The following is a 224,673-nucleotide window of genomic DNA, read 5'->3' as shown; positions in this document are numbered from 1 at the left end:
CGTACTCGGCGGTACCGATGGCGGTGGCGGTGTCGATGATGTCCTGCTTGTGCGCGGCGATCAGCGGGCGCAGTACCAGGGTGTCGGTGACCGCATCGATCACCGAGAGGTTCGGCAGGGTCTGGCTGGACACCTGGCTGATCGCCTCGCCGGTGACCAGCGCATCGATATTCAGCTCGGCGGCGATACGGCTGGCGGCGCGCAGCATCATGCGCTTGAGCACCACGCCCATCTGGCTGTTGTCGACCTTGCCGAGAATCTCGCCGACCACTTCCTCGAACGGCACGCTAATAAACAGTACGCGGTGCGAGCTGCCGAACTTCTGCCACAGATGGTGGGCCACTTCCATCACGCCCAGCTCGTGGGCACGGCCACCGAGGTTGAAGAAGCAGAAGTGGGTGAGCAGGCCGCGACGCATCATCTGGTAGGCAGCGACTGTGGAGTCGAAGCCGCCGCTCATCAGCACCAGGGTCTGTTCGATGGAGCCCAGCGGGTAACCGCCCAGGCCTTCGTGCTGGGCGTGGATGATCAGCAGGCGGTCGTAGCGCACCTCGAAGCGCACTTCCGCCTCGGGCTGCTTGAGATCGATACCGGCGGCCCCGCACTCGCGACGCAGGCGGCTGCCAACATGGCTGGCCAGCTCCATCGAGGAGAAGTCATGGGTGTTGCCGGCGCGCTTGCAGCGCACGGCGAAGATCTTGCCGGGCAACTGAGCACCGAAGTGCGCGCGGCACTTCTCGAAGGTGTCGTCGAAATCGACATAGGGGTATTCGTGCACTTCGAGGAAGTGGGCGATGCCCGGCGTGCAGCACAGGCGCGCGAACATCTCGGCCTGCGCCTTCGGCTCGCTGACCTGGCTGATCAGGTCGAGGTTGTCCCATTCGCCCTGCACTTCCAGCTCGGGGTCCAGGTCACGCAGCACCGTACGAATATTCTTCGCCAGCTGGCGGATGAACTGCTTGCGCACCGGCCGGCTCTTGATGGTGATTTCTGCGAAGGGTTTGACGATGAGCTTCATGGAAAACGGGTGCCGGACGAGAGACCGAAAAACAGGGGCGCGGATTATAGCGGAAATTGCTCAAGCTTTGATCAAAAACAATATTCGCCCAGATACAGCACCAAAAAAGTGCGAACAGCATTTTATTTGCACCAACTCGGCGCATAAAACTGCTAAAAGAATCGACCCAGGCCGCGCAGCCCCTGACTTTCAGGCTTCCAACCCATTCCGGGGCACTGGCATGCAATTTGCTCCCTTGTGAGGCAGCCCAGCCTGGTCGACTATCGCGCCCGGCTTTGCACCTAATTTCGGAGGCTGGCTCAGCCGGCCCCATCCACCTGGAGGACAGCATGTCGAAGTCGATTCAACTGATTAAAGAACACGACGTGAAGTGGGTTGACCTGCGCTTCACCGACACCAAAGGCAAGCAACACCACGTGACCATGCCGGCCCGTGACGCTCTGGACGAAGACTTCTTCGAAGTCGGCAAGATGTTCGACGGCTCGTCCATCCATGGCTGGAAAGGCATCGAAGCCTCCGACATGATCCTGCTGCCGGTCGACGACACCGCCGTCCTGGACCCGTTCACCGAAGAGCCGACCCTGATCCTGGTCTGCGACATCATCGAGCCGAGCACCATGCAAGGCTACGACCGCGACCCGCGCTCCATCGCCAAGCGCGCCGAGGAATACCTGAAGACCACCGGTATCGGTGACACCGTATTCGTCGGCCCGGAGCCGGAGTTCTTCATCTTCGACGAAGTGAAGTTCAAGTCCGACATCTCCGGCTCCATGTTCAAGATCTACTCCGAGCAAGGCTCCTGGATGACCGACGCCGACGTCGAGTCCGGCAACAAGGGCCACCGCCCGGCCGTCAAAGGTGGTTACTTCCCGGTTCCGCCGTGCGACCACGACCACGAAATCCGTACTGCCATGTGTAATGCCATGGAAGAAATGGGCCTGGTCATCGAAGTTCACCACCACGAAGTGGCGACTGCCGGCCAGAACGAGATCGGTGTGAAGTTCAACACCCTGGTCAACAAGGCTGACGAAGTTCAGACCCTGAAGTACTGCGTGCACAACGTGGCCGATGCCTACGGCAAAACCGCCACCTTCATGCCGAAGCCGCTGTACGGCGACAACGGCTCGGGCATGCACGTGCACCTGTCGATCGCCAAAGACGGCAAGAACACCTTCGCTGGTGAAGGCTATGCCGGCCTGTCCGACACCGCCCTGTACTTCATCGGCGGCATCATCAAGCACGGCAAGGCCCTGAACGGCTTCACCAACCCGTCGACCAACTCCTACAAGCGTCTGGTCCCGGGCTTCGAAGCTCCGGTCATGCTGGCCTACTCGGCTCGCAACCGTTCCGCCTCGATCCGCATCCCGTACGTTTCCAGCCCGAAAGCCCGCCGCATCGAAGCGCGCTTCCCGGATCCGGCTGCCAACCCGTACCTGGCCTTCGCCGCTCTGCTGATGGCCGGCCTGGACGGTATCCAGAACAAGATCCACCCCGGCGATGCCGCCGACAAGAACCTGTATGACCTGCCGCCGGAAGAGGCCAAGGAAATCCCGCAGGTTTGCGGCAGCCTGAAAGAAGCCCTGGAAGAGCTGGACAAGGGCCGCGCCTTCCTGACCAAGGGCGGCGTGTTCTCCGACGACTTCATCGATGCCTACATCGAGCTGAAATCGGAAGAAGAAATCAAGGTGCGCACCTTCGTGCACCCGCTGGAATACGACCTGTACTACAGCGTCTGATCCAGCGCCGGCCGCTCACACGGCTCGCTTGAAAGAGGCCTCCTTCGGGAGGCCTTTTTTGTGCCCTGAGATTTCATGGCGGAGCCCACCAGAGCCCTGAGTTGAGGGCGCGACTAACAATTGCCCCTACTATTTCTTGCGCCACGCCACGCATGGCGTCGTGCAGACTTGCCAGAGGCGCCAAGCGGTGCAACCCTTGCCGCAGGATCATTCAGGAGCCTACCGATGCGCCTGCTCACCGCCTGCCTGCTCTGCACCCTGGCCCTGCCGGCCGCCGCGCAGATCTACAAGTACACCGACTCCAACGGCAATACCGTATTCACCAACCAGCCGCCGGAAGGCCAGGCAACGGAGTCCGTCGAGTTGCCGCCGGCCAATACGGTAGAAGCGCAGAAGCCGGTGGTGACGGAACAGCCCGAACAGCCCGCCAGCGATCAGCCGCCCTACAGCGAACTGAACCTGACCGATGTTCCCAACGATGAAGCGCTCCGCGCCAACAACGGTACCTTCAGCGTTGGCGTGAATATCAAACCACGCCTGGCGCCCGGCCACCGATTCCGCCTACTGCTAGACGGCCAGCCTTATGGCCAGCCGAGCAACGTGCCACGCCTGCAACTCACCAATGTCGACCGCGGCGAACACAGCCTCGCGGTAGAGATAGTCAGCGGCGAGCGGCAAATTCAGCAGAGCGCGGCAGTGACCTTCACTGTGCAGCGCATCAGCGTGAACAGCCCGGCGCGCGCGAAACCAACCCCTCCAAAACCCGCTCCCAGACCAGCCACCTGATCGAAGGCCTCCATGAATCGTCTGCTGTTATGCCTGGCGCTCGGCCTAGCCTGCTTCACTGTCCAGGCCGGGGTCTATACCTACATTGACGCGGACGGCAACAGGGTGTTCACTGACCAGCCGCAATCGGAGCAGGCCGAGCGAATCGAACTGGCGCCCTCCAATGCGATGTCCGCCACACAGACGCCGCCATCCGCGCCCCCGCCTGAAGCGCTACCCAAGGAGCCCAGCTATCAGGTACTGCGCATCCTGGTACCCGAGCCGGACGCGACCATTCGCGAGATGACCGGCAATCTGATCGTCAGCGCATCCGTCGAGCCCGGCCTGCATGCCGGCCACAACTTCCGTTTGATCATGGATGGAAAGCCTGCCAGCGAAGCGGGACGCAGCCCAGTGTTCCCCTTGGAGAACGTCGACCGTGGCACCCATCAGATTTCGGTGGAGATAATCGACGCCCATGGCCGCATCGTCGAACGCACCCCAAGCCAGCCTTTTCATATGAAGCGCATCTCCCTTGCCGAAAAGCGCAATGCCAACCCCTGCAAGAAAAAAGACTGGGGCGTACGCCCGGAATGTCCGATCGAAGACAAGCCGAAAGACCCACCGAAAGACATTCCCCTGATTCCCTTCATCTGATCGCGCCTGCCAATGCACCATATTGATGCATTAGCCTGCACTGATTTCTATACTCTCCCCGTTTTGGTTCATCGACGACCGCGCCGGCTGCGCCGAAACGCAGCCTGAAGGGCGGTTGCTGGCAGAGATACGCGTCTTTTCAGGGCCTTGGTTTGCTTTTTGCATTTTCCAGCCCATCGCCGGGACCCAGACCTGCCATGATCAACGACGCGCTGCACCGCCTACTGCTGGACAACCTGACCACCGCGACCATTCTGCTCAACGCCGAGCTGCGCCTGGAGTACATGAACCCGGCCGCCGAGATGTTGCTGGCGGTGAGCGGCCAGCGCAGCCATGGTCAGTTCATCAGCGAACTGTTCACCGAGTCACCGGAAGCGCTCAGCTCGCTGCGCCAGGCGGTCGAGCACGCTCACCCCTTTACCAAGCGCGAGGCGATGCTGACTTCGCTGGCCGGCCAGACCATCACCGTCGACTACGCGGTGACGCCGATCCTCAACCGCAGCCAGACCCTGCTGCTGCTGGAAGTGCACCCGCGCGACCGCCTGCTGCGCATCACCAAGGAAGAGGCGCAGCTGTCCAAGCAGGAAACCACCAAGCTGCTGGTTCGCGGCCTGGCCCACGAGATCAAGAATCCCCTCGGCGGCATCCGCGGCGCGGCTCAGCTACTGGCCCGCGAGTTGCCGGAAGAGAGCCTCAAGGATTACACCAACGTGATCATCGAGGAGGCCGACCGCCTGAGAAATCTCGTGGACCGTATGCTCGGCTCGAACAAGCTGCCGTCGCTGGCGATGACCAACATCCACGAGGTGCTCGAGCGCGTCGCCAGCCTGATCGAGGCCGAGGCCCAGGGCAGCATCACCCTGGTGCGCGACTACGACCCGAGCATCCCCGACCTGCTGATCGACCGCGAGCAGCTGATCCAGGCCATTCTCAACATCGTGCGCAACGCCCTGCAGGCGCTGTCCAGCCAGAGCGACCTGCGCCTGGGCCGCATCAGCCTGCGCACCCGCACCCTGCGCCAGTTCACCATCGGCCACACCCGCCATCGCCTGGTGGTGAAGATGGAGATCATCGACAACGGCCCGGGCATCCCGCCGGAGCTGCAGGAAACCATCTTCTACCCCATGGTCAGCGGCCGCCCCGACGGCACCGGCCTGGGCCTGGCCATCACCCAGAACATCATCAGTCAGCACCAGGGCCTGATCGAATGCGAGAGCCACCCGGGCCATACCGTGTTCTCGATCTTCCTGCCCCTGGACCAAGGAGCCACACCGTCATGAGCCGCAGTGAAACCGTCTGGATCGTCGACGACGACCGCTCCATCCGCTGGGTCCTGGAGAAGGCCCTGCAGCAGGAAGGCATGACCACCCAGAGTTTCGACAGCGCCGACGGCGTGCTGACCCGCCTGTCCCGCCAGCAACCTGACGTGATCATCTCCGACATCCGCATGCCTGGCGCCAGCGGCCTCGACCTGCTGGCACGCATCCGCGACATGCACCCGCGCCTGCCGGTGATCATCATGACCGCACATTCCGACCTGGACAGCGCGGTGGCCTCCTACCAGGGCGGCGCCTTCGAGTACCTGCCCAAACCGTTCGACGTCGATGAGGCCGTCTCTCTGGTCAAGCGCGCCAACCAGCACGCCCAGGAGCAGCAGGGCTTGGAGGCACCAGCCGCACTGGGCCGCACCCCGGAAATCATCGGCGAGGCGCCGGCGATGCAGGAGGTGTTCCGCGCCATCGGTCGCCTGTCGCACTCCAATATCACCGTGCTGATCAACGGCGAGTCCGGTACCGGCAAGGAGCTGGTCGCCCACGCCCTGCACCGCCACAGCCCGCGCGCGGCTGCGCCGTTCATCGCGCTGAACATGGCGGCGATTCCCAAGGACCTGATGGAGTCCGAACTGTTCGGCCACGAGAAAGGCGCCTTCACTGGCGCGGCCAACCAGCGCCGCGGGCGCTTCGAGCAAGCCGACGGCGGCACCCTGTTCCTCGACGAGATCGGCGACATGCCCGCCGACACCCAGACCCGCCTGCTGCGCGTGCTGGCCGATGGCGAGTTCTACCGGGTCGGCGGCCACACACCGGTCAAGGTCGATGTGCGCATCATCGCCGCCACTCACCAGAACCTCGAATCCCTGGTGCAGGCCGGCAAGTTCCGCGAGGACCTGTTCCACCGCCTCAACGTCATCCGCATCCATATCCCGCGCCTGGCCGACCGCCGCGAGGACATCCCCACCCTGGCCCGCCACTTCCTCGGCCGCGCCGCCCAGGAGCTGGCCGTCGAGCCCAAGCTGCTGAAGAGCGAGACCGAGGACTACCTCAAGCACCTGCCGTGGCCGGGTAACGTGCGCCAGCTGGAGAACACCTGCCGCTGGATCACCGTGATGGCCTCCGGCCGCGAAGTACATATCGACGACCTGCCGCCGGAGCTGCTGACCCAGCCCCAGGAAAGCGCGCCGGCCGCCAACTGGGAGCAGGCCCTGCGCCAGTGGGCCGACCAGGCCCTGGCCCGCGGCCAATCCAGCCTGCTGGACAGCGCCGTGCCGGCCTTCGAGCGGATCATGATCGAGACCGCGCTCAAGCACACCGCCGGTCGCCGCCGCGATGCCGCCGTACTGCTGGGATGGGGCCGCAACACCCTGACGCGCAAGATCAAGGAACTGGGCATGAAGGTCGACGGCGCCGACGATGACGACGGCGAAGACTGATCGCCGCCAGCGCTGAACCAGACGGGCCCCAAGGGGCCCGTTTTCGTTGCCGCACCCGCGGGCTATCCTCTGAACGAAAGGTCAATAAAATGGTGCCTCGTCAGCACCTGGTGCCGTCTCTCGGCACACCAACCCATTTCCTGGCGGGTAGCCGTTCGCCCATGCCCTCATCGTTCAAGCACACCCTGCGCCAGCTCTGGGCGCGCGAGAAATTCACCTACGGTGTGCGGGTATTCATCGCCCTGGCCGGCGCCATGGCCCTGTGCTGGTACCTGGAGCGGATCGCCCTGGTCATCCCGCTGTTCCTCGGCTGCATCGCCAGCGCCCTGGCCGAGAACGACGATCACTGGCGCGGGCGCGCCCAGGGGTTGCTGGTCACCCTGCTGTGCTTCGGCGCCACCGCCAGCGCGGTGCAGCTGCTGTTCCCCATGCCCTGGCTGTTCGGCGCGGGGCTGGCCCTGGCGGCCTTCGCCATGACCCTGCTCGGCGGCATCGGCGAACGCTACGCGGCGGTGGCCCAGGCCACCCTGATCCTGGCGATCTACACCGCCATCGGCCTGGAGCACCGTGGCGGCCAGGCCGGGATCTTCTGGCAGGAGCCGCTGCTGCTGATCGCCGGCGCCGCCTGGTACGGCCTGCTCGGCATCATCTGGAGCGCACTGTTCAGCCAGCAACCGGTGCAGCAGGCGCTGGCGCGGGTGTTCGAGGAGCTGGGCGCCTACCTGCGCCTGAAGGCCTCGCTGTTCGAGCCGATCCGGCAGCTGGATATCGAGGCGCGGCGCCTGGAACTGGCACGGCAGAATGGTCGGGTGGTGACGGCGCTGAACCTGGCCAAGGACATCATCCTCAACCGCATGAGCCGCAAGCGCAGCGGGCAGAAGACCAACCGCTACCTCAAGCTGTACTTCATCGCCCAGGACATCCACGAGCGCGCCAGCTCCTCGCACTACCCGTACAACGCCCTGGCCGAAGCCTTCTTCCACAGCGACGTGATGTTCCGTTGCGGCCGTCTGCTCAGCCAGCAGGGCAAGGCCTGCCAGGCATTGGGCCGGGCCATCCGCCTGCGCCAGCCGTTCGACTACAACGACAACAGCCAGGCCATGGCCGACCTCGATGCCTCCATGACCTTCCTGCGCGAGCAGCACAACCCGGCCTGGCGCCGCCTGCTGCGCTCGCTCGGTGCCCTGGCCGACAACCTCGCCAGCCTGGAACGCAAGCTGTCCAGCGCCAGCAACCCGGACGCCCTGGCCGACGAGCAGGACAGCAGCCTGCTCGATCGCTCGCCGCAGACCCTCAAGGAAGCCTTCGAGCGCCTGCGCCAGCACTTCACCCCCACCAGCCTGGTGTTCCGCCACGCCCTGCGCCTGTCCGCCGCCCTGCTCGCCGGCTACGGCCTGCTGCACTGGATTCACCCGCAACAGGGCTACTGGATCCTGCTCACCACCCTGTTCGTCTGCCGCCCCAGCTATGGCGCCACCCGCCTGCGCCTGGTGCAGCGGGTCAGCGGTACGCTGATCGGCCTGGTACTGGGTTGGGCGCTGATCCGCCTGTTCCCCGATCCACTGCTGCAATCGCTGATCGCCGTGGCCGCCGGGGTGATCTTCTTCACCAACCGGGTCGACCGCTACACCCTGGCCACCACCGCCATGACCCTGGTCGTGGTGCTGTGCTTCAACCAGATCAGCGACGCCTACACCCTGCTCTGGCCGCGCCTGGTGGATACCGTGCTGGGCACGGTGATCGCCGGCCTCGCGGTGTTCTTCATTCTGCCCGACTGGCAGGGCCGCAAGCTCAACCAAGTGCTGGCCAGCACCCTGAGCAGCAACAGCCGCTACCTGCTGCAGATCATGCAGCAGTACGAGTCCGGCGCCCGTGACGACCTGAGCTACCGACTGGCCCGGCGCAACGCGCACAACGCCGACGCGGCGCTGTCCACCACCCTGTCCAACATGCTGCTGGAGCCCGGCCATTTCCGGAAGGATGCCGAGACCGGCTTCCGCTTCCTGGTGCTGTCGCACACCCTGCTCAGCTACCTCTCGGCCCTCGGCGCACACCGCGCGACCCTGGCCGACGACGCCAGCGACGCCCTGCACGACCGCGCCGTGGCGCATATCAGCCAGAGCCTCGACGCCATCGCCACGGGCCTGCAGACCGGCACCCCGGTAGCCGTGTACGACGAGGCCGACCAGGCCCTGGCCGAGGAGCTGGAGCAGCTGCCCGAGGAGATGGACGAGGGCCACCGCCTGGTACAGGTACAGCTCGGTCTGATCTGCCGCCAGCTGGCGCCGCTGCGCACCCTGGTCGCGCATCTGCAGAAGGGCCCGGCCGAAATCGCCCAGGCCAAGGCCGCCTGAGGAGGCACTTCCCTCTGCGTCGCCGCGGAGCGGCCACCGACCATCGCACTGCCAGCCCCATTCCGGGGCTGCTCAGTGACGAGGTGATGCCATGAAACGCTGCCTCCAAATGCGGCTCCCAGTTGGCTAAGAGCGCTCCAGCCGAATCGGCCGAGTACTGCAGCAACTGCAAGGACCAGAGCAAGAACACCAACCGCAAGCGCGCTGAGGATCGCAACCAGAGCTTCGGCGGCGAGACCCACAGCAAGCAACCCAAGGGCAACAATCACAACAGCGGGCGCTGAGCCTGCCCCGCAGGCGCCTCGGCGCCTGCGGGCCGATGACCGTCCGCGGCTTCGCCGCGCCTTTCCGCTAGAATGCGCGGCTTCGCGACTCATCGAGGTTCAGCCGTGTCCTTCTTCCCGGTCATCATCATCGGCGCCGGTGCCGCCGGCCTGATGTGCGCGGCGCAAGCCGCCGCACGCGGACGCCAGGTCCTTTTGCTGGACCACGCCAACAAGCCGGGCAAAAAGATCCTCATGTCCGGCGGCGGCCGCTGCAACTTCACCAACATGTACTGCGAGCCGGCCAACTTCCTCTCGCAGAATCCGCACTTCTGCAAGTCGGCCCTGGCCCGCTACACCCAGTGGGACTTCGTCGAACTGGTGGTCAAGCACGACGTGCCCTACCACGAGAAAAAGCTCGGCCAGCTGTTCTGCGACCGCAAGGCCAGCGATATCCTCAGCATGCTGCTGGCCGAGTGCGACGAGCACGGCGTCGACCTGCGCCTGGACACCTCGGTCGAGACCATTGGCAAGACTGATACCGGCTACGCCCTGCACACCAGCGCCGGCAAGTTCACTTGCGAGTCACTAGTGATCGCCACCGGCGGCCTGTCCATCCCCACCCTCGGTGCCACCGGCTTCGGCTACCAGGTGGCCAAGCAGTTCGGCCATACATTGCTGCCAACCCGCGCCGGCTTGGTGCCCTTCACCATCACCGAGCCGCAGCTCAAGGCGCTGTGCACCGAGCTGTCCGGCACCTCGGTGGAGGACTGCGTGGTCAGCTGCAACGGGCAGAGCTTCAAGGAAAATATCCTGTTCACTCACAGGGGGCTGAGTGGCCCGGCGATCCTGCAGATTTCTTCCTACTGGCAGCCGGGCGATGCCATCGAGATCAATCTGCTGCCACATATCGACCTGCCCGAGTGGCTGGCGGCGCAGCAGCGCGAGCGACCGAACAGCGAGCTGAAGACCCTGCTCGCCGAGCTGTTCACCAAGAAGATGGCCGGCCTGCTGGCCGAGCAGTGGTTCGTCAGCAAGCCGCTCAAGCAATACACCCCGGCGGAGCTGGAGGCGGTGGCGGCCAAGCTCGCCGAATGGACCCTGGTGCCGGCCGGCACCGAGGGCTACCGCACCGCCGAGGTGACCCTGGGCGGCATCGACACCCGCGAGGTGTCGTCAAAGACCATGGAGTCGCAGAAGTCGCCGGGCCTTTACTTCATCGGCGAGGTGCTGGACGTCACCGGTCACCTGGGCGGCTTCAACTTTCAGTGGGCCTGGGCCTCGGCCCACGCTGCTGCGCAGTTCGTCTGAGGCTGGAGCCCTCATTACAGCCGCCCCAGGGGCGGTGACTTCCAGACCGCCACCGGCCATAGCGTAGGAGCGAGCTCTGCTCGCGAACGGGGCCACCGCAAAAAGCTTCGCGAGCAGAGCTCGCTCCTACAAGCAGGTAGCCCGGATGCAATCCGGGGACAGTGTTGCCGGCACTCCCGGATGGCATCCGGGCTACAGCGCGCTGACTCCCTCTCCCTCCGGGAGAGGGCTGGGGTGAGGGCATCGACTCAGCGCTGCAAGAAAACGCTAGCGAAGCGCTCACCAAGCCGACGTACACCCACTAAGCGGCAGACTTCAACCGCCTGGCTAAGCAGCTGCCGGCAGCAACTCGATAAAGCGCCGCATCAGCTCATGCATATCACCCGGCCAGCGCCCGGACACGTAATTGCCGTCGCGCACCACCCAGGCCGGGCGGCTGTCGTCCGGTGTGTCGCGGTGCAGGCCACTGGTCTTGCGCCAGAAGTCGGGCGCGTCCTTGGCCACATCGAGGAAGTCATCCGGGCTGGCCAGCACTCGCCCCACCTCGCCCTGCACGCTCATATGCCCGGCCGGCTCGCCCGGCGCCTCGGAGTAGGTGCGGTAGTAGTCGCGCTCCCACCAGCGGCCGTAGAAGCGGGTCAGGTCCCAGGCGGTCTTCTCCATTTTCCAGGTCAGCCCGGTGGTCCTGCGCCCGTGCAGCACCGAGCGGCCATCCACGCCCTTGCTGCGCGCCGCCAGCAACACGCCGTGGCACACCGCCGCCACCGGCTTGTCAGCGGCGAACCAGGCGCCGACGAAGGCCTGCAGCGTCTCGCTCTCCAGATATTCACGCATACCTCGAGACCAGTGCCCGCCAGGCAGCATCAGACCGGCGAAGTCCTCCACGCGCAGGCGCTCGTGGCGCAGCGGCTGCAGGTAATCGGGATCACCCAGCATCTCGGCACAGGCCGCGCGCGCCTCGCCATTGGCGCGCAGCAACAGGCCGAGCAGCTTGAGCCGACGCAGGCCGGGAATCAGGCCCCAGGCATCTAGGCCCTCGCCGCTGATCATCTGCGGATCCGGCTCGGCCGGGTGGCCGTCCGGAGTAGCAAAGCACACCCGGTAGCCAGCCTGACGCAGCTGGCGCCAGGCCAGGGCCGTTTCGCTGGGATCGTAATCACGGCGCGGCAGAGGAATCAGGACGCAAGGCGCGGGCATGGCGGGCTCTCGTGGATGGGCGATGGGCTGAGACCTTAGCAGGTCAAACGCCGTGGCGGCATGCAGCGGACGCCAGGCCTGCGGGCCAAGGCTGCCACGGCATGCGGCTCAGCGCAGGGTCTCGGCGATCGCATGAATATCCGCGCGATGATTGAGCACCAACTCCAGCTCGCCGTTGTCGCCGATGAAGTTCAACGGCGGCTGCAGCTTGTGGTAGGCGGCCAGTTCCACCAGCAGCGGCAGCTCGGCGTCGGGATTACGCTCCTTGATGGCATGGAACAGCGCCAGGTTGACCAGGTCGATCAGCTCCAGCTCGCGGCCCGTCGAGGCGCCCCAGTTGCCAGCCGCGCGGATCACCTCGATGTATTCGTCGTCTACCGCCCACTTCTTCAGCACGATCACCCCCAGCGACTTGCTGTATTCGCGGCACAGCTTGTAGTACAGCTCGCCGGAGGGGATCTCCGCCTCGTCCTTGAATGCCGAGAGCACCGCCAGGGTGCCCACCTCGCTGAGCAGGCTGGCCAGCAGGGCATGTTCCGGCGCCACGTGGCCGATCAGCCGGGCCAGCATGGCGCAGGTGCTGGCCTTGAGCGTCAGCCGCCCCCAGACCTCCATGAACAGGCGCTTGTGCGCCGGGCTGTGCAGGGTGAACAGGCTCTTGATGCTGTGGACCATGGTGATGCGGTCCACCTCGCTCATGCCGAGCAGGGCGATCACATCCTGCAGGGTGCGCGGCGCCATCGGGTGGCGGTACAGGGCGCCCGAGGCATGCTTCATCAGCAACGCCGCCAGCGCCGGGTCGCGACTGATCAGGCGGGCCAGCGCGCCGGTACTGATCTGCCCGTCGCTCAATGCCCGGCGAATATCCAGGGTCAATGCTGGCAGGCTGGGCAGTTGTTCCTGCCCCTGCATCAACTGCGACACCACCCGCCGGTAGATCGAATAGTCCGAAGCCTCGACACCCAAAGCACACCTCCACGCCCCCCTGAAGCAGTGTAGGTGCTGGAACCCCAGGCCATAGCAGCTGCCGCAGGGTTTAGCCGTCATCTGTACCGAGCCAGGCGCGGTTTTCCCGTGCCAGCATGGTGTTCCAGCCACACGGAGCACTGCCATGCTCGCCACCCTCAACGCCCTCGCCGCTTTCCCCGACCAGCTGGAGGCCCATTACTCGGCCATCCCCGCAGCCTATAGGCACTGGGCACCGGCGACCTGGGCCGGCATACCCAGCGAACCCTTCACCGCCATCGAGCAGCTATGCCATGTGCGTGACATCGAGGTGGACGGCTACCAGTTGCGCCTGCGCCGCACGCTGGAGGAAGACAATCCGCTGCTGATCTCTCTGGATGGCGAGGCCATGGCCCGCGAGCGCCGCTATGCCGAGGCGGATGCCGACTCGGTGCTGGCCGACTTCCGCCGCGCCCGCGATGAGACCCTGGCACTGATCGCATCGATCGGCGCCGAGCAGTTCCGCCGCCCGGCGCGCTTCGAGGGCTATGGCCAGCTAACCCTGCGCAGCCTGGTGCACTATCTGTGCAGCCATGACCAGCAGCATCTGGCTGGCCTGCAATGGTTGCTCGGCAAGATCGAGGCCGGCGCCCAGTCATGACAGAATCGCCTCTCGCCGATATGGAAGCACCAAGCCCATGACCCTCACCTGGCACACCAAGCACCATTCCGAGCTGAGCACGCACGAACTGTACGCCCTGCTCGAGCTGCGCTCCCGCGTGTTCGTGGTCGAGCAGAACTGCGCCTACCAGGACGTGGATGGCCAGGACCTGCTCGCCGACACCCACCATCTGCTGGCCTGGCAGGACGAGCGACTGGTGGCCTACCTGCGCCTGCTCGATCCCTCGACCCAGGATGGCGACGTGGTGATCGGCCGCGTGGTGATTGCCCCGCAGGCGCGCGGCAGTGGCCTCGGTCACCAGTTGATGGAGCGCGCCGTGGCGGCCTGTCTCGAACGCTGGCCGGGGCTGCCGATCTACCTTTCGGCCCAGGCCCATCTGCAGGGCTATTACGGTCGCTACGGCTTCGAGGCGGTGACCGCGGAATACCTGGAAGACGACATCCCGCATATCGGCATGCGCCGCCAGCCCCTTTAGATTCAATTCCGCCGCCCATAACCGGCGGCGCTTTCGATGGATGGGTACGCTGTTCGCCCTGATCGCCGGGATGATGTGGGGCCTGGCCTTCGGCCTGATCGCCCTGCCGCTGGCCTGGCTCGACCGCCATCGCCTGCGCCAGCAGTGCCGGACCAGCGCCGTCGAGACCGCCAAGGCGCAATGACATTGCGCCGCTGGGCAGCCCCACAATGGCTGCCTGCACCTGCACGCTGCCGGCGAGGCTGTTACCCTGCACCTCCCGCCATTATCGACGCCGCGCCATGGACAAGCTTCTCCTGCAGCAACAGGTCTGCCAGCGCCTCGAGGCCGATCTGGCGATGCTGCTCGCCGCCGCCGACCTCGCCCGCCAGGCTGCTACCCACGAGGAGAGCAAGGCGGAAAACAAGTACGACACCCGTGGCCTGGAGGCCTCGTACCTGGCCGCCGGACAATCGCGCCGCGCCGAGGACATCCGCCGCGCATTGGCCGCCTGGCGCGCCCTGCAGATGCGTGCCTACGACGATGACAGAGGCGTCCAGCTCGGCGCGCTGATCTGCCTGGTCGATGGCGCCGAGCGCCAGCAGTGGCTGTTGCTGGGCCCCGACGGTGCCGGGCTCAAACTAGAGCACCAGGGCCTGGAAATCATGCTGATCACCGCCCAGGCGCCACTCGGCCAGCAGCTGCTCGGCCGCGGCCCCGGCGACGAGGTGCAGGCCGGTGCGGCGACATGGCAAATCGTTAGCGTCGAGTGACTTCCCTCAGGGCACGTTGACCCCGAGCGGTTCTGCCAGCCGCGCCAACTGGCCGGACTCGACCAGCCGCGCGAAGGCGCGATCGAAGCGCAGACGCAGCTGGGTGTGGTCGTCGTCGCGTGGAAAGGCAAAGAAGCCGCGCTGCACATCGATCAGCGGCAGCAGCTCCCTCACATCCTCCTGCAACCCCAGCGCCAACAGGTGCGGCCGGGTGTTGCGCTGGTTGCTGGCGAGCAGGTCGATGCGACCGGCCGCGAGCATGCGCAGACCATTGCGCACCGATTCCACGGTGATCGGCCGCAGGCGCTCGCGCATCTCCTCGAACTGACTGCCGTAGACCCACCCGCGCACCACGGCCAGGCGCTTGTTCTGCAGGCTGGCGTAGTCACCGTCCCAGTCCGGCTCATGACCACGGCGGGCATAGAAGACGATGCGATCCTGGTAGAAGGGTTCGGCAGCGAATGCGAAGCGCGCCTCGCGCTCGGCGGTGCGATAGGGGCCGACCAGGATATCCGCCTGCCCCAGCTCGACCATGCGCTGGGCGCGGGCCCAGGGATACAGCTCGAAGCGCAGTTCGTCACCCAGCTCGGCGGCCAGCTGACGCAACACCGCCGGGGCCAGGCCGGTGAAGTCACCGGCGGCATTCTGCTCGTAGACTTGCGGAAAGCTGGTACCTACCACCAGCCACTCGCGCGCCTGCGCCAGCGAGCCGAGCAGGCTGACGCAGAGGCCGAGCAGACACGCGCACAACGCTGTCCGGGGCATGGGCGGCTACGGCACTCAGGCCGCCTCGGTGGAAGAGCCGCCCAGCAGGTAGGCGTCGAAGCCCAGCTGGTTGAGCAGGTGCACGGCCAGCTCGCTGCGGATGCCGCCCTCGGGCGTGACCACGTAGCAGGTCGCCCGGTCCAGGCTGTCGGCATGGGTGCGCAGGTTGGCCACCGGCAGGTTGAAACTCTCCGGCAGATGCGCCAGGCGGTACTCGGCGGCCAGGCGCACATCGAGCAGCAGGTACTTGCGACTGCCCTGGTGGGTCATGTGCTGCAGATCCTGGCTGCTGATCCGCGGGATCAGGCTCGGCCGTACCAGCTCGACGAACAGATCGCGGTGCAGACGGGCCAGCTCACCATCCTCCAGCATGATCACGCTGGCCGAGCGCACGGCGCCGCTGACCAGGGCTTCCTCGCCGAAGAAGTCGCCGCTCTCCAGCACCTGGGTCGGCTGCTCGCGATAGGCCTGCGGCAGGCTGATGCGAGCGCGCCCGTGTTTGATCACATAGAAGTGCTCGCCGGGCTCGCCATAGGTGACCACGCTGTCGCCGGCCCGCGCCTGCAGGTACTCGAAGCGCGCCAGCAGGGCGTGCAGGTGCGAGGGCGGCAGGCGGCCGAACAGCGGCGTGCTGAGCAGGCGTGCCAGCCAGTCGTCCTCGTGCTCCTCGACCATGCTGTCGCCGCCGAGGCTGTTGACCTGGTAGGCGGCGTCCTGACTCCAGCCGAGCAGCCGTTCCAGTAGCTGGTGCTCGACGGCGAACAGACGCACATCGGTGATCGCCTTGATGCCGTTCGGGTTGAGCTGGCCGGGGTTGAGCGGCAGGTGCGCCTGCGGCGAACCGCCCTCGATGGTCTGCCGACCGGGGCCGGCGTCCACCGCCACCTTGCCCTCCAGCAGGTAGTACTGGGCCAGGGAGCGCTCGCCTTTCTGCAACAGCTGGGTGCCGGCCGGGCGTTGCAGGTACTTGAGGCTGGCGTGCAGCTGCTGGCGGTAGGCCGGGGTGAGGAAGTCCATGGGGCTGAAGCTGCTCAGCTGTTCGGGCGTGAGCGGGGCGCTGCTCATGAGCGTTCTCCTGCAAGGAATGCCACCACTATGGCACCGGCCAGGACGGCTCTCCAGTCCATTGGTCATGCACGGAAAAAGCGCTTCCCAATCAGCCGGTTGTGCACAGAGGCCGGGGATGACTCTGTGGATAAACCGGTGATGAATGGATCCAGGCCAGAGCCTGCGGGAGCTGGCGGGGAGTGCCTATTTCTTGCCCAGGCGCCAGTGGAAGTACAGGCTGGCCAGCCAGGACAGCAGATTGCTGCCGACCATGAAGAGGATGATGCCGGCCCTCAAGTTGCTAGCCTCGCTTATTTTGTCGAAGCCAAATGCCAGCAGCATCAAGGCACCTAGCAGATGCAGGGGTAGCCACAGATAGATGAGTACACGCGCACGCTTAGCGATCAGCAGGTAGCTGATCAGCGGCGCCAAGATGATCGTCGTCACCACCAGGCTCATTGGCGCCAAGTTGAGTGCCTTGCTCACCCACGCGATCAGGGCGGTAAGCAGGGCCAGCGCGCCATAGACCAAGCTGCACCACTTGTACCAGCCATAGCCCCGCGGCTTGCCGCGAGCCGCAGGCGCATCCGACCGCAGCGCACTGCCCGGTGTGGCGTAGGGATTGATCTCGTCCATGAGAAGTTCCTTTGGTCATGAGTCCATATCGCGCCAGGTTAGATACAGGCGCAGGTCGAACTCCAGCTGGTGATAGTCCGGCAGCATGTACTGGCACAGCTTGTAGAAGGCCTTGTTGTGCTCGGCCTCCTTCAGGTGCGCCAGTTCGTGCACCACGATCATGTTGAGGAACTCCGGCGCGGCGTCCTTGAACAGCGCAGCCACGCGAATCTCCTTCTTCGCCTTGAGCTTACCGCCCTGCACCCGCGAGACCGCCGTGTGCAGGCCAAGGGCCCGATGGGTCAGGTCGAGGCGGTTGTCGTACAGCACCTTGTCGATGGCCGGCGCACTGCGCAGATACTCCTGCTTCAGCTCGGTGGTGTAGCCGTACAGCGCCTTGTCGCTCTGCACCTGGTGGCGATTGGGATAACGCTGTCTCAGGTAGTCGCCGAGGCGATTCTCACTGACCATCTGCATCACCTGCTGCTGCAGGTGTGGCGGGTAGCCCTGAAGGTATTTGAAAGGCGTGCTCATGGACGCAGTGTAACCTCGCTCGCCGCCATCAAGGCGGGCAGCCGCGCACCGATGACGCCAACTGCAACGAGCACGGCCGGTCCGCCAGGTAGCTGCGATAGACGCGCAGCAACTCGTCGGCACTGTAGCGGCACTGCGCGACCTGGCATTCGGCCGCGAACTCGAAGCGGTTGTCGACCGGCTCGGCCAGACGAATGGCAATGGCCGGCCATTCATTCGCCACCGCCTCGTCCGGGGTGAACAGCAACCGCCCCTGGCGCTGCAGCAGATGACCACCGGCCGCCGCGTAATCGAAGACGAACAGCAGCGTGCGCGAGACCTTGGTGGTGCACTCGGCGCGCTCGCCACAGAGCTGCGGATCGCTGGGCACCACGGCCAACGGAGCACTCGCCGGCGGCTCGGGCGGCAGCGTCGGGCTCGCGCAGCCTATCAGCAGCAGAAAGGCGCCCAGCGTCAGGATGCGTAAGGTCATTGACTTTCCCCGGATATGAAAAAGCCCCGCAGAGCGGGGCTTTCGGTGCAGCGGATGGCTTAGTTGACCTTGGCGGTCAGCTCGCCGCTGGCGTAGCGCTGGTACATGCCTTCCAGGGAGATCGGCTTGATCTTGGAGGCGTTGCCGGCGGTGCCGAAGGCTTCGTAGCGAGCGATGCAGATGTCACGCATGGCAACGATGGTCTTGGCGAAGAACTTGCGCGGGTCGAACTCGCTCGGGTGTTCGGCCATCATGCGGCGGATGGCACCGGTGGAAGCCAGACGCAGATCGGTGTCGATATTGACCTTGCGTACGCCGTGCTTGATGCCTTCGACGATTTCTTCGACCGGCACGCCGTAGGTTTCCTTGATGTCACCGCCGAACTCGTTGATCACCTTCAGCCACTCCTGCGGTACCGAGGAGGACCCGTGCATCACCAGGTGGGTGTTGGGGATGCGTTTGTGGATCTCCTTGATGCGCTCGATGGAGAGCACGTCGCCGGTCGGCGGCTTGGTGAACTTGTAGGCGCCGTGGCTGGTGCCGATGGCGATGGCCAGGGCATCGACCTGGGTGCGCTTGACGAAGTCGGCGGCTTCTTCCGGGTCGGTCAGCAGTTGGCTGTGGTCCAGCACGCCTTCGGCGCCGACGCCGTCTTCTTCACCGGCCATGCCGGTTTCCAGGCTGCCCAGGCAGCCCAGCTCACCTTCCACGGACACGCCGCAGGCGTGGGCGAAAGCCACGGTCTGCTGGGTCACGCGGACGTTGTAGTCGTAGTCGGCCGGGGTCTTGCCGTCTTCCTTCAGCGAGCCGTCCATCATCACCGAGCTGAAGCCCAGCTGGATCGAACGCTGGCACACATCGGGGCTGGTACCGTGGTCCTGGTGCATGCACACCGGGATGTGCGGGAATTCTTCGATGGCGGCCAGGATCAGGTGGCGCAGGAACGGTGCACCGGCGTATTTGCGGGCACCGGCCGAGGCCTGGACGATCACCGGAGAGTCGGTCTTGTCGGCCGCTTCCATGATCGCGCGCATCTGCTCGAGGTTGTTGACGTTGAAGGCCGGCACGCCGTAGCCGAATTCGGCGGCGTGGTCGAGCATCTGGCGCATGCTGATAAGTGCCATCTGTGAAGCTCCCAAATGAGGGTCGTTAAGTGTGCAAGCCTGCCGCAGGGGCGGGCCTTGTTCAAGTTTCCCGGAAATACGCCATCGCCTATTTCCGATATTGCGCAGACATTGAGCTGCGCTGTATTACAAAAACTGCTCGCCTAGCTACCCATCTATCCACTGGCAGGCGTTGCGCGATGCCTCGACTTGGTTGTCCCGTCGCGCCTGGGCAGTCTGGGCCTGAACGTGGCTGCTCTGGTAACCCTCGAAGGCCCTGGCCACCCAACACCAGCTGGTTTGCTGGTCTGGATCGGAAATGCAGCCACCGAGCGCCACCACCAGCATCAGCAACGCCGCCTTGCCCGTCGCACTCGTCATGGCGCCTTGCAGCCACGACCGATCAGGTCGTCGTCCGCCACCCGGTACACCAGGCCTTCCTCACCCTTGCTGTGGAAGGCCAGGATGCCGTCGCTATAAAGCACGCCGGAACCCGAGGGTTCGCGCTGCAGGCGGTGGACGATATCGCCGCCGCCCAAACGCAAATCGACCGCGTCATCGCCCACCGGCCGCCACAATACTTCGGCCTGGCTGTCGCAGACCCAGCGATTCCAGCTATCAGTGGGCGCTTGCTGGCCGGCACAGCCGGCCAGCAACACGACGGGCAACGCCAAGATCACAGCCTTCATCGCTCACTCCATGTCAGGGGCAGTCCTGCTGGGCACTGCCGTCCACGGTGGGGTCACCGGTGCTCTGCACCTCGACCCGCTGATCGTCCTGGGTGGACGGCAGTATGATTTCCGGCGGGCTGAGCACCTCACAGGTGCTCGGGGCCTTGCCGCTGCAGCCGGCGAGGCCGGCCACACAGAGTAACAGGATGCTGAAGGTGCGCATGACCGTGTTCCTTTCTCCGAGGTACCTGTGCAAGGGACCGCGGAGCGAGGCGTTTGGTTTAGGCGCCCGCGCTTACTTGGCGCGCTGCTCCAGCACTTCCACGGCCGGCAGCACCTTGCCCTCGACGAACTCGAGGAAGGCGCCACCGCCGGTGGAGATATAGCTGATCTGCTCGTTCACGCCGTACTTGTCGATGGCAGCCAGGGTGTCGCCGCCGCCGGCGATGGAGAACGCCGGGCTCTCGGCGATGGCCTGGGCCAGCACCTTGGTGCCGTTGCCGAACTGGTCGAACTCGAACACGCCGACCGGGCCGTTCCACAGGATGGTCTTGGACGACTTCAGCAGCTCGGCGAACTGCGCGGCAGTCTGCGGGCCGATGTCGAGGATCATGTCGTCGTCGGCCACGTCGGCGATCAGCTTGACGGTGGCTTCGGCGGTTTCCGCGAACTCCTTGGCCACCACCACGTCGACCGGCAGCGGCACGCTGACCTTGGCCGCGATAGCCTTGGCGGTGTCGACCAGATCGGCCTCGTACAGCGACTTGCCGACCTTATGGCCCGCCGCGGCGAGGAAGGTGTTGGCGATGCCGCCGCCGACGATCAGCTGGTCGCAGATCTGCGCCAGGCTGTTCAGCACGTCGAGCTTGGTGGAGACCTTGGAGCCGGCGACGATGGCAGCCAGAGGGCGTTCGGGGCTCTTCAGGGCCTTGCCCAGGGCATCCAGCTCGGCAGCCAGCAGCGGGCCGGCGGCGGCGACCTTGGCGAACTTGGCCACACCGTGGGTCGAGCCCTCGGCGCGGTGGGCGGTACCGAAGGCGTCCATCACGAACACGTCGCACAGGGCGGCGTATTGCTGGGCCAGCTCGTCGGCATTCTTCTTCTCACCCTTGTTGAAGCGCACGTTCTCGAACAGCACGATGTCGCCGGCTTTGACTTCGACGCCGCCCAGGTAGTCCTTGACCAGCGGCACTTCGCGGCCCAGGGCCTTGGACAGGTAGGCGGCGACCGGCGCCAGGCTGTTCTCCTCGGAGAACTCGCCCTCGGTCGGGCGGCCCAGGTGCGAGCAGACCATCACCGCCGCGCCCTTCTCCAGGGCCAGCTTGATGGTCGGCAGGGAGGCGAGGATGCGCGCGTCGCTCTTCACCACGCCGTCCTTCACCGGCACGTTGAGGTCTTCGCGGATCAGCACGCGCTTACCGGCGAGGTCGAGGTCGGTCATCTTCAGAACGGTCATGGTCAGTCCTTCACAAGGGGCTGGTTAGTTGGAAGTCGTGGAGACGGCGAGGAAGTGTTCCGCGACGTCGAGCATACGGTTGGCGAAGCCCCATTCGTTGTCGAACCAGGCCAACAGGTTGACCAGGCGGGGGCCGGACACCCGGGTCTGGCTGCCGTCGACGATGGCCGAATGGGCGTCGTGGTTGAAATCGCAACTGGCGTGGGGCAGCTCGGTGTAGGCCAGCAGGCCCTTGAGCGGCCCACTTTCGGCGGCCTGGCGCAGCACGCGGTTGATCTCTTCGGCGGAGGTGTCGCGGGCGGTCTGCAGGGTGATGTCCAGGCACGAGACGTTGACCGTCGGCACGCGGATGGCCTTGGCCTGGATGCGCCCGGCCAGCTCCGGCAGCAGACGCTCGATACCCCGTGCCAGCCCCGTGGAGACGGGGATCACCGACTGGAAGGCCGAGCGCGTGCGGCGCAGGTCTTCGTGGTGATAGGCGTCGATCACGGGCTGGTCGTTCATCGCGGAGTGAATGGTGGTGATGGAGGCATACTCCAGACCCACCGCCTCGTTGAGAAGTTTCAGCAGCGGCACACCGCAGTTGGTGGTGCAGGAGGCATTTGAGACCAGGGTCTCGCGACCGCTGAGCTGCTGCTGGTTGACCCCGTAGACGATGGTCGCGTCGATATCCGCCTCGCTGGCCATCGGCTGGGAGAACAGCACGCGCGGGGCACCAGCCGCCAGGAAGCGCTCGGCATCGGCGCGGCTGTGATAGACGCCGGAGCATTCCAGCACCAGGTCGATATCCAGCGCGGCCCAATCGATGGCCTCCGGCTCGCTCTGGCGCAGCACCTTCACGCAGTCGCCATTGATATGCAGGCAGTCGCCGTCGACCCGCACCTCGCCAGGGAAGCGGCCGTGGGTGGAGTCGAAGCGGGTCAGGTATTCGATGCTGGCCTGGTCGGCCAGGTCGTTCAGCGCGACGATCTCGAAACCGGCCGCGGCGCCGCGCTCGTGCAAGGCGCGCAGCACGCAACGACCGATACGGCCGTATCCGTTGAGGGCGACTTTATAGGGGCGTCTGGCCATAGCGGTTCTCGGCGTGGCCCCCTCAGACGAGGGGGCCAGGCGCATCAGGCGTCGAGCAGCTCTTCGGCGGTTTCCAGGATGTTGGCGACGGTGAAGCCGAACTCCTCGAACAGCGCCGGTGCCGGGGCGGACTCACCGAAGGTGGTCATGCCGATGATGCGCCCTTCCAGGCCGACGTACTTGTACCAGTAGTCCGCGTGCGAGGCCTCGATGGCGATGCGCGCACCGACCTGCAGCGGCAGCACGGCCTGCTTGTAGCCGGCATCCTGCTGGTCGAACACGGAGGTCGACGGCATGGACACCACGCGCACCTTGCGGCCCTGCTCGCTCAGTTTGTCGTAGGCCTGTACGGCCAGGCCGACTTCCGAACCGGTGGCGATCAGGATCAGTTCCGGCTCGCCGGCACAATCCTTCAGCACATAGGCGCCACGGGCGATGTCGGCGACCTGCTGGCCGTCGCGCGCCTGGTGCGGCAGGTTCTGGCGGCTGAAGATCAGCGCGCTCGGGCCATCGGCGCGCTCGATGGCGTACTTCCAGGCCACCGCGGATTCCACGGCGTCGGCCGGGCGCCAGGTGTCCAGGTTCGGCGTGCCACGCAGGCTGGCCAGCTGCTCGATCGGCTGGTGGGTCGGGCCGTCTTCGCCCAGGCCGATGGAGTCGTGGGTGAACACATAGAGCACGCGCTGCTTCATCAGCGCGGACATGCGCACGGCGTTGCGTGCGTATTCCATGAAGATCAGGAAGGTCGCGCCGTACGGGATGAAGCCGCCGTGCAGGGCGATACCATTCATGATGGCGCTCATGCCGAACTCGCGCACGCCGTAGAACAGGTAGTTGCCAGCAGCGTCAGTGGATTCCACACCCTTGCAGCCCTTCCACAGGGTCAGGTTGGAGCCGGCCAGGTCGGCGGAACCGCCGAGGAACTCCGGCAGCAGCGGACCGAAGGCGTTCAGCGCGTTCTGGCTGGCCTTGCGGCTGGCGATGGTCTCGCCCTTGGCGGCGACTTCCTGCACATAGGCGGCGGACTTCTCGGCGAAGTCGGCCGGCAGCTCGCCGGCCAGGCGGCGCTTGAGCTCGGCGGCCAGTTCCGGGTGAGCGGCGGCGTAGGCGGCAAACTTGTCGTTCCAGGCAGCCTCGCGGGCGGCACCGGCTTCCTTGGCGTCCCACTCGGCGTAGATTTCCGAGGGGATCTCGAACGGGCCGTGGCTCCAGTTCAGCGCGGCGCGGGTGGCGGCGATCTCGTCGTTGCCCAGCGGGGCGCCATGGCACTCTTCCTTGCCGCCCTTGTTCGGCGAACCGAAGCCGATCACGGTCTTGCAGCAGATCAGGGTTGGGCGGTCGCTGGTCTTGCGCGCGGTCTCGATGGCGATCTTGATCTCGTCGGCGTCGTGGCCATCGACATTGCGGATCACCTGCCAGCCGTAGGACTCGAAGCGCGCCGGGGTGTCGTCGGTGAACCAGCCGTGGACTTCGCCGTCGATGGAGATGCCGTTGTCGTCGTAGAAGGCGACCAGCTTGCCCAGGCCCAGGGTGCCGGCCAGCGAGCAGACTTCATGGCTGATGCCTTCCATCATGCAGCCGTCGCCGAGGAAGGCGTAGGTGTAGTGGTTGACCACGTCATGGCCCGGGCGGTTGAACTGCGCGCCCAGCACTTTCTCGGCGATGGCGAAGCCGACGGCGTTGGCGATGCCCTGGCCCAGCGGGCCGGTGGTGGTCTCGACGCCCGGGGTGTAGCCGTATTCCGGGTGGCCCGGGGTGCGACTGTGCAGCTGACGGAACTGCTTGAGGTCGTCGATGGCCAGGTCGTAGCCGGTCAGGTGCAGCAGCGAGTAGATCAGCATCGAGCCGTGGCCGTTGGACAGCACGAAGCGGTCGCGGTCGGCCCAGTTCGGGTTGCTCGGGTTGTGCTGCAGGAAGTCGCGCCACAGCACTTCGGCGATGTCCGCCATGCCCATGGGGGCACCGGGGTGGCCGCTGTTGGCTTTCTGCACAGCATCCATGCTGAGGGCACGAATGGCATTGGCACGCTCACGACGGCTGGGCATCGCTGAATCTCCTGCGGGGGCTACTTCTAGAAGAAGGGGGCGGTAAAAAGGCGCGTATTTTCGCCCAGCCGGGTGCTCAGGGGCAATGACAGATGGTCGAACGCCCGCGCAGATCGGCGAAAAGCGTGCCGCAACGCCGCCTCAGCCCGCCGTGAACACCCCATGGGCCGGCGCATTCGGCCCGCTCAGGCAGGGCGCCTCGAACAGCTCGCCGTGCCATACGCCGCGCAAGGTGCGCTGCAGCACCAGCAGCCAGACCGCCGCCAGTTGCACCGCCAGGATCAGGCCGACCAGGGCGAAGAAGCGCAGCTCGGTCAGCCGTTCCAGCTCGAAGGTGGCCAGGGTGAACACCCCCAGCGGGAAGGTGAAGCCCCACCAGCCCAGGTTGAACGGCATGTTGTCGCGGATGTAGTGGCGGGTGAAGAAGATCGCCGTGACCAGCCACCACAGCCCCGCGCCCCACAATGCCAGGCCTCCGACCAGGCTCAGGCCGCTGGCCACCTCGGCGGCGCCGGCCATGGCGGTGCCGGCGAAGGCGGCCGGGGCATCCTGGCCCATGGTCAGCAGGCCCAGGCAACCGGTGGCCAGCGGGCCGAGCGGCAACCAGCTGGTGGCGGCGAAGTCGGTATCCGGCAGCTTGTGCAGGGCCAGGCGCAGCAGCACCAGGGTGATCAGCGAGAAGGCCAGGGACAGCGACATGCCCCACAGCACGAAGCCCACCGTCAGCATCAGCCGCGCCGAGACCGGGTCCAGGTACGGTGCCAGGCCGCCGGCGGCACCGGCCGCCACCTCGGGCGCGACGATGGGCAGCAGCCACACGGCGGTCATCTTCTCCAGCGCATGGCTCTGCCGGGTGAACATCAGGTAGGGCACCAGCAGCGCGCTACCCAGCGCCATGGCCGCATCCAGCCACCACAACACATGGGCCACCTGGTACACGCTGTCCCCCCAGCGCGCGGGGCCGAACTGCACCAGCCCGCCGATCAGCATGGCCAGGCCCATGGGAATGGCGCCGAGGAACATCGACTGCACCGGGTGCAGCAGCATCGGCCAGACCGTATCGCGGTGCAGCAGCACGCGACTCAGGAACAGCAGGCTGAACAGGGCGAAGAGCCCCACACCGAACAGCCATAGCGCCTCGGCCAGGATCATCTGCCCCGGCAGGGACCAGGGCAGGTGCGCAATCACCAGGGCCAGCACGCCGGTCCCCATGGTCATCGCGAACCAGTTGGGGGTGAAGTGGCGAACGAAGGCCCAGGGCTCGGGCAGGCGGGTGAAGGGGCGCGGCATGGGAATTCCGAAGGGCAGACAGCGAGACGCCAAGGCTAGAGAGAGGCTTGCCATATTAAAAATACATATTCAGCATGATCTGCATGCCTTCTATTTATGTGTAAGCGCGATGAACCTGCATCACCTCAAGGTCTTCCTCGCCGTTGCCGAGGCCGGCAGCATCAGCGCCGGGGCGGCGCGCCTGCATATCAGCCAGCCGGCGGTGACCCGCGAGATTCGCGAGCTGGAGGCCAGCCTCGGCCTGGCTCTGTTCGATCGCCATCCGCGCGGCGTGACCCCCACCGAGGGCGGCCAGCGCCTGCTGCAGTTCGCCGAGCGCATCTTCGCCCTGGAGCAGGCCGCCGAACGCGACCTGCGCGACTACGCCAACCTCAGCCACGGCGAGCTGTACCTGGGCGCCAGCGCCACCCTCGGCGCCTACCTGCTGCCACCGCTGCTCAACCGCTTCCGCCGCGTGCATCCACAGGTATTCGTCGACCTACGGGTGAGCAACACCCACGAAGTCACCCAGCAACTGGACGACGGCAGCATCGCCCTGGGCTTCGTCGAAGGCCCCTTCGCCCAGGAGGACTATGCCTGCCACCGCCTGGCCCGCGACCAGCTGCTGCCGGTGGTGGGCCCCGCCCACCCGCTGGCCGGGCGTCGCGGCCTGCACGGGCGCGACCTGCAGGAACACGACCTGTACCTGCGCGAGCCCGGCTCCGGCGCCCGCGCCAGCATCGAGCAGGCCTATGCGCAGCACGGTCTGCACGCCGAGGCGCGCATGGCCATCGGCGGCACCGAGGCGCTCAAGCGCCTGATTGCCGGCGGCCATGGCATCGCCTGGCTGTCGCAGCTGGTGGTCGAGGACGAACTGGCCGATGGCCGCCTGGTGCGCCTGGACGTGCGCGACCTGCAGATCGAGCGCGAGCTGCACATGCTGTGGCGCAAGGACAGCCAGCTGAGCCCGGCCCCGGCCGCCTTCCTGGAGCTGCTGACAGGCAATATCAAAACTTTTTGATATTGCTGTTGCTGGATGAAAAGTGAGCGACTAGACTGCCGCCTCTATGAACATGCGCGTGCCCCAGCTCCGTTTCGAGCCAGCCGATGAGCTCGCCGCCCTGTGCAAGGCCGGCGGCGATCCGCTGCGCCTGAATGTGCTGCGCGCGCTGGCCAACGACTCGTTCGGCGTGCTGGAGCTGGCGCAGATCTTCGCCATCGGCCAGTCGGGCATGAGCCACCACCTCAAGGTGCTGGCCCAGGCCGGCCTGGTGGCCACCCGCCGCGAAGGCAATGCGGTGTTCTACCGTCGCGCCCTGCCCCAGGGTGAGCTGCTCGGCGGCGCCCTGCATGCCGCGCTGCTGCAGGAAGTCGAGGAGCTGCAGCTGCCGGCTGACGTGCAGCAGCGCATCGCCGCCGTGCACGCCCAGCGTGCCGCCGCCAGTCGCGATTTCTTCGCCAAGGCGGCGGACAAGTTCCAGGCCCAGCAGGACCTGATCGCCGGCCTGCCGCAGTACCGCGACAGCGTGCTGGCCCTGCTCGATGCGCTGGGTTTTGCGACTGGCAGCACAGCACTGGAAGTCGGCCCCGGCGACGGCGGCTTCCTGCCCGAGCTGGCGCGGCGCTTCGCCCGCGTGGTGGCGCTGGACAACAGCGAGGCGATGCTGGAGCTGGCACGCCAGCGCTGCGACAAGGAACAACTGGGCAACGTCGAGCTACAACTCGCCGATGCCCTCAACGACGAGATCGGCGCCGCCGACTGCGTGGTGGTGAACATGGTGCTGCACCATTTCGCCGCCCCGGCCGAGGCGCTGAAACAGCTGGCGCGCCTGGTGAAGAATGGCGGCAGCCTGCTGGTGACCGAGTTGTGCAGCCATGACCAGAGTTGGGCCAGGACGGCCTGCGGCGATCTCTGGCTCGGCTTCGAACAGGAAGATCTGGCCCGCTGGGCCGATGCCGCGGGGCTCACGCCCGGCGAGAGCCTCTATGTGGGCCTCAAGAACGGCTTTCAGATTCAGGTACGGCACTTCGCCAAGCCGGATGCGAAGCAAACTCAGGTATGAATAGGATTTTGAAATGAGCGAATACTCCCTGTTTACCTCCGAATCCGTGTCCGAAGGCCACCCGGACAAGATCGCCGACCAGATTTCCGATGCCGTCCTCGACGCCATCATCACCCAGGACAAGCACGCCCGCGTGGCCGTGGAAACCCTGGTCAAGACCGGCGTCGCCATCGTCGCCGGCGAAGTCACCACCAGCGCCTGGGTCGACCTGGAGCAGATCGTCCGCGACGTGATCTGCGACATCGGCTACACCAGCTCCGACGTCGGCTTCGACGGCGCCACCTGCGGCGTGATGAACATCATTGGCAAGCAGTCCCCGGACATCAACCAGGGTGTCGACCGCGCCAAGCCGGAAGACCAGGGTGCCGGCGACCAAGGCCTGATGTTCGGCTACGCCAGCAACGAAACCGACGTGCTGATGCCGGCGCCGATCCGCTTCTCCCACGCCCTGGTCGAGCGCCAGGCCGAGGCGCGCAAGTCCGGTCTGCTGACCTGGCTGCGTCCGGACGCCAAGTCCCAGGTCACCTGCCAGTACGAGAACGGCAAAGTGGTCGGCATCGACGCCGTGGTGCTGTCCACCCAGCACAACCCGGAAGTATCGCTGGCCGACCTGCGTGAAGGCGTGATGGAGCTGATCATCAAGCACGCCCTGCCAGCCGAACTGCTGCACAAGGACACCCAGTTCCACATCAACCCGACCGGCAACTTCGTCATCGGTGGCCCGGTGGGCGACTGCGGCCTGACCGGCCGCAAGATCATCGTCGACTCCTACGGCGGCATGGCCCGTCACGGCGGCGGCGCCTTCTCCGGCAAGGACCCATCCAAGGTCGACCGTTCGGCTGCCTACGCTGGCCGCTACGTCGCCAAGAACATCGTCGCCGCAGGCCTGGCCGACCGCTGCGAGATCCAGGTCTCCTACGCCATCGGCGTGGCCCTGCCGACCTCCATCTCGATCAACACCTTCGGCACCCACAAGATCGCCGAAGACAAGATCATCAAGCTGGTGCGTGAAGTATTCGACCTGCGTCCGTACGCCATCACCAAGATGCTCGACCTGCTGCACCCGATGTACCAGGAGACCGCGGCCTACGGTCACTTCGGCCGCACCCCGCAGCAGAAGACCGTCGGCAACGACACCTTCAGCACCTTCACCTGGGAGAAGACCGACAAGGTCGCCGACCTGCGCGCCGCTGCCGGCCTGTAAGGTTTCCCCGGAATGCAAAAAGCCCCGCCCAGTGCGGGGCTTTTTTGTGGGCGCTCAGAAACCGAAGGGCCCAAGCCACTGTCGGCAACGCGCAGGGCACTTGCTCCAGGCAGCAGCTAGTCTGTTGCCGAGTCCCCGAGAGCAAGGATGCTCGTCATGCGCCACTGGATCGCACTACCGCTGCTATTACTCATTTGCACGGCACAAGCCGCGCCCTGCCCCGACTGGCCCGCCACCCAGGCCGCCGAGGAAATCACCGCCCTCGAGCGGCGCCTCGCCAAATGGGACCGGGCCTATCACGTCAACGGCCAGGCACACATCGACGACGAACTCTATGACCAGAGCCGCGCACGCCTCGACCAGTGGCAGGCCTGCTTTCCTCAACATGCGGCTGCGCCTGCCGAAGCGCTGCAAGGTGCCGGCGGCCCGGCTGCTCATCCCGTGGCCCAAACCGGCCTGGCCAAGCTGCGCGACGAAGCGGCCGTGCGTAGCTGGATGTCCGGCCGCAAAGACCTGTGGATTCAACCCAAAGTCGATGGTGTGGCCGTCACCCTGCTCTATCGCGATGGCCGACTGCAGCAGGTAATCAGCCGTGGCGACGGCCGCAGCGGCCAGGACTGGACCGCCCGCGCCCGTCTGATCGAGGCCATTCCCCGGCGGTTGCCACGACAAGGCGAACTTATCCTGCAGGGAGAGCTGTACTGGCGCTCGCCCGCCCATGTGCAGCAGCGCGATGGCGGCAACGGCCTGCGTGGCAAGGCGGCTGGCGCCATGGCGCGCGGCACGCTGGATGCGGAGCGGGCCGCACAGATCGGCCTGTTCGTCTGGGACTGGCCCAATGGCCCGGCGAGCATGGACGAACGCCTGCAGGAGCTGCGCGAGCTGGGCTTTGCCGACAGCGTCGAGCTGACCCAGCCCCTGCGCTCCGTGGCGGAGGCCGGTGAGTGGCGCGAACGCTGGTACCGCGCCGAACTGCCCTTTGCCAGCGATGGCGTGGTGCTGCGCCAGGGGCAGCGCCCGAGCGGCGAGCGCTGGATCGCCGAGCCACCGAGCTGGGCCGCCGCCTGGAAATACCCGCCACGCCAGGCGCTGGCGCAAGTGCGTGCGGTGCAGTTTCAGATCGGCCGCACCGGGCGCATCACCCCGCTGCTGCAGTTGCAACCGGTCGAGCTGGACGGGCGACGGGTGAGCCGCGTCGGCCTCGGCTCGCTGCAACGCTGGCAGGCACTGGATATCCGTCCCGGCGACCAGGTGGCGGTCGCCCTGGCCGGCCTGACCATTCCGCGACTGGACGGCGTGGTCTGGCGCAGCCAGCGGCGCGGCACGCTGGCCGTTCCCGATCCGGCCGCCCACCATCCCTTTAGCTGCTGGCGCCCCACACCTGGTTGCGAGAGCCAGTTCGCCGCGCGCCAGCGATGGCTGAGCGGCAAGCAGGGCCTGGCGCTGCCCGGCGTTGGCGCCGGCACCTGGGAGAAACTGCGTCTGCAGGGGCTGCTGGACTGGCTGGAACTGCAGGAGAGCGAACTGGCCAGGCGCCCGGGCTTCGGCCAGCGCAGCGCCGCCAACCTGCACGGCAGTTTCGCCAACGCCCGGCAACGCTCGTTCCAGCAGTGGCTGCGCGCCCTGGGCCTGCCGCCCAGCGGTTCGGCGCCGCTGCAGGGCGACTGGGCGACATTGGCCGCCCGCGATGCGGCGGACTGGGACGCCTACGGCGGCATCGGCCCGACCCGCGCCGCGCAGCTGGCGGCCTTCTTCCGTCACCCGGAAGTGCTGCGCCTGCGCGAACAACTGCAGAACGCCGGCGTGACGGGTTTCTAGTAGATGCGGAACTCTTCGTGGCAGGCCTTGCAGGCGGCCTCGACCTTGGCCACCGGCGCGCCCAGCGCCTCGGCGCGCAACGGCTTGATCTGAACCTGGCTGCGCAGCTCGGCGGTGGCCACCTCCAGCTCGCGCGCCAGTTGCTGGAAACGCTCCTGGCGCTGCCAGACTTCGTCACGCGCATGGCTGTCGTCACCGGACTCCTGCACCTGTGGGAAATGCTGCCAGGGCTGGCGCGACAGCTCGTCGAGCCGAACGGCGCCTTCGGCGAAACGCTGTTCGTTGAACGGCAGACGCCCACGCAGCATGCCACCCAGGTCCTCGCTGGTGCGCAGCATGTCCTTGAACAGCGCCTGGCGCTTGCCCAGCGGCGAATCGGGATCGACCCGGTCGCAGGCGGCGAGCAGGGTACAGGCCAGCACGGCCAGGAGGATTTTCGACTTCATCGTTACGACTGGATGGGAACGGAGGGCGACAGTATTGCCACTCTCCGCCCCGCGGCCAAGGGTTAGGATGCCGCAGCCTGCTCGGGGAAGCGGTCGCGGATGTAGCTGATCTGCGTCTTGCCATGCGGCGTCGCCAGTCCATCCGCATCCACGTTGACGAACACCAGCTTGTCGATGGTCAGGATGCTCTTGCGGGTGATCTTGTTGCGCACCTCGCAACGCAGGGTCAGCGACGTGCGGCCGAACTCCGTGGCGGTGATGCCCAGCTCGATGATGTCGCCCTGGCGCGCCGAGCTGACGAAGTTGATCTCGGAGATCAGCTTGGTCACCACCTTCTGGCTGTCGAGCTGGATGATGGCGTAGATCGCCGCTTCCTCGTCGATCCACTTCAGCAGGCTACCGCCGAACAAGGTGCCGTTGGGGTTGAGGTCTTCGGGTTTCACCCATTTGCGTGTGTGGAATTTCATCGCCACTTCTCCTGTCTAGTCGGTCAGTTTCGAGCGACAGGATGAACCGCAGCGGCGCCGCTGTCCCGGCAAGGTTTTCAATCGGCCCGATAGCCTCTCAGGTGCGGAAGCGCCCAAGCTGCTCGTTGAGCCGGCGCACCTCGGCCTGGATCTCCGCACTGGCCTCCACCACCCGCTCGGCATCGCCGTGGCTGCGCTCGGCCAGGCCGGAGATGTGCACGATGCGCTGGTCGATCTCCGCCGCCACCTGGCTCTGTTGCTCGGCGGCGGTGGCGATCTGCGCGTTCATCGCATTGATGCTGTCCACCGCGCCGACGATATGCCCGAGCACCGCCGTGGCCTCGCCGATGTGCTGCAGGTTCTGCCGCGCCATGCCCTCGCTCTGCTGCATCGCCACCACCGCCTGGCGCGCGCCGTCCTGCAGGCGCTGGATCATCGCCTGGATCTCGCCGGTGCTCTGCTGGGTGCGGCTGGCCAGGGTGCGCACCTCGTCGGCGACCACGGCAAAACCGCGCCCGGCCTCGCCGGCCCGCGCCGCCTCGATGGCTGCATTGAGCGCCAGCAGGTTGGTCTGCTGGGCGATGCCGGTGATCACCTCCAGCACCTGGCCGACGCCGGCGGTCTCCGCCTCCAGTTGTTCGACCTGGCGCCCGCTGTGCTGCAGCTGGCCGGTCAGCGCCTCGATCAGCTCCGCACTGCGCCGCACGGCCTGCTGGCCGGAGCGGGCATGGCCGTCGGCGCCGCGCGCCGAATCGGCGGCGCCCACCGCGTGGCGCGCGACCTCGGCCACGGTGGCGCTCATCTCGTTCATCGCCGTGGCCACCTGATCCAGATCCTCGTGCTGCTGGCGCACGTCCTCGCCCGCCGCACCGGCAGCGCTGGCCGCCTGGTCGACATGCCGGCGGGTACGCTCGCCGCTGTCCTTGACCTGCGCCAGCAGCGCGCGCACCTGCTCCTGCATGCGGTTGTAGCCGGCGAAGATGCGGCCGATCTCGTTGTCCGCCTGGCCGCCCTGCAGGGCGCCGGTGAAGTCGCCGGCGCCAACCCTGGTCAGCGCGCCCTCCACCGCGCGCAGGTCGCGCATCAGCGGGCTGAGGCCGAACTGCCGGCCGAGCACCACCAGGGCCAGGATGCCCAGCACGCAGGCGAAGGCCAGCCACATCTGCCGACGCTGCGAGTTCTCGGCATGCGCGGCCATCAGTCCCACCGCCTGGTTCATCTCCTTGAGCAGGGTCAGCGAGGCCGCCTCCAGCGCAGCCAGGTCGGCGTCACCGCCACCGGCGGCCTGTTCCAGGCGCGGACGGAAGGCGCTCCACAGCTGACCGACCCTGGCCATCTGCGCCTGGATCGCCGGCGCCTGGATCACGCTGATATTGCGCGCCGGGTTGCCGGCCAGCAGGTCGCGGTGGGCCTGGTCGAACTGGGCGATGGTCGCCTCCAGCGTCTTGCGTTCGCTGGCGCCCTGGCGCAGCAGCAACGCCTCCTTGGTCATCTTCTGGCTGAGCATGCGCTGGGCGCCGGCCACGTTGATGGTCTCCGGCGACACCGACATGCTCAGGTGCAGCGCCACCGAGGCGGTGACCGCGAGCACGAACATCAGCGCATAGGAGAACAGGAACTGCTGATTGAGGGTGCGCAGGCCAATCAGGCGCAGCAGATTGTCGAAGAAGCGGGTGGGCGACATGGCGATGACTCCGGGCAGAGCGGCAGCCAAACCGGCTACCAATACCCGGGCCAAGCAAAATCATGGCCAGCGCCCGAGCGCCTGTCCGGACGGTCAGGAGCGCCGTTTCGCACCAGCCCGGTGCAAACACGCGCCCAACTGCCCCATCGAATGACGACGGAAGACCTTGGGCAACGCTGTCAGGCTGGCTATAATCGCCGGGCTTCACGCGATCGGCTCAGTCCGCTCGTGCCCGCCACCTGTCCGAGGGGCGCTGCAGCAGACGAAAGGCCATGTGGCTTTCACCTGTCAGGCTCGGATGGGGCGTTAACCATACGCATCAACGGCGCCCATTCGCAGACAACGAATGGAGTGCTATTGCATGGCTTTCAACGATTTCAAAGTCGCCGACATTTCCCTGGCCGATTGGGGCCGCAAAGAGCTGATCATCGCCGAGTCGGAAATGCCGGCTCTGATGGGCCTGCGCCGCAAGTACGCCGGTGAGCAGCCGCTCAAGGGCGCCAAGATCATCGGCTGCATCCACATGACCATCCAGACCGGCGTGCTGATCGAGACCCTGATCGCCCTCGGTGCCGAAGTGCGCTGGTCGTCCTGCAACATCTTCTCGACCCAGGACCAGGCCGCTGCCGCCATCGCCGCTGCTGGTATCCCGGTATTCGCCTGGAAGGGCGAGACCGAGGAAGAGTACGAGTGGTGCATCGAGCAGACCATCCTCAAAGATGGCCAGCCGTGGGACGCCAACATGATCCTCGACGACGGCGGCGACCTGACTCAGATCATCCACGAGAAATACCCGGCGATGCTGGACAAGATCCACGGCATCACCGAAGAGACCACCACCGGTGTGCACCGCCTGCTCGACATGCTCAAGGCCGGCACCCTGAAAGTCCCGGCGATCAACGTCAACGACTCGGTGACCAAGAGCAAGAACGACAACAAGTACGGCTGCCGTCACAGCCTGAACGACGCCATCAAGCGCGGCGTCGACCACCTGCTGTCCGGCAAGCAGGCCCTGGTGATCGGCTATGGCGACGTGGGCAAGGGCTCCGCCCAGTCCCTGCGTCAGGAAGGCATGATCGTCAAGGTTTCCGAAGTCGACCCGATCTGCGCCATGCAGGCCTGCATGGACGGCTTCGAAGTCGCCTCTCCGTACCTAAATGGTCTGAACGACGGCACCGAGGCCAGCATCGACAAGGCCTTGCTGGGCAAGATCGACCTGATCGTCACCACCACCGGTAACGTCAACGTCTGCGACGCCAACATGCTCAAGGCCCTGAAGAAGCGCGCCGTGGTGTGCAACATCGGCCACTTCGACAACGAGATCGACACCGCCTTCATGCGCAAGAACTGGGCCTGGGAAGAGGTCAAGCCGCAGGTGCACAAGATCCACCGCACCGGCGCTGGCGCCTTCGACCCGCGCAACGAGGACTACCTGATCCTGCTGGCCGAAGGCCGCCTGGTGAACCTGGGCAACGCCACCGGCCACCCGAGCCGGATCATGGACGGCTCCTTCGCCAACCAGGTGCTGGCGCAGATCCACCTGTACGGCGCCAAGTTCGCCAACCTGTCGGCTGCCGACAAGGGCACCCGCCTGACCGTGGAAGTGCTACCGAAGAAGCTGGACGAAGAAGTGGCCCTGGAGATGGTGCGCGGCTTCGGCGGCGTGGTCACCCAGCTGACCCCGAAACAGGCCGAGTACATCGGCGTGACCGTGGAAGGCCCGTTCAAGCCGGACGCCTACCGCTACTGATGCACCGGGAAGGCGGGGCGGCAACGCCCCGCCTTCTTCGTGTCTGCAAGGACCAGATATATGTCGCAAGAACGTCGCTACAGTTTCGAGTTCTTCCCCACCAAGACCGACGCCGGTCACGAGAAGCTGATGGGCGTGGCCCGCCAGCTGGCCGGCTACAACCCGGACTTCTTCTCCTGCACCTACGGTGCCGGTGGCTCCACCCGCGATCGCACCCTGAACACCGTGATGCAGCTGGATGGCGATGTCGGCGTGCCGACCGCGCCGCACCTGTCCTGCGTCGGTGACAGCAAAGACGAGCTGCGCAGCCTGCTCAGCCAGTACAAGAACTCCGGGATCAAACGCATCGTCGCCCTGCGCGGCGACCTGCCGTCCGGCATGGGCATGGCCAGCGGTGAGCTGCGCTACGCCAACGAACTGGTGGAGTTCATCCGCAGCGAAACCGGCGATCACTTCCATATCGAAGTGGCCGCCTACCCGGAAGTGCATCCGCAGGCGCGCAGCTACGAGGACGACCTGCAGAACTTCGTGCGCAAGTGCCAGGCCGGTGCCAATAGCGCCATCACCCAGTACTTCTTCAGCGCCGACTGCTACTTCTACTTCGTCGAACGCGTACGCAAGCTGGGCGTTGACCTGCCAATCGTGCCGGGCATCATGCCGATCACCAACTACAGCAAGCTGGCGCGCTTCTCCGACGCCTGCGGCGCCGAGATTCCGCGCTGGATCCGCAAGCAGCTGGAAGCCTACGGCGACGACCTGGAGAGCATCCAGGCCTTCGGCGAGCAGGTGGTCAGCGAGATGTGCGAGCGCCTGCTGCAAGGCGGCGCCCCGGGCCTGCACTTCTATACTCTCAACCAGGCCGATGCCAGCCTGGCCATCTGGAACAACCTCAAGCTGCCCCGCTGAGGCGAGCGCGCCGCCCCGGCAACTTCGCGACGGCGGCGCGATCTCATGCCAGACACACCCTGCGCGCCGCCGTTCCGGCGCAGGCGCGCGTCCGACACGGAAGCCTTGATGACTCTGGTACGCAACAAGATCAACGCCTCGGTTAGCCCCAAGGGCAGCCTCGAAACCCTCTCCCAGCGCGAAGTGCAGCAACTGCGCGAAACCGGCTCCGGCACCATCTACGCCCTGTTCCGCCAATGCGCCCTGGCGATCCTCAACACCGGCTCGCACAGCGACAACGCCAAGACCATCCTCGAGGCCTACCCGGATTTCGAGGTGATCATCCACCAGCAGGATCGCGGCATCCGCCTGGAGCTGCGCAACGCCCCGGCCGACGCCTTCGTCGACGGCGAGATGATCGCCAGCACGCGCGAGATGCTGTTCAGCGCCCTGCGCGACATCGTCTACACCCAGAGCGAGCTGGAAAACCAGCGCATCGACTTCGACAGCTCCCAGGGCATCACCGACTATGTCTTCCACCTGCTGCGCAACGCCCGCACCCTGCGCGCCGGCGTCGAGCCGCGGATGGCGGTGTGCTGGGGCGGTCACTCGATCAGCACCGAGGAATACAAGTACACCAAGAAGGTCGGCCACGAACTCGGCCTGCGCCGCCTGGACGTCTGCACCGGCTGCGGCCCGGGCGTGATGAAGGGGCCGATGAAGGGTGCCACCATCGCCCACGCCAAGCAGCGCATCGTCGGCGCGCGCTACCTGGGCCTGACCGAGCCCGGCATCATCGCCGCCGAGGCGCCCAACCCCATCGTCAACGAGCTGGTGATCCTGCCGGACATCGAGAAGCGCCTGGAGGCCTTCGTCCGCGTCGGCCACGGCATCATCATCTTCCCCGGCGGAGTCGGCACGGCCGAGGAGTTCCTCTACCTGCTCGGCATCCTCACCCACCCGGACAACGCCGAGCTGCCCTTCCCGGTGATCCTCACCGGACCGCGCAGCGCCGAACCCTACCTGCAGCAGCTGCATGACTTCATCGGCGCGACCCTGGGCAGGACCGCCCAGCAGCGCTACCAGATGGTCGTCAACGATCCGGCCGAAGTAGCGCGGCGCATGGCCGCAGGCATCAAGGAAGTCGAGCAGTTCCGCCGCGAGCGCAACGATGCCTTCCACTTCAACTGGCTGCTGAAGATCGACGAGGGCTTCCAGCGTCCGTTCGAGCCGACCCACGCCAGCATGGCCGCGCTCAACCTGACCCGCGAGCAGCCGCTGCACGAACTGGCCGCCAACCTACGCCGCGCCTTTTCCGGCATTGTCGCCGGCAACGTCAAGGCCCACGGCATCCGCATGATCGAGGCCCACGGCCCGTACGAGATCAAGGGCGACCCGACCATCATGCGTCCGCTGGACCGGTTGCTGCAGGCCTTCGTCGAACAGCATCGCATGAAGCTGCCGGGCGGCAGCGCCTATGTGCCCTGCTACCGAGTGGTCAGTTAGTCCCGCATTCGACCAATTGATCACTGTTGCGGCAGAGGCAATCTCGCTACTCTGGCGCAATGCCATTATTCCAGCGCCATATTTACGCCACCTCACTGCTGCTCTGCCTCGCCGTCACGGCGCGGGCGGAGCCGCTGCGCATCGTCACCGAGGCCTGGGCTCCCTACGTCTACGAGGAGAACGGCCAGCCGGCCGGGCTCGACTACGAGACCAGCGCCGAAGTGCTGCGCCGCCTGGGCGTGGAAGTCGAGTGGCAATTCCTGCCGTGGAAGCGCTGCCTGCTGGCCTTCGAGCAGGGGCATGCCGACGGCGTCCTCGATATCTTCCACATCGCCGAACGCGAGCCGCAGATGCTGTTCATCGAGGAGCCGCTGTCGGAGGTGGAGTTCGTGCTGTTCTATGCCCGCCAACGCCCCTACCCCTACCGCAAGCTGGACGACCTGCGCGACCTGCTGATCGGCACTTCGCCCGGCTACTGGTACAACGACCAGGCCTTCCGCGAGTCGCGCCTGTTCAGCCGTGAGGAAGCGCCGACCCACGAGGCCAACCTGGGCAAGCTGGTGCGCCAGCGGGTGGACCTGGTGGTCAACGACCGCCGCGCCGGCATGTACCTGGCCGCGCGCCTGGGGCTCGGCGCGCAGCTCGGCTACAACCGCAAGGCCGTCGGCGAGGACCGCCTCTACCTGGCCCTGCGCCGCACGCCGGAACTGGCGGCATTGGCCGAGCACTTCGCCCGCGAGCTGCGCCGCTTCAAGCGCGAGCCGGCCTACGCCCGCCTGCAGGCGCGCTATGCCGAGCCGGCCGATGCGCCGATCGCCGCCAAGGATTGACCCAGGCCACGAAAATCAGGCGACGGGCAGCTAGCGGCGTAGCCATGTTGCTCTGTTATACTCCGGGCTCCCGCCAGGCTTGCGCCCGGATGCTCGGCAACCCATCGCCCAGCAGTACCGGACGGGATCGTTCAGCAAGAGCGATTCAAGCCAGGCAACTTCCCCAATGGGCCTTCGCCCCAATATGACAGGATGACTCATGTCCTTTGTTTCCCTCGGTCTCTCCGAGGCTTTAGCCAATGCGGTAGAAGCTGCCGGCTACACCCAACCCACTCCGGTGCAGCAGCGGGCCATTCCCGCCGTGTTGCAAGGCCGCGACCTGATGGTCGCCGCCCAGACGGGTACCGGTAAAACCGCGGGCTTCGCCCTGCCGATCCTCGAGCGCCTGTTTCCCAACGGCCATCCGGACCGCGAACATCGCCACGGCCCGAAACAACCCCGGGTCCTGGTACTGACCCCGACGCGCGAACTGGCCGCCCAGGTGCATGACAGCTTCAAGGTCTATGCCCGCGACCTGAAATTCGTCAGCGCCTGCATCTTCGGCGGCGTCGGCATGAACCCGCAGGTGCAGGCCCTGGCCAAGGGCGTCGACGTCCTGGTCGCCTGCCCCGGTCGTCTGCTCGACCTGGTCAACCAGAAGGCCATCGACCTCTCCCATGTGGAGATCCTGGTCCTCGACGAAGCCGACCGCATGCTCGACATGGGCTTCATCCACGACGTGAAGAAGGTGCTGGCCAAGCTGCCGGCCCAGCGCCAGAACCTGCTGTTCTCGGCGACCTTCTCCAAGGACATCACCGACCTGGCCGGCAAGCTGCTGCACAACCCCGAGCGCATCGAAGTGACGCCGCCGAACACCACGGTCGAGCGCATCGAGCAGCGCGTGTTCCGCCTGCCGGCCAGCCACAAGCGCGCCCTCCTCGCCCACCTGGTGACCATTGGCGCCTGGGAACAGGTGCTGGTCTTCACCCGCACCAAGCACGGCGCCAACCGCCTGGCCGAGTACCTGGACAAGCACGGCCTGCCGGCCGCCGCGATCCATGGCAACAAGAGCCAGAATGCGCGCACCAAGGCCCTGGCCGACTTCAAGGCCAACCAGGTGCGCATCCTGGTCGCCACCGACATCGCCGCCCGCGGCCTGGACATCGACCAGCTGCCCCACGTGGTCAACTTCGAGCTGCCCAACGTCGAGGAAGACTACGTCCACCGCATCGGCCGTACCGGCCGTGCCGGGCGCAGTGGCGAGGCCATCTCGCTGGTGGCGCCGGACGAGGAGAAACTGCTCAAGGCCATCGAGCGCCTGACCAAGCAGCGTATCCCCGATGGCGACATGCAGGGCTTCGACCCGGCCAGCGTCGAGGCGGAGAAGCCGGAAGTGCGCGGCCCGCGCCCCGAGCGCCAGCCACGCGCCGACAAGCCGCGCCATGAAGCCAAGCACGAGCCCAAAGCCGCTGGCGAAGCCGGCGAAGGCCAGGGCAAGAAGCGCAAGCGTCGCCGCGGCAAAGGCAAGGGCGACGGCGAGCAGCAGCAGGGTCAGCAGGCGCGCCAGCCGCGTCAGGCGCAGCCACAATCGCAGGCGCCGAAAGTACACCCCGATCGCGATCCGGAAGAGTTCCTCGACGACGATTTCGACAACTTCGGCAACCGCGCCGACTACGTGCCGACCCAGCCGAAGCCCCAGGGGCGCAATCCGCGTCGCGGCGGTGGCCAGGGTGGCGGTCAGCGCAGCCAGGGCGGCGGCCAACAGGGCCAGCGCCAGGGCGGTGGCGGTCAAGGTGGTCAACGCCAGGGCAAACCTGCTGGGCAGCGTCAGGGTGGCGGCCAGGGCCAGAACCGTGGCCAGCGCCAGGGCGGCCAGCGCGGCCAGGGCGGCGGTCGTCGCGACGAGCCGCGCTACGAGCGCCAGGAACCGGCGGTGCAGGACAGCCGCGCGGCCAAGCAGCCGCTGATCATCCGCAAGGGTGAGCGCCTGCCGACCATGGAGCAGCTGGAAAGCCTGCAGGACAGCCGTCCACGCGGCGAAAAGCCGGCGCTGCTGACGCGCAAGAGCGACGCGGCGGAGTAATCCTCGCGCAATGAAAAAGCCGGCCCAAGGGCCGGCTTTTTTGTGCCACTAGAACGTGGCCAGGGTGCGGATTACTGGCGCACGCCTTCCACCGAAATAATCAGCTCCACTTCCTGGGAAGCCGGGCCGAGGTCCTTCTGGATGTCGAAGTCCTTCAGCTTCAGCTTGGTGCTGCCCTCGAAGCCGGCGCGGTAGCCGCCCCACGGGTCGCTGCCTTCGCCGAGGAACTTGGCGGCGATCACCACCGGCTTGGTCACGCCGTTCAGGGTCAGGTTGCCGGTGATGTCGGCAGTGCCCTCGCCGGTGCTCTTGACCGAGGTGGACTCGAAGGTCGCGGTCGGGTTCTTGTCGACGTTGAGGAAGTCGCCGCTGCGCAGGTGCTTATCACGCTCGGCGTGGTTGGAGTCGACGCTGGCGGTGTTGATCTTGACGCTGACCTTGCTGGCTTCCGGCGCCTTGGCGTCGAAGCTGAAGCTGCCGTCGAAGTCGTTGAAGGTGCCGTACAGCCAGCTGTAGCCCAGGTGGCTGATCTTGAAGTTGATGAAGGCGTGCTGGCCTTCCTTGTCGATGGCGTAGTCGGCGGCCATGGCCTGGCCAGCGAACAGGGCAGCGCCCAGGGTCAGGGCGGCGAGGGATTGCTTGAGCATTAACAGTCTCCTTGTGGGTTACTTGCCGGTGCGACCGAACATGCGCACCAGGGTGGCGTCACGGTCAATGAAATGGTGTTTGAGGGCCGCCAGGGCATGCAGACCGGCGAAGATCACCAGGGCCCAGGCGAGGTATTCGTGGACCACGCCGGCGATGTCGGCCTGGTCGGGAATGCTGGTCAGGGTGGCCGGTACTTCGACCAGGCCGAACACCGGGATGCCACGCCCATCGGCGGTGGAAATCAGGTAGCCGCTGAGCATCAACACGAACAGCGCCAGGTAGAGGAAGGCGTGGCCGGCCTTGGAAGCCAGGCGAGTGACGGCGCCGTGGTTGACCGGGGCCGGTGGTGGCGGGCTGAGGAAGCGCCAAACAACCCGAGCGAGCATGACCACGAACAGGGTGATGCCGACGCTCTTGTGCAGATCGGGCGCTGTGCGGTACCAGCCGCTGTAGTAGTCCAGGCCGACCATCCACAGACCGACACCGAACAGACCGAACACCGTCAGGGCCACCAGCCAGTGCAGCGCGATGCTGACCAGGCCATAGGTGGAGTTGGAGTTGCGCCACTGCATGAGAATCTTTCCGTACCGGGGATGGAAGACAGCCTAGCGGCAAACGCATCGAATAAAAGCGGAAATTTTCGCTTCGAAATATCGAGTAAACAGATAGTTGCGCACCGCCGGGTTAGTCCGCGAGCACGCCATCAAGTTCGCCGCCGCGGCTCTGGACGGCACATTCCCGAGGACCAGCGGCGAGCGGCGTATCCGCGAGGGCCTTCTGGTAGTCTCACTCGCATTCGTTTCGGAGAAGCCCCATGAGCCAGAACAACCAGTGGATGCAGCGCGACCTCGCCGTGCTTTGGCACCCCTGCACCCAGATGAAGGACCACGAACGCCTGCCGCTGATCCCGATTAAGCGCGGCGACGGCGTGTGGCTGGAGGACTTCGACGGCAAGCGCTACCTGGATGCGGTCAGCTCCTGGTGGGTCAACGTGTTCGGCCACGGCAACCCGCGGATCAGCCAGCGCATCCGCGAGCAGCTGGACAGCCTGGAACACGTGATGCTGGCCGGCTTCACCCACGCCCCGGTGGTCGAGCTGTCCGAACGCCTGGTACAGATCACACCGCCCGGCCTGGATAAGGTGTTCTACGCCGACAACGGCTCCTCGGGCATCGAGGTGGCGCTGAAGATGAGCCACCACTACTGGATCAACACTGGTGCGCCTGCGAAGAAGCGCTTCGTCACCCTCACCAACAGCTACCACGGCGAGACCGTGGCGGCCATGTCGGTGGGCGACGTGGCGCTGTTCACCGACACCTACAAGGCCCTGCTGCTCGACACCATCAAGGTGCCGAGCCCGGACTGCTACCTGCGCCCCGAGGGCATGGGCTGGGAAGAGCACTCGCGCACTATGTTCGCCGCCATGGAGCAGACCCTGGCCGAGCATCACCATGAAGTCGCCGCGGTCATCGTCGAGCCGCTGATCCAGGGCGCCGGCGGCATGCGCATGTACCACCCCATCTACCTTAAGCTGCTGCGCGAGGCCTGCGACCGTTTCGGCGTGCACCTGATCCACGACGAGATCGCCGTCGGCTTCGGCCGTACCGGCAGCATGTTCGCCTGCGAGCAGGCCGGCATCACCCCGGACTTCCTGGTGCTGTCCAAGGCCCTCACCGGCGGCTACCTGCCAATGGCCGCCGTGCTCACCACCGACCAGGTGTACGAGGCGTTCTACGACGACTACGCCACCCTGCGCGCCTTCCTGCACTCGCACACCTACACCGGCAACCCGCTGGCCTGCGCCGCCGCCCTGGCGACCCTGGATATCTTCCGCGACGACAACGTGATCGAGCGCAACAAGGCGCTGGCTGCGCGCATGGCCAGCGCCACAGAGCACCTCAAGGATCACGCGCATGTGGCCGAGGTCCGTCAGACCGGCATGGCCCTCGCCATCGAGATGGTGCAGGACAAGGCGAGCAAGACCGCCTACCCCTGGCAGCAACGCCGCGGCCTGCAGGTCTACCAGCACGCCCTGGAACGCGGCGCCCTGCTGCGCCCGCTGGGCAGCGTGGTGTACTTCCTGCCGCCCTACGTGATCACCCCGGAGCAGATCGACTTCCTCGCCGAAGTGGCCAGCGAAGGCATCGATATCGCCACCCGCGAGTCGGTCAGCGTCAGCGTCGTCAGCGACCTCCACCCCAACCATCGCGACCCGGGCTGAACCTCGACAGCAGGGTGGAGGACGCGCAGCATCCACCGTGGCGCCGGATCGGTGGACGGATATCGCGCTGTCCACCCTACCCCCGTCCAGACCTCGCCGTTAAAATTCGCGCCTCGTCCCCAGGTTCCTGCCCCATGCGCCTATCCCGCTTCTTTATCGACGCTCCGCTCTCCCTCGGCCAGCACGAGCTGCCCGAGGCCCAGGCGCACTACATCGGCCGCGTGCTGCGGCATGCGGTGGGCGATGCCGTGCAGCTGTTCGACGGCAGCGGGCAGGAGTACCTTGGCGAGCTGATCGAGGTGGGCAAGAAGACGGTGCGGGTCGAGCTGCGCGAGCAGTTCGCCGGCCAGCCCGAGTCGCGCCTGCGCGTGCACCTGGGCCAGGGCCTGTCACGCGGCGAACGCATGGACTGGGCGATCCAGAAGGCCACCGAACTGGGCGCCAACGAGATCACCCCGATCGTCTCCGAGCGCTGCGAAGTGCGCCTGAAGGACGAGCGCGCCGACAAGCGCCTGGCCCACTGGCGCCAGGTGGCGATCAGCGCCTGCGAACAGTGCGGCCGCTCGGAGCTGCCGGTGATCCACTCGCCGATGCTGCTGGCCGACTGGCTCAAGCACAGCGACGCCGAGCTGAAACTGGTGCTGCATCCGGTGGCCGAGCCGCTGACCAGCCACGCCAGCCCCGCGACCCTGGCCTTCCTGATCGGCCCGGAAGGCGGCCTCAGCGATGCCGAGGTGGAACAGGCCAAGGGCGCCGGCTTCAACGCCGCCCGCCTGGGCCCGCGCGTGCTGCGTACCGAGACCGCACCAGTGGTAGCGCTGGCCGTGGCCCAGCAGCTGTGGGGCGATTTCTAGAGCGATTGTCGTCTGGGCGTAACAAGATGTGACTTCAAGGGATGGCGCGGCCGTCCGCCTCTGGCATGCTCTGCGCGCCAATGACGAAGCGACGGTCTACCACCGCGCTTCGCCCTTGCCGGGGCCGGCTCGTATCGCACCGGCCCCACTCCAACAATAATTCGCCCGGGCTCCGTACTCCCCACAAAGGGGTCGCTGCAAGCCCGAGGCACAAGGAGCACTATATGAACGAACTGGTTTCGACCCTCAACGGATATGTCTGGAGCCCGGCACTGATCTACCTGTGCCTCGGCGTGGGTCTGTACTTCTCGCTACGTGGCCGCTTCCTGCAGGTCCGCCACTTCAAGGAAATGATCCGCCTGATGTTCAACGGGCGCACCGACGAACACGGCATCACCTCGTTCCAGGCCCTGACCATGACCCTCGCCGGTCGCGTCGGTACCGGCAACATCGCCGGCGTCGCCACCGCCATCACCTTCGGCGGCCCGGGTGCGGTGTTCTGGATGTGGATGGTGGCCTTCCTCGGCGCCAGCTCGGCCTTCGTCGAGTCCACCCTCGGCCAGGTCTACAAGGAGAAACTGGACGGCCAATACCGCGGCGGCCCGGCCTTCTACATCGAGAAGGGTCTGGGCATCAAATGGTTCGCCTGGGTCTTCGCCATCGTCACCATCTTCGCCTGCGGCCTGCTGCTGCCGGGTGTACAGGCCAACTCCATCGCCTCCAGCGTGCAGACCGCCCTCGGCGTGCATCCGAACACCACCGCCGCCGTGCTGGCGATCATGCTCGGCCTGATCATCTTCGGCGGGGTCAAGCGCATCGCGCGCTTCGCCGAGTTCGTCGTGCCCTTCATGGCGCTGGGCTACATCCTGGTGGCGTGCGTCATCGTGATGCTGAACATCGAAAAGCTGCCGGAAGTGGTCACGCTGATCTTCAAGAGCGCTTTCGGCCTGGATGCCGGCTTCGGTGCCATCCTCGGCCTGGCCATCATGTGGGGCGTCAAGCGCGGCGTGTACTCCAACGAGGCCGGCCAGGGTACCGGTCCGCATGCCTCCTCCGCCGCCGCCGTCAGCCATCCGGTGAAGCAGGGCCTGGTGCAGGGCTTCTCGGTGTATGTCGACACCCTGTTCGTGTGCTCCGCCACCGCTTTCATGCTGCTGATCACCGGCCAGTACAACGTCCAGGCGCCCGATGGTAGCGCCCTGTTCACCGGCATCGCCGGTGTCGCCGCCGGCCCTGGCTATGTGCAGACGGCGATGGAGAACATCATGCCCGGCTTCGGCAACATCTTCGTCGCCGTGGCGCTGTTCTTCTTCGCCTTCACCACCATCGTGGCCTACTACTACATCGCCGAAACCAACATCGCCTACATCAACCGCAAGGTGCACCGCCCGGTGCTGACCCTGCTGCTGAAGGCCGGCATCATCGCCGCCACCGTCTACGGCACGGTGAAGACCGCCGACCTGGCCTGGGGCCTGGGTGACCTCGGCGTGGGCCTGATGGCCTGGCTCAACATCGCCGCCATCCTGCTGATGCACAAGACCGCATTCAAGTGCCTGAAGGACTACGAGGCGCAGCAGAAGGAAGGCAAGGAGCCGGTGTTCCACCCGGAGAAACTGGGCATCAAGAACGCCGACTACTGGGGCGCGCAGACCTCCGAGGACAACCTCGCCGCCGAGCACGCCGCCGAACCGCAGGGTCGCGCGGAAACCCAGCGCTGAGTCGCCGCCTGTGAGCGAAGCCCCGGCACCGCAAGGTCCGGGGCTTTTTGCTGGGCGCTCACAACCCGCGCAGGGTCAGCCCGGCCAAGATCAGTAACAGCAGGCCGCAGCCGGCGTAGCTGATGCGATGCCATAGCGCCGAGGTGTTGCGCCGCAGCCAGTCCACCAGCGCCGCGCAGATAAAGCACCAGAGCAGCGAGGCGAGCATGAAGCCGGCGAAGAACACCGCCATCTGCGCCCGGCTCGGCGTGCCCTCGACGATACCCGCCAGCGCACTGCCCAGGGCACCCCAGAACACGATGTTCTTCGGGTTGGACAGCGACAGCAGCGCACCGGCGCCGAAGGCATTACGCCCCTGCTGGGCCCCCTCCTCCTGCACCGGCGGCCGCCAGGCATCGCGCAGGCCCTGGATGCCGAGCCAGACCAGGTATGCCGCGCAGGCGATGGTCAGCGGCACGCGCACACTATCCTGGGCCAGCAGCAGGACCAGGCTGGTTAGGCCGATCAAGGCCCACACCGCATCGCCGATCAGCGACCCCAGCTGCACCAGCAGCGCCGGACGGAAGCCACCGGTCAGGCCGCGGCGCAGGGTCTCGCTGAACACGGCGCCGGGGGACGCGCAGAAGGCCAGGCCGAACAGCATGGCGGCAAGGAAGATGATCAGCATGGAAAGTGCTCCGAGGCGGTGACGGCGCGGATTATCGGCGAAGCGCGAGCCGCCGACTTGAACCGGATTGCTGCGCGCTCAGCCCCGGACCAGCGCCTGGTAGCGGCCGGGGCTGAGGCCGTAGGCGGCACGGAAATGCCGGTTGAGATGGCTCTGGTCGGCGAAGCCCAGGGCATGCGCCACCTCGCCAGCCGGCACGCCCAGGCGCAGCAGTCCCTGGGCGCGGCGGGTGCGCAACTGCATGGCCCACTGCCGCGGGCTGAGCCCGGTACGGCGCTTGAAGGCGCGCAGCAGGTGGAACCTGGACAGGCCCACGGCGGCCGCCATCTGCTCCAGGCTCGGCGTCTGCTCCAGGCTTGCCGCCAGCAGCTCCTGCAAGCGAGCGACCGCCGCGCTGCCGACATCCCGGGTCGCCGCCAGGCGCACGCCGGCGCCACTGGCGATACGTCCGAGCAGCAGGGTCACCCACTCCTCGCCATGCTCACGCAGCAGCGGATCGTCGCTCAGACAGGTTTCTATCGCGCGGGCCAGCTCGCCGGCCAGGGCAGGCGCCTGCTGCAGCGGGCGCTCGAACTGCAGCTCGCTACGGCCAAGACTCTCGGCCAGCCGGTCCGCCGGCAGGTAAAGGCTGACATAGCGCCAGGGCTGCCCTTCGCGGGCACCGCCGCCCTGGATCTCGCCGGGGTTGTAGGTGGTGATGGCGCCGACGCCGGCATCGAAGGTACGGCCGTCCAGCCAGATGCGCTCTTCGCCCACTAAGTTGGCGCCGATGACGAATTCGTCGTGGCTGTGCTTCTCGAACTGCTGGCCCGGCACGCAGCTGCTGGCGACCTCTAGGTCGCCGAGGCGCACCAGGCGGACCGAGTTCATTTCAGATGAGACCGGCGTCCGCCAGCTTCTGCTCCAAACCGATCAGGTCCGGGATCTTCACCACGGCTTCGCCGAGCTGCACCGCATCCAGCTCCAGCGGCGCCAGAGCGGCGCCGCTGGCACGCTGCAGGTTGCCGTCGACCTTCATCGAGCGCGGGATACCCTGCACCAGCAGGGCGATGAACTTGACCTTGTCGCGACCGCCCATGGCGTTGAGCACGGCCACGCGCACACCCGGGCCGATCTGGGGCTGGCCATCGGAGGCAGCCTCGAACGACAGCAGCGGCAGCTGCAGGTCGCGCCAGGCCACCTGGCCGAGGAACCAGGACGGCAGCCCCGGCGTGACATGCGGCGGACGGTAGGGAATCAGCTCGGCCACCGCCACGTTGGGCAGCAGCAGGGTGCGGTCGGCCAGCGGCACCAGCAGGCCGGTGAGGCTGCTGATTGTGTTCTGGCTGGCGATGGCTTGGCTCATGGCGGCTCCTTAAAAGACTGCTGGCGCCGTTACTGGCACTGTTCGGCCAGGTGATTGACCAGGGCGGAGGCCAGCTCGCGCGGGTCGCCGCTTAAGCTGCTGTAGCCACCTTCGCGCAGACTGTCGGGCATGCTCGGGCTGGCGCAGCTGTCAGCCTTCTGGGTCCAGATCACGCCACCCTGGCGACGCACGTAGGCCGCGGCGGCGCTGCCGTCGCTGCCCATGCCGCTGAAGGCGATCACGCCGCAATGGGCGCCGAACTGCTGGGCCAGGTTGAGCATCATCTGGTCGATGGACGGGCTGTAGGGCTCCGGCCAGCCGCGATCGGTCACCTGCATGGCGCCGTCTTCGGCAAAGCCCAGCTCGTTGCTGATCGGCGCCACCACCACTTCGCCGCAACGCACGGCATCGCCGTTGCGCGCCGGGTTGACGTGCCACTGGCTGTGGCGGCCGACGGCCTGGGGCAGCGCCGTCTCGAAAGCGGCATCGATATGTTGGGCATAGACGAAGCCAAGCGGCAGGCCACCGGGCAGCGCGTCGAGGAACTCCTTCACCGCCGCCGGACCGCCGAGGGACGCGGCCAGCAGCCAGACCTGCTTGGCCGGCTCACCGGCCACCAGCGGCGTATCGGCCAGCGAGGCAGGCAGCTCCAGGCGACTGGGGCGCTGCGCCTCGGCCAGCAGGGCTTCCAGGCTCGGGCCTACGGCCTGGGCCGGGTCGCCGACCAGGCGCTTGAGCTTGCCGAACAGGCGGCGCTCCCAGCGCGGGTAATTTTCCGAGTGGCGTTCCGGGGCGTGGCCCTCGCCGAACAGCACCGGGGCGCTGGCCTTCTCCAGGAGATTGTCGACCAGGGGCGAGTCTTCCGACTGGGCCAGGTCCACCAGCCACAGGTCGGTCTCGCAGTCGGCCAGGGCGGCCTCGTCGAGACGCGCCGGGTCGCTGTTGAGCACCACCTGGTAGCCGCTGCCGGACAGAGCCTGCTGCAGCACGTGGCGCTGCAGCGAGGTGTCGGCGATGACCGCGATACGAGCAGCAGTTCTGTCAGCCATTGGCCTTGTCCTTGACCAGTTTCAGGATGTTTTCCAGCAGATCCGACTCCTGGTACGGCTTGCCCAGGTATTCGTTGACGCCGATGGCCATGGCCCGATCGCGGTGCTTCTCGCCGGTCCGCGAGGTGATCATGATGATCGGCAGGTCCTTAAGGCGCTCGTCGTGGCGCACCAGGGTGGCCACCTCGAAACCGTCCATGCGCGGCATCTCGATGTCCAGCAGCATGATGTCCGGCTTGTGTTCCTGCAGCTGGGCGATGGCGTCGACCCCGTCCTTGGCGGTCAGCACGTTCATGCCGTTGCGCTCCAGCAGGCGGCTGGTGACCTTGCGCACGGTGACCGAGTCGTCCACCACCATGACCAGGGTCGGCCGGGTGGTATCGGTATCGCTCGCCGTGGTGTCCTGATTGACCAGGCGCGGCATCTGCACCTGGCCCAGCAGGTGCGCGTGGCGCACACGAATGGTCGCCAGCAGGTCGAGAATCACCACCACGCGACCGTCACCGAGGATGGTCGCACCGGAGATGCCGTGCACGCCGGCGAACTGCGGACCGAGGCTCTTCACCACGATCTCGCGGGAACCGGCCAGGGCGTCCACCTGCACCGCCACCGCGTGTTCGCTGGAACGCACCAGGATCACCGGCAGCGGCAGGCTCTGGCCTACCAGCTTGGGCTGCTGGCCGTTGTTCAGCAGGTCGCCCAGGTACTTCAGCTCGTAGGCCTGACCGGCGTACTCGAAGCGCGGCGCGTCCGGACCGTAGTAGGCCTCCAGCTCGTACGGAGAAACCCGCACGATACCTTCGATGGTGTTCAGCGGGATGGCGTAGAAGTCTTCGCCGGAGACCACCATCAGCGCGCGGTTGACCGAAACGGTGAACGGCAGGCGGATCAGGAAGCGGGTGCCCTCGCCGACCGTCGACTCGATGCTCATGGAGCCGCCGAGCTGTTTGACCTCGGAGTGCACCACGTCCATGCCGACGCCGCGCCCGGAGATCTGGGTGACCTTCTCGGCGGTGGAGAAGCCGGCCTCGAGGATGAACTGCAGCACCTCGTGATCGGTGAGGTCGCTGTCGGCGTCCATCAGGCCGCGCTCGATGGCCTTGCGCTTGACCGCGTCGAGGCGGATGCCGCCACCGTCGTCGGCCAGGGTCAGGAGGATGTCGCCACCCTCGCGACCAAGGGTCAGACGGATGTTGCCGACTTCCGACTTGCCGGCGGCGCGGCGCTTGTCGCCCGGCTCGATGCCGTGGTCGACGGCGTTACGCAGCATGTGTTCCAGCGGCGCGACGATGCGCTCCAGCACGGTACGGTCCATCTCGCCTTCGGCGTTGCCGACGTGGAACTCGACCTGCTTGCCTAACTCGCCGGCCACCTGGCGGACGATGCGGCGCAGACGCGGCACCAGGCGGTCGAACGGCACCATGCGGGTGCGCATCAGGCCTTCCTGAAGCTCGGTGTTGACCCGCGCCTGCTGCAGCAGCAGGGTCTCGGCATCGCGGTTACGCGTGGCCAGGGTTTCCTTGAGGTCGAGCAAGTCGGAGGCCGACTCGAACAGCGCACGCGACAGCTGCTGCAGCTGCGAGTGACGGTCCATTTCCAGCGGGTCGAAGTCTTCGTAGCCGGCACGCTCGGCCTCGGCCTGGTAGCGGCTGAGGATCTGCGCCTGAGTTTCGATATCGAGGCGGCGCAGCTGATCGCGTACCCGTTCGATGGTCGCTTCCATCTCGCCGAGGGTGAAACCGAAGTCGCTGACCTGCTGCTCGACGCGACCGCGGAAGATCGAGGTCTCACCGGCCAGGTTGACCAGGCCTTCGAGCAGATCGGCCGGCACCTTGACCAGCTCCTGCGGCGCACGCTGGGCGGCGGCGCGGGCGGCGGCCTCGGCGGCACGCTCGACGAAGGGTAATACCTTGACCTGTTGCGACTGCTGCGGCTGGGCGCTGGCGGCGACGATCGGTGTGCTCAGCGCCACGGGCGCCGGAGTCGACTCGACCGGTTGCGGCTCGGCCACCGGAGCGGCCTGGGCCTCGGCCACCTGGCTGTCGTCCAGGCGCTTGCGCAGCTGGTCGAGTTCCTTCTGCAGGCCTTCGTAACCGGCCTGCACGTCGAGGAACAGGCTGTCCGGCCAGGGCGCGCCCTGCTGCTGGGCCTCGGTCAGGTGCTGTTCGAAGTCGTGGCTGAGGTCGCCCAGGCGCTTCTGCCCGGCCAGGCGCGCACCGCCCTTGAGGGTGTGCAGGATGCGCAGCAGCTCGTCGATGGCGCTGCCATTGCTGCGATCGCCTTCCCAGCGCCCGATGGCGGCCTCCATGGCCTCCAGCAGTTCATCCGCCTCTTCGAGGAAGATGTCGAGAATGTCGTCCGCTTCGGCGCCAACCTCTTCTTCCACCACCGCCTGCAGGTGCACGCTGGTGGGCATGCTCAGCTGCGCGTCGGGATCGGCACGGAAGCGCTTGATGGTCTCGATCAGCGCCAGTCCATCGGGAATCGCACGGTTACCGCGTACCGCTTCGAGCATCTCGGAGAGACGGTCGTGGCAGGCCTGCAGCACGCCGAACAGATCGCCATTGGCCTTCAGGCGGCCGTCGCCGACGCCCTCATAGAGGAATTCCAGCTCATGGGCCAGATCGCCGATCTCGCGAATCTCGGCCATGCGTGCACCACCCTTGAGGGTGTGCAGATCGCGCTGCAGGGCTTCCACTTCGAGGGTGTTGTCGACATCGCCCATCCAGCGCTGCAGGGCGGCCCCGGCGCTGTCCATGATGTCGAAACCTTCTTCGAGGAAGATCTCCACCAGCTCCGGATCGCGGTCGACCGCGGGAGCCGGCGCAGCAGCAATCGGCGCGGCCTCGACTACAGGCTGCGGCTCGGGCTCGGGCTCGGGCTCGGGCTCGGGCTCGGGCTCGGCAATCTCGGCCTGCGGCAGGTCCGGCGCAAGCGGCTCCAGGTCCTCGGCGCCCAGGGCCGGCAGGGATTCGTCCAGGTGCCATTCGTCCGAACTCAGTGCCGGCAGTTCTTCCGGCAGCGGTTCGGCGGGCTGCTCAGCTGCGGGCTCGATATGCAGCTCCAGCAGCTCGTCCAGCTGCGGCGCGACGAAGTCCACGTCGGCCAGCTCACCCAGATCGATCTCCGGTGACTCGCTCGGCTCTTCCGCAGCAGCGGCTTCAGCCAGGGGCTGCAGATCGGCGGACGGCAGATCATCCAGCGCCTCGGCACCGAGGGCCGGCAGCGATTCGTCCAGATGCCACTCATCCGAGCTCAGCGCGGGCAGCTCTTCCGGCAACTCTTCGGCCGGCGCCGCGACAGACTCGATGTGCAGCTCCGGCAGCTCGTCCAGCTGCGGCGCAACGAAGTCCACTTCGGCCAGCTCGCCCAGGTCGATCTCGGCCGAGGGCGCAGCGTCCTCTTCCAGCTGGATCAAGGGCAGCTCGTCGACTACCGGCTCCGCCTCGCCGACAGCGGCTTGGCTTTCTTGATTGGCCGGCGGACTCGGCGCGGCTATCGGGCCGCCCTGGCGAAAGGAGCGTATCGCGTCGATGAGTGCCGAGGAGTCCAGCAACGGCTGGCCACGCTGCAGCTGCTCGAGTACCACCGCCAGGCGGTCGTGGCTCTGCTGCAACAGGCCGGCCAGGGCCGGGGAATAGCTGAAGCGGCGATCCACCAGGCCTTCGTAGAGGGATTCGAGCTCGTGGGCGAGGTCGCCGATGGCGCGAATCTCGGCCATGCGCGCACCGCCCTTGAGGGTGTGCAGGTCGCGCTGCAGGGACGACAGGGCCAGGTTGCTGTCGGGGTCGCTCAGCCAGCGGTCGAGGGCCTGGCCGGCGCTGTCGAGGATATCGACGGCCTCTTCCAGGAAGATCTCCACCATCTCGGCGTCGAGATTTTCCGGCATGCTCGCCAGCGGAGCCACCGGCTCGAACACTGGCTGCGGCTCAGGGGCGGCGAAGCTTTCCGGCTCGGCCAGTGGTTCGGGTTCAGGCTCGGATTGCGGCGCGGGCTCCGGCTCAACGGCGGGCAGCTCGTCCAGCTCGACCACTTCCAAGCCGGCCACAGCATCGGTATGCAGCAGCGCCAGGGTGGCCGGGTCGAGCGCCTGGCCCAGCAGATTGCGCAGGGCCGCCACGCGCTCGGGCTGCGGGCTGACCTGCAGGGCGGCGGCGACCTGGTCCATCATGCCGATCAACGCCTCATGGGCGGACTCGGCTTCGGCGAAGAAGTGCTCGCTGACTGCCAGGCGGCCATCCAGAACGGCCTGGTACAGGGCCAGCAGGGCCTGGCACAGCTCGTCGATCTGCGGCAGCTCGGCCATCTCGGCGCCACGGCCGAGGGTAGTCAGCTCTTCCAGCAGGGCGGAAAGCTCCTGCTGCTCGCTGGGATGTTCGCGCCACTTGCGCAGCAGGTCCTCGGCGTCGAGCAGGATGTCCATGCCCTCGGCGAGGAAGATCGAGATCAGCTGCGGGTCACGGTAATCCTGCTCTTCCAGGCGCGCGTTCTCGGCACTTTCCAGGCGGGCGTTGTGCAGCTTCTGCACCCGTTCGAGGAACTCGGCGGCACCCGGAATCGGCGCCAGCGGCTGGCTCTCCAGCTGCTCCAGGCCGGCACGGAAGAGGTGTTCGGCGTCGCGCAGCAGCTCGGCTTCGCCCAGGTCCATGTCGATCAGGTTGGTCTTGAATTCCTTGACCAGTTTTTCCAGCGGCGTGGCGATCTCGGCGATCGGCAGGATGCCGGCCATGTGTGCGCTGCCCTTGAGGGTGTGCAGCGCGCGCTGCAGGGCATCGGTCACCGGCTGCGGCAATTCCTGGGCGCAGTCGGCGAGGAAGCCGACCAGGGTGTCCAGGTGGGTCTCGGCCTCGTTGCGGAAAATCTCCAGCAGCAGCGGGTCGAGGGCCTCGTCGTAGCTGGCAGGCAGCGCGGGAGCGACCGGTTGCGGCAGCTCCTCCTGGACGAAATCGACCTCGATCTCTTCTACCTCGGCGGCCGGCTCAGCCTCCGGCTCGCTCTGCAATTCGGCGACATTCGCCGCACTGGCGAAGCTCGGCACCTGGCCACGGGCCAGGGCATGGGCGGTGGCGGCCAGACGGTCGACGTCGTCGCGCTGGCGCTGGGCCTTGGCGGCGAACTCGTCGACCAGCGCCGGCATCAGCTCGACCACGTCGACGATGACCTGCTGCACCGGCTGATCGGGCTGGATACTGCGATCCAGCACGCGGTTGAGCATGTTCTCGATGGACCAGCCCAGCTCGCCGATGATCAGGGCGCGGACCATGCGGCCGCTGCCCTTGAGGGTGTGGAAGGCGCGCCGCACTTCGGTCAGCGCTTCCTTGTTCTCGGTATCCGCACGCCATTGCGGGAGGTATTCGTTGATGGTTTCGAGAACCTCGCCGACTTCCTCGATGAAGACCTCCAGCAGCTCCTCGTCCACCGGCTCCTCGTCGGCAGGCGGCGGCAGCAGGCTCGGCGGCACGTCCTGGGCCGGCGGGTTGATCGCCTGCACCGGAGCGGCCATAACCTCGGCCATGGTCAGCGGCTTGTCGGCCGCCGGCTGAACCGGCTCGGGCTCGACCGGGGCGCTCGGCAACTCGACCTCCGGCAGCTCCAGGTCGGCGATTTCCAGCTCGTCCCAGTTGGTCGGGGCGCTGTCGAGGTTCAGCTCTTCGGCTTCCAGCGACAGTTCGCTCAGGTTCTCGCCCAGCGCGGGCAGTTCTTCGCTGCTCGGCAGCTCGTTCACTTCCACGGCGAAGGAGCTATCGAGGCTGAGTTCTTCCAGCTCGCCAGACAGGGGCTGCAGATCGTCCAGAGTGCCCAGCTCGAGCGGGGCATCCAGGCTCAGATCGATGCTGCCGGACGCTTCCGGCGTGGCCTCGCCCAGGCTCCAGTTGTCGTCGGACACCAGCAGCTCGCCGGCCTCCTCGGCCGGCAGCTCGGCGAACTCGAGGCTCAGTTCTTCGCTCGACTCTTCCAGCGACAGCGCGGGCAGCTCTTCGAGCTCCAGCGGCTGTTCCTCCAGCAGCGGCTCCTCGAAGGCAACCTCTTCGGCGGCCAGCACTTCGATGTCCTGCAGCGGGTCGGCCAGCGGCGCCGGTGCCTCCTCGCGCGGTTCGATGCGGTCAAGGATCGAGGGCTTTTCCTTGAGCGGGTAGCCCAGGCTCTCCAGGCTTTCCTCGGCGACGTCGAGAATCAGGTCGCCCTGGCTGGCGTGGTCTTCGGCCAGGCGTTCCAGGTAGTACTCGACGCTGGTAATGGCGTCGGCCAGGGTGTCCAGGTTCTGCCAGTTGGGCACGGCCTTGCGCACCAGCAACTGCTCCTGGATGTAGCGGGTGCAAGCCTGCAGCAGCGCAGCGGCGCGGGTCAGCGGAATCATGGCCAGGCCGCCACGGACCTGAGTCAGCAGCTCGGGCACGCGGGCCAGGTGCTCGTGGTTCCACTGCGAGGCGATGAACTCGATGATCGCGTCCTTGGCCTGTTCCAGGCCGGTACGCGCTTCCTTGATCACCAACTGGTGGATCTGCGCCACGTCGGTGGTCGGCAGGTGGCTCTGTTCGTTCTGCTGATCGTCGCTGGGGCCGACCATGCCGGCCAGGGTGGCCTCGACATAGAGCAGCGCGCCGGCCACATCCATCAGCACCGCATCGCTCGGCTCGCGCTGGCCGACGGAGAGGCTGTGTACCACGTCGAGCTGATCGACGATGACCTTGCGCGGCTGGCCGAAGCCGAGCACCGCCAGGGTATCGGCGATTTGTTTAAGCGGCGCCAGCAGGCCATCCAGCTCGGCCACCTGCTTGCGGTCGCTGCGCACGAACAGGTCGAGGCTGTCCTTGACCCGCACCAGCTCCTCGCACAGCGCGGCGACCACCGAACGCATGGCGTCGCGGTCCGGGCCGGCGAGGCGGGCGCGCTCCTCGTCGACCACGCCGCTGTCGGGCAGGGCGTCGTCGAGGCGGTACTGGTCCTTCAGCGCGCGCAGGCGCGGCGACTGGGCCGAGGCCTTGGCCACGTAGAACAGCAGGTTCTTGGTCAGCTCGTCCGGGGCGGTGTGGTTGATGCCGTCGGCCCCCTGATCGACCAGGCGCTTGAGCTCCTTATCGACCTGGCGCAGCAGGGTGCGCACCGAGGCGCTATTGGTCACGCTGCCGTTGGCCAGGCCTTCGACCATGCCCGAGGCGATCTGCCACAGCGGGCCGAGCGGGGCCTCCTTGCACAGGGTTTCCAGGCGCGCGAACACGCGGGCCATGTAGCCCAGGTTGGTGGCCAGGTCCTGGTTGCGGATCACGCCGACCAGGGCCATCTGCAGCATCTGCCGCAGCTTGCGCAGCAGCACGGGCAGCTCGGCGGTACGCAGTTTTTCCAGGGAGTCGAGCGATAGCGCCGGCAGACGGCCGGACAGGTCCGGGGAGAACAGGCTGGTTTCCGACAGCAGGTTCTCGCCACGGGCGGCACGCAGGTCGTTGAGCAGCGGCAGTACGACCATCGGCAGGTCGCGACGCGCGCTCTGGATGCGATCCAGGTAGGCCGGCAGCTGCAGGATGGCCTGCATCAGCACTTCCAGGGCTTCGTTCTGGTTACCAACGCGCCCATCCAGCAGGGCCTGGGTCAGCTGTTCCATTTCCTCGGCGAGCAGAGCCGCGCCGTAGAACTCGACCATCTGCAGGGTGCCGTGAACCTGGTGCACATAGGTCTGGCAGAAACGCATGCGCGTGGCGTCCTGCGGGTTCTCGACGAACGCCTCCAGGGCCTGACGCGCCTGCTTCAGGGTTTCCGCGATCTCGCCTTTGACCCACTCCAGGGCGACATAGTCGTGCCGATCACCCATACCGACTCCACTCATATTCTTGTCTTAGCCCTTGCGGGTGAACGCCAGAACGCGCTCGTCGGCCACCGGTACCAGGTCCGGATGCTGCCAACCGACCACTTCCCCCACTCCCACCACCAGCATGCCCCCCGGCGCCAGGCGTTCGGCCAAGCGGTTGAGGATTTCGCGGCGGCGCCAGCGGCGGAAATAGATCAGCAGGTTCTGACAAAAGATTACGTCCATGCCGGACTGCGGCGCCTTGGCCAGTTCCAGCACATTCAACCGGGCGACACAGATACGCGCCGCCAGGTCCGGCACCACTTTGTAGCGACCATCGTCCTGGGCGAGGAAGTAGCGCTCGCACAGGTCGCTGTCCATCTGTTCCAGCTTGCGCGCGCCGTATGTCGCGTCGCGCGCCTTGTTCAACACATTCAGGCTGATATCGGTGCCGGTCACGCCGAACTGCCGATCACTGCCCACATCGCGCAACACCTCGGCGGCCGCGATGGCCATCGAGTAGGGCTCCTCGCCACTGGAGCAGCCAACGCTCCACAGGGCCAGGGGTTGCTGCTGTTCATCCGTGGCCAGGCGGCCACGCAGGTAGCTTTCCAGAACGTCGAAGGACGGGCGGTGGCGGAAGAAGCGGGTCTCCTGCACGGTCAGACGGTCCAGCAGAGTCGACCATTCCACCGCGCCACGCGGGCCATCGGTGACCTGACGGAAGTAGCTGGCGTAGTCGCCGACGCCCAGTTCACGCATGCGCGCGGTCAGGTTGGTCTGCAGGAATGCCCGGCGTTGTTCGTTGATCACCACGCCGGTGCGCTCTTCGAGCAGCGCCTGCCAGTCGCGGAACTCCGCCTGTGACATGTCGGCCAGGGGTTTCAAGGCCCAGACGCCGCTTGGCTGCATGCCGTGCCCCTCGCTCATGGCCGAATGCCCCGGGCGGCAGCCCTCTCAGGCTGCCGCACCTCCCTTGATCAGGCCTGGCCGTCCGGCAGGGTGAAGCCGGATACCGAACGACGCATCTCACTGGCCATCTTGGCCAGGTTACCAATGCTCTTGGCGGTAGCGGTGGTACCTGCGGAGGTCTGCGAGGTGATCTCCTGAATCACGTTCATGGTGTTGGAGATGTGGCCAGCGGACGAAGCCTGCTGACGGGCGGCGTTGGAGATGTTCTGGATCAAGGCCGCGAGGGTCTTGGATACCTTCTCGATCTCTTCCAGGGCCACACCGGCGTCCTGCGCCAGGCGGGCACCGCGTACCACTTCGGACGTGGTCTGCTCCATGGAGATAACCGCTTCGTTGGTGTCGGTCTGAATCGTCTTAACCAGCGCCTCGATCTGCTTAGTTGCCGCGGAGGAACGTTCTGCGAGGCGTTGTACCTCGTCCGCTACCACGGCGAAGCCGCGGCCCGCGTCACCGGCCATGGACGCCTGGATCGCGGCGTTCAGTGCGAGGATGTTGGTCTGGTCGGCAATGTCGTTAATCAGGCTAACGATGTCACCGATCTCCTGGGACGATTCACCGAGGCGCTTGATCCGCTTCGAGGTGTCCTGGATCTGCTCACGGATGTTATCCATGCCGGTGATGGTGTTGTGCACCACCTCGTTACCCTTGTTGGCGATGGCTACGGAACGTTCCGCTACCGCGGAGGATTCCGCGGCGTTCGCCGATACCTGGTCAATCGACACGGCCATTTCGTTGATCGCCGCGGAGGCCCCGGCGATTTCCTGGGCCTGGTGCTCGGAAGCTTCGGCCAGGTGCATCGCGGTAGCCTGGGTTTCCTGGGCGGCGGCGGCCACCTGTACGGCGGTCGAGTTGATCGTCGCTACCAGGTCGCGCAGCTGGTCGATGGAGTAGTTGATGGAGTCCGCGATCGCACCGGTGAAGTCCTCGGTTACGGTCGCCGCCACGGTCAGGTCACCGTCCGCGAGGTCGGCGATTTCGTCGAGCAGTCGCAGAATCGCCGACTGGTTACGTTCGTTCTTCTCGGCGGTGGACGCCAGTCGACGGTTGGTTTCGCGCACCATCACCAGGCCGATCAGGATGATCGAGGCCAGGGCCAGGGCACCCAGCACGTAACCTGCGATGGTGTTGAAGTAACGACCGTCGGCCAGGTTCTCGAATTCGGTGGCCAGGCCGGAAGTCTTGTCCAGCAGGGTCTGCGAGCCGGTGAAGATGGTGTTGGCGGATTCACGGACCTGGAACAGTTCCGGGGAGGTCTCGAGGATCTCGTCCACCGAGCCGGATACGAACTGGAACAGCTCGGAAATCTCGGCCAGACGCTCCAGGGCGTCGGGATCGGTAACGGCGGAGATCTCCATGGCGGCGTTGCCTTCGATCATCGCCTTGAGCACGCGACCGAACAGGCTGGCGTCGCGGCCGAACATGTCGGCGGCCTGGACCGAGTCGTCGTCACCGGCCAGCACCTTGTTCACCGAGCCGAGGATACGTTCGGCGAGCAGCGACTGACGCTGGGCAACCGAGACCTGGGCAGCCGGAGCGCCGCTTTGCAGCAGAATGTCGACCACCTCTTCGTACTCGACCTGCAGCTGCGGGATGGTTTCGGCCAGGGTGGCGGCTACCTGGTGCAGCGACAGTACGGTCTGTTCGCTCTGCAGGATGGCGTCCGCGTTCTGCCGCAGCACGTCCCAGTCCTTCTGCACTTCGTCCATCTGCGCCTTGACCGACTCCGGCGCCGCCGGCAGGCCGCTGGCCTCGTTACCGGAGGTCAGGAAGCCCCAGCGCTCTTCGAAGTCACGACGCGCTTCCTTCAGCAGCGGGAAGGCTTCCGCCTTGCCGGTCGCCGCTTCCGTGGCGTTCTTCGCAATACGCTGGGACAGCACGCGCAGCTCGCCCGCGTGGCTGATGTATTCCTTGTCGTAGTTGGACTGGGTGTTGAGGTAGGCGAAGTTGGCGAACAGCAACACGATGGAAATGATCAGGACTACGAACAGTCCGGCGATCAGCGTGTTACTGCGCACACCTGCCAAGAGATTGCCTGCATTGAGTTTCTTCATTATTTGGCCCCCGCCTGGACCGACCGCACTTCAGTTCCCATGTAACGCCAAAGGGCCGGCAACTGCCGACCCAACCGAAAATCTTTATATCGCCACGTCGAGAAAGCCCTGGTGCTGCGCCAGCGCATGCGGGCTGAACACCAGCCAGGGTCGCTCGCGCTGGAAGACCCCGTGGATGAACGGCGAAATGGCCGCTTCCAGGGGGGGCAACTGCTCGGAGAAGGTATCCACCGGGAAGTGCTGCATGCCGAACACCTCGTCGACCGTCAGGCCGGCGAACACTTCGTTGTGGTCCACCACCAGCACCCGCCGCTGCTTGCGCAGGGGCGACAGCTCGCTGCCGAAGAAACCGCACAGGTCCATCACCGGCAACAGCCGGCCACGCACGTTGGCCACGCCCTTGACCCAGCCCTTCACGCCCGGCAGCAAGGTGTGCCGCGGCTCGTGCAGGACCTCACCGACCTCGCCCATGGGCGCGACGAAATAACGCTCGCCCATGCGGAAGCCGATGCCGCTCCAGGTCTGTACCGTCTGCTGTTGCGACGGCAGACCAGCCGCCAGCGCACGACAGCGCTGGTCGAGGTCAACGAGAAGCTGGAAGGGGGATTGCGCGTCCGACATGCCGGCCTTGGCCTTTTCTTCTTATGTGGCTACGGACTGGCGCGGCGTCAGCCGGCCAGTACCGCGTTGAGGGTCTTCATCAGCGTGTCTTCGTCGACCGGCTTGGTCAGGTAGTCACGCGCGCCCTGGCGCTTGCCCCAGACCTTATCGGTTTCCTGATCCTTGGTGGTGACGATGATCACCGGGATGTGGCTGGTTTCGGCGTCCTTGGTCAGCTGACGGGTCGCCTGGAAGCCATTGAGGCCGGGCATGACGATATCCATCAGCACGGCATCGGGCTTTTCCTGGCGCGCCAGGGCCACGCCGTCGGCACCATTCTCCGCCTTGAGTACCTGATGACCATGCTTCTCGAGCATGGCGGTCAGTTTGTACATCTCGGTCGGCGAGTCATCAACAATCAGAATACGAGCCATGAAGTTCCCCATACGGAATAGGCATCGCCGGCTTGTGGCCAGCTATCAGGAGGCTTGCTCCACCGGGACGAATTCGGGCACATGCGCCTTGATGGCGCCGAGCAGCTCTTCCTTGCTGAAGGGCTTGGTCAGGTACTGGTCGGAACCGACGATGCGCCCCTTGGCCTTATCGAACAGGCCGTCCTTGGAGGACAGCATGATCACCGGGGTGGATTTGAAAGCACTGTTGTTTTTGATCAGGGCGCAGGTCTGATAACCGTCGAGGCGCGGCATCATGATATCGACGAAGATGATGCTCGGATGCGTATCGGCGATCTTGGCCAACGCATCGAAACCGTCCACCGCAGTGATGACCTCACAACCCACCTTCTTCAGCAGAGTCTCGGCGGTGCGACGAATCGTTTTCGAATCGTCGATCACCATGACCTTCAAACCCTCGGAATGCTGTTCCATGTCTGCCCTACCATCGCCTCGGTGAGTCATTTGTTTTATCTATACAGCACAGTGTGGCTGAGGCCGTAACACTGACGGGCTGCGACCCGATCGTCCGGACTTTTTAGCACACTCTCCTGATGCAATCTATAAGCCCCTAATACTCGGGGTTTTTCTTGACCGGTAGCGTCCTGCGGCGCCACCCTTGCGCATCCCTTCTGCCACCCTGAAGCAGGTTTCACCCCATGAGCATTCGCCTGGGGATCGTCATGGATCCCATCGCCCAGATCAACTTCAAGAAGGATAGCTCGCTGGCCATGCTTCTGGCCGCGCAGGCTCGCGGCTGGTCCCTCTTCTATATGGAGCAGCGCGATCTCTACAGCAACGCTGGCCAGGCCCGTGCCCGCATGCAGCCGCTGCAGGTATTCAACGACCCGCAGCGCTGGTTCGAGCTGGACGCGGAGAAAGATGCTCCCCTGGCCGACCTTGACGTGATCCTGATGCGCAAGGATCCGCCCTTCGATAACGAGTTCGTCTACTCCACTTACTTACTGGAGCAGGCCGAGCGCGATGGCGTACTGGTGGTCAACCGCCCGCAGAGCCTGCGCGACTGCAACGAGAAACTGTTTGCCACCCAGTTCCCGCACTGCATGCCACCGACCCTGGTCAGCCGCAGGGCCGACATTCTGCGCGAGTTCGCCGAAACGCAGCGTGACATCATTCTCAAACCCCTGGATGGCATGGGCGGTTCTTCGATCTTCCGCCACCGCGTCGGCGACCCCAACCTCTCGGTGATCCTCGAGACCCTGACCGCCCACGGCACCCAGCAATGCATGGCGCAGGGCTACCTGCCGGGCATCAAGGATGGTGACAAGCGCATCCTGATGATCGATGGCGAGCCGATCCCCTATTGCCTGGCGCGCATTCCGGCCCAGGGCGAGACCCGCGGCAACCTGGCCGCCGGCGGCCGCGGCGAGGCGCGAGCGCTGACTGAGCGCGATCGCTGGATCGCCGCCGAGGTCGGCCCGGTACTGCGCGAGAAGGGCCTGCTGTTCGTCGGCCTGGACGTGATCGGCGAGCACCTGACCGAGATCAACGTGACCAGCCCGACCTGCATCCGCGAGATCGACAAGGCCTTCGACACCCGCATCGGCGAGCGCCTGATGGACGCCATCGAGGGCAAGCTTGCTGCGCGCAAAGCTTGATCCAGGTGGCAGCTTGGCGCTTGCGGCTTGCAGGCCGCAGGCCCTAGCCGGCAGACTGCGCGGCAATTCGTAACCCGCACCCGCCAGATGAACGCAGCCTTGAAACCGCCGCCCGAACTGACCAGCTCCGGCATCCGCCCCGCGGATCGTCTGGGCTTCACCCTGTTCGTCGCCACCCTGCTGCACCTGGCGCTGATCCTCGGCGTCAGCTTCACCCTGGCCAAGCCCGGCGAGCTGAGCAAGACACTGGAAATCACCCTGTCGACCTTCAACAGCGACAAGCAGCCGGAGAAGGCCGATTACCTGGCCCAGCACAACCAGCAGGGCAGCGGCACTCTGGAGCACAAGGCCGCGCCCAAGACCACCGAGCAGGCGCCGTTCCAGGACAGCAAGGTCAACAAGGTCACCCCGGCCGCCGCACCGCAGCCGACCCAGCGCAAGGAGGCGGTCGCCAGCAAGACCTCGCTGACCACCACCAAGCAGCAACAGCAGAAGGCGGCGACCAAGCGGAAGGAAGAAGAGCCGCAACCCGACGCGCAGCCGGCGCCAGTGTTCGACACCGCCCAGCTGTCCGCCGAGATCGCCAGCCTGGAAGCCGAACTGGCCCAGGAGCAGCAGCTCTATGCCAAGCGCCCGAAGATCCACCGCCTCAATGCCGCCTCGACCATGCGCGACAAGGGCGCCTGGTACAAGGACGAGTGGCGCAAGAAGGTCGAGCGAGTCGGCAACCTCAACTATCCAGAAGAAGCCCGGCGCCAGCGCGTCTACGGCAGCCTGCGCCTGCTGGTGTCGATCAATCGCGACGGCACCCTGTATGAAGTGCAGGTACTGGAGCCTTCCGGCCAACCGGTGCTGGACCAGGCCGCCCTGCGCATCGTGCGCCTGGCCGCCCCCTTCGCCCCGTTCACCGGCGACCTGGCCGACATCGACCGCCTGGAAATCATCCGCACCTGGCGCTTCGAGCGCGGCGACCGTCTGTCCAGCAACTGATCGGGGCTGCGGCATTTCCGCCCGGCGCTTGAAGCCGGCGCCGTCAGGGTCGAAACTAGCGACCATGAAGACCGCCCCCAGCTACCTCAAGCACCACTTCCTGATCGCCATGCCGCACATGGCCGATCCCAACTTCGCGCAGACCGTCACCTACCTGGTGGAACACAACGAACAGGGCGCCATGGGCCTGGTGATCAACCGCCCCAACGGACTCAACCTGGCAGATGTGCTGGAGCAGCTGCGCCCGGACGAGACGCCCTCCGTCCTGTGTCAGAGCCTGCCGATCTTCGCCGGCGGTCCGGTGCAGACCGATCGCGGCTTCGTCCTGCATCCGGCGGGGCAGAGTTTCCAGGCGACCCTGGAGCTGGGCGAGCTGGCCCTGTCCACCTCTCAGGACGCGCTGTTCGCCATCGCCGATGGCAGCGGCCCGGCCAGGCACCTGATCACCCTCGGCTACGCCGGCTGGGAAGCCGGCCAGCTGGAGACCGAGCTGACCGACAACGCCTGGCTGACCTGCCCGGCCGACGCCGCCATCCTCTTCGACACCCCCGCCGAGCAGCGTCTAGGCGCCGCCGCCGCACGCCTGGGCATCAACCTCAGCCTGCTCACCACCCAGGCCGGCCACGCATGAGCGCCGCGCCGCGCCTGCTGCTGGGCTTCGACTACGGCACCAAACAGATCGGCGTCGCCGTCGGCCAGGCCATCACTGGCCAGGCCCGCGAACTCTGCGTGCTCAAGGCACAGAACGGCGTGCCTGACTGGCAGAAGGTCGAGGCGCTGATCAAGGAGTGGCAGCCGGACGCTATCGTCGTCGGCCTGCCGCTGAACATGGACGGCACCAAGAGCGAGATGAGCGAGCGCGCCGAGAAGTTCGCCCGCCGCCTCAACGGCCGCTTCAATCTGCCGGTGCATACCCACGACGAACGCCTGACCACCTTCGAGGCCAAGGGCCAGCGCCTGTCCCAGGGCCAGCGCGGCGGCTACCGCGAGCGCCCGGTGGACGCCCTGGCCGCCGCCCTGCTGCTGGAAGGCTGGCTGGAACAGAATCTTTCGAACTGATTGCGAGGAACGCCATGACCCTGCCCGATCCCCAACAGCTGCTGCCGCGCATGGCCGGCGATCTGCAGGCGCTGCTCAAGCGCCGCGGCGTCGAGCAGGTGCACTTCATCGGCATCCGCACCGGTGGCGTGTGGGTCGCCGAGGCGCTGCTGCGCGAGCTGGGCCTAGAGCAGCCGCTCGGCACCCTCGACGTGTCTTTCTATCGCGACGACTTCACCCGCAGCGGCCTGCACCCGCAAGTGCGCCCTTCCGAGCTGCCGTTCGAGATCGAGGACCAGCACCTGGTCCTGGTCGACGACGTGCTGATGAGCGGCCGCACCATCCGCGCCGCCCTGAATGAACTGTTCGACTACGGCCGCCCGGCCAGCGTGACCCTGGTCAGCCTGCTCGACCTGGACGCCCGCGAGCTGCCGATCCACGCCGACGTGCTCGGCGCGACCCTCGCCCTGCCCCCTGCGCAACGGGTAAAATTGTCCGGCCCCGCGCCGCTCACCCTCGAGCTGCAAAGCCTTTCCGCCTAGGAATACCCCATGCCCACCGACGCCAAGCGTTCGCTGCAGCTCAACGACCAGGGCCAGCTGCGCCACTTCCTCTCGCTCGACGGCCTGCCCCGCGAGCTGCTGACGGAAATCCTCGACACCGCCGACTCCTTCCTCGAAGTCGGCGCCCGCGCGGTGAAGAAGGTCCCGCTGCTACGCGGCAAGACCGTGTGCAACGTGTTCTTCGAGAACTCCACGCGCACCCGCACTACCTTCGAGCTGGCCGCCCAGCGCCTGTCGGCCGACGTGATTAGCCTTAACGTGTCGACCAGCTCGACCAGCAAGGGCGAGACCCTGTTCGACACCCTGCGCAACCTGGAAGCCATGGCCGCCGACATCTTCGTGGTACGGCATGCCGACTCCGGCGCCGCGCACTTCATCGCCGAGCACGTGTGCCCGAACCTGGCGATCATCAACGGCGGCGACGGCCGCCACGCGCACCCGACCCAGGGCATGCTCGACATGCTCACCATCCGCCGCCACAAGGGCAGCTTCGAGAACCTCTCGGTGGCGATCGTCGGCGACATCCTGCATTCGCGGGTGGCGCGTTCGAACATGCTGGCCTTGAAAACCCTGGGCTGCCCGGACATCCGCGTGATTGCGCCGAAGACCCTGCTGCCGGTGGGCATCGAGCAGTACGGGGTGACCGTCTACAGCGACCTCGCCGAGGGTCTCAAGGATGTGGACGTGGTGATCATGCTGCGCCTGCAGCGCGAGCGCATGCAGGGCGGCCTGCTGCCCAGCGAGGGCGAGTTCTACCGCCTCTACGGCCTGACCGAGCAGCGCCTCAAGCTGGCCAAGCCGGACGCCCTGGTGATGCACCCGGGGCCGATCAACCGCGGCGTGGAAATCGAGTCGGCGGTGGCCGACGGCCCGCAATCGGTGATCCTCAACCAGGTCACCTATGGCATCGCCATCCGCATGGCCGTGCTGTCGATGGCCATGAGCGGCCAGAACGCCCAGCGTCAACTGAATGCCGAGGAGCACAACTGATGCGCACGCGAATCCTCGGAGCCCGGGTGATCGACCCGGCCAGTGGCCTGGACCAGGTCCGCGACCTCTATCTGGACGGCGGCAAGCTCGTCGCCTTCGACCAGGCGCCGGCCGGCTTCAGCGCCGACCAGGAGATCGACGCCCGCGGCCTGATCGCCAGTCCCGGCCTGGTCGACCTCTCCGCCGCCCTGCGTGAGCCGGGCTACAGCCGCAAGGGCAATATCGCCAGCGAGACCCTGGCCGCCGCCGCTGGCGGCGTCACCAGCCTGTGCTGCCCGCCGCTGACCAAACCGGTACTGGACACCCCGGCCGTGGCCGAATTGATCCTCGACCGCGCCCAGGAGGCCGGGCATACCAAGGTGTTCCCTATCGGCGCCCTGACCAAGGGCCTGGCCGGCGAGCAGCTGGCCGAGCTGGTCGCCCTGCGTGACGCCGGCTGCGTGGCCTTCGCCAACGGCCTGGCGCCGCTGGCCAACAACCGCACCCTGCGCCGCGCGCTGGAATACGCGGCCACCTTCGACCTGACGGTGATCTTCCATTCGCAGGACGCCGACCTGGCCGACGGCGGCCTGGCCCACGAAGGCGCCACTGCCAGTTTCCTCGGCCTGGCCGGCATTCCGGAAAGCGCCGAGACCGTGGCCCTGGCCCGCGACCTGCTGCTGGTCGAGCAGAGCGGCGTGCGCGCCCACTTCAGCCAGATCACCAGCGCCCGCGGCGCCGAGATGATCGCCACAGCCCAGGCCCGTGGCCTGCCGGTGACCGCCGATGTGGCCATGTACCAGCTGATCCTCACCGACGAGGCGCTGCTCGGCTTCTCCAGCCTGTACCACGTGCAGCCGCCACTGCGTACCGCCTTCGACCGTGACGGCCTGCGCGAGGCAGTGAAGAACGGCGTGATCGGCAGCATCGCCAGCCATCACCAGCCCCACGAGCCGGACGCCAAGCTGGCGCCCTTCGGCGCCACCGAGCCGGGCATCAGCAGCGTCGAACTGCTGCTGCCGCTGGCTCTGACTCTGGTGCAGGACGGCCTGCTCGATCTGCCGACCCTGCTCGCCCGCCTCACCAGCGGCCCGGCCAAGGCCCTGCGCCTGCCCGCCGGCCGCCTGGCCGTGGGCGCCCCGGCCGACCTACTGCTGTTCGATGCCGAAGGCCAGACCCTGGCCGGCGAAACCTGGCGCTCCAAGGGCGGCAACTGCCCGTTCATCGGCCACTGCCTGCCTGGCCAGGTGCGCTACACCCTGGTCGATGGCCGTCTCAGCTATCAGGGCTGAAACCACCGACCATGAAAAAGTCCGCCGATTGGCGGGCTTTTTTCTGCGCGGAACTCAGGTGCGCGAGGCGTTCTTGATCGAGACCTGGGTGTTGAGGGTCCAGAAGTCGTAGAGCACGCCGAGCAGGAACAGGCCGCCGGTGAACAGGTAGATGATCCCGGTGATCCACTTGCCCTGGTACATGCGGTGCACGCCGAACACACCGAGGAAGGTCAGCAGGATCCAGGCCACGTTGTAGTCGGTATCGCCGGCGGTGAAGCGCAGGTCCGCCTCGCGATCCATGCCCGGGATCAGGAACAGGTCGATGATCCAGCCGATGAAGAACAGGCCAAAGGTGAAGAACCAGATGGTCCCGGTCACCGGCTTGCCGTAGTAGAAGCGGTGCGCGCCGAGAAAGCCGAAGATCCACAGCAGATAGCCGATGACCTTGCTGTGGGTGTCCTGTCGTTGCATGTGAACTCCTTGCGTGATGAAAACCGCGCCGCCGACAACCGGCTGCCGCGAGCGCTTGCGCCGGCAAGCGATTGAACAAATACTGTATGCAAATACAGTATTTGGCTATCCATGGAACTCATCGACAAGCTAACCGTATTGGCCGACGCGGCCAAGTACGACGTGTCCTGCGCCAGCAGCGGCGCACCCAAACGTGACTCGCGCGGCAAATCCGGCCTGGGCGCCACCAACGGCATGGGCATCTGCCACAGCTTCACCCCGGACGGCCGCTGCGTGGCACTGCTGAAGATCCTGCTGACCAACTTCTGCCTGTATGACTGCCAGTACTGCGTCAACCGCCGCTCCAGCGACGTACCACGGGCGCGCTTCACCCCCGAGGAAGTGGTGCGCCTAACCCTGGACTTCTACCGGCGCAACTGCATCAGCGGCCTGTTCCTCAGCTCCGGCATCATCCGCTCGGCCGACTACACCATGGAGCAGCTGGTACGCGTCGCCCGGCTGCTGCGCGAAGAGCACGAGTTTCGCGGCTATATCCACCTGAAGACCATTCCCGACGCCTCCCCCGAGCTGATCGCCGAGGCCGGCCGCTATGCCGACCGCCTCAGCGTCAATATCGAGCTGCCCAGCGAGGCCAGCCTGATTCGCCTGGCGCCGGAGAAGAAGGTCGGCACCATCAAGCAGGCGATGGGCTCGATCCGCCTCGGCGTCGATGAGGCCCGCGAGGAAGTCCGTGGCCCGGCGTTCGCACCGGCGGGGCAGAGCACGCAGATGATCGTCGGTGCCGACGACACCGACGACCGCACCATTCTCGACACCGCGCAGACGCTGTACGGCGCCTACAAGCTCAAGCGCGTCTACTACTCGGCGTTCAGCCCGATCCCGCACAGCCCGAAGAGCGTGCCGTTCCAGGCCCCGCCGCTGTTGCGCGAACACCGCCTCTATCAGGCGGATTTCCTGTTGCGCGGCTACGGCTTCAACGTCCAGGAGCTGATCGCCACGCCGGGCAACCTGGCCCTGGACATCGACCCCAAGCTGGCCTGGGCCCTGGCCAACCGCGCGCAGTTCCCGCTCGACCTCAACCGCGCGGAGCCGGCGATGATCGCGCGCGTGCCCGGTATCGGCATGCTCAGCGCCAAGCGCCTGGTCGACCTGCGCCGCCAGCGGCGCATCCGCTACGCCGACGTGGTGCGCCTGCGCTGCGCCATGGACAAGGTCAAACCCTTCATCGTCACCCAGGACTACCGCCCGCAGCAGGCCACCCTGGAGTCCGCCGTACTGCGCCGCCAGCTCAGCGACACGCCGGCGCAGATGGCCCTGTGGTGATGCACGCCGCGCACTTCGATGGCAGCTTCGCCGGCTGGCGCAGCGAGGCCCGCCGTCTGCTGCAAGCGGGCATCCCACCGCACGCGGTGAACTGGCAGGCGGGCAAGAATGACCGCCACCTGTTTGCCAGCCTCGCGCCAGAGCCGTTGCAGGCTTCGGCGCCGCCCGCCCCGCTCATCCCACGTGAACTGCCCGAGCTGCTGGAAAACGCCGCACGCTTTCGCGCCGAGGATCGCTGGGCGCTGCTGTACCGGATTCTCTGGCGCGTCAGCCAGGGCGACCGCGCCGCCATGCTGGCCGGCGACCGCGACGGCAGCGTGCTGCAGCGCCGGATCAAGAGCGTGCATCGCGAAGCCCACCACATGCACGCCTTCCTGCGCTTTCGCCAGCGTCCGGCGGAATCCGGAGCGCCGGCCTTCGTCGCCTGGCACGAACCGGCCCATGACATCCTGGAAATCGCCGTCGAGCATTTCGCCGAACGCCTGGGCCGCGCCACCTGGCTGATTGCCACACCGGACGCCGCCGCGCTGTGGGATGGCACGCAGATGCGCATCCTGCGGCCCTGCCCCATTGAGCTGCGCGACCTGGCGCGCGGCGCGGAAGACCCCGGCGCCGATCTGTGGCTGGCTTACTACGGCGCCACCTTCAACCCGGCGCGGCTCAACCGCGACGTGCTGGAAAGCAACATGCCGGTACGCTTCTGGAAGGATCTGCCCGAGGGCCCGCTGATCCCGCAGCTGATGAGCCAGGCCCGCGCCGGCCAGCAGCGCCTGGCGCAGACCGCCAGCGTCGGCGAGCTTGCGGGCAAGGAGGTGCTGATCGCCAGCGACAGAGCCCAGCCGCAGCGCGCTCCCAGCACCACACTGGACGATTGCCGCGCCTGTGACATCTGGCGCGGCGCCACCTGCGCGGTGCCTGGCGAGGGCCCGCGCGATGCGCGGATCATGCTGGTCGGCGAGCAGCCGGGCGATCAGGAAGACCTGGCTGGGCGCCCCTTCATCGGCCCCGCCGGCCAGGTGTTGCAGCGCGCGCTGGCCCAGGCCGGACTACCCCGCGAAAGGGTCTACCTGACCAATGCGGTAAAACACTTCAAATGGCTTCCCCGCGGCGGACCGAACAGCCGCGCCGCCACGCGCCTGCATGCAACGCCGAAACCGGGAGAGATAAAGGCCTGTCGCCGCTGGCTCGGCGACGAGCTGGCAGAGGTGGTGCCGCAGGTGGTGGTGGCGCTCGGCAAGACGGCACTGGCAGCGCTGCTGCAGACCTACGAGCCGCAACGCCTGCGCCTGGCGGACTTCGCCGAGCCGTTCAGGCATGAGGAGCGCTGGCTGGTGGTGGCGCCGCATCCCGCAGCAGTGCTGCGGGCGGGCAATGGCGGCGACCAGCGTTTCGACGAGTTGGTCGCCGCCTTGACTCGGGCGCGCCAGCTGGCGCTGGCGGCCGGATGATCAGCGGAAGCGCCGACCGGGGTCTTCTTCGCTCGCCTGCAGGCTGAGGCCTTCGCTCATGCTGGTCAGGTGATCGCCGTCGGTCTCCGAGCCGAGCTTGATCAGCAGGCGCAGGTCGTTCGCCGAGTCGGCGTAGAGCAGGGCGTCCTCATAAGTGATCTCGCCCTGGGTGTAGAGGTTGTACAGCGCCTGGTCGAAGGTCTGCATGCCCAGCTCGGTGGAGCGCTTCATCAGCCCCTTGAGCTCGTGCACCTCGCCCTTGCGGATCAGGTCGGCGGCCAGGGGGGTGTTGATCAGTACCTCGATCACCGCGCGGCGGCCCTTGCCATCCGGGGTCGGCACCAGCTGCTGGGCGACGATGGCCTTGAGGTTGAGCGACAGGTCCATCCACACCTGGTTGTGTCGATCCGGCGGGAAGAAGTTGATGATCCGGTCCAGCGCCTGGTTGGCGTTGTTGGCGTGCAGCGTGGCCAGGGCCAGGTGGCCGGTCTCGGCGAAGGCCACGGCGTAGTCCATGGTCTCGCGGGTACGGATCTCGCCGATCAGGATCACGTCCGGCGCCTGGCGCAGGGTGTTCTTCAGCGCCACTTCGAAGGACTCGGTATCGATGCCCACTTCGCGCTGGGTGACGATGCAGCTCTGGTGCTGGTGGATGTACTCGATCGGGTCTTCGATGGAGATGATGTGGCCGCTGGTGTTCTTGTTGCGGTAGCCGATCATCGCGGCCAGTGAGGTGGACTTGCCGGTACCGGTCGCACCGACGAACAGCACCAGGCCGCGCTTGGTCAGGGCCAGCTTCTTCAGCACCTCGGGCAGCTTGAGGTCGTCGATGGTCGGGATGTTGGTCTCGATGCGACGCAGCACCATGCCCGCCAGGTTGCGCTGGTAGAAGGCGCTGACCCGGAAGCGGCCGACGCCACGGGCGCTGATGGCGAAGTTGCACTCGTGGTTCTCGGCGAACTCGCGGCGCTGCTGCTCGTTCATCACCGAGTGCACGGTCTCGCGGGTCTGCTCCGGCGACATGGGGTTCTTGGTCACCGGCATGATCTTGCCGTTGACCTTCATCGACGGTGGCACGCCGGCGGTGATGAACAGGTCGGAACCGCCCTTCTCCACCATCAAGCGCAACAGCTTTTCAAATTCCATCGTTCCCGCCCCGCATCTCTCGTATGCGGCGACCGCCTAGACGGCCGCCTCTTTGTTGTTAGAAGTTTTCCGGCGTCTTGGCCTTCTCGCGGGCCGCCTCGCGGCTGACCAGGCCCTTCGACACCAGACCCTTGAGGCAGTTGTCGAGGGTCTGCATGCCCAGTGCGCCACCGGTCTGGATCGACGAATACATCTGCGCCACCTTGTCCTCGCGGATCAGGTTACGGATCGCCGGGGTACCGATCATGATCTCGTGGGCCGCCACGCGACCGCCGCCGATCTTCTTCAGCAGGGTCTGCGAGATCACCGCCTGCAGCGATTCGGAGAGCATGGAGCGGACCATGGACTTCTCCTCGGCCGGGAACACGTCGACCACCCGGTCGATGGTCTTGGCGGCGGAGGTGGTGTGCAGGGTGCCGAACACCAAGTGGCCGGTTTCCGCGGCGGTCAGCGCCAGGCGGATGGTTTCCAGGTCACGCATCTCACCGACCAGGATGATGTCCGGGTCTTCCCGCAGGGCCGAACGCAGGGCTTCGGAGAAGCCGTGGGTGTCGCGGTGCACCTCGCGCTGGTTGACCAGGCACTTCTTCGACTCGTGAACGAATTCGATCGGGTCTTCGATGGTGAGGATGTGGTGGTACTTGTTGCAGTTCAGGTAGTCGAGCATGGCCGCCAGGGTGGTCGACTTGCCCGAACCAGTCGGGCCGGTGACCAGCACCAGGCCGCGCGGCACGTCGGTGATCTTCTTGAACACCTCGCCCATGCCCAGGTCCTCCATGCTCAGGACCTTGGAGGGAATGGTCCGGAACACGGCGCCGGCGCCACGGTTCTGGTTGAAGGCGTTGACCCGGAAGCGCGCCACGCCGGGGACTTCGAAAGAGAAGTCGGTCTCGAGGAATTCCTCGTAATCCTTGCGCTGCTTGTCGTTCATGATGTCGTAGATCAGCGCGTGGACCTGTTTGTGGTCCATCGCGGGCAGGTTGATCCGCCGTACATCGCCATCGACACGAATCATCGGCGGCAGACCCGCCGAGAGGTGCAGGTCCGACGCGCCTTGCTTGGCACTGAAGGCAAGCAGCTCGGTAATATCCATGGGACTCCCCAATCACATGCAAGCAGGTAGAATGCCGCAGACCCCTGACGGGCGGGCTATAGAGCGCGAGTAATGTCCACGATAGCAGAGAATATTGCAAAGGTTCGCGAGCGTATCCGTGAGGCGGCGCAAGCCTCGCAGCGCGATCCGCAGGCAATCGGCCTGCTTGCCGTGAGCAAGACCAAGCCGGCGCGGGCGGTGCGCGAGGCCCATGCCGGCGGGCAGGTCGACTTCGGCGAAAACTACCTGCAGGAAGCCCTGGCCAAGCAGACCGAACTGGCCGACCTGGACCTGATCTGGCACTTCATCGGGCCCATCCAGTCGAACAAGACCAAGCCAATCGCCGAGCACTTTCACTGGGTGCACTCGGTAGACCGCCTGAAGATCGCCCAGCGCCTGTCCGAACAACGTCCCGCGCACCTGCCACCGCTGAACATCTGCCTGCAGGTGAATGTCAGCGGCGAGGCCAGCAAGTCCGGCTGCGCGCCCGAAGAACTGTCCGAGCTGGCACAGGCGGTTACACAACTGCCGAGACTGCGCCTGCGCGGATTGATGACAATCCCCGAACCGAGCGACGATCCGCAGGCCCAGCGCGCGCCCCTGGCCCGCCTGCGCCAGCTGCGCGACGCGCTGAACCCGGACCTCGACACCCTGTCCATGGGCATGAGCCAGGACCTGGAGGCCGCCGTCGCCGAAGGCGCCACCTGGGTGCGCATCGGTACCGCGCTGTTCGGTGCCCGCGACTACGGCTCGCCCTCCCTATAAAGGAAGCATGTACATGACTCATCCGCGTATCGCCTTCATCGGCGCCGGCAACATGGCCGCCAGCCTGATCGGCGGCCTGCTGGCCCAGGGCATCCCGGCCGACCATATCCGCGCCAGCGACCCGGGCGCCGAGCAACGCGCCAAAGTCGCCGCCGAATACGGCATCCAGCTATTCGAGAGCAACGCGGAGGCCATCGCCGGCGCTGACCTGGTGGTCCTGGCGACCAAGCCGCAGGTGCTCAAGGGCGTATGCCAGGCCCTGGCGCCCAGCCTGCAGTCGGGCCAGTTGATCGTTTCCATAGCCGCCGGCATCACTTGCGCCAGCCTCAGTGCCTGGCTCGGCGACGTGGCCATCGTGCGCTGCATGCCCAACACCCCGGCACTGCTGCGCCAGGGCGTCAGCGGCCTGTATGCCAACGCCAAGGTTTCCGCCGCCCAGCGCCAGCAGGCCGAGCAGTTGCTGGCCGCCGTGGGCCTGGCCCTGTGGCTGGACGAAGAGCAACTGATCGACGCCGTCACCGCCGTCTCCGGCAGCGGCCCGGCGTACTTCTTCCTGCTGATCGAGGCGATGACCGCCGCCGGCGAGAAACTCGGCCTGCCGCGCGACACCGCCGCCCAACTGACCCTGCACACCGCCCTGGGCGCCGCGCGCATGGCCACCGAGAGCGATGTCGAGGCCGCCGAACTGCGCCGCCGCGTCACCTCGCCCAACGGCACCACCGAAGCGGCGATCAAGAGCTTCCAGGCCGGCGGCTTCGAAGCCCTTGTGCAACAGGCTCTGGACGCCGCCGCCAGGCGCTCCGCCGAACTCGCCGAACAACTGGGTCAATAAGGAACTTCCATGTCCGGATTCGCTGAAGCCCTCATCTACATCATCCAGACGCTGGGCAGCCTGTACCTGCTGATCGTGCTGCTGCGGTTCATCCTGCAGCTGGTACGCGCCGACTTCTACAACCCGCTCAGCCAGTTCACGGTGAAGGCCACCCAGCCGCTGCTCAAGCCGCTGCGGCGGATCATCCCCGGCTTCGGCGGCCTCGACCTGGCCTCGCTGATCCTGGCGATCCTGGTGCAGCTGGTGCTGATGGTGGTGGTCGTGCTGATCGCCGGCGCCAACCCGCTCGCGATCGGCCTGCAGCTGCTGGTGTGGGCGATCATCGCGGTGACCTCGCTGTTCCTGAAGATCTTCTTCTTCGCCATGATCATCAGCGTGATCCTCTCCTGGGTCGCCCCCGGCAGCTACAACCCGGGCGCGCAACTGGTCAACCAGATCTGCGAGCCGCTGCTGGCACCGTTCCGCAAACTGATCCCCAACCTCGGCGGCCTGGATATCTCGCCGATCTTCGCCTTCATGGCCCTGCACCTGATCGACCGTTTCGTGATCGGCAACCTGGCGATCATGACGGGGATGCCGGCCGTCCTCAGCCCCTTCATCTGAAGTGGGCTGGTTCCGCTGGGACGGCGACGACCTGCTGCTCGACTGCCATCTGCAGCCCAAGGCGAGCAAGGACGAATTCGCCGGGCTGCACGGCGAGCGCCTGAAGATCCGCCTCACCGCGCCGCCGGTGGATGGCAAGGCCAATGCCCAGCTGCTGGCCTTTCTGGCCGCCGCCTTCGGCGTCGCCAAGAGCCAGGTCAGCCTGGAAAGCGGCGAGCTGAACCGGCAGAAGCGCGTGCGCATCCGCGCCCCGCGCCAGTTGCCGGACCTGCCGGGCATGACCGCCCGGTCGCCCTGAGCGACCTTCGAGCCGAAGTTGTGAAACACAGCGATTGACGCGAACGCCTCTCATCGCATAATGCGGCCATCTCCGGCAAAGCCGCGGGCATTTCACGCCGTTGCGCGCCACCCCAACCGAACGTCACAGCAGCGCTACCCAGAGGAGTGCCCGGATGAGCATGGAACGTCTCAGCCAGCAGGTGGATGCCTACGTCGCCTGGAAGCGCGAGCTGATGCGCGAGATCACCCGCTATCGCAGCTGGCTGGCGCACAACCGCCTCGGCTCGGAGGCGATGGACACCCGCCTGGAGCGCGCCCTCAAGCTGCTGCGCACCGATCACATCACCCTGGCCTTCGTCGGCGAGTTCTCCCGCGGCAAGACCGAGCTGATCAACAGCCTGTTCTTTTCCGAGTACGGCCAGCGCATGCTGCCGTCCCAGGCCGGGCGCACCACCATGTGCCCCACCGAGCTGTTCTTCGACCCGCGCTCGGAACGCTCCTACATCCGCCTGCTGCCGATCGAGACGCGCATGGCCGACGCCAGCGTGGCGCAGTTCAAGCGCATCCCGCGGCACTGGGTGAACATCCCGCTGGACCCGAGCGATCCGGACAACATGGCCCTGGCCTTCGCCCAGGTGGCCAAGACCAAGCCAATGGCGGTGGAGCAGGCGATCCAGCTCGGCTTCCTGCCCGAGATGCTGGAGCCGGCCGGCAAGCCTGGCCAGGTGCTGGTGCCGGCCTGGCGCCACGCCCTGGTCAACTTCGACCACCCGCTGCTGCGCCAGGGCCTGCGCATCCTCGATACCCCCGGCCTGAATGCCCTCGGAAGCGAGCCGGAGCTGACCCTGTCGATGCTGCCCAGCGCCCAGGCCATCATCTTTCTGCTGGCCGCCGACACCGGCGTCACCGCCAGCGACATGTCGATCTGGAAGGAGCACATCCGCCAGCTCGACGAGGACACCCAGGCCAGCCTGTTCGCCGTGCTGAACAAGATCGACGTGCTGTGGGACGACCTGGCCGGCGAGGAGTACGTCAACAAGGCCATCGGCCTGGTGCAGAACACCACCGCCAAGCAGCTCGGCATTCCCGCCGCCAGCGTGCTGCCGCTGTCGGCCAAGCAGGCGCTAATCGCCAAGGTACGCAAGGACGAGGAGCTGCTCGCGCGCAGCCGGCTGGCCAATCTGGAGCAGTTGCTGTGCGAGCGCATCGTCGCGCAGAAGGAGCGTCTGCTCGAGGAGCGCGTGGTCAACCAGGTACTGGCCCTGCTCAACAACAGCCAGCACGTGCTCAGCCTGCGCCTGGACAAGGTGCGCGAGCAGCAGAACCTGCTCAACAGCCACCAGCACGACAACGGCCAGCTGCTGTTCGAGCTGACCGCCAAGACCAAGGAAGACCACAGCCTGCACCACAAGCGCCTGCTCGGCCTGAAGACCAACCAGCGCCTGCTCAAGCGCCAGGGCGACCTGCTGCGCAGCGCGGTGCGCCCGGAGCGACTGGAGGAACACCTGTCCCAGGCGCGTCACGGCCTGACCGGCAGCTGGACCACCCTGGGCATCAACCAGGCCATCGTGCAGTTCTTCCGCTCGGTGGAGCACGACCTCGGCAACCTGGCGCAGGAAGCGGAAATGGCCAACAAGATGGTCGCCGCCATCTACCGCCGGCACAACGAAGAGAACCCGCTGCACGGCGTCGACGCGCCGCAGTTCAACAGCCAGCGCTACCTGCGCGAGCTCAAGCAGCTGCGCGGCAAGGCCGACCAGTTCCGCCTGCACCTGAAGACCCTGCTCACCGAGCAGCGCAGCCTGACCAAGCGCTTCTTCGCCACCCTGGTGCAGGAAGTCATCGGCATGCACCAGCGCCTGCGCACGGATGCCGAGCAGTGGGCCAACGACGCGCTGATGCCGCTGATGCAGCACACCCTCGAACACAAGCAGATGCTCGAGACCCACATGCTGCGCCTCAAGGCCCTGGCCCAGGAAACCCAGCAGGCGCGCCAGCGCGGCCAGCAGCTGAGCGGCTACTGCACGCAGCTGGAGACGCAATTGGCCCAGGCCAACGAAATGCTCCGCGCCCTGCGCCGCCCGGCGCCGATCCAGCGCCAGGGCAAGGTCGTCACCCTGCCCACGGCGATCCGCCAGCAGAGCGCCGCCGACCCTGCTTGAACCTAGGCAAATCAGCGGCTTAGCCACGGCCCCCGCGCTTGCTGCCGGGGGCCGTGCTCTTTAGACTGCTGCACTTTCCTGGATCGAGAGCAGGGTCGATGCCGACTGTTTTCCCCGCCGACTCCGTTGGCCTGGTCACCCCGCAGGTCGCCCATTTCAGCGAGCCACTGGCGCTGGTGTGTGGCCGCAGCCTGGCCGACTACCAGCTGGTCTACGAGACCTACGGCACGCTTAACGCCTCGGCCAGCAACGCTGTGCTGATCTGCCACGCCCTCTCCGGCCACCACCACGCCGCCGGCTTCCACAGCGCCGACGAGCGCAAGCCCGGCTGGTGGGACAGCTGCATCGGCCCCGGCAAGCCGATCGACACCAACAAGTTCTTCGTCGTCAGCCTCAACAACCTCGGCGGCTGCAACGGCTCCACCGGTCCGTCCAATCTCAACCCGGCCAGCGGCAAGCCCTACGGCGCCGACTTCCCGGTAATGACGGTGGAAGACTGGGTGCACAGCCAGGCACGCCTGGCCGACCTGCTCGGCGTACGACAGTGGGCCGCGGTGATCGGCGGCAGCCTCGGCGGCATGCAGGCCCTGCAGTGGACCATCAGCTACCCCGAGCGCGTGCGTCACTGCCTGTGCATCGCCTCGGCGCCCAAGCTGTCGGCGCAGAACATCGCCTTCAACGAAGTGGCGCGCCAGGCCATCCTCACCGATCCCGAGTTCCACGGCGGGCACTTCCAGGACCAGGGCGTGATCCCCAAGCGCGGCCTGATGCTGGCGCGCATGGTCGGGCACATCACCTACCTGTCCGACGACGCCATGGGCGAGAAATTCGGCCGCGAGCTGAAGACCGACAAGCTCAACTACGACTTCCACAGCGTCGAATTCCAGGTCGAGAGCTACCTGCGCTACCAGGGCGAGGAGTTCTCCGGACGTTTCGACGCCAACACCTACCTGCTGATGACCAAGGCGCTCGACTACTTCGACCCGGCCGCAGCCCACAATGGCGACCTGGCCAAGACCCTGAGCGTGGCCCAGGCCGACTTCTGCCTGATGTCCTTCACCACCGACTGGCGCTTCTCGCCCGCGCGCTCGCGGGAAATCGTCGACGCCCTGTTGGCGGCGAAGAAGAACGTCTGTTACCTGGAGATCGACGCACCGCAGGGCCATGACGCCTTCCTCATGCCGATCCCGCGCTACCTGCAGGGCTTCAGCGCCTACATGAACCGGATCGAGGTCTGATATGCGAGCGGATCTGGAAATCATCCAGGAATGGATCGCCGCGGGCAGCCGCGTGCTCGACCTCGGCTGTGGCGACGGCGAGCTGCTGGCCCACCTGCGCGACCACAAGCAGGTCGGCGGCTACGGCCTGGAGATCGACCCGGAGAAGATCGCCAAGTGCATCACCCGTGGCGTCAACGTCATCGAGCAGAACCTCGACGAGGGCCTGGGCAACTTCGCCGACAACAGCTTCGACGTGGTGGTGATGACCCAGTCGCTGCAGGCCCTGAAGTACCCGGACAAGGTCCTCGCGGAAATGCTGCGCGTCGGCAAGACCTGCATCATCACCTTCCCCAACTTCGGCCACTGGCGCTGCCGCTGGTACCTGACCACCAAGGGCCGCATGCCGGTGTCCGAGTTCCTGCCCTACACCTGGTACAACACGCCGAACATCCACTTCTGCACCTTCGAAGACTTCGAGCGCCTGTGCCTGGCCCAGGGCGCGAAAGTCGAGGAGCGCCTGGCCGTGGACCACGAACACCGCCACAACCTGGGTAGCCGTCTTTGGCCTAACCTGTTGGGTGAGATCGGCATCTATCGCGTCAGCGGGTCCGGCCTGGCCGATCACCGCGTAGCCGTTTAACCCGCGACGCACCGGAGGACCTCTCATGCGCCGTTTCGCATCCCTGCTGCTCTGTCTTCTATTCGCCCTGCCCGCGTTCGCCGAACGCAAGCAGACCTTCGGCGAGCTGGACGTGCACTACAGCGTGTTCAACTCCAGCTTCCTGCAGCCAGATGTGGCCGCGGCCGCCGGCCTGACCCGCAGCAAGACCGTCGGCGTGCTCAACATTGCCGCGCTCAAGGCAGGCAAGGGCCAGCCGGCCAAGGTCAGCGGCGCCCTGAAGAACCTGCTCGGGCAGACCGTCGAGTTGCAGTTCAAGCAAGTGCTGGAAAGCGGCGCCGTGTACTACCTGGCCGAGTTCCCGCTGCGCGAGCGCGAGGTGCTGACCTTCAGCATCAACGTGCAGATCGGTGACGGCGCACCGCACACCCTTACCTTCAATCAGGAAGTGTTCCCGGACGAATGACCATGCCCTTCAAAGAACTGGTACTGGCCAGCCACAACGCCGGCAAGCTCAAGGAGCTCCAGGCCATGCTCGGCGAACACGTACGCGTGCGCTCGGTCGGCGAATTCTCCAGCATCGAGCCAGAAGAGACCGGCCTGTCCTTCGTCGAGAACGCCATCCTCAAGGCGCGCAACGCCGCCCGCGTGTCCAGCCTGCCGGCGCTGGCCGACGACTCCGGCCTGGCGGTGGACTTCCTCGGCGGTGCGCCGGGCATCTATTCGGCGCGCTATGCCGACGGCAAGGGCGATGCGGCCAACAACGCCAAGCTGCTGGAGGCCCTGAAGGACGTCCCGGACGCCGAGCGCGGCGCCCAGTTCGTCTGCGCCCTGGCCTTGGTGCGGCATGCCGACGACCCGCTGCCGATCCTCTGCGAGGGCCTGTGGCACGGCAGCATCCTGCGCGAGGCCCGCGGCGCCGAGGGCTTCGGCTACGACCCGCTGTTCTGGGTGCCGGAGCGCGAGTGCTCCAGCGCCGAACTGGCCAGCGACGAGAAGAACCGCATCAGCCATCGCGCCCGCGCCATGGCCCTGCTCAAGCAGCGCCTGGGGCTGGCGTGAGTCGACATCCCTCACCCCCGGCCCCTCTCCCAGAGGGAGAGGGGAGCACTGACTGCGCAACTTCGGGCGGCACTAGCCCCTCTCCCCTCGGGAGAGGGGTTGGGGTGAGGGGCTTCCAGCTGCCGCCACTCGCGCTGTACATCCATATCCCCTGGTGCGTGCGCAAGTGCCCGTACTGCGACTTCAACTCCCACGCCGCCGGGCCCAGCCTGCCGGAAGAGGAGTACGTCGACGCCCTGCTGGCCGACCTGGATGCCGATCGCGAGCACGCCCACGGCCGTGAGCTGACCTCGATTTTCTTCGGCGGTGGCACGCCCAGCCTGTTCTCGGCCAAGGCCCTCGGCCGATTGTTGGAAGGTGTGCAGCGGCGGGTCGGCTTCGCCAGCGATATCGAGATCACCCTGGAGGCCAACCCGGGCACCTTCGAGCAGGCCAAGTTCCGTGACTATCGCAGCCTGGGCATCAATCGCCTGTCGATCGGCGTGCAGAGCTTCCAGGAGGCCAAGCTCAAGGCGTTGGGCCGCATCCACGACGGCAGTGAGGCGATCCGCGCCGCCGACATGGCGCGCGCCGCCGGCTTCGACAACTTCAACCTGGACCTGATGCACGGCCTGCCCGAGCAGAGCATCGAGGACGCCCTGTTCGACCTGCGCACCGCCATCGCCCAGGGCCCGACGCACCTGTCCTGGTACCAGCTGACCATGGAGCCCAACACGGTGTTCTGGAGCCAGCCGCCAACGCTTCCCGAGGACGACCTGCTGTGGGACATCCAGGAAGCCGGCCAGGCCCTGCTGGCCGCCGAGGGCTACGCGCAGTACGAGGTCTCCGCCTATGCCCAGGCCGGCAAGGCGGCCCGGCACAACCTCAATTACTGGACCTTCGGCGACTTTCTCGGCATCGGCGCCGGCGCCCACGCCAAGCTGAGCGCGCCGAACGGGCGCATCCTGCGTACCTGGAAGACCCGCCTGCCCAAGGATTACCTGGATGCGAGCAAAAGCTTCCAGGCCGGCGAGCGCCTGCTTGATGCCGAGGAGCTGCCCTTCGAGTTCCTGATGAACGTGCTGCGCCTGACCGAGGGCGCACCCGCCGCGCTGTTCGAGCAGCGTACGGGGCTGCCGCTGGCCAGCCTGGATGCGGCACGCCGCGAGGCCGAGGCACGTCAACTTCTACAAAGCGACCCGGCACGCCTGGTCGCCACCCGCGAAGGTCAGCTGTTCCTCAACGATCTGCTGCAGCACTTCCTGCCCTGACCTGGCTTGTGGGAGCGAGCTCTGCTCGCGAAGCCTGTCGCCAGTCTGATTCGCGAGCAAGCTCGCTCCTACCGCAGCCCTGACGACAGACGGTAAACTGCCCGCGCCCAACAATCACAACAAGGACCACCGATGGACCTCGTGCTCGACCTGATCGCCACCCTCTCGCGCTGGTGCCGCGGCAACCTGTACGACATTTCTCTGGCAATCATGGCTACCCTGTTCGTGCTGTTCGGTCCCGGCATCAACGCCTGGGTGCAGCGCTCCATCGGCGGCTTCAACTTCTTCCTGCGCACCCTGATCTTCGTCTTGGTCTGCGCCGTCGGCTACGGCCTGGCCATCGTCTTCCTCACCCCGTGGCTGGCCCAGGGCCTGGGCTACTTCAACAACTTCACCCTGGCGCCGGTACTGCTACTAGTCTTCTTCCTGATCGGCGTACTGGCCGACCGCAGCTAGGGCGCCCACGGGGGCGCCCAGGAAGGAGCCCCATGAAGCCACTCAAGCACCTCTATGTGTATTTCCAGGACGGCCAGCGCCTGGCCCTGCGCTTCCCCAAGCAGAGCGAGGACCCGGCAGCCGTCGCCCGCGCCTTGCGCAAACAGCTGGAATCGCCTTTCCTGAGCATCGAGGTGGACGGCGACCTGCTGATGATCCCGCGCGAGAGCATCAAGTACTTGCAGGTCTGTCCGATGCCCGCCGCCCTGCCGGAGCTGACCATCCAGGGCGCAGAGGTGATCGACTGAGCCGCCCGGCTGTCCTCGCTGACCATCAGGAGGCCACCATGAAACGCTTTGCTCCCCTGCTGCTGATCCTCACCAGCCTGCTCAGCCCCGGCGCGCTTGCCGAGTCCGCCGGCCACGACAACCGCCAGCTAAGTGCCGGCCTGCCATGAAACGGAGCGGCTATTGCCAATCAATCTAATGCACCCCCTCCGCCAAGGATTACAGTAAATCCAGGCAATTACAGGGAGATTGACTCCATATGCAAATCAACGGCTACAGCGGCACGCTGCCGCCCTCGACCCAGGTCATCAACAAGTACGGCCCAGCCAATCCCGAACAGGTGAACAAGGTTGTGGACGCTACTTCTGACCGAGTCGCGGAGCGCCAGGAAAGCCGCGAACTGAGCCAGGCCGCCAAGCGTGATGCGGCTACGCAGATCTACAGCGCCAACACTCAGCAACGGCAGATCGAAACCTATCTGGCAGTGGCCAGCGAAGGCGAAGTCGAGAGCCAGCCGACACCGTTGGAGACCGCCACAGAGCTGCGCGAGGCGCAAGAGCGCAACGACCGGGCCCAGAACATCGCAGATATCGCCAGCCGCCCCGAGCGGCCTGAGAACGAGCCGGCCAGGCCGGAGCCCTACGCTGCAACCTATGCCTGAGCCGTCAGGCGGACAGGCATAAAAAAGCCGCCCTCGGGCGGCTTTTTCATGGGCCTGCAGCTTACAGCTGCGGGCCGGCGTTGCGGATGGCGTCGGAGACGTCGAACTTCTTGAAGTTGTCGACGAACTGCTGGGCCAGGCCACGAGCGGCTTCGTCGTAGGCGTTGCCGTCAGCCCAGGTGTTGCGCGGGTTGAGCAGGTTGGTCTCGACGCCCGGAACGGCCTTCGGCACGCTCAGGTTGATGATCGGCAGTTGCTCGGTCTCGGCACCGACCAGAGCGCCGCTCTGGATGGCGGCGATCACGCCACGGGTGGTCGGGATGTTGAAGCGCTTGCCGACGCCGTAGCCACCGCCGGTCCAGCCGGTGTTGACCAGGTAGACCTTGGAGCCGAAGCCACGGATGCGCTTGATCAGCAGCTCGGCGTACTCGCCGGCCGGGCGCGGGAAGAACGGCGCGCCGAAGCAGGTGGAGAAGGTCGACTTGATGCCGCCGCCGGAACCCATCTCGGTGGAACCGACCAGCGCGGTGTAGCCGGACAGGAAGTGGTAGGCAGCCTGCTCTTCGCTGAGGATCGACACCGGCGGCAGTACGCCGGTCAGGTCGCAGGTCAGGAAGATCACGGCGTTCGGCTCGCCACCGAGATTCTTCTCAGAGCGCTTCTCGACCAGCTCCAGCGGGTAGGCCGCGCGGCTGTTCTGGGTCAGGCTGTCGTCGGCGTAGTCCGGCACGCGGTTCTCGTCGAGGACCACGTTCTCCAGCACGGCGCCGAACTGGATGGCCTTCCAGATCACCGGCTCGTTCTTCTCGGACAGGTCGATGCACTTGGCGTAGCAGCCGCCCTCGATGTTGAACACCACGCCCACGCCCCAGCCGTGCTCGTCGTCACCGATCAGGTAGCGGGAGGGATCGGCGGACAGGGTGGTCTTGCCGGTGCCGGACAGACCGAAGAACAGGGTCACGTCGCCGTCTTCGCCGATGTTGGCGGCGCAGTGCATCGGCAGCACGTCGGCTTCCGGCAGCAGGAAGTTCTGCACGGAGAACATGGCTTTCTTCATTTCACCGGCGTAGCGCATGCCGGCGAGCAGGACTTTCTTGGCGGCGAAGTTGATGATCACGCAGCCGTCGGAGTTGGTGCCGTCGCGCTCCGGTACACACTCGAAGTTGGCGACGTTGAGGATCTGCCACTCGGCCTTGCCGGCCGGGTTGTAGGTTTCCGGGTTGATGAACAGGCAACGGCCGAACAGGTTCTGCCAGGCGGTCTGGGTGGTCATCTTCACCGGCAGGTAGTGGGCGTCGGCCGAACCTACGTGAACATGGGAAACGAAGTGGCCCTGGGCGGCGTTGAACGCCTCGACGCGATCCCACAGGGCGTCGAACTTGTCCGCCGGGAACGGACGGTTGATGTTGCCCCAGGCGATTTTCGCCTCGGTGCTCGGCTCCTGGACGATGAAGCGGTCGGCAGGCGAGCGGCCGGTGCGGTGACCGGTACGGACAACCAGAGAACCGTTGGCGGCCAGCTCACCCTCGCCACGACGGATGGCCTCTTCGACCAGTTGGGCAGCGCTGATGTCGGTGTAAACGGTGGTGTTGGCTTGCGTCATTTGGGTCCCCGTCGGCCGGCGGCCGAGTCTTCCGAACATTGTGTAGTGGGCCGGAAGCTTCACTACAGCGATAAAAAAGTCGCGGGAGTATGCCAGAAAAGCCAGGAGCTTGGCAGCCTCTTGTCCGCGAATGCCATCAATAGAATCTGGCTATCATTTTTAGTGCCGGGTCGTCGACGGCGCCTGGCTGTCGCCGGTGGCGAACAGCTGGGCCACGTCGCTGGCATCGAAGAAATAGCGCTCGTTGCAGAACTGGCAGTCGATTTCCACGCGCCCGCCGCTCTCTTCCAGCAGGGCCTCGGCATCGGGTTGACCGACGCTGATCAGGGCCCGCGCCGAACGCTCGCGCGAGCAGCTGCAGCGGAACTGCAGCGGGCTCGGCTCGAACAGGCGCACGGCCTCCTGGTGATAGAGACGGTGCAATACGGTCTGGTTGTCCAGGCCGAGCAGTTCCTCGGCGCTCAGGGTCTCGGCCAGGGCCAGCACATGATTCCAGCTTTCCTGGCTCTCCTCCGGCTCGGTCTGATGGTGCGGCGGCAGCTGCTGCAGCAGCAGGCCACGAGCGCGCTGGCCGTCGGCACGCAGCCAGAAGCGGGTCGGCAGCTGCTCGGAGGTGGCGAAATAGGCGGTCAGGCTGTCGGCCAGGGTCTCGCCCTCCAGCTCGACGATGCCCTGGTAGCGCTGGCCCTTGGCCGGGTCGATGGTCAGTGCCAGCACGCCGTCCGGCATCAGCTCGCGCAGACCGGCGCCGGCGTCCACCGCCTCGGCGTCGTAACGGGCGATGCCGCGCACTTCGCGCTCGCTGGAGCACTCGATCATCACCAACGGCACCGGACCGGAGGAGCGCGCCTGGAGGATCAGCAGGCCCTCGAACTTCAGGGTGCCGACCAGCAGGGCGGCGGCGGCGAGCATTTCGCCGAGCAACTGGGCCACCGGCTGCGGATAGGGATGCTTGGCCAGCACGTGCTGGTAGCTCTCGGCCAGGCTGACCATCTCGCCGCGAACGTCGTTGTCGTCGAAGATGAAACGCTGAGAATGATCGAAATCGTGCATCGGGGACCGCCTGGCGAAGAGGATGACGGGCCACCGACGCCTCTGACGAGTGCGCCGCGCTGGATGGCCCGGGGGAATAAGGCGGAATTCTAGGGACAAACGCCGGTGCATCCAAGCCGTGCGGCGATAGCCGGCGGCTCAGTCGCCGCGTAGGCCGAGCAACTGGCGGCGCTGTTTCTTGTTCGGCCGGCCGTCGGTCTGCACGCCAAGGGCGCCAGCCTTGCGCAGGGCCGCAGCCTCTTCGCGGCGGGCGATGCTCTCGGCCGTCTCCTCATACAACAGCTGCGCCTCCGGCGCGCCTCGCCGCACCATGGACAGCGCGCGCACCACCACGGTCCGCTCGTCGAAGCCGGCACGAATGACGTACTCATCGCCGAGCTTCGGCTCCTTGCCCGGCTTGCAGCGCTCGCCGCGGCAATGCACCTTGCCACCCTCGATGGCTTCCTTGGCCAGGGAGCGGGTCTTGTAGAAGCGCGCGGCCCACAGCCACTTGTCCAGGCGCACCTTGTCGTCTTTGTCGCTCATTTCTCACCCTGGAAAACTCGTCACGCGGCGTGAATCTTGCCTGATGCAGTTGTCACATGGCACATCTAGAATGCCTTCATCGCCGATGGAAGCCCGTATTGAAGACCTTCGACCAACTCTCCGTGATCGGTCTGCGCGAATGGATCAACCTGCCCGAGCTGGGCATGATCGGCCTGCGCGCGAAGATCGATACCGGTGCCAGCACCTCGACCCTGCATGCCAGCGACATAGTGCCCTTCGAGCGTGACGGCGTGCGCTGGGTGCGCTTCACCGCGCACTTCGGCACCCTGGTGCAGCGCCGCCACCCGTGCGAGGCCAAGGTGGTGACGGTGAAGACCATCAAGAGCTCCAACGGCCAGGCCCAGGCCCGCTATGTGATCAGCACCGCCCTGACCCTGGGCGACCGCAGCTGGCCGGTGGACTTCACCCTGGCCTGCCGCAAGACCATGCGCTATCGCGTACTGCTCGGCGCCCATGCCCTGGTCGACGGCCAGCTGGTGGTCAACCCGGCGCTGACCTACGTGCAAGACAAACCGCAGCTCCCCATTCTTTCCGGTGCCCAATGAAGATCGCCATCCTGTCGCGCAATCCGCGCCTGTACTCGACGCGTCGCCTGATCCAAGCTGGCGAGGAGCGCGGCCACGAAGTGGTGGTGATCGACACCCTGCGCGCCTACATGAACATCGCCAGCCACAAGCCGCAGATCCACTATCGCGGCCGCCCGCTGGAAGGCTTCGATGCGGTGATTCCGCGCATCGGCGCCTCGGTGACCTTCTATGGCTGCGCCGTGCTGCGCCAGTTCGAGATGCAGGGCGTATTCCCGCTCAACGAGTCGGTGGCGATCAGCCGCTCGCGGGACAAGCTGCGCTCGCTGCAGCTGCTGTCGCGCAAGGGCATCGGCCTGCCGGTGACCGGCTTCGCCCACTCGCCGGACGACATCCCCGACCTGATTCAGATGGTCAACGGCGCACCGCTGGTGATCAAGGTGCTGGAAGGTACCCAGGGCATCGGCGTGGTGCTCTGCGAAACCGAGAAGGCCGCCGAGTCGGTGATCGAGGCCTTCATGGGCCTGAAGCAGAACATCATGGTCCAGGAGTACATCAAGGAAGCCGGCGGCGCCGACATCCGCTGCTTCGTGGTCGGCGACAAGGTGATCGCGGCGATGAAGCGCCAGGCCAAGCCCGGTGAATTTCGCTCCAACCTGCACCGCGGCGGCGAGGCCAGCCTGATCAAGATCACCCCGGAAGAACGCATGACCGCCATCCGCGCGGCCAAGGTCATGGGCCTGTCGGTGGCCGGCGTCGACATCCTGCGCTCCAACCACGGCCCGCTGGTGATGGAGGTGAACTCCTCGCCGGGCCTGGAAGGCATCGAGACCACCACCGGCAAGGACGTGGCCGGCATCATCATCGAGTACCTGGAGAAGAACGCCATTCCCGGGCAGACCCGCACCCGCGGGCGCGGCTGAGCAGTTCCCCCGCTGGGCGTGCTATCTGCTGTGGATCAGCCCCGCCCCGCTGTGACGCGCCATCCAGTCGCTGAATTCCCGCTCACCCAGCGGCCTTCCCAGGTGGAAGCCCTGGCCCAGCGCGCAGTCATGTCGGCGTAGCCAGTCCAGTTGGGCCTCGTTCTCCACGCCCTCGGCCACGCACTCCAGGCCCAGGTTGCGGGCGATCATCAGGATGGTTTCCACCAGCATGCCGCCACTGGCGTCGCCTTCCAGGTCGTGGATAAAGCTGCGGTCGATCTTCAGCCGATCCAGTGGCAGGCGCTTGAGGTAGGTGAGCGAGGAGTAGCCGGTGCCGAAGTCGTCGATGGCGAAGCGCACGCCCCGCGCCTTGAGCGCCAGCATGGTGGCGATGCAGTGCTCGACATCCTCCAGCAGCACACCCTCGGTGATCTCCAGCTCCAGCGCGCCACTGGGCAGCGCGTGGCGGCGCAGGCAGTCACCGACGCGCTGGGCACAATCGGCCTGGCGCAGCTCGCGCGGGCTGAGGTTGACCGCCAGCACCAGCTGCGGCCAGTCGGCCTGCCAGCGCGCCAGGCTGGCGCAGGCGTGCTCCAGCACCCAGTGGCCGAGCTCGTGGATCAGCCCGGTTTCCTCGGCCAGCGGGATGAACTGCCCCGGCGGGATATCGCCGCGCTCCGGATGCTGCCAGCGCAATAGCACCTCGGCGCCGACGATGCGCCCGCTGGCCAGCTCCAGCTGTGGCTGGAACACCAGGTACAGCTGGTCGCGGGCCATGGCCAGGCGCAGCTCGCTCTGCAGCTGCAGGCGCTGATCGATCACCGCCTGCATCTCCGGGGCGAAGAAATGCAGAGCGTTGCGCCCGGAGTGCTTGGCCCGATACATGGCGGTGTCGGATTGCTTGAGGGCGTCGGCGGCGTCCTGGCCGGCCAGCGGGTGCAGGGTGATGCCGATGCTGCCGGTCACCACCAGATCGTGGCCCTGCACCTGGAAACTGCCGCGCAGGCTGGCCAGCAGCTTGTCGCCCACCTCGGCGGCCAGTTCGGCGGCCATGGCAGGGCTCTCGGCCAGGGTCTCCAGCAGCACCACGAACTCGTCGCCGCCGAGCCGCGCCAGGGTGTCCTCGGCGCGCAGGCTGTGACCGAGACGGGCGGTGACTTCGCGCAACAGCTCGTCGCCGACGTGATGGCCGAGGCTGTCGTTGACCGTCTTGAAGTGATCCAGGTCGATGAACAGCAGCGCGCCGAAACTGCCTTCGCGGCGCTCGCGAGCCATGGCGTGCTGCAGGCGGTCCTGCAACAGGCGGCGGTTGGGCAGGCCGGTCAGCTCGTCGCTGTAGGCCAGGCGCTCGATCTCGCGCTGGTAGCGCTGGCGCTCGGAAATATCGGTGACGCTGGCGCGGATCAGCAGCGGTTCGCCGGGCATGCGTACCAGGCGGATCTCGCAGGGCAGCAGGCGCCCGCCGAGGTCGCGGTGCAGCCATTCGAACACCGGGGTCTCGCCGGCGATGGCGGCCTCCATGTGCAGCCGACCGACCGGCTCCGACGGGCTGCCATCGGCCTGGTGCGGCGGGCTCAGCTCGGTGGGCTTGCGCCCGATCAGCTCGGCGCGGCTGCAGTGGAACAGGCGCAGGGCGTTGGCATTGGCGTCGATGATGCCGCCGTCCGGGCTGAACAGCAGGATCGCCTCCGGCGCGTGCTCGACCAGGGTGCGGTAGCGCGCCTCGGCCTCGTGGCGCGCGGTGATGTCTTCCACCAGCGCCAGGCAGGCCTCCAGCTGGCCTTCCGGGTCGCGCACCGCGCGCAGGCTGAGGCGGGCGTAGACGATGCTGCCGTCCTTGCGCAGGAAGCGCTTCTCCAACTCGTAGTCGTCGCGTTCGCTGCTGCAGATGGCGGCGAACAGCGCCTCCTCGCGCTCGATATCCTGCGGATGGGTGATCTCCAGCCAGTGGCTGGCGCGCAGCTCGTCGCGGTTGCGGCCGAGGATCTGGCACAGCTTGAAGTTCACCTCCAGCCACTGGCGCTGCGGGCTGACCATGGCCATGCCGATCAGCGGCGCCTCGAAGAACAGGCGTAGCCACTCGTCTCGCTCACGCAGGCGGCGCTCGGTGCGACGGCGCTCGCTGATGTCCTGGATCGCGCCGTACAGGCGCACCACCTGCTCGCCGTCGCGCTCGGCGAAACCCTTCAGGCGTACCCAGCGCGCAGTGCCGCGGGCGCCGAGCAGGCGCACTTCGATGTCGAACGGCTCGCCGGTCTGCAGCACCCGCTCCAGGGTCTCGTTCATCAGCTTCTGGCTGGGCGCGTCGTAGCGATCCAGCGAGCCCTGCATGTCCGGCGCGCCACCGGCCGGGTCCAGCTCGTTGAGGCGGAAGCAGCCCTCGGTCCAGTACATGCGCTGGGTCACCAGGTCCAGCACCCAGCCGCCGATATCCGCCACCTCCTCGGTCTGGGTCAGCAGGTGGGTCTGGCGCAGCAGCTCCTCGCGGCGCTGGGCCAGTTCGGCCGCGAGGCGCTCGCGCTCGCTGACGTCGTGGTTCAGCGCCACCAGATGGCTGACCTCGCCATGCTCGTCGAGCAGCGGCGCCACCGTTATCTCGTTCCAGAACTGCTGGCCGTTCTTGCGGTAGTTGCGCAGCACCTCCTGGTGCGCCACGCCGTTGCGCATGGCATGGCGTACGCGCAGCAGGCCGCTCTGCGACTCGTCCTGGTCGATCAGCAGGCGGCTGGAGGTGCCGATGATCTCCTCGCGGGAGTAGCCGCTGATGCGCTCCAGCGCCGGGTTGCAGTAGATGAAGGGCACGCCGGGCTGACGCAGGTCGGAGATCGACACCCCGAGCGGGCAGGACTGCAACGCCAGGTTGGCCAGGGTCAGCTCCTTCTGCATCGCCGCGCTGCGGCGCAGGGTATTGCGCAGGTCGCCGAGTGCGCGCCCCACCAGCAGCGCGGCGAGCATCAGCAGCAGCACGCTGAAGTGCATCTCCAGGCGCTGCGGCGCGCCCCACTCCAGCTCGCCGCCGAGATGCCCGGCCAGCGGCAGCAGGAGCACCGCCAGGGCCGTCAGCGCCGTGCCCCAGAGCGCCCCGGCGAACCCCCAGAGCAGGGCCAGCGCCAGCAGCATGACGCCGATCAGCGGCAGGATCAGCAGCAGCGGCAGGAAGCACAGCGACAACGGCAGCACGGCCAGCAGCACCGGCAACAGCCACCAGGGCAGCACGCGCACGCCGACGCCTTCCTCATCCAGAGCCGGCCCCGTCAGCAGCGCCCAACCACGCCGCTGCAGAGGTCGGGTCAGCAGGCACAGCAGCGGCAAGGCCACCGCCAGGGCGGTGAGACTGTCCAGCAGCCAGAATTCGAGGATCGCCTCGCGCCACTGGCCCTCCAGGCGGCCACTGAGCAACAGACCGCCCTGGATCAGCAAGGCACTGAGCAGCGCCGGGGCCAACAAGCCGAGTAGGACGAAACGCAGCAGGCTGGCGACATCCGGCAGCGCGGCATTGCCCCGCCGGCCGAAGGCCAGCCAGGCAAAGCCGACGGCGAGGGTTTCCGGCAGCGCATGCAATGGCGCCCACTGCCAGTCCAGCCCCCACAGCGGCGCGCTGAGCAGGGCGTTGAGATAGAGCGCCGGCAGGACACGCGGCCCCCACCAGAGCACGCCACACAGGCCGAGGGCGAATGGCAGGTAGCACAGCGCCGCGCCCGAGACGAACTGGGTCGACAACGACAGCCAGGTGGCCAGGTGCAGCAGCGGCAGCGGCAACCACCAGGTCCATCGCGGCAGAGGAGCGGAATCTACGGCCATGCTGACCTCATGCGGATCACCAGAGCAGCATAGATCAGGCCTGCTAGAGCAGTCGGCCGAGGCCTGTGACGGGGCTTTGCCGAGCGGCGCCGCGCGCCGTCAGTTGGCGTCGCGCGGTAACAGCAGCCCGAGTGGCAGGCAGATGCGCGCCTCCAGGCCACCGCCGGAGCGGTTGCGCAGCTCCACGCTGCCGCCGTGCAGGGCGGCGATGCGCTTGACGATGGCCAGGCCCAGGCCGGTGCCCTTGCCGCCACGGGCGCGGTCACCGCGAATGAAGGGGTTGAAGATCTCGCCCATCTCCGTCGGGGCGATGCCCGGCCCGCGGTCCAGCACGCTGAGCACCACGTAGGGCGCGCTCTCGTCGCCGGCCACGTTGGCCACCACTTCCACACCCTGGCCGCCGTAGCGCAGGGCGTTGTCCAGCAGGTTGACCAGCAGGCGCTTGATCGACACCCGGCGCAGCGGGAAGGCCGGCACCTGCTCCACGCACAGCCTCACCTGCGGCCCGTGCTGGTTGTAGGGCGCCACCGTCTCGCGCACCAGTTCGTCGAGCAGCACCGGCTCGGGCTTTTCGTCACGGCCGTCGCGGATGAAGGCGAGGAACTGGTCGAGGATGGTGTCCATGTGCTCGATGTCGCGAACCATGTCCTCGGTCATCTCGGCATCGCCGCCGAGCATCTCCAGCGACAGGCGCAGGCGCGTCAGCGGCGTGCGCAGGTCGTGCGACACGCCGGCCAGCATCAGCTCGCGCTCGCGGGCGCCCTGCTCGATGTTCTCGGCCATCTGGTTGAAGGCGCGGTACACCTCGGTCATCTCGCTCGGCGTATCGCTCACCGGCAGGCGCACGCTGCGGCCCTGGCCGAACTGGCGGGCGGCGAATACCAGGCGCTTGAGCGGCGCATTGAGCTGGCGCACGAAGATCCAGGCGGCGGCGGTGGACAGCAGGCCGATACCGAGGAACCAGCCGAGCACGCTCCAGATCTTCTGCCCACGCAACGGATGCGGATAGAGCGGCACCTTGAGCCAGTCCGGCCCCAGGCTCGGCGCCCGCACCCACAGCGCCGGCGGGCTCTGCACCCGTACCCGCACCTCGGTGTCCGGACCCAGTTCGGCCTGCATCTGGCGCAGGAAGATTTCCGAGTAGGGCCAGTGCTGCTCGGTGGCCGGCACCTTGTCCTGCGCCACGCGGCTCAGGGTCGCCGCCTCGGCGATATGCGCGCGATCTTCCGGTTCCGCCGCCCAGTAGGCGCGCAGGGTTAGCGCCGCGCCGTGGCTGTACTGGCGGTCGACCAGCATGTCCTCGTTCATCATCAGGTAGACCAGGGTCAGGGCCTTGGAAAACAGCACGACGATGAGCACCAGCCACAAGGTGCGGGCGAAGAAGCTCTGCGGGAACCAGACGGGGGTTTTCATCAATGAAGGGGCTTACTTGTTACCGTCCGGCACGAAGACATAACCCACGCCCCAGACGGTCTGGATATAGCGCGGCTTGGACGGATCCGGCTCGATCAGCCGGCGCAGACGGGAAATCTGCACGTCGATGGAGCGCTCCAGGGCGTCCCACTCGCGGCCACGGGCCAGGTTCATCAGCTTGTCCCGGGTCAGCGGCTCGCGGGCGTGCTGGACCAGGGCCTTGAGCACGGCGAACTCGCCGGTGGTGAGCATGTGCAGCTCCTCGCCCTTGCGCAGCTCACGGGTGGCCAGCGACAGCTCGTAGTCGCCGAAGGTGACGGTCTCGTCCTCGCTAGCCGGCGCACCAGGCACTACCGGCGCCTGGCGGCGCAGCACGGCCTTGATCCGCGCCAGCAGTTCGCGCGGGTTGAACGGCTTGGCCAGGTAATCGTCGGCGCCGCCTTCCAGGCCCTGGATGCGGCTGGCCTCGTCGCCCTTGGCGGTGAGCATGATGATCGGCATCTGGTTGTTCGCCTCGCGCAGGCGGCGGCAGGCGGACAGGCCGTCCTCGCCCGGCAGCATGAGGTCGAGCACCAGCAGCTGGAACAGCTCGCGGGCCAGCAGGCGGTCCATCTGCTCGACGTTCTCCACGGCGCGCACGCGGTAGCCCTGCTCGCTGAGGAAGCGCTCCAGCAGGCGGCGCAGGCCGGGGTCGTCATCGACGATGAGGATCTTTTCGCCTTCGACTGCGGGTGTGCTGCTCATGTTCTCTCCTGTCCGGGTGGCGCGGCATTATCGCCCAGCGCCGCGGCGTGGCGGCCCGTCCATTGTTAGCAGATTTTTCCCCGAACGGTTCCCAATGCTTTCCGACCCGGTGTTTATAATGCGGCGCTTTCGCGTCGGCACCGGCGTGGTTTTTTCTGTCAGGTAGGTTCATGGATAGCATCAACAAGCGTATCGCCGCCGAGCTCGGCGTCCTCCCGCAACAGGTCGCCGCCGCCGTGGCCCTGCTCGACGAAGGCTCCACCGTGCCCTTCATCGCCCGCTACCGCAAGGAAGTGACCGGCAGCCTGGACGACACCCAGCTGCGCCACCTGGAAGAGCGCCTGCGCTATTTGCGCGAGATGGACGAGCGCCGCGCGGCGATCCTCGCCAGCATCGAGGAACAGGGCAAGCTGACCCCCGAACTCAAGCGCGAGATCAACGAAGCCGATACCAAGACCCGTCTCGAAGACCTCTACCTGCCGTACAAGCAGAAGCGCCGCACCAAGGGCCAGATCGCCCTGGAAGCCGGCCTCGGCGAGCTGGCCGACGGCCTGTTCAACGACCCGAGCCTGAACCCGGAAACCGAGGCCGCGCGCTTCGTCGATGCCGAGAAGGGCTTCGCCGATGTGAAGGCCGTGCTGGAAGGCGCCAAGTACATCCTGATGGAGCGTTTTGCAGAAGATGCCAGCCTGCTCGACAAGCTGCGCTCCTTCCTGAAGAGCGAGGCCACCCTCAGCTCCCGCGTGGTCGCTGGCAAGGAGGCCGAAGGGGCCAAGTTCAGCGACTACTTCGAACACGACGAACCCCTCAAGGGCGTGCCGTCGCACCGTGCGCTGGCGATCTTCCGCGGTCGCAACGAGGGCATCCTCGGCGCCAGCCTCAAGGTCGGCGACGAGGCGCCGGGCACCCTGCACCCGTGCGAGCTGATGATCGCCGAGCGCTTCGGTATCGAGCAGCGCGGCCGCGCCGCCGACAAGTGGCTGGGCGAAGTGGTGCGCTGGACCTGGAAGGTCAAGCTCTACACCCACCTGGAAACCGACCTGCTCGGCGAGCTGCGCGAGAAGGCCGAGGACGAGGCGATCACCGTGTTCGCGCGCAACCTGCACGACCTGCTGCTGGCCGCCCCGGCCGGCCCGCGCGCCACTCTGGCGCTGGACCCGGGCCTGCGCACCGGCTGCAAGGTGGCCGTGGTCGACGCCACCGGCAAGGTGCTGGAAACCGCCACCGTCTACCCGCACGCCCCGCGCAATGACTGGGACGGCACCCTGGCCATCCTCGCCAAGCTGTGCGCCAAGCACGCGGTGGACCTGATCTCCATCGGCAACGGCACCGCCAGCCGCGAGACCGACAAGCTGGCCATCGACCTGATCAAGAAGCTGCCGGCACTCAAGCTGACCAAGGTGATGGTCTCCGAGGCCGGCGCCTCGGTGTACTCCGCCTCCGAGATGGCCGCCCGCGAATTCCCGGACATGGACGTGTCGCTGCGCGGCGCCGTCTCCATCGCCCGCCGCCTGCAGGACCCGCTGGCCGAGCTGGTGAAGATCGACCCGAAATCCATCGGCGTCGGTCAGTACCAGCACGACGTGTCGCAGCTCAAGCTGGCGCGCTCGCTGGACGCGGTAGTCGAGGACTGCGTGAACGCCGTCGGCGTGGATGTGAACACCGCCTCCGCCGCCCTGCTGGCGCGTATCTCCGGCCTCAACAGCACCCTGGCGCAGAACATCGTCGCCCACCGCGACCAGAACGGCGCGTTCAAGACACGCGCCGAACTGAAGAAGGTGCCGCGCCTGGGCGACAAGACCTTCGAGCAGGCCGCCGGCTTCCTCCGCGTGATGAACGGCGACAACCCGCTGGACGCCTCCGCCGTGCACCCGGAAACCTACCCGCTGGTGCAGCGCATCGCCGCCGACACCGGCCGCGACGTGCGCTCGCTGCTGGGCGACTCCAGCTTCCTGCGCAGCCTGGATCCCAAGCGCTTCACCGACGAGACCTTTGGCCTGCCGACCGTCACCGACATCCTCAAGGAACTGGACAAGCCCGGCCGCGACCCACGCCCGGAGTTCAAGACCGCCGAGTTCCAGGAAGGCGTCGAGAGCCTCAAGGACCTGCAGCCGGGCATGATCCTGGAAGGCGTGGTGACCAACGTCACCAACTTCGGCGCCTTCGTCGACATCGGCGTGCACCAGGACGGTCTGGTACACATCTCGGCGCTATCGGAGAAATTCGTCAAAGACCCCTATGAAGTGGTCAAGGCTGGCGACATCGTCAAGGTCAAGGTCATGGAAGTGGACATCCCGCGCAACCGCGTCGGCCTGACCATGCGCATGAGCGACACCCCCGGCGAGAAGGTCGACGGTCCGCGTGGCGGTAGCCGTGGCAACGGCGGGCAGAACCGCGGCGGCAACCAGCCGCGCAGCGAGCGCCATTCCAGCCAGGACAAGCCGGCCGCGGCCAACGCGGCCATGGCCTCGCTGTTCGCCAACGCCAAGCAGCTGAGGAAGTGAGCCATGAGTGACGCGCCCGTCGGCAAGGACAGCAACTTCAGCCGCCTGCTCGGTATCCGCATCCTGCGTGCCGAGAACGGCGAGTCCGAGCTGCGCATGGACATGCAGGAGCAGATGCTCAACCTGCACGGGCGCATGCACGGCGGCGCGCTCTACTCGCTGATCGACACCGCCCTCGGCCAGGCCAGCCACAGCCTGTTCGGCGGCGAGGCCGGCAGCATGACCCTGGAGTGCAAGGTCAACTACATCCGCGGCGTCGAGTCCGGCGAGGTGGTCTGCCACGCCCGCGTGCTCAACGGCGGGCGCAAGGTGCATGTGCTGGAGGCCAAGGTGGAACAGGGCGACAAGCTGATCGCCACGGCCCAGGCCACGTTTATCTGTAAGTAACCCGATACGGAGTGCCGGCCGGCATTCCCCCTCTCCCTCCGGGAGAGGGTTGGGGTGAGGGGGCCATAGACAACGCGGAGTTGCCTGGAAGCCCCTCACCCCCGGCCCCTCTCCCAGGGGGAGAGGGGAGCCCCATTGCGCAGAGCCGGGCTGTCGGCGCATCCTCCCCTTCCGGTCAGGCGACAGCGTCCGTCCGCGTACCCGACTTGCAGTGAGGCGGCTCCACCCCCATATAGGGGCGACCGTCGAGTGAAGGAACAAGAATCTTGAGCGATCTCCTCTCCCGCCGCCTGGCTCTGCTCGGCGATGCCGCCCACCTGTCCCTGCTCACCCAATGCCTGCACGGCATCGAGCGCGAGACCCTGCGCGTGACCGAACAGGGCGAACTGGCGCAGACCGGACACCCGACCGCCCTCGGCTCGGCGCTGACCCACGCACAGATCACCACCGACTATTCCGAGGCCCTACTGGAGTTCATCACCCCAGCCGAGCCGAACCCGGCCGATACCCTGGCCGAGCTCGAGCGCATCCATCGCTTCGCCGCCAGCCAGCTGGACGGCGAATACCTGTGGAGCCCGTCCATGCCCGGCCTGCTGCCGGACGAGGCGGACATTCCGATCGCCCGCTACGGCAGCTCCAATATCGGTCGCCTGAAGTACGTGTATCGCCAGGGCCTGGCCCTGCGCTACGGCAAGACCATGCAGTGCATCGCCGGCATTCACTACAACTTCAGCCTGGCCGAGGGCCTGTGGCCGCTGCTGCAGCAGCTGGATGGCGACAGCCAGAGCCCGCGCGACTACCAGTCTGCCAGCTACATCGCGCTGATCCGCAACTTCCGCCGCTACAGCTGGCTGCTGATGTACCTGCTCGGCGCCTCGCCAGCGCTGGACGCCAGCTTCCTGCGCGGCCGCCCACATCAGCTTCAACCACTCGACGACGACACCCTGCACCTGCCCTACGCCACCAGCCTGCGCATGAGTGACCTGGGTTACCAGAGCAGTGCCCAGTCCGGTCTGACGCCCTGCTACAACGACCTGGCCAGCTACACCGAGAGCCTGCGCGCGGCCGTGGCCACGCCCTATCCGGCCTATGCCGAGATCGGCACCAAGGACGCCAATGGCGAGTGGCTGCAGCTCAACACCAACATCATCCAGATCGAAAACGAGTACTACTCGAGCATCCGCCCCAAGCGCGTCACCTATTCCGGCGAGCGCCCGATCCAGGCCCTGATGAGCCGAGGCGTGCAGTACGTGGAAGTGCGCTGCCTGGACATCGACCCCTACCTGCCCATGGGCATCGACCTGGACCAGGCGCGCTTCCTCGACACCTTCATCCTGTTCTGCGCCCTGCAGGACAGCCCGCTGCTGGCCAGCGGCGTATGCCGTGCCAGCACCGAGAACTTCCTCAAGACGGTCAAGGAAGGCCGCCGCCCCGGCCTGCACCTGCAGCGCGACGGCGAACAGATCGAACTGCGCACCTGGGCCGGCGAACTGCTCGACGCCTTCGCCCCGATCGCCGCACTGCTCGACCGCGCCTACGGCGGCGATGCCTACCAGACCTCCCTGCACCTGCAGCGGCGCAAGGTCGAAGACCCGGCGCTGACCCCGTCGGCCCGCGTGCTGGCCGAGTTGAAGGACACCGGCGAGAGCTTCCGCGAGTTCGCCCTGCGCCAGAGCAAGGCCCACGCCGCCACCTTCCGCGCCCAGCCGCTGAGCGCGACGGAGCAGGCGCAGTTCGAGGCTGCCGCGCGCCAGTCCCTGGCCGAACAGGCCGAGCTGGAGCGTGCGCCGGCCGGTGACTTCGATACCTTCGTCGCGGCCTACCAGGCGAGCATTCTCGGCATCAGCGTGTGAGACGTGCGCCGACGCGGCGCACAGGTTTCGGCAGACGAGTCGGTCAACGAACCGTCGCTTTAGCGGCAATTCGTCACAATTCCGCCACTTCGACCGTTCGCCCCTGACCGACGGCACGCCGTTCGCGCCGGCAGGGGCTAGCCTGTGGGAAAACCGCATTGGCGAACAGCCATGACGCCCGACGCAGACAACCACGACTGGAGCCTGGAAAGCCTGAACAAGGCCTACCAGCAAGGCTACATGGCTGGACTCACCGGCCAGCCGCAGCACGCGCAACCCTACCCCGTGGAAGTGCTGGCCGCCGCCTGGGAGGCCGGCTGGGACGACGGCAACGAGCAGTTCAAGCTGCACCAGAGGCGCAGCGCCTGATCCATCCCGCCAAAGAAAAGGGCCGCAAGCGCGGCCCTTTTTCATTGCAGCGCCAGAGCGCTCACAACAACTTCTCGAAGATCTTCGAGTTGCGCTGGTAGTTGTACAGCGAGGCCCGTGCCGCCGGCAGCCGCTCGACGCCGCTGGGCTCGAAGCCGCGCTCCTGGAACCAGTGGGCGGTACGCGTGGTGAGCACGAACAGGGTCTTCAGGCCCAGCGCCTTGGCCCGCTCCTCGATGCGCTCCAGCAGCTCGTCGCCACGGCCACCGTGGCGGTATTCGGGGTTGACCGCCAGGCAGGCCAGCTCGCCGGCGTCCGAATCGGCGATGCGATAGAGCGCGGCACAGGCGATGATCAGGCCGTCGCGTTCGACGATGCTGAACTGCTCGATCTCGCGCTCCAGCACCTCGCGCGAGCGGCGCACCAGAATGCCCTGGTCTTCCAGCGGGGTGATCAGGTCGATCAGGCCGCCGACGTCCTCGATGGTGGCCTCGCGCAGCGACTCGAACTGCTCCTGGTCGACCAGGGTACCGCCACCATCGCGGGTGAACAGCTCGGTGAGCAGCGAGCCATCTTCCATGTAGCTGACGATATGGCTGCGCTTAACCCCGCCACGACAGGCCTGAGCGGCAGCATCCAGCAGTTCGGCCTGGTAGCAGCTGCCGAGCCGCGCCAGATGCGCCGGCACCTGCTGCGGACGCAGCTCGCGCACCAGCTTGCCGCTCTCGTCGAGCAGGCCGCGCTCGGCGCTGAACAGCAGCAGCTTGTCGGCCTGCAGGTCGATGGCGGCGCGGGTGGCGACGTCCTCGCAGGCCAGGTTGAAGATCTCCCCGGTGGGCGAGTAGCCGAGCGACGACAGCAGCACGATGCTGCGCTCGTCGAGCAGGCGGCCGATGCCCTTGCGGTCGACCCGGCGCACTTCGCCGGTGTGGTGGTAATCGATGCCATCGACCACGCCGATCGGCCGCGCGGTGACGAAGTTGCCGCCGCTAACCCGCAGGCGCGAGCCCTGCATCGGCGAGGCGGCCATATCCATCGACAGGCGCGCCTCGATGGCGATGCGCAGGCGGCCGACGGCGTCGATCACGCAGTCCAGGGTCGGGCCGTCGGTGATGCGCAGGTCGCGGTGGTAGCGCGGGGTCAGGCCACGCTCGGCCAGGCGCGCCTCGATCTGCGGGCGCGAGCCATGGACCAGCACCAGGCGCACGCCGAGGCTGTGCAACAGCACCAGGTCGTGGACGATATTGCCGAAATTCGGGTGCTCCACACCTTCGCCGGGCAGCATGACCACGAAAGTGCAGTCACGGTGGGCGTTGATATAGGGCGAAGCGTGGCGGAGCCAGTTGACGTAGTCGTGCATGCAGGAGCCTGTGAGCGGGGACGGACGAGCGATGGTTTGCCTCTCCGAAGCGGAGAAGGAAGGTCGGTCTAGCGTCGTCGCAACATCGGTGCTCCCCTTAGGCTGGGCGGGTCATAGGCAGTAGTGCTGGATCAGCTGGCGCAGCAGGCTCACCGTCGGCTCGATGCGCGCCAGTTCGAGGAATTCCCCCGGCTGGTGGGCGCAGGCGATGTCGCCGGGGCCGAGAACGATGGTCTCGCAGCCGAGCTGCTGAAGATACGGGGCTTCGGTACCGAATGCCACCGACTGCGCCGCATGTCCGGTGAGCTTTTCCGCCAGGCGCACCAGCTCGCTGTCGGCGCTCTGCTCGAAGGGCGGCACATTGGCGAACAGCGGCGCGTAGTCGATCTTCACCTGGTGCCGCTCGGCCAGCGGCCGCAGCTTGCCGCGAATGGCCGCGCGCAGCTGCTCCGGGTCCATGCCCGGCAGGGGGCGCAGGTCGAACTCCAGGGAGCACTGGCCGCAGATGCGGTTGGGATTGTCGCCACCGTGGATGCAGCCGAGGTTCAGCGTCGGCTGCGGCACGCCGAACTGCGGGTTGTTGAACTCGCGTTGCCATTGGCTACGCAGCTCGCGCAGGGCGCCGATGGCGTCGTGCATGGCCTCCAGGGCGCTGTGGCCGAGGCTGGGGTCGGAGCTGTGGCCGCTCTGGCCGAGGATGTCGATGCGCTCCATCATCACGCCCTTGTGCAGACGGATCGGCTTCAGCCCCGTCGGCTCGCCGATCACCGCGGCGCGCCCCAGGGGCCGGCCGGCCTCGACCAGGGCACGGGCGCCGGCCATCGAGCTTTCCTCGTCGCAGGTGGCCAGCACCAGCAGCGGCTGGCGCAACGGCTGGTCGAGCAGGCCGCGCACCGCCTCGATCACCAGCGGGAAGAAACCTTTCATGTCGCACACGCCGAGGCCGACCCAGCGATCGCCCTGGGCCGTCAGTTTGAGCGGGTCGCTCTGCCACAGGGCGGCGTCGAACGGCACCGTGTCGCTGTGGCCGGCCAGCACCAACCCGCCGGGGCCACTGCCGAGGGTGGCGAGCAGATTGACCTTGCCCGGCGCCACCTCCTGGATCTCGCAGGCGAAGCCGAGGTCGCTCAGCCAGCCGGCCAGCAGGTCGATCACCGCGCGGTTGGACTGGTCCCAGTGCGGCTGGGTACAGCTCACCGAGGGCGCGGCGATCAACGCGGCGAACTGATCCTGCAGAGAGGGAAGCGGCATGGGGATTCTCCGTGGCATGCAGCCCATCATAGAGAGGCCGGCGCCCTCTGCCTACGCCGCGGCGGGATGACCTTTCGTCCGGCTGACATGACTGGAAACGAGCGTTCGAGCAGAACTTGCTGTCATCTGGCATACTTCGCGCCCCTTTTTCCGGTCACGAAAACGTCATGTTCGAGATATTCAGCGGGCTCGATGCCTGGGTCGCCATCGGTCTGGTGCTGGCCCTGGCCTTTGTCCTGACCTTCGAATTCATCAACGGTTTCCACGACACCGCCAACGCGGTGGCCACGGTGATCTACACCAAGGCGATGCCGCCGCACCTGGCGGTAATCGCCTCCGGCATCTTCAACTTCCTCGGCGTGGTCCTCGGCGGTATCGGCGTGGCCTATGCCATCGTCCACCTGCTGCCGGTGGAGCTGCTGATCAACGTCAACACGGCCCACGGCCTGGTGATGGTGTTCTCCCTGCTGACCGCGGCCATCGCCTGGAACCTGGGCACCTGGTACTTCGGCATCCCGGCCTCCAGCTCGCACACCCTGATCGGCTCGATCCTCGGCGTCGGCCTGGCCAACGCCCTGCTCACCCACGTGTCGCTGGCCGATGGGGTGAACTGGCAGAAGGCGATCGACATCGGCCTGTCCCTGCTGCTCTCGCCGCTGGCCGGCTTCGCCGTTGCCGCGCTGATCCTGATCGCCCTGCGCCGTGCCTTCGCCGACTCGAAGATGCACGAGACCCCCGAGAGCCGCATGGAGGTCAAGGGCAAGAAGAAGCCGCCGTTCTGGAACCGCGTGGTGCTGATCGCTTCCGCCATGGGCGTGAGCTTCGTGCACGGCTCCAATGACGGGCAGAAGGGCATCGGCCTGATCATGCTGGTGCTGATCGGCATCGTGCCGGCCAAGTTCGTCCTCGACCTGAACAGCACCACCTACCAGATCGAGCGCACCCGCGACGCCGCCTCGCACCTGCAGCAGTTCTACACCCGCAACCACGACGCCCTGAGCGACTACCTGGCCCTGGGCAAGAACGGCACCACCGAGCTGCCGGCCAAGTTCCGCTGCGACGCCAAGCTGACCGAGGTGACCATCGCCACCCTGCTGCGAGATCTACAGGGCGTCACCGACTACAACCAGATGGACCAGGAAAAACGGACCCAGGTGCGCCGCTACCTGCTGTGCCTGGACGACACCGCGAAGAAGGTCGGCAAGCTGGACAGCCTGCCCAAGCGCGAGAAGGCGGACTTGGAGAAGCTGCGCAAGGACCTTACCGCCACCACCGAATACGCGCCCCTCTGGGTGATCTTCGCCGTGGCTCTGGCCCTGGGCATCGGCACCATGGTCGGCTGGAAGCGCGTGGTACTGACCGTCGGCGAGAAGATCGGCAAGCAGGGCATGACCTATGCCCAGGGCATGAGCGCGCAGATCACCGCGTCCATCGCCATCGGCCTGGCCAACGTCTACAGTCTTCCGGTGTCGACCACCCACGTACTGTCGTCCGGCGTCGCCGGCACCATGGTCGCCAACAAGAGCGGCCTGCAATTCGCTACAGTGCGCAATATCCTGATGGCCTGGGTGCTGACCCTGCCGGCCACCATCCTGCTGTCCGCAGGTCTGTTCTGGGTGGGCGTGAAGCTGTTCGTCTGAACATCGCCCGCCGCATGACAAGGCCGCCCATGGGCGGCCTTGTTGTTTTCCGAACCGCTCCGAGATCACCGACATGGCCAAAGAAACCGAGATCAAGCTGCGCGCCAGCCGCGAAACCCTCGCCGCACTGCGCGACCATCCGCTGCTGAAGAAGCGCAACAAGTCCGGCTGGCAGACCCACGAACTGTTCAACCAGTACTACGACACGCCCGCGCGTGATCTGGCCGACGCCCGCGTCGCACTGCGCCTGCGCCGTGACGGCGAGCAGTTCATCCAGACCCTGAAGAGCCGCGGCCAGAGCGTGGCCGGGCTGTCCGAGCGCAACGAGTGGGACTGGCAGCTGAAGAAGGCCAAGCTCGACCTCAAGCTGCTCGGCGACGACTGCTGGCCGGCCAGCCTGGCCGAGCTGGACAAGAAGACCCTGCAGCCGCTGTTCACCACCGATTTCGTCCGTGAGAAGGCCGAAATCGCCTGGGGCCGCGGCAAGGCCAAGACGGTGATCGAAGCAGCCCTGGACCTGGGCAAGGTGGTCGCCGGCGAAGGCGAGGAAGAAATCTGCGAGCTGGAACTGGAGCTGCGCGGAGGCGAGCCCGCCGCACTGCTGGAGCTGGCCTGCGAGCTGGCCGCCGATCTGCCGCTGATGCCCTGCGATATCAGCAAGGCCGAGCGCGGCTATCGCCTGTTCGACTCCGCCAGTTACAGCCTGAGCCTGCCGGCGCCAGAGCTGCACGCCGAGATGACGCTGGACGATGCCTTCGCCGCCCTCGCCTGGCACCTGCTCGGCAGCAGCCAGCGTCTGGCCGAACAGTACCGCTGGAACGGTCACTGGAAACTGCTGGAGCAGTGGCTGCAACAGCTGATCGACCTGCGCGCCCTGCTCAGCAGCCTCGGCCAGGCCGCACCGCGCGCCTCCAGTCGCGAACTGCGCGAAGGCCTCGACGCGCTGCTGGCCGACTGGCGCCCACGCCTGGCCGCCGGCCGCGACGACGAGGCATTGCGCCACAACGCGCCGGCCATGTTCGCCGGCGAACTGCAGGGCAATCGCTGGGGCCTGCTGTCTCTGCAGCTGTCGCGCTGGCTGCTGCAACGCGGCTGGACGCTCGGCCGCAACCCGCGCGGCGATCGCCAGGGCGCGGCGACGCTGGGCAACTGGCTGCCCACATTGCTCAGTGAGGAGGCCGAGGCCCTGCGCCTGAAGCACTACCAGCAGTTCCCCGAGGGGCTGGCCGAGCAGTTGCCGCGCCTCGAGCGCCTCCAGGCCTGGCTGCGCCTGGCTCGTCAGGTGCCGGAGCTGCCCGAGCTGGATCGCCTCTATGGCGAGCTGGGCAAGCTGCAGGCGCTGTTCGCCCCGGCCAACGACGCCGAGGCGCTGGCCGCACGCGTGGCACAGGCCCATACTGTGGCGACGCTCAAACCCTGGAAGCTGCTGCTGAAATAAGCTGCTCACCCGTCATCCAGAACAAAGGGAGCTCCATGTCCGCCCTCGCCTCGCCCGCCCAGGACCGCTGGCTCGATCTCAACGACATCCTCCGCGAACTGGTGGCCCAGGGCCGGGTCTCCCAGGAAAGCGCAGAACAATGCATGGTGCTGCGCCGTGCCTCGGCCAACGCGCAGATGCATCCCCTGGAGTTCCTCGCTGCCCAGCAGCTTGACGATCTGCAGCGACCGGGCAAGAAGCATGATCTGGAAGGCCTCACTGTATGGCTGGCCAACCACGCCGGCCAGCCATACCTGCGCATCGACCCGCTGAAGATCAATGTGGCCGCCGTGACCCCGCTGATGTCCTACGCCTTCGCCCAGCGCCACAAGATCCTCGCGGTGGCGGTGGACAGCGAGGCGGTAACCATCGCCAGCGCCCAGCCCTTCGTGCACGGCTGGGAAAACAACCTGATCCATGTGCTCAAGCGCCCGATCAAGCGGGTGGTGGTCAACCCGGTCGACCTGCAACGCTTCACCACCGAGTTCTACCGCCTGGCCCGCTCGGTCAGCGGCGCCAATGCCCAGGACATCAAGCTCAGCGGCGTCGGCAACTTCGAGCAACTGCTTAATCTGGGCGCCAGCGACCAGGAGCCCGACGCCAACGACGCGCATATCGTCAATATCGTCGACTGGCTGTTCCAGTACGCCTACCAGCAGCGCGCCAGCGACATCCATATCGAGCCGCGCCGCGAGACCGGCACCGTGCGCTTCCGCATCGACGGTGTGCTGCACAACGTCTACCAGTTCCCCATCCAGGTGACCATGGCGGTAGTCAGCCGCCTGAAGAACCTCGGGCGGATGAACATCGCCGAGAAGCGCAAGCCGCAGGACGGCCGGATCAAGACCAAGACCCCGGACGGCGGTGAGGTGGAACTGCGCCTGTCGACCCTGCCCACCGCCTTCGGCGAGAAGATGGTAATGCGCATCTTCGACCCCGAGGTGCTACTCAAGAGCCCGGATCAGCTCGGTTTCTCGCCGGACGACCTGCGCCGCTGGGAGAGCATGACCTGCCAGCCCAACGGCATCATCCTGGTGACCGGTCCCACCGGTTCGGGCAAGACCACCACCCTGTACACCACGCTCAAGCAGCTGGCGACCAGCGAGGTGAACGTCTGCACCATCGAGGACCCGATCGAGATGATCGAAGGCGCCTTCAATCAGATGCAGGTGCAGCACAACATCGACCTGAACTTCGCCGCCGGCGTGCGCGCGCTGATGCGGCAGGACCCGGACATCATCATGGTCGGCGAGATCCGTGACCTGGAGACCGCCGAGATGGCCATCCAGGCGGCGCTCACCGGCCACCTGGTGCTGTCCACCCTGCACACCAACGACGCACCCAGCGCGATCAGCCGCCTGCTGGAGCTGGGCGTACCGCATTACCTGCTCAAGGCCACCATCCTCGGCGTCATGGCCCAGCGCCTGGTGCGCACCCTGTGCCCGCACTGCAAGGCCCCGGTGGAGCTGGACGAGGAAAGCTGGCAGGAGCTGACCCGGCCCTGGAGCGCACCGCTGCCGACCGGCGCCCACCGCGCCGTTGGTTGCCTGGAGTGCCGCGAGACCGGCTACCGCGGGCGCGCCGGGGTCTACGAGATCATGCTGCTCAACGACGGCATCAAGCCGCTGATCAGCGCCGACACCGACCTCATCGCCCTGCGCCGGGCGGCGTTCAAGGATGGCATGCGCAGCCTGCGCCTGTCCGGCGCGCAGAAGGTCGCCGCCGGGCAAACCACCATCGAAGAAGTGCTGCGGGTCACCCCGCAGAGCGAGCAGAAGTAAGTTCCGGGTAGCGATACCCGCACAACCCAACCGCGAAAAAGGAGTTTTTATGGAAGTCGGTGGTGTGATCTTTCTCTTCGTCGCCCTGGCCGTGGCCGTGGTGTTCATGGGGTTCAAGGTGGTACCGCAGGGCTACGAGTGGACGGTGGAACGCTTCGGCCGCTACACCAACACCCTCACCCCTGGACTGAACATCATCGTGCCGGTGATGGACCGCATCGGCCGCAAGCTCAACGTCATGGAGAGCGTGCTGGACATCCCGCCACAGGAGGTGATCAGCGCCGACAACGCCATCGTGCAGATCGACGCAGTGTGCTTCTTCCAGGTGATCAACGCAGCCCAGGCGGCCTACGAGGTGAACAACCTCGAACACGCCATCCGCAATCTGGTGATGACCAATATCCGTACCGTGCTCGGCTCTATGGAACTGGACGCCATGCTCAGCCAGCGTGACGCGATCAACGAGCGTCTGCTCAAGACCGTGGACGAAGCCACCGCGCCCTGGGGCATCAAGATTACCCGCATCGAGATCAAGGACATCAGCCCGCCGGCCGACCTGGTCGAGGCCATGGCCAGCCAGATGAAGGCCGAGCGCCTCAAGCGCGCGCAGATCCTCGAGGCCGAAGGCTCGCGCTCCGCTGCCATCCTCACCGCCGAAGGTCACAAGCAGGCGGAGATTCTCAAGGCCGAGGGCGAGCGGCAGGCCGCCTTCCTCGAAGCCGAGGCCCGCGAGCGTGCCGCCCAGGCCGAAGCCGAGGCGACCCGCATGGTGTCCGACGCCATCGCCAGCGGCAACGTGCAGGCGGTCAACTACTTCGTCGCGCAGAAATACATCGAGGCCCTGGGCCAGCTGGCCTCGGCCAACAACAGCAAGGTGATCCTGATGCCGCTGGAGGCCAGCCAGGTGATCGGCGCCGTCGGCGGCATCGGCGAAATCGTCCGCGCCACCTTCGACAAGGACGGCAAGCCAGCATGATCGCCTACCTGCAGCACCTGTCGTTCTGGGACTGGCTGGCCTTCGGCACCGTGCTGCTGATCCTCGAGGTGTTCGGCGCCGGTGGCTACCTGCTGTGGATAGGCGTCGCCGCCGCCGCGGTCGGCGTGCTCACCTACCTGTTCCCGGAGCTGCCCTGGGCCTGGCAGTTCCTCATCTTCGCCCTGCTCTCGGTGCTCACCGCGGTGTTCTGGTGGCAGCGCCAGCGTAGCGCCGCCAAGCCTTCCGACGCGCCGGGACTGAATCGCCGCGGCAGCGAGTTGGTCGGCCGCCACTTCGTCCTGCATGAGGCTATCGTCGGTGGGCGCGGCAAGATCAAAGCCGGCGACAGCCTGTGGCTGGTCACCGGCCAGGACCTGCCAGCCGGCAGCGAAGTACGGGTAACCGGCCAGGACGGTGTGCTGCTCAAGGTCGAGGCGCTTTAGCCTGAGCAGCCGGTCGCTTGGGGGAACTCGGCCGACCGGCGCGGCATCCTAACTCCAGGACCACTCCCCTGGAGCCACCGTCATGTCGCATATCCGCCTGTACCTCACCATTGCCCTGTTAGCCGCCCCCGTCGCCCCGGCCATGGCGGACGCCGACTTCTGGCGCGACGTGCTCTCCTCCGGCGCCACCACCGCCTCCACCTACGTGACCTTCAAGGACGCCAAGCAGCTGGTCGCCGCCCGAGATGACGCCAGCGCCTTCGTCGCCAGCGGCGGGCAGATCCGCGGCGCCCACTTGGAGGCGGCACTGCAGCGCCTGCGCAGCGAGCACCCGCAGCTGCAGGCCAGTGACGCGGAACTGGCCCAGGCCCTGCTGATGCGGCCGACGGCGCAGCAGCCCGCACAGTAGAGGCGCAACGGCTAGACTCCAGCCCTATACCAGGGCTGGAGAACAGGGATGTCGAAATCGTTAATGCTGTTGCTGCTGGTCAGCCTGCTCAGCGGCTGCCAGCTTTTGGCGCTGGACAGGCAGATGCAGCTGGCCCAGCACACCCAGGTGCTGATCCCCGGCACGCTGGATGACGGCGCCAGCCAGGAGGCGCTGGTCGCCCTGTTCGCCAACGAACGGCTGCTGGCCTATCGCAGCGTGCAGCCCGGCGGCCTGTTCTATTTCAGCATGGCGGCCGGCGACTACCAGCTGTTGGCCTTCGAGGACCGCAACGGCAACCTGCGCCTGGACGTGGACGAGCCGCGCCACTGGCTGGCGCAGCCGCGCACCGCGCCCTTTCAGGTCCAGCCGAGCGCCGAACAACGCGCCGCGCTGGGCCAGCTCAACCTGCTGCGTCCCGGCCCCGCAGACGACACTCCGCTGCCTGAGCTGGACCTGAGCCTGGAGCGACTCGCCCGCGACCTGCCGCGGGTGCGCCACAACTACCTGCGGCTGGTGGATTTCGACGATCCACGCTTTTCCGCCCAGCGCACCGCACAGGGCGCCTGGCAGCCCCTGAATTTCCTCAGCGAAGTCGGTTACGGCCTTTACCTGCTGCAGCCGTGGGACCCGGCCAGGGAGCCGGTCTTCCTGGTCCACGGCATCAACAGCTCGCCCGATGTGTGGCGCGAGCTGGCCGCCAGCATCGACCAGGAGCGCTACCAGCTGGTGCTGTTCCACTACCCCAGCGGCCTGCCGCTGAACAACAGCGCCTACATGCTCAGCGAGGCGATCCGCGATGTGCGCCTGCGCCTGCATCCGCCGCGCTTCCACCTGTTCGCCCACAGCATGGGCGGGCTGGTGGCGCGCCGCACCGTGCAGCTGCTGGAGCCGGGTGGCGGCGATCAGGAGCTGTGCCTGTTCCTGACCCTGGCCACGCCCTGGGGCGGGCATCCTTCGGCCGCCTCCGGGGTGAAGAACGCCCCGGTCAACGTCCCGGTCTGGCGCGACATGGCGCCCGGTAGTCCGTACCTGCGCAGTCTGTTCGCCATGCCATTGCCGGAACATCTGCGCCAGTGGCAACTGGTGGCCTATACCGGCAACAGCCGGATGATCGCCGAACCCAACGACGGCACCGTGCCGCTGACCAGCCAGCTGCTGCCGGCCGCCCAGGATCAGGCCGAGCGCCTTTATCTGATCGAGGCGAATCACACCGGCATCCTGCACAACGCACGCAGTGTGGAATTGTTGCAACGGGCGCTGGACTCGCTGCCGGAGGATGGCTGCGCGGCCGAGCGATAGAGCCCAGAAGAGATAATCCGATACTTGGCAAACGCCCCGGCAGTCGTAGCCCGGATGTAATCCGGGAGGCAGGCAACTCCGCTCCCGGATTGCATCGGACTACATGTGCGCGCCCGGCAGCTGATCGGTCGGCGCTAGAAACGAAGAGGCCGCCCATTGGGCGGCCTCTTTTTATGCGCGATGACTTACTCGCGGTAATCGTCCATCGGTACGCAGGCGCAGAACAGGTTGCGATCGCCGTAGACGTTGTCCACTCGGTTCACCGCCGGCCAGTACTTGTGCGCGCGGGTGTGGGCGGACGGGGTCACCGCTTCCTCGATGCTGTACGGCCGCTCCCACACGCCGATCACGTCGGCCAGGGTGTGCGGGGCACGCTTGAGCGGGTTGTCCTCGGCCGGCCACTCGCCGGCGGCAACCTTGGCGATCTCAGCGCGGATGCTCAGCATGGCTTCGATGAAGCGATCCAGCTCTTCCTTCGACTCGCTCTCGGTCGGCTCAATCATTAGCGTGCCCGGCACCGGGAAGCTCATGGTCGGGGCGTGGAAGCCGTAGTCCATCAGGCGCTTGGCCACGTCTTCCTCGCTGATGCCGGTCTCGGCCTTGAGCGGACGCAGATCCAGGATGCACTCGTGGGCGACGCGGTCGTTGCGGCCGCTGTACAGCACCGGGAAGGCGCCGGCCAGCTGGCTGGCCAGGTAGTTGGCGTTGAGGATCGCCACCTCGGTGGCGGTGGCCAGCTGCGGGCCCATCATGGCGATGTACATCCAGCTGATCGGCAGGATGCTCGCGCTGCCCCAGGGTGCGGCGCTGACCGCCGTGTTCTGCGGGTTCGGGCCTTGCAGTTCGACCACCGGGTGGTTGGCGACGAAGGGCGCGAGGTGCGCGCGCACACCGATCGGGCCCATGCCCGGGCCGCCACCGCCGTGAGGGATGCAGAAGGTCTTGTGCAGGTTCATATGCGACACATCCGCGCCAATATCCGCCGGACGCGCCAGACCAACCTGGGCGTTGAGGTTGGCACCGTCCATATACACCTGGCCACCGAAGCCGTGGACCACCTCGCAGATCTCGCGGATGCCTTCCTCGTACACGCCGTGGGTCGACGGGTAGGTGATCATCAGGCAGGACAGCTTGTCGCCAGCCTCGGCGGCCTTGGCCTTGAGGTCGTCCATGTCGACGTTGCCGGCGGCGTCGCACTCCACCACCACCACGCGCATGTTGAGCATCTGCGCCGAGGCCGGGTTGGTGCCGTGGGCCGAGGCCGGGATCAGGCAGATATCACGGTGCCCGTCGTTGCGACTCTCGTGGTACTTGCGGATGGCCAGCAGGCCGGCGTACTCGCCCTGGGCGCCGGAGTTGGGCTGCATGCAGATGGCGTCGAAACCGGTGATGGCGCGCAGCCAGGCTTCCAGCTCGTCAATCATCAGCTTGTAGCCGGCAGCCTGCTCGCGCGGGGCGAAGGGGTGCAGGGCGCCGAACTCCGGCCAGGTCACCGGGATCATCTCGCTGGTGGCGTTCAGTTTCATGGTGCAGGAACCGAGCGGGATCATGGCCTGGTTCAGGGCCAGGTCCTTGTTCTCCAGGCGCTTGAGGTAGCGCAGCATGTCGGTTTCGCTGTGGTGGCTGTTGAACACCGGGTGAGTCAGGTAGGCCGAGGTGCGGCGCAGGTCGGCCGGAATGCCTTCCGGCACGCTGCCGGCGTCCAGCTCGGCCACGCTCAGGCCGTGGTCGGCGCCGAGGAAGATCGACAGCAGCTGCTCGACGGTCTGCGCGCTGCTGGTCTCGTCCAGGCTGACGCCCAGCTTGCCGCGACCGAGGATGCGCAGGTTGATGCGCGCGGCCTTGGCCGACTCGAGGATGGCGGTCTGCATGCCGCCGACATCCAGGGTCAGGGTGTCGAAGAAGAACTGGTTGTCGCGCTTCAGGCCTTTCTGCTCCAGGCCGGCGGCCAGCACGCAGGTCAGGCGGTGTACGCGCTGGGCGATGCGCTTGAGGCCTTCCGGGCCGTGGTACACGGCGTAGCAGCTGGCCATGTTGGCCAGCAGCACCTGCGAGGTGCAGATGTTCGAATTCGCTTTTTCCCGGCGGATATGTTGCTCGCGGGTTTGCAGGGCCATGCGCAGTGCGGTGTTGCCACGGGCATCCTTGGACACGCCGATGATGCGGCCGGGCATGGCGCGCTTGAAGGCGTCACGGGTGGCGAAGAAGGCCGCGTGCGGGCCGCCGTAGCCCATAGGTACGCCGAAGCGCTGGGCGGAGCCGAGCACCACGTCGGCGCCGAGCTCGCCGGGCGGGGTCAGCAGCAGCAGGCTGAGCAGGTCGGTGGCGACGCAGGCCAGGGCATTCTTGGCATGCAGCTGCTCGATCAGCGGCTTGATGTCGCGGATCTCGCCGTGGGTATCCGGGTACTGCAGCAGGGCGCCGAACACGTCGAGGCCGGCCAGCTGGTCCAGCGCGCCGACCTGGACTTCGATGCCGAAGCCTTCGGCACGGGTCTGCACCACGGAGATGGTCTGCGGGTGGCAGTTCTCGTCGACGAAGAAGATGTTGCTCTTCGACTTGGCCACGCGCTTGGCCAGGCCCATGGCCTCGCCGGCGGCGGTGGCTTCGTCGAGCAGCGAGGCGCTGGCCAGGTCCAGACCGGTCAGGTCGATGGTCAGTTGCTGGAAGTTCAGCAGCGACTCCAGGCGACCCTGGGCAATTTCCGGCTGGTAGGGGGTGTAGGCGGTGTACCAGCCCGGGTTCTCCAGCAGGTTACGCAGGATCACGGTTGGGGTGATGGTGCCGTGGTAGCCCATGCCGATCAGGTTGGTCCACAGCTGGTTCTGCTCGGCATAGCCGCGCAGCTTGGCCAGGGCGCCCTGCTCGTCCAGCGCCGCCGGCAGATCCAGCGGGCGGTTGAGGCGGATGGCCGGCGGCACGGTCTGCACGATCAGCTCTTCGCGGCTGGCGACGCCAAGGGCGTCGAGCATGGCCTGTTCTTCACGGGCGTCCGGGCCGAGGTGGCGGCGGAGGAAGGCATCGGGCTGTTGCAGTTGATCGAGACGGGGCGTGGACATAGCAGGGCTCTCGGAAAATGACAGAGCCTCGACGGATCGAGGCTCGACAGCGGAAATCGTGATTCTTGATGGCGGGCCGCGTGCTAGACGCGTCCACTCATCTTAGAACCTGTTTACGATCTTGCGAGCTAGAGAAAAACAAGGCGAAAGTGGCTGAGGAAGCGGAGTTTACACAAGGTAAATGAGCATTCCGAAGCCGCTTTCAACGCAGTTTTTCCGACGCGCAGCAGATCGTAAATAGGTTCTCAGGCATCGGCGGAGCAGACGGCCTCGTAGCCGGCAGCGTCGAGCAGCTCTTCCAGCTCGGCCGGGTTGCTCGGCTGCAGCTTGAAGAACCAGGCGGCGTAGGGGTCGCCATTGACCTGCTCGGGAGCGTCGGCCAGGGCTTCGTTGACGGCGAGGACTTCACCGGCGAGCGGGGCGTAGATGTCCGAGGCGGCCTTCACCGACTCGACCACACCGGCTTCCTGGCCGTTGGCCAGCTGCTTGCCGACTTCCGGCAGCTCGACGTAGACCACGTCGCCCAGGGCTTCCTGCGCATGGTCGGTGATGCCCACGGTGACCGAGCCATCGGCCTCCAGGCGGATCCACTCGTGGCTGGCAACGTAACGCAGATCGGCGGGGATATTGCTCATGTCGGTACCCTCGAAATCAGTGGGGCGGAAGACCCGCCCGGAAAATTTAGCAGTCTTAAAAAAGCAAGCTTGAGCGAGCTAGAGCCAGGCTAGGCGAAAGCGGGCGAAGAAGCGCAGTTTACTCGTGTAAATGAGCATTCTGAGCCCGCTTTCAACAACGCCTGGCCAACGCGCAGCCAAGCGATTTTCAAATCACAGCCTTGCCGTTGCGGACGAAGTTAGCCTGCACGACGCGTACCGGGTACCACTTGCCGCGAATCTCCACCTCGGCGCGGTCGCCGGTGGCAGCCGGCACGCGGGCCAGGGCGATGGACTTGTTGAGGGTCGGCGAGAAGCTGCCGCTGGTGATCTCACCCTCGCCAACGCCTTCCACCCGTACCACCTGGTGGGCACGCAGCACGCCGCGCTCTTCCAGCACCAGGCCGACCAGCTTCTGCTGATCGCCGGCGGCACGCTGGGTCTCCAGGGCGCTGCGGCCGACGAACTGGCGCTCGGCCGGTTCCCAGGCGATGGTCCAGCCCATATTGGCGGCCAGCGGTGAAGTCTCTTCGTCCATGTCCTGGCCGTACAGGTTCATGCCGGCTTCCAGGCGCAGGGTGTCGCGGGCGCCCAGGCCGATCGGGGCGATGCCGGCGCCGACCAGTTCGTTGAGGAAATCGGCGGCCTGCTCGGCCGGCAGCATGATCTCCAGGCCGTCCTCACCGGTGTATCCGGTGCGGGCGATAAACCAGTCGCCTTCCGGCAGGCCCTGGAACACCTTGAGTTCGCTGATCAGCGCGGCGCGGGCCGGGGACACCAGCTCGGCAGTCTTGGCGCGGGCGTTGGGGCCCTGGATAGCGAGCATGGCCAGTTCGGCGCGCTCGTTCAGGGTGACCTCGAAACCAGCGGTCTGCGCCTGCATCCAGGCCAGGTCCTTGTCGCGAGTGGCGGCGTTGACCACCACGCGATAGCCCCAGTCGGTGAGGTAGACGATCAGGTCGTCGATCACCCCGCCACTCGGGTTGAGCATGCCACTGTAGAGCGCCTTGCCAGGCGTCTTCAGGCGTTCCACATCGTTGGCCAGCAGGTGCTGCAGCCAGGCCTTGGCCTGGGCGCCGGTGACGTCGACCACGGTCATGTGGGAGACGTCGAACACGCCGCAGTCGCGGCGTACCTGATGGTGCTCCTCGACCTGGGAACCGTAGTGCAGCGGCATGTCCCAGCCGCCGAAATCGACCATCTTGGCGCCGAGCGCCAGATGTTGTTCATACAGGGGTGTACGCTGTCCCATGGAAAACTCCTCAAACGGGCCCTGCCCTGGTGGGCACGGGCTCATGGACGGCTGCGTCAGCAGGCGCGCATTGTAGCCCCACGCAAAGAAACTGGACACTCCGTGTGGTCAATGCCCCGGCTGGCGCGCGGAACGGCGAATCAGACCGATCACCGGCAGCAGACCGACCACCACCAGGGTCAGCGCCGGCAGCGCGGCGCGGGCCCACTCGCCCTCGCTGGTCATCTCGAAGATGCGCACCGACAGGGTGTCCCAGCCGAAGGGGCGCATCAGCAGGGTGGCCGGCATTTCCTTGAGCACGTCGACGAACACCAGCAGCGCGGCGGACAGCGCGCCCGGCACCAGCAGCGGCAGGTAGACGCGCAGAAACAGCGCCGGCCCGCCGACGCCCAGGCTGCGCGCGGCCTGCGGCAGCGACGGACGGATGCGCGCCAGGCCGTTCTCCAGCGGCCCATAGGCCACCGCCATGAAGCGCACCAGATAGGCCAGCAGCAGCGCCGCCAGGCTGCCCAGCAGCAGCGGCTTGCCGGCGCCACCGAGCCAGCTGGACAGAGGGATCACCAGCTCGCGGTCGAGGAAGCTGAAGGCCAGCATGATCGACACCGCCAGCACCGAGCCGGGCAGCGCGTAACCGAGATTGGCCAGGCTCACCGCGCTGCGGATCGGCCGGGTCGGTGCCTGGCGCCGGGCGAAGGCCAGCAGCAGCGCCACGGACACGGTGATCAGCGCCGCCAGGGCGCCGAGGGACAGGGTGTGCAGGATCAGGCCGGCGTAGCGCTCGTCCAGGTCGAAACGGCCGCGCTGCCAGAACCAGGCCAGCAGCTGCAGCAGCGGCACGACGAAGGCGCAGACGAATACCAGGCCACACCAGCCGCTGGCGGCAAGCGCCTTCCAGCCGTGCAGGCGATACAGCGCCTTGCCACGCGGCCGTTCGCTGGCCGGGCGGCTGGCGCCGCGGGCGCGACGCTCGCCGTAGAGCACCAGCATCACCGCCAGCAGAAGCAGGCTGGCCAGCTGGGTGGCGCCGGACAGGCTGTAGAAGCCGTACCAGGTCTTGTAGATGGCGGTGGTGAAGGTATCGAAATTGAACACCGCCACCGCGCCGAAGTCAGCCAGGGTCTCCATGATCGCCAGCGCCAGCCCGGCGCCGATGGCCGGCCAGGCCATCGGCAGGGCCACGCGCCAGAATGCCTGCCAGGGCGACTGGCCGAGCACCCGCGCCGCCTCCAGTAGCCCACGGCCCTGGGCCAGGAAGGCGCTGCGCGCGAGCAGGTAGACGTAGGGGTAAAACACCAGCACCAGCACGGTGATCACCCCACCGGTGGAACGCACGCGGGGCAAACGGATACCCGTGCCGAACCACTCGCGCAGCAGGCTCTGCACCGGCCCGGAGAAGTCGAACAGGCCGATAAAGACGAAGGCCAGCACATAGGCGGGAATGGCGAAGGGCAGCATCAGCGCCCAGTCCAGCCAGCGCCGTCCGGGGAACTCGCAGAGGCTGGTGAGCCAGGCCAGGCTGACGCCGAGCAGGGTCACGCCGATACCGACGCCGAACACCAGCACCAGGGTATTGCCCAGCAGGCGCGGCATCTGGGTATCCCACAGATGGCTCCAGATCTCGCCATCGATCTCGTGCCAGGACAGCACCAGCACCGACAGCGGCAGCAGCACCAGGGCAGCGATGGCAAAGGCAATGGGATACCAGCGGCGCTGGACGGGATGACTCACGCGAACTCCTGGCGGGCGAAAACGATACGCCCCGGGCGGGCCGGGGCGTCGAGTATAACGATTGACGTGGAACGGGGCTTGGTAGGGTGGAAAACCGCGCAGCGTTTTCCACCCTACCACCACAGCGACTGAGGCCGGTGGATGGAAAAAGCGCCATCCACCCTACACCGCTTTAATTCCAGCCGACCCGATCCATCATCCTGATCGCCTCGGCCTGGCGCTTGCCGGCCACTTCCACCGGGATGCTGTCGGCCTTGAACTCGCCCCAGGCCGCCACTTCCGCCGACGGCTTGACCGCCGGGTTGGCCGGGAACTCTTGGTTGATCTCGGCGAACAGGCCCTGGGCCTCCGGCGTGGTCATCCACTCGACCAGCTTCTTCGCCGCTTCCGGGTTCGGCGCATGCTTGGTCAGGCCGACGCCGGACAGGTTGACGTGCACGCCACGGTCACTCTGGTTCGGCCAGAACAGCTTGGCGCGCAGCTGCGGGTTCTGCTTGTGCAGGCGGCCGTAGTAGTAGGTGTTGACGATGCCGACATCGCACTGGCCGGCATCCACGGCGAGGATCACCGCGTTGTCGTCGGCGAACACGTCGGTGGCCAGGTTGTTCACCCAACCCTGGAGGATCTGCTCGGTCTTCTCGGCGCCATGGGTCTCGATCAGGGTGCCGGTGAGCGACTGGTTGTACACCTTCTTGCTGGTGCGCAGGCACAGGCGGCCTTCCCACTCGGGGCCAGCCAGCGCTTCGTAGGTGGTCAGCTCGCCTGGCTGCACGCGCTCGGTGGAGTAGACGATGGTCCGCGCGCGCAGCGACAGGCCGGTCCAGGCATGGTTGCTGGAGCGGTACTGAGCGGGGATGTTGGCGTCGATCACCGGTGAGGTGAAGGGCTGGAGGATACCCATCTGCTCGGCCTGCCAGAGGTTGCCGGCATCCACGGTGATCAGCAGGTCAGCCACGCCGTTCTCACCCTCGGCCTTGATGCGCTGCATCAGCGGCGCTTCCTTGTCGGTGATGAACTTGATGTTCACCCCGGTCTTGGCGGTGTAGGCGTCGAAAACCGGCTTGATCAGCTCGTCGATGCGCGAGGAGTAGACCACTACCTCTTCGGCGGCCGTGGCGGAGCCGGCGGCGGCACTCAGGGCCAGGACGGCGAGCAGGCGTTTGGACAGCGACATGGCGAAGGCTCTCGTGACAGCGGAAAGATCACAAATGATAGTGACTCGCAGCTGAGAGCTGTAGCGTTTTTATGTCGCAGTGTTTCGCCAGCCGCAGCCACGGCCGGCGCCGGAGTATCAGGCGCTGGCCAGTTCGGGCAGATCGCCGACCAGGCCGAGGGCGCGGCGGACGAACAGGGCCTTGGCATCCGGCAACTCGTCGACCCAGTTGAGGCCGCTGTTGCGCAGCAGGCGGATCGGCAGCGGGTCGGCCTGGAACAGGCGCTCGAAGCCCTCCATGGCCGCCATCATCGCCAGGTTGTGCGGCATGCGCCGGCGCTCGTAGCGACTGAGTACGCGCACATCGTTGGGCTGCTCGCCGCGCTGCAACGCGTGCTGCAGCACCTCGGCCAGCACCGCGGCGTCGAGGAAGCCGAGGTTGACGCCCTGGCCGGCCAGCGGGTGGATGCTGTGGGCGGCGTCGCCGATCAGCGCCAGGCCGCTCTCCACATAGCGCTTGGCGTGACGCTGGCGCAGCGGGATGCACACCCGCGGATCGACCGCGGTCACCGGCCCCAGGCGCCATTCGAATGCCTTGCCCAGCTCGTGGCGGAAGACCTCGTCGTCCAGCGCCATCAGGCGCTCGGCCTCGGCCGGCACGGTGGACCAGACGATCGAGCACCAGTGCTCGTCGCCCTGGCGATTGAGCGGCAGGAAGGCCAGCGGACCGTCGTCGGTAAAGCGCTGCCAGGCGGTTAGGCGGTGCGGACGCTCGCAACGCACGCTGGTGACGATGGCGTGGTGCAGGTAATTCCATTCGCGGGTGGCACAGCCGGCCAGACGGCGTACTGCCGAGTTGGCGCCGTCGGCGGCCACCAGCAGCGGCGCGCGCAGCTCGCGGCCATCGGCCAGGGTCAGCAGCCAGCCGTCGCCGGAGCGGAGCAGCTGCTCCAGGCGGGCGTTGCCGAGCAGGCCGATCTGGCTGTCGTGCAGGCGTTCGAGCAGGGCGTCCTGGACCACACGATTCTCGACGATATGGCCGAGCACTTCGGCATGCACACTGGCGGCCGAGAAGTGCACGCTGCCGGTGCCGGAACCGTCCCACACCTGCATGTCGCGGTAGGGCGAGGCGCGCCGGGCGGCGATGCCCTGCCACACGCCGAGGCGTTGGAGAATGCGCTGGCTGGCGGCGGACAGGGCACTGACCCGCGGCTCGAAGGCGCCACTGGCATCGAAGGGCTTGACGCTGAGCGGGCCGCCATCGACCACCAGGATCTCCAGGCCGCTGTGCTCCAGGGCCAGGGCCAGTGCGCTGCCGACCATGCCGGCGCCAACGATGATCAGGTCCGCTTGCATCTCGCTTCCTTAGGCCACGGCCGGCCGCGCGCGCGGCTTGAGACGGATATACAGGGTCTTGTGTGCGGTGGCGACCAGGGTACCGTCGCCATCGCGGATATCCACCTGCAGCTGCGGCAGGTACTTGTCGCCGCCGGCGGTCTTGTCGCGAATCTCCGCCAGCAGGGCGTCGTCGATGCGGAAGTCGGCATACACCGGGCCCTTGCCGGGGCTGACGAAGTCGATGCTGGCAGCCTTGTCCCAGACGATATAGTCGTCGCCCAGCAGCGGCATCAGCAATAGCATGTAGAAGGGGTCGACCATGCTGTACAGCGAGCCGCCGAACTGGGTGCCGACGAAATTGCGGTTGTACCAGCGCAGGGCCATCTTCACCCGCGCGTGGCGGCAATCCGGGCTGATCTGCTGCACGCGGATGCCGGCGCCGATATAGGGCGGATAGCAGTTCAGGCCGATGCGCAGCAGGCGGGCGCGGCGCGCCAGTTTCGAATCACTCATCCAACAGACTCATAAACTACGGGTGCCGAGGCCCATGGCCTGGCGAGCGAACCAGCGCTTGGCTGGTGGCAACAGATCGAGGCCGAGCAGGCCAAGGGTGCGCCCGGCCACCAGCAGTGACTCGTCGCGGCCGAACAGGCGGGTGACGCGGTCGGAGAAGCCCACGGTCAGCGCCTGGTCCTGACTCTGCCGGGCCAGATAGTGCTGCAGGGTGGCGAAGTCGCCGACGCCGGCAGCACTTTCCAGCAGAGTCTCGGCCAGGGCCTGGGCATCGCGCAGGGACAGGTTGAAGCCCTGCCCCGCCACCGGGTGCAGGCTATGGGCGGCGTTGCCGAGGATCACCAGATGCGGGCGCACCTGCTCGGTGGCCTCCACCAGCGCCAACGGATAGACATGCCGCGCGCCGACCTGGCGCAACGCACCCAGGCGATAGCCGAAGGCCTGCTGCAGCTCGGCGAGGAACTCGCGGTCGGGCAGTTGCTGCAGGCGCTCGGCGTCCACGGGTGGACGGGTCCAGACCAGCGCGCAGCGCTTGTCCGGCAGCGGCAGCAGGGCCAGCGGGCCGTGCTCGGTGAAGCGCTCGAAGGCCTGGCCGGCATGTGGCTCGGCCGGGCTGACGTTGGCGATCAGCGCGCACTGGTCGTAGGGCGTGTGACGCACGGCGATGCCGAGCTGCTCGCGCAGGCCGGAGCGACCGCCGTCGGCCAGCACGGCCAGGTCACAATCGAGGCTGGAGTCGTCGCTGAGCAACAGCCGGTAGCCATCGTCCAGCGCCTCCATGCGGGTGACCTCCGCCGGGCAGCGCCACTCGACCACTTCTGGGTCCAGCGCGCGCCACAGGCAATGGCCCATCCAGGCGTTTTCCAGCACATAGCCCAGCGCCGGCACGCCTTCATCGGCGGCGGACAGGCGGGTGGCGCCGAAGCGACCCTGGTCGGAGACCTGGATCTGGGTGATGGCCTCGGCCCGCTCGGCAAGCAGAGGCCACAGGCCGAGGCGCTCGAAGATCTGCCGGCTGCCGTAGGACAGCGCGCTGGAGCGCGCGTCGTAACTCGGCTGCCAGGCATTGCCCGGGGCGAAGGGCTCGACCAGCACGATGCGCCAGCCGCGCGCCCGCGCCCCAGCCTGCAGGGCCAGGGCCAGGCTGGCGCCCACCAGGCCGCCACCGACGATGGCCAGCTGCACGCGACTCATGCATGACTCCTCGGCAGGGCCAGGCTCGCACCGAGCCACTCAGCCAAAGCCTCGCCACCGACGATGGCCAACCACATAGGACTCAACTCAGGCTGCCTGCTCACGGGCGGCGGCCATCAGCGCCTCGATCTCGGCAACGGTCTTGGGCACGCCGTTGGTGATGACCTCGCAGCCGGTCTTGGTCACCAGCACGTCATCCTCGATGCGCACGCCAATGCCACGCCACTTCTTCGCCACCTTGTCGTTGTCGGTGGCGATATAGATGCCCGGCTCCACGGTCATGCTCATGCCCGGCTCGAGCACGCGCCACTCGCCGCCGACCTTGTAGTCGCCGACATCGTGCACGTCCATGCCCAGCCAATGGCCGGCGCGGTGCATGTAGAAGGGCTTGTAAGCCTCGGCGGCGATCAACTCGTCGACCTTGCCTTCGAGCAGGCCCAGCTCCACCAGGCCGGCGGTGATCACCTGCACGGTGGCCTCGTGGGCCTCGTTCCAGTGCTTGCCGGGGGCGATGTGCTTGAACGCCTCTTCGTTGGCCTTGAGCACCAGCTCGTAGATGGCCTTCTGCTCGGGCGAGAACTTGCCGTTGACCGGGAAGGTGCGGGTGATGTCGCTGGCGTAGCAATCGATCTCGCAGCCGGCGTCGATCAGCACCAGGTCGCCGTCCTTCAACGGCGCATCGTTCTCGCGGTAGTGCAGGATGCAAGCGTTCTTGCCGGCGGCGACGATGGAGCCGTAGGCCGGCATCTTCGCTCCGCCCTTGCGGAACTCGTAATCCAGCTCGGCTTCCAGGTGGTATTCATAGAGCCCGGGGCGACTGGTCTGCATGGCACGCACATGGGCGCGCGCGCTGATCTCGGCGGCTTCCTTCATCACCTTGGCCTCGGCCGCGCTCTTGTACAGGCGCATGTCGTGCAGCAGGTGGTCGAGGGCGACGAACTCGTTCGGCGGCGTGGCGCCCTGGCGCGCCTTGGAGCGGATCACGTTGATCCAGTCCATCAGGCGGTGATCGAACTCCTGATTGGTGCCGATAGCGTAATAGACACGCTCGCGGCCTTCGATCAGGCCGGGCAGAATGTCGTCGATATCGCCGATGGGGAAAGCATCGTCGGCGCCAAACTGCGCCACGGCGCCATCCTGGCCAGCGCGCAGGCCATCCCACAGCTCGCGCTCGGGGTCACGCTCGCGGCAGAACAGCACGTATTCACCGTGCTCGCGGCCGGGGATCAGGGCCAGCACCGCCTCCGGCTCGGGGAAGCCGGTGAGGTACTGGAAGTCGCTGTCCTGACGGTAGACGTGCTCGACGTCGCGGTTGCGGATATACACCGGCGCCGCCGGCAGGATGGCGATGCTGTTGGGCTCCATCTGCTCCATCAGCGCCTTGCGCCGACGGGCGTATTCCGCGCGGGGGATGCTGACCATGACTGAACCTCAGTGCAGAGAAGGTTTGGGGGCGGGCGCCGCGGCCTTGCCGCACTCGGCGAACAACAGCAGCGGGGCCACGCGCAGGTATTCCATTACTTCCATATAGTCACTTTCGCCGTCCTCGGATTCCTCCAGCGCGCTCTGCACCTGGGCGATGGCGGAAAGATCCTGCAGCACTTCCATGGCCTCGGCGCTCAACGCGGCGTTGCCCAAGATCATGCCGAAACCGTCGAGGAAGCCCTGGCACCACTGGGCGAGGGCCTTGGCACGCTCGCCCAGCGGCGCATCGTCGCCGGGCAGCAGCAGGACCACGGTGACGTCGCTGCCACCCAGCTCGCCCTTGACCATCTCCTGCAGGCCGACCAGGGCCTGGCGCACGTTGTCGGCCGGCTCGGCGCCGAGCAGCTCGACGGCATCGGCGATCCAGGCATCGGCCTCGAAGCCGGCACCGGCGCAGCTGCGCCCGAGCAGCAGGCCGTGCAGTTCGGCAGGGGAAACGGGTTTGCCAGTGCTCGCCAGGAGGGCGGCGAAGGCGGCGTAGGGAGAATTCGAAATGGACATGGCAACTAGGCGCTGAATCGCGCAATCTCTAGAATAGAAGGCTCGTATCCTAGGGCCTGCGCGCCAGGGTTTCCACCGCCTCGTTGCCGCGCAGCGCTTGCCGCCCCCTCCCCGCAATCCTTTATAGTGCCGAGATAACTGCCCAGGTATGGAGCCGATGGAAGACGCCGAACTGCAAGCCCTCACACGCAAGCTGGAACTGCTGATCCAGCGCGTCGAGCAGCTGAAGACGCAGAATCGCTCCCTGCTGGCCAGTGAGAAGGCCTGGCGCGAGGAACGCGCCCATCTGATCGAAAAGAACGAAATGGCCCGGCACAAGGTCGAAGCGATGATTTCGCGCCTGAAAGCCCTGGAGCAGGATTCATGACCCAGTCGAACACCGTAACCGTGCATATTCTCGACAAGGAATATTGCATCGCCTGCCCGGCGGACGAACGCGCCAACCTGGAGAGCGCCGCGCGCTACCTGGACGGCAAGATGCGCGAGATCCGCTCCGGCGGCAAAGTCATAGGCGCCGACCGCATCGCGGTGATGGCCGCGCTGAACATCACCCATGATCTGCTGCACAAGCAGCAGCGCCTGGATCAGGAAGCCAACTCCACCCGCGAGCGCGTGCGCGACCTGCTGGATCGGGTCGACACCGCCCTGGCCGCCGATCCGGATGGCCAGACACTCTGATTGCAGAGCGGTCGAATGGGGTATACTCGCCCCGAGCTCCCTGGTGTGTTGGCCAGTCGGTGATGTCCCTGAGCCGATACGCACAACCACGGGGGTTGCCAGCGGGGCCGGTGTGCATGTCCGCCTGACGGAAAGCCTTAACGCCTCCTGCAATCTCCACCTTGAACTTTCGGGTTCAAGGGCTAACCCGACAGCGGCATGACCGGGGAGTCCAGAATTCCATGATCCTGGCTGGTGATCTATCCCGCGCGGCGCTACGCCGCCAGCTCCGCCAGGCTCGCCGCAACCTCTCCCCCCAGCAACAGCAGCGCGCCGCCCGCGCGCTGTACCGGCAACTGGCCCAGCATCCGCTGTTCCGCCGCGCCCGCCACATCGCCCTGTACCTGCCCAACGATGGCGAGATCGACCCGCGCCCTTTGCTGCGTGAGGCCCAGCGCCGGGGCAAGGCGACCTACCTGCCGGTGCTCAGCGACTGGCCACGCACCAGGATGAACTTCCAGCGCGTGCGCGCGCACGAGGCGCTGGCACGCAATCGCTTCCGCATCGAGGAACCACCGGCCCGGCGCGCACGTCAGCGCAAGGTCTGGGCACTGGACCTGGTGCTGCTGCCGCTGGTGGGCTTTGATCTGTACGGCGGGCGCCTGGGCATGGGCGGCGGTTTCTACGACCGCAGCCTGGCCTATCGGCAACTGCGCAAAAATTGGCACAAGCCGACGCTTTTAGGAGTGGCGCATGAATGTCAGCAGGTGGACAGGCTGGCCCTGGCCAGCTGGGATATTCGCCTCGGCGCGGTAGTGACCGACCGCCGCTGGCATGGCTGAGACCGCCGCGCTCCCTGCGGCGATGTCAGTGGGTCATTGCTGAATCTGACTGGACGGCGAGTCACCCTGACGGTCCCACAGACCCTGGGTGTAACCTGTGGTAACCATGCCCAGGCTGAATAGAATGACCAGGACCCACAATATATCTGGCTTGCGCTTCATCGAGTTGCCTCCCCCTTTCGGCACACTACTGTTCTCTACCGGTGGCGGTGTTGTTATTGGCCGTTACGGCGGCGCCTAGCCTGGGCCATCGGCCGCCAGGAAGCGGTGAAGACCCACACACTTTTTGACGCCATCCGGCAGTCATCCGCGGGAACGATTTTCAGTCCCGCGCAAAGACCGGCTGACAGGAGCAAAGTTCATGCCTTACTGGCTGATGAAATCGGAACCCGACGAACTGTCCATTCAGCACCTGAAACAACTCGGCCGGGCACGCTGGGATGGGGTCCGCAACTACCAGGCGCGCAACTTCATGCGCAGCATGCAGATCGGCGATGAGTTCTTCTTCTATCACTCCAGCTGCCCGGAACCGGGCATCGCCGGCATCGCGCGCATCGCCGGCCCGGTCTACCCGGACCCCACTGCCCTGGACCCGAACAGCCATTACTTCGATGCCAAGGCCAGCGCCGAGAAGAATCCCTGGAGCGCCCTCGACGTTGAGTTTGTCGAGGCCTTCCCGCGCGTGCTGCCACTGGCCAGCCTGCGCGAGCAGCAGGCGCTGGCCGAACTGGCCCTGGTGCAACGCGGCAGCCGCCTGTCGGTGATGCCGGTGAGCGCGGCGCAATGGCAGGCCATTCTCGCCATGCGTTGAGTCCCCACCAGCGCTGTGCTATCACACGGCATAGCCTCGCGGAGCCGATAATGCGTGCACGACCCGTCTGGCCCGCGCGCCTGGCGCTGGCTTTCCTCTTTCTGGCGCTGTGCCTGGCCAGCGTGAAGCTCTGGCTCCAGCTGGAGCACGACCAGCAGAAGCGCGTGGAGGAACGGGTCGACTACCAGGCGCGCAGCCTGGCACGCCAACTGGAAAGCACCCTGCACACCGAGGTCGAGAGCCTCGACCGGATCGCCCGCCTGTGGAGCAACCTGGGCCGCCTGTCGCGCGACGACTGGGAGCAGGAGGCCGAACTGGCGCTGACCGACTTCGCCGCCTATCAGTCGGTGCAATGGATCGGTCCTGACCTGCAGATGCGCTGGCTGCTGCCGCTGCGCGGCAACGAGGCCGCCGCCAACTTCCGCCTCAGTCCCGATCATCCCAACTATCCGCTGGCCATGCAGGCCAAGCAGACCGGTGAGCAGCGCTTCTCCAACAGCTTCCAGCTGGTCCAGGGCGGTCGCGGCTTCGTGCTCTATACCCCGCTGTACCTGCGCGACGAGCAGACCAATCGGCACTTCGATGGCTTCCTGCAGGGCGTGTTCCGCGTCGAGCCGTTGATGGACGAATTGCTCGCCCAGCTCGACAGCGAGAACTTCAGCGTGCGCCTGCGGGAAAACGGCCAGAGCCTGTACACCCGCGAGCGCCCGGGCACGCTGCCGCAGATGGCCCGCGACGTGCCGCTGCGCCTGCTCAACAACGACGCCTTCAGCCTGCAGCTGAGCCCCACCACCAGGCTTCTGCAGAGCCTGGCCACGCCTCTGCCGCAAGTGGTCCTGGGCGCCGGCCTGGCGATCAGCCTGCTGCTGGTGGCAGCCCTGGCCCTGGCGCTGGAAAACACCCAGCGCGCCGGCGCCCTGCAGCGCAGCAACCGCAACCTGCAGGTGGAAGCCACCCGCCGCGAAGAGATCGAGCGCCACCTGCGCGACAGCCGCGAGCGCCTGCAACTGGTGCTCGACCTGACCGACTCCAGCCACGACGGCCTGTTCATCTTCGATACCCGCAGCCGCGAATTGCTGCACATGAACCAGGCCACCTACGCCGGCCTCGGCTACCGCGCCGAGCAGTTCGCCCAGCTCCTGCGCGAGGCACCCGAACAGTTGCTGCCGGGCTTCCACGCCTGGCTGGAAGAGGTGCGCACGGCCCAGCAGGACAACCAGTCACGCATCTTCCAGCGTGAGTTGTGCCGCCGCGACGGCAGCCGCCAGCCGGCGGAGATCAATACCCAGCTGGTGCAACTGGGCGAGCGCGAATACCTGATCGCCGTGTCCCGCGACAACAGCGAGCGCCTGGAGCTGGAGGCCCGCCTGCAGCGCCTGTCGCAGCTGGACGGCCTGACCGGCATCTACAACCGGCGCTTCTTCGACCAGCAGCTGCATAGCGAATGGCGCCGCCTGCGCCGGATCGACGCACCGCTGGCCCTGCTGATGCTGGATATCGACCACTTCAAGGCGTTCAACGACAACCTCGGCCACCTGGCCGGCGACGACGCCCTGCGCAAGGTCGGCGAGGTCCTGCAGAACAGCTTGCAGCGCGAGGGCGACGTGGCCTGCCGCTACGGCGGCGAGGAGTTCGCCATCATCCTGGCCAACACCGGCCTGGAGGGTGGCGAGCATGTGGCCGCGCGGGTTCACGACCTGATCGCCGGGCTGGCCATCGCCCACCCGGGCAGCCCGCAGGGCCGCCTGACCCTGAGCATCGGCCTGGCGGTGGCCGAGCCGGTCAGCGAGGAACAACCGGGCGGACTGGTGGCGCGTAGCGATCAGGCCCTGTATCGGGCCAAGCACGAGGGGCGCAATCGCACCTGCGTGTGGAGCGAGGCCATGGCCGGCGAAGGGCGTGAGCGCCAGACGCCGCCCGTCTGACTTACTGGATGATCAGGTTGTTGAACAGCAGGTCCTCGACGATGGGCTTGCCCTCTTCCTGATTCAACACATCCTGCACCTGCTTCAGGGCCTCCTGGCGCAACTTTTCCTTTGCTGCTTCGTCGGCCATGCCGGCCTCGGTCTGCTGGGCGAACAGCATCACCAGTTGGTTGCGGATCAGCGGCTCGTGGTGCTCGACCTTCTCCTCGGCCTCGGTACCGGTCACCCGCAGGGCGATATCGGCCTTGAAGAACTTCAGCTTGGGCCCGGCGCCGAAGTTGCCTACCAAGGCCGGTACCAGGCTGACGTAGGCGACCTTGGGCGCGGCGTTATCTTCCTCGCCGCCGCCACTGGCCAGGGCGGTGCACGGCAGGATCAGGGCCAGCAGCAGAGCGATGCTTTTCTTCACGGGACATTCCTCGGATCGAATTGCGCCTAGCATAGCCATAGCGGCCCGCGCGCCCAAGCCCGACGCTTATAGGCCGCCATCAGATGCGGGCATGCTCGTTGACCCCTCCGGCGCGCCTCCTACACTGCCGGACAGTCACGAACCCGAGGAAAGTGCGATGAAAGCCCTGCTCTGCAAAGCCTTCGGCCCGGCCTCCAGCCTGGTCCTGGAAGACCTGCCCAGCCCCGAACCGAAGAAGAACGAGGTGCTGATCGAGGTGCATGCCGCCGGCGTCAACTTCCCCGACACCCTGATCATCGAGGGCAAGTACCAGTTCAAGCCGCCCTTCCCCTTCGCGCCGGGCGGTGAAGCGGCCGGTGTGGTCAAGGCGGTCGGCGAGAAGATCAGCCACCTCAAGGCCGGCGACCGGGTCATGGCCCTGACCGGCTGGGGCAGCTTCGCCGAAGAAGTGGCGGTGCCCGGTTACAACGTGCTGCCGGTGCCCAAGACCATGGAGCTGACCACCGCCGCCGCTTTCAGCATGACCTACGGCACCTCGATGCACGCGCTCAAGCAGCGCGCCAACCTGCAGAAGGGCGAGATCCTGCTGGTGCTGGGCGCTTCCGGCGGCGTCGGCCTGGCGGCAGTGGAGATCGGCAAGGCCATGGGCGCCACCGTGATCGCCGCGGCGAGCTCGGCCGAGAAGCTGGAAGTGGCGCGCAACGCTGGCGCCGACCACCTGATCAACTACAGCGAGCAGAGCCTCAAGGACGAAGTGAAGAAGCTTACCGGCGGCCAGGGCGTGGACGTGATCTACGACCCGGTAGGTGGCGAGCTGTTCGAGGAGGCGTTCCGCTCCATCGCCTGGAACGGTCGCTTCCTGGTGGTCGGCTTCGCCGCCGGCGGCGGCATTCCGGCCCTGCCGGCCAACCTGCCGCTGCTCAAGGGCGCGTCGCTGGTCGGCGTGTTCTGGGGCTCGTTCGCCCAGCGCCAGCCGCAGGACAACGCCGCCAACTTCGAGCAGCTGTTCGCCTGGCATGCCGAGGGCAAGCTCAAGCCGCTGGTGTCGCAGACCTTCCCGCTGGCGCAGGGTGCCGCCGCCATCGATGCGCTGGGCCAGCGCAAGGCCGTGGGCAAGGTCGTGGTTCAGGTGAAGTAAGAGTCGCCGCCACAAAAAAGCCGCCCTCGGGCGGCTTTTTCATTTCCGGGTCATCATTCCCGTGGCGCGTAGGCGAACACGTCGGCGCGCATCTGGTGGGCGTCCATGCCGGCCTCGACCAGCGCATCGAGCGTGCCGTAGACCATGCCCGGCGAGCCGCTGGCGTAGACGTGCAGGCTCTTGAGATCGACGAAGTCCTGGCACACCACCTCGTGCAGCATGCCGCAGCGCCCCTCCCAGCCACAGGCGTCGCTGACCACCTTGTGCAAGTGCAGGCCGGGCTGGCCCTCCCAGGCCTGCCAGCTGTCCAGCTGATAGAAATCCTCCGGCTGACGCACGCCCCAGTACAGGTGCAGCGGATGGGTGAAGCCGGTGGTGCGGCAATGCTCGATCAGGCTGTGCATCTGCGCCATACCGGTACCGGCGGCGAGCAGCACCAGCGGCCCGTCCGGCAACTCGGCCAAATGGGTGTCGCCGAACGGCATCTGTACCCGTGCCAGGCGCGTGCGGCGCAGCTGCGCCACCAACTGGCGGGCGCTGTCCTCACGAGTGAGGATATGCAGCTCCAGGTCACGGCCCTTGTGCGGTGCCGAGGCCAGGGAGAAGGCCGACCACTCGCCGTCGTCACGCTGCAACAGCAGGTACTGGCCGGCGTGGTAGCGCGGCGTCTTCCCCGCCGGCGCGCGCAGCAACACGCGACAAACATCACCACCGACATCGACCAGGTCGAGCACCTGGCAGCCGAAGGTGCGCACCGGCAACTCGCCCGGGGCGAGCACGCCGTCCCAGTGCAGCACGCAGTCTTCCAGCGGCTCGGCCAGGCAGGTGAACAGCTCGCCGTGGTCCAGCTCGGTACCGGCCTGGCGAACCCGCCCCTCCACCAGCAACGCCGCGCAGATATGGCAGTTGCCGTTGCGGCAGCTCTGCGGGCACTCGTAGCCCAGGCGCCGCGCGGCATCCAGGATGCGCTCGCCGCCCTGCACGTCGAGCACCGCGCCGGAGGGTTGCAGGGTGACCTTCATGACGTGAATGCCTTCAGCTGCGTCGCGAGCGAAGGGTGGGCAAGGCGAAAGGGCGCGAGAGCGCGGAGTTTACATCGCGTAAATGAGCAGCCCGAGCGGCCTTTCAACACAGCCCAATCGAGCGCAGCAGCAGATGATGCATTCATCAGTCGATGCCCAGCTCTTTCCACATGTCGTCGATACGTGCGACCACGGCCGGGTCCTTTTCGATCACCCGGCCCCACTCGCGGGTGGTCTCGCCCGGCCACTTGTGGGTGGCGTCGAGACCCATCTTCGAGCCGAGGCCGGAGACCGGCGAGGCGAAGTCGAGGTAGTCGATCGGCGTGTTGTCGATCATCACCGTGTCGCGCTTGGGGTCCATGCGCGTGGTGATGGCCCAGATCACGTCGTTCCAGTCGCGGGCATTCACATCGTCGTCGGTGACGATGACGAACTTGGTGTACATAAACTGGCGCAGGAAGGACCAGACGCCGAGCATCACCCGCTTGGCGTGGCCGGGGTACTGCTTCTTCATGGTCACCACCGCCATGCGGTAGGAACAGCCTTCCGGCGGCAGGTAGAAGTCGGTGATCTCCGGGAACTGCTTCTGCAGGATCGGCACGAACACCTCGTTCAGCGCCACGCCGAGGATTGCCGGCTCATCCGGCGGCCGGCCGGTGTAGGTCGAGTGGTAGATCGGCTCGCGACGGCGGGTGATGCGCTCGACGGTGAACACCGGGAAAGTGTCGACCTCGTTGTAGTAGCCGGTGTGGTCGCCATAGGGGCCTTCCGGCGCCGTCTCGCCTGGGTAGATGTGGCCCTCGAGGACAATCTCGGCGCTGGCCGGCACCTGCAGGTCGAAGCCGATGGCCTTGACCAGCTCGGTGCGGTGGCCGCGCAAGAGTCCTGCGAAAGCGTATTCGGAGAGGGTATCCGGCACCGGTGTCACCGCGCCGAGGATGGTCGCCGGGTCGGCGCCCAGGGCAACGGCCACCGGATAGGGACGGTCCGGATACTTCTGGCACCACTCGCGGTAGTCCAGGGCGCCGCCGCGGTGGCTGAGCCAGCGCATGATCACCTTGTTGCGACCGATGACCTGCTGGCGGTAGATGCCGAGGTTCTGCCGCTCCTTGTTGGGCCCCTTGGTGATGGTCAGGCCCCAGGTGATCAGCGGCGCCACGTCGCCCGGCCAGCAGGTCTGCACCGGCAGCTTGCCGAGGTCGACGGCATCGCCCTCCTCGATCACTTCGTGGCAGGGCGCGTCCTTGAGGACCTTGGGTGCCATGCTGATGACCTTCTTGTAGATCGGCAGCTTGCTCCAGGCATCCTTCAGGCCCTTGGGCGGCTCCGGCTCCTTGAGGAAGGCCAGCAGCTTGCCGATCTCGCGCAGCTCGCCGACATCCTCGGCGCCCATGCCCAGCGCCACGCGCTCGGGCGTGCCGAACAGGTTGCCGAGCACCGGCACATCGAAGCCCGCGGGCTTCTCGAACAGCAGCGCGGGCCCGCCGCGGCGCAGCGTGCGGTCGCAGATTTCGGTCATTTCCAGCACAGGGGAGACCGGGGTCTGGATGCGCTTGAGTTCGCCGCGCTTTTCCAGCTCGCGGATGAAGTCGCGCAGGTCGCGATACTGCATGCTTGGGCCTCACAGGTCGGGGCGCAAAGTTTAGCGCCGAACTGGGTTATTCAGAAGGCTGCGCAAACGCAAAGGCCGGGTTTCCCCGGCCTTCGTGGCAACGCTCGAATCACTTCCGCTTCATGGAGAGGAAGAATTCTTCGTTGGTCTTGGTGTCTTTCAGCTTGTCGGTGAGGAACTCGATGGCGGCGATCTCGTCCATCGGGTGCAGCAGCTTGCGCAGGATCCACATGCGCGCCAGCTCTTCCTCGCCGGTCAGCAACTCCTCGCGGCGGGTGCCGGACTTGTTGATGTTGATGGCCGGGAACACGCGCTTCTCGGCGATGCGGCGGTCCAGCGGCAGCTCCATGTTGCCGGTGCCCTTGAATTCCTCGTAGATCACCTCGTCCATCTTCGAGCCGGTCTCGACCAGCGCGGTGGCGATGATGGTCAGCGAGCCGCCTTCCTCGATGTTACGGGCGGCACCGAAGAAGCGCTTGGGCTTCTCCAGGGCGTGGGCGTCGACACCACCGGTCAGTACCTTGCCGGAGCTCGGGATCACGGTATTGTAGGCACGCGCCAGGCGGGTGATGGAGTCCAGCAGGATGACCACGTCCTTCTTGTGCTCGACCAGGCGCTTGGCCTTCTCGATCACCATCTCGGCGACCTGCACGTGACGGGTCGGGGGCTCGTCGAAGGTGGAGGCAACCACTTCGCCACGCACGGTGCGCTGCATCTCGGTCACTTCTTCCGGGCGCTCGTCGATCAGCAGGACGATCAGGTAGCACTCGGGGTTGTTGCGGGTGATGTTGGCCGCGATGTTCTGCAGCATGATGGTCTTGCCCGCTTTCGGCGGGGCGACGATCAGGCCGCGCTGGCCCTTGCCGATCGGCGCGCAGAGGTCGATCACGCGGCCGGTGAGGTCTTCCTTGGAGCCGTTGCCGGCCTCCATGGTCAGGCGCTTGGTCGGGAACAGCGGCGTCAGGTTCTCGAACAGGATCTTGTTCTTGGCGTTTTCCGGGCGGTCGAAGTTGATGGTGTCGACCTTGAGCAGGGCGAAGTAGCGCTCGCCTTCTTTCGGCGGGCGGATCTTGCCGACGATGGTGTCACCGGTACGCAGGTTGAAGCGGCGGATCTGGCTGGGCGAGACGTAGATGTCGTCCGGGCCGGCCAGGTAGGAGGAGTCCGCGGAGCGCAGGAAGCCGAAGCCGTCCTGGAGAATCTCCAGCACGCCGTCGCCGGAAATCTCTTCGCCGCTTTTCGCGTGCTTTTTCAGCAGGGCGAAGATGATGTCCTGCTTGCGCGAACGGGCCATGTTTTCCAGACCAGCCTGGTCGGCCATGTCCAGCAGTTCGGCAATCGGCTTTTGCTTGAGTTCGGTCAGATTCATAGGAATGACGTAGGTATATGAAGGAGGGAAGGAAAGCCTTGGGCTTTGCTGGCCGCGCCGCGAGAAGGCGACTGGATCGCTCGATGTTATCGGGAGGAATGCGTCGGCGGCGGCTTGGGGGGCAACGAGGAACCCGTTGCAGGCCCGAATGTAACATCGCGTTTAGCGCGACGTCCAGCCTGCGCCCAAAGAAAAAGCCCCGCGATGTGCGGGGCTTCTGTTACAGCGGCGAACGCCTCAGATATTGGCGTCGAGGAAGGCGGCCAGCTGCGACTTGGACAGGGCGCCGACCTTGGTGGCCTCGACGTTGCCGTTCTTGAACAGCATCAGGGTCGGAATGCCGCGTACGCCGTACTTCGGCGGGGTTTCCTGGTTTTCGTCGATGTTCAGCTTGCAGACCTTCAGCTTGCCGGCGTAGGTCTGGGCGATTTCGTCCAGCACCGGGGCGATCATCTTGCACGGGCCGCACCATTCGGCCCAGTAGTCGACCAGGACCGGACCTTCGGCCTTGATCACGTCGTCTTCGAAGCTGGTGTCGCTGACGTTGGTGATGAATTCGCTCATGTACAGTCTCCGTGATCGGAAGCAAAAAGTGGCGCCATGATAGCCCGCATCCGCCCCTGCCGAAAGCCGCTGTCCATTGAGCTTGACTATCAATGGATTTGATACCGCCGACGAAGGATTACGGCAAGCGCCATGGGCGGTTAACATGCAGCCATTGCGGTGCCGGCTCGATCAGGACCGGCGCCAACGTTTGCCAAGGGATAATCCTTCATGCCCAACACCGCCAAGCAGTTTCCGCTGATCGCCGCCATCGACCTCGGCTCCAACAGCTTCCACATGGTCCTGGCCAAGGCCGACCACGGCGAGATCCGCATCCTCGAACGGCTCGGCGAGAAGGTGCAGCTGGCCGCCGGCCTGGACGACGAGCGCATGCTCAGCGAGGAGGCCATGCAGCGCGGCCTGGACTGCCTGCGCCGCTTCGGCCAGCTGATCCAGGGCCTGCCCCAGGGCGCCGTGCGCATCGTCGGCACCAACGCCCTGCGCGAGGCACGCAACCGCGCCGAATTCATCCGCCGCGCCGACGAACTGCTCGGCCATCAGGTGGAAGTCATCTCCGGTCGCGAGGAAGCGCGCCTGATCTACCTCGGCGTCTCCCACACCATCGCCGACAACCCGGGCAAGCGCCTGGTGGTGGACATCGGCGGTGGCAGCACCGAGTTCATCGTCGGCCAGCGCTTCGAGCCGCTGCTGCGCGAGAGCCTGCAGATGGGCTGCGTCAGCTACACCCAACGCTATTTCCGCGACGGCAAGATCACCCCGGCGCGCTACGCCCAGGCCTACACCGCCGCACGCCTGGAGCTGATGAGCATCGAGCAGGGCCTGCAGCGCCTGGGTTGGCAGGAGTCGGTGGGCGCCTCCGGCACCATCCGCGCCGTGGGCCTGGCGATCAAGGCCGGCGGCCTGGGCAATGGCGAGATCAATCCGGAGGGCCTGGCCTGGCTCAAGCGCAAGGTGTTCAAGCTGGGCGAGGCGGACAAGCTGGACATCGAGGGCATCAAGCCCGACCGCCGGCAGATCTTCCCGGCCGGCCTGGCCATCGCCGAGGCCATCTTCGACGCCCTCGACCTGCAACGCATGGACCACTCCGAAGGCGCCCTGCGCGAGGGCGTGCTGTATGACCTGCTCGGTCGCCACCACCACGAGGACGTGCGCGAACGCACCCTGGGCGCGCTGATGGAGCGCTACCACGTCGACCTGCAGCAGGCCGCGCGAGTCGAAGCCAAGGCCCTGCAGGCCCTGGAGAAGGTGACCGAGGCCTGGCAGCTGGACGAAGACTGGCACAGCGACCTGCTGCAGTGGGGCGCGCGGGTCCATGAGATCGGCCTGGATATCGCCCACTACCAGTACCACAAGCACGGCGCCTACCTGATCGAACACTCCGACCTGGCCGGCTTCTCGCGTCGCGACCAGTTGATGCTGGCCCTGCTGGTGCGCGGCCATCGCCGCAACATCCCCAAGGAGCGTTTCGCCGAGTTCGGCGAGGACGGCGTGCAGCTGCAGCGCCTGTGCGTGCTGCTGCGCTTCGCCATCCTCTTCCACCACATCCGCGGCACCCAGGAGATGCCCAAGGTGCAGCTAAAGGCCGGCCCGCAGAGCCTGGACCTGACCTTCCCCGATGGCTGGCTGGCGGCCAACCCGCTGACCCAGGCCGACTTCGAGCAGGAAGCGGAGTGGCTGACGCGCATCAACTTCACGCTGACCGTACGCTGAAGGCAGCCCGGATGCGATCCGGGACGGAGCTGCCGGCGTCCCGGATTGCATCCGGGCTACAGAACTGACGACGGAGCTCGCTCCTACGCAACGTGATCGCACAGCCAATGAAAAAGGGAGGCCGAGGCCTCCCTTTTTCGTTGCAGCGCGGCGCTCTTAGAAGAGGACGCGGCTGCGGATGGTGCCGGTGACGTGCTGCAGCTTTTCCAGCGCCAGGTCGGAGTACTCGGCGTCGACGTCGATCACCACGTAGCCGACCTTGTCGTTGGTCTGCAGGAACTGGCCGGAGATGTTGATGCCGTTGTCGGCGAACACCTTGTTGATCTCGCTCATCACGCCCGGCACGTTCTGGTGGATGTGCAGCAGGCGATGCTTGCCCGGGTGCGCCGGCAGGGCGACCTCCGGGAAGTTGACGGAAGACACCGAGGTACCGTTGTCGCTGTACTTGACCAGCTTCTCGGCCACTTCCAGGCCGATGTTGGCCTGCGCCTCGGCAGTCGAACCACCGATGTGCGGGGTCAGGATCACGCGATCCAGGCCACGCAGCGGGCTCTCGAACTCTTCGTCGTTGGACTTCGGCTCGACCGGGAACACGTCGATGGCGGCGCCGATCAGGTGCTCGTCCTTGATCGCAGCGGCCAGATGCTCGAGCTCGACCACGGTGCCGCGGGCGGCGTTGATCAGGATGCCGCCCTTCTTCATGGCGCGGATTTCCTTCTCGCCGATCATCCACTGGGTGGACGGCAGCTCAGGCACGTGCAGGGAAACGATGTCGGCCATGCCCAGCAGGTCGTGCAGCTTGGCCACCTGAGTGGCGTTGCCCAGCGGCAGCTTGGTCACGGTGTCGTAGAAGAACACCTGCATGCCCAGGGCCTCGGCCAGCACCGAGAGCTGGGTGCCGATGGAGCCGTAGCCGACGATGCCGAGCTTCTTGCCGCGGATCTCGAAGGAGTTGGCCGCCGACTTGATCCAGCCACCACGGTGGCAGGAGGCGTTCTTCTCCGGAATGCCGCGCAGCAGCAGGATTGCCTGGGCCAGGACCAGCTCGGCGACCGAGCGGGTGTTGGAATAGGGGGCGTTGAACACCGCGATGCCGCGCTCGCGGGCGGCGTCCAGGTCGACCTGGTTGGTGCCGATGCAGAAGCAGCCGACGGCGACCAGCTTCTTGGCGCAGTCGAAGACCTCTTCGGTCAGCTGGGTGCGGGAGCGGATGCCGATGAAGTGGGCGTCGGCGATCTTGCTCTTCAGCTCGTCGTCGGACAGGGCGCCCTTGAGGTACTCGATGTTGGTGTAACCAGCGGCCTTCAGGGTGTCGACGGCATTCTGGTGCACGCCTTCCAGCAGAAGGAACTTGATCTTGCTCTTGTCGAGAGAGGTCTTGCTCATCGGAGTACCTGTTGTCCCACAAAAAGGTGTCAGGAGAACGGCCGCAAACGCTGCCGGCCGGCCCCGCGGATCGGCTCGGGGGCACGATTGGCGGGGTGCGTATGCTAGCATACGAGCCCCGCGAAACCGCCACCCCTGACCGATGAAGCGTTCTCAGGGTGACCATGAATCGTTTGAGAGTTCCCAGATGACCAATCCTGCCCTGATCGATGAGCTGAAGACCCTGGTGGAACCCGGCAAGGTGCTGACCGACGCCGACTCCCTCAACGCCTACGGCAAGGATTGGACCAAGCATTTCGCCCCCGCCCCGAGCGCCATCGTCTTCCCCAAGACCACCGAGCAGGTGCAGGCCATCGTGCGCTGGGCCAACCAGCACAAGGTTGCCCTGGTGCCGTCCGGCGGCCGCACCGGGCTTTCCGCCGCCGCAGTTGCCGCCAACGGCGAAGTGGTGGTGGCCTTCGACTACATGAACCAGATCCTCGAATTCAACGAATTCGACCGCACCGTGGTGTGCCAGCCGGGCGTGGTGACCAAGCAGCTGCAGATGTACGCCGAGGACAAGGGCCTGTACTACCCGGTGGACTTCGCCTCCGCCGGCTCCAGCCAGCTGGGCGGCAACATCGGCACCAACGCCGGCGGCATCAAGGTGATCCGCTACGGCATGACCCGCAATTGGGTGGCCGGCCTCAAGGTCGTCACCGGTACCGGCGAGCTGCTGGAGCTGAACCGCGACCTGATCAAGAATGCCACCGGCTACGACATGCGCCAGCTGTTCATCGGCGCCGAGGGCACCCTGGGCTTCGTGGTCGAAGCGACCATGCGCCTGGAGCGCGCGCCGAAGAACCTCACCGCGATGGTGCTCGGCACCCCGGACTTCGACTCGATCATGCCGGTACTGCACGCCTTCCAGAACAAGCTCGACCTGACTGCCTTCGAGTTCTTCTCGGACAAGGCCCTGGCCAAGATTATGGCCCGTGGCGACGTGCCGCCGGCGTTCGAGACCGACTGCCCGTTCTACGCCCTGCTGGAATTCGAGGCCACCACCGAGGAAGTCGCCGAGCAGGCCCTGGCGACCTTCGAGCACTGCGTCGAGCAGGGCTGGGTCGTCGACGGCGTGATGAGTCAGAGCGAGCAGCAGCTGCAGAACCTGTGGAAGCTGCGCGAGTACATCTCCGAGACCATCAGCCACTGGACGCCGTACAAGAACGACATCTCGGTCACCGTCGGCCAGGTCCCGGCCTTCCTGCACGACATTGACCGCATCGTCGAAGCCAACTACCCAGACTTCGAAGTGGTGTGGTTCGGCCATATCGGCGACGGCAACCTGCACCTGAACATCCTCAAGCCGGAGAACCTGTCCAAGGACGACTTCTTCGCCAAGTGCGCCGTGGTCAACCAGTGGGTGTTCGAGACCGTGCAGAAGTACAACGGCTCTATCTCCGCCGAGCACGGCGTGGGCATGACCAAGCGCGACTACCTTCACTACAGCCGCTCGGAAGCCGAGATCGGCTACATGAAGGCGATCAAGCAGGTGTTCGACCCGAACGGCATCATGAATCCGGGCAAGATCTTCCCGCTCTGAGCCTTACCACCCCTCTCCCCTTGGGAGAGGGGCCGGGGGTGAGGGATTTCCAGGCCACGCCGAGCCGCCTGCGATACCCTCACCCCAGCCCTCTCCCGGAGGGAGAGGGAGCCAGAATCCCACCCGAGGAGTGGCCCAATGAGCTACCAGCACCAGTACACCGACGGCACGCCGATCCACTTCCCGCTGGGCAAGGTGGTCTGCGTCGGGCGCAACTACGCCGAGCATGCCGCCGAGCTGAACAACCCGATTCCGACCGAGCCGCTGCTGTTCATCAAGCCGGGCAGCTGCACCGTGCCGCTGAACGACAGCTTCGCCATTCCGGCCGACCGCGGCGCCGTGCATTTCGAGGCGGAGATCGCCGTGCTGATCGGCAAGCCGCTGTCGAAGAAGCCGTCCGAGGAAGAAGTGCGCGACGCCATCTCCGGCTTTGCCCCCGCCCTGGACCTGACCCTGCGCGACGTGCAGGCCAAGCTCAAGGAGAAAGGCCTGCCCTGGGAGCTGTCCAAGTCCTTCGACGGCGCCTACGTGCTCGCCCCCTTCGTCGCCGCCGACGCAGTGGAAGATGTGCGCGACATCGGCATCCGCCTGTCCATCGACGGCCAGGTCCGCCAGGACGGCAACAGCCGCGACATGCTCAACCCGATCATCGGCCTGATCCAGCACATCGCCGGCCACTTCAGCCTGCAACCGGGCGACGTGGTGTCCACCGGCACCCCGGCCGGGGTCGGCCCGCTGGCCAGCGGCGAGAGCCTGGAGATCGAGCTGGTCGGCCTGTCGCATTTCGCCACCCGCGTCCTCTGAGAGCAGCCGCGGCGGAGCCACTCCGCCGCTCTTCACAGAACTTTCACCAGCGCCGAGTAGTCTGACAGGCTCGATCTCCCGAGCAATATTCGATGTCTCTCAGCCTCTCCCTACCCCGCCAGCGGCGCCTGACCCTGGCGCTGGTCGTCACCCTCGCCTGCACCGCCGCCCTGACCCGCTACCTGCACTGGGACGACCGCGCCCTGCTGTGGTTCAAGGAGCAGAGCGTGCCGACCGCCGAGCGTGCCGCCAGCATCTGGCTGCCCGGCTACAAGGCCAGCGTCGAAGGCAAGCCACTGGCCGGACTGGAGGAAGACGAGACCTCCGACCTGACCTACAACCCGATCACCGGCACCCTGTTCACCGTCACCGGCAAGCTGCCGATGCTGGTGGAACTGAGTCGCAGCGGCGAGGTGCTGCGCCGCATCGTGCTCAAGGGCTTCTCCAATCCGGAGGGCGTGGCGGTGCTGGAGAACGGCAATATCGCCGTGGCCGACGAGCGCCGGCGCAATCTGTCGATCTTCGAACTGAACCCGTTGACCCGCGAACTCGACCTGGCCGACGCCAAGCCCTTCGACCTGGGCTTTCCCGACGCCGGCAACAAGGGCTTCGAAGGCATCGCTTGGGACCCGGCGCAGCAGCGCCTGCTGCTGGGCAAGGAGCGCACGCCGCGCATGTTCAGCCTGAGCAGCGACGGCCAGCACCTGCTCGACGACCAGCTGCAACCGCTGCCCAGCTATGGCCTGGGCATGCGCAACCTGTCGGCGCTCAGCGTCGACCCGCGCACCGGGCATATCCTCGCCCTCTCCGCCCAGTCGCACCTGCTGCTGGAGCTGGACGAGCGTGGCGAGCCGGTCAGCTTCATCAGCCTGATCGGCGGCCAGAGCGGTCTGGAAAGCCGCATCCCGCGCGCCGAGGGCGTGGCCATGGACGAGGACGGCACCATCTACATGGTCAGCGAGCCGAACCTGTTCTACGTGTTCCGCAAGGATGAACCCTTCACCGCGCCACAAGGCTGACCCGCACAAACAACAAGCCCGCGAACGCATCTCGCGGGCTTTGTCTTTCCACTCAGTGCCTAGCGCGCGACGCTATCGAAGCCCTGCAACACGTTGATGGCGTTGATGCCGATCTCCTCCACCGCGTAGCCGCCTTCCATGACGAACAGGGTCTGCAGGCCCAGCGCGCCGATGACCTCGCCCATGCGCAGGTAGTCCGGGCTGTCCAGCTTGAACTGCGAGATCGGGTCTTCCTTGAAGGTGTCCACGCCCAGCGAGACGATCAGTGCGTCCGGCGCATAGGCGGCGATCTGCCGGCAGGCGGCGGCCAGCGCCAGGCTCCAGGCCGACCAGTCGCTGCCGGCGGCCAGCGGGTAGTTGAAGTTGAAACCGCGGCCGACACCCTCGCCTTTCTCGTCGGCATAACCGAGGAAGAACGGGTACTCGAAGCGCGGGTCGCCGTGGATCGAAGTGAACAGCACGTCGGCGCGGTCGTAGAAGATGTCCTGGGTGCCGTTGCCGTGGTGGTAGTCGACGTCGAGGATGGCCACCCGGCTGGCGCCCTGGTCGAGCATGGCCTGGGCGGCGATGGCGGCGTTGTTGAAGTAGCAGTAGCCGCCCATGTAGTCCGCCGCGGCGTGGTGGCCCGGTGGCCGGCACAGCGAGAACACCCCGCGCGCGCCCTTGGCCAGCTCGGCCTGGCCGGTCAGCGCCACGTTCACCGAGCTGCTTACCGCCTGCCAGGTGCCGGCGGTAATCGGCACGCCGGCGTCGAAGCTGTAGTAACCGAACTTGCCGTCGATGCAGTCCGGAATGGTCTGACGCAGGCGGCGGTTGGGCCAGGTGAACGGCAGCATGTCGTAGTCGCGCCCCAGGGCCTGCCATTCGGCCCAGGCGTCCTTGAGGAAATGCACGAAGCCCTCGTCGTGCACCCGCAGGATCGGCGCCAGGCCGAACTCGCGCGGCGCCGCCACCTCGCCTAGCTTCACCTTCTGCGCCCGCGCCAGGACCATGTCGGCGCGACTGGGTTTCTCGAAGCAGGGCGTGAGCTGGCCGTCGATCAGCTCGTATTTGCCGTGATGCAGATGATGGTCGTCGCTGTAGATCGTCAGCATGAGGGGCTCCCCGGACTCGCTAGGGTCCGTTCTCTAGGTGGGATTTCGAGAGCGTCGCGAGCGCGGCCGGCCAACGGCGCCGCGCTGCAGCTATCGACTTATTTCTTCAGCTTGGTCCAGACCTTGCTGCGCAGCGCCAGGGCCTTGGGCGAGCAGAGCTTGAACGAACGCAGGCGCTCCAGCTTGTCCTGCGGAGTGTTGATCGCCGGGTCTTCGAACAGCGCCTTGTCCATGAACTTCTCGGCGCCGGCGATGGCGTTGTTGTAATTGGCGAAGTTGGAGGCGGCGGCGATGTTCTCCGGCTGCATCATCCAGTTGATGAACACATGGGCCTCCTCGACGTTGGTGGCGCCCTTGGGAATCACGAAGTTGTCGATGAAGGTGGACACGCCCTCCTTCGGATAGACGTAGACCAGCGAGGCGCGCTGCTCCTTGGCCCGGTGGAAGGCGCCGTTCCACTGCTGGTGCATGGCCACCTCGCCGGCGGCCATACGCTCGATGGTGCCGTCGCTGTTGTACATGGCGAGCATGTCCTTCTGCTTGCTCAGCAGCTCCATGATCTTCTTCACCTCCTGCGGGTCCTCGGTGCAGCGGTCGATGCCGAGGTAGAAGGCGGCCGGCGGAAACAGGTCGTCCATCGAGTTGAGCGCCACCACCTTGCCCTTCAGCTCGGCCGGCGGGGCGAAGAACGGCCCCCAGCTCTCGTCGAGCTTGCCGCCCGGCACCTGAGCGCTGTCGTAGCTGTAGCCGGTGGTGCCCCACAGGTAGGGCACGCTGTAGTCGTGGCCAGGGTCGAAGTCGAGCTTCTGGAAGGTCGGCGCCAGGTTGGCCAGGTTCGGCAGCTTGCTCTTGTCGAACTTCTGCAGCAGGTCCTCCTGGACCATGATCTGGATGAAGCTGTCCGACGGCACCACCACGTCGTAATTGCCACCACCGGCCTTGAGTTTGGCCAGCAGCGTCTCGTTGGAGTCGTAGGCATCCAGGGTGGCCTTGATGCCGGTATCGGCCTCGAACTTCTTCAGCAGCTCCGGCGGGTAGTAGTCCGACCAGTTGGCGAAATTGAGACTGCCGGCAGCCTGGGCGGCGCCGGACAGGCCGAGGGCGAGAACAACGGATAGCGCGAGCGGGGTACGACGGATCATGGTCTGGCTCCTAGCGTTTGCGTTGGCCGAGGTAGTACGACAGGGTGACGAACAGAATGGAAAGCACAAGCATGATCGAGGAAATCGCATTGATCTTCGGCGATATGCCCATGCGGATGGAGCTGAAGATGTACACCGGCAGGGTGGTCGAACCGGCACCGGCAACGAAGTAGGTGATGACGAAGTCGTCCATCGAGATGATGAAGGCCAGCATCGCGCCGGAGAGGATGCCGGGCAGCAGCAGCGGGAAGCTGATCCGCCAGAACGCCCGCCAGGGCGAGGCATACAGATCGGCGGCGGCCTCCAGCAGGCGTGGGTCCATGCCCTGCAGGCGGGCGCGGATCGGCAGGTAGGCGAACGGCGTGCAGAACACCACGTGGGCGATGAGGATGGTCAGCAGCGACAGCTTCAGCCCGATGAAGGCGAAGAACATCAGGATGGCCACCGCGCAGACGATGTCCGGCACCAGCAACGGCAGGCCGAGCACGCCCTGCAGGGCGCCCTGGCCACGGAAGCGCCGGCCATGCATGCCCAGCGCCGCCAGGGTCGCCAGGCAGGTGGAGATCAGCGTGGCGCAGACCGCGACGATCAGCGAGTTCTTCGCCGCCCGCAGGATCTCCGGGTCGTTGGCCACCACCGAGTACCACTTGAAGCTGAAGCCCTGCCACAGGGTGGCCGACTGCCCGGCGTTGAAGCTCAGCGCCACCAGCACCAGGATCGGGATGTAGAGGAAGGCGAAGAACGCCCAGGCGGCCGGGCGCACGCCGGTGAAGCGCCACAGCGGGCCCTGCAGGTTCATGCGCGAACCTCCTGGCCACGCTGGCGCAGGCCGTTGAACAGCAGGGCCAGCAGCACCAGGCTGAACAGCGAGAAAGCCAGCGCCGAACCCAGCGGCCAGTTGTGCCCGGAGCCGAACTGCAGCTGCACAAGGTTACCGATCATCAGCGCCTTACCGCCGCCAAGCAGCTCGGGAATGATGTAGTTGCCCAGCGCCGGGATGAACACCAGGGTCGCGCCGGCCAACATGCCCGGCAGCGCCAGCGGCAGGATCACCCTCTTCAGTGCCTGCCAGCGGTTGGCACCGAGGTCGAAGGCCGCCTCCACCAGGCGCCAGTCGAGCTTCTCCAGGCTGGTGTAGATCGGCAGCACCATGAACGGCAGGAAGCTGTAGAGCAGGCCTATCATCACCGCGCCATTGCTGTAGAGCAGGCCAACGCTGCCCTCGGGCACGCCGAACACGCCCAGCACGCCGTCCACCAGCCCGCCGTTGCGCAGCAGCAACATCCAGGCATAGACCCGCACCAGCAGGTTGGTCCAGAACGGCACGGTGACCAGGAACAGCAGCAGGTTGCGCTTCTTCTCGCTCTGCAGCGCCAGGTACAACGCGGTGGGGAAGCCGATCAGCAGGCAGCCGGCGGTGGTCGCCACAGCCAGCCAGAAGGAACGCTGGAAGATGCCCAGGTAGTCGGTGTTGAACACCAGGCTGTCGTCGAAATCGCGCTCGTAGAGGAAGCTGACGTAGGCCTCCACCGAGTACTCGCCCCACTTCACCCCGCCGTACTCGCCGGGCTGCAGGAAGGACACCAGCAGCATGATCGCCAGCGGCGCGAGCAGGAACACCAGCAGCACTGCCATGCCTGGCGCGATCAGGCCGAGGCGGCGCAGCAGCTGGCGGCGCTCGGCCAGTTGCCGGGGCGTACTCATTCGCTCAGCACCCGGACGGCGGCGGCCGGCACGTCCAGGCGCACCTGGGCACCACGCGGCAGCGGCTGGCTGATGCCGCCACGATTCTGCTGGCGCACGCGGAAGCCGGACTGGCCGGCGACCTTGAGCAGGTAGAGGGTGTCGGTGCCGATATACACCACCTCCTCCACCTCGCCGGCCAGGTTGCCGGACTCGCTCAGGCTGATGCGCTCCGGACGAATCGCCAAGGTCACCCGCCCACTCTGCGGCACACCGGCCAGATTCAGCACCTGGCCATCGGCTAGGCGCGCACCACTGGCGAACGGGTCGGCTTCTAGGAAGTTGGTCTCGCCGATGAAATCGGCCACGGTGCGGTTCACCGGGCTCTCGTAGATCTCGCTCGGCGTGCCGATCTGCAGGATGCGCCCCTTGCTCATCACCGCGATGCGATCGGACATGGTCAGCGCTTCTTCCTGGTCGTGGGTGACGAAGATGAAGGTGATGCCGGTCTCGGCCTGCAGGCGCTTGAGCTCGATCTGCATCTCCTTGCGCAGCTTCATGTCCAGCGCGGAGAGCGACTCGTCGAGCAGCAGCACCTTGGGCCGGCTGGCCAGCGCGCGGGCCAGGGCGATGCGCTGCTGCTGGCCACCGGATAGCTGGTCGGCGCGGCGGTTGCCGACGTCCGGCAGCTTCACCAGCGCCAGCATGCGCTCCACCGTGGCGACGATCTCGCCCTTGGGCTTGCCCTGCATCTCCAGGCCGAAGCCGATGTTCTGCGCCACCGTCATGTGCGGGAACAGCGCATAGCTCTGGAACACGGTATTGACCGGGCGGCGGAAGGGCGGGAGGTCCTGCATCGGCTCGCCGTACAGGCGAATCACCCCGGCGCTGGGCTGCTCGAAGCCGGCGATCAGCCGCAGCAGCGTGGTCTTGCCGCAGCCGGATGGCCCCAGCAGGGTGAAGAATTCATTGTCGCGGATTTCCAGCGAGACACCGTCCAGGGCCTTGTGGCCACTGCCGCCGGCGCCGTACTCCATGCTCAGGGTTTCGATCGAGATCGCACTGCTCATCCGCAATTAGCTCCTAACCAATTGTTTTTATTGGTGATTAAGAGGCAGGAAGGGCCAAATGGCTCTGTGATCGATTCTAGGCAGCGCAGTGCTGGCGGCAGAACGATAGATGCGGTCAAAAGGGGATAGATGTGGCCAAGTTGTTGCGCATACGCCATAGCCGATAATCTGCGGCCGGGCCAAACGGCTTACGCCGTCTCGCGAGAACACTTCAAAAAGCGCCGAAAATAGGCAAAGGACTGCAAGTGGTAAATAGAGAACCTTGGCAATCAAGAAGATTGCGCGGCGACATTCGCCATACACTCGCCCGAACCACCCAGAGGCTGGCCTGGCTGACGCTTGTCTTATTAGCTACTGCAAATGGCGCGGATATCTCAGAGTTCGCTCCCTGTCGTTCCAGCAATACCGAAAGCGACATGTATACGTGCATGCAGGAGCAGCTGAAAGCTGCCGACGCGTAGTTGAACTCCAGCTACAAATCACTGATGGCTCGTTACAGAAATGACGGCGCTGTCGCCAACGAGAGCGTGGAGTCGCAGGACATTTATCTGAAGAAGGCGCAAATCGCCTGGATCACCCTTCGAGACGAAGGCTGCCAATTCGAAACCTACGACTCGATCATGGGGAGCGGTTTTGGCACCCTCTACACTGCATGCCTTTTGAAACAGACGCGGGAACGAACCCAGTACCTGCAGTGGCATATCGACCACCCCTGAACGATTCGCCCGTCCGGCCGAGCATGATGCTTAGAGCAACCCATGAACCATCCATACCGCCCACCCCAATCATCCGTTGAAGTCGGCCCGGCGTCCGGACCCGGCATCACGTCGATTATTCTGCCGATCGTAGGACTTGTCTGCGCCCTGCTCACCGCGCTCGCCCCGACAATGGTGATCCCCCAGTTCCAGCAGGTTTTCTCGAGCTTCGGAGCGCAATTGCCACTGCTGACCCGCATCGCCATCGACCAGCACCTGGGGCTCTGGCTGCTGCCGCTGCTAGTTATCGCCGTCTGGCTCTTCTGGCCGCGCGCCAAGCAGCGTCCCCTAGCCGCCTGCCTGGTGGGCGCTGGCGGACTTGTCATCATCATTCCGCTACTGATCCTTGCGATGTATCTGCCGATCTTCCAGCTGGGCCAGGCTGTATGAGTCCAACAGGTACATACACTCAGCCCCGCGCCGTCAGATGCCGCGCAATTCCTTTCTTCAACGGCAACAGTCCCTGCGCCACCCGCAATCCTGCACCGCGCAGTAGCCTGACCGGCAGACGGTCGTCGGTATACATATCCACCAGCAGGTTGGTGGCCTGGTACAGCGGCCAGGTCGCCAGGCGGTGCTGGCGCTCGTAACGGGCCAGCACCGCCGGTGTGGCGATATCTTCGCCGCGGGCATGGGCAGTCAGCACCGCTGCACTTAGCCGCTGCACGCTGCCCAGACCAAAGTTGAAGCCGTGGGCGGTAACCGGGTGCATGCCAACGGCGGCATCGCCAATCAAGGCGCAGCGCGGGCCGACCAGCTTCTCGGCGTAGGCACCGATCAGCGGATAGGCGTGGCGCTCGCTGGCCAGTTGCATGGCACCCAGGCGACGGTCGAAGCGCTGCTCCATCTCGCGGGCGAAGGCCTGTTCGTCCAGCCCGCGCAGCCGCTCGATCTCGCGCGGCGGCAGGGTCAGCACCACGGAGGATTGGTTGCCGTTGAGCGGTAGCAGGGCCAGGGTCTGGCCGTAGCCGAACCATTCCCAGGCGGTCTGTCGGTGCGGCTTCTGGTGGTGCATACGGCACACCAGCATGGTCTTGCCGAAATCTTTGAGCCGGGCGCCGATGCCGAGCTGGCGGCGGGTCTCGGAGAAGCGGCTGTCGGCGGCGACCAGCAGGCGCGTGCGCAGTACCTCGCCATTGGCCAGTTCCAGCGGCACCTCGCGCTCGGCATGGCGAATCGCTCGTACCGAAGCCTCGCAACGCAACTGCACATCGGCGCACTCGGCGACCGCGTCGAAGGCGGCGCGGCGAATCGCCCGGTTGGCCACCAGATGACCGAGGCGCTCGGCGCCGGCCTGCTCGGCGTGGATCTGCAGGGCGAACAGCGAGGGGCCGTTGAGCACCTGGGCGTCGCGCAGCACGGCGGCCTCGTCGGCGGGAAGCCGCTGCCACAGGCCGAGTTTTTCCAGCAGCTTCTGGGAGGCATGGGTCAAGGCGATCTCGCGGCCGTCGAAGGCCGGCTCGGCCAGCTCCTGCTCAGTCTGGCGTTCCAGCAGTACAACCGAGAGGCCATGCCCGGACAGGGCACGAGCCAGGCACAGGCCGGCCGGGCCGGCGCCGATGATGGCGACATCGTGGATCATGGGATGGGCGCTCCGCGCAGGTGAATGCGCGGCAGTCTAGAACCGCGACTGCGTCAGCTTCTTGTCCCCGGTCAATCAGCGGCGCAGTTCGCTCGGCGCCAGCCCGCTCCAGCGCTGGAAGGCATGACGGAAGCTGGCCGTCTCGCTGTAGCCGAGCTCTTCGGCGATCAGGTAGATCGGCTTGTCGGTGTTGAGCAGCAGCTGGCGCGCCTTGTCATAGCGCACCTCGTCGAGCAGGTGCTGGAAACTGGTATTGAGCTGCTGCAGGTGACGCCGCAAGGTTCGCTCGGAACGGTGCAGGCGGGTGGCGACACGTTCCAAAGTGGAGCATTCGCTCAGGTCGCCGGACAGCTGCTGGCGGATCAGATCGCGCAGGTCGTGACGACTGTGCAGCTGCGCCTCCAGTTGCATGCACTGCTGCAAACCATGCTGGTGGCTGACCGGATCGGCCAGCGGCAACGTGCGTTCGAGCAACTTGGGGTTGAAGCACAGGGCGTTGCAGCCGGCATCGAACTCCACCGGGCAGCCGAGTCGCTCGCTGTAACTGGCCGCATGCGCAGGCGCTGGGTACTCCAGCAGCAGGCGACGCGGGCGCACCGACTCGCCGAGCAGGTCCTGCACCACGGTGAGCAGCGAGGTCAGGCAAAGCTCGATGTTGAATTGGCGTAGCGCCGGATCGTAGCGATAGCCACTAGCGCTCAGGCGGACCTCGTCGCCGACCGCCTGCAGCTCCAGGCGGAAATAGGTGCCGAGCAGCGCGGGATGGGCGATAGCCAGGCGCAGGGCTTCGCCAAGATTGCGGCTGGCCAGCAGGGTGTAGCCGAGCATACCGTAGGCCGAGACGTGCATGCGCTTGCCCAGCAGCAAACCGAGGGCCGGGTCGGCGCTGGCCGCCAGGGCATTGGCCAGCACGCGCAGTTCCTGGGCATGGCTGACCAGGCGCGTCGGGCTGGCCAGGTCGGCGACCGGGATGCCGCTGCCTTCCAGCACCCGCTCGGCATCGACCCCCATGCGTTGCAGACCCTGTACGGCCAGGGCAACCGTGTGCAGGGTGGTCAAGATGCGTTCTTCCGGTAACACTGACATGACTGCCGTTCCGCTGGGGTGGTATTCGGTAACTGCGTCTGGCGTTTCGCTTAAGGCTTCTTAAGCTTCAATTCAGCTGCACCTGTTTTGATGCAGCACCTCTGACTCGGAACCTCGTCCATGCGCCGCCTGACTCAAGCTCGCGTTCTGTTGCCCACCCTGGCATTGCTCGTTCTCGTGGCCCTGCTGGTGGTTGCCCAGCAATGGCGCCTGCTCGAACGTGGCTGGTTCGTGGTGCAAGAATGGCGCCATGCGGCCGAGTGGCAGGACAAGTCGATCTGGCTGCCGGACTACCGGGTGACCGTGCAGGCCAAGCCGATCCAGGGCCTGAGCGCGGATGTCTCGGCGCTGACCTTCGACCCGGACCGCCGCAGCCTGTTTACCGTGACCAACAAGAACGCCGAGATCATCGAGCTGTCGCTGGGCGGCGAGATCGTGCGCCGCGTGCCCCTGGTCGGTTTCGGCGACCCGGAGGCCATCGAGTACATCAGCCGCGACCTCTACGTGATCACCGACGAGCGTCAGCAGCGCCTGTTCCGCGTGCACCTGGACGACGACACCGATTTCGTCGACGCCGCCGACTCCGAGCAGCTGTCCCTGGGCATCGGCCTCAACGGCAACAAGGGCTTCGAGGGCCTGGCCTACGACGCCGCCAACCACCGCCTGTTCGCCGCCAAGGAGCGCGACCCGGTGAGCATCTACGAGATCCACGGCTTCCCCCATACCAACCCGGACAAGCCATTCGCCGTGCACGTGGTGGACGACCCCGAGCGCGACGCCCGCCTGTTCGTGCGCGACCTCTCCAGCCTCGACTACGACGCCCATACCGGCCACCTGCTGGCCCTGTCGGACGAGTCGCGCCTGGTGCTGGAGATCAACTCCGACGGCCGGCCGATCAGCAGCCTGTCGCTCCTTGGTGGCCAGCACGGCCTGAAGAAGAGCGTGCCGCAGGCCGAGGGCGTGGCCACGGACGACCAAAGCCGGCTGTACGTGGTGAGCGAGCCGAACCTGTTCTACGTGTTCGAGAAGCAGGCGGCGCAGTAGCGGCGCCGAGCCGCTTTGCCCGAAAAGAAAAAACCCGGCCATTGCCGGGTTTTCTTCGCAGGACGGCTGTCGCCTCGCACAAATGCGTCACGCGGGGTTTGCCCGCCCTACGCTCAGGCCGTAGCCCGGACTTCAGTCCGGGACTGACACGGCAGGCGACCCGGATTGAAGTCCGGGCGACAGGCTTAGACCTCGAGGGTCTTTACGCCGTCCGGAGTGCCGAGCAGCAGCAGGTCAGCCGGGCGAGCGGCGAACAGGCCGTTGGTGACCACGCCGACGATGGCGTTGATGTCGGCCTCCAGCTTCACCGGGTCGGTGATCGACATGTTGTGCACGTCGAGGATGATGTTGCCGTTGTCGGTGACCACGCCCTCGCGATACACCGGGTCGCCGCCCAGCTTCACCAGTTGGCGCGCCACATGGCTGCGGGCCATGGGGATGACTTCCACCGGCAGCGGGAAGGCACCGAGCACCGGCACCAGCTTGCTGGCGTCGGCGATGCAGATGAAGGTCTTGGCCACCGCCGCGACGATCTTCTCGCGGGTCAGGGCGGCGCCGCCGCCCTTGATCAGATGGAGGCGCTCGTCGCTCTCGTCGGCACCGTCGATGTAGAACTCCAGGCCGTCCACCGCATTCAGGTCGTACACCGGAATGCCGTGGCCCTTGAGGCGCGCGGCGGTGGCTTCGGAGCTGGCCACGGCGCCGTCGAAGGCCATCCTGTGCTGGGCCAGGGCGTCGATAAAGCAGTTGGCGGTGGAGCCGGTGCCGACGCCGATCACACTCTTGCTGTCGAGGTGGGGAAGGATATGGTCGACGGCGGCCTGGGCCACCGCCTGCTTGAGCTGATCCTGGGTCATCGGGGTCTGCGCCTGGGGTATGCGGGAGGGGCGAATTATAGCCTCCTGCCCGACGCAATCGGCTGCGTTTTATCGCCACAGGCCTACTGATATGCGGCTTTTGCCGCGGACTGTCGGTGGCCGCCGGTCGAAGCGCTGGGGTAGACTCCAGAATCCGTGAAAAGCCCGCCAGTGAAGCCCGTGATGCTCGAACAGTACGTCAAGAAGATCCTCACCTCGCGCGTCTACGACGTCGCGGTGGAAACCCCGCTGCAACCCGCCCGCCAGCTCACCGAGCGGCTGGGCAACCAGATTCTGCTCAAGCGCGAGGATCTGCAGCCGGTGTACTCGTTCAAGATTCGCGGCGCCTACAACAAGCTGGCCCAGCTGACCGCCGAGGAACTGGAGCGTGGCGTGGTCACCGCCTCCGCCGGCAATCATGCCCAGGGCCTGGCCCTGGCCGCCAAGCACCTGGGCGTGAAGGCGACCATCGTCATGCCGCGCACCACCCCGGAGCTGAAGGTGCAGGGCGTACGCTCGCGCGGCGGTAAGGTGGTGCTGCACGGCGACGCCTTCCCCGAGGCGCTGGCACATTCGCTCAAGCTGGTGGAAGAGAAGGGCTACACCTACATCCACCCCTATGACGATCCGCTGGTGATCGCCGGCCAGGGCACCGTGGCCATGGAAATCCTGCGCCAGCAGCCGGGCCAGCTGGACGCCATCTTCGTGCCGGTCGGCGGCGGCGGTCTGATCGCCGGCATCGCTGCCTATGTGAAATACCTGCGTCCGGAGATCAAGATCATCGGTGTCGAGCCGGACGATTCCAACTGCCTGCAGGCCGCCATGGCCGCCGGCGAGCGCGTGGTGCTGCCGCAGGTCGGGCTATTCGCCGACGGCGTGGCCGTGGCCCAGATCGGCGCGCACTGCTTCGACGTGTGCAGGGATCACGTCGACGAGGTGATCACCGTCAGCACCGACGAGCTGTGCGCGGCGATCAAGGACATCTACGACGACACCCGCTCGATCACCGAGCCGGCCGGCGCCCTGGCCGTGGCCGGGATCAAGAAGTACGTGGAGCGCGAGGGCCTGCAAGGCAAGGTGCTGGTGGGCATCGACTCGGGCGCCAACATCAACTTCGACCGCCTGCGCCACGTGGCCGAGCGCGCCGAGCTGGGCGAGAAGCGCGAGGCGATCATCGCCGTGACCATCCCCGAGCGGCCGGGCAGCTTCAAGGCCTTCTGCGAGGCGATCGGCAAGCGCCAGATCACCGAGTTCAACTACCGCTACCACACCGACCGCGAGGCGCACATCTTCGTCGGCGTGCAGACCCACCCGGAAAACGACCCGCGCCAAGCGCTGGTAGAGAACCTGCGTGAACAGGGCTTCCCGGTGCTCGACCTGACCGACAACGAGCTGGCCAAGCTGCATATCCGTCACACCGTCGGCGGCCATGCAGCGGCGGTGGCCGACGAGGTGGTGTTCCGCTTCGAGTTCCCCGAGCGGCCGGGCGCGCTGTTCAACTTCCTCAACCGCCTGGGTGGGCGCTGGAACATCACCATGTTCCACTACCGCAACCACGGTGCCGCCGACGGCCGTGTGCTGGCCGCCCTGCAGGTGCCGGCGGACGAGCGCAACCAGATTCCGGCTGCCTTCGACGCCATCGGCTATCCCTACTGGGACGAGACCGACAACCCGGCCTACAAGCTCTTCCTCGGTTAAGGAACGCTGATGGAACACTACCAGCTGCTGAAATACGCCCACCTGATTTCCGCCGTGCTGATCCTGGCGGGCTTCATCGCCCATGCCTTTATGCTGTGGAAGGCGAACAAATCGGGGGATGCGGCGATCCTGACCCGCAAGCTACGGGTCACTCGCCTGTACAGCATGCCGGCCATCGGCCTGGTCACCCTGAGCCTGCCGGTCAGCGGCTGGTGGCTGGTGCACACGGTCGGCCTGTCGCTGGGCGCCAGCTGGCTGCTGTTCAGCGCCAAGCTGTTCGGCCTGCTGGTGCTGTTCGGCCTGCTGCTGCACAACCGCCTGGGTGCCTGGCAGGTTGCCGTCGCCAACGGCGCGGTATCGACCAAGCTGTTGCGTTTCGTGGTCGCCTACGCGGCGCTGGTGCTGATCCTGTTGCTGGCGATCTTCGCCCTGATGGGGGCCAAGCCGGCCTGATGTCTCTCCCTCACCACGAGCAGCAGCCATGAGTCTTTACCTGCTGCTCAAGACCCTGCACATCCTCTCCTCAACCCTGCTGTTCGGCACCGGTCTGGGCTCGGCTTACTACGCCCTGCGCGCCTGGCGCAGCGGCGAGGTGCAGGTGATCGCCACCACCTTCCGCCACCTGGTTACCGCCGACTGGCTATTTATCGCGACGACGGCGGTGTTCCAGCCGCTCAGCGGCCTGGCCCTGGCAAAACTCGCGGGCTGGCCGCTGAGTCAGGCGTGGCTGCTGTGGAGTGCCGGGCTGTTCGTGCTGGCGGGGCTGTGCTGGCTGCCGGTGCTGTGGCTGCAGATCCGCGTGCGCGACATGGCCGTCGAGGCATTACGCGATGGTGGCCAGCTACCGGAGCGGGCCAACCGCTATATGCGCATCTGGTTCGTGCTGGGCTGGCCGGCCTTTATCGCCTTTATCGCGATCTTCTGGCTGATGGTGACCAAGCCGCTGTGATGGCGTAGGGCGGGTGAAACCCGCGCAGCATGGCTTACGCGGGTTTCACCCGCCCTACGGACAGCCCAGCGATGCGAGCCTTGGCGCTTCAGCGCAGGCTAAGCACCGGCCAACCCCGCCCGACGGCGATGGCGCGCAGAGTATCGTCCGGATCGACCGCAACGGGATGCGAGGCGGCCTGCAGCAGCGGCAGGTCGTTGCGCGAGTCGCTGTAGAAGTAGCTGCCATCCAGGCTCAGGCCGGTCTCGGCCAGCCACTGCTGCATCCGCGTCACCTTGCCTTCCTGGTAGCAGGGCACGCCGGCGACCTGGCCAGTGTAGCGGCCGTTTTCCATACCGCACTCGGTGGCCAGCAGCGTGTCGACGCCCAGGCGCGCGGCGATCGGCGCGGTGATGAAGCGGTTGGTGGCGGTGATGATCACCAGCTTGTCGCCCGCCTCGCGGTGCTGCTGCAGCAACGCCTCGCCCTTGGCCAGGATGATCGGCTCGATCACCTCCGTCATGAACTCGGCCTGCCAGCGCGCCAGCTCGGCGGCATCGGTGCGGCTGAGGATGGCCTGGGTGAAGCTCTGGTAGGCCACCACGTCCAGCTTGCCGGCGCAGTAATCGGCATAGAAGGCGTCGTTGCGCGCGCGGTACTCGACGGCATCGACCCGGCCGGTGTCGCAGAGAAATTCGCCCCAGCTGTGGTCGCTGTCGCCGGCGAGCAGGGTGTTGTCGAGGTCGAAGAGAGCAAGGCGCACGTCGGATTACCTGGTTCGGAGGGTCATGAGGGGGCGTCAGAATAGCCGCTTTCACCGCCACTGCCCATTAGCCGAGCCGCGCGTTTGCTGCGCCCGCGGGCTTTGTGGAACAATGCCGAAACATGCGTTTTCGAGGTGCTGTGCCGTGATTGATTCCGATGGTTTTCGCCCTAATGTCGGCATCATCCTGACCAATGATATTGGCCAGGTGCTGTGGGCGCGGCGGATCAACCAGGATGCCTGGCAGTTTCCCCAGGGCGGCATCAACCCCAACGAGTCGGCCGAGCAGGCGCTGTACCGCGAGCTGAACGAGGAAGTCGGCCTGGAACAGCAGGATGTGAAGATTCTCGCCTGCACCCGGGGCTGGTTGCGTTATCGTCTGCCCCAGCGCCTGGTGCGCACCCACAGCCAGCCGCTGTGCATCGGGCAGAAACAGAAGTGGTTTCTCCTGCGCTTGACCGGCGACGAGAGCCGGGTGCGCATGGACCTGACCGGCAAGCCGGAGTTCGATGGCTGGCGCTGGGTGAGTTACTGGTACCCGCTGAACCAGGTAGTGACATTCAAGCGCGAGGTCTACCGTCGCGCCCTGAAGGAATTAGCCCCGCGCCTGCTGGCGCGCGACTGACGGAGTTCGATAGCGAGCCATGCTCAACACCCTGCGCAAGATCGTCCAGGAAGTAAACGCCGCCAAGGATCTCAAGGCGGCGCTGACGATCATCGTGCAACGGGTGAAAGAGGCCATGGGCAGCCAGGTCTGCTCCGTCTACCTGCTCGATGCCGAGACCAAACGCTTCGTGCTGATGGCCACCGACGGCCTCAACAAGCGCTCCATCGGCAAGGTCAGCATGGCGCCCAACGAAGGCCTGGTCGGCCTGGTGGGCACCCGCGAGGAGCCGCTCAACCTCGAGCACGCCTCCGAACACCCGCGCTACATGTATTTCCCCGAGACCGGCGAAGAACGCTACGCCTCCTTCCTCGGCGCGCCGATCATCCACCACCGTCGGGTGATGGGCGTACTGGTGGTGCAGCAGAAGGAGCGTCGCCAGTTCGACGAGGGCGAAGAAGCCTTCCTGGTCACCATGAGCGCCCAACTCGCCGGCGTCATCGCCCACGCCGAGGCCACCGGCTCGATCCGCGGCCTGGGCAAGCAGGGCAAGGGCATCCAGGAAGCGCGCTTCGTCGGCGTGCCCGGCGCCCCCGGCGCGGCCGTGGGTACCGCGGTGGTGGTGCTGCCACCGGCCGACCTCAACGTGGTGCCGGACAAGGCCATCGACGACATCGAGGCCGAACTGGAAGTGTTCGGCAAAGCTCTGGAATGGGTGCGCGAGGACATGCAGGAGCTGTCCGCCAAACTCGCCAGCCAGCTGCGCAAGGAAGAACTGGCGCTGTTCGACGTGTACCTGATGATGCTCGACGACAACGCCCTTGGTAACGAGGTACGCAAGGTCATCAGGGCCGGCCAGTGGGCCCAGGGCGCTTTGCGCCAGGTGGTCAACGAGCACGTCTCGCGCTTCGAGCTGATGGACGACGCCTACCTGCGCGAGCGCGCCAGCGACGTGCGTGACCTCGGCCGCCGCCTGCTCGCCTACCTGCAGGAAGAACGCAAGCAGAACCTGGTCTACCCGGACAACACCATTCTGGTCAGCGAGGAGCTGTCACCAGCCATGCTCGGCCAGGTGCCGGAAGGCAAACTGGTCGGCCTGATCTCGGTGCAGGGCTCGGGCAACTCCCATGTCGCCATCCTCGCCCGCGCCATGGGCATTCCCACGGTCATGGGCGTGGTCGACCTGCCCTATTCCAAGGTCGACGGCATCCAGTTGATCGTCGACGGCTACCACGGCGAAGTATTCACCAACCCCAGCGAGCTGCTGCGCAAGCAGTACGCCGAAGTGGTCGAGGAGGAACGCCAGCTGGCCCAGGGCCTCAACGCCCTGCGCGAACTGCCGTGCGAGACGCTGGACGGCCAGCGCCTGCCGCTGTGGGTCAACACCGGCCTGCTGGCCGACGTGAAGCGCGCCCAGGAACGCGGCGCCGAAGGCGTTGGCCTGTACCGCACCGAAGTGCCGTTCATGAACGGCGAGCGCTTCCCCAGCGAGAAGGAGCAGTTGGCCACTTACCGCGAGCAGTTGGCCGCCTTCCATCCGCTGCCGGTGACCATGCGCACCTTGGATATCGGCGGCGACAAGGCCCTGTCCTACTTCCCGATCAAGGAAGAGAACCCCTTCCTCGGCTGGCGCGGCATTCGCATCACCCTCGACCACCCGGAAATCTTCCTGGTCCAGGTACGCGCCATGCTCAAGGCCAGCGAGGGCCTGAACAACCTGCGCATCCTCCTGCCGATGATCTCCGGCATGCAGGAGATGGAAGAGGCGCTGCACCTGATTCATCGCGCCTGGGGCGAAGTACGCGACGAGGGCGTGGACATCCCGATGCCGCCGGTGGGCGTGATGATCGAGATTCCCGCCGCCGTCTACCAGGTGCGCGATCTGGCGCGACAGGTCGACTTCCTCTCGGTCGGCTCGAATGACCTGACGCAGTACCTGCTGGCGGTGGACCGCAACAACCCACGGGTCGCCGACCTCTACGACTTCCTCCACCCGGCCGTGCTGCACGCACTGAAACTGGTGGTCGATGGCGCGCATGCCGAAGGCAAGCCGGTGAGCATCTGTGGCGAGATGGCCGGCGACCCAGCCGCCGCCGTACTGCTGCTGGCCATGGGCTTCGACAGCCTGTCGATGAACGCCACCAACCTGCCCAAGGTGAAGTGGCTGCTGCGCCAGATCAGCTCGACCCGCGCCAAGGAACTGCTCGGCCACCTGCTGGCCATCGACAACCCCCAGGTGATCCACAGCACCCTGCACCTGGCCCTGCGCAACCTCGGCCTGGGCCGCGTGATCAACCCGGCGGCGACCATTCAGAGCTGATCCGCCGGCTCTCTCCTACGCCCATTCTCCTGCAGCAGCTTGGCCCGATAGGCATCCGGGGCGATGCCGTACCAGCGCCTGAACGCCCGGTAGAACGGTGACAGCTCGGCGAAGCCGCAGGCGCGCGCCACCTCGCGGATCGCCTGGCCATCCTGCAGCAGCGCATGGGCGCGTGCCTGCTGGATCGCCTCGCGCACCTGGCGCAGGTGACTGCCCTGGGCGGCCAGGCCGCGCTGCAGGGCCGCTGGCGGCATGCCCAGTTCGGCCGCGCAGGCCTGCAGTGAGCAGTCGGCGCGACCCAGGCGCACGCCGATCAGGTAGCTCAGGCGATTGAGCAGATCGTTTTCCACCAGGGCGGCCAGCTCCACCTCGGCGTGCTGCCAGAGCATGCGATGCAGCGCGGGGTTGGCATTGCGCGAGGGGCGCTTGAGCAGCGCAGCAGGGAACCACAGGGCGTCATGCTCGCGGGCGAAGTTCGGCAGCAAGCCGAACAGCCGGCGGTGCTCGGTCACTCGTTTTGGACGCGCATGGCGGAAGTCGAGAGCGTCGAAACGAAACTCGTCGTCGGTAACCAGCAGCAGCAGCTTGATGAACAGCAGGGCCAGGCATTCCATCTGCTGACGCAGCGGGCCGAAGCCACGGTAGTTGAGGTCCAGCACCAGGCAGGCGCGCTCCCCCTCGATGTGCAGCTGGGCGACGAAGCCGCCGGCGAGGATGTGCTGGAACTGCAGGAAGCTGTCCAGCGCCTGCTGCAGATCACGGCTGGCCAGCAGCAGGTAGCCGACCACATCGAGCAGGCGCGGCTTCATCACCTCGCCCAGGTGCAGGCCGATATCGGCATCGCCGGTCAATGCATCGGCGGCCAGCCAGAACAGCGGCGCCTCGTCATGGCTGAGGCGGCCCTCGCTGGGTGGCGGCACCAGCCGGCGGTGCTGGTTGGTGCGCCGGTAGATCGCCGCCGGATCGTGACCGAGCTCGGCCAGGGCCTCGTAGAGCAGGCGGCGCAGGGTGGCGGAATGGGTCAGCGGCGCGGCGCCGGCAAGCGGGTTCATGGAGGCTCCTTGTTTGACCGGAGAATTCCAGCCACAAGGTCTGCGGTCAATGCCGCCGGCCGAAGCGCTGCGCAGAATGGCCACACAACAACAAGGAGCGCGTCATGAAACGCAGTCTGACCTTCCTCGCCGTGGCCATTGCCGCGGCTGCCGCCGGCGCAACTTGGTACAGCCAGAGCAAACTTCCCGTGCGCGACGGCACCTTGCCCCTCGCTGGCCTGCAGGCCCCGGTCTCGGTGCGTTACGACGAACGCGGCGTGCCGCATATCCAGGCGCAGAACGAAGCCGACATGTACCGCGCCCTGGGCTTCGTGCATGCCCAGGACCGCCTGTTCCAGATGGAGATGCTGCGCCGCCTGGCCCGTGGTGAGCTGGCCGAAGTGCTGGGCGCCAAGCTGGTCGATACCGACCGCCTGTTCCGCACCCTGGGCATTCGCCAGCATGCCGATCGCTACACCAAGACCCTCGACCGCAACAGCCCGGCCGTCAAAGCGCTGCAGGCCTATCTGGAGGGGATCAACCAGTTCCAGGACAGCCGCCCGGTACCGGTGGAATTCGATCTGCTGGGCATAGACCCGCGCCCCTTCACCCTCGAAGACACGGTGTCCGTAGCCGGCTACATGGCCTACAGCTTCGCCGCGGCCTTCCGTACCGAACCGGTGCTGACCTATGTGCGCGACCAGCTGGGCGGCGACTACCTGAAGGTATTCGACCTCGCCTGGCACCCCGGCGGCGCCGTCGCCCAGAACCTCAGCGGCGCCGATTGGCAGGCCCTCAACGGCCTTGCCCACCTGAGCCAGCAGGCGCTGGTGGAGGCCGGCCTGCCGCAGTTCGAAGGCAGCAACGCCTGGGCCGTAGCCGGCAGCCGCACCGCCAGCGGCAAGCCGCTGCTGGCCGGCGACCCGCATATCCGCTTCGCCGTGCCGGCGGTGTGGTACGAGGCGCAGCTGAGCTACCCGGGCTTCGAACTGTACGGCCACCACCAGGCGCTCAACCCCTACGCCTCGCTCGGCCACAACCGGCAGTTCGCCTGGAGCCTGACCATGTTCCAGAACGACGATCTCGACCTGATCGCCGAGAAGGTCAATCCGGACAACGCCAATCAGGTGCAGATCAATGGCCAGTGGGTCGACCTGCAGAGCCGCGAGGAGACCATCCGGGTCAAGGGTGGCGAACCGGTCAAGCTGACCCTGCGCCGCTCGCCCCACGGCCCGATCATCAACGACGCCCTCGGCGCCAATGCCGGCCAGACACCGATCTCAATGTGGTGGGCCTTCCTCGAGACCGAGAACCCGATCCTCGAGGCCTTCTACCGGCTCAACCGCGCCGACAGCCTGGACAAGGCCCGCGCCGCCACCGCGAAGATCCACTCGCCGGGCCTCAACGTGATCTACGCCAACGCCGGCGGCGACATCGGCTGGTGGGCGGCAGCCAAGCTGCCCCAGCGCCCGGCCGGGGTGAACCCGAGCTTTATCCTCGACGGCGCCAGCGGCGAGGCGGACAAACCCGGCTATCTGGCGTTCAGCGCCAATCCGCAGGAGGAGAATCCGGCGCGCGGCTACATCGTCTCCGCCAACTACCAGCCGGCCTCGCCGACCGGCGCGGCCATTCCCGGCTACTACAACCTGGCCGACCGCGGCGAGCGCCTGAAGCAGCGCCTGGCCCAGCCGGACGTAAAGTGGGACACGCAGAACAGCCAGGCCCTGCAACTGGACGACAGCACCGGCTACGGCCCGCGCCTGCTGGCGCCGATTCTCGACGACCTGCGCAACGCCGCGGCAGATGAGGGCGAACGTGCCCTCGTCGAACAACTGGCAACCTGGGACGGCGGCCACCCGCTGGAGTCCACCGCCGCCACCCTGTTCAACCAGCTGACCTTCGAGCTGGCCAACCAAGCCATGCGCGACGAACTGGGCGACGCCTTCTTCGACAGCCTGCTACAGACGCGCGTGCTTGATGTGGCTTTGCCGCGCCTGACCGCCGATGCCGGTTCCGCCTGGTGGGACAAGCGTGGCACTGAAGCGGTGGAGAGCCGCGCCGAGACGGTCAAGGCAGCCTGGCAGGCCAGCCTCGCTCATCTGCTCCAGAGCTTCGGCGCGGACAGCAGCCAGTGGACCTGGGGCAAGGGCCACACGCTGACTCATGAACATCCGCTGGGCGCGCAGAAGCCACTGAACCTGCTGTTCAACGTAGGCCCCTTCGCCGCACCGGGTGGCCATGAGGTGCCGAACAACCTGTCGCACCGCGTCGGCCCGGCGCCCTGGTCGGTGGTCTACGGCCCCTCGACGCGCCGCCTGATCGACATGGCAGATGCCAGCAAGGGCCTGGGCATCAACCCGGTGGGCCAGAGCGGCGTACCGTTCGACCAGCACTACGCCGACCAGGCCGAGACCTATATCGGTGGCCAGTATGTGCCGATGCACTTCAGCGACGAGGATGTGCAGGCCAATACTCGCGGCACCCTGCAACTGCAGCCGGCGGACTGATAGCGCCAGCAATGAAAAAGGCCACCCGAGGGTGGCCTTTTTCTTGGGCGGGAAACGGTCAGGCAGCCTGCGCCGGTTTCCAGTTGGAGCTGGTGACTTCCTCGGCCATCGACTCCATCGCCTGCTGGATCGCGCGCTTGCGGCGCTCTTCAGCGCGGCGGGCGAAGTACCAGGCGAAGAAGGTGAAGATCGACACGGTCAGCAGGATCAGGCTGGCGATCGCGTTGATCTCCGGCTTCACACCCAGGCGCACGGCGGAGAACACCTCCATCGGCAGGGTGGTGGAGCCGGGGCCGGAGACGAAGCTGGCCAACACCAGGTCGTCCAGCGACAGGGCGAAGGACATCATGCCGCCGGCCGCCAGGGACGGTGCGATCATCGGGATGGTGATCAGGAAGAACACCTTCCACGGCTTGGCGCCCAGGTCCATGGCCGCCTCCTCGATGGACAGGTCCAGCTCGCGCAGGCGCGCCGACACCACCACGGCCACGTAGGCCGAGCAGAAGGTGGTGTGGGCGATCCAGATGGTCATGATGCCGCGCTCGGCAGGCCAGCCGATCAGCTGGGCCATGGCCACGAACAGCAGCAGCAGCGACAGACCGGTGATCACTTCCGGCATCACCAGCGGTGCGGTGACCAGGCCACCGAACAGGGTGCGCCCCTTGAAGCGGGTCACGCGGGTCAGCACGAAGGCGGCCAGGGTACCCAGCGCCACGGCGGCGACCGCGGTGTACAGCGCGATCTCCAGGGAGCGCAGCACCGAACCCATCAGCTGGCTGTTGTCGAGCAGGCCGGCGTACCACTTCACCGACCAGCCGCCCCAGACGGTGACCAGCTTGGAGGCGTTGAACGAGTAGATGACCATGATGACCATGGGCAGGTAGATGAAGGTCAGTCCCAGCCACAGCATGACGGTGGAGAAATTCAGCTTTTTCATGCGCGGCCCTCCATCTCTTTCGCTTGGTTACGGTTGAACCAGATGATCGGGCCCATGAGGATCAGCAGCATGATCACCGCCAGGGCGGACGCCACCGGCCAGTCGCGGTTGTTGAAGAACTCCTGCCACAGCACCTTGCCGATCATCAGGGTCTCCGGGCCGCCGAGCAGTTCGGGAATCACGAACTCACCCACCACCGGGATGAACACCAGCATGCTGCCGGCGATGATGCCGTTCTTGGACAGCGGCACGGTGATCTTCCAGAAGTTGTTGAAGTTGCTCGAACCCAGGTCGGAGGCCGCTTCCAGCAGGCTCATGTCGTGCTTCACCAGGTTGGCGTAGAGCGGCAGGATCATGAACGGCAGGTACGAATAGACGATGCCGATGTACACCGCCAGGTTGGTGTTGAGGATCTGCAGCGGCTCGCTGATCACCCCGATCGACATCAGGAAACCATTGAGCAGGCCGTTGTTGCTGAGGATGCCCATCCAGGCGTAGACGCGGATCAGGATCGCGGTCCAGGTCGGCATCATGATCAGCAGCAGCAGGGTGGTCTGCATCTCCTTGCTGGCGCGGGCGATGGCGTAGGCCATCGGGTAGCCGATGAGGATGCACAGCAGGGTGCTGACGAAGGCCATCTTCAGCGAGCCGAGGTACGCCGCCAGGTACAGCTCGTCCTCACTGAGGAAGATGTAGTTGCCCAGGTTGAGCACGATCGACAGCTGATTGTCGGCCCAGCTGTAGATCTCGGTGTAGGGCGGAATCGCCACGTCGGCTTCGGCGAAGCTGATCTTCAGCACGATGAAGAACGGCAGCAGGAAGAACAGGAACAGCCAGAAGAAGGGCACACCGATCACGGCATGCCGCCCGTTGGGCAGATAGCGTTTCAGTTTGCCGATTTTCATGATTGCAGTACCACGCCGCTATCGTCTTCCCAGTACACCACCACGGCGTCGTCCCAGGTCGGACGCTTGCCGCGACGCTCGGCGTTGGCGATGAAGCACTGCACGATCTGCCCGGAGGTGAGCTTGACGTGGTACACCGAGTGGCCTCCCAGGTAGGCGATGTCGTGCACGGTGCCGTTGCACCAGTTGTACTCGGGGTGCTCGTGGTCGGCCGGCAGGGCGGTGGCCATCAGCAGCTTCTCGGGGCGCAGGGCGTAGCTGACCGCCTTGCTCTCGGCCCGGGTGGAGACGCCGTGGCCGATGTAGATCGGCTTGTCCAGCTGCGGGCAGCTGATGATGGCGTGGTCGGTCTCGTCGGTGGTGATCTGGCCGTCGAACAGGTTGACGCTACCGATGAACTCGCAGACCAGGCGGCTGGCCGGGGTCTCGTAGATGTCCACCGGGCTGCCGGTCTGGGCGATCCAGCCGAGGTGCATGATGGCGATGCGCTGGGCCATGGTCATGGCCTCTTCCTGGTCGTGGGTCACCATCACGCAGGTCACGCCGACGCGCTCGATGATCTCCACCAGCTCCAGCTGCATCTGCGAACGCAGCTTCTTGTCCAGGGCGCCCATGGGCTCGTCGAGCAGCAGCAGCTTGGGACGCTTGGCCAGCGAGCGGGCCAGGGCCACGCGCTGACGCTGACCACCGGACAGCTGGTGCGGCTTGCGGCGCGCGTACTGGGTCATGTGCACCAGCTTGAGCATCTCGGCCACGCGCTCGTCGATCTCGGCCTGGGGCAGTTTGTCCTGCTTGAGGCCGAAGGCGATGTTCTGCGCCACGGTCATGTGCGGGAACAGGGCGTAGGACTGGAACATCATGTTGATCGGCCGCTCGTAGGGCGGCATGTCGGTGATGTCGACGCCATCGAGGAAGATGCGGCCCTCGGTGGGACGCTCGAAGCCGGCCAGCATGCGCAGCAGGGTCGACTTGCCCGAGCCGGAACCACCGAGCAGGGCGAAGATCTCGCCCTTGTTGATGGTCAGCGAGACGTCGTCGACGGCGATGGTCTCGTCGAATTTCTTGGTCACGCGATCGATCTTGACCAGCACCTCTTTGGGTTGCTGGTTGCCCTCTAGGGCTTTCTTGTAGGCGCTGGAGGCAACAGCCATTTCCAAAACTCCCGGGAAAATAAGGTCAGAGACCCGAACGATAATCTGCCGCGCCAGGCGCAGCGGTCCCGTACGGTCAGGCCCGGCCCGCCGTACGGTATTGCTGATGCTGCTTACTTGCCCGACTTGACCTTGGCCCAGCTGCGGGTGACCAGCCGCTGAATCTTCGGCGGCAGTTCGGTGGAAACGTAAAGTTTGTCCAATACCGCCTGCGATGGATAGACCGAAGGATCGTTGCGCACTTCCTGGTCCATCAGCTCGCCGGCCTTGGGGTTGGGGTTGGCGTAGCCGACGTAGTCGCTGACCTTGGCGATGACCGCCGGGTCGAGCAGGTAGTTGATGAAGGCATGGGCTTCCTTGACGTTCTTCGCGTCGGCCGGGATGGCCAGCATGTCGAACCACAGGTTGGCGCCTTCCTTGGGGATGCTGTAGGCGATCTCGATGCCCTTGCCGGCCTCTTCGGCACGGGAAGCGGCCTGGAACACGTCGCCGGAGTAGCCGAAGGCCACGCAGATGTCGCCGTTGGCCAGGTCGCCGATGTACTTGGAGCTGTGGAAGTAGGTGACGTACGGACGCAGCGCCAGCAGCTTCTCTTCGGCCTTCTTGTAGTCGTCCGGGTTGGTGCTGCGCGGATCGAGGCCCAGGTAGTTGAGTACCGAGGGGAACATCTCGTCCGGCGAGTCCATGAAGGCCACGCCGCAGGCGCTGAGCTTCTTGAGATTTTCCGGCTCGAACAGCACGGCCCAGGAGTCGACCTTGTCGATGCCCAGCACCGCCTTGACCTTCTCGACGTTGTAGCCGATGCCGTTGGTGCCCCACAGGTAGGGCACGGAGTAGAGGTTACCGGCGTCGTTGGCCTCGAGCTGCTTGAGCAGCGCCGGGTCGAGGTTCTGCCAGTTGGGCAGCAGGGAGCGGTCGAGTTTCTGGAACGCGCCGGCCTTGATCTGCTTGCCGAGGAAATGGTTGGACGGCACCACGATGTCGTAGCCGGAACGGCCCGCCAGCAGTTTGCCTTCCAGGGTTTCGTTGGAGTCGAACACGTCGTAGACCGGCTTGATGCCGCTGGCCTTCTCGAAATCGGCCAGGGTGGTCTCGCCGATGTAGTCGCTCCAGTTGTAGATGTGCAGGGTCGATTCGGCCTGGGCAAAGCCAGTCAGGCCCAGCGCCACGGCGGCGGCGGTCAGGGTTCTGCGGAAGGAAATTCGCACACGTCAGTCCTCTTTCTTGTTGATCTTGCAGGCCGCAATGCGTCCTGGGGGTGGTGGAAAATCTGGCTGTCCTATCCCTGACGCCCATGCCGTTCGCCCAGCCGCCCGCGCACGGAGCTGTGTGGGGCTCGTGTGTAACGGTAGTCGAGGTGGGTCATGGGACCTCCTGGCGGTGGCTCCGGCGGGAGCACCCGCCGGAGGGTGTCGCTGTTTGGCTTACTTGCCGGACTTGATGGTGGTCCAGCTGCGAGTCATGGTGCGCTGCACTTTCGCCGGCAGATCCGGGAAGGTGTAGATCTTGGCCATGGTCGCGGCGTCCGGGTAGATGCCCGGGTCGTTGCGGATCGCCTCGTCAACCAGCGGGGTGGCCGCCGCGTTGCCGTTGGGGAACTGCACGAAGTTGGTGATCTCGGCCATGATTTCCGGCTTCATCAGGAAGTTCAGGAAGGCATGGGCGCCCTCGACGTTCTTCGCGTCGGCCGGTACGGCCAGCATGTCGAAGAAGCTGCCGGCACCTTCTTTCGGGATGCTGTACAGGATGTTCACGCCGTTCTTGGCTTCCTCGGCGCGGGACTTCGACTGGTACAGGTCGCCCGAGTAGCCGATGGCCACGCAGATGTTGCCGTTGGCCAGGTCGCCGATGTACTTCGAGCTGTGGAAGTAGGCGGTGTCCTTGCGGATGGAGAGGAACAGCTCCTCGGCCTTCTTCAGCTCATCCGGCTTCTCGCTGGTGGGGCTGAAGCCCAGGTAGTTGAGGGCGGCCGGCAGGATCTCGGTCGGCGAGTCGAGGAAGGACACGCCGCACTCCTTCAGCTTGGCCATGTTCTCCGGCTTGAACACCAGGTCCCAGGAGTCGACCGGGGCATTGTCGCCCAGCGCGGCCTTGACCTTGTCGACGTTGTAGCCGATGCCGATGGTGCCCCACATGTAGGGGATGGAGTACTGGTTGCCCGGGTCGCTCGGATCGAGGGCCTTGAGCAGGTTGGTGTCGAGGTTCTTCCAGTTCGGCAGCTTGGAGCGGTCCAGCTTCTGGAACACGCCGGCCTTGATCTGCTTGGCCAGGAAGGGGTTGGACGGTACGACGATGTCGTAACCGGAGCTGCCCGCAAGCAGTTTGGCTTCCAGCACTTCGTTGCTGTCGAAGACGTCGTAGACGACCTTGATGCCGGTTTCCTTGGTGAACTTCTCCAGGGTTTCCGGGGCGATGTAGTCGGACCAGTTGTAGACGTGCAGTACCTTGTCGTCGGCCTGGGCCACGCCGGCCACGGCGCCTGCCAGGGTCATGGCAAGCAGAGTCTTGCCGAAGGTCTTGATCATGCGGGTTAGCTCCATTGTCGTTTGAAGTATCCGGGGCTGCGTCGCCTGAGCGACGCACCCTCCGGTGAGCCTGGCCAACGCACCCCGCAGTCTGGCAAGGTCTGGCCCGTCACTCAAGCCTTACACCAGCACTGCCCGGGCGGTCAGATCGAGACACTTGCGTGCCTTTTCGACCAGTTCGTCGATCTCGTTTTTGCTGATCACCAGCGGCGGCGCGATGATCATGGTGTCGCCGACGGCGCGCATGATCAGTCCGTTCTCGAAGCAATGGCCGCGGCAGATCATGCCGACGCCCATTTCGCTCGGGAAACGCTCGCGGGTCTGCTTGTTCTTCGCCAGTTCGATGGCGCCGAGCATGCCTACACCGCGGACTTCGCCTACCAGCGGATGATCCGCCAGCTCACGCAAACGCTTTTGCAAATAGGGTGCCGTTTCCGCCTGCACCCGCTCGATAACCTTCTCTTCCTTGAGGATGCGCAGGTTGGCCAGGCCGACGGCAGCCGCCACCGGGTGGCCGGAATAGGTGAAGCCGTGGTTGAAGTCACCGCCGGCGTTGATCACCTGGTACACCCTGTCGCTGACGATCAGGCCGCCCATGGGCACGTAGCCGCTGGTCATGCCCTTGGCGATGGTGATCAGGTCGGGCTTGTTGCCGTAGAACTCGCTGGCGAACCACTCACCGGTACGGCCGAAGCCGCAGATCACTTCATCGGCGACGAACAGGATGTCGTACTTGGCGAGGATCTCGCGGATGCGCGGCCAGTAGCTGTCCGGCGGAATGATCACACCGCCCGCGCCCTGGATCGGCTCGGCGATAAAGGCGGCGACATTGTCTTCGCCGACTTCGAGAATCTTCTTCTCCAGCTGGTCGGCGGCCCACACGCCGAACTCCTCGGGGCTCATATCGCCACCCTCGCCGAACCAGTACGGCTGCGGGATGTGCACGATACCGGGGATCGGCAGGTCGCCCTGCTCGTGCATGTACTTCATGCCGCCCAGGCTGGCGCCGGCCACGGTGGAACCGTGGTAGCCGTTGTGGCGGCTGATGATCACCTTCTTGCTCGGCTGGCCCTTGCTCGCCCAGTAGTGGCGCACCATGCGCAGCATGGTGTCGTTGCCTTCCGAGCCGGAGCCGGTGAAGAACACGTGATTCATGCCGGCCGGCGCCACATCGGCGATGGCCTTGGCGAACTCCAGCGCCGGCGGGTGGGCGGTCTGGAAGAAGGTGTTATAGAAAGGCAGCTCGCGCATCTGCGCGGCAGCGGCCTCGACCAGCTCTTCGCGGCCGTAACCGACGGCGACGCACCAGAGACCGGCCATGCCGTCGAGAATCTTGTTGCCTTCGCTGTCCCAGAGGTAGACACCGTCGGCCTTGGTGATGATGCGCGGGCCCTTCTCGTGCAGCTGCTGATAGTCGCTGAACGGCGCAAGGTGGTGCTCACGGCTCATGGCCTGCCACTCGCGGGTTTTCGGGTTGTTCGCTTGGTTAGTCATTCTTCACCTCAGATTACGCATCCGGTCGGGGCGCCGGATCTGTACCCGGCGCCCTTCCCCATCAGACGGAGAGCAGCAGGAACTCGCGTTCCCAGGAGCTGATCACCCGCTTAAAGTTTTCGTGCTCGGCGCGCTTCACCGCGACATAGCCGCGGACGAACTTCTCGCCCAGGTATTTCTCGGCGGCCTGGCAGGCCTCCATGCGCTCCAGCGCGCTTTCGATGGTCACCGGCAGGCGCAGGTTGCGCCGCTCGTAGCCACGACCCTTGACCGGCGCGCTGGGCTTGATGCCCTCGACCATGCCGATGTAGCCGCACAGCAGCGAGGCGGCCAGCACCAGGTAGGGGTTGGCGTCGGCACCGGCCAGGCGGTTTTCCACGCGGCGGTTCTGCGGGCCGGCTTCCGGCACGCGCAGGCCCACGGTGCGGTTCTCCTCGCCCCACTCGACGTTCACCGGCGCCGAGGTATCGGGCAGGAAGCGGCGGAACGAGTTGACGTTGGGCGCGAACAGCGGCAATACCTCGGGGATGTACTTCTGCAGGCCGCCGATATGGTGCATGAACAGCTCGCTCATGCTGCCGTCGTCGTTGGAGAACAGGTTCTTGCCGGTCTTGATGTCCACCACGCTCTGGTGGATGTGCATGGCGCTGCCCGGCTGATCGGTGATCGGCTTGGCCATGAAGGTGGCCGCCACGTCATGCTTCAGCGCGGCCTCGCGCATGGTGCGCTTGAACACGGTGATCTGGTCGGCCAGGTGCAGCGCGTCGCCGTGGCGGAAGTTGATTTCCATCTGCGCCGGGCCGTCTTCGTGGATCAGGGTGTCGAGGTCCAGGTCCTGCAGCTCGCACCAGTCGTAGACGTCCTCGAACAGCGGGTCGAATTCGTTGGCCGCGTCGATGGAGAAGGACTGGCGACCGACTTCCGGGCGGCCGGAGCGGCCCATCGGCGCCTCCAGCGGGAAGTCCGGGTCGCTGTTGCGCTTGGTCAGGTAGAACTCCATCTCCGGCGCGACGATCGGCTTCCAGCCCTTGTCGGCGTAGAGCTTGAGGATGTTCTTGAGGATGTTGCGCGGCGACAGCTCGATCGGGTTGCCCTGCTTGTCGAAGGTGTCGTGGATCACCATCGCGGTGGGCTCGATGGCCCAGGGCACGAGGAACACGGCGTTCTCGTCCGGGCGGCAGAACATGTCGATGTCCGCCTCGTCGAGCAGCTCGTAATAGATGTCGTCCTCGACGTAGTCGCCGGTCACGGTCTGCAGCAGCACACTCTCGGGGAGGCGCATGCCCTTCTCGTCGAGGAACTTGTTGGTCGGCGAGATCTTGCCGCGCGCAATGCCGGTAAGATCGCTGATCAAGCATTCAACTTCGGTGATTTTGCGTTCTTTCAGCCAGCTGGTGAGCTGGTCTAGCTTGGTACTCATAGAGACCTCAGGGTTGTAGAGCGGCTACTGCGGACCGGCTAAAGCCTAGCGAAACCTCCCAAGTTTCACCGACCGGTTGCTCACCTACTCAGCGTTGTCCCGCCCTCTTCCTGCAAGCCTCACCAAAGGCCTGGAAGATGGCGAGATAATTCGGGTTGGATCGTACTTGCCACTCCGGGTGCCACTGCACACCGAGAGCAAAACTTGGCGCACCTTCGACGGAGAAGGCTTCGATCAACCCGTCAGGCGCCAGTGCTTCTACGCGAAGGCCCGGCGCCAGACGCTGAACGCCCTGGCCATGAATGGAATTGACACGAATCTCGTCCGGCAAGCCGAGGCCGGCGAGCACCCCGCCCGCTTGCACACGCACGGTGTGACGGGGGGCATATTGCACCTCGACCGGCTCGTCGGCCGGCTCGCGGTGGTCCATCAGCCCGACCACTTCCTGCACGCGCTGGTGCAGGCTGCCGCCAAAGGCCACGTTCATTTCCTGGAAGCCGCGACAGATGCCCAGCACCGGAATCCCGGCATCTATGGCCTGGCGGATCAGCGGCAGCGTGGTGGCGTCGCGAGCGATATCGTGGGCTGTGCCTGGCGCGCTGGCCGGGCCACTATAATGATGAGGCTCGACGTTGGACGGCGAACCGGTGAACAGCAGGCCGTCGATGCTGGCCAGCAGAGTGGGTTGATCGATCAGTTCGCCCAGGGCGGGGATCACCAGAGGCAGACCCTCCGCTCCGACCGCCACCGCGCGGACATATTTGTCGCCGACGATGTGGTTGGGGTGAAGTCCGACCTGCTTGGTGCAGGCGGTGACGCCGATCAACGGCAGGCGCAACATGGGACACCTTGTTTTATTGCTGTTGTTAGGTTGAGGCCGAGATTAGCCTTGTTCAATTTTTTACACAATAGGGCTGTAAAAAATTGAACACAGCCGACTGAGCAGCAGGCGGCACAAGGCTGACCAGCGGGTCGAAAAACCCTGGAGCGCCCCAAAACTGGCCATCGAGCCCCGTTTCAGGGCAAAATGGCCCGCTATTGACAGCCCTGGGTGTTTGAGATTGACTCACAGCTGCACAATTGCATGATTGAAATTTTTAACAAAAAAGGTGTTGCATCATGTCGGTACCCCCGCGTGCCGTTCAGCTCAACGAGGCGAACGCGTTCCTCAAGGAACATCCCGAGGTCCAGTTCGTTGACCTTCTAATTGCAGATATGAATGGGGTGGTGCGCGGCAAGCGCATCGAAAGAAACAGCCTGCACAAGGTGTATGAAAAGGGCATCAACCTGCCCGCTTCGCTGTTCGCCCTCGACATCAATGGCTCTACCGTCGAAAGCACCGGCCTCGGCCTGGACATCGGCGACGCCGACCGCATCTGCTTCCCCATCGCCAATACCCTGTGCAACGAGCCCTGGCAGAAGCGCCCCACCGCGCAACTGCTGATGACCATGCACGAGATGGACGGCAAGCCGTTCTTCGCCGACCCGCGCGAAGTGCTGCGCCAGGTGGTGGCCAAGTTCGACGAGATGAACCTGCGCATCTGCGCCGCCTTCGAACTGGAGTTCTACCTGATCGACCAGGAGAACGTGAACGGCCGTCCGCAGCCGCCGCGCTCGCCCATGTCCGGCAAGCGTCCGATCTCCACCCAGGTGTACCTGATCGACGACCTCGACGAGTACGTCGACTGCCTGCAGGACATGCTCGAAGCCGCCAAGGAACAGGGCATCCCGGCCGACGCCATCGTCAAGGAAAGCGCCCCGGCGCAGTTCGAGGTCAACCTGCACCACGTGGAAGACGCCATCAAGGCCTGCGACCACGCCCTGCTGCTCAAGCGCCTGATCAAGAACATCGCCTACGACCATGAGATGGACACCACCTTCATGGCCAAGCCCTACCCGGGCCAGGCGGGCAACGGCCTGCACGTGCACATCTCGCTGCTCGACAAGACCACCGGCAAGAACATCTTCACCAGCGATGATCCCCAGGAGAACGCCGCGCTGCGCCATGCGATCGGCGGTGTCCTGGAGACCATGCCGGCGTCCATGGCCTTCCTCTGCCCCAACGTCAACTCGTACCGCCGCTTCGGCGCGCAGTTCTATGTACCCAACGCGCCGAGCTGGGGCCTGGACAACCGCACCGTGGCCGTCCGCGTACCCACCGGCAGCGCCGATGCGGTACGCATCGAGCACCGCGTGGCCGGCGCCGACGCCAACCCGTACCTGATGATGTCGGCGATCCTCGCCGGTATTCACCACGGCCTGACCAATAAGGTCGAGCCGGGCGAGCCGATCGAGGGCAACTCGTACGAGCAGCTGGAACAGAGCCTGCCGAACAACCTGCGCGATGCCCTGCGCGAGCTGGACGACAGCGAAGTGCTGAACAAGTACATCAGCCCGGACTACATCGACATCTTCGTCGCCTGTAAGGAAGCCGAGCTGCAGGAGTTCGAGACCACCATCTCCGACCTCGAATACAACTGGTATCTGCATACCGTTTGACGCAACACCCGACGCCGGCCCCAGTGCCGGCGTTGTTTTTTCTACTGCCCAGGTTCTGCCATCCCGCCCCGCGCGCGGAGTGGCGAAGCCTTGCCCATCATTTCGCCAAGGAGGTCGTCATGTTTCGCATTCTTGCTCCGCTGCTGCTGGCCCTCGCCCCCGGACTGGCGGCCGCCGCCGACAGCATCCGGGTCTACAACTGGAACGACTACATCGCGCCGCAGGTGCTGGAGGACTTCACCAAGGCCACCGGCATCGCCGTCGAGTACCACACCTATGCCTCGGCCGAGGAGCTCGACAAGATCCTCGCCAGCGGCGAGAGCATCGACATCGCCGTACCCTCGCAGAACGACCTGCCGCCGCTGATTAAGGCCGGCCTGGTGCAGCCGCTGGATCTCTCCCGTCTGCCCAACCGCAAGCACCTGGACAAGCAGCTGCTGAGCAAGCTGGCCGCGGTCGACCCGCAGAACCGCTATGCCGTGCCCTACCTGTGGGGCGCAGTGGGCCTGGCGATCAACACGCCGCAGGCCGAGGCGGCCTATGGCGGCCCGCTGCCAAACAGCTGGAGCCTGCTGTTCGACCCGGCGCAGAGCGCCAAGCTGACCGGCTGCGGCATCAGCGTGCTGGATGCCCCGGACGAGCTGCTCTACAACCTGCTCAGCTATCAGGGCCGCAGCTTCAGCAACAGCTCGCCGGGACGCATCCGCAAGGCCGGCGAGACCCTCCAGGGCCTGCGCCCGAACCTGCGCTACGTGGACAGCGAGCGCTATATCGACGACCTCAACCAGGGCAAGCTGTGCGTGGCCGTGGCCTGGGTCGGCGACGCCCTGGGCGCCAGCGATGCCGGCCAACCGGTGCAGTTCGTGGTGCCGGAAGAAGGCTCCACCCTGTTCATCGACAACCTGGTGATCCCGGCCAGCGCGCGCCGCGCCGACCTGGCGCACCAGTTCATCGACTACCTGATGCAGCCACAGGTGGCCGCGCAGATCAGCAGCGAGACGCTATACCCCAGCGCCAACACCGAGGCCCAGCAGTTCCTCGAGCCCAAGCTGCGCGAGCAGCTGGGACGCAATCTGGACGGCGCCAAGAATCGCCTGTTCGCGCTGATGCCGCTGTCGGACAAGCTGAAGAGCGCCCGCGACGAAGTGTGGAACCGCTTCCGCGACGGCAGCTAAAGAGCCTGCTTGCGATCTGCGCCCCCTCCCCGGGGGCGGCTTGCCTCACCCGTCCGTCTGGCGTCCAATAGCGCCTGCCACGGACAGGAGACCGGCATGACCCGCACCGCAAGCCCCCGCAAGCCCCGCGCCAGCAGCCAGGCGCGCATCGACCTGATTCTCGGGGCGGCGCGCGATCTGCTCAGCAGCCAGGGCTTCGCCGGCCTGACCATTTATGCGGTGGCCGAGCGCGCGGACATTCCGCCCTCTTCCGTGTATCACTTCTTCGCCAGCGTGCCGGCATTGCTCGAGGCGCTGACCGCCGACATCCACGCCGCCTTCCGCGACTGCCTGCTGGAGCCGGTGGAGCACGCCACGTTGCGCGACTGGCGCGACCTGTCGCGTGTCATCGAGGAGCGCATGCTGGCGATCTACGCCGGCGACAGCGCCGCGCGCCAGCTGATCCTGGCCCAGCACGGCCTGGCCGAAGTGATCCAGGCCGACCGCCAGCATGACCTGGAACTGGGTCGCCTGATGCAGGCGGTATTCGACCGCCATTTTCCGCTGCCGCAGTTGCCCAGCGACATCGACGTGTTCGCCCTGGCCATGGAGCTGGGCGACCGGGTCTATGCCCGCGCCGTGCAGCTGCACGGCGAGATCACCCCGCGCATGGCCGAGGAAGGCATGCGCGTGTTCGACGCCTACCTGGCCATGTACCTGCCGCCCGCCTTGCCCAAGCGCGAAAAACCGCTGTCATAAGCCGATATCCATCGGCTAACTCTCGACTGCTCATTTGCCCCTTCGGCGGGCAATCGCCCTGCCATTCAGGCTTTGGCTGCGCCTATCAGCTCAATATATATCCGCAAATAGACGTTTATTTTCGATAAGGGTCAGTAATTCTTCTTTTAAAGCCGATTTTTATCGGATATAAATTGGGCATTCATCGTCCTGCCCGACCCCGCAGCGGGGCGCAGCCATGGGTCTCTGCTAGTGTCAGAAGACCTCTTTGCATGCTCCACCGAGGTGCTCCATGTCGCGTATCGTCACCGTCGCCGCCACCCAGATGGCCTGCTCCTGGGACAGCGCCGCCAATATCGCCACGGCCGAGAAACTGGTGCGCCAGGCGGCCGCCAACGGTGCGCAGATCATCCTGATCCAGGAGCTGTTTGAGACGCCCTACTTCTGCCAGAAGCCCAACCCCGACTACCTGCAGCTGGCCAGTCCGACCGAGGAAAATCCGGCCATTCTGCACTTCCAGAAAGTCGCCAAGGAGCTGCAGGTGGTGCTGCCGATCAGCTTCTACGAGCGCGCCGGCCGCGCCCGCTTCAACAGCATCGCGATCATCGACGCCGACGGCAGCAACCTCGGCGTATACCGCAAGAGCCACATCCCGGATGGCCCCGGCTACCACGAGAAGTACTACTTCAACCCGGGCGACACCGGCTTCAAGGTGTGGAACACCCGCTACGCCAGGATCGGCGTGGGTATCTGCTGGGACCAGTGGTTCCCCGAGGCCGCGCGCAGCATGGCCCTGCTCGGCGCCGAGCTGCTGTTCTACCCGACCGCCATCGGCAGCGAGCCGCACGATCCGAGCATCAGCTCGCGCGATCACTGGCAGCGCGTGCAACAGGGCCATGCCGGCGCCAACCTGATGCCGCTGATCGCCGCCAATCGCATCGGCCGCGAAGAGCAGGACGGCTACCACATCGACTTCTACGGCTCCTCGTTCATCGCCGACCAGTTCGGCAAGAAGGTCGCGGAACTGGGCGAGAGCGAAGAGGGCGTGCTGGTGCACAGCTTCGACCTCGACCAGCTGGAACACATCCGCAGCGCCTGGGGCAGCTTCCGCGATCGCCGACCGAACCTGTATGGTCCGCTCAAGACCCTCGACGGCCACCTGGCCTCCGAATGACTCACCGGCGCCGGCTCCACGAGGGCCCGGCACAGCAGCCCGGATGCAATCCGGGAACCCCAGAACAACGAACCCCGGATGACATCCGGGCTACAGGAGCAGGAAATGACCACCCTCAACAGCACCCCACGCGCCGACGGCTTCCGCATGCCCGCCGAGTGGGAACCCCACAGCCAGACCTGGATGGTCTGGCCCGAGCGCCCGGACAACTGGCGCCTCGGCGGCAAGCCGGCGCAGGCCGCCTTCACCGCCGTGGCGCGCGCCATCGCCGAGTTCGAGCCGGTGACCATCTGCGTGTCCGCCGGCCAGTACGAAAACGCCCGCGCCCGCCTGGAAGGTAGCGGCATCCGCCTGGTGGAAATCACCACCGACGACGCCTGGGTGCGCGACACCGGCCCGACCTTCGTCATCAACGCCAGTGGCGAAGTGCGTGGCGTGGACTGGACCTTCAACGCCTGGGGTGGCTTCGACGGCGGCCTGTACTGGCCGTGGCAGCGCGACGACCAGGTGGCCAGCAAGATCCTCGGGATCGAGCGCCGCGACCGCTACCGCACCGAGGGCTTCGTGCTGGAAGGCGGCTCCATCCATGTCGATGGCGAAGGCACCCTGATCACCACCGAGGAATGCCTGCTCAACAAGAACCGCAACCCGCACCTGACCCGCGAGCAGATCGAGCAGATCCTCAATGAGCACCTGGCCATCGACACGGTGATCTGGCTGCCGGACGGCCTGTTCAACGACGAGACCGACGGCCACGTCGACAACTTCTGCTGCTACGTACGCCCGGGCGAAGTGCTGCTGGCCTGGACCGACGATGTCAACGATCCCAACTACCCGCGCTGCCAGGCGGCCATGCAGGTACTGGAGAGCGCCCGCGACGCCAAGGGCCGCAAGCTGGTGGTGCACAAGATGCCGATCCCCGGCCCGATCCACGCCAGCGAGGAAGAGTGCGCCGGCGTCGACGCCGCCGAGGGCACCCAGGAGCGCGATCCGTCGATCCGCCTGGCCGGTTCCTACGTCAACTTCCTGATCGTCAACGGCGGCATCGTCGCGCCGAGCTTCGACGACGCCAAGGACGAGGAAGCCCGCGCCATCCTCCAGCGCGTGTTCCCCGAGCACCGCGTGGTCATGGTGCCGGGCCGCGAGATCCTCCTCGGTGGCGGCAACATACATTGCATCACCCAGCAGCAGCCGGCGCCGCAACAGCGCTGATCGCCGCCCACAAAAAAGCCCGCCGATCGGCGGGCTTTTTTCACGCGGGCCGGGTCGTGTTCAGTCCTGCATAGCCTGGGTGAACTGGCCTATGGCATCCACCACGCGCTGCGCCTCGCTACGGATCCCCTGCATCACCTCACCGGCACGGTTGACCAGTTCCACACCCTGCTCTGCCTTGGTCTTGCTGCCCGACATGCCGCCGACCGCCTGCTGGGCCAGCTCATGGTTGAGGCGCACCACGTCGTTGATCTCCACGGTCGCCTGGCTGGTGCGCGCCGCTAGGTTGCGCACCTCGTCGGCGACCACGGCGAAGCCACGTCCCTGCTCGCCGGCACGCGCCGCCTCGATGGCCGCGTTGAGGGCCAACAGATTGGTCTGCTCGGCGATCCCGCGGATCACCTGGACGATGCTGCTGATGCGCTCGGATTGCTCGCTGAGCGCGCCGACCTTGTCGGCCACCTGGCCCAGCTCGTCGGCAATGCCGCGCACCATCTGCACCGCTTCATCGACCGTGCCGGCGCCCTTGACCGCGCTGGAATCGGTCTCGCGCGCGCTGTCGAAAGCCAGCTGTGCCGCCGCCGCCTCGGCTTCGCGGCGCTCGACCTGGGCGGTGATGTCGCTGGCGAACTTGACCACGCCATACAGCTGCCCGGTGGCGTCATACAGCGGGTTGTAGGTGGCGCGCAGCCATACCACATGGCCTGACTTGGAGATGCGCTTGAAGCGGTCGGAAATGAACTCGCCCTGGTTCAGGCGCTGCCAGAAGCGCCGATAGGCCTCGCTATTGGCCTCCTCGCGCTCGCAGAACTGGCTGTGGTGCTTGCCGCGGATCTCCTCCAGGCGATAACCCATGGTCTGCATGAAGTTGTCATTGGCCGTCACCACCTCGCCCCTGGTGTTGAACTCGATCACCGCCATCGAACGATTGATCGCATTGAGCAGGCTCTGGTGCTGATGCTCGGCATTCACCTGGTCGCTGATGTCGGTGGCCACCTTGATCACCTTGGCTACCCGACCCTGCGGGTCACGCACCGGCAGGTAGCTGGCCTCCAGCCAGATCTCCCGCCCTCCCTTGGCCAAGCGCATGAAGCGATCGCTGAAGCTCTCGCCGTTGGCCAGGCGCTGCCAGAACTGCGCGTATGCCGGGCTGGAGAGCAGTTCCTGGGAACAGAACATGCGATGGTGCTGGCCACGTATCTCGTCGAGCCGATAGCCCACCGTAGCCAGAAACGGCTCGTTGGCATCGAGAATCTCGCCCTGCGGGGTGAACTCGATCAACGCCATGGTTTGGCGGATGGCATCCAGCGTCTGCTGGTTGGAGGCGAGCTTGGCTTGGCACTGCTGCAACTCATTGCGAAGACCGGAACCGAACATAAGCACCTCTGATCCATGAGAGAACAGATTGAGCATAGGCGGGGATTGTTGCGCCATGTGTCGGAATCTATCGGCGGGGCACCGCGATCCCTTGAGTCGCCGCCAGAGGTATTTTCAGTGCGCCGGGCGCGGCCTGAAACGAAAAAGCCCGCCAGTGGGCGGGCTTTGTCGGAGCAGCGAAACTCAGGCCGCGGCCGGGCGCAGCGAGTAGGTTTTCAGCTGTTCGGCGAAGTCGCGCAGGGACTGGATGCCGCTGGCCTCGGCCTCGTGCACCCACTGCTTGATCGCTTCGAGCATGTCGTGGCCGTTGCTGCTGGTCTTGACCCAGATCTGCTGCAGGGCGATGCGCTTCTCGTAGATCACCTTGAGCGCCTGGCTCTGCTCCAGCATCGCGGCGATGCGCGCCTGGTGGCTCTCGTCGAGCAGACTGGTCTCGCGCGACAGCAGGCGCTTGGCGCGGCGGAACAGGTGGCGCACCGACTCGTCGGCCTTGGCCAGTTCCTGTTTGACCAGCGGCTTGATCACCAGCTTGCGGTACTGCGCCATGATCTGGAAACGGTTGTTGAGGATGGCCATGGCGGTGTCCATGTCCAGGCTGTGCTTGCCCTCGACGCGGTGGGCGATGGGCGCCACGCGCTGCACCTTGGCCAGGCGCAGGAAGCTGAACAGCTGGATCCAGGCCCAGCCCATGTCGAACTCCCACTTCTTCACCGACAGCTTGGCGCTGTTGGGGTAGGTGTGGTGGTTGTTGTGCAGCTCTTCGCCGCCGATCAGGATGCCCCAGGGCACCAGGTTGGTGGCGGCGTCGCGGCACTCGAAGTTGCGGTAGCCGACGGCATGGCCGAGGCCGTTGATCACGCCCGCCGCCCACACCGGAATCCACATCATCTGCACCGCCCACACGGTCATGCCGAGCACGCCGAACAGGGCCAGGTCGATGACTGCCATGAGGATGATGCCGCCCATCGGGAAGCGGCTGTAGACGTTGCGCTCGAGCCAGTCATCCGGGCAGTTCTTGCCGTAGATGCGCAGGGTCTCCTCGTTCTTCGCCTCTGCCTGGTACAGCTCGGCGCCCTTGCGCAGCACGGTGCCCAGGCCCTTGATCACCGGGCTGTGCGGGTCGTCGACGGTCTCGCATTTGGCGTGGTGCTTGCGATGGATGGCGGTCCACTCGCGGGTGTTCTGACCAGTGCTGATCCACAGCCAGAAACGGAAGAAGTGCTTGAGCGCCGGGTGCAGCTCCAGCGCGCGGTGCGCCGAGTAACGGTGCAGGTAGACGGTGACGCTGACGATGGTGATGTGGGTCATTACGAGAGTGACTGCCACCAGTTGCCACGGCGACAGGTCGAGAAAACCGTTGTACCACATGAAGGGTGTAGCCTCGCGGGGAAGAGAACGACTGTAAACCCAGTCTCCCGGGCATTATCCCCAAGCCGGGGGAGAATGCCAGTGCAGCGTTAGACGAGAATGCACTGGATGGCCGCTTATCTATAATGTGCGGCAGCTCACGTCCGCCATGGCCGGCCCACCGATGAAATTCCAGCGCAGCCCTCTACAGCTCGCCCTCGCCTACCTGATCGTCGCCGTCCTGTGGATTTTCTGCAGCGACACATTGCTCCTGGGGCTGGGTCTCGACCGCGAGACGCTGGCCAACTACCAGACGCTCAAGGGCCTTGCCTTCGTGCTGGTCACCGGTTTCGTCCTGTATTGCGCGCTGAGTCAGCACCGCCTGGAGCAAAGGCGCATAAGCAGTGCCCTGAAGCACAGCGAGGGACGCCTGGCCCTGGCCCTGGACTCGGCCCAGGAGGGTTTGTGGGACTGGGACATGAAGAGCGACCAGGTGTACTACTCGCGGCACTATTGCGACATGCTTGGTTACACACCCGAGGAGCTCGGCGCCACCGGTGCGTCCTGGTTGTCGCGCCTGCACCCCGAGGACCAGGCCCTGGCCGGGCAGCGTCTGAAGGCTCTGGTGAGGGAGCGCATGCCGCACTACGAGAGCAGCTTCCGCCTGCGCCATCGTGACGGCGCCTATCGCTGGCTGCACTTCCGTGGCCGGATGCTGCTGGACGACGCCGGCCAGCCCAGCCGCTTCATCGGCACCGCCAGCGACATCACCCAGCGTCGCGCCGACGAGGACAGCCTGCGCCAGGCTGCCGCGGTATTCGACAGCACCCTGGAAGGCGTGCTGGTCACCGACCGCGACCAGCGCATCGTCCACATCAACCCCGCCTTCACCCGCATCACCGGCTACGCCGTCGAGGAGGTCCTGGGCAAGCTGCCCACCCTGCTCAAGTCCGGCAGGCACGACGCGGCCTTCTACCAGAGCCTGTGGCGCGCACTGGAGAGTCGCGGCACCTGGAGCGGCGAGATCTGGAACCGGCGCAAGGATGGCGAAGTGTTCCCCATGTGGCAGTGCATCCGCAGCATCCGCGACGAGAACGGCAATCTCAGCCACTACGTGGCGGTGTTCTCCGATGTCAGCGCGATCAAGCACTCGCAGCACGAACTGGACTACCTGGCCCACCACGACGCACTGACCGCCCTGCCCAACCGCCTGCTGTTCGGCGAGCGCATCGAACAGGCCATCCAGCGCGGGCGCGGCGAGCAGCACCGTGGCGCCCTGCTGCTGCTCGACCTGGACCACTTCAAGATCGTCAACGAGAGCCTCGGCCACAACACCGGCGATCAGCTGCTCAAACTGATCGGCGAGCGCCTGGGCGAGACCGTCGACTCCAGCGTTACCCTGGCACGCCTGGGCGGCGACGAGTTCGGTCTGCTCAGCAGCGACTGCGCCGAAGCCGACCAGGCCTCACAGCTGGCCCAGGAGCTGTTGGAGAGCCTGAGCCAGCCCTTCACGGTGGACGACGAGACGCTGTTCATCGGCGCCAGCATCGGCATCAGCCTGTTCCCCGACGACGGCGACAGCGTCGAGCAGCTGCTGCGCAATGCCGACTCCGCGCTGTTCCGCGCCAAGAGCAGCGGGCGCCAGACCTTCAGTTTCTACAGCCAGGACATGACCGCCCAGGCCCAGCAGCGCGTGCGCCTGGAAGCCGAGCTGCGCATGGCCCTGGAGCAGGACCAGCTGCGTGTGCACTACCAGCCGATCCACCGCCTGGAAGACCGCCAGATGGTCGGCGCCGAGGCTCTGGTGCGCTGGCAGCATCCCGAGCGCGGCCTGGTGCCGCCGGGCGAGTTCATTCCGGTGGCCGAGGACAGCGGACTGATCGGCGCCATCGACGCCTGGGTGCTGGAGCAGGCCTGCAGCCAGATGCGCCGCTGGCAGGCCCAGGGCCTGCAGCTGGAATTTATCGCGGTGAACGTCTCCAGCCGCCTGTTCAGCCGCGGCGAGCTGGATCTGCGCGTGGAGCGGGTACTGCGCGAAACCGGGCTGGACCCGGCGCAGCTGGAGCTGGAGGTGACCGAGAGCGCGGTGATGGACGACCCGCAGCGGGCCGAGGAGCTGCTCACCCAGCTGCACCATCTGGGCGTGCGCCTGGCCATCGACGACTTCGGCACCGGCTATTCGTCGCTGGCGCGGCTCAAGCGCCTGCCGGTACACAAGCTCAAGCTCGACCAGAGCTTCGTCCGCGGCCTGCCGCAAGACAGTGCCGACGCCGCCATCGCCCACGCCGTGGTCAACCTCGGACAGAGCCTGGGCCTGCGCGTGCTGGCCGAAGGCATCGAGACCGAGGAGCAGGCCAGCTATCTGCGCCAGATGGGCTGTGGCTACGGCCAGGGCTACTGGTTCGGCCGCCCACAACCGGCGGAACGGCTGCTGGAGCAGGCGGGCACTCCGCAGCCGCGTCAGTAACCCACGCGGGTTTCACCCGCCCTACGCCCATGCCCACCGCCCAGGCCTGGCCTGGCCAGCCACCTCATAGCTTGGCGATCGACACCTCGGTGGATTTGACGAAGGCGATCACCTCGCTGCCCACCTGCAGGTCCAGCTCGCGCACCGAGCGGGTGGTGATCACCGAGGTGACGATGCCGGCGGCGGTCTGCACGTCGATTTCCGACAGCACGTCGCCAATCACGATCTCCTTGATGTTGCCCTTGAACTGGTTGCGCACGTTGATGGCTTTGATGGTCATGGTGTTGCTCCTTGGTCGTGGGTAGCCCGGATGCAATCCGGGAAATCATCGGCTCCGCTCCCGGATTGCCTCCGGGCTACGGATTCGCAGTTGCCCTACAGCGCCCAGCGCAGTTGCGTGGGCAGAGGGGACAGGGGTTCCGGTTGCGGCGGCAGCGCTGGCAGCGCCAGCACCCGGTTGAGCACTTCGGCCTCCAGCGCGGCCAGGCGCGCCGAGCCCCGCTGACGCGGGCGAGGCAGGTCGACGGTCAGATCGAGGCCGATCTCGCCGTCCTCGATCAGGATCACGCGGTCGGCGATGGCCGCGGCCTCGGCCACGTCGTGGGTCACCAGCAGCACGGTGAAGCCATGCTGCTGCCACAGGCGCTCGATCAGCTGCTGCATCTCGATGCGGGTCAGCGCATCCAGCGCGCCGAGCGGTTCGTCCAGCAGCAGCAGGCGCGGCTGATGAATCAGCGCACGAGCCAGGGCCACACGCTGCTTCTGCCCACCGGACAGCGCCGCCGGCCATTCGTTGGCGCGGTCGGCCAGGCCGACGGCAGCCAGCGCCTCGCGGGCCTTGGGCTGCCAGTCGCCGGACAGACCGAGGCCGACGTTGTCGATCACTCGCTTCCACGGCAGCAGGCGCGAGTCCTGGAACATCAGGCGGGTGTCGTCACGCACCGCCGCCAGTGCGCCCTTGCCGGCCAGCAGCGCACCGCCACTCGGCGCATCGAGGCCGGCCAGCAGACGCAGCAGGGTGCTCTTGCCGCAACCGCTGCGGCCAACCACGGCAACGAACTGCCCGGCCGGGATATGCAGGTCGATACCCTTGAGCACCTCGCGCTCACCGAAGGCCTTGCGAATGCCCTCGATGCTCAGCGGTACGCCGCCCGGAGGGATACCGCGGTGAATGCTGTGCAGGACGGTCATTGCGCACCTGCCTTGGCCTGGTAGGCCGGGTGCCAGCGCAGCCACAGGCGTTCGAGCAGACGCGCGGCGACGTCGGCCAGCTTGCCCAGTACCGCGTAGAGCAGGATCGCCAGCACCACCACGTCGGTCTGCAGGAATTCGCGGGCGTTCATCGCCAGGTAGCCGATGCCGGCGCTGGCGGAAATCGTCTCGGCGACGATCAGGGTCAGCCACATGAAGCCGAGGGCGAAGCGCACGCCGACCAGGATCGACGGCAGCGCGCCGGGCAGGATCACCTGGCGGAACAGGGCGAAGCCGGACAGGCCGTAGCTGCGCGCCATCTCCACCAGCGCCGGGTCGACGTTGCGGATGCCGTGGTAGGTGTTCAGGTAGATCGGGAACAGGGTGCCGAGGGCGACCAGGAAGATCTTCGCCGCCTCGTCGATGCCGAACCACAGGATCACCAGCGGGATCAGCGCCAGGTGCGGCACGTTGCGGATCATCTGCACCGAGCTGTCGAGGAAGCGCTCACCCCAGTTGGACAGGCCGGTGATGAAACCGAGCAGCAGGCCGAGGCCGCCGCCGATGGCGAAGCCGATACCGGCACGCTGGCCGCTGATGGCCAGGTGGGTCCAGAGCTCGCCGGTTTCCAGCAATGCCCAGCCGGCTTCGATCACCGCGCTGGGTGCCGGCAGGATGCGGGTGGACAGCCAGCCGGCTACCACCGCGCCCTGCCAGATGGCCAGCAGGGCCACTGGTAGCGCCCAGGGCGCCAGGCGGCGGCCGATGTTGTGTAGCGTCTGCGTCGACATGGCAACGCTCCTTCTTTCGATTCGGTGCGGTGGAGTGGGGTGATGGCTCGCCCCTCTCCCTAACCCTCTCCCCAGAGGGGCGAGGGGATGTTTCGTATTGCCGGCTACGCCGAGCTCGACCAGCACCCCACCTACTCCCTCTCCCATTTATGGGAGAGGGCTGGGGCGGCCCGCGTAGGGAGAGGGTGCCTTTCAACTCGCCGCTGCGGCCTTGGGCAGAATGTCGCTGGAGATCATTTCGCCGAACGGGCTGACGTAGCCACGTGACTCCGGGCGCTCCGGCTGGGCGATGTCGAGGTGCGGGAACAGCAGCTCGGCGACCCGGTACGACTCTTCCAGGTGCGGGTAGCCGGAGAAGATGAAGGTGTCGATGCCGAGGTCGGCGTACTCCTTCACCCGCGCGGCCACGGTCGGGCCATCGCCGACCAGGGCGGTACCGGCACCGCCACGCACCAGACCGACGCCGGCCCAGAGGTTGGGCGACACCTCCAGCTTGTCCTTCTTGCCGCCGTGCAGGGCGGCCATGCGCTGCTGGCCGACCGAGTCGAAGCGCGCCAGGGAAGCCTGGGCGCGGTCGATGGTGTCCTGGTCCAGGTGACTGATCAGGCGATCGGCGGCGGCCCAGGCTTCCTCGTTGGTCTCGCGCACGATCACGTGCAGGCGGATGCCGAAGCGCACCGTACGACCTTGGCGGGTAGCCTTCTCGCGCACGGCGGCGATCTTCTCGGCCACCGCGGCTGGCGGCTCGCCCCAGGTCAGGTACAGCTCGACCTGCTCGGCGGCCAGGTCCTGGGCGGCCTCGGAGGAACCACCGAAGTACAGCGGCGGACGTGGCTGCTGGATCGGCGGGTAGAGCAGCTTGGCGCCCTTCACTTGCAGGTGCTTGCCGTCGTAGTCGACGGTCTCGCCCTCTAGCACGCGGCGCCAGATGCGGGTGAATTCGACGGAGGCCTCGTAACGCTCCTCGTGCGACAGGTGCAGGCCGTCGCCGGCCAGCTCGTCCGGATCACCACCGGTGACCAGGTTGAACAGTGCGCGGCCGTTGGACAGGCGGTCCAGGGTCGCCGCCTGGCGCGCGGCCACGGTGGGCGAAATGATCCCCGGACGCAGGGCGACCAGGAACTTCAGGTTCTGCGTCGCCGGGATCAGCGAAGCGGCCACCAGCCAGGAGTCCTCGCAGGAACGCCCGGTGGGGATCAGTACGCCGCCGAAACCGAGGCGGTCGGCGGCCTGGGCAATCTGCTGCAGGTAGCCGTGGTCGACGGCGCGCGCGCCTTCGCTGGTGCCGAGGTACTTGCCGTCACCGTGGGTGGGCAGGAACCAGAAGATATTGAGGCTCATGGAGTGGTCTCCTTGTTTTCTACTCCCCTCTCCCATTGGGAGAGGAGCCGGGGCGGCCCGCGTAGGGGTGAGGGAGGAGCCAGCAGCGCCTTCCCTCACCCGGCCCTTCGGGCCACCCTCTCCCAGAGGGAGAGGGGTTCAAATCACTGCTGGGCCACCTTGGCCGAGGCCGGCGGATTCCAGATCACGTCCTTGATGGTCAGGCGCTTGGGAATCAGCTTGAGGTCGCTGAAGGTGTCGGCGATCTTCTGCTGCGCCTCGATCACATCCGCACCAATGAACTGGGCGCCGTAGGCCTGGCGCTCGACTGCCGTGCGGGTGATTTCCGGGGCCAGGCCGAGCAGCGGCGCCACCTGCTGGGTCGCCTCGTCGCTGTTCTCGCGGATCCAGCCACCGACCGAGCGAATCTCCTCGACCAGTACGCTGACCACCTGCGGATGCTTCTCGGCGTAGGGCTTGGCGGCCAGGTAGAACTGGTGGTTGGCGACCAGGTCCTTGCCGTCGCGCAGGGTGCGGGCCTGCAGCTGGTGTTCGGCGGCGGCCTGGAAGGGGTCCCAGATCACCCAGGCGTCGACGCTGCCACGCTCGAAGGCGGCGCGGGCATCGGCTGGCGGCAGGTACACGGGCTGGATGTCGCTGTACTTCAGGCCGGCGTCTTCCAGGGCGCGCACCAGCAGGTAGTGCACGTTGGAGCCCTTGTTCAGGGCGATCTTTTTGCCCTTCAGCTCGCTCACCGACTTGAGCGACGAGTCCTTGGGCACCAGGATCGCCTCGCTGGTCGGCGCCGGCGGCTCATGCGCCACATACAGCAGGTCGGCACCGGCGGCCTGGGCGAAGATCGGCGGCGCTTCGCCGGTGGTGCCGAAGTCGATCGAGCCGACGTTCAGCCCTTCCAGCAGCTGCGGGCCGCCGGGGAACTCGGTCCACTGCACGTCGATGCCCTGCTCGGCCAGGCGCTTCTCCAGCGAACCCTTGGCCTTGAGCAGCACCAGGGTGCCGTATTTCTGATAGCCGATCCGCAAGGTCTCGGCTTGAGCTTGAGTGATGGCGCCGAACGAGATGGCCGCGGCAAACAGGGCGACCAGGCTCCGACGCAAAGTAATGGTGCGCATGGCGCTCTCCTTTGCAATTCGTGATTTGGGTGTCGACCTGCTCGCCCGTTAGCGGGGGAGTAAGGAAGGGTGTTGCGGTGTTCGCGGGTTTCACCCGTCCTACGGCTCGGTGCCGTGTAGGGCGGGTGAAAACCCGTGTCGGTTCAGATACTCCAGCGGGCGTTCACCAGCCGGTCGTTCAACGGTTGCGGGTCGATCGGTTTGGGGCGGCGCGCCAGGGCGGCAAGCAACTGGTCCACCGATTCGTCGAGACGTTCGCGCAGTTCGTCGTCGAACTGCGCGGGACGCTCGCCCTCGGGATAGGCGATCTGTCTGTCCACGGCGAACACGCCGGGCAGCATTTCCTGGGCCTTCAGCGCTGCCAGTACCGGCTTCAGCGCATAGTCCACGGCCAACAGGTGGGCCGGGCTACCGCCGCTGGCGATGGGCAGCACCACCTTGTGCGCCAGGGCGCGTTCCGGCAGCAGGTCGAGCAACACCTTCAGCGCGCCGGTGAGGGACGCCTTGTATACCGGCGTTGCCACCACCAGGCCGTCGGCGCTGGCCACCGCCGCCTGCAGCTGCTGCACGGCGGTGCTAGAGAAGTCCGCGTGCAGCAGGGCCTCGGCCGGGAAGTCACGCACCCGTAGCAGGCTGACTTCCAGGCCCTGCACCTGCAGGCGCTGGCTGACATGCTCCAGCAGCAGCTCGGTGCGCGAGCGTGCCGAGGGGCTGCCGGACAACAGGACAACGTGCATGCTCTGTCCTTAGCGGTTCGGCTGCGGCGTCAGGCGCAGGTAGGGCTTCACCGCGCGATAGCCTTTCGGGAAGCGGCGGGCGATTTCCGCCTCGTCCTTCAGCGACGGCACGATCACCACCTCGTCGCCGTCCTGCCAGTTGGCCGGGGTGGCGACCTTGTGGTGGTCGGTGAGCTGCAGCGAGTCGATGACGCGCAGGATCTCGTGGAAGTTGCGCCCGGTGCTGGCCGGGTAGGTGATGATCAGGCGCACCTTCTTGTTCGGGTCGATGATGAACAGCGAACGCACAGTGAGGGTGTCGTTGGCGTTCGGGTGGACCAGATCATAGAGGCCGGAGACCTTACGGTCGGCGTCGGCCAGGATCGGGAAGTTGACCCGGGTCGACTGGGTTTCGTTGATGTCATTGATCCAGCGCAGGTGCGAATCCACCGGGTCCACCGACAGGGCGATGACCTTGACGCCGCGCTGGGCGAACTCTTCCTTCAGCTTGGCGGTGAAACCCAGCTCGGTGGTGCACACCGGGGTGAAGTCGGCGGGGTGGGAAAACAGCACGCCCCAGCCGTCGCCCAGCCAGTCGTGGAAACGGATGCGACCCTCGCTGGAGTCCTGCTCGAAGTCGGGGGCGATATCGCCCAGGCGAATGCTCATGGTGCTGCTCCTTGGCTGTGCGTTGCGTGGGGCCACTATGCTCAGGAACGAAATGGAATAAAAAGAATAAATAACGATTTATTTATTCCATATAGAGCTATAAAACATCGCAACAGAAAGACATAAGCATCGAATCAATTATTCTTTCAAAGAATAAAAAACGCCTTCTATAGTCGGCGGCGCTATCTACCTTCCAAGGACGCCAGATGAAACGCCTATTGCCCCTCCCGCTGTTGGCCGCCGGCTTCGCTCTTGCCACCTCCGCCCAGGCGGCGACCCTGCTCAACGTCTCCTATGACGTGATGCGCGACTTCTACAAGGACTACAACGCCGCGTTCCAGAAGCACTGGCAGGCCGAGGGCGGCAAGCCGCTGCAGATCCAGATGTCCCACGGCGGCTCGAGCAAGCAGGCCCGCGCCGTGATCGACGGCCTGCCGGCCGACGTGATCACCATGAACATGGCCACCGACATCAACGCCCTGGCCGACAACGGCGGCCTGGTGCCCAAGGACTGGGCCGAGCGCCTGCCGAACCACAGCGCGCCCTTCACCTCGGCCACCGTGTTCATCGTGCGCAAGGGCAACCCCAAGGCGCTGAAAGACTGGCCGGACCTACTCAAGGATGGCGTGCAGGTAGTGGTGCCTAACCCAAAGACCTCGGGCAACGGCCGCTACACCTACCTCTCCGCCTGGGGCTACGTGCTGCAGAACGGCGGTGACGAGACCAAGGCCAAGGCCTTCGTCGGCAAGCTGTTCAAGCAGGCACCGGTGCTGGACACCGGCGGCCGCGCCGCCACCACCACCTTCATCCAGAACCAGATCGGCGACGTACTGGTGACCTTCGAGAACGAGGCCGAAATGATCGCCCGCGAGTTCGGCCGCGGCAGCTTCGAGGTGGTCTACCCCAGCGTCTCCGCCGAGGCCGAGCCTCCGGTAACGGTGATCGACAAGGTGGTCGACAAGAAAGGCACCCGCGCCGAGGCCGAGGCCTACCTGAAGTACCTGTGGTCGCCGCAAGCCCAGCGCATCGCCGCCAACAACTACCTGCGCCCGCGTGATCCGCAGATCCTCGCCGAATTCGCCGACCGTTTCCCCAAGGTCAGCTTCTTCAGCGTGACCAAGACCTTCGGCGACTGGCCGAGCATCCAGAAGACCCACTTCAACGATGGTGGCGTGTTCGACCAGATCTACACCGCCCAGTGATAACCCCGAAGCCCGGCATATGCCGGGCTTCTTGCTATTGCTCCTGAAATACCGAATCGGTAGCGTCCGAACCTGGATTAATCCGGAGCAAGGGATATGCACAAGGTACTAGGGCTGGCGCTCACGATGGCAATGACCAGTACGGGAGCAATGGCACAGGAATGCGACGGCGTCTTTCTGCACTTCACCACTCGCGGGGAGGTGAGCGACGACGACGGAGTGACATCTGTCGATGAGCAACTGTTGCTCAACCAGACGGGCCTGTTCCAGTACGGTAAATCCCTAGAGGTAATGGGTAGCACCAGAGAGGTCGCCACCGACTCGAACCTGGATTACAACCGCTTCTATCCGGACCAGCCGGGCCCCAGCGTCAATGAAATGCTGGCTCTGGCACAACGGCTGAAGACCCTCGGCATCTTCAACCTACAAAGCGATCCCAGCTCACCAGCGCCCCAGCAGACCTATCTCAACTTCCGGGCAGACTGTCAGGAGACTCGCCTGTCTTTTGCTACGACTGAAGCCGGAGATGCACGCAGCGATGTAATCGCTGAAATTCGCACGTTCTTCGATGAACAAGCTTCTCGACATGGGCTACAGAAGCGAGAGCGCATCTCTCAAGGTGATAATCGTCTACCGGTTGCAGTAAGCATCGCAGAGTTGCTGAGCTCTCCCGAGCGCTACGACGGCAAAAGAATCACGACATCCGGCTCCTATCGTCTGGGCTATGAGTCGTCGACCCTCAGCGATGGGGAGCATTCACTCTGGATTGGCAGATGGTCTGCCATGGTCAAAGACACCACCTCACTCCAGTATCTCGATGACCACCAGCTGACAGTCGACGGCATCTTCTTCGCCGGCCCCAGCGGGCATCTGGGAGGCTACCCGGGTGAGATAGTGCGTCTGACCCGGGTTACTACTCGATAGGCCATCAGGCCAGTACCGGCTCCGAGCGTTTCAGGCCGATCAGCTCCAGCTCCAGGAACAGCAGCACCAGCGCGGCCTGGCCGATGACGAAGATCTGGCCGAGCAGGTTGGGCGAGATCCAGCCGGAGAACAACAGCACCAGGCTGTCGATGGCCCACATCGCGTTAATCGCCAGCACCACCCACACCAGGCGGCGACTGACCGTCTCCTGGCTACCCATCCACATGAGGAACAGGCCGAGTGGCAGCAGGGTCAGCCCCGCGGCCAGCAACAGATCACCGGGCAGGGCCAGCAGATTGGCATACCAGCTATTGAGCAGGATCAGCAGCGAACCGCTGGCGATCCCCATCAGGCCATCGGCGAGCAGAGCGCGGCGCAGCAGCGGTGAAGCGTTCAGGGTAGTCATGGCAAAACCTCCAGGTGACAGCGCCGGATTGGCGCCTGGCCATAGAGTTCGCCTACAAGCGGATGCGCGTCGATTACCTACCAGGTAATGGCCGCGATGACGCCCCTGGGCTATCGTCCGTTCCCATGAACACAGCCAATCACCCCGTCGGCGCCCTGTTGCGCCAGTGGCGCCAGCGCCGCCGCCTGAGCCAGCTCGACCTCGCCTGCGAGGCGGATATCTCCACCCGCCACCTGAGCTTCGTCGAGACCGGCCGCGCCCTGCCCAGCCGCGAAATGCTGCTGCACCTGGCCGAGCAGCTGGAGATTCCCCTGCGCGAGCGCAACCGCCTGCTCAGCGCCGCCGGCTACGCACCGCTGTACAGCCAGCATGGTTTGAACGACCCGGCTCTGGCCGCCGCCCGCGCCGCCATCGAGCAACTGCTCAAGGCTCACGAGCCCTACCCGGCGCTGACCATCGACCGCCAATGGAACCTGCTGGCGGCCAACAGCTCGGTGGCACCCTTCCTCGCCGGTGTGCCGGCCGAGCTGCTCGGCCCGCCGCTCAATGTGCTGCGCCTGTCGCTGCACCCGGACGGCCTGGCGCCACGCATCGTTAACCTGGCGCAGTGGCGCGCCTACCTGCTGATGCGCCTGCAGCACGACATCGACATCAGCGGCGATCCGCAGCTGATGTCCCTGCAGGAAGAACTGCTGAGCTACCCGGCCCCCGCCGAGAAGGCCGAGCCGCAACCGGACAGCGTGCTGATGCCGCTGCAGTTCCGCACCGAGCACGGCGTGCTGAGCATGATCAGCACCACCACGGTGTTCGGCACGCCCAACGACGTGACCCTGGCCGAACTGGCCCTGGAGACCTTCTTCCCGGCCGATGAAGAGAGCGCGGAATATCTGCGCCAGCTGGCGCAGGCGTAGAGAGGGAATTGTGCCCAGGCGCGGGTTTCACCCGCCCTACCGTAGGGCGGGTGAAACCCGCGTGCCGGATTAGACTGCCCGAGCCACTCGCCACAACAAGGATGTTGTGATGCCCTATTACAGACGTGCCATTGTTCCCGGTGGAACCTACTTCTTTACCGTCGTCACCTATGGCCGTCAGGCCATTCTGACCAAAGACGATGTGCGGGAAGCTCTCCGCGAGGCCATCGACCTGGTGCGAGGTCGGCAGCCATTCCGCATCGATGGCTGGGTGCTGCTGCCAGACCATATGCATACGATCTGGACCCTGCCTGAGGGTGATGCAGATTTCTCCGACCGCTGGCGGCTGATCAAGCGCCATGTCGCTGCGGCCTGTCCGTCGTATCACCGTCCGGAACTACTGAGCGGGCGGCGGAGAGCAAAGAACCAGAGCAGCCTCTGGCAGAACAGATTCTGGGAACATCTGATCCGCGATGAGGCCGATCTGCGCAGCCATCTCGACTACCTGCACGGCAATCCACTCAAACATGGCTTGGTACAGCGCGTCGCCGACTGGCCCTGGTCATCCTTCCATCGCTACGTGCGCCGGGGCACCTATCCAGCGGACTGGGGCGGCTCGAAGGGCTCAGACATACCGGGTGGCGAGTAAGACCGCGCGGGTTTCACCCGCCCTACTTTCGCCGCCAGCGTAGGGCGTGTGAAACCCGCGCTTGCAGGCAGCGCCGGCTGCCGCCATCTTGAGCAGCCCACCCGCGAAACGGACTGCGCCATGCTCGAACTCGTCTCGGTCGTCACCATCACCCTGCTCGCCGTGATCAGCCCCGGCGCCGACTTCGCCATGGTCAGCCGCAACAGCATGTTTCTCTCGCGCCGCTCCGGGCTGCTCACGGCGCTGGGCATCAGCCTCGGCGTGCTGGTCCACGTGACCTACTCGATGCTTGGCATCGGCCTGCTGATCTCCCAGTCGATCCTGCTGTTCAACCTGGTCAAGTTCGCCGGCGCCGCCTACCTGATCTGGCTCGGCATCGGCATGCTGCGCAGCCGCAAGGTCGACCCGCAGCAAGCAGTGGCCGCACCGCAACTGAGCGACTGGCAAGCGCTGCGCGTGGGCTTCCTGACCAACGCGCTGAACCCCAAGACCACGCTGTTCGTGGTCGCCCTATTCACCCAGGTAATCAGCCCGGACACCACCACCCTGACCCAGCTCGGCTATGGCCTGTTCATGGCCGTGGCCCACCTGTTCTGGTTCGCCCTGGTGGCCTATGGGTTGTCCTCGGAGGCCGCGCGCGGCTTCGTCGCCCGCAGTCGCCACCTGATCGAACGGGCCATCGGTGGCGTGCTGGTGGCACTGGGGCTGGGCCTGGCCGCCTCTTCGCTGCAGCGCAGCTGATAAAAAAACCGGGCCACGCGGGCCCGGATAAGTGCTTCCACCTTGAGGTTCGTTTACAGCGTCAGCTCGGTCAGCGCCTCGCCGCGCAGGTAGGCCAGCTCCACCGCGCGGCGGTCACGTGGGTGGGGGAGCGGCACAGCTAGTTCACGCTGGATGCGACTGGGACTGCCACCGAGGATCAGCACCCGGTCGCTTAGGTAGAACGCCTCGTCCAGATCGTGGGTAACCAGCAGCAGGGCAATGCCGTAGCGATCGGCCAGGCGCACCACCAGGTCCTGCAGCTTCATGCGGGTGAAGGCGTCCACCGCGCTGAACGGCTCGTCCAGCAACAGCACCTGCGGACGCTGGTACAGGCCGCGGGCGATGGCCACGCGCTGGGCCATGCCGCCGGAGAGCTGCTTGGGCAACTTGCCGCCCTGCCCCGCCAGGCCGACATCCTCCAGCAGCTGCTCGATCCACTGCGTATCGGCGCCACGACCCTCGGCGAAGCCGACGTTCTGCGCCACGTTCAGCCAGGGCATCAGCCGTGCTTCCTGAAACACCACGCCGATACCGCTGCCACCGCCGAAATCCAGCAACGGGTTATGCGCCAGACCGCCAGTGAAATCCTGGTCGAGGCCGGCAGCGATGCGCAGCAGGGTGCTCTTGCCGCAGCCACTGGGGCCGAGCAGGCTGACGATCTCGCCCGGCGCCAGGCTGAGGTCGATATCGTCCAGCACCCGCTGGCGGGCGAAGGCCTTGCGAATGCCGCGTAGTTCCAGCAATGCGCTCATCTCAGCCCTCCCCGCCGACGAAGCTGTCGCGCCAGTGCAGGGCGCGCACCTCGATGCTCTTGAGCAGGCCGTCGCTGAGCTTGCCGAGCACGGCGAGCAGGAGGATGGCGGCGATCACCAGGTCCGGGCGCGAGGTCTCTCGACCGTCGCTGAGCAGATAACCGAGGCCCTGGGTGGCGGCGATCAGCTCGGCGGCGACGAGGAACATCCAGCTCAGGCTGAGCGCCCCGCGCAGGCCGGTGAACAGGCTCGGCAGCGCCGCCGGCAGGAGGATGCGCCGGGTCAGGGCGACGCCGGACAGACGATGCAACCGCCCCACCTCGACCAGCTTGCGGTCGACGTTGCGGATGCCGGCGAGCAGCGCCAGGTAGACCGGGAAAAAGGCGCCGAGGGCGATCAGCACCACCTTGGGTGTCTCGTCGATGCCCAGCCATAGCAGCAGCAACGGCACCCAGGCCAGACTGGGGATCGCCCGCAGGGCCTGGAAGGTCGGCTCCAAGTAGCTCTCCGCGCGGCGGCTGAGGCCGACCCAGGCACCGATCAGCACGGCCAGTGCCGCACCGATGGCGAAACCGGCGGCGACCCGCGCCAGGCTGACGCCGATGTGCCCCCACAGCTCGCCACCAACAGCCAGCCACCAGAGGGTCTGGCCGACCTGGCTGGGCGCCGGCAGCTGGTGCGCCGGTATCCAGTCCAGGCGTACCAGCGCCTCCAGCACCAGCACCAGCAGCAGCGCCAGCGGCAGCAGCAGCCCGCGCCAGTTGCCCGACCATGGGCGAAGGGTGCTGAGCTCGTGCTCGCCACGCACGGCCGTACGGGCGGCCAGCAGGGTGGCGAGCAGACTGCTAGCAGGCATGACTTATTGCTCTGCCTTGGCCACTGGTTGGCCAATCACGCCGACGGCCAGCTGCGGGCTGATCAGCTGATCGACCACGGCGGCCACGTCGGTGCCAGGACGCACCAGTTGCTCGTCGAGCAGGATCGGCGCGGCGGCCTTCAACGCGGCGACATGTTCGGCACCCGGCTGCGGATTGCTGAAATCGGTGCGCGACAGTTGCAGCTTGGCCACTTCCAGCGGCAGCTTGGCTTCCCTGGCCAGCAGCTCGGCGGTCTGTTGCGGGTGGGCGATGGTCCACTGGCGCGCCTCCTCGTACGCGGCGATGACCTTGCCGATCAGCTGCGGCTGCTCCTTGAGGAATTTGTCGCTGACGTTGAGCACGCCGTAGCTGTTGAAGTCGACGTTGCGGTACAGCAGGCGCGAGCCGGCCTGCAGTTGGCTGGCGGCGAGGTGCGGGTCGAGGCCGGCCCAGGCGTCCACGTCGCCACGCTCCAGGGCCACGCGGCCATCCGGGTGCTGCAGGTGGACGATCTCCACATCGCCCTTGCCCAGGCCGGCACTGTGCAGGCTGCGCAGGAGGAACAGGTAGGGGTCGGTGCCCTTGGTGGCGGCGACCTTCTTGCCCTTGAGGTCGGCCAGGGTCTTGATCGACGAATCCTTGGGCACGGCCAGGGCGGTCCACTCCGGACGGCTGGCGATGTACACGGTCTTCACCGGGCTGCCGTTGGCGCGGCTCAGTACGGCGGCGAGGCCGGCAGTGGAAGCGAAGTCGACGCTGCCACCGTTGAGATATTCGAGGGAGCGGTTGCTGCCCTGGCTGAACACCCACTTCACGGAAATACCGTCGGCGGCCAGGCGTTTCTCGAGGATGCCCTGATCCTTCAGCACCAGGCTGGTCGGCGCGTAGTAGGCGTAGTCCAGACGGACTTCCTTGGGTTCGGCGGCGTGGGTAGCGAGCGGCAGGGTGGTGGCGAGCAGCGCGGCGAGCAGATGGCGGGGCTTGAAGCTTTTCATGGGAATCTCCTTGGACTCGGGTGAGGCCTTCCCAACCGTTGGCGGCCAGGTCAGGAGAGGGCGGGGCCGCAGCCCCGCCGTTGTCGATCAGAGCAGCGACAGGGTGTAGCTGACGATCAGGCGGTTTTCATCGGCATCGGTCGCGGTGGTGTTGCCACGCAGCGAGGCGTTGCGCCAGGAGAAGCCGAGGCCTTTCAGAGCACCTTCCTGCAGCACGTAGTCGAGGCGGAAGTCGCGTTCCCATTCCTTGCGGTCGCCGCCAACGGCATCGATGTTGTCACCGGACAGGTAGGTGGCGGTGGCCTTCAGGCCCGGTACGCCGACCTTGGTGAAGTCGTAGGCGTACTCGGCCAGCCAGGTGCGCTCGCCGGCGGAGAGGAACTTGCCGATCTGGCGGTCGGTGATCAGGTAGGCGGTGGAGCCGTCACCCTGGTTGAGGAAGGGGAAGGCGCTGTCGCCCGAGACCTGCTGGTAGCCGGCGCTCAGCGCGTGGCCGCCAAGGGTGTAGGTGAACAGGGCGCTCCAGGTGTCGTTGTCCACCTCGACACCGGTCACCCGGTTGGCGCCGTTGATCTCGCCCTGGGCCAGATAGCCGTCGGCGCGACCGGCAAGGCTGCCGTTCTTGCCATCGGAATCACTGTGGAAGTAACGCAGGTCGGTCTTCAGCGCGCCCGGACCGATCGCCCAGTTGTGGGTCAGGCCGAGGAAGTGCTGTTTGTAGAAGTCGTCCAGGTTGCCGTAGTAGTACTGCGCCAGCAGGTCCTTGCCGATCTTGTAGTCGGCACCGCCGTAGTAGAACTTGTTGCTGTCGGCCTGCACGCCGCCAACCGCAGTGGCGCCGGCGATGCGCAGGGAAATGTCGTCGGTGGAGGAGCGGGTCTTGGTGTGCTCCAGCTGGCCGGCGGTGAGGGTCAGGTTGTCGATCTCGCTGGAGGTGACCTGGCCACCCTCGAACAGTTGCGGCAGCAGGCGACCGTCGTTGAAGGTCACCACCGGCAGCTTGGGCTGCAGGGTGCCGAGGCGGGCCTCGGTCTTGGACAGGCGGACCTTGGCAGTCACGCCGGCCTTGCTGTAGTCGTCCACGGCCTTGCCGTCGCGGTCCAGCGGGAACAGCTGGCCGGGCTTGCGGCTGTCACTGACGTCGCCATCGCCACCGCCATCCAGCTTGAGGCCGAGCAGGCCGACCGCGTCCAGACCGAAGCCGACAGTACCCTCGGTGTAGCCGGAGGTGTAGTTGAAGAGGAAGCCCTGGCCCCACTCGTTGACTGCGCCGCGATCGTCGGCGGTGTTCTTGGTGTTCAGGTCGTAATAGAAATTGCGCAGGCCGATGGTGGCCTTGCTGTCTTCGATGAAGCCGGCGGCGGAAGCCTGCTGGGCGATCACGCCGAGGGCGATAGCCAGGGCCAGGGACGACTTATTCATGCTCGATGCTCCAGATGCTGTTCTAGTTGTCTGGGGCTCGGGTTGGCGATGGAGCCCCTTATAAAGTTCGGGCTCGGTGCGGTGGTCCGCTGGCGGCTTGGCGGCAAATCTAGGGGATTTTCATAATCTCCAAAAAGAATTATTTTTCACTTTTATGTAACTAAAAAGAATATAAGTCGTCATCGAACAGACTCATAAGCTAATTCCTGAAAAGTATTGGCCGGCGGTTTTTTAGATCGACTAGCTTTGCTCTACCGGATCACCGGACTTCGCCCTGTTTCTTCTGAAGTTTCCGTGTTCCGCCGCCTCGTACCGCCGGGACGCGCCCTGACAAGAGGCCTGTCATGTCCCGCCATTCTCTTTCCCGCCGCACCCTGCTCGGCCTCGGCCTGAGTCTCGGGCTGTTCGCCGCCCTGCCCGCCCACGCCGAAACCGCCCTGCGCATCGGCTACCAGAAATCCTCCACCCTGATCAGCCTGCTGAAGAGCCAGGGCACCCTGGAAAAAGCCCTGGCCGGTCAGGACATCAAGGTCAGCTGGCACGAGTTCGCCAGCGGCCAGCCGCTGCTGGAGGCACTCAACGTCGGCAATATCGACTTGTCCGCCGATGTCGCCGATACGGTGCCGGTGTTCGCCCAGGCCGCCGGCGCCAAACTCGCCTACTTCGCCCAGGAAGCGCCCTCGCCGGCCGCCCAGGCGATCCTGGTGCGCGATGGCTCGCCGCTGCAGGCCCTAGCCGACCTCAAGGGCAAGAAGGTGGCGGTGACCAAGGCCGCCGGCGCCCACTACCTGCTGATCGCCGCGCTGGCCAAGGCCAACCTGAAGTTCAGCGACATCCAGCCGGCCTACCTGACCCCGGCCGACGGCCGTGCCGCCTTCGAGAACGGCAAGGTCGACGCCTGGGTGATCTGGGAACCCTTCCTCAGCGCCGCCCAGCGCCAGCTGCCGACCCGCACCCTGGCCGACAGCCAGGGTCTGGCCAGTTACCAGCGTTACTACCTGACCAGCACAAGTTTCGCCGCCCAGCACCCGCAGGTGCTGCAGACCGTGTATGGCGAGCTGGTCAAGGCCGGCGACTGGCTGCGCGCTAACCCGGCCGACGCGGCGAAGATCCTCGGCCCGCTGTGGGGCAACCTCGACTCGGCCATCGTCCAGCAGGCCAACGGCCGCCGCAGCTATCAGGTGCGTGCCGTGCAGCCGGGCAGCCTGGCCGAGCAGCAGAAGATCGCCGATGCCTTCTTCGCCGAAGGCCTGCTGCCCAAGCGCGTGGACGCCAGCCAGGTGGCCATCTGGCAACCGGAGCCGCGCGATGGTCAGTGAAGCCCGCCACCTGCATCCACAGGCCGAACCGCTGCTGGATGCGCGGCTGTTCCCCGCCGACTTCGGCAACCTCACCGCCCGCGTCGAACGCCTGGCGCGCAAGCTGGCGGAAAGCGCGGTGGAGCGCGACCGCCGTGGCGGCCATGCGCGTGCCGAACGCGAGCTGATCCGCGACAGTGGCCTGCTGAGCCTGGCCATTCCACAACGCTTCGATGGCCAGGAACGCTCCTGGCCGGAGATCTATCGCATCGTCCGCCACCTGGCCGCGGCCGACAGTTCGCTGGCCCACCTGTTCGCCTTCAACCACCTGCAGGTGGCCACCGTTCTCCTGCACGGCAGCGCCGAACAGCAGCGCCACTGGCTGACCCGCGCGGTGCGCGAGCGCTGGTTCTGGGGCAACGCCACCAATGGCCGCGACCTCGGCCTGAGCCTGGCGCCGCGCGAGGAACACTTCGAGCTGAACGGGCGCAAGTCGTTCTGCTCCGGCGCCCTCGGTTCCGATGCCCTGGTGGTGAGCGCACCGCGCGGCACCAGCGCCACGGAGCGGGTGTTCCTGGTGTTGCCGGCGCAACGCGAGGGCCTGGCGATCAACGACGACTGGGATGCCTTCGGCCAGCGCCAGACCGACAGCGGCACCGTGCAGTTCGAGAACGTCTTCGTCGACCGCGACGAGCTGCTGGTGTCCGGCGGCCAGAGCCCGCGCAGCAGCCTGCGGGTGTGCGTGTCGCAGCTGATCCTCACCCAGCTCTACCTGGGCAACGCCCAGGGTGCGCTGGATGGCGCCCTGCGCTACACCCGCGAGCAGGCGCGGCCCTGGCCCGGCGCCGGGGTCGATGAGGCGCGCGAAGACCCCTTTATCCAGAAACGCTACGGCGAACTCTGGCTGCTCTACCGCGGCGCCCTGCTGCAGGCCGAGCAGGCCGCCGAGCGCCTGCAACAGGCCTGGGACAAACCGGCCCTGGGCGCCGCCGAACGTGGCGAAGTGGCGCTGCTGATCGCCGAGGCGCGGGTGGCCTCGGCCCGCGCGGCGCTGGAGATCACCAGCCAGGTGTTCGAGGCCATGGGCGCCCGTGCCACTGCCTCGCGCTACGGTTTCGACCGCTTCTGGCGCAACGTGCGGGTGCACAGCCTGCACGACCCGCTGGATTACAAGGTGCGCGACATTGGCCAGTGGCTGACCAGCGGCGTACCGCCCACGCCGTCGCTGTATTCCTGACTCACACGTTTTGCACGGGAGCCGTTACCAGGCAGGGCGGCTCTCGTTTTTTATCCAGCCTCTTTGCCCTGCCCTGTGCATGTACTAGCCTCGCAGCTCGTTGCAGAACAGGGACTACGCAAATGCTTAAGGAAATCATCTCGGCGGCCGCTCTCGCCGCATCGTTACTTATGGGCAGTAGCGCATCGGCAGACAACAAGGACGAAGTGCTAGACGTCATCGCCAATGCGCAGGAAGTTAAATTCTTTTCTCTTTCCCCAGCAGATCCTGCGCGCTATCCGGAAGGGACCTGCGTAGGTGACTGCTACCTCGGCTGGCCAGCGTTAGGTCATGCCAAGATTTCCGGCCAACCCCGCCAAAGGGTTCTAGAGCACCTGCACGCATGGGCAGAGATGCCACAACCACCAGCCATTGCGGGGTGCTTCTCACCCCGACACGGCGTGAGTGTTCAGGCTATGGGGCATACCTACGACTTCATCGTCTGCTACGAGTGTGGCCACGCCGAGGTACGCAAGGACTCTATCTACCTCGCGACGCTGTACAGCCCAGCATCCAGCGACCAGTTCGAAAAAGAGTGGGATGCGATCCTCTCCGCCCACAACCTGCCCTTGGCCGAAGATTGAACCTGCTGCCTTCCAGCAGAGCCGGTGCCTGATACGCGAGCCGCTCGATCCGCGCCTTTCATCCGCCACCCCGACAGCGGCCCCTCGCCTGGACTAGCGTTCACTACCCGACCAGACCGGAGGCTGTCATGCAACAGGACCGCCGCATCACCTTCTTTCACTCGCCGCGCAGCCGCTCCACCAGCACCGCCATCCTGCTCCAGGAGCTGCACGCCGATTACCGCCCGCGCCTGCTCAGCATCAAGCAGGGACAGACGCGCCAGGCCGAGTACCTGGCGATCAACCCGATGGGCAAGGTGCCGGCCATTCTCCACGGCAACACCCTGATCACCGAGCAGGGCGCGGTGTTCATCTACCTCAGCGATCTGTACCCGGAAGCCGGCCTCACCCCGGCGCTGGGCGACCCGCAGCGCGGCGCCTGGCTGCGCTGGCTGGTGTTCTACGGATCGAGCTTCGAGCCGGCCATCGCCGACCGCGCCCAGCAGCATGTGCCGCCACAGCCGATGAGCCCCTATGGCGACTTCGACACCATGCTCGGCACTCTGGTGCAGCAACTGGAACAGGGCCCCTACCTGCTCGGCGAGCGCCTTAGCAGCGCCGACATTCTCTGGGGCAGCGCGCTGAAGTGGACCATCGGCTTCGGCGTGGTGCCGGAAATGCCGGTGATCCAGGCATATGTCGAGCGCATCGCCGCGCGGCCCTCGGTGGCCAAGGTCGCCGAGCTGGAAGCGCAGTGGCTGGAGCAGCTCGGCGACTAGATCGCCAGGCGCTGGCGCAGCAGCTGGCGCTCCTCGTCGCGGAGCAGCGCCAGCTGGCGTTCGATGGCCTGTAGCGGCGAGACCGCCGGCAGGTTGAGGTGCTGCGGCAGGATCTCCGCGCCGCTGCTCACCAGCAGGGCGAAGTGGATGACGTTCTCCAGCTCGCGGGTATTGCCGTGCCAGGGATGGCCCTCCAGCGCCGCCTGGGCATCCGTGCCGATCTGTGGGATCTCCAGGCCCAGGCGCTGGGCGTAGATGCCGAGGAAGTACTCGGCCAGCGGCAGGATGTCGCCCGGCCGTTCGCGCAGCGACGGTAGCTCCAGGCGCCCCTCGTTGAGGTAGAGGAACAGCCGCTCGTTGAACTTGCCGGCGGCCACCGCCTGGGCCAGGTCGATGCTGGTGGCGGCTACCAGGCGCGCGTCCACCGGCGTCGCCTGCTGCCCGCCGACACGCTGCACTTCGCGGGTCTCCAGGGCGCTGAGCAGCTTGCCCTGCAGCGCCAGCGGCAGGTCGCCGATCTCGTCCAGGTAGAGAGTGCCGCCATTGGCCGAGCCGAACCAGCCGGCGCGGCTGCTGGCGGCACCGGAGTAGGCGCCGGCGGCATGGCCGAACAGCTCGGCCTCGCCCCACTGCGGGCTGATGGCGCCGCAGTTGACGGCGACGAACAGGCCGCCGCGCTCGCTCTCGCGGTGCACGTGGCGGGCCAGCAGCTCCTTGCCGGTACCGGTTTCGCCAAGGATCAGCACCGGCAGCTCGGCGGTGGCCAGGCTATTGGCCTGCTCGCGCAGCTGGCGCGAACGCGGGTCGACGAACACCAGCGCCTTGGCGCGGATGCTCAGCGGGCTCTTCTCGGTGTCGCCGAAGGTCAGCAGGGCTTGCTGGGGGAAATCTGGGCGGCTCATTGCGGAATCTCTTGTCACGGCGAGCCGCCGACTGCCGGCGGCTCAGATGGGAATGGGCTGGACGCGGCGCCGCAGCGGGCACATTCGTGGCGCATGGCACTTGGTATTCATGCGCGCAGGCGTTCCTGCTGTTCGATCTGGCGCTGCAGGCGGTACAGGTAGGCGAAGCCCTGCTCCCAGCGTTGGTGACCGGACTTCACGTTGATGTGCCCGGCACCCGGCAGAATGGCCGCCTGGGCGCCCCAGGCGCGGGCCAGTTCGAGGGCGCGCGGCGCACTGGCGGCGTGATCGTTGTCCGAGCCGACCAGCAGGCTGGGGAACGGCAGCAGCTCGCGGGAGATCGGGGCAAAACCGCGCAGCGCCTCGGGGCAGCCGGCCCGCTCGACATCGGCCGGCGCCACCAGCAGGGCACCGCGTATCTTGCGCAGGGAAGCCAGCGATGCCTGGGCGGCCCAGCGGGCCACGGTGACGCAGCCGAGGCTGTGCGCCACCAGGATCAGCGGGCCACGGGCGGCGGCCACCTGCTGCTCCAGGGCAGCGACCCAGCGCTGCGGGTCGGGGTTGTCCCAGTCCGCCTGCTCGACCCGACTGGCATGCGGCAGGCTGCGCTGCCAATGGCTCTGCCAATGGTCGTCCGGCGAACCCTGCCATCCTGGCAGGATCAGGTAACGGGTGGTCTGGCTGGCCATGACGGGGCTCCTCGATAGCTTGCGGAGGCCAGTCTAGGCAGGGAAGGATTACAAGTTAAGGAATAAGAATTCATTTACTTATTCCATTTTAGGTTTTCTCTGCCGACCAACTGGCAACCGCCACTCACGCAGAGTTGGCCCTCCAGATGCATTCAGAGGCGACTCAGCCAAGGACGATGCAGTCCTTGCCCTGGCGCTTGGCCTGGTACATGGCGGCGTCGGCGCGGGCATAGAGATCGTCCAGTTCGTCACCCTCGCGCAGGCTGGTGATGCCCTGGCTGATGGTTACGCCGAAGCTAAGGCCGTCGTTGTGGAACTGCAGACGCTGCACCTCGCGCTGCAGGCGCTCGGCCACCTGGCGCGCCTGCTCGCTGTCGCAGCCGGGGAAGACGATGGCGAACTCCTCGCCGCCGATGCGCCCGAACAGGTCGTCGCGGCGCACCACGTAGGCACCGCAATGGGCCACGCGCTGCAGCACGCGGTCGCCCATCTGGTGACCGTGGCCGTCGTTGATCTTCTTGAAGTCGTCGATATCCAGCAGCAGGAAGGACAGCGGCCGGCCGTTGGCGACCGCCTCGTCGAACAGCGTGCCGGCCTGGTCGAAGAAGTGCCGACGGTTGCTCGCGCCGGTCAGCACATCGCTGGTGGCCAGACGATGCAGCTCGCTCTGCAGCACCTTCTTCTCGGTGATGTCCTCGGCGATGCCGACGATCAGGGTCTGCCCGCCGAACAGGTTGGGCGGGCTGATGAAGCACTTGTCGCTGAGCCAGCGCACCTCGCCGTCGCCACGGATGATGCGGTACTCGCGCTGCTCCACCGAGCCCACCTCCAGCACCGACGCCAGGCTCTGGGCGGCGTACTCCATGTCGTCCGGGTAGATGCTGTTGAGCCACTCGTTGTAGTCGGCCAGCAGCAGCGCGGCGCTGCGGCCGAAGATCTGCTCATACGCCGGGCTGACGTAGACCACCTTCTGCTGCTCCCAGTCGAAGGCCCACAGCACGGCGTTGAGACCGGCTAGCAGGCTGCTGACCAGCAGTTCGCGTTCACGCAGGCGCTCGACCTCGCCCCGGCTGTGCAACAGCGCCAGGGTCAAGGTCTCCAGCTCGCTGGGAGCCTGCTCGTTGTCGTCCATCGGACGTCGCCTTGTCACATTCATGTCCTGAAGACTATGCGCCCGGCCGACCCGCTGGCGAGGGCGGCAACCGGGCGTTGTGACGAGCGGCAGAAATTTCGACTCTGCAGTCAGGAAGCGGGAACCCGCAGCAGATTCCGCGGTATAGCGAACACTTATAGACCTTAAAAGAATAAATAAATGAATAAACATTCTTTTTAAGAATATATATCACCCCCCTACCATCCGCTCCACGCCCAAACCCGGGCCTCATCCAAGGAGCAGAGTCATGAGCGCAACTCTCAGAAGCGTCGAAGGCCAGGACGAAGCCGGCATCCTGCGCGAAATCCAAGTAGCCCTGCAGAACCTGCGTTTCGGTTCAGTGGAAATCACCGTGCACAACGGCCAGGTGGTGCAGATCGAGCGCAAGGAAAAATTCCGCCTGCAGGCCCAGAACGCCAAGCAGGCCTGATCACCCGCGAAACCCGACTGGACCACCGGAGGGCGCCATTGATGAACCTCAGCACACGCGCCACGAGCATGCCCATGCAGCGGCCCTGTGATTGCCCAGCGCGAATGCGTCAGTGAGCGCTACGGCACCCGCGCAATGTCCCCAGGCCAACACAGAACAACATCCCCAGATTTCAGGAGCTGCACCATGTCCATTCGCCGTTTCGCCCTGGCCGCACTGGCCTCCGCACTGACCTCTGTCCTGGTCGCCGGCCAAGCCGCCGCCGCTGCGGAGATTCTCAACGTGTCCTACGACCCGACTCGCGAGCTGTACCAGGAGTACAACGCCGCCTTCAACAAGCACTGGACCGCCCAGGGCAAGGAAGCGGTGACCGTCCAGCAATCCCACGGAGGCTCGGGCAAGCAGGCTCGCGCCGTGATCGACGGCCTCAAGGCCGACGTGGTGACCCTGGCCCTGGCCGGCGACATCGACGAGCTGAACAAGCTCGGCAAACTGATCCCCGCCGACTGGCAGAGCCGCCTGCCGCAGTCCAGCACCCCGTACACCTCGACCATCGTGTTCCTGGTGCGCAAGGGCAACCCGAAAGGCATCAAGGACTGGGGCGACCTGACCAAGCAGGGCGTCGAAGTCATCACCCCGAACCCGAAGACCTCCGGCGGCGCCCGCTGGAACTTCCTGGCCGCCTGGGCCTGGGCCAAGCAGACCTACGGTAGCGACGCCAAGGCGCAGGAATACGTGAAGAAGCTGTACCAGCACGTGCCGGTACTGGACACCGGTGCCCGCGGCTCGACCATCACCTTCGTCAACAACCAGATCGGCGACGTGCTGCTGGCCTGGGAAAACGAAGCCTTCCTGGCGCTGAAAGAGCAAGGCGGCGATCAGTTCGAAATCGTCGCGCCGAGCCTGTCCATCCTGGCCGAGCCGCCGGTGGCCGTGGTCGACAAGAACGTCGACAAGAAAGGCACCCGCGAAGTGGCCACCGCCTACCTGCAGTACCTGTATAGCGAGGAAGGCCAGCGCATCGCCGCGAAGAACTTCTACCGTCCGCGTGACGAGAAGGTCGCCGCCGAATATGCCAAGCAGTTCCCGCAGCTGAAGCTGGTGACCATCGACAAGGACTTCAACGGCTGGAAAGAAGCGCAACCGAAGTTCTTCAACGACGGCGGCATCTTCGACCAGATCTACCAGGCGCAGTAAGCCGGCTGGTGGCCGCGGGTGACTCCGCGGCCAACGTAGCCAGTAGGGTGGATCGCGCTTCACCGATCCACCATCGACCTCCGCGTGGGTGCCGTGGTGGAAGTAGAAAACGACTTCCACCCTACCGCCTCGACGTGCAGGTCTTGTGCAAAGGCCAAGCGTTCCAACGCAGAGTAAGGACAGACCATGTCACGCCGCATTTCCCCCGTCATACCCGGCTTCGGGCTGACGTTGGGCTACACCCTGGTGTACCTCAGCCTGTTGGTGCTGATTCCCCTGGGTGCCATGTTCGTCCATGCCGCCCAGCTCAGCTGGGAGCAGATCTGGACCATCATCAGCGCGCCGCGCGTGCTCGCTGCGCTCAAGCTGAGCTTCTCCACCGCCCTCGCCGCCGCCGTCGTCAACGGCATCATCGGCACGCTGCTGGCCTGGGTGCTGGTGCGCTACACCTTCCCCGGACGCAAGCTGATCGACGCCATGATCGACCTGCCGTTCGCCCTGCCCACCGCCGTCGCCGGTATTGCCCTCACCGCGCTGTACGCCCCGGCCGGCCTGGTCGGGCAGATCGCCACCTGGCTCGGCTTCAAGATCGCCTACACCCCGCTGGGCATCACCCTGGCATTGACCTTCGTCACCCTGCCCTTCGTGGTGCGCACCCTGCAGCCAATACTGGCGGACATTCCGCGTGAGGTCGAAGAGGCCGCCGCCTGCCTGGGCGCCAAGCCGCTGCAGGTGTTCCGCCATGTGCTGGTGCCGGCGCTGCTGCCGGCCTGGCTGACCGGCTTCGCCCTGGCCTTCGCCCGCGGCGTCGGCGAGTACGGATCCGTCATTTTTATAGCCGGCAATATGCCGATGAAGACCGAGATCCTGCCGCTGCTGATCATGGTCAAGCTCGACCAGTACGACTACCACGGCGCCACCACCATCGGTGTGCTGATGCTGGTGGTCTCCTTCATCCTGCTGCTGCTGATCAACCTGCTGCAGCGCCGCATCGAACGCCCGTAAGGAGGCCGCCATGACTACCGCAACCCTGTCGACCAGCGCCGCCGCCAACGCCGCACGGCGTGGCAACGCGGCAGGGCGCATCGCCCTGATCATCGGCGCCTGGCTGGCCTTCGCCATCTTCCTGCTGCTGCCGCTGCTGGTGGTGCTGCACGAGGCGCTGAAGCTCGGCCTGGGCACCTTCTCCACCGCGCTGATCGAGCCGGACGCCATCAGCGCGCTGAAGCTGACCCTGCTCGCCGTGGGCATCTCGGTGCCGCTCAACCTGGTGTTTGGCGTGGCCGCCGCCTGGTGCGTGAGCAAGTACGAGTTCACCGGCAAGAGCATCCTGGTGACGCTGATCGACCTGCCGTTCTCCGTGTCTCCGGTGATCGCCGGCCTGATCTATGTGTTGCTGTTCGGCGCCCAGGGCTTCTTCGGCGAATGGCTGCAGGAGCGCGATATCCAGATCATCTTCGCCCTGCCGGGCATCGTCCTGGCCACCGTGTTCGTCACCGTGCCCTTCGTCGCCCGCGAACTGATCCCGCTGATGCAGGAACAGGGCACCCAGGAAGAGGAGGCCGCGCGCCTGCTCGGCGCCAACGGCTGGCAGATGTTCTGGCACGTGACCCTGCCCAACATCAAATGGGGCCTGATCTACGGCGTGGTGCTGTGCGCCGCGCGGGCCATGGGCGAGTTCGGCGCGGTGTCGGTGGTGTCCGGCCATATCCGTGGCTACACCAACACCCTGCCGCTGCATGTCGAGATTCTCTACAACGAATACAACCACGTCGCCGCGTTCAGCGTGGCCAGCCTGCTGCTAGCCCTGGCCCTGATCATCCTGCTGCTCAAGCAGTGGAGCGAAGCGCGTCTGTCCCGCCTCAAATCGAATGCCGACGAGGAATAGGAGCCTACCCCTTGGATAAATCACGCCTGCGCCGGCGGCCATTTTTCCGCAGGGCAAGAAAGGAGGAGCGAAGTTTGGCTATTCCAAATGAACGACGACTGACGCAGCCATGCGGAAAAATGGCCCCGGCCCTTCGGGTTGCGCCCAAAAGCACGCCATGCGGCGTTGCGGGGCTCGATAAGGGAATCACCATTACCTTCGCCCCGCGCCTTGCCTGGCGTGCTTTTGGGCTGCAACGCACGCGCGATTTATCCAAGGGGTAGGCTCACCATGAGCATCGAAATCCGTAACGTCAGCAAGCATTTCGGCGCCTTCCGCGCGCTCAACGACATCAACTTGGACATCAACAGTGGCGAGCTGGTGGCCCTGCTCGGCCCGTCCGGCTGCGGCAAGACCAGCCTGCTGCGCATCATCGCCGGCCTGGAAACTCCGGATACCGGCAACATCGTGTTCCATGGCGAGGACGTGTCGCGCCACGACGTGCGTGATCGCAATGTCGGCTTCGTCTTTCAACACTATGCGTTGTTCCGTCATATGACGGTGTTCGACAACGTCGCCTTCGGCCTGCGCATGAAGCCCAAGGGCGAGAAGCCCAGCGAGCAGGAAATCGCCGAGCGCGTGCACGAGCTGCTCAACATGGTCCAGCTCGACTGGCTCTCCGACCGCTACCCGGAGCAGCTGTCCGGCGGCCAGCGCCAGCGCATCGCCCTGGCCCGCGCCCTGGCGGTGAAGCCCAAGGTACTGCTGCTCGACGAACCCTTCGGCGCTCTCGACGCCAAGGTGCGCAAGGAACTGCGCCGCTGGCTGGCGCGCCTGCACGAGGAAGTGCATCTGACCAGCGTGTTCGTCACCCACGACCAGGAAGAAGCCATGGAAGTGGCCGACCGCATCGTGGTGATGAACAAGGGCTCGATAGAGCAGATCGGCTCGCCCGGCGAGGTCTACGAAAAGCCGGCCAGCGACTTCGTCTACCACTTCCTCGGCGACTCCAACCGCCTGCACATCGGCGAGGACCAGCACCTGCTGTTTCGCCCGCACGAGGTGTCGCTGTCGCGTCAGGCGGTGGAGGAACACCGCAGCGCCGAGGTGCGTGATATCCGCCCGCTGGGTGCGATTACCCGGGTGACCCTGAAGGTCGACGGCCAGGACGAGCTGATCGAGGCCGAGGTGGTCAAGGACCACGACAGCCTGAGCGGATTGGCCCGCGGCGAGACGCTCTACTTCAAGCCCAAGGTCTGGCAGCAGCAGCCGTCCCTCTGAGCCCGCTAGCACAGGCAGAGCCGCGCCGGCTCCGCGACGCCAAAAATGCGATGCAAATCACTCTTTTGGCTCATCCTTTGCTATGGCAAGCGCAGTAGGCTGTTGCGACTGCGCTGACGGCCATCTGGCCAACCCATACATACGCGCCGACAAGAATAATAAGGAGCGACCGGGGATGAATCGTAATCCTTTGATTCGATTGATTTTTTCCATCACGCTAGGGATTCTGGCGACGGTTTCCGCCGTGGCTCAGGCCGCCGCCATGACCGCCGCCGAACAGGTACAGGTGTACGCTAGCCGCGCCACCAGCAGCCTGCTTCTGGTCCGTGGCGAGGGCTTTCAGGAGGAGTATCTGACTCGTCTGGAGAAGGATATTGCCGATCTGGAGACTGCCGCCCAGGCCGCCATGAGCGCTAGCTCGGAAATTCCCGGATTGACAACCAAACTTGTTACCCAGTTACGCCTAGGTGTTTCCTTTGGCCCCAAAGAAGACGACATGCCCTGGAGCTATCCGCAGGATCTGGCGCAATCCCTGCGCGATCTGCTGACCGTGGCGCGTGCCGTTCCGGATGCCGACCCGGTCGGTGAACTGCCGGCCCAGGTCGAATATCTGGCCGTGCAGTACCTCAGCCGCTCCTATATCGGCAGCTTCGAGATCGCCCGCGAGCAGACCGACAACTACGTCGGCCAGGACGAGCGCACCCTGGTGCCGCAGATCGACAAGGAACTGGGCGCCCTCGACGGCAAGACCAACCCGGTGGTGGCGAAGCTGCAGACCCGCTGGAAGTTCCTGCGCGCCGCGCTGATGGACATGAACAGCGGCAGCAACACCCTGGCCAGCACCTCCGGCCGCGCCTTCGCGCCGACCACGGTGGACCGCCACACCCGCTCCATGACCGGCCAGTGGATGTCCCTGGGCCAGGTCGCCGGCTCGCCGTAAGCGAGACGGCAAATGATTAAGCCGGGCCAGTGCCCGGCTTTTTTATGCCCGCCACTCGGCCTCGCTCACGCTTCGCGGTATTCGCCTGCAGCGCCTCGTCGTAGCCCGGACGCAATCCGGGAGCGGGGCTGCCTGTTCCCGGATTGCATCCGGGCTACATGCTTAGCGCCTATTTACGGAGTCGATTGACACGCCCCGAACATCGCTCAGGGGAACATCGGGGGCATCGCCAACCTGCTTATGCCCGCGGTTCGGACTCGCGATATTCCCTGGCCTCCACCAGCAGCCAGTCGCGGAACGCGCGCAGGGCGGCCGACTCGGCCTTGCGCTCGGGAATCATCAGGTAATAAGCCTTGTCGCTACTGTGCAGCGCCGCCGGATGCGCCGGCACCAGCCGCCCCTCGGCCAGCTCGCGCTGAATCAGGAAGGGCGGGATCAGCGCCACACCCATGCCATGGCTGGCGGCCTGGGCCAGCATGGAGAACAGCTCGTAGCGCGGCCCGCCGAGGTCGTGCGGCACGCTCAGACCCTGGGCCGCGAACCACTGGCGCCAGGCGTAGGGCCGGGTGCTCTGCTGCAGCAGCGGCAGGCTGGCCAGCTCGGCCGCCTCGAACTGCCCACGGCCGGCCAGCAGCTCCGGACTGCACACCGGCACAGGCTCCTCGGGCATCAGAAAGTGCGCCTCGGTACCGGACCATTCGGCGTCGCCGAAGTAGATCGCCGCATCGAAGGCCGTGTCGGCGAACAGGAACGGCCGGGTGCGGTTGGTCAGGTGCACCGTGACTTCCGGATGCAGGCGCTGGAAGTCCTTCAGGCGCGGCACCAGCCACTGGGTGGCGAAGGTCGGCACCACCGCCAGTTCGATGGCCACCGCGCCCTGCTGGCCCATGGCGGCCAGGGTGTCGCGCTCCACCGCATCGAGCTGGGCGGCCACCTTGCGGCTATAGGCCAGGCCCACCTCGGTCAGCTTGACCCCGCGCCGCGAGCGGCGAAACAGCTCGATGCCGAGGAACTCCTCCAGCCCGGCGATCTGCCGACAGATCGCGCTCTGGGTCAGCGCCAGCTCGTCGGCGGCGCGGGTGAAACTCTGGTGGCGGGCGGCCGACTCGAAGGCCACCAGGGCGGCGGTGCTGGGAATCCTGCGGCGCATCTATGCATAGACCTCAATCTGTAACGCAAAAATTACCCATTCAGGCTATCTCGGAGTGAGTTATTCGCACAACAGCGTGCAAAATCCTCGTTTGCCCGCAGACGCCTGCGCGCCTAGTCTCTCTCCATCGCCCGGCCACGCGCCGGTTTCACTGCCACCGCTTCGAGGATTCGCCCATGGCCGCTAAGGCAAGCTTCAACTGGATCGACCCGCTCCTGCTGGACCAGCAGCTGACCGAGGAAGAGCGCATGGTGCGCGACAGCGCCCAGCAGTTCGCCGCCGACAAGCTGGCCCCGCGCGTGCTGGAAGCCTTCCGCCATGAGCAGACCGACCCGGCGATCTTCCGCGAGATGGGCGAGACCGGCCTGCTCGGCGCCACCATTCCCGAAGCCTACGGCGGCAGCGGCCTGAACTATGTGTGCTACGGCCTGATCGCCCGCGAAGTGGAGCGCATCGACTCCGGCTACCGCTCGATGATGAGCGTGCAGTCGTCGCTGGTGATGGTGCCGATCTACGAGTTCGGCAACGAAGCCACCAAGCAGAAATATCTGCCGAAACTGGCCAGCGGCGAATACATCGGCTGCTTCGGCCTGACCGAGCCGAACCACGGCTCCGACCCGGGCTCGATGATCACCCGGGCCAAGAAGGTCGACGGCGGCTATCGCCTCACCGGCGCCAAGATGTGGATCACCAACAGCCCGATCGCCGACGTGTTCGTGGTCTGGGCCAAGGACGACGCTGGCGAGATCCGCGGTTTCGTTCTGGAGAAAGGCTGGCAGGGCCTGAGCACCCCGACCATCCACGGCAAGGTCGGCCTGCGCGCCTCGATCACCGGCGAAATCGTCATGGATAACGTGTTCTGCCCGGAAGAGAACGCCTTCCCCGACGTGCGTGGCCTGAAGGGCCCGTTCACCTGCCTCAACTCCGCGCGCTACGGCATCAGTTGGGGCGCCCTGGGCGCCGCCGAGTTCTGCTGGCACACCGCGCGCCAGTACTGCCTCGATCGCACCCAGTTCGGCCGCCCGTTGGCACAGACCCAACTGATCCAGAAGAAGCTGGCCGACATGCAGACCGAGATCACCTTGGCCCTGCAGGGCTGCCTGCGCCTGGGCCGGATGAAGGACGAGGGCACCGCCGCGGTGGAAATCACCTCGATCATGAAGCGCAACAGCTGCGGCAAGTCCCTGGAGATCGCGCGCATGGCCCGCGACATGATGGGCGGCAACGGCATCAGCGATGAGTTCGGCGTGGCTCGCCACCTGGTCAACCTGGAAGTGGTCAACACCTACGAAGGCACCCATGACGTGCATGCGCTGATCCTCGGCCGCGCACAAACCGGCCTGCAGGCGTTCTTCTAAGCCCTGTCTCCCATCTCCCCTTGGAGAGGGGCCGGGGCGGGCCGCGTTCGGATGAGGGATTCCCGGGCCGCCGAGTTGCCTATAGCCCCCTCACCCCAGCCCTCTCCCAGAGGGAGAGGGAGTTCTTACCCATTCGCCTTCCCGTGAGGTTCCCATGCCCGGCGCCCTGTCCCATATCCGCGTCCTCGATCTGTCCCGCGTGCTGGCCGGCCCTTGGGCCGGGCAGATCCTCGCCGACCTCGGCGCCGAGGTGATCAAGGTCGAGCGTCCCGGCAGCGGCGATGACACCCGCCACTGGGGCCCGCCCTATATCAAGGATGCCGACGGCAACGACAGCCGCGAGGCGGCGTACTTCCAGTGCGCCAACCGCAACAAGCAGTCGCTGACCCTGGACTTCACCCAGGCCGAGGGCCAGCGCCTGGTCCGCGAGCTGGCGGCCCAATGCGACGTGGTGCTGGAGAACTTCAAGGTCGGCGGCCTCAAGGCCTACGGCCTCGACTACGACGCGCTGAAGGCGGTGAATCCGCGACTGATCTATTGCTCGATCACCGGCTTCGGCCAGGACGGCCCCTACGCCAAACGCGCCGGCTACGACTTCATGATCCAGGGCCTGGGCGGGCTGATGAGCCTGACCGGCAAGCCCGACGGCGAGGACGGTGCCGGGCCGATGAAGGTCGGCGTGGCGCTGACCGACATCCTCACCGGCCTGTACGCCACGGTCGGCGTGCTGGCTGCGCTCAGTGCCCGCGAGCAGAGCGGCGAGGGTCAGTACATCGACGTCGCGCTGCTCGACGTGCAGGTGGCCTGCCTGGCCAACCAGGCGATGAACTACCTGGCCACCGGCAGCGCGCCCAAGCGCCTGGGCAACGCCCACCCGAACATCGTGCCGTACCAGGACTTCCCCACCGCCGATGGCGACTTCATCCTCGCCGTGGGCAACGACGGGCAGTTCCGCAAGTTTTGCGAGGTCGCTGGACTCCCGGCTTTGCCCGACGACCCGCGCTTTTCCACCAACAAGGCGCGCGTGGCGAATCGCGCCGAGCTGATTCCGCTGCTGCGCCAGACCACGGTGTTCAAGAGCACTGCCGAGTGGGTCGCGCTGCTCGAGGAATCCGGCGTGCCGTGCGGGCCGATCAACGATCTGGCCCAGGTGTTCGCCGACCCGCAGGTACAGGCCCGCGGCCTGCACATCGACATGCGCAACGGCATGGGCAGCACCACCCCGCAGGTGGCCAGCCCGCTGCGCCTGTCCGCCACCCCGGTGGACTACCGCCTGGCCCCGCCGCTGCTGGGCGAGCACACCGACGCCCTGCTGCAGCGCCTGCTGGGCCTGGATGCCGAACAGATCGCCAGCCTGCGCGCCGGTGCAGTGATCTAGGCGGATTACCCTAAGCCGCCTCGGCGATCGCGCTAGTCCTCGACCAGGCCGAAGCCGGTCTCGATCAGGCGGATATGGTCGAGCATGCGCCGCCGCGCCAGGCTGGCATCGCCGGCCAGCACTGCGGCGCCCAGGCGGGTCTGGTGCTCGCCGAGGCGCTGCAGAATCCACTGCGCCACGTCGCCGCTCGGGTAGCTCTCCGCCACCGCGCTGAGCACCCTGGCGAACAGGGCCAGGGCGCGGTTGCCACTGAGTTCGGCGATGCAGCGATCCAGTTCGCCGCTGCGGCGCAGGCGCTCCATGTCGCTGGCCGCGTGCAGGCGCTCCAGTTGCTCCTGCAGGCGCAGGCGCCCGCCGTCATCCAGGCGCGCGGCGGCAAGCGCCACCACCGCCGGCTGCAGGTTCTTCCACACCGCATGGAAATGCGGGCCAAGCGACTGCGCCTGGCCCAGGTACTCCACGGCCAGGCGCACCGTGTAGCTGGGGTCCGGTGTATCCACCAGCAGCCCACCGCCGGGACCGCGGCGGCTGCGCAGGATGGCGTGCAGTTCGAGGGTGCGCACCGCCTCGCGCAGCACCGCGCGGCTGACCCCGTGCAATGCCTGCAGGTCGGGCTCGGCGCCGATGCGCGAGCCGGGACCGAGGCCGGAGGCGGTGATATTGCGCGCGATGACCACGGCCAGGCGATGGCCGCTCTTGTCGTAGACCTTGCCGAAGGCGAAGTCCGGCGCCGCCGCCAGGTGGCTCATGGCCGAGGTGGGGCCGCGCTGCAGGCTGCCGCGCAGCTCGATGATCAGCTCACGGGCCAGCCGCAGCTTGTCGTGCACCCGCTCGCGCGCCTCCAGGCCGTTGCCGGCGATCAGTGCTTCGAGCAGGCCGATCTTCAACCGTCGCACCTGGCCGAACACTTCCTGCACCCGCGCCCAGGCATGTGCCTCGCGCGGTGTGCGACCACTGACGGTGACGTACTGCAGGGCCTCGAACAGCAGGCTGATGGCCGGGTTGCCGGCCACCTGGCAGATGAAATCGCGCACCTTGGTCAACAGTTGCAGCTCTGTGTTGAAGCACCCGGGTTGCTCCTGGCCCAGCTCGGCGATCAGCAGGCGCGCCTGGGGGATGTCGGACTCGTCCAGGCGCTCGGCCGCCAGCATCACCGCCTGCGACTCGACCAGCTCACGCGCCTCGTACAGCTCGTCGAAACTGACGTCGGTCAGCTCCAGGTACGTGGCCAGCGCCAGTGCCGCCGAGTCCCGTGCCGGGCGGCTGATCACCAGGCCGCCGCCGCTTCCACGGCGCATGCTGGCCACGCCGTGGCGCTCCAGCTGGCGCACCGCCTCGCGCAGGGTGGAGCGACAGACGCCGTAGCGCTCCATCAATTGAGCCTCGGAGCCGAACACCCGACCCACCGGCCAGCCAATGGCGGCGATATCGCGCTGCAGCGACGCGGCCACCCGCTCGGCCAACTTGGCTGGCCGTACGGCATCGATACCTGATGTACCCGACATGTTTGCCGCCCAATCCATGGAGAAGGCGACACATTAGTCCAGTTGTTTCCGATTTAATACGGCACCGGCGCACAGATATTCGCCATGGGGCATCAGCCTGATTCAGCTCACTGATAACACCTTCGAGCGATATTAAGCCGCGCTTATACGGACCTAAGCTGGGTTCACACCCGTCACCCCAACGCGCGCCAGGAAGGCGCCGCGGAGAGCCTTGACCCATGTCCAATAACAACAACGGTTATCCCTCCAGTCTTTCTGCCTGGATCACCGTGACCATCCTGATGGTCGCCTACGTGCTGTCGTTCATCGACCGGCAGATCCTCAACCTGCTGGTAGGCCCGATCCGCCGTGACCTGGTGATCAGCGACACACAGATGAGCCTGCTGATGGGGCTGTCCTTCGCCCTGTTCTACACCATTTGCGGCATTCCCCTCGGGCGCCTGGCCGACACCAAGAGCCGCCGCGGCCTGATCGCCATCGGCGTGCTGTTCTGGAGCGCCGCCACCGCCGCCTGCGGCATGGCCAAGCTGTACTGGCAGTTCCTGATCTGCCGGGTCGGCGTCGGTGTCGGTGAAGCGGCGCTGTCGCCGGCCGCCTATTCGCTGATCGCCGACAGCTTCCCGCCCAATCGCCGCGCTACTGCCATGGCGGTGTACGGCATGGGTGTGTACCTGGGTTCGGGCATTGCCTTCCTGCTCGGCGGCCTGGTGATCCAGTTCGCCTCGGCCCAGGGTGACGTGCATCTGCCCGTGTTCGGCGAAGTGCGCCCCTGGCAGCTGATATTCCTCATCCTCGGCGCCGCCGGCGTGCTGTTCACCCTGCTGATGCTGGCCGTGCGCGAACCGGCCCGCCGCGGTGTGGGCGCCGGTGTGGCGGTACCGCTGGCCGACGTAGGCCGCTATATCCGCAGCAACCGCCGCACCGTGCTGTGCCACAACCTTGGCTTCGCCGGCCTGGCCTTCGCCGGCTACGGCAGCGCCGCCTGGATTCCCACCTTCTACATCCGCACCTACGGCTGGGATGCCGGCCAGGTCGGCATCATCTACGGCTCCATAGTCGCCGTATTCGGCTGCCTCGGCATCGTCTTCGGCGGGCGCCTGGCGGACTGGCTGGCCAAGCACGGACGCAGCGACGCCAACATGCGGGTCGGCCTGTACGCCGCCATCGGCGCCCTGCCCTTCGTCCTGGCGTTCCCGCTGATGGATACTGCGTTCTGGTCCTGCGTGCTGATGGCGCCGACCGTGTTCTTCCTCAGCATGCCGTTCGGCGTGGCGCCGGCGGCGATCCAGGAGATCATGCCCAACTCCATGCGCGGCCAGGCTTCGGCGTTGTACCTGTTCGTCATCACCCTGATCGGCCTGGGCCTGGGCCCGACCGCCGTGGCGCTGGTCACCGACTTCGTGTTCGCCGACGACAACGCCCTGCGCTACTCGCTGCTGATCGTCACCGGCATCGCCGTGAGCGCTTCCGTGCTGCTGCTGTGGCGCGGCCTGCATCCTTACCGCGAGAGCCTGCAGCGTCTGCAGCAGTGGTCGCTTAACCCGGCCTGAATCCACCTCTCGTGATACTGCAAAGCCCCGCCTCGGCGGGGCTTTTTCATTGTCCATGGGGTTTCGCTGATGACCCTGCATTCAGCCCACTTCTGGTCGGCGACAGAGGCCGCCGCAGAGGCCGGTTAATCCTTTCGAGCGACAGTACAAATACGTCCTTGGTGCGCTTATGCGCCTGTCATCCGCTGGGTAGTGTGCGGCCAGTTGCACCCCCATTCACGGAGAGCCTCATGACAAAAACAACAAGGCCCGGAATCTTCCAGCCGCACACCCTCGCCCTGGCCATCGCCCTCGGAACCATTGCTCCGGCGCATGCCGTCAACTTCAACATCGGGGAGATCGAAGGTCAGCTCGACTCGTCCATTTCGGTCGGCGCCAGCTGGTCGATGCGCGGCGCCGATCCGGACTTCATCGGTGAAGCCAACGGCGGCACCGGCTTCACCCAGACCGGTGACGACGGCCGCCTGAACTTCAAGAAGGGCGAGACCTTCTCGAAGATCTTCAAGGGCATCCACGACCTCGAACTGAAATATGGCGACACCGGCGTATTCGTGCGCGGCAAGTACTGGTACGACTTCGAGCTGAAGGACGAGCAGCGCCTGTGGAAGGACATCGACGATTCCAACCGCAAGCAGGCCGCGCAGTCCTCCGGCGCCGAAATCCTCGACGCCTTCGTCTACCACAACTACTCGATCGGCGAGCTGCCGGGCTCGGTGCGCGCGGGCAAGCAGGTGGTCAGCTGGGGTGAGAGCACCTTCATCGGCAACAGCATCAACTCGATCAACCCGATCGACGCCGCCGCCTTCCGCCGCCCAGGCGCGGAGATCAAGGAAGGCCTGATCCCGGTCAACATGTTCTACGTCTCGCAGAGCCTCACCGACCAGCTGTCGGCCGAAGCCTTCTACCAGATCGAGTGGGACCAGACGGTCGCCGACAACTGCGGCACCTTCTTCGCCAGCGCCGATGTGGTCGCCGACGGTTGCGACGACAACTACACCATCCTCGGCCCAGGCTCGATCGCCTCGATCCAGGCGGCCAAGGCGGGACGCCTCGGCCCAGCCGCCCGCGCCGCAATGGCCGAGGTTGACGTCACCGACGAGGGCCTGATCGTGCCGCGCGGCGGTGATCGCGACGCCAAAGACAGCGGCCAGTTCGGCACCGCGCTGCGCTGGATGGGTGACGAGGCGGAATACGCCGCCTACTTCCTCAACTACCACAGCCGCACGCCCAACCTGAGCATGCAGAACGCCAGCGCCGCGGACATCACCGCCGCCCTGACCACTCTCGGCGGCGCCCTGGCCCAGCCGATCCTGCTCGGCCGCGGCAGCTATTTCCTCGAGTACCCCGAGGACATCCGCCTGTACGGCCTGAGTTTCTCCACCTCGCTGCCCACCGGCACCGCCTGGTCCGGCGAGCTCAGCTACCGCCCGAACATGCCGCTGCAGATCAACACCACCGACATGACCGGCAAGCTGGCCACCTCGGTTGCCGGCGCCGCTGCCACTGGTGGCTTCGCCGGCGCCTTGGGCCAGGCCAATGCCATCAGCCGCGGCTACAACCGCAAGGAAGTGACACAGGCGCAGACCACCCTGACCCACTTCTTCGATCAGGTCATGGGCGCCGATCGCCTGACCCTGGTGGGCGAAGTAGGCGTGACCCGCATCGGCGGCCTGGAGCGCCAGAGCGAGGTCCGCTACGGCCGCGACTCGATCTACGGTTCGCCTTACGGCACCGCCGCGTCCAACCTGGCCGCCGCCGAGGATTATGGCTACCACGGCTTCTACACCAGCACCTCCTGGGGCTATCGCGCCCGTGCGGTGTGGGACTACAGCAACGTGTTCGCCGGCATCAACCTCAAGCCGAACCTCTCCTGGTCGCACGACGTGGACGGTTACGGTCCGGTGTTCAACGAAGGCGCCAAGGCGGTCAGCGTCGGCCTCGATGCGGAGTACCGCAACACCTACACCGCCAGCCTGTCCTACACCGATTTCTTCGGTGGCGACTACAACCCGATCGAAGACCGCGACTTCCTCGCGTTCAGCGTCGGCGTGAACTTCTAATTCGGCTCCACAGAGAATCAGTCACATGAAAACAACAAGACAACTGATCAGCGTCCTCACCCTCTCCCTGCTGGCCGGCAGCGTGCTCGCTGCCGTCTCGCCGGAAGAAGCCGCCAAGCTCGGTGACAGCCTCACTCCGGTGGGCGCGGAGAAATCCGGCAACGCCGACGGCAGCATTCCGGCCTGGACCGGCGGCCTGGCCAAGAACGCCGCGGCCGTGCTGCCCGGCGGCTTCCTCGGCGACCCGTTCGCCAACGAACAGCCGCTGTTCACCATCACCGCGCAGAACGTCGAGCAGTACAAGGACAAGCTGGCCGAAGGCCAGATCGCCATGTTCAAGCGCTATCCCGAGACCTACAAGATGGTGGTCTACCCCAGCCACCGCAGCTCGGCGATGCCTGCGCAGATCTATGAGGCGGCCAAGAAGAGCGCGACCAACACCAGCCTGATCGAGGGTGGCAACGGCCTGGCAGGCTTTGCCGACAGCCGCTACTACGCCTTCCCGATTCCGCAGAACGGCCTGGAAGTGGTGTGGAACCACATCACCCGCTACCGCGGCGGCAACCTGCGGCGCAGCACCGTGCAGGCCGCTCCGCAGACCAATGGTGCCTACACCCTGGTGCACTTCGAGGACGAAGTGGCGTTCCCCAGCCAGACCAAGGGCCTGGACCCGAAGAAGGCCGAAAACGCCCTGCTGTTCTTCAAGCAGCGCGTCACCGCGCCGTCGCGCCTGGCCGGCAATGTGCTGCTGGTGCACGACTCGCTGGACCAGATCGCCGAGCCGCGCATGGCCTGGCTGTACAACGCCGGCCAGCGCCGCGTGCGCCGTGCCCCGCAGGTGGCCTATGACGGCCCGGGTACCGCCGCCGACGGCATGCGGACCTCGGACAACTTCGACATGTACAACGGCGCCCCCAACCGCTACGACTGGAAGTTGGTGGGCAAGCGCGAAATGTACATCCCGTACAACAGCTACAAGCTGCAGTCGCCGGACGTGAAGTACGACGACATCATCAAGGCCGGTCACACCAACCAGGACCTGGCGCGCTACGAGCTGCACCGCGTGTGGGAAGTCGAGGCGACCCTGAAGTCCGGCGAGCGCAACATCTACGCCAAGCGCCGCTTCTTCGTCGACGAGGACTCCTGGCAGATCGCCGTGTCCGAGCACTACGACGGCCGCGGCCAACTGTGGCGCGTAGGCCAGGCCATGCTGGTGCAGCAGTTCGAACAGCAGGTCCCGGTGTACGCCTTCGAGGCCCTGTACGACATCATCGCCGGCCGCTACATCGCCGTAGGCTTGGCCAACGAAGAGAAGAGCGCCGTGCAGTACGGTATCCAGGCCTCGGCGGTGGACTTCACCCCGGCGGCTCTGCGCAACGCCGGCGTCCGCTGAGTTCCATCGCAACGCTGCTCCAACTTGAGGCGACCCCAGTGGTCGCCTTTTTTGTCTGCACCGGCCAACTGCGCGGCGCGATTGGGTAACATCGACCCCGTCCCGACGCCCACAATCACAACAAAAAGCCGAGGCCACGACCATGCAAGACAAGGTTCGCGCCCTGCATCCGGCCGCCATTACGCGTCAACCGGAGCACCCCCTGCCGCGCCTGCCGGCAGCCTATATCGCCCGCCCGCGCCTGACCCAGGCACTGCTCGCCGGCGACTGCCGACTGACTCTGGTCTGCGCCCCCGCCGGCTTCGGCAAGAGCGTTTTGCTCAACGAATGTGCGCGCCAGGCGCCCCACGGTACCCAGGTGGTCTGGCTCGATCTGCTCGGCCATCCACACAGCCCCGCCGAACTGCTCGCCCGCCTGGCAGCCGCCCTGCACCTGCCCCATGGCGACGGCGAACCCTGCGCCGAGCTGGGCCTGCTGCTCGGCCGCGTCGAGCAACCGCTGTGGATCATCCTCGACGATTACCCACGGCAACCCTGCGCCGAGTTGGATGCCTGCCTCGATCGCCTGCTGGAACGCGCCCCGCACACCCTGCGCTGGTGGATCGGCGGACGCCGCCGCCCGGCCTGGAACCTGCCGCGCCTGCTGCTGCAGGGCGACCTGCAGGAGCTCGACGCACACGCCCTGGCCCTCGACCAGGACGAGCTCGGCCGGCTACTGCAACAGCGCCAGCAGACCCTGCCCGACGAACTCACCGCCCAGTTGCTGCACCACAGCGAAGGCTGGCCGGCCGGCGTCTGCCTGCTGCTGATCGGCGGCCACGCCGACAACCTCGGCCAGCGCCTGGCCGCCGGCACACCGCTGCTGCTGGAGTACCTCGAACGCGAAGTGCTGGCCACGTTGCCACCGCCGCTACAGCACGCGCTGTTCGTGCTGGCGCACATGCCGCGCTTCTCCGCCGCCCTGTGCGAACACCTGCTGGAAGAACACGGCGGCGCCCAGGTACTGGAGCAACTGCGCCAGCGCCAGCTGTTCCTTCACGGCCTGGACAGCTGCGGCGAATGGTTCCGCCTATGGCGTCCGCTGGCGGCCATGCTCAAGCGCATGCCCGGTGGCCAGCCACCGCTGCAGGCCCACGTGCGCGCCTGCCAGTGGTTCGCCGCCCGCGAGGCGGTGCGCGAAGCAGTGGAACATGCGCTGTGGGCCGCGCAACCGGACGTGGCGGCCAACTACCTGCAACGCTATGGCCAGGACCAGCTGCTGATCGGCCAGAGCGTCGCCCAGTTTCTGCACTGGCGCGACGGCCTGCCGCCCAGCCTGTTCAACAGCACACCACGGCTGATCATGCTGCAGGCCTGGGCCCTGATCATCTGCGCGCGCCTGGACGAAGTGGACGCCTGCATCGCCGAGCTGAACCGCTTCCTGCCGCAGCCCGACGCGCGCCGCCAGCAGCAGCTGATCGCCCAGTACCAGGCGGTGCTCGGTGTGCTGCAACGCCAGCGCGGCCAGCCCAGCGCGCGCCAGCACTGCCTGGAAGCCCTGGAAGTGCTGCACGAGTCGGCCTGGTCGCAGCACATCCTGTGCAACCAGGCCCTGGCCCAGCAGGCCATGGCCGAGCTCGACCTGGCCAGCGCCCAGCACTACAGCCGCGAGGGCCTGCGCCTGGCGCGCCTGCGCGGCAGCGTGCTGTTCGAATCGCTGCTCAGCGTCGACCATATCCACCTGCTGGCCATGCTCGGCGAACGCGAGCGCGCCCTGGAGCAGACCGGGCAATGCCTGCAACTGCTGCAGGATGCCGACCAGCGCGGTCCGGTATTGGCCAGGCTGCTGCTGTTGCGTGGCACCCTGCTGGCCAGCCGCGGTGACATCGAAACAGCCCAATCCGTGCTGAAGCAGGGCATCCAGGAAGCCGAGAGCTGCGAGGACGCCTACATGCTGTATGGCTATCTCGGCTTGGCCGAGCTGGCTGGCTCCCAGGGAGACACCGAGACCGCCCAGCACCTGCTGCGCCGCGCCGAGCGGCAGATGCAGCTGTCGCACGTACCGGAGATCCGCTACCGGGAGCTGCTGCTGCTGGCCCATGGCGGCCTGTGGTTGCGCCAGGGCGATGCCGGGCAGGCGCGTAACGCCTTCCTGCGCGTGCGCCAACGCCTGGAAAAGGAGCACCTGCTGGCGCCCTCAGGGTTCTATGATTTGCTGCCACGGGCACGCCTGTACCTGGCCAGGGCCGAACTGGCGCTGGGCGAGACCGCGACGGCGCTGAGCGCCCTGCAGGCGCTCCACGATGACTGCCAGCGCAGCGGCCATAACACCCTGGCCACCCAGGCCCGCCTGATCCAGGCCGAGACCCTGCACCGCAGCGGCCACGCCGCCGAGGCCGAGGCCCTGCTGCGCATTGCGGTCGGCGAAGCCGAACGCCAGCAGCAACTGCTACCGCTGCTGGCCCTGCAGCAACGCCAGCCGGATTGGCTGATCGGCAACCCGGCCTGGCCGCAGCACCTGCTGCAGGCCGCCGATAGCGACGACGCGCCGTTACCGAGCGAGTCGCTGCTGAGCAAGCGCGAACTGGCAGTGCTCGGGCTGATCGCCCAGGGCCATTCCAATCAGCAGATTGCCGAGCAGCTGTACATCTCCCTGCACACGGTGAAAACCCACGCGCGGCGGATCAACGTCAAGCTCGGCGTACAGCGCCGCACCCAGGCCGTGGCGCGGGCCAAGGCGGAAGGCTGGCTGAGCTGAGCGTCGCCTAGGGCGCTGCGGCAACGCCGGCCAGCTGCACCAGACGTTCGCTCATGCCACGGGTGTGGCGGCCGACCATCAGCGGCGCCAGCGGGCGTCCCGAACGGCCCAGGCGCGCACGGCCGGCGCGGTCGAAGTCGCCGAGGGCCATGCGCAGGTAGCGCCAGTCGGCACGCGCCCGACGGCCCTGGTCCGCGGCGCTGGCCGCCATCACATACAGCACGACAAGAAAAGAGCTAAACAGCACCAAGGCGATATTCACGTAGTACATGCGACTCCCTTCTGCACGACATCCTAGGCACCCTCGATGGCCATGGTCAGCCGGGCGTCGACTTTGCCGACACCACTGCGCTCCAGGCTGACCTCCCTGAGTGCCACTCCTTTGTCTTCCAGCTCCGCCAGCCAGCGCAGCAGACTCTCGAAGGGAGCCTGCGCCAAGGCGATCAGCAACCGGCCGCTGCCTTCGCTATCGAGGCGCTCCAGTACCAGTCCATGCTTCTGCGCCGTGCTGGTGATCACGCCCTGCAGCTGCTCCGGGCTAAGCTCCGGTCGCGCGCTCCGGGCGGATTGGCTGACCGTTGGCGCGTGCTCCTGCAGGTAGGACAGAAACTCTCGTTCCTGCAGGTAGCGGGCACTCGCCGAGTCGAGCTTGCGATCGATGGGCAACCAGATGAAGGCGTAGAACAGCACCAGGGCGAAGAAGACACCGAGCACCATCAGGGCCAGACGGTCCCTTGGCGGCAGCTGCCGCCAGTGCTGCCAGGCGCCGGACTGAATCACTTTACTGGTGATCTCGCTCTTCCACTGCAGCAACGCGTTCATTGAGCGCCTCCCAGAATGACCCTGGCGCTCACGCCATCTTCCTCACGGTTGGCCGAGCCGAGCTGAACCGGCAGACCAGAATCCACCAGCCGTTTGCGCAGCTTCTCCACTTCGGCAAAATCACCGGCCTTGACCTGCAGCGCCAGATCGCCGCGGTTCTGGCTGTAATCGATCTGCGCCACCGAGATCGACCCCTGATCCTTGGCCATGGCCGCAGAGGCCGTCTCCATCAGGCTGATGAAACCGCCGCCCGACTGCGAACCAGCCTTGAGATGCTCGGCGAACTGGGCTTTCAGATTGATGATGCGCCGGTCCTGGGGAAACAACTTCTTGTAGAGCTCCAGGCTGGACTGGGCAAAGTGATCGGCCTGCCTTTCGTAGTACAGAGCCTGGAAGAGGCTGAAGCTCAGATGCAGGAACAGCCCGACGCCGAGCAGAATGGCAGCCGGTCGCCAGATGGCCCACGCCTGGTTATCTACGCGCCGGGCGAACTCGCCCTGGGCCAGGTCGGTTGCATCAGCTCGCCCCGTCGCCAGCAACTGGTAGGGCGCATCCGACTCCAGCAGAGTCCATTGTGGCTCCATATCCTGCATCTCGGACCACTGCTCGGCGGCGAATGCCATGCGTAACTCGCCATTGCCGCCCAGCAAACCGCGCTCCCCCAGCAGCAGCGCCTGGCCGCCTGCCTCCAGCGGCAACATATCGGCGTCCACGTGGACGGCAGCCACTTCCAGATCGAGCGCGCGCAAACGCGACAACCAACCCGCCAGCAGCGCGCGACGGATAGCCACCACACGGTAGCGCTGATCTGATTGTTGTTTGCCCAGCGCCAGATGGAACAGCTCGACATCCTCGGCCAGCATCTCTTCGACAGCGAAGGGCAGCGCCTGGCGTAACCATCGATCCTTGGCAGTGGGCAGCTCTACCAGGAACGCACTCACCGCCTCGACGGGCAATACCAGGACGATGGCGCGACCCTGCAGCTGCTCGGCACATTCGACCAGGCCGAGCCGCAGGCACTCGCCATCCTCGCGCAGCCAGTGCACCTGGCAATCGTCGGCCAGTTCGCCACCACACTCAGGGCCTAGAAACAGGCAGTCCGTCATCGCTCATCCCGCTCGTTCGCTTCGGCCAACATCACACGCTCGTAGCCTGGTTGCCCAATGCTACGACGCAATACCCACACGCCACCCTTGCCGTCACGCTGCAGGGTGCTGGAAAGAACCTCGCGGCGCTCATCCAGGCGCACTTCGCTGCGCACCAGGAAATAGCTGCTGCCAACCGCCAACCCGGCCTCCCGGACACCAGTGCCGGCAAGCGCCGGCTGATCGAGAAAGGATCTGACATCCCGATAGCCCTCTTTCCCGCGTGCGCCCATCAACGCCGTGGCAGCCACCGGATCGAGAGTATCCGCCAGGCTCGACAGCACCAGGGCGCTGGCCGTGTTCACATTCAGCGGAACCTTGGCCGGCAGTGCTGCAATGTACGGGCGCAGGCGCCGATAGTCATTCTCGCTCATCCCCAGCAGCAGACGCACTTCCGAGGCGTCCTGCATCTCGTGGCCAGCGGTACGGTACGGCGGTTGCGCCAGCAGATACTGGTTGTCCTCCGCGCCGTACTCGCCGGTCGGCTCCTGGTCCTTGTCCAGCCAGTCCACCAGGCGCTCCGCATAGGGTGTCTCGATCTCCAGGCGCAGCAGCAGGCGGCGGAACCGATCCACGGCCTGTTTGTTGACCTTGTCGTCCTGCACCAGGCTGTTGACGTTGAAGCGCCCGGCCAGATCCTCGATGCGCACGCCGATCTCACCCTGGTCGATGGGGAAAGCCGGCAACGGTTTGGCCCAGGCCTCCAGCGGATGGTCCACAGGCTTCAGCGGGTCACTGCCCGGCTCCTTGAGGTCTCGCGCCAGCACTGCCAGACCCAGCGCTTCGCCGCCGAGGGCATACTGTTTCGCCTGCTGGCTGGCAAGCTGGTTGCCACTGGAGCGGATTGCCAGTTGCTGACGGGCAATCAGACCCGCGCAGATGACCGTGACGATGGCCACCACCAGCATGACGGTCACCAGGGCCACGCCCTGCTGCCGCCTCACACCTTCACCTCTTGCACTGGGGCGGGAGCGGGACTCGGACTCGGACTCGGACTCGGACTCGGACTCGGACTCGGACTCGGACTCGGCTCAGAGGGTGTGGGGGGAGTCTCGGGTTGTGCCTGCGGTTTTTCTTCCACCGCCGGCTCAGGCAGGCGGTAAAGACGGGTCAGCTCACCGTAGCGTTCATGTTCCAGTTTCAGCTCGACCGCCATCGGCAAACGCAGGCGGTTTTCCTCTAGAGTACGTTCACCGCTGGCCGGCGGCCATTGTCCCTGCCACTCCCCGCGCTCATCCATGTAGCGAAACTCGAGCGTCCGCACTCCCGCCAGCAGGGTCTGTACTCGGGGCTGGCTATCCACTGCCTGATCCAGCACCGTCCAGTAGACCCGCTCCAGGGTCTTGTCCGACAGGCGCCAGCGCACCCGCTGCAGCTGGGCGCGTGCCAACCCCATGGGGTTGAGCCAGCCATTGCGGGTCAGCTCGATGGCCGCCGTACCGTCTATCGCACCCAGTTCGCCGAGCAAAGCCGCGCGCTCGTCACCATAGGGGTCACGCACGCTGCGCACCGCGGCCTGGGCCAGGTCGCGGTCGAGCGCGGCAAAGGCCCGGGTCAGTTCGCGCAGGGATTGTTCGTTGGCCCGTGTCGCCTCGTCCGTACGCAACACGCTGTCCAGCATGCGGTAGGTGCCCAGCCCCAGCAGGGCAAAGATGGAAATAGCGATCACCACTTCCAGCAGGGTGAAGCCGCGCTGTCCGCCGCTCACTTGCGCACCGCCAGGAACCCGGTAACCACCCGCAGCGAGCGCTCACGCACCGGCTCGGCACCACCGCGCTCGGGCTTGAGCGCCACCCAGACAGAGAGCCGGCGGATGCCCTTGTCACTGGTGGCCTCGATCTCGCTGTAGGTTTCCCAGCTGCGCCCGCCGAAGTCCAGCACCTTGCTCTCGCGCCCCTCGCCCGGCGTAGGCCGCTTGAGCTGCAGCTCGGTGATGCGGTTCTCGGCGATCCAGCCGGCCATGCTCTTGAGCTGGAGCTGCTCGGCGATCTGCAGGCTGCGCTGGCTCGCTGCAAGTACCGAGCCCGCCACCACGGCGAAGATCGCCAGGGCCACCAATACCTCCAGCAGGGTGAAGCCACGTTGCGAGCGAATCACAGGCTCTGCCCCGCCAGCTCGGCGCGCGGCAGCTGATAGCCATCGCTGCTCAGCAGATAGGCGCCACCGCCAGACTTGCGCTCCTCCAGCCGCAGGCGAAATGGCGACAGCTCGCCGCTGGAGAGAATCAACAGCTGGGGAATCGGCTTCTCCTTGTCTTCCTCGTCATCCCCGCCCAGGCCGGGCATGTCTTCCGATACGCTTGGCTCTGGCAGCTGCAACGCCTCGCCGTCCAGCTCCAGCAGCAGCCGCGACCAGACCGGCAACTTGTACAGCTGCCGATCTTCCATCTCGCTCCAATCACCCGAGGCATGGTCGTAGATCAGCACGCCATAGCCCTCGGCATCCACCAGCAACCCATATTCCTGGCCATCCAGTACCGCCTCATCGGACAGCAGGGTAATCAAGCCAGCCAGGCGCTCGGCCTCGTCGCGCAGCTCGCGACTATGGCTGGAGCTGCCCGCGGAGAGCACGGTCAGGCTGACCAGGGTGCCGATGATGACCAGCACCACCAGCAACTCGATCAGCGTGAAGCCCCGCGCAGCTCGCCGCATCAGGAATCAGAGGTCCCAGTTACCGATATCGGTATTGGTACCGTCGCCGCCTTCCTGGCCGTCGGCGCCCAGGCTGTACAGGTCG

The 224,673-nt window shown here is 66.2% G+C and carries 207 protein-coding genes, 1 other RNA gene and 1 riboswitch (1 of these 209 only partly in view); of the genes, 106 read left to right on the top strand and 102 right to left on the bottom strand.

Annotated features, from left to right (window positions below):
- Positions 1-1,018 carry the 5' portion of a tRNA uracil 4-sulfurtransferase ThiI gene (thiI, locus tag N7607_RS08480; protein ID WP_279865490.1) on the bottom strand. Its footprint begins 440 nt before the window's first position, so only the first 1,018 of its 1,458 coding nucleotides appear in the window; its start codon is at positions 1,016-1,018; its stop codon lies off the left edge, out of view.
- A 329-nt stretch (positions 1,019-1,347) separates the two neighbouring features.
- Here thiI and glnA point away from each other — a divergent pair, with 329 nt between their 5' ends.
- The 8 genes from glnA (at position 1,348) to N7607_RS08440 (ending at position 10,814) form a co-directional block, all read left to right on the top strand.
- On the top strand, positions 1,348-2,754 hold the full coding sequence (gene glnA / locus N7607_RS08475) for a glutamate--ammonia ligase (RefSeq protein WP_279865491.1): 1,407 nt from the start codon (positions 1,348-1,350) through the stop codon (positions 2,752-2,754).
- A 225-nt stretch (positions 2,755-2,979) separates the two neighbouring features.
- Complete coding sequence (locus tag N7607_RS08470; RefSeq protein ID WP_279865492.1) at positions 2,980-3,540, top strand: DUF4124 domain-containing protein; 561 nt, start codon at positions 2,980-2,982, stop codon at positions 3,538-3,540.
- A gap of 12 nt (positions 3,541-3,552) precedes the next feature.
- Positions 3,553-4,176 carry a DUF4124 domain-containing protein gene (locus N7607_RS08465; RefSeq protein ID WP_279865493.1) on the top strand — a complete coding sequence of 208 codons (624 nt, stop codon included), beginning with the start codon at positions 3,553-3,555 and terminating at the stop codon, positions 4,174-4,176.
- Between the two features lie 197 nt (positions 4,177-4,373).
- Positions 4,374-5,456 carry a nitrogen regulation protein NR(II) gene (gene glnL / locus N7607_RS08460; protein ID WP_279865494.1) on the top strand — a complete coding sequence of 361 codons (1,083 nt, stop codon included), beginning with the start codon at positions 4,374-4,376 and terminating at the stop codon, positions 5,454-5,456.
- Positions 5,453-6,886 carry a nitrogen regulation protein NR(I) gene (ntrC, locus tag N7607_RS08455; protein ID WP_279865495.1) on the top strand — a complete coding sequence of 478 codons (1,434 nt, stop codon included), beginning with the start codon at positions 5,453-5,455 and terminating at the stop codon, positions 6,884-6,886. Before glnL ends, ntrC begins: the two co-directional genes overlap by 4 nt.
- Positions 6,887-7,047: 161 nt before the next feature.
- Complete coding sequence (yccS, locus tag N7607_RS08450; RefSeq protein ID WP_279865496.1) at positions 7,048-9,240, top strand: YccS family putative transporter; 2,193 nt, start codon at positions 7,048-7,050, stop codon at positions 9,238-9,240.
- 122 nt (positions 9,241-9,362) lie between these two features.
- Positions 9,363-9,524, top strand: a complete 162-nt coding sequence (locus tag N7607_RS08445; RefSeq protein ID WP_279865497.1) for a hypothetical protein — start codon at positions 9,363-9,365, stop codon at positions 9,522-9,524.
- 105 nt (positions 9,525-9,629) lie between these two features.
- The gene (locus N7607_RS08440; protein ID WP_279865498.1) at positions 9,630-10,814 is read left to right on the top strand and encodes an NAD(P)/FAD-dependent oxidoreductase; all 1,185 of its coding nucleotides are present in this window, start codon (positions 9,630-9,632) and stop codon (positions 10,812-10,814) included.
- Between the two features lie 327 nt (positions 10,815-11,141).
- Here N7607_RS08440 and N7607_RS08435 read toward each other — a convergent pair whose 3' ends face one another.
- Positions 11,142-12,011, bottom strand: coding sequence for a type 1 glutamine amidotransferase domain-containing protein (locus tag N7607_RS08435; protein ID WP_279865499.1), 870 nt, complete (start codon positions 12,009-12,011; stop codon positions 11,142-11,144).
- Between the two features lie 108 nt (positions 12,012-12,119).
- Complete coding sequence (locus N7607_RS08430) at positions 12,120-12,977, bottom strand: HDOD domain-containing protein (protein ID WP_279865500.1); 858 nt, start codon at positions 12,975-12,977, stop codon at positions 12,120-12,122.
- A gap of 145 nt (positions 12,978-13,122) precedes the next feature.
- Between N7607_RS08430 and N7607_RS08425 the strand changes: the two genes are divergently transcribed.
- The 4 genes from N7607_RS08425 (at position 13,123) to N7607_RS08410 (ending at position 14,865) form a co-directional block, all read left to right on the top strand.
- Positions 13,123-13,617 carry a DinB family protein gene (locus tag N7607_RS08425; RefSeq protein ID WP_279865501.1) on the top strand — a complete coding sequence of 165 codons (495 nt, stop codon included), beginning with the start codon at positions 13,123-13,125 and terminating at the stop codon, positions 13,615-13,617.
- Between the two features lie 37 nt (positions 13,618-13,654).
- Entirely contained in the window at positions 13,655-14,113 is a 459-nt protein-coding gene (locus N7607_RS08420; RefSeq protein ID WP_279865502.1) for a GNAT family N-acetyltransferase, read from the top strand.
- Between the two features lie 40 nt (positions 14,114-14,153).
- Positions 14,154-14,297: a hypothetical protein gene (locus N7607_RS08415; RefSeq protein ID WP_279865503.1), complete on the top strand. Its 144-nt coding sequence runs from the start codon at positions 14,154-14,156 to the stop codon at positions 14,295-14,297.
- Between the two features lie 97 nt (positions 14,298-14,394).
- Positions 14,395-14,865, top strand: a complete 471-nt coding sequence (locus N7607_RS08410; RefSeq protein WP_279865504.1) for a transcription elongation factor GreAB — start codon at positions 14,395-14,397, stop codon at positions 14,863-14,865.
- Between the two features lie 6 nt (positions 14,866-14,871).
- Here the strand turns inward: N7607_RS08410 and N7607_RS08405 are convergent, their stop codons facing one another.
- The 13 genes from N7607_RS08405 to N7607_RS08345 all read right to left on the bottom strand — a co-directional run bounded on the left by N7607_RS08405 (position 14,872) and on the right by N7607_RS08345 (position 25,934).
- A complete protein-coding gene (locus N7607_RS08405; protein WP_279865505.1) occupies positions 14,872-15,630 on the bottom strand; it encodes a transporter substrate-binding domain-containing protein in 759 nt (252 codons plus the stop codon).
- Positions 15,631-15,645: 15 nt separating this feature from the next.
- Positions 15,646-16,695, bottom strand: coding sequence for a cyclic nucleotide-binding domain-containing protein (locus tag N7607_RS08400; protein WP_279865506.1), 1,050 nt, complete (start codon positions 16,693-16,695; stop codon positions 15,646-15,648).
- 186 nt (positions 16,696-16,881) lie between these two features.
- Positions 16,882-17,313, bottom strand: a complete 432-nt coding sequence (locus tag N7607_RS08395; protein WP_279865507.1) for a hypothetical protein — start codon at positions 17,311-17,313, stop codon at positions 16,882-16,884.
- 15 nt (positions 17,314-17,328) lie between these two features.
- The gene (locus N7607_RS08390; RefSeq protein ID WP_279865508.1) at positions 17,329-17,826 is read right to left on the bottom strand and encodes a M48 family metallopeptidase; all 498 of its coding nucleotides are present in this window, start codon (positions 17,824-17,826) and stop codon (positions 17,329-17,331) included.
- A gap of 28 nt (positions 17,827-17,854) precedes the next feature.
- A complete protein-coding gene (locus tag N7607_RS08385) occupies positions 17,855-18,298 on the bottom strand; it encodes a hypothetical protein (RefSeq protein ID WP_279865509.1) in 444 nt (147 codons plus the stop codon).
- Between the two features lie 59 nt (positions 18,299-18,357).
- Positions 18,358-19,422: a class II fructose-bisphosphate aldolase gene (fba, locus tag N7607_RS08380; RefSeq protein ID WP_192399174.1), complete on the bottom strand. Its 1,065-nt coding sequence runs from the start codon at positions 19,420-19,422 to the stop codon at positions 18,358-18,360.
- A 147-nt stretch (positions 19,423-19,569) separates the two neighbouring features.
- Positions 19,570-19,782, bottom strand: a complete 213-nt coding sequence (locus N7607_RS08375; RefSeq protein ID WP_279865510.1) for a hypothetical protein — start codon at positions 19,780-19,782, stop codon at positions 19,570-19,572.
- Positions 19,779-20,090, bottom strand: coding sequence for an MliC family protein (locus N7607_RS08370; protein ID WP_279865511.1), 312 nt, complete (start codon positions 20,088-20,090; stop codon positions 19,779-19,781). The genes N7607_RS08375 and N7607_RS08370 overlap by 4 nt, the downstream gene beginning before the upstream one ends.
- Before the next feature lie 13 nt (positions 20,091-20,103).
- Positions 20,104-20,295 carry a hypothetical protein gene (locus N7607_RS08365; protein WP_279865513.1) on the bottom strand — a complete coding sequence of 64 codons (192 nt, stop codon included), beginning with the start codon at positions 20,293-20,295 and terminating at the stop codon, positions 20,104-20,106.
- 72 nt (positions 20,296-20,367) lie between these two features.
- Positions 20,368-21,528 carry a phosphoglycerate kinase gene (locus tag N7607_RS08360; RefSeq protein ID WP_279865514.1) on the bottom strand — a complete coding sequence of 387 codons (1,161 nt, stop codon included), beginning with the start codon at positions 21,526-21,528 and terminating at the stop codon, positions 20,368-20,370.
- Between the two features lie 24 nt (positions 21,529-21,552).
- Positions 21,553-22,599: an erythrose-4-phosphate dehydrogenase gene (epd, locus tag N7607_RS08355; protein ID WP_279865515.1), complete on the bottom strand. Its 1,047-nt coding sequence runs from the start codon at positions 22,597-22,599 to the stop codon at positions 21,553-21,555.
- Positions 22,600-22,643: 44 nt separating this feature from the next.
- Positions 22,644-24,644, bottom strand: coding sequence for a transketolase (gene tkt, locus N7607_RS08350; RefSeq protein WP_279865517.1), 2,001 nt, complete (start codon positions 24,642-24,644; stop codon positions 22,644-22,646).
- A gap of 141 nt (positions 24,645-24,785) precedes the next feature.
- Positions 24,786-25,934 (bottom strand): TDT family transporter, encoded by a 1,149-nt coding sequence (locus tag N7607_RS08345; protein ID WP_279865519.1) that lies wholly within the window; start codon positions 25,932-25,934, stop codon positions 24,786-24,788.
- A 109-nt stretch (positions 25,935-26,043) separates the two neighbouring features.
- Between N7607_RS08345 and N7607_RS08340 the strand changes: the two genes are divergently transcribed.
- From N7607_RS08340 to ligB, 4 genes are all read left to right on the top strand, one after another.
- Positions 26,044-26,934, top strand: a complete 891-nt coding sequence (locus N7607_RS08340) for a LysR family transcriptional regulator (RefSeq protein WP_279865520.1) — start codon at positions 26,044-26,046, stop codon at positions 26,932-26,934.
- A 46-nt stretch (positions 26,935-26,980) separates the two neighbouring features.
- Positions 26,981-27,976, top strand: a complete 996-nt coding sequence (locus N7607_RS08335; RefSeq protein WP_279865521.1) for a metalloregulator ArsR/SmtB family transcription factor — start codon at positions 26,981-26,983, stop codon at positions 27,974-27,976.
- Positions 27,977-27,989: 13 nt separating this feature from the next.
- Positions 27,990-29,180, top strand: a complete 1,191-nt coding sequence (metK, locus tag N7607_RS08330) for a methionine adenosyltransferase (protein ID WP_279865522.1) — start codon at positions 27,990-27,992, stop codon at positions 29,178-29,180.
- 156 nt (positions 29,181-29,336) lie between these two features.
- Entirely contained in the window at positions 29,337-30,998 is a 1,662-nt protein-coding gene (ligB, locus tag N7607_RS08325) for an NAD-dependent DNA ligase LigB (protein WP_279865523.1), read from the top strand.
- Here the strand turns inward: ligB and N7607_RS08320 are convergent.
- From N7607_RS08320 to N7607_RS08310, 3 genes are all read right to left on the bottom strand, one after another.
- Positions 30,995-31,444, bottom strand: a complete 450-nt coding sequence (locus N7607_RS08320; RefSeq protein WP_279865524.1) for a cytochrome c — start codon at positions 31,442-31,444, stop codon at positions 30,995-30,997. The genes ligB and N7607_RS08320 overlap by 4 nt on opposite strands.
- Before the next feature lie 62 nt (positions 31,445-31,506).
- Positions 31,507-31,911, bottom strand: coding sequence for a hotdog domain-containing protein (locus tag N7607_RS08315; protein ID WP_279865525.1), 405 nt, complete (start codon positions 31,909-31,911; stop codon positions 31,507-31,509).
- A gap of 97 nt (positions 31,912-32,008) precedes the next feature.
- A complete protein-coding gene (locus tag N7607_RS08310; RefSeq protein WP_279865527.1) occupies positions 32,009-33,595 on the bottom strand; it encodes a methyl-accepting chemotaxis protein in 1,587 nt (528 codons plus the stop codon).
- A gap of 239 nt (positions 33,596-33,834) precedes the next feature.
- Positions 33,835-33,933, top strand: a riboswitch (S-adenosyl-L-homocysteine riboswitch).
- Positions 33,934-33,956: 23 nt separating this feature from the next.
- Between N7607_RS08310 and ahcY the strand changes: the two genes are divergently transcribed.
- From ahcY to N7607_RS08285, 5 genes are all read left to right on the top strand, one after another.
- Positions 33,957-35,345, top strand: coding sequence for an adenosylhomocysteinase (gene ahcY, locus N7607_RS08305; RefSeq protein ID WP_279865528.1), 1,389 nt, complete (start codon positions 33,957-33,959; stop codon positions 35,343-35,345).
- 60 nt (positions 35,346-35,405) lie between these two features.
- Positions 35,406-36,251, top strand: a complete 846-nt coding sequence (metF, locus tag N7607_RS08300) for a methylenetetrahydrofolate reductase [NAD(P)H] (protein ID WP_279865529.1) — start codon at positions 35,406-35,408, stop codon at positions 36,249-36,251.
- 108 nt (positions 36,252-36,359) lie between these two features.
- On the top strand, positions 36,360-37,736 hold the full coding sequence (gene ppnN / locus N7607_RS08295; RefSeq protein ID WP_279865530.1) for a nucleotide 5'-monophosphate nucleosidase PpnN: 1,377 nt from the start codon (positions 36,360-36,362) through the stop codon (positions 37,734-37,736).
- A gap of 59 nt (positions 37,737-37,795) precedes the next feature.
- Positions 37,796-38,566: a transporter substrate-binding domain-containing protein gene (locus N7607_RS08290; RefSeq protein ID WP_279865532.1), complete on the top strand. Its 771-nt coding sequence runs from the start codon at positions 37,796-37,798 to the stop codon at positions 38,564-38,566.
- Positions 38,567-38,765: 199 nt separating this feature from the next.
- Entirely contained in the window at positions 38,766-40,628 is a 1,863-nt protein-coding gene (locus N7607_RS08285) for a DEAD/DEAH box helicase (protein WP_279865533.1), read from the top strand.
- Between the two features lie 71 nt (positions 40,629-40,699).
- On the opposite strand, the gene N7607_RS08280 is transcribed toward N7607_RS08285, so the two are convergent.
- Together N7607_RS08280 and N7607_RS08275 are read right to left on the bottom strand one after the other, a co-directional pair.
- Complete coding sequence (locus tag N7607_RS08280) at positions 40,700-41,275, bottom strand: YceI family protein (protein ID WP_279865534.1); 576 nt, start codon at positions 41,273-41,275, stop codon at positions 40,700-40,702.
- A gap of 18 nt (positions 41,276-41,293) precedes the next feature.
- Positions 41,294-41,848 (bottom strand): cytochrome b, encoded by a 555-nt coding sequence (locus tag N7607_RS08275; RefSeq protein ID WP_279865535.1) that lies wholly within the window; start codon positions 41,846-41,848, stop codon positions 41,294-41,296.
- A 242-nt stretch (positions 41,849-42,090) separates the two neighbouring features.
- Here N7607_RS08275 and N7607_RS08270 point away from each other — a divergent pair, with 242 nt between their 5' ends.
- The 3 genes from N7607_RS08270 to N7607_RS08260 all read left to right on the top strand — a co-directional run bounded on the left by N7607_RS08270 (position 42,091) and on the right by N7607_RS08260 (position 46,069).
- Entirely contained in the window at positions 42,091-43,497 is a 1,407-nt protein-coding gene (locus N7607_RS08270) for an adenosylmethionine--8-amino-7-oxononanoate transaminase (protein ID WP_279865536.1), read from the top strand.
- Positions 43,498-43,631: 134 nt separating this feature from the next.
- Positions 43,632-44,351, top strand: coding sequence for a 16S rRNA (uracil(1498)-N(3))-methyltransferase (locus N7607_RS08265; protein ID WP_279865537.1), 720 nt, complete (start codon positions 43,632-43,634; stop codon positions 44,349-44,351).
- A 224-nt stretch (positions 44,352-44,575) separates the two neighbouring features.
- A complete protein-coding gene (locus N7607_RS08260) occupies positions 44,576-46,069 on the top strand; it encodes an alanine/glycine:cation symporter family protein (RefSeq protein WP_279865538.1) in 1,494 nt (497 codons plus the stop codon).
- Between the two features lie 58 nt (positions 46,070-46,127).
- On the opposite strand, the gene N7607_RS08255 is transcribed toward N7607_RS08260, so the two are convergent.
- From N7607_RS08255 to pilG, 10 genes are all read right to left on the bottom strand, one after another.
- Complete coding sequence (locus tag N7607_RS08255; protein WP_279865539.1) at positions 46,128-46,736, bottom strand: LysE family translocator; 609 nt, start codon at positions 46,734-46,736, stop codon at positions 46,128-46,130.
- 78 nt (positions 46,737-46,814) lie between these two features.
- Positions 46,815-47,606, bottom strand: a complete 792-nt coding sequence (locus N7607_RS08250; protein WP_279865540.1) for an AraC family transcriptional regulator — start codon at positions 47,604-47,606, stop codon at positions 46,815-46,817.
- Position 47,607: 1 nt separating this feature from the next.
- Positions 47,608-48,081, bottom strand: a complete 474-nt coding sequence (locus tag N7607_RS08245; protein ID WP_279865542.1) for a chemotaxis protein CheW — start codon at positions 48,079-48,081, stop codon at positions 47,608-47,610.
- 29 nt (positions 48,082-48,110) lie between these two features.
- On the bottom strand, positions 48,111-49,130 hold the full coding sequence (locus tag N7607_RS08240; protein WP_279865544.1) for a chemotaxis protein CheB: 1,020 nt from the start codon (positions 49,128-49,130) through the stop codon (positions 48,111-48,113).
- Positions 49,123-56,937, bottom strand: coding sequence for an Hpt domain-containing protein (locus N7607_RS08235; RefSeq protein ID WP_279865545.1), 7,815 nt, complete (start codon positions 56,935-56,937; stop codon positions 49,123-49,125). Before N7607_RS08235 ends, N7607_RS08240 begins: the two co-directional genes overlap by 8 nt.
- Positions 56,938-56,961: 24 nt before the next feature.
- Positions 56,962-57,825, bottom strand: a complete 864-nt coding sequence (locus N7607_RS08230) for a CheR family methyltransferase (RefSeq protein WP_279865705.1) — start codon at positions 57,823-57,825, stop codon at positions 56,962-56,964.
- A gap of 68 nt (positions 57,826-57,893) precedes the next feature.
- A complete protein-coding gene (locus N7607_RS08225) occupies positions 57,894-59,936 on the bottom strand; it encodes a methyl-accepting chemotaxis protein (protein ID WP_279865547.1) in 2,043 nt (680 codons plus the stop codon).
- An 84-nt stretch (positions 59,937-60,020) separates the two neighbouring features.
- Positions 60,021-60,557, bottom strand: coding sequence for a chemotaxis protein CheW (locus N7607_RS08220; protein WP_279865549.1), 537 nt, complete (start codon positions 60,555-60,557; stop codon positions 60,021-60,023).
- Between the two features lie 47 nt (positions 60,558-60,604).
- The gene (gene pilH / locus N7607_RS08215; protein ID WP_043216118.1) at positions 60,605-60,970 is read right to left on the bottom strand and encodes a twitching motility response regulator PilH; all 366 of its coding nucleotides are present in this window, start codon (positions 60,968-60,970) and stop codon (positions 60,605-60,607) included.
- Between the two features lie 45 nt (positions 60,971-61,015).
- Complete coding sequence (gene pilG, locus N7607_RS08210) at positions 61,016-61,423, bottom strand: twitching motility response regulator PilG (protein WP_021698994.1); 408 nt, start codon at positions 61,421-61,423, stop codon at positions 61,016-61,018.
- A gap of 224 nt (positions 61,424-61,647) precedes the next feature.
- Between pilG and gshB the strand changes: the two genes are divergently transcribed.
- The 7 genes from gshB to N7607_RS08175 all read left to right on the top strand — a co-directional run bounded on the left by gshB (position 61,648) and on the right by N7607_RS08175 (position 67,459).
- Positions 61,648-62,607, top strand: a complete 960-nt coding sequence (gshB, locus tag N7607_RS08205; protein WP_279865550.1) for a glutathione synthase — start codon at positions 61,648-61,650, stop codon at positions 62,605-62,607.
- A gap of 87 nt (positions 62,608-62,694) precedes the next feature.
- Positions 62,695-63,597, top strand: a complete 903-nt coding sequence (locus tag N7607_RS08200) for an energy transducer TonB (RefSeq protein WP_279865551.1) — start codon at positions 62,695-62,697, stop codon at positions 63,595-63,597.
- Between the two features lie 64 nt (positions 63,598-63,661).
- Entirely contained in the window at positions 63,662-64,228 is a 567-nt protein-coding gene (locus N7607_RS08195; protein WP_279865552.1) for a YqgE/AlgH family protein, read from the top strand.
- Positions 64,225-64,656, top strand: a complete 432-nt coding sequence (ruvX, locus tag N7607_RS08190) for a Holliday junction resolvase RuvX (RefSeq protein WP_279865553.1) — start codon at positions 64,225-64,227, stop codon at positions 64,654-64,656. Before N7607_RS08195 ends, ruvX begins: the two co-directional genes overlap by 4 nt.
- Before the next feature lie 14 nt (positions 64,657-64,670).
- Entirely contained in the window at positions 64,671-65,177 is a 507-nt protein-coding gene (gene pyrR / locus N7607_RS08185; RefSeq protein WP_279865554.1) for a bifunctional pyr operon transcriptional regulator/uracil phosphoribosyltransferase PyrR, read from the top strand.
- 9 nt (positions 65,178-65,186) lie between these two features.
- Complete coding sequence (locus N7607_RS08180) at positions 65,187-66,188, top strand: aspartate carbamoyltransferase catalytic subunit (protein ID WP_279865555.1); 1,002 nt, start codon at positions 65,187-65,189, stop codon at positions 66,186-66,188.
- Positions 66,188-67,459: a dihydroorotase gene (locus N7607_RS08175; protein WP_279865556.1), complete on the top strand. Its 1,272-nt coding sequence runs from the start codon at positions 66,188-66,190 to the stop codon at positions 67,457-67,459. Before N7607_RS08180 ends, N7607_RS08175 begins: the two co-directional genes overlap by 1 nt.
- Before the next feature lie 54 nt (positions 67,460-67,513).
- Here N7607_RS08175 and N7607_RS08170 read toward each other — a convergent pair whose 3' ends face one another.
- Positions 67,514-67,912: a TM2 domain-containing protein gene (locus tag N7607_RS08170; protein ID WP_279865557.1), complete on the bottom strand. Its 399-nt coding sequence runs from the start codon at positions 67,910-67,912 to the stop codon at positions 67,514-67,516.
- 111 nt (positions 67,913-68,023) lie between these two features.
- Between N7607_RS08170 and N7607_RS08165 the strand changes: the two genes are divergently transcribed.
- A complete protein-coding gene (locus tag N7607_RS08165) occupies positions 68,024-69,235 on the top strand; it encodes a putative DNA modification/repair radical SAM protein (protein ID WP_279865558.1) in 1,212 nt (403 codons plus the stop codon).
- Positions 69,235-70,683, top strand: coding sequence for a UdgX family uracil-DNA binding protein (locus N7607_RS08160; RefSeq protein WP_279865559.1), 1,449 nt, complete (start codon positions 69,235-69,237; stop codon positions 70,681-70,683). The genes N7607_RS08165 and N7607_RS08160 overlap by 1 nt, the downstream gene beginning before the upstream one ends.
- Here N7607_RS08160 and N7607_RS08155 read toward each other — a convergent pair whose 3' ends face one another.
- Positions 70,684-71,829, bottom strand: a complete 1,146-nt coding sequence (locus N7607_RS08155) for a PilT/PilU family type 4a pilus ATPase (protein ID WP_192399133.1) — start codon at positions 71,827-71,829, stop codon at positions 70,684-70,686.
- 58 nt (positions 71,830-71,887) lie between these two features.
- Positions 71,888-72,922 carry a type IV pilus twitching motility protein PilT gene (locus N7607_RS08150; RefSeq protein ID WP_192399132.1) on the bottom strand — a complete coding sequence of 345 codons (1,035 nt, stop codon included), beginning with the start codon at positions 72,920-72,922 and terminating at the stop codon, positions 71,888-71,890.
- A gap of 72 nt (positions 72,923-72,994) precedes the next feature.
- Between N7607_RS08150 and N7607_RS08145 the strand changes: the two genes are divergently transcribed.
- The 13 genes from N7607_RS08145 (at position 72,995) to N7607_RS08085 (ending at position 83,097) form a co-directional block, all read left to right on the top strand.
- Positions 72,995-73,687 (top strand): YggS family pyridoxal phosphate-dependent enzyme, encoded by a 693-nt coding sequence (locus N7607_RS08145; protein ID WP_279865560.1) that lies wholly within the window; start codon positions 72,995-72,997, stop codon positions 73,685-73,687.
- Between the two features lie 13 nt (positions 73,688-73,700).
- Positions 73,701-74,519: a pyrroline-5-carboxylate reductase gene (proC, locus tag N7607_RS08140; RefSeq protein WP_279865561.1), complete on the top strand. Its 819-nt coding sequence runs from the start codon at positions 73,701-73,703 to the stop codon at positions 74,517-74,519.
- Positions 74,520-74,528: 9 nt separating this feature from the next.
- Positions 74,529-75,122: a YggT family protein gene (locus N7607_RS08135; RefSeq protein ID WP_279865562.1), complete on the top strand. Its 594-nt coding sequence runs from the start codon at positions 74,529-74,531 to the stop codon at positions 75,120-75,122.
- Between the two features lies 1 nt (position 75,123).
- Positions 75,124-75,420 (top strand): DUF167 family protein, encoded by a 297-nt coding sequence (locus N7607_RS08130; protein WP_279865563.1) that lies wholly within the window; start codon positions 75,124-75,126, stop codon positions 75,418-75,420.
- Positions 75,421-75,574: 154 nt separating this feature from the next.
- Positions 75,575-77,563 carry a dynamin-like GTPase family protein gene (locus N7607_RS08125; protein WP_279865565.1) on the top strand — a complete coding sequence of 663 codons (1,989 nt, stop codon included), beginning with the start codon at positions 75,575-75,577 and terminating at the stop codon, positions 77,561-77,563.
- A 98-nt stretch (positions 77,564-77,661) separates the two neighbouring features.
- A complete protein-coding gene (locus N7607_RS08120) occupies positions 77,662-78,801 on the top strand; it encodes a homoserine O-acetyltransferase (RefSeq protein ID WP_279865566.1) in 1,140 nt (379 codons plus the stop codon).
- Between the two features lies 1 nt (position 78,802).
- Positions 78,803-79,423: a methionine biosynthesis protein MetW gene (metW, locus tag N7607_RS08115; protein ID WP_279865567.1), complete on the top strand. Its 621-nt coding sequence runs from the start codon at positions 78,803-78,805 to the stop codon at positions 79,421-79,423.
- A gap of 25 nt (positions 79,424-79,448) precedes the next feature.
- Positions 79,449-79,868: a DUF4426 domain-containing protein gene (locus N7607_RS08110; RefSeq protein WP_279865569.1), complete on the top strand. Its 420-nt coding sequence runs from the start codon at positions 79,449-79,451 to the stop codon at positions 79,866-79,868.
- 2 nt (positions 79,869-79,870) lie between these two features.
- Positions 79,871-80,464, top strand: a complete 594-nt coding sequence (gene rdgB, locus N7607_RS08105; protein ID WP_279865571.1) for an RdgB/HAM1 family non-canonical purine NTP pyrophosphatase — start codon at positions 79,871-79,873, stop codon at positions 80,462-80,464.
- 104 nt (positions 80,465-80,568) lie between these two features.
- A complete protein-coding gene (gene hemW, locus N7607_RS08100) occupies positions 80,569-81,714 on the top strand; it encodes a radical SAM family heme chaperone HemW (protein WP_279865572.1) in 1,146 nt (381 codons plus the stop codon).
- A 132-nt stretch (positions 81,715-81,846) separates the two neighbouring features.
- On the top strand, positions 81,847-82,170 hold the full coding sequence (locus N7607_RS08095; protein WP_279865573.1) for a DUF3392 domain-containing protein: 324 nt from the start codon (positions 81,847-81,849) through the stop codon (positions 82,168-82,170).
- A 32-nt stretch (positions 82,171-82,202) separates the two neighbouring features.
- Entirely contained in the window at positions 82,203-82,457 is a 255-nt protein-coding gene (locus tag N7607_RS08090; protein ID WP_279865574.1) for a hypothetical protein, read from the top strand.
- 238 nt (positions 82,458-82,695) lie between these two features.
- On the top strand, positions 82,696-83,097 hold the full coding sequence (locus N7607_RS08085) for a hypothetical protein (RefSeq protein ID WP_279865575.1): 402 nt from the start codon (positions 82,696-82,698) through the stop codon (positions 83,095-83,097).
- 61 nt (positions 83,098-83,158) lie between these two features.
- On the opposite strand, the gene N7607_RS08080 is transcribed toward N7607_RS08085, so the two are convergent.
- From N7607_RS08080 to N7607_RS08070, 3 genes are all read right to left on the bottom strand, one after another.
- Positions 83,159-84,700 carry a phosphoenolpyruvate carboxykinase gene (locus N7607_RS08080; protein WP_279865576.1) on the bottom strand — a complete coding sequence of 514 codons (1,542 nt, stop codon included), beginning with the start codon at positions 84,698-84,700 and terminating at the stop codon, positions 83,159-83,161.
- A 159-nt stretch (positions 84,701-84,859) separates the two neighbouring features.
- A complete protein-coding gene (gene hslO, locus N7607_RS08075) occupies positions 84,860-85,753 on the bottom strand; it encodes an Hsp33 family molecular chaperone HslO (RefSeq protein ID WP_279865577.1) in 894 nt (297 codons plus the stop codon).
- Positions 85,754-85,891: 138 nt separating this feature from the next.
- A complete protein-coding gene (locus N7607_RS08070; protein WP_279865579.1) occupies positions 85,892-86,278 on the bottom strand; it encodes a S4 domain-containing protein in 387 nt (128 codons plus the stop codon).
- Positions 86,279-86,376: 98 nt separating this feature from the next.
- Between N7607_RS08070 and N7607_RS08065 the strand changes: the two genes are divergently transcribed.
- Positions 86,377-86,844, top strand: coding sequence for an ATP-dependent zinc protease (locus tag N7607_RS08065; RefSeq protein ID WP_225592288.1), 468 nt, complete (start codon positions 86,377-86,379; stop codon positions 86,842-86,844).
- The gene (gene rimK / locus N7607_RS08060; protein ID WP_137973662.1) at positions 86,841-87,746 is read left to right on the top strand and encodes a 30S ribosomal protein S6--L-glutamate ligase; all 906 of its coding nucleotides are present in this window, start codon (positions 86,841-86,843) and stop codon (positions 87,744-87,746) included. Before N7607_RS08065 ends, rimK begins: the two co-directional genes overlap by 4 nt.
- A 21-nt stretch (positions 87,747-87,767) precedes the next feature.
- On the opposite strand, the gene N7607_RS08055 is transcribed toward rimK, so the two are convergent.
- The 3 genes from N7607_RS08055 to ompR form a co-directional block, all read right to left on the bottom strand.
- Positions 87,768-91,547, bottom strand: coding sequence for an EAL domain-containing protein (locus N7607_RS08055; protein WP_279865580.1), 3,780 nt, complete (start codon positions 91,545-91,547; stop codon positions 87,768-87,770).
- A gap of 99 nt (positions 91,548-91,646) precedes the next feature.
- Positions 91,647-92,960: an ATP-binding protein gene (locus N7607_RS08050; RefSeq protein ID WP_279865581.1), complete on the bottom strand. Its 1,314-nt coding sequence runs from the start codon at positions 92,958-92,960 to the stop codon at positions 91,647-91,649.
- A gap of 12 nt (positions 92,961-92,972) precedes the next feature.
- Positions 92,973-93,704: a two-component system response regulator OmpR gene (ompR, locus tag N7607_RS08045; protein WP_279865582.1), complete on the bottom strand. Its 732-nt coding sequence runs from the start codon at positions 93,702-93,704 to the stop codon at positions 92,973-92,975.
- A 170-nt stretch (positions 93,705-93,874) separates the two neighbouring features.
- Here ompR and N7607_RS08040 point away from each other — a divergent pair, with 170 nt between their 5' ends.
- The 4 genes from N7607_RS08040 (at position 93,875) to N7607_RS08025 (ending at position 98,817) form a co-directional block, all read left to right on the top strand.
- Positions 93,875-96,208: a Tex family protein gene (locus N7607_RS08040; RefSeq protein WP_279865583.1), complete on the top strand. Its 2,334-nt coding sequence runs from the start codon at positions 93,875-93,877 to the stop codon at positions 96,206-96,208.
- Positions 96,209-96,211: 3 nt separating this feature from the next.
- Entirely contained in the window at positions 96,212-96,595 is a 384-nt protein-coding gene (locus N7607_RS08035; protein ID WP_279865584.1) for a PaaI family thioesterase, read from the top strand.
- Between the two features lie 266 nt (positions 96,596-96,861).
- Positions 96,862-98,448, top strand: a complete 1,587-nt coding sequence (gshA, locus tag N7607_RS08030; protein ID WP_279865585.1) for a glutamate--cysteine ligase — start codon at positions 96,862-96,864, stop codon at positions 98,446-98,448.
- 171 nt (positions 98,449-98,619) lie between these two features.
- Positions 98,620-98,817 (top strand): ribosome modulation factor, encoded by a 198-nt coding sequence (locus tag N7607_RS08025; RefSeq protein ID WP_137973669.1) that lies wholly within the window; start codon positions 98,620-98,622, stop codon positions 98,815-98,817.
- A gap of 61 nt (positions 98,818-98,878) precedes the next feature.
- Here the strand turns inward: N7607_RS08025 and argA are convergent, their stop codons facing one another.
- Positions 98,879-100,177 (bottom strand): amino-acid N-acetyltransferase, encoded by a 1,299-nt coding sequence (gene argA / locus N7607_RS08020; RefSeq protein WP_192399107.1) that lies wholly within the window; start codon positions 100,175-100,177, stop codon positions 98,879-98,881.
- A gap of 111 nt (positions 100,178-100,288) precedes the next feature.
- Entirely contained in the window at positions 100,289-101,428 is a 1,140-nt protein-coding gene (argE, locus tag N7607_RS08015; protein ID WP_279865586.1) for an acetylornithine deacetylase, read from the bottom strand.
- Between the two features lie 167 nt (positions 101,429-101,595).
- On the opposite strand from argE, the gene N7607_RS08010 reads away from it, so the two are divergent.
- The 7 genes from N7607_RS08010 to N7607_RS07980 all read left to right on the top strand — a co-directional run bounded on the left by N7607_RS08010 (position 101,596) and on the right by N7607_RS07980 (position 109,474).
- A complete protein-coding gene (locus N7607_RS08010) occupies positions 101,596-103,068 on the top strand; it encodes an inorganic phosphate transporter (protein ID WP_279865587.1) in 1,473 nt (490 codons plus the stop codon).
- Positions 103,069-103,141: 73 nt separating this feature from the next.
- Positions 103,142-104,506 carry a CYTH domain-containing protein gene (locus tag N7607_RS08005; RefSeq protein WP_279865588.1) on the top strand — a complete coding sequence of 455 codons (1,365 nt, stop codon included), beginning with the start codon at positions 103,142-103,144 and terminating at the stop codon, positions 104,504-104,506.
- Between the two features lie 35 nt (positions 104,507-104,541).
- The gene (locus N7607_RS08000; RefSeq protein ID WP_279865589.1) at positions 104,542-106,326 is read left to right on the top strand and encodes a GspE/PulE family protein; all 1,785 of its coding nucleotides are present in this window, start codon (positions 104,542-104,544) and stop codon (positions 106,324-106,326) included.
- Positions 106,327-106,375: 49 nt separating this feature from the next.
- Positions 106,376-107,302, top strand: coding sequence for an SPFH/Band 7/PHB domain protein (locus N7607_RS07995; protein ID WP_279865590.1), 927 nt, complete (start codon positions 106,376-106,378; stop codon positions 107,300-107,302).
- A complete protein-coding gene (locus tag N7607_RS07990; RefSeq protein WP_279865591.1) occupies positions 107,299-107,745 on the top strand; it encodes an NfeD family protein in 447 nt (148 codons plus the stop codon). The genes N7607_RS07995 and N7607_RS07990 overlap by 4 nt, the downstream gene beginning before the upstream one ends.
- An 82-nt stretch (positions 107,746-107,827) precedes the next feature.
- Complete coding sequence (locus N7607_RS07985; RefSeq protein WP_279865593.1) at positions 107,828-108,154, top strand: DUF2388 domain-containing protein; 327 nt, start codon at positions 107,828-107,830, stop codon at positions 108,152-108,154.
- Between the two features lie 48 nt (positions 108,155-108,202).
- Positions 108,203-109,474: an alpha/beta fold hydrolase gene (locus tag N7607_RS07980; RefSeq protein ID WP_279865594.1), complete on the top strand. Its 1,272-nt coding sequence runs from the start codon at positions 108,203-108,205 to the stop codon at positions 109,472-109,474.
- Between the two features lie 185 nt (positions 109,475-109,659).
- On the opposite strand, the gene gcvP is transcribed toward N7607_RS07980, so the two are convergent.
- From gcvP to N7607_RS07930, 10 genes are all read right to left on the bottom strand, one after another.
- Entirely contained in the window at positions 109,660-112,533 is a 2,874-nt protein-coding gene (gcvP, locus tag N7607_RS07975) for an aminomethyl-transferring glycine dehydrogenase (RefSeq protein ID WP_279865596.1), read from the bottom strand.
- 245 nt (positions 112,534-112,778) lie between these two features.
- Positions 112,779-113,168 carry a glycine cleavage system protein GcvH gene (gcvH, locus tag N7607_RS07970; RefSeq protein ID WP_192399082.1) on the bottom strand — a complete coding sequence of 130 codons (390 nt, stop codon included), beginning with the start codon at positions 113,166-113,168 and terminating at the stop codon, positions 112,779-112,781.
- A gap of 187 nt (positions 113,169-113,355) precedes the next feature.
- A complete protein-coding gene (gcvT, locus tag N7607_RS07965) occupies positions 113,356-114,438 on the bottom strand; it encodes a glycine cleavage system aminomethyltransferase GcvT (protein WP_279865597.1) in 1,083 nt (360 codons plus the stop codon).
- Between the two features lie 108 nt (positions 114,439-114,546).
- Complete coding sequence (locus tag N7607_RS07960; RefSeq protein WP_279865598.1) at positions 114,547-116,166, bottom strand: iron ABC transporter permease; 1,620 nt, start codon at positions 116,164-116,166, stop codon at positions 114,547-114,549.
- A gap of 172 nt (positions 116,167-116,338) precedes the next feature.
- On the bottom strand, positions 116,339-117,340 hold the full coding sequence (locus N7607_RS07955) for an extracellular solute-binding protein (RefSeq protein ID WP_279865599.1): 1,002 nt from the start codon (positions 117,338-117,340) through the stop codon (positions 116,339-116,341).
- A 117-nt stretch (positions 117,341-117,457) separates the two neighbouring features.
- A complete protein-coding gene (locus tag N7607_RS07950) occupies positions 117,458-118,675 on the bottom strand; it encodes a 2-octaprenyl-3-methyl-6-methoxy-1,4-benzoquinol hydroxylase (RefSeq protein ID WP_279865600.1) in 1,218 nt (405 codons plus the stop codon).
- Between the two features lie 9 nt (positions 118,676-118,684).
- Positions 118,685-119,170: a DUF4442 domain-containing protein gene (locus N7607_RS07945; RefSeq protein ID WP_279865601.1), complete on the bottom strand. Its 486-nt coding sequence runs from the start codon at positions 119,168-119,170 to the stop codon at positions 118,685-118,687.
- A gap of 9 nt (positions 119,171-119,179) precedes the next feature.
- Positions 119,180-120,364, bottom strand: coding sequence for a 2-octaprenyl-6-methoxyphenyl hydroxylase (ubiH, locus tag N7607_RS07940; RefSeq protein WP_279865603.1), 1,185 nt, complete (start codon positions 120,362-120,364; stop codon positions 119,180-119,182).
- Between the two features lie 87 nt (positions 120,365-120,451).
- The gene (gene pepP, locus N7607_RS07935; RefSeq protein ID WP_279865604.1) at positions 120,452-121,786 is read right to left on the bottom strand and encodes a Xaa-Pro aminopeptidase; all 1,335 of its coding nucleotides are present in this window, start codon (positions 121,784-121,786) and stop codon (positions 120,452-120,454) included.
- Between the two features lie 9 nt (positions 121,787-121,795).
- Positions 121,796-122,350, bottom strand: coding sequence for a YecA family protein (locus N7607_RS07930; RefSeq protein ID WP_279865605.1), 555 nt, complete (start codon positions 122,348-122,350; stop codon positions 121,796-121,798).
- Between the two features lie 157 nt (positions 122,351-122,507).
- On the opposite strand from N7607_RS07930, the gene N7607_RS07925 reads away from it, so the two are divergent.
- From N7607_RS07925 to N7607_RS07900, 6 genes are all read left to right on the top strand, one after another.
- On the top strand, positions 122,508-122,717 hold the full coding sequence (locus N7607_RS07925; RefSeq protein WP_279865606.1) for a TIGR02449 family protein: 210 nt from the start codon (positions 122,508-122,510) through the stop codon (positions 122,715-122,717).
- Entirely contained in the window at positions 122,714-123,028 is a 315-nt protein-coding gene (locus tag N7607_RS07920) for a cell division protein ZapA (RefSeq protein WP_137973690.1), read from the top strand. Before N7607_RS07925 ends, N7607_RS07920 begins: the two co-directional genes overlap by 4 nt.
- Positions 123,029-123,062: 34 nt before the next feature.
- A non-coding RNA gene (gene ssrS, locus N7607_RS07915) (6S RNA) lies at positions 123,063-123,241 on the top strand.
- A gap of 8 nt (positions 123,242-123,249) precedes the next feature.
- Positions 123,250-123,849 carry a 5-formyltetrahydrofolate cyclo-ligase gene (locus N7607_RS07910; protein ID WP_279865607.1) on the top strand — a complete coding sequence of 200 codons (600 nt, stop codon included), beginning with the start codon at positions 123,250-123,252 and terminating at the stop codon, positions 123,847-123,849.
- Between the two features lie 361 nt (positions 123,850-124,210).
- On the top strand, positions 124,211-124,660 hold the full coding sequence (locus tag N7607_RS07905; protein WP_279865608.1) for an EVE domain-containing protein: 450 nt from the start codon (positions 124,211-124,213) through the stop codon (positions 124,658-124,660).
- A gap of 50 nt (positions 124,661-124,710) precedes the next feature.
- Positions 124,711-126,585, top strand: a complete 1,875-nt coding sequence (locus N7607_RS07900) for a diguanylate cyclase (protein ID WP_279865609.1) — start codon at positions 124,711-124,713, stop codon at positions 126,583-126,585.
- Position 126,586: 1 nt separating this feature from the next.
- On the opposite strand, the gene N7607_RS07895 is transcribed toward N7607_RS07900, so the two are convergent.
- Positions 126,587-126,994 carry a flagellar basal body-associated protein FliL gene (locus N7607_RS07895; RefSeq protein WP_279865611.1) on the bottom strand — a complete coding sequence of 136 codons (408 nt, stop codon included), beginning with the start codon at positions 126,992-126,994 and terminating at the stop codon, positions 126,587-126,589.
- A gap of 157 nt (positions 126,995-127,151) precedes the next feature.
- Between N7607_RS07895 and N7607_RS07890 the strand changes: the two genes are divergently transcribed.
- Complete coding sequence (locus N7607_RS07890; RefSeq protein ID WP_279865612.1) at positions 127,152-128,132, top strand: NADPH:quinone oxidoreductase family protein; 981 nt, start codon at positions 127,152-127,154, stop codon at positions 128,130-128,132.
- 53 nt (positions 128,133-128,185) lie between these two features.
- Here the strand turns inward: N7607_RS07890 and N7607_RS07885 are convergent, their stop codons facing one another.
- From N7607_RS07885 to trxA, 4 genes are all read right to left on the bottom strand, one after another.
- Entirely contained in the window at positions 128,186-129,154 is a 969-nt protein-coding gene (locus N7607_RS07885; protein ID WP_279865613.1) for a CDP-6-deoxy-delta-3,4-glucoseen reductase, read from the bottom strand.
- Between the two features lie 145 nt (positions 129,155-129,299).
- On the bottom strand, positions 129,300-130,766 hold the full coding sequence (ubiD, locus tag N7607_RS07880) for a 4-hydroxy-3-polyprenylbenzoate decarboxylase (RefSeq protein WP_279865614.1): 1,467 nt from the start codon (positions 130,764-130,766) through the stop codon (positions 129,300-129,302).
- 109 nt (positions 130,767-130,875) lie between these two features.
- Positions 130,876-132,135, bottom strand: a complete 1,260-nt coding sequence (gene rho, locus N7607_RS07875; RefSeq protein ID WP_137973698.1) for a transcription termination factor Rho — start codon at positions 132,133-132,135, stop codon at positions 130,876-130,878.
- Positions 132,136-132,372: 237 nt separating this feature from the next.
- Positions 132,373-132,699 (bottom strand): thioredoxin TrxA, encoded by a 327-nt coding sequence (trxA, locus tag N7607_RS07870; protein ID WP_043310887.1) that lies wholly within the window; start codon positions 132,697-132,699, stop codon positions 132,373-132,375.
- 210 nt (positions 132,700-132,909) lie between these two features.
- Here trxA and ppx point away from each other — a divergent pair, with 210 nt between their 5' ends.
- A complete protein-coding gene (ppx, locus tag N7607_RS07865) occupies positions 132,910-134,409 on the top strand; it encodes an exopolyphosphatase (RefSeq protein ID WP_279865615.1) in 1,500 nt (499 codons plus the stop codon).
- Between the two features lie 156 nt (positions 134,410-134,565).
- Here ppx and serA read toward each other — a convergent pair whose 3' ends face one another.
- Positions 134,566-135,795 carry a phosphoglycerate dehydrogenase gene (gene serA, locus N7607_RS07860; RefSeq protein ID WP_137973701.1) on the bottom strand — a complete coding sequence of 410 codons (1,230 nt, stop codon included), beginning with the start codon at positions 135,793-135,795 and terminating at the stop codon, positions 134,566-134,568.
- A gap of 187 nt (positions 135,796-135,982) precedes the next feature.
- On the opposite strand from serA, the gene N7607_RS07855 reads away from it, so the two are divergent.
- From N7607_RS07855 to N7607_RS07845, 3 genes are all read left to right on the top strand, one after another.
- Positions 135,983-137,377: an FAD-binding oxidoreductase gene (locus tag N7607_RS07855; RefSeq protein ID WP_279865616.1), complete on the top strand. Its 1,395-nt coding sequence runs from the start codon at positions 135,983-135,985 to the stop codon at positions 137,375-137,377.
- A gap of 138 nt (positions 137,378-137,515) precedes the next feature.
- Positions 137,516-138,181 carry a fumarylacetoacetate hydrolase family protein gene (locus N7607_RS07850; RefSeq protein ID WP_279865617.1) on the top strand — a complete coding sequence of 222 codons (666 nt, stop codon included), beginning with the start codon at positions 137,516-137,518 and terminating at the stop codon, positions 138,179-138,181.
- Between the two features lie 92 nt (positions 138,182-138,273).
- Positions 138,274-139,200 (top strand): SdiA-regulated domain-containing protein, encoded by a 927-nt coding sequence (locus tag N7607_RS07845; RefSeq protein ID WP_279865618.1) that lies wholly within the window; start codon positions 138,274-138,276, stop codon positions 139,198-139,200.
- Between the two features lie 59 nt (positions 139,201-139,259).
- Here the strand turns inward: N7607_RS07845 and N7607_RS07840 are convergent, their stop codons facing one another.
- The 5 genes from N7607_RS07840 to N7607_RS07820 all read right to left on the bottom strand — a co-directional run bounded on the left by N7607_RS07840 (position 139,260) and on the right by N7607_RS07820 (position 144,189).
- On the bottom strand, positions 139,260-140,294 hold the full coding sequence (locus N7607_RS07840; RefSeq protein ID WP_279865619.1) for a histone deacetylase family protein: 1,035 nt from the start codon (positions 140,292-140,294) through the stop codon (positions 139,260-139,262).
- 98 nt (positions 140,295-140,392) lie between these two features.
- Positions 140,393-141,436: an extracellular solute-binding protein gene (locus N7607_RS07835; RefSeq protein ID WP_279865620.1), complete on the bottom strand. Its 1,044-nt coding sequence runs from the start codon at positions 141,434-141,436 to the stop codon at positions 140,393-140,395.
- Between the two features lie 10 nt (positions 141,437-141,446).
- Positions 141,447-142,235, bottom strand: a complete 789-nt coding sequence (locus N7607_RS07830; RefSeq protein ID WP_279865621.1) for an ABC transporter permease — start codon at positions 142,233-142,235, stop codon at positions 141,447-141,449.
- Complete coding sequence (locus N7607_RS07825; RefSeq protein ID WP_279865622.1) at positions 142,232-143,140, bottom strand: ABC transporter permease; 909 nt, start codon at positions 143,138-143,140, stop codon at positions 142,232-142,234. The genes N7607_RS07830 and N7607_RS07825 overlap by 4 nt, the downstream gene beginning before the upstream one ends.
- Entirely contained in the window at positions 143,137-144,189 is a 1,053-nt protein-coding gene (locus N7607_RS07820; protein WP_279865623.1) for an ABC transporter ATP-binding protein, read from the bottom strand. The genes N7607_RS07825 and N7607_RS07820 overlap by 4 nt, the downstream gene beginning before the upstream one ends.
- Before the next feature lie 461 nt (positions 144,190-144,650).
- Here N7607_RS07820 and N7607_RS07815 point away from each other — a divergent pair, with 461 nt between their 5' ends.
- Together N7607_RS07815 and N7607_RS07810 are read left to right on the top strand one after the other, a co-directional pair.
- On the top strand, positions 144,651-144,905 hold the full coding sequence (locus N7607_RS07815) for a lysozyme inhibitor LprI family protein (protein WP_279865624.1): 255 nt from the start codon (positions 144,651-144,653) through the stop codon (positions 144,903-144,905).
- 42 nt (positions 144,906-144,947) lie between these two features.
- Positions 144,948-145,334, top strand: a complete 387-nt coding sequence (locus N7607_RS07810; RefSeq protein WP_279865625.1) for a hypothetical protein — start codon at positions 144,948-144,950, stop codon at positions 145,332-145,334.
- Between the two features lie 19 nt (positions 145,335-145,353).
- On the opposite strand, the gene ubiM is transcribed toward N7607_RS07810, so the two are convergent.
- Both ubiM and N7607_RS07800 read right to left on the bottom strand, forming a co-directional pair.
- Positions 145,354-146,526 (bottom strand): 5-demethoxyubiquinol-8 5-hydroxylase UbiM, encoded by a 1,173-nt coding sequence (ubiM, locus tag N7607_RS07805; RefSeq protein ID WP_279865626.1) that lies wholly within the window; start codon positions 146,524-146,526, stop codon positions 145,354-145,356.
- 75 nt (positions 146,527-146,601) lie between these two features.
- A complete protein-coding gene (locus N7607_RS07800) occupies positions 146,602-147,612 on the bottom strand; it encodes an AraC family transcriptional regulator (RefSeq protein WP_279865627.1) in 1,011 nt (336 codons plus the stop codon).
- A 120-nt stretch (positions 147,613-147,732) separates the two neighbouring features.
- On the opposite strand from N7607_RS07800, the gene N7607_RS07795 reads away from it, so the two are divergent.
- Positions 147,733-148,656, top strand: a complete 924-nt coding sequence (locus tag N7607_RS07795; protein WP_279865628.1) for an SdiA-regulated domain-containing protein — start codon at positions 147,733-147,735, stop codon at positions 148,654-148,656.
- Positions 148,657-148,841: 185 nt separating this feature from the next.
- Here the strand turns inward: N7607_RS07795 and rpiA are convergent, their stop codons facing one another.
- Entirely contained in the window at positions 148,842-149,513 is a 672-nt protein-coding gene (gene rpiA, locus N7607_RS07790) for a ribose-5-phosphate isomerase RpiA (RefSeq protein ID WP_279865629.1), read from the bottom strand.
- A gap of 183 nt (positions 149,514-149,696) precedes the next feature.
- On the opposite strand from rpiA, the gene ilvA reads away from it, so the two are divergent.
- From ilvA to N7607_RS07775, 3 genes are read left to right on the top strand one after another with little or no spacing between them, the layout of a single operon-like run.
- Complete coding sequence (ilvA, locus tag N7607_RS07785; RefSeq protein ID WP_279865630.1) at positions 149,697-151,211, top strand: threonine ammonia-lyase, biosynthetic; 1,515 nt, start codon at positions 149,697-149,699, stop codon at positions 151,209-151,211.
- A gap of 9 nt (positions 151,212-151,220) precedes the next feature.
- Positions 151,221-151,664, top strand: a complete 444-nt coding sequence (locus N7607_RS07780; protein WP_279865631.1) for a DUF2269 family protein — start codon at positions 151,221-151,223, stop codon at positions 151,662-151,664.
- A gap of 28 nt (positions 151,665-151,692) precedes the next feature.
- On the top strand, positions 151,693-152,160 hold the full coding sequence (locus N7607_RS07775; RefSeq protein WP_279865632.1) for a DUF2269 domain-containing protein: 468 nt from the start codon (positions 151,693-151,695) through the stop codon (positions 152,158-152,160).
- Between the two features lie 88 nt (positions 152,161-152,248).
- Here the strand turns inward: N7607_RS07775 and N7607_RS07770 are convergent, their stop codons facing one another.
- Positions 152,249-152,902, bottom strand: coding sequence for an HAD-IB family hydrolase (locus N7607_RS07770; RefSeq protein WP_279865633.1), 654 nt, complete (start codon positions 152,900-152,902; stop codon positions 152,249-152,251).
- Between the two features lie 145 nt (positions 152,903-153,047).
- On the opposite strand from N7607_RS07770, the gene N7607_RS07765 reads away from it, so the two are divergent.
- Together N7607_RS07765 and ptsP are read left to right on the top strand one after the other, a co-directional pair.
- A complete protein-coding gene (locus N7607_RS07765) occupies positions 153,048-153,527 on the top strand; it encodes an RNA pyrophosphohydrolase (RefSeq protein WP_043309993.1) in 480 nt (159 codons plus the stop codon).
- 19 nt (positions 153,528-153,546) lie between these two features.
- Positions 153,547-155,826 carry a phosphoenolpyruvate--protein phosphotransferase gene (ptsP, locus tag N7607_RS07760; protein WP_279865634.1) on the top strand — a complete coding sequence of 760 codons (2,280 nt, stop codon included), beginning with the start codon at positions 153,547-153,549 and terminating at the stop codon, positions 155,824-155,826.
- On the opposite strand, the gene N7607_RS07755 is transcribed toward ptsP, so the two are convergent.
- On the bottom strand, positions 155,817-156,878 hold the full coding sequence (locus N7607_RS07755; RefSeq protein ID WP_279865635.1) for an AraC family transcriptional regulator: 1,062 nt from the start codon (positions 156,876-156,878) through the stop codon (positions 155,817-155,819). The genes ptsP and N7607_RS07755 overlap by 10 nt on opposite strands.
- A gap of 104 nt (positions 156,879-156,982) precedes the next feature.
- On the opposite strand from N7607_RS07755, the gene N7607_RS07750 reads away from it, so the two are divergent.
- Entirely contained in the window at positions 156,983-159,364 is a 2,382-nt protein-coding gene (locus N7607_RS07750) for a penicillin acylase family protein (protein ID WP_279865636.1), read from the top strand.
- Positions 159,365-159,422: 58 nt separating this feature from the next.
- Here N7607_RS07750 and N7607_RS07745 read toward each other — a convergent pair whose 3' ends face one another.
- From N7607_RS07745 to N7607_RS07710, 8 genes are all read right to left on the bottom strand, one after another.
- Positions 159,423-160,301, bottom strand: coding sequence for an ABC transporter permease subunit (locus N7607_RS07745; protein WP_279865637.1), 879 nt, complete (start codon positions 160,299-160,301; stop codon positions 159,423-159,425).
- Positions 160,298-161,179 (bottom strand): ABC transporter permease subunit, encoded by an 882-nt coding sequence (locus N7607_RS07740; RefSeq protein WP_279865707.1) that lies wholly within the window; start codon positions 161,177-161,179, stop codon positions 160,298-160,300. Before N7607_RS07740 ends, N7607_RS07745 begins: the two co-directional genes overlap by 4 nt.
- Positions 161,180-161,202: 23 nt before the next feature.
- A complete protein-coding gene (potA, locus tag N7607_RS07735; RefSeq protein ID WP_279865638.1) occupies positions 161,203-162,357 on the bottom strand; it encodes a polyamine ABC transporter ATP-binding protein in 1,155 nt (384 codons plus the stop codon).
- A 113-nt stretch (positions 162,358-162,470) separates the two neighbouring features.
- Positions 162,471-163,541, bottom strand: coding sequence for a polyamine ABC transporter substrate-binding protein (locus N7607_RS07730; protein WP_279865708.1), 1,071 nt, complete (start codon positions 163,539-163,541; stop codon positions 162,471-162,473).
- A 240-nt stretch (positions 163,542-163,781) separates the two neighbouring features.
- Positions 163,782-164,882, bottom strand: coding sequence for a polyamine ABC transporter substrate-binding protein (locus N7607_RS07725; RefSeq protein ID WP_279865639.1), 1,101 nt, complete (start codon positions 164,880-164,882; stop codon positions 163,782-163,784).
- A gap of 120 nt (positions 164,883-165,002) precedes the next feature.
- Complete coding sequence (locus tag N7607_RS07720) at positions 165,003-166,376, bottom strand: aspartate aminotransferase family protein (protein ID WP_279865640.1); 1,374 nt, start codon at positions 166,374-166,376, stop codon at positions 165,003-165,005.
- A gap of 61 nt (positions 166,377-166,437) precedes the next feature.
- Positions 166,438-167,796, bottom strand: a complete 1,359-nt coding sequence (locus N7607_RS07715) for a glutamine synthetase family protein (protein ID WP_279865641.1) — start codon at positions 167,794-167,796, stop codon at positions 166,438-166,440.
- Between the two features lie 88 nt (positions 167,797-167,884).
- Positions 167,885-168,637 (bottom strand): gamma-glutamyl-gamma-aminobutyrate hydrolase family protein, encoded by a 753-nt coding sequence (locus N7607_RS07710; protein WP_279865642.1) that lies wholly within the window; start codon positions 168,635-168,637, stop codon positions 167,885-167,887.
- A 278-nt stretch (positions 168,638-168,915) separates the two neighbouring features.
- Between N7607_RS07710 and N7607_RS07705 the strand changes: the two genes are divergently transcribed.
- The 5 genes from N7607_RS07705 (at position 168,916) to aguA (ending at position 174,573) form a co-directional block, all read left to right on the top strand.
- Positions 168,916-170,295, top strand: coding sequence for a glutamine synthetase family protein (locus tag N7607_RS07705; protein ID WP_279865643.1), 1,380 nt, complete (start codon positions 168,916-168,918; stop codon positions 170,293-170,295).
- A gap of 119 nt (positions 170,296-170,414) precedes the next feature.
- Positions 170,415-171,470 (top strand): extracellular solute-binding protein, encoded by a 1,056-nt coding sequence (locus N7607_RS07700; protein ID WP_279865644.1) that lies wholly within the window; start codon positions 170,415-170,417, stop codon positions 171,468-171,470.
- Positions 171,471-171,566: 96 nt separating this feature from the next.
- Positions 171,567-172,208, top strand: a complete 642-nt coding sequence (locus tag N7607_RS07695) for a TetR/AcrR family transcriptional regulator (RefSeq protein ID WP_279865645.1) — start codon at positions 171,567-171,569, stop codon at positions 172,206-172,208.
- Positions 172,209-172,479: 271 nt separating this feature from the next.
- Entirely contained in the window at positions 172,480-173,361 is an 882-nt protein-coding gene (gene aguB / locus N7607_RS07690) for an N-carbamoylputrescine amidase (RefSeq protein ID WP_279865646.1), read from the top strand.
- A gap of 105 nt (positions 173,362-173,466) precedes the next feature.
- Positions 173,467-174,573 carry an agmatine deiminase gene (gene aguA, locus N7607_RS07685; RefSeq protein WP_279865647.1) on the top strand — a complete coding sequence of 369 codons (1,107 nt, stop codon included), beginning with the start codon at positions 173,467-173,469 and terminating at the stop codon, positions 174,571-174,573.
- A 60-nt stretch (positions 174,574-174,633) separates the two neighbouring features.
- Here the strand turns inward: aguA and N7607_RS07680 are convergent, their stop codons facing one another.
- Together N7607_RS07680 and desA are read right to left on the bottom strand one after the other, a co-directional pair.
- A complete protein-coding gene (locus tag N7607_RS07680) occupies positions 174,634-175,986 on the bottom strand; it encodes a PAS domain-containing methyl-accepting chemotaxis protein (protein WP_279865709.1) in 1,353 nt (450 codons plus the stop codon).
- Between the two features lie 147 nt (positions 175,987-176,133).
- Positions 176,134-177,318 carry a delta-9 fatty acid desaturase DesA gene (gene desA, locus N7607_RS07675; protein ID WP_279865648.1) on the bottom strand — a complete coding sequence of 395 codons (1,185 nt, stop codon included), beginning with the start codon at positions 177,316-177,318 and terminating at the stop codon, positions 176,134-176,136.
- 163 nt (positions 177,319-177,481) lie between these two features.
- Between desA and dibA the strand changes: the two genes are divergently transcribed.
- Positions 177,482-179,764: a phosphodiesterase DibA gene (gene dibA / locus N7607_RS07670; protein WP_279865649.1), complete on the top strand. Its 2,283-nt coding sequence runs from the start codon at positions 177,482-177,484 to the stop codon at positions 179,762-179,764.
- Positions 179,765-179,828: 64 nt separating this feature from the next.
- On the opposite strand, the gene N7607_RS07665 is transcribed toward dibA, so the two are convergent.
- The 7 genes from N7607_RS07665 to N7607_RS07635 form a co-directional block, all read right to left on the bottom strand.
- Positions 179,829-180,044 (bottom strand): TOBE domain-containing protein, encoded by a 216-nt coding sequence (locus tag N7607_RS07665; RefSeq protein WP_043312198.1) that lies wholly within the window; start codon positions 180,042-180,044, stop codon positions 179,829-179,831.
- A gap of 95 nt (positions 180,045-180,139) precedes the next feature.
- Positions 180,140-180,955, bottom strand: coding sequence for an aliphatic sulfonates ABC transporter ATP-binding protein (ssuB, locus tag N7607_RS07660; protein ID WP_279865650.1), 816 nt, complete (start codon positions 180,953-180,955; stop codon positions 180,140-180,142).
- Entirely contained in the window at positions 180,952-181,746 is a 795-nt protein-coding gene (gene ssuC, locus N7607_RS07655) for an aliphatic sulfonate ABC transporter permease SsuC (RefSeq protein WP_279865652.1), read from the bottom strand. Before ssuC ends, ssuB begins: the two co-directional genes overlap by 4 nt.
- A gap of 192 nt (positions 181,747-181,938) precedes the next feature.
- Positions 181,939-183,087 carry an FMNH2-dependent alkanesulfonate monooxygenase gene (gene ssuD / locus N7607_RS07650; RefSeq protein ID WP_279865654.1) on the bottom strand — a complete coding sequence of 383 codons (1,149 nt, stop codon included), beginning with the start codon at positions 183,085-183,087 and terminating at the stop codon, positions 181,939-181,941.
- Between the two features lie 143 nt (positions 183,088-183,230).
- Positions 183,231-184,199 carry a sulfonate ABC transporter substrate-binding protein gene (locus N7607_RS07645; RefSeq protein ID WP_279865656.1) on the bottom strand — a complete coding sequence of 323 codons (969 nt, stop codon included), beginning with the start codon at positions 184,197-184,199 and terminating at the stop codon, positions 183,231-183,233.
- A 143-nt stretch (positions 184,200-184,342) separates the two neighbouring features.
- A complete protein-coding gene (ssuE, locus tag N7607_RS07640) occupies positions 184,343-184,936 on the bottom strand; it encodes an NADPH-dependent FMN reductase (protein ID WP_279865658.1) in 594 nt (197 codons plus the stop codon).
- 9 nt (positions 184,937-184,945) lie between these two features.
- Complete coding sequence (locus tag N7607_RS07635; protein WP_279865660.1) at positions 184,946-185,584, bottom strand: peroxiredoxin; 639 nt, start codon at positions 185,582-185,584, stop codon at positions 184,946-184,948.
- A 206-nt stretch (positions 185,585-185,790) separates the two neighbouring features.
- Here N7607_RS07635 and N7607_RS07630 point away from each other — a divergent pair, with 206 nt between their 5' ends.
- Both N7607_RS07630 and N7607_RS07625 read left to right on the top strand, forming a co-directional pair.
- Positions 185,791-186,786 carry a sulfate ABC transporter substrate-binding protein gene (locus N7607_RS07630; RefSeq protein WP_279865662.1) on the top strand — a complete coding sequence of 332 codons (996 nt, stop codon included), beginning with the start codon at positions 185,791-185,793 and terminating at the stop codon, positions 186,784-186,786.
- Positions 186,787-186,882: 96 nt separating this feature from the next.
- Positions 186,883-187,710, top strand: a complete 828-nt coding sequence (locus N7607_RS07625; protein WP_279865663.1) for a hypothetical protein — start codon at positions 186,883-186,885, stop codon at positions 187,708-187,710.
- A gap of 4 nt (positions 187,711-187,714) precedes the next feature.
- Here N7607_RS07625 and N7607_RS07620 read toward each other — a convergent pair whose 3' ends face one another.
- On the bottom strand, positions 187,715-188,116 hold the full coding sequence (locus N7607_RS07620; RefSeq protein WP_279865665.1) for a hypothetical protein: 402 nt from the start codon (positions 188,114-188,116) through the stop codon (positions 187,715-187,717).
- Between the two features lie 125 nt (positions 188,117-188,241).
- Between N7607_RS07620 and N7607_RS07615 the strand changes: the two genes are divergently transcribed.
- The 3 genes from N7607_RS07615 to N7607_RS07605 all read left to right on the top strand — a co-directional run bounded on the left by N7607_RS07615 (position 188,242) and on the right by N7607_RS07605 (position 190,417).
- The gene (locus N7607_RS07615) at positions 188,242-189,027 is read left to right on the top strand and encodes a helix-turn-helix domain-containing protein (protein ID WP_279865667.1); all 786 of its coding nucleotides are present in this window, start codon (positions 188,242-188,244) and stop codon (positions 189,025-189,027) included.
- A 109-nt stretch (positions 189,028-189,136) separates the two neighbouring features.
- Positions 189,137-189,676 (top strand): transposase, encoded by a 540-nt coding sequence (locus tag N7607_RS07610; protein ID WP_279865669.1) that lies wholly within the window; start codon positions 189,137-189,139, stop codon positions 189,674-189,676.
- 120 nt (positions 189,677-189,796) lie between these two features.
- The gene (locus N7607_RS07605; RefSeq protein ID WP_279865671.1) at positions 189,797-190,417 is read left to right on the top strand and encodes a LysE family transporter; all 621 of its coding nucleotides are present in this window, start codon (positions 189,797-189,799) and stop codon (positions 190,415-190,417) included.
- Positions 190,418-190,470: 53 nt separating this feature from the next.
- On the opposite strand, the gene N7607_RS07600 is transcribed toward N7607_RS07605, so the two are convergent.
- The 4 genes from N7607_RS07600 to N7607_RS07585 form a co-directional block, all read right to left on the bottom strand.
- On the bottom strand, positions 190,471-191,190 hold the full coding sequence (locus N7607_RS07600) for an ABC transporter ATP-binding protein (RefSeq protein ID WP_279865673.1): 720 nt from the start codon (positions 191,188-191,190) through the stop codon (positions 190,471-190,473).
- Between the two features lies 1 nt (position 191,191).
- Positions 191,192-192,046: an ABC transporter permease gene (locus N7607_RS07595; RefSeq protein ID WP_279865674.1), complete on the bottom strand. Its 855-nt coding sequence runs from the start codon at positions 192,044-192,046 to the stop codon at positions 191,192-191,194.
- Between the two features lie 3 nt (positions 192,047-192,049).
- Positions 192,050-193,042: an aliphatic sulfonate ABC transporter substrate-binding protein gene (locus N7607_RS07590; RefSeq protein ID WP_279865675.1), complete on the bottom strand. Its 993-nt coding sequence runs from the start codon at positions 193,040-193,042 to the stop codon at positions 192,050-192,052.
- An 87-nt stretch (positions 193,043-193,129) separates the two neighbouring features.
- Positions 193,130-194,464 carry an OprD family porin gene (locus N7607_RS07585; protein ID WP_279865677.1) on the bottom strand — a complete coding sequence of 445 codons (1,335 nt, stop codon included), beginning with the start codon at positions 194,462-194,464 and terminating at the stop codon, positions 193,130-193,132.
- Positions 194,465-194,808: 344 nt separating this feature from the next.
- Between N7607_RS07585 and N7607_RS07580 the strand changes: the two genes are divergently transcribed.
- The 4 genes from N7607_RS07580 (at position 194,809) to N7607_RS07565 (ending at position 198,380) form a co-directional block, all read left to right on the top strand.
- Positions 194,809-195,783, top strand: coding sequence for an aliphatic sulfonate ABC transporter substrate-binding protein (locus tag N7607_RS07580; RefSeq protein WP_279865678.1), 975 nt, complete (start codon positions 194,809-194,811; stop codon positions 195,781-195,783).
- Positions 195,773-196,999, top strand: coding sequence for an acyl-CoA dehydrogenase family protein (locus N7607_RS07575; RefSeq protein ID WP_279865679.1), 1,227 nt, complete (start codon positions 195,773-195,775; stop codon positions 196,997-196,999). Before N7607_RS07580 ends, N7607_RS07575 begins: the two co-directional genes overlap by 11 nt.
- Before the next feature lie 122 nt (positions 197,000-197,121).
- Positions 197,122-197,622, top strand: coding sequence for a hypothetical protein (locus tag N7607_RS07570; RefSeq protein ID WP_279865680.1), 501 nt, complete (start codon positions 197,122-197,124; stop codon positions 197,620-197,622).
- 128 nt (positions 197,623-197,750) lie between these two features.
- Positions 197,751-198,380: a glutathione S-transferase family protein gene (locus tag N7607_RS07565; protein WP_279865681.1), complete on the top strand. Its 630-nt coding sequence runs from the start codon at positions 197,751-197,753 to the stop codon at positions 198,378-198,380.
- Here the strand turns inward: N7607_RS07565 and N7607_RS07560 are convergent.
- The 3 genes from N7607_RS07560 to N7607_RS07550 all read right to left on the bottom strand — a co-directional run bounded on the left by N7607_RS07560 (position 198,377) and on the right by N7607_RS07550 (position 201,103).
- Positions 198,377-199,282 (bottom strand): sigma 54-interacting transcriptional regulator, encoded by a 906-nt coding sequence (locus N7607_RS07560; protein WP_279865682.1) that lies wholly within the window; start codon positions 199,280-199,282, stop codon positions 198,377-198,379. The two genes, N7607_RS07565 and N7607_RS07560, sit on opposite strands and share 4 nt — an antisense overlap.
- Before the next feature lie 107 nt (positions 199,283-199,389).
- On the bottom strand, positions 199,390-199,971 hold the full coding sequence (locus N7607_RS07555) for an alpha/beta hydrolase (protein WP_279865683.1): 582 nt from the start codon (positions 199,969-199,971) through the stop codon (positions 199,390-199,392).
- A gap of 163 nt (positions 199,972-200,134) precedes the next feature.
- Complete coding sequence (locus N7607_RS07550) at positions 200,135-201,103, bottom strand: sensor domain-containing diguanylate cyclase (protein WP_279865685.1); 969 nt, start codon at positions 201,101-201,103, stop codon at positions 200,135-200,137.
- 268 nt (positions 201,104-201,371) lie between these two features.
- On the opposite strand from N7607_RS07550, the gene oscA reads away from it, so the two are divergent.
- The 6 genes from oscA to N7607_RS07520 all read left to right on the top strand — a co-directional run bounded on the left by oscA (position 201,372) and on the right by N7607_RS07520 (position 206,839).
- Positions 201,372-201,554, top strand: coding sequence for a sulfur starvation response protein OscA (gene oscA, locus N7607_RS07545; RefSeq protein WP_137973777.1), 183 nt, complete (start codon positions 201,372-201,374; stop codon positions 201,552-201,554).
- A 186-nt stretch (positions 201,555-201,740) separates the two neighbouring features.
- Positions 201,741-202,751, top strand: a complete 1,011-nt coding sequence (locus tag N7607_RS07540) for a sulfate ABC transporter substrate-binding protein (RefSeq protein WP_279865686.1) — start codon at positions 201,741-201,743, stop codon at positions 202,749-202,751.
- A 186-nt stretch (positions 202,752-202,937) separates the two neighbouring features.
- Complete coding sequence (gene cysT / locus N7607_RS07535) at positions 202,938-203,756, top strand: sulfate ABC transporter permease subunit CysT (protein WP_279865687.1); 819 nt, start codon at positions 202,938-202,940, stop codon at positions 203,754-203,756.
- A gap of 10 nt (positions 203,757-203,766) precedes the next feature.
- On the top strand, positions 203,767-204,639 hold the full coding sequence (gene cysW / locus N7607_RS07530; RefSeq protein ID WP_279865688.1) for a sulfate ABC transporter permease subunit CysW: 873 nt from the start codon (positions 203,767-203,769) through the stop codon (positions 204,637-204,639).
- A 270-nt stretch (positions 204,640-204,909) separates the two neighbouring features.
- Positions 204,910-205,899 (top strand): sulfate ABC transporter ATP-binding protein, encoded by a 990-nt coding sequence (locus N7607_RS07525; protein WP_279865689.1) that lies wholly within the window; start codon positions 204,910-204,912, stop codon positions 205,897-205,899.
- 244 nt (positions 205,900-206,143) lie between these two features.
- Entirely contained in the window at positions 206,144-206,839 is a 696-nt protein-coding gene (locus N7607_RS07520; RefSeq protein WP_347881167.1) for a hypothetical protein, read from the top strand.
- A 238-nt stretch (positions 206,840-207,077) separates the two neighbouring features.
- Here the strand turns inward: N7607_RS07520 and N7607_RS07515 are convergent, their stop codons facing one another.
- Positions 207,078-207,989, bottom strand: a complete 912-nt coding sequence (locus N7607_RS07515) for a LysR family transcriptional regulator (protein WP_279865691.1) — start codon at positions 207,987-207,989, stop codon at positions 207,078-207,080.
- A 176-nt stretch (positions 207,990-208,165) separates the two neighbouring features.
- Between N7607_RS07515 and N7607_RS07510 the strand changes: the two genes are divergently transcribed.
- Positions 208,166-209,347 (top strand): acyl-CoA dehydrogenase, encoded by a 1,182-nt coding sequence (locus N7607_RS07510; RefSeq protein ID WP_279865692.1) that lies wholly within the window; start codon positions 208,166-208,168, stop codon positions 209,345-209,347.
- A 154-nt stretch (positions 209,348-209,501) separates the two neighbouring features.
- Complete coding sequence (locus tag N7607_RS07505; RefSeq protein WP_279865693.1) at positions 209,502-210,725, top strand: CaiB/BaiF CoA-transferase family protein; 1,224 nt, start codon at positions 209,502-209,504, stop codon at positions 210,723-210,725.
- Positions 210,726-210,757: 32 nt separating this feature from the next.
- Here N7607_RS07505 and N7607_RS07500 read toward each other — a convergent pair whose 3' ends face one another.
- On the bottom strand, positions 210,758-212,230 hold the full coding sequence (locus tag N7607_RS07500; protein WP_279865694.1) for an FCD domain-containing protein: 1,473 nt from the start codon (positions 212,228-212,230) through the stop codon (positions 210,758-210,760).
- A 218-nt stretch (positions 212,231-212,448) separates the two neighbouring features.
- On the opposite strand from N7607_RS07500, the gene N7607_RS07495 reads away from it, so the two are divergent.
- The 4 genes from N7607_RS07495 (at position 212,449) to N7607_RS07480 (ending at position 219,970) form a co-directional block, all read left to right on the top strand.
- Positions 212,449-213,780, top strand: coding sequence for an MFS transporter (locus N7607_RS07495; protein WP_279865695.1), 1,332 nt, complete (start codon positions 212,449-212,451; stop codon positions 213,778-213,780).
- A 230-nt stretch (positions 213,781-214,010) separates the two neighbouring features.
- Entirely contained in the window at positions 214,011-215,840 is a 1,830-nt protein-coding gene (locus N7607_RS07490; RefSeq protein ID WP_279865696.1) for a DUF1302 domain-containing protein, read from the top strand.
- Between the two features lie 25 nt (positions 215,841-215,865).
- Positions 215,866-217,233, top strand: coding sequence for a DUF1329 domain-containing protein (locus tag N7607_RS07485; protein WP_279865697.1), 1,368 nt, complete (start codon positions 215,866-215,868; stop codon positions 217,231-217,233).
- A 142-nt stretch (positions 217,234-217,375) separates the two neighbouring features.
- The gene (locus N7607_RS07480; protein ID WP_279865698.1) at positions 217,376-219,970 is read left to right on the top strand and encodes a LuxR C-terminal-related transcriptional regulator; all 2,595 of its coding nucleotides are present in this window, start codon (positions 217,376-217,378) and stop codon (positions 219,968-219,970) included.
- A 7-nt stretch (positions 219,971-219,977) separates the two neighbouring features.
- Here the strand turns inward: N7607_RS07480 and N7607_RS07475 are convergent, their stop codons facing one another.
- The 7 genes from N7607_RS07475 to gspH are packed head-to-tail and all read right to left on the bottom strand — an operon-like array spanning position 219,978 to position 224,588.
- A complete protein-coding gene (locus tag N7607_RS07475; protein ID WP_279865699.1) occupies positions 219,978-220,241 on the bottom strand; it encodes a hypothetical protein in 264 nt (87 codons plus the stop codon).
- Between the two features lie 23 nt (positions 220,242-220,264).
- Positions 220,265-220,792, bottom strand: a complete 528-nt coding sequence (locus N7607_RS07470) for a type II secretion system protein M (protein WP_279865700.1) — start codon at positions 220,790-220,792, stop codon at positions 220,265-220,267.
- Positions 220,789-221,898 carry a type II secretion system protein GspL gene (gene gspL, locus N7607_RS07465; RefSeq protein WP_279865701.1) on the bottom strand — a complete coding sequence of 370 codons (1,110 nt, stop codon included), beginning with the start codon at positions 221,896-221,898 and terminating at the stop codon, positions 220,789-220,791. The genes N7607_RS07470 and gspL overlap by 4 nt, the downstream gene beginning before the upstream one ends.
- On the bottom strand, positions 221,895-222,881 hold the full coding sequence (gene gspK / locus N7607_RS07460; protein ID WP_279865702.1) for a type II secretion system minor pseudopilin GspK: 987 nt from the start codon (positions 222,879-222,881) through the stop codon (positions 221,895-221,897). Before gspK ends, gspL begins: the two co-directional genes overlap by 4 nt.
- Positions 222,878-223,645 carry a type II secretion system minor pseudopilin GspJ gene (gspJ, locus tag N7607_RS07455; protein ID WP_279865703.1) on the bottom strand — a complete coding sequence of 256 codons (768 nt, stop codon included), beginning with the start codon at positions 223,643-223,645 and terminating at the stop codon, positions 222,878-222,880. Before gspJ ends, gspK begins: the two co-directional genes overlap by 4 nt.
- Complete coding sequence (gspI, locus tag N7607_RS07450; RefSeq protein WP_279865710.1) at positions 223,642-224,031, bottom strand: type II secretion system minor pseudopilin GspI; 390 nt, start codon at positions 224,029-224,031, stop codon at positions 223,642-223,644. The genes gspJ and gspI overlap by 4 nt, the downstream gene beginning before the upstream one ends.
- Positions 224,031-224,588: a type II secretion system minor pseudopilin GspH gene (gspH, locus tag N7607_RS07445; protein WP_279865704.1), complete on the bottom strand. Its 558-nt coding sequence runs from the start codon at positions 224,586-224,588 to the stop codon at positions 224,031-224,033. The genes gspI and gspH overlap by 1 nt, the downstream gene beginning before the upstream one ends.
- Positions 224,589-224,673: the final 85 nt, after the last annotated feature.

It is taken from the genome of Pseudomonas sp. GD04019, from assembly GCF_029837695.1.
Lineage (GTDB): Bacteria > Pseudomonadota > Gammaproteobacteria > Pseudomonadales > Pseudomonadaceae > Aquipseudomonas.
This window is presented reverse-complemented; position numbering and strand designations above follow the sequence as displayed.

What these genes read in the sequence shown, in the direction of transcription:
- glnA (WP_279865491.1), top strand. Translation starts at nt 1,348, where the DNA reads ATGTCGAAGTCGATTCAACTGATTAAAGAACACGACGTGAAGTGGGTT.
- N7607_RS08470 (WP_279865492.1), top strand. Translation starts at nt 2,980, where the DNA reads ATGCGCCTGCTCACCGCCTGCCTGCTCTGCACCCTGGCCCTGCCGGCC.
- N7607_RS08465 (WP_279865493.1), top strand. Translation starts at nt 3,553, where the DNA reads ATGAATCGTCTGCTGTTATGCCTGGCGCTCGGCCTAGCCTGCTTCACT.
- glnL (WP_279865494.1), top strand. Translation starts at nt 4,374, where the DNA reads ATGATCAACGACGCGCTGCACCGCCTACTGCTGGACAACCTGACCACC.
- ntrC (WP_279865495.1), top strand. Translation starts at nt 5,453, where the DNA reads ATGAGCCGCAGTGAAACCGTCTGGATCGTCGACGACGACCGCTCCATC.
- yccS (WP_279865496.1), top strand. Translation starts at nt 7,048, where the DNA reads ATGCCCTCATCGTTCAAGCACACCCTGCGCCAGCTCTGGGCGCGCGAG.
- N7607_RS08435 (WP_279865499.1), bottom strand. Translation starts at nt 12,011, where the DNA reads ATGCCCGCGCCTTGCGTCCTGATTCCTCTGCCGCGCCGTGATTACGAT.
- N7607_RS08425 (WP_279865501.1), top strand. Translation starts at nt 13,123, where the DNA reads ATGCTCGCCACCCTCAACGCCCTCGCCGCTTTCCCCGACCAGCTGGAG.
- N7607_RS08420 (WP_279865502.1), top strand. Translation starts at nt 13,655, where the DNA reads ATGACCCTCACCTGGCACACCAAGCACCATTCCGAGCTGAGCACGCAC.
- N7607_RS08415 (WP_279865503.1), top strand. Translation starts at nt 14,154, where the DNA reads ATGGGTACGCTGTTCGCCCTGATCGCCGGGATGATGTGGGGCCTGGCC.
- N7607_RS08410 (WP_279865504.1), top strand. Translation starts at nt 14,395, where the DNA reads ATGGACAAGCTTCTCCTGCAGCAACAGGTCTGCCAGCGCCTCGAGGCC.
- N7607_RS08405 (WP_279865505.1), bottom strand. Translation starts at nt 15,630, where the DNA reads ATGCCCCGGACAGCGTTGTGCGCGTGTCTGCTCGGCCTCTGCGTCAGC.
- N7607_RS08400 (WP_279865506.1), bottom strand. Translation starts at nt 16,695, where the DNA reads ATGAGCAGCGCCCCGCTCACGCCCGAACAGCTGAGCAGCTTCAGCCCC.
- N7607_RS08395 (WP_279865507.1), bottom strand. Translation starts at nt 17,313, where the DNA reads ATGGACGAGATCAATCCCTACGCCACACCGGGCAGTGCGCTGCGGTCG.
- N7607_RS08390 (WP_279865508.1), bottom strand. Translation starts at nt 17,826, where the DNA reads ATGAGCACGCCTTTCAAATACCTTCAGGGCTACCCGCCACACCTGCAG.
- N7607_RS08385 (WP_279865509.1), bottom strand. Translation starts at nt 18,298, where the DNA reads ATGACCTTACGCATCCTGACGCTGGGCGCCTTTCTGCTGCTGATAGGC.
- fba (WP_192399174.1), bottom strand. Translation starts at nt 19,422, where the DNA reads ATGGCACTTATCAGCATGCGCCAGATGCTCGACCACGCCGCCGAATTC.
- N7607_RS08375 (WP_279865510.1), bottom strand. Translation starts at nt 19,782, where the DNA reads ATGACGAGTGCGACGGGCAAGGCGGCGTTGCTGATGCTGGTGGTGGCG.
- N7607_RS08370 (WP_279865511.1), bottom strand. Translation starts at nt 20,090, where the DNA reads ATGAAGGCTGTGATCTTGGCGTTGCCCGTCGTGTTGCTGGCCGGCTGT.
- N7607_RS08365 (WP_279865513.1), bottom strand. Translation starts at nt 20,295, where the DNA reads ATGCGCACCTTCAGCATCCTGTTACTCTGTGTGGCCGGCCTCGCCGGC.
- N7607_RS08360 (WP_279865514.1), bottom strand. Translation starts at nt 21,528, where the DNA reads ATGACCGTTCTGAAGATGACCGACCTCGACCTCGCCGGTAAGCGCGTG.
- epd (WP_279865515.1), bottom strand. Translation starts at nt 22,599, where the DNA reads ATGGCCAGACGCCCCTATAAAGTCGCCCTCAACGGATACGGCCGTATC.
- tkt (WP_279865517.1), bottom strand. Translation starts at nt 24,644, where the DNA reads ATGCCCAGCCGTCGTGAGCGTGCCAATGCCATTCGTGCCCTCAGCATG.
- N7607_RS08345 (WP_279865519.1), bottom strand. Translation starts at nt 25,934, where the DNA reads ATGCCGCGCCCCTTCACCCGCCTGCCCGAGCCCTGGGCCTTCGTTCGC.
- N7607_RS08340 (WP_279865520.1), top strand. Translation starts at nt 26,044, where the DNA reads ATGAACCTGCATCACCTCAAGGTCTTCCTCGCCGTTGCCGAGGCCGGC.
- N7607_RS08335 (WP_279865521.1), top strand. Translation starts at nt 26,981, where the DNA reads ATGAACATGCGCGTGCCCCAGCTCCGTTTCGAGCCAGCCGATGAGCTC.
- metK (WP_279865522.1), top strand. Translation starts at nt 27,990, where the DNA reads ATGAGCGAATACTCCCTGTTTACCTCCGAATCCGTGTCCGAAGGCCAC.
- ligB (WP_279865523.1), top strand. Translation starts at nt 29,337, where the DNA reads ATGCGCCACTGGATCGCACTACCGCTGCTATTACTCATTTGCACGGCA.
- N7607_RS08320 (WP_279865524.1), bottom strand. Translation starts at nt 31,444, where the DNA reads ATGAAGTCGAAAATCCTCCTGGCCGTGCTGGCCTGTACCCTGCTCGCC.
- N7607_RS08315 (WP_279865525.1), bottom strand. Translation starts at nt 31,911, where the DNA reads ATGAAATTCCACACACGCAAATGGGTGAAACCCGAAGACCTCAACCCC.
- N7607_RS08310 (WP_279865527.1), bottom strand. Translation starts at nt 33,595, where the DNA reads ATGTCGCCCACCCGCTTCTTCGACAATCTGCTGCGCCTGATTGGCCTG.
- ahcY (WP_279865528.1), top strand. Translation starts at nt 33,957, where the DNA reads ATGGCTTTCAACGATTTCAAAGTCGCCGACATTTCCCTGGCCGATTGG.
- metF (WP_279865529.1), top strand. Translation starts at nt 35,406, where the DNA reads ATGTCGCAAGAACGTCGCTACAGTTTCGAGTTCTTCCCCACCAAGACC.
- ppnN (WP_279865530.1), top strand. Translation starts at nt 36,360, where the DNA reads ATGACTCTGGTACGCAACAAGATCAACGCCTCGGTTAGCCCCAAGGGC.
- N7607_RS08290 (WP_279865532.1), top strand. Translation starts at nt 37,796, where the DNA reads ATGCCATTATTCCAGCGCCATATTTACGCCACCTCACTGCTGCTCTGC.
- N7607_RS08285 (WP_279865533.1), top strand. Translation starts at nt 38,766, where the DNA reads ATGTCCTTTGTTTCCCTCGGTCTCTCCGAGGCTTTAGCCAATGCGGTA.
- N7607_RS08280 (WP_279865534.1), bottom strand. Translation starts at nt 41,275, where the DNA reads ATGCTCAAGCAATCCCTCGCCGCCCTGACCCTGGGCGCTGCCCTGTTC.
- N7607_RS08275 (WP_279865535.1), bottom strand. Translation starts at nt 41,848, where the DNA reads ATGCAGTGGCGCAACTCCAACTCCACCTATGGCCTGGTCAGCATCGCG.
- N7607_RS08270 (WP_279865536.1), top strand. Translation starts at nt 42,091, where the DNA reads ATGAGCCAGAACAACCAGTGGATGCAGCGCGACCTCGCCGTGCTTTGG.
- N7607_RS08265 (WP_279865537.1), top strand. Translation starts at nt 43,632, where the DNA reads ATGCGCCTATCCCGCTTCTTTATCGACGCTCCGCTCTCCCTCGGCCAG.
- N7607_RS08260 (WP_279865538.1), top strand. Translation starts at nt 44,576, where the DNA reads ATGAACGAACTGGTTTCGACCCTCAACGGATATGTCTGGAGCCCGGCA.
- N7607_RS08255 (WP_279865539.1), bottom strand. Translation starts at nt 46,736, where the DNA reads ATGCTGATCATCTTCCTTGCCGCCATGCTGTTCGGCCTGGCCTTCTGC.
- N7607_RS08250 (WP_279865540.1), bottom strand. Translation starts at nt 47,606, where the DNA reads ATGAACTCGGTCCGCCTGGTGCGCCTCGGCGACCTAGAGGTCGCCAGC.
- N7607_RS08245 (WP_279865542.1), bottom strand. Translation starts at nt 48,081, where the DNA reads ATGAGCCAAGCCATCGCCAGCCAGAACACAATCAGCAGCCTCACCGGC.
- N7607_RS08240 (WP_279865544.1), bottom strand. Translation starts at nt 49,130, where the DNA reads ATGGCTGACAGAACTGCTGCTCGTATCGCGGTCATCGCCGACACCTCG.
- N7607_RS08235 (WP_279865545.1), bottom strand. Translation starts at nt 56,937, where the DNA reads ATGGGTGATCGGCACGACTATGTCGCCCTGGAGTGGGTCAAAGGCGAG.
- N7607_RS08230 (WP_279865705.1), bottom strand. Translation starts at nt 57,825, where the DNA reads ATGCAGCCAAGCGGCGTCTGGGCCTTGAAACCCCTGGCCGACATGTCA.
- N7607_RS08225 (WP_279865547.1), bottom strand. Translation starts at nt 59,936, where the DNA reads ATGAAGAAACTCAATGCAGGCAATCTCTTGGCAGGTGTGCGCAGTAAC.
- N7607_RS08220 (WP_279865549.1), bottom strand. Translation starts at nt 60,557, where the DNA reads ATGTCGGACGCGCAATCCCCCTTCCAGCTTCTCGTTGACCTCGACCAG.
- pilH (WP_043216118.1), bottom strand. Translation starts at nt 60,970, where the DNA reads ATGGCTCGTATTCTGATTGTTGATGACTCGCCGACCGAGATGTACAAA.
- pilG (WP_021698994.1), bottom strand. Translation starts at nt 61,423, where the DNA reads ATGGAACAGCATTCCGAGGGTTTGAAGGTCATGGTGATCGACGATTCG.
- gshB (WP_279865550.1), top strand. Translation starts at nt 61,648, where the DNA reads ATGAGCATTCGCCTGGGGATCGTCATGGATCCCATCGCCCAGATCAAC.
- N7607_RS08200 (WP_279865551.1), top strand. Translation starts at nt 62,695, where the DNA reads ATGAACGCAGCCTTGAAACCGCCGCCCGAACTGACCAGCTCCGGCATC.
- N7607_RS08195 (WP_279865552.1), top strand. Translation starts at nt 63,662, where the DNA reads ATGAAGACCGCCCCCAGCTACCTCAAGCACCACTTCCTGATCGCCATG.
- ruvX (WP_279865553.1), top strand. Translation starts at nt 64,225, where the DNA reads ATGAGCGCCGCGCCGCGCCTGCTGCTGGGCTTCGACTACGGCACCAAA.
- pyrR (WP_279865554.1), top strand. Translation starts at nt 64,671, where the DNA reads ATGACCCTGCCCGATCCCCAACAGCTGCTGCCGCGCATGGCCGGCGAT.
- N7607_RS08180 (WP_279865555.1), top strand. Translation starts at nt 65,187, where the DNA reads ATGCCCACCGACGCCAAGCGTTCGCTGCAGCTCAACGACCAGGGCCAG.
- N7607_RS08175 (WP_279865556.1), top strand. Translation starts at nt 66,188, where the DNA reads ATGCGCACGCGAATCCTCGGAGCCCGGGTGATCGACCCGGCCAGTGGC.
- N7607_RS08170 (WP_279865557.1), bottom strand. Translation starts at nt 67,912, where the DNA reads ATGCAACGACAGGACACCCACAGCAAGGTCATCGGCTATCTGCTGTGG.
- N7607_RS08165 (WP_279865558.1), top strand. Translation starts at nt 68,024, where the DNA reads ATGGAACTCATCGACAAGCTAACCGTATTGGCCGACGCGGCCAAGTAC.
- N7607_RS08160 (WP_279865559.1), top strand. Translation starts at nt 69,235, where the DNA reads ATGCACGCCGCGCACTTCGATGGCAGCTTCGCCGGCTGGCGCAGCGAG.
- N7607_RS08155 (WP_192399133.1), bottom strand. Translation starts at nt 71,829, where the DNA reads ATGGAATTTGAAAAGCTGTTGCGCTTGATGGTGGAGAAGGGCGGTTCC.
- N7607_RS08150 (WP_192399132.1), bottom strand. Translation starts at nt 72,922, where the DNA reads ATGGATATTACCGAGCTGCTTGCCTTCAGTGCCAAGCAAGGCGCGTCG.
- N7607_RS08145 (WP_279865560.1), top strand. Translation starts at nt 72,995, where the DNA reads ATGTCCACGATAGCAGAGAATATTGCAAAGGTTCGCGAGCGTATCCGT.
- proC (WP_279865561.1), top strand. Translation starts at nt 73,701, where the DNA reads ATGACTCATCCGCGTATCGCCTTCATCGGCGCCGGCAACATGGCCGCC.
- N7607_RS08135 (WP_279865562.1), top strand. Translation starts at nt 74,529, where the DNA reads ATGTCCGGATTCGCTGAAGCCCTCATCTACATCATCCAGACGCTGGGC.
- N7607_RS08125 (WP_279865565.1), top strand. Translation starts at nt 75,575, where the DNA reads ATGAGCATGGAACGTCTCAGCCAGCAGGTGGATGCCTACGTCGCCTGG.
- N7607_RS08120 (WP_279865566.1), top strand. Translation starts at nt 77,662, where the DNA reads ATGCCGACTGTTTTCCCCGCCGACTCCGTTGGCCTGGTCACCCCGCAG.
- metW (WP_279865567.1), top strand. Translation starts at nt 78,803, where the DNA reads ATGCGAGCGGATCTGGAAATCATCCAGGAATGGATCGCCGCGGGCAGC.
- N7607_RS08110 (WP_279865569.1), top strand. Translation starts at nt 79,449, where the DNA reads ATGCGCCGTTTCGCATCCCTGCTGCTCTGTCTTCTATTCGCCCTGCCC.
- rdgB (WP_279865571.1), top strand. Translation starts at nt 79,871, where the DNA reads ATGCCCTTCAAAGAACTGGTACTGGCCAGCCACAACGCCGGCAAGCTC.
- N7607_RS08095 (WP_279865573.1), top strand. Translation starts at nt 81,847, where the DNA reads ATGGACCTCGTGCTCGACCTGATCGCCACCCTCTCGCGCTGGTGCCGC.
- N7607_RS08090 (WP_279865574.1), top strand. Translation starts at nt 82,203, where the DNA reads ATGAAGCCACTCAAGCACCTCTATGTGTATTTCCAGGACGGCCAGCGC.
- N7607_RS08085 (WP_279865575.1), top strand. Translation starts at nt 82,696, where the DNA reads ATGCAAATCAACGGCTACAGCGGCACGCTGCCGCCCTCGACCCAGGTC.
- N7607_RS08080 (WP_279865576.1), bottom strand. Translation starts at nt 84,700, where the DNA reads ATGACGCAAGCCAACACCACCGTTTACACCGACATCAGCGCTGCCCAA.
- hslO (WP_279865577.1), bottom strand. Translation starts at nt 85,753, where the DNA reads ATGCACGATTTCGATCATTCTCAGCGTTTCATCTTCGACGACAACGAC.
- N7607_RS08070 (WP_279865579.1), bottom strand. Translation starts at nt 86,278, where the DNA reads ATGAGCGACAAAGACGACAAGGTGCGCCTGGACAAGTGGCTGTGGGCC.
- rimK (WP_137973662.1), top strand. Translation starts at nt 86,841, where the DNA reads ATGAAGATCGCCATCCTGTCGCGCAATCCGCGCCTGTACTCGACGCGT.
- N7607_RS08055 (WP_279865580.1), bottom strand. Translation starts at nt 91,547, where the DNA reads ATGGCCGTAGATTCCGCTCCTCTGCCGCGATGGACCTGGTGGTTGCCG.
- N7607_RS08050 (WP_279865581.1), bottom strand. Translation starts at nt 92,960, where the DNA reads ATGAAAACCCCCGTCTGGTTCCCGCAGAGCTTCTTCGCCCGCACCTTG.
- ompR (WP_279865582.1), bottom strand. Translation starts at nt 93,704, where the DNA reads ATGAGCAGCACACCCGCAGTCGAAGGCGAAAAGATCCTCATCGTCGAT.
- N7607_RS08040 (WP_279865583.1), top strand. Translation starts at nt 93,875, where the DNA reads ATGGATAGCATCAACAAGCGTATCGCCGCCGAGCTCGGCGTCCTCCCG.
- N7607_RS08035 (WP_279865584.1), top strand. Translation starts at nt 96,212, where the DNA reads ATGAGTGACGCGCCCGTCGGCAAGGACAGCAACTTCAGCCGCCTGCTC.
- N7607_RS08025 (WP_137973669.1), top strand. Translation starts at nt 98,620, where the DNA reads ATGACGCCCGACGCAGACAACCACGACTGGAGCCTGGAAAGCCTGAAC.
- argA (WP_192399107.1), bottom strand. Translation starts at nt 100,177, where the DNA reads ATGCACGACTACGTCAACTGGCTCCGCCACGCTTCGCCCTATATCAAC.
- argE (WP_279865586.1), bottom strand. Translation starts at nt 101,428, where the DNA reads ATGCCGCTTCCCTCTCTGCAGGATCAGTTCGCCGCGTTGATCGCCGCG.
- N7607_RS08010 (WP_279865587.1), top strand. Translation starts at nt 101,596, where the DNA reads ATGTTCGAGATATTCAGCGGGCTCGATGCCTGGGTCGCCATCGGTCTG.
- N7607_RS08005 (WP_279865588.1), top strand. Translation starts at nt 103,142, where the DNA reads ATGGCCAAAGAAACCGAGATCAAGCTGCGCGCCAGCCGCGAAACCCTC.
- N7607_RS08000 (WP_279865589.1), top strand. Translation starts at nt 104,542, where the DNA reads ATGTCCGCCCTCGCCTCGCCCGCCCAGGACCGCTGGCTCGATCTCAAC.
- N7607_RS07995 (WP_279865590.1), top strand. Translation starts at nt 106,376, where the DNA reads ATGGAAGTCGGTGGTGTGATCTTTCTCTTCGTCGCCCTGGCCGTGGCC.
- N7607_RS07990 (WP_279865591.1), top strand. Translation starts at nt 107,299, where the DNA reads ATGATCGCCTACCTGCAGCACCTGTCGTTCTGGGACTGGCTGGCCTTC.
- N7607_RS07985 (WP_279865593.1), top strand. Translation starts at nt 107,828, where the DNA reads ATGTCGCATATCCGCCTGTACCTCACCATTGCCCTGTTAGCCGCCCCC.
- N7607_RS07980 (WP_279865594.1), top strand. Translation starts at nt 108,203, where the DNA reads ATGTCGAAATCGTTAATGCTGTTGCTGCTGGTCAGCCTGCTCAGCGGC.
- gcvP (WP_279865596.1), bottom strand. Translation starts at nt 112,533, where the DNA reads ATGTCCACGCCCCGTCTCGATCAACTGCAACAGCCCGATGCCTTCCTC.
- gcvH (WP_192399082.1), bottom strand. Translation starts at nt 113,168, where the DNA reads ATGAGCAATATCCCCGCCGATCTGCGTTACGTTGCCAGCCACGAGTGG.
- gcvT (WP_279865597.1), bottom strand. Translation starts at nt 114,438, where the DNA reads ATGGGACAGCGTACACCCCTGTATGAACAACATCTGGCGCTCGGCGCC.
- N7607_RS07955 (WP_279865599.1), bottom strand. Translation starts at nt 117,340, where the DNA reads ATGTCGCTGTCCAAACGCCTGCTCGCCGTCCTGGCCCTGAGTGCCGCC.
- N7607_RS07950 (WP_279865600.1), bottom strand. Translation starts at nt 118,675, where the DNA reads ATGCAAGCGGACCTGATCATCGTTGGCGCCGGCATGGTCGGCAGCGCA.
- N7607_RS07945 (WP_279865601.1), bottom strand. Translation starts at nt 119,170, where the DNA reads ATGAGTGATTCGAAACTGGCGCGCCGCGCCCGCCTGCTGCGCATCGGC.
- ubiH (WP_279865603.1), bottom strand. Translation starts at nt 120,364, where the DNA reads ATGAGTCGCGTGCAGCTGGCCATCGTCGGTGGCGGCCTGGTGGGCGCC.
- pepP (WP_279865604.1), bottom strand. Translation starts at nt 121,786, where the DNA reads ATGGTCAGCATCCCCCGCGCGGAATACGCCCGTCGGCGCAAGGCGCTG.
- N7607_RS07930 (WP_279865605.1), bottom strand. Translation starts at nt 122,350, where the DNA reads ATGTCCATTTCGAATTCTCCCTACGCCGCCTTCGCCGCCCTCCTGGCG.
- N7607_RS07925 (WP_279865606.1), top strand. Translation starts at nt 122,508, where the DNA reads ATGGAAGACGCCGAACTGCAAGCCCTCACACGCAAGCTGGAACTGCTG.
- N7607_RS07920 (WP_137973690.1), top strand. Translation starts at nt 122,714, where the DNA reads ATGACCCAGTCGAACACCGTAACCGTGCATATTCTCGACAAGGAATAT.
- N7607_RS07910 (WP_279865607.1), top strand. Translation starts at nt 123,250, where the DNA reads ATGATCCTGGCTGGTGATCTATCCCGCGCGGCGCTACGCCGCCAGCTC.
- N7607_RS07905 (WP_279865608.1), top strand. Translation starts at nt 124,211, where the DNA reads ATGCCTTACTGGCTGATGAAATCGGAACCCGACGAACTGTCCATTCAG.
- N7607_RS07900 (WP_279865609.1), top strand. Translation starts at nt 124,711, where the DNA reads ATGCGTGCACGACCCGTCTGGCCCGCGCGCCTGGCGCTGGCTTTCCTC.
- N7607_RS07890 (WP_279865612.1), top strand. Translation starts at nt 127,152, where the DNA reads ATGAAAGCCCTGCTCTGCAAAGCCTTCGGCCCGGCCTCCAGCCTGGTC.
- N7607_RS07885 (WP_279865613.1), bottom strand. Translation starts at nt 129,154, where the DNA reads ATGAAGGTCACCCTGCAACCCTCCGGCGCGGTGCTCGACGTGCAGGGC.
- ubiD (WP_279865614.1), bottom strand. Translation starts at nt 130,766, where the DNA reads ATGCAGTATCGCGACCTGCGCGACTTCATCCGCGAGCTGGAAAAGCGC.
- rho (WP_137973698.1), bottom strand. Translation starts at nt 132,135, where the DNA reads ATGAATCTGACCGAACTCAAGCAAAAGCCGATTGCCGAACTGCTGGAC.
- trxA (WP_043310887.1), bottom strand. Translation starts at nt 132,699, where the DNA reads ATGAGCGAATTCATCACCAACGTCAGCGACACCAGCTTCGAAGACGAC.
- ppx (WP_279865615.1), top strand. Translation starts at nt 132,910, where the DNA reads ATGCCCAACACCGCCAAGCAGTTTCCGCTGATCGCCGCCATCGACCTC.
- serA (WP_137973701.1), bottom strand. Translation starts at nt 135,795, where the DNA reads ATGAGCAAGACCTCTCTCGACAAGAGCAAGATCAAGTTCCTTCTGCTG.
- N7607_RS07855 (WP_279865616.1), top strand. Translation starts at nt 135,983, where the DNA reads ATGACCAATCCTGCCCTGATCGATGAGCTGAAGACCCTGGTGGAACCC.
- N7607_RS07850 (WP_279865617.1), top strand. Translation starts at nt 137,516, where the DNA reads ATGAGCTACCAGCACCAGTACACCGACGGCACGCCGATCCACTTCCCG.
- N7607_RS07845 (WP_279865618.1), top strand. Translation starts at nt 138,274, where the DNA reads ATGTCTCTCAGCCTCTCCCTACCCCGCCAGCGGCGCCTGACCCTGGCG.
- N7607_RS07840 (WP_279865619.1), bottom strand. Translation starts at nt 140,294, where the DNA reads ATGCTGACGATCTACAGCGACGACCATCATCTGCATCACGGCAAATAC.
- N7607_RS07835 (WP_279865620.1), bottom strand. Translation starts at nt 141,436, where the DNA reads ATGATCCGTCGTACCCCGCTCGCGCTATCCGTTGTTCTCGCCCTCGGC.
- N7607_RS07830 (WP_279865621.1), bottom strand. Translation starts at nt 142,235, where the DNA reads ATGAACCTGCAGGGCCCGCTGTGGCGCTTCACCGGCGTGCGCCCGGCC.
- N7607_RS07825 (WP_279865622.1), bottom strand. Translation starts at nt 143,140, where the DNA reads ATGAGTACGCCCCGGCAACTGGCCGAGCGCCGCCAGCTGCTGCGCCGC.
- N7607_RS07820 (WP_279865623.1), bottom strand. Translation starts at nt 144,189, where the DNA reads ATGAGCAGTGCGATCTCGATCGAAACCCTGAGCATGGAGTACGGCGCC.
- N7607_RS07810 (WP_279865625.1), top strand. Translation starts at nt 144,948, where the DNA reads ATGAACCATCCATACCGCCCACCCCAATCATCCGTTGAAGTCGGCCCG.
- ubiM (WP_279865626.1), bottom strand. Translation starts at nt 146,526, where the DNA reads ATGATCCACGATGTCGCCATCATCGGCGCCGGCCCGGCCGGCCTGTGC.
- N7607_RS07800 (WP_279865627.1), bottom strand. Translation starts at nt 147,612, where the DNA reads ATGTCAGTGTTACCGGAAGAACGCATCTTGACCACCCTGCACACGGTT.
- N7607_RS07795 (WP_279865628.1), top strand. Translation starts at nt 147,733, where the DNA reads ATGCGCCGCCTGACTCAAGCTCGCGTTCTGTTGCCCACCCTGGCATTG.
- rpiA (WP_279865629.1), bottom strand. Translation starts at nt 149,513, where the DNA reads ATGACCCAGGATCAGCTCAAGCAGGCGGTGGCCCAGGCCGCCGTCGAC.
- ilvA (WP_279865630.1), top strand. Translation starts at nt 149,697, where the DNA reads ATGCTCGAACAGTACGTCAAGAAGATCCTCACCTCGCGCGTCTACGAC.
- N7607_RS07780 (WP_279865631.1), top strand. Translation starts at nt 151,221, where the DNA reads ATGGAACACTACCAGCTGCTGAAATACGCCCACCTGATTTCCGCCGTG.
- N7607_RS07775 (WP_279865632.1), top strand. Translation starts at nt 151,693, where the DNA reads ATGAGTCTTTACCTGCTGCTCAAGACCCTGCACATCCTCTCCTCAACC.
- ptsP (WP_279865634.1), top strand. Translation starts at nt 153,547, where the DNA reads ATGCTCAACACCCTGCGCAAGATCGTCCAGGAAGTAAACGCCGCCAAG.
- N7607_RS07755 (WP_279865635.1), bottom strand. Translation starts at nt 156,878, where the DNA reads ATGAACCCGCTTGCCGGCGCCGCGCCGCTGACCCATTCCGCCACCCTG.
- N7607_RS07750 (WP_279865636.1), top strand. Translation starts at nt 156,983, where the DNA reads ATGAAACGCAGTCTGACCTTCCTCGCCGTGGCCATTGCCGCGGCTGCC.
- N7607_RS07745 (WP_279865637.1), bottom strand. Translation starts at nt 160,301, where the DNA reads ATGAAAAAGCTGAATTTCTCCACCGTCATGCTGTGGCTGGGACTGACC.
- potA (WP_279865638.1), bottom strand. Translation starts at nt 162,357, where the DNA reads ATGGCTGTTGCCTCCAGCGCCTACAAGAAAGCCCTAGAGGGCAACCAG.
- N7607_RS07725 (WP_279865639.1), bottom strand. Translation starts at nt 164,882, where the DNA reads ATGATCAAGACCTTCGGCAAGACTCTGCTTGCCATGACCCTGGCAGGC.
- N7607_RS07720 (WP_279865640.1), bottom strand. Translation starts at nt 166,376, where the DNA reads ATGACTAACCAAGCGAACAACCCGAAAACCCGCGAGTGGCAGGCCATG.
- N7607_RS07715 (WP_279865641.1), bottom strand. Translation starts at nt 167,796, where the DNA reads ATGAGTACCAAGCTAGACCAGCTCACCAGCTGGCTGAAAGAACGCAAA.
- N7607_RS07710 (WP_279865642.1), bottom strand. Translation starts at nt 168,637, where the DNA reads ATGTTGCGCCTGCCGTTGATCGGCGTCACCGCCTGCACCAAGCAGGTC.
- N7607_RS07705 (WP_279865643.1), top strand. Translation starts at nt 168,916, where the DNA reads ATGTCGGTACCCCCGCGTGCCGTTCAGCTCAACGAGGCGAACGCGTTC.
- N7607_RS07700 (WP_279865644.1), top strand. Translation starts at nt 170,415, where the DNA reads ATGTTTCGCATTCTTGCTCCGCTGCTGCTGGCCCTCGCCCCCGGACTG.
- N7607_RS07695 (WP_279865645.1), top strand. Translation starts at nt 171,567, where the DNA reads ATGACCCGCACCGCAAGCCCCCGCAAGCCCCGCGCCAGCAGCCAGGCG.
- aguB (WP_279865646.1), top strand. Translation starts at nt 172,480, where the DNA reads ATGTCGCGTATCGTCACCGTCGCCGCCACCCAGATGGCCTGCTCCTGG.
- aguA (WP_279865647.1), top strand. Translation starts at nt 173,467, where the DNA reads ATGACCACCCTCAACAGCACCCCACGCGCCGACGGCTTCCGCATGCCC.
- N7607_RS07680 (WP_279865709.1), bottom strand. Translation starts at nt 175,986, where the DNA reads ATGCTCAATCTGTTCTCTCATGGATCAGAGGTGCTTATGTTCGGTTCC.
- desA (WP_279865648.1), bottom strand. Translation starts at nt 177,318, where the DNA reads ATGTGGTACAACGGTTTTCTCGACCTGTCGCCGTGGCAACTGGTGGCA.
- dibA (WP_279865649.1), top strand. Translation starts at nt 177,482, where the DNA reads ATGAAATTCCAGCGCAGCCCTCTACAGCTCGCCCTCGCCTACCTGATC.
- N7607_RS07665 (WP_043312198.1), bottom strand. Translation starts at nt 180,044, where the DNA reads ATGACCATCAAAGCCATCAACGTGCGCAACCAGTTCAAGGGCAACATC.
- ssuB (WP_279865650.1), bottom strand. Translation starts at nt 180,955, where the DNA reads ATGACCGTCCTGCACAGCATTCACCGCGGTATCCCTCCGGGCGGCGTA.
- ssuC (WP_279865652.1), bottom strand. Translation starts at nt 181,746, where the DNA reads ATGTCGACGCAGACGCTACACAACATCGGCCGCCGCCTGGCGCCCTGG.
- ssuD (WP_279865654.1), bottom strand. Translation starts at nt 183,087, where the DNA reads ATGAGCCTCAATATCTTCTGGTTCCTGCCCACCCACGGTGACGGCAAG.
- N7607_RS07645 (WP_279865656.1), bottom strand. Translation starts at nt 184,199, where the DNA reads ATGCGCACCATTACTTTGCGTCGGAGCCTGGTCGCCCTGTTTGCCGCG.
- ssuE (WP_279865658.1), bottom strand. Translation starts at nt 184,936, where the DNA reads ATGCACGTTGTCCTGTTGTCCGGCAGCCCCTCGGCACGCTCGCGCACC.
- N7607_RS07635 (WP_279865660.1), bottom strand. Translation starts at nt 185,584, where the DNA reads ATGAGCATTCGCCTGGGCGATATCGCCCCCGACTTCGAGCAGGACTCC.
- N7607_RS07630 (WP_279865662.1), top strand. Translation starts at nt 185,791, where the DNA reads ATGAAACGCCTATTGCCCCTCCCGCTGTTGGCCGCCGGCTTCGCTCTT.
- N7607_RS07625 (WP_279865663.1), top strand. Translation starts at nt 186,883, where the DNA reads ATGCACAAGGTACTAGGGCTGGCGCTCACGATGGCAATGACCAGTACG.
- N7607_RS07620 (WP_279865665.1), bottom strand. Translation starts at nt 188,116, where the DNA reads ATGACTACCCTGAACGCTTCACCGCTGCTGCGCCGCGCTCTGCTCGCC.
- N7607_RS07615 (WP_279865667.1), top strand. Translation starts at nt 188,242, where the DNA reads ATGAACACAGCCAATCACCCCGTCGGCGCCCTGTTGCGCCAGTGGCGC.
- N7607_RS07610 (WP_279865669.1), top strand. Translation starts at nt 189,137, where the DNA reads ATGCCCTATTACAGACGTGCCATTGTTCCCGGTGGAACCTACTTCTTT.
- N7607_RS07605 (WP_279865671.1), top strand. Translation starts at nt 189,797, where the DNA reads ATGCTCGAACTCGTCTCGGTCGTCACCATCACCCTGCTCGCCGTGATC.
- N7607_RS07600 (WP_279865673.1), bottom strand. Translation starts at nt 191,190, where the DNA reads ATGAGCGCATTGCTGGAACTACGCGGCATTCGCAAGGCCTTCGCCCGC.
- N7607_RS07595 (WP_279865674.1), bottom strand. Translation starts at nt 192,046, where the DNA reads ATGCCTGCTAGCAGTCTGCTCGCCACCCTGCTGGCCGCCCGTACGGCC.
- N7607_RS07590 (WP_279865675.1), bottom strand. Translation starts at nt 193,042, where the DNA reads ATGAAAAGCTTCAAGCCCCGCCATCTGCTCGCCGCGCTGCTCGCCACC.
- N7607_RS07585 (WP_279865677.1), bottom strand. Translation starts at nt 194,464, where the DNA reads ATGAATAAGTCGTCCCTGGCCCTGGCTATCGCCCTCGGCGTGATCGCC.
- N7607_RS07580 (WP_279865678.1), top strand. Translation starts at nt 194,809, where the DNA reads ATGTCCCGCCATTCTCTTTCCCGCCGCACCCTGCTCGGCCTCGGCCTG.
- N7607_RS07575 (WP_279865679.1), top strand. Translation starts at nt 195,773, where the DNA reads ATGGTCAGTGAAGCCCGCCACCTGCATCCACAGGCCGAACCGCTGCTG.
- N7607_RS07570 (WP_279865680.1), top strand. Translation starts at nt 197,122, where the DNA reads ATGCTTAAGGAAATCATCTCGGCGGCCGCTCTCGCCGCATCGTTACTT.
- N7607_RS07565 (WP_279865681.1), top strand. Translation starts at nt 197,751, where the DNA reads ATGCAACAGGACCGCCGCATCACCTTCTTTCACTCGCCGCGCAGCCGC.
- N7607_RS07560 (WP_279865682.1), bottom strand. Translation starts at nt 199,282, where the DNA reads ATGAGCCGCCCAGATTTCCCCCAGCAAGCCCTGCTGACCTTCGGCGAC.
- N7607_RS07555 (WP_279865683.1), bottom strand. Translation starts at nt 199,971, where the DNA reads ATGGCCAGCCAGACCACCCGTTACCTGATCCTGCCAGGATGGCAGGGT.
- N7607_RS07550 (WP_279865685.1), bottom strand. Translation starts at nt 201,103, where the DNA reads ATGGACGACAACGAGCAGGCTCCCAGCGAGCTGGAGACCTTGACCCTG.
- oscA (WP_137973777.1), top strand. Translation starts at nt 201,372, where the DNA reads ATGAGCGCAACTCTCAGAAGCGTCGAAGGCCAGGACGAAGCCGGCATC.
- N7607_RS07540 (WP_279865686.1), top strand. Translation starts at nt 201,741, where the DNA reads ATGTCCATTCGCCGTTTCGCCCTGGCCGCACTGGCCTCCGCACTGACC.
- cysT (WP_279865687.1), top strand. Translation starts at nt 202,938, where the DNA reads ATGTCACGCCGCATTTCCCCCGTCATACCCGGCTTCGGGCTGACGTTG.
- cysW (WP_279865688.1), top strand. Translation starts at nt 203,767, where the DNA reads ATGACTACCGCAACCCTGTCGACCAGCGCCGCCGCCAACGCCGCACGG.
- N7607_RS07525 (WP_279865689.1), top strand. Translation starts at nt 204,910, where the DNA reads ATGAGCATCGAAATCCGTAACGTCAGCAAGCATTTCGGCGCCTTCCGC.
- N7607_RS07515 (WP_279865691.1), bottom strand. Translation starts at nt 207,989, where the DNA reads ATGCGCCGCAGGATTCCCAGCACCGCCGCCCTGGTGGCCTTCGAGTCG.
- N7607_RS07510 (WP_279865692.1), top strand. Translation starts at nt 208,166, where the DNA reads ATGGCCGCTAAGGCAAGCTTCAACTGGATCGACCCGCTCCTGCTGGAC.
- N7607_RS07505 (WP_279865693.1), top strand. Translation starts at nt 209,502, where the DNA reads ATGCCCGGCGCCCTGTCCCATATCCGCGTCCTCGATCTGTCCCGCGTG.
- N7607_RS07500 (WP_279865694.1), bottom strand. Translation starts at nt 212,230, where the DNA reads ATGTCGGGTACATCAGGTATCGATGCCGTACGGCCAGCCAAGTTGGCC.
- N7607_RS07495 (WP_279865695.1), top strand. Translation starts at nt 212,449, where the DNA reads ATGTCCAATAACAACAACGGTTATCCCTCCAGTCTTTCTGCCTGGATC.
- N7607_RS07490 (WP_279865696.1), top strand. Translation starts at nt 214,011, where the DNA reads ATGACAAAAACAACAAGGCCCGGAATCTTCCAGCCGCACACCCTCGCC.
- N7607_RS07485 (WP_279865697.1), top strand. Translation starts at nt 215,866, where the DNA reads ATGAAAACAACAAGACAACTGATCAGCGTCCTCACCCTCTCCCTGCTG.
- N7607_RS07480 (WP_279865698.1), top strand. Translation starts at nt 217,376, where the DNA reads ATGCAAGACAAGGTTCGCGCCCTGCATCCGGCCGCCATTACGCGTCAA.
- N7607_RS07475 (WP_279865699.1), bottom strand. Translation starts at nt 220,241, where the DNA reads ATGTACTACGTGAATATCGCCTTGGTGCTGTTTAGCTCTTTTCTTGTC.
- N7607_RS07470 (WP_279865700.1), bottom strand. Translation starts at nt 220,792, where the DNA reads ATGAACGCGTTGCTGCAGTGGAAGAGCGAGATCACCAGTAAAGTGATT.
- gspL (WP_279865701.1), bottom strand. Translation starts at nt 221,898, where the DNA reads ATGACGGACTGCCTGTTTCTAGGCCCTGAGTGTGGTGGCGAACTGGCC.
- gspH (WP_279865704.1), bottom strand. Translation starts at nt 224,588, where the DNA reads ATGCGGCGAGCTGCGCGGGGCTTCACGCTGATCGAGTTGCTGGTGGTG.